The organism is Rhodobacter capsulatus (assembly GCF_052363175.1).
GTDB classification, from domain to species: domain Bacteria; phylum Pseudomonadota; class Alphaproteobacteria; order Rhodobacterales; family Rhodobacteraceae; genus Rhodobacter; species Rhodobacter capsulatus_D.
The window spans coordinates 1161333-1386455 of the sequence record NZ_CP198946.1; the positions used below are offsets into that span (position 1 = coordinate 1161333).

General features: G+C 65.4%; 219 protein-coding genes, 2 tRNA genes, 2 other RNA genes and 5 pseudogenes (2 of these 228 running past the window's edge). 140 read left to right on the forward strand and 88 right to left on the reverse strand.

The genetic code is table 11. The annotated features are described in order from the left end of the window. The 5 genes from recR to ACTTAI_RS06575 form a co-directional block, all read right to left on the reverse strand. Positions 1-417 carry the 5' portion of a recombination mediator RecR gene (gene recR / locus ACTTAI_RS06555; protein ID WP_444454990.1) on the reverse strand. The gene continues 183 nt to the left of window position 1, outside the view, so the window shows 417 of its 600 coding nt (coding positions 1-417); its start codon is at positions 415-417; its stop codon lies beyond the left edge, outside the window. A gap of 14 nt (positions 418-431) precedes the next feature. Continuing rightward, complete coding sequence (locus ACTTAI_RS06560) at positions 432-776, reverse strand: YbaB/EbfC family nucleoid-associated protein (RefSeq protein ID WP_444454991.1); 345 nt, start codon at positions 774-776, stop codon at positions 432-434. Positions 777-854: 78 nt separating this feature from the next. After that, positions 855-2624, reverse strand: a complete 1770-nt coding sequence (locus ACTTAI_RS06565; RefSeq protein WP_444454992.1) for a DNA polymerase III subunit gamma/tau — start codon at positions 2622-2624, stop codon at positions 855-857. 102 nt (positions 2625-2726) lie between these two features. Further along, positions 2727-2825, reverse strand: an RNA gene (gene ffs, locus ACTTAI_RS06570) — signal recognition particle sRNA small type. A 279-nt stretch (positions 2826-3104) separates the two neighbouring features. Next, entirely contained in the window at positions 3105-3797 is a 693-nt protein-coding gene (locus ACTTAI_RS06575) for a metal-dependent hydrolase (RefSeq protein ID WP_444454993.1), read from the reverse strand. A gap of 115 nt (positions 3798-3912) precedes the next feature. Here ACTTAI_RS06575 and gatC point away from each other — a divergent pair, with 115 nt between their 5' ends. The 5 genes from gatC (at position 3913) to rnpB (ending at position 7626) form a co-directional block, all read left to right on the forward strand. Next, positions 3913-4200, forward strand: a complete 288-nt coding sequence (gatC, locus tag ACTTAI_RS06580) for an Asp-tRNA(Asn)/Glu-tRNA(Gln) amidotransferase subunit GatC (protein ID WP_444454994.1) — start codon at positions 3913-3915, stop codon at positions 4198-4200. Next, entirely contained in the window at positions 4197-5675 is a 1479-nt protein-coding gene (gene gatA, locus ACTTAI_RS06585; protein ID WP_444454995.1) for an Asp-tRNA(Asn)/Glu-tRNA(Gln) amidotransferase subunit GatA, read from the forward strand. The genes gatC and gatA overlap by 4 nt, the downstream gene beginning before the upstream one ends. 11 nt (positions 5676-5686) lie before the next feature. Beyond that, entirely contained in the window at positions 5687-6373 is a 687-nt protein-coding gene (locus ACTTAI_RS06590; RefSeq protein WP_444454996.1) for a hypothetical protein, read from the forward strand. Beyond that, a complete protein-coding gene (locus ACTTAI_RS06595) occupies positions 6370-7059 on the forward strand; it encodes an N-acetylmuramoyl-L-alanine amidase (protein WP_444454997.1) in 690 nt (229 codons plus the stop codon). The genes ACTTAI_RS06590 and ACTTAI_RS06595 overlap by 4 nt, the downstream gene beginning before the upstream one ends. Positions 7060-7219: 160 nt before the next feature. Further along, positions 7220-7626: RNase P RNA component class A (gene rnpB, locus ACTTAI_RS06600), an RNA gene on the forward strand. Positions 7627-7694: 68 nt separating this feature from the next. Here the strand turns inward: rnpB and ACTTAI_RS06605 are convergent. Then, complete coding sequence (locus tag ACTTAI_RS06605) at positions 7695-7886, reverse strand: hypothetical protein (RefSeq protein ID WP_444454998.1); 192 nt, start codon at positions 7884-7886, stop codon at positions 7695-7697. Positions 7887-7976: 90 nt separating this feature from the next. Next, positions 7977-8249, reverse strand: coding sequence for a hypothetical protein (locus ACTTAI_RS06610; protein ID WP_444454999.1), 273 nt, complete (start codon positions 8247-8249; stop codon positions 7977-7979). A gap of 431 nt (positions 8250-8680) precedes the next feature. Between ACTTAI_RS06610 and ACTTAI_RS06615 the strand changes: the two genes are divergently transcribed. From ACTTAI_RS06615 to rhuM, 22 genes and pseudogenes are all read left to right on the forward strand, one after another. After that, on the forward strand, positions 8681-9121 hold the full coding sequence (locus ACTTAI_RS06615) for a helix-turn-helix domain-containing protein (RefSeq protein ID WP_444455000.1): 441 nt from the start codon (positions 8681-8683) through the stop codon (positions 9119-9121). Between the two features lie 89 nt (positions 9122-9210). Beyond that, positions 9211-9630: a hypothetical protein gene (locus tag ACTTAI_RS06620; protein ID WP_444455001.1), complete on the forward strand. Its 420-nt coding sequence runs from the start codon at positions 9211-9213 to the stop codon at positions 9628-9630. Positions 9631-9747: 117 nt separating this feature from the next. Next, positions 9748-10164, forward strand: a complete 417-nt coding sequence (locus tag ACTTAI_RS06625) for a HutP family protein (RefSeq protein WP_110806324.1) — start codon at positions 9748-9750, stop codon at positions 10162-10164. 492 nt (positions 10165-10656) lie between these two features. After that, positions 10657-11592, forward strand: coding sequence for a triphosphoribosyl-dephospho-CoA synthase MdcB (gene mdcB, locus ACTTAI_RS06630; protein WP_444455002.1), 936 nt, complete (start codon positions 10657-10659; stop codon positions 11590-11592). Positions 11593-11726: 134 nt separating this feature from the next. Further along, positions 11727-12935 (forward strand): Na+-transporting malonate decarboxylase, carboxybiotin decarboxylase subunit, encoded by a 1209-nt coding sequence (gene madB / locus ACTTAI_RS06635; RefSeq protein WP_444455003.1) that lies wholly within the window; start codon positions 11727-11729, stop codon positions 12933-12935. Between the two features lie 29 nt (positions 12936-12964). Next, positions 12965-13795, forward strand: a complete 831-nt coding sequence (locus tag ACTTAI_RS06640) for a biotin--[acetyl-CoA-carboxylase] ligase (protein ID WP_444455004.1) — start codon at positions 12965-12967, stop codon at positions 13793-13795. A 30-nt stretch (positions 13796-13825) separates the two neighbouring features. After that, positions 13826-15499, forward strand: a complete 1674-nt coding sequence (mdcA, locus tag ACTTAI_RS06645; protein ID WP_444455005.1) for a malonate decarboxylase subunit alpha — start codon at positions 13826-13828, stop codon at positions 15497-15499. A 14-nt stretch (positions 15500-15513) separates the two neighbouring features. Further along, complete coding sequence (gene mdcC, locus ACTTAI_RS06650; RefSeq protein WP_444455006.1) at positions 15514-15825, forward strand: malonate decarboxylase acyl carrier protein; 312 nt, start codon at positions 15514-15516, stop codon at positions 15823-15825. A gap of 13 nt (positions 15826-15838) precedes the next feature. After that, a complete protein-coding gene (locus ACTTAI_RS06655) occupies positions 15839-16795 on the forward strand; it encodes a biotin-independent malonate decarboxylase subunit beta (RefSeq protein WP_444455007.1) in 957 nt (318 codons plus the stop codon). A gap of 20 nt (positions 16796-16815) precedes the next feature. Further along, positions 16816-17709 (forward strand): biotin-independent malonate decarboxylase subunit gamma, encoded by an 894-nt coding sequence (mdcE, locus tag ACTTAI_RS06660; RefSeq protein ID WP_444455008.1) that lies wholly within the window; start codon positions 16816-16818, stop codon positions 17707-17709. A gap of 29 nt (positions 17710-17738) precedes the next feature. Beyond that, complete coding sequence (locus tag ACTTAI_RS06665; RefSeq protein WP_444455009.1) at positions 17739-18827, forward strand: acyl carrier protein; 1089 nt, start codon at positions 17739-17741, stop codon at positions 18825-18827. A 1-nt stretch (position 18828) separates the two neighbouring features. Further along, the gene (gene mdcG / locus ACTTAI_RS06670) at positions 18829-19581 is read left to right on the forward strand and encodes a malonate decarboxylase holo-[acyl-carrier-protein] synthase (RefSeq protein ID WP_444455010.1); all 753 of its coding nucleotides are present in this window, start codon (positions 18829-18831) and stop codon (positions 19579-19581) included. Continuing rightward, on the forward strand, positions 19572-19781 hold the full coding sequence (locus ACTTAI_RS06675; RefSeq protein WP_444455011.1) for a biotin/lipoyl-containing protein: 210 nt from the start codon (positions 19572-19574) through the stop codon (positions 19779-19781). The genes mdcG and ACTTAI_RS06675 overlap by 10 nt, the downstream gene beginning before the upstream one ends. Positions 19782-19845: 64 nt before the next feature. After that, positions 19846-20256, forward strand: coding sequence for a malonate transporter subunit MadL (gene madL / locus ACTTAI_RS06680; RefSeq protein WP_444455012.1), 411 nt, complete (start codon positions 19846-19848; stop codon positions 20254-20256). Position 20257: 1 nt separating this feature from the next. Then, positions 20258-21019 (forward strand): malonate transporter subunit MadM, encoded by a 762-nt coding sequence (madM, locus tag ACTTAI_RS06685; RefSeq protein ID WP_444455013.1) that lies wholly within the window; start codon positions 20258-20260, stop codon positions 21017-21019. 195 nt (positions 21020-21214) lie between these two features. After that, positions 21215-21844: an energy-coupling factor ABC transporter ATP-binding protein gene (locus ACTTAI_RS06690; RefSeq protein WP_444455014.1), complete on the forward strand. Its 630-nt coding sequence runs from the start codon at positions 21215-21217 to the stop codon at positions 21842-21844. Beyond that, entirely contained in the window at positions 21841-22449 is a 609-nt protein-coding gene (locus tag ACTTAI_RS06695) for an energy-coupling factor transporter transmembrane component T family protein (RefSeq protein WP_444455015.1), read from the forward strand. The genes ACTTAI_RS06690 and ACTTAI_RS06695 overlap by 4 nt, the downstream gene beginning before the upstream one ends. A gap of 18 nt (positions 22450-22467) precedes the next feature. Further along, on the forward strand, positions 22468-23043 hold the full coding sequence (locus ACTTAI_RS06700; RefSeq protein ID WP_444455016.1) for a biotin transporter BioY: 576 nt from the start codon (positions 22468-22470) through the stop codon (positions 23041-23043). Between the two features lie 76 nt (positions 23044-23119). Beyond that, complete coding sequence (locus ACTTAI_RS06705) at positions 23120-24076, forward strand: bile acid:sodium symporter family protein (protein ID WP_444455017.1); 957 nt, start codon at positions 23120-23122, stop codon at positions 24074-24076. A 37-nt stretch (positions 24077-24113) separates the two neighbouring features. Next, positions 24114-24398 (forward strand): annotated as a pseudogene (locus ACTTAI_RS06710) (pirin family protein); the annotation flags it as partial. A 109-nt stretch (positions 24399-24507) separates the two neighbouring features. Then, complete coding sequence (locus ACTTAI_RS06715; protein WP_444455018.1) at positions 24508-24963, forward strand: hypothetical protein; 456 nt, start codon at positions 24508-24510, stop codon at positions 24961-24963. A gap of 461 nt (positions 24964-25424) precedes the next feature. Next, the gene (gene rhuM / locus ACTTAI_RS06720) at positions 25425-26363 is read left to right on the forward strand and encodes a RhuM family protein (RefSeq protein WP_444455019.1); all 939 of its coding nucleotides are present in this window, start codon (positions 25425-25427) and stop codon (positions 26361-26363) included. Positions 26364-26577: 214 nt separating this feature from the next. Here rhuM and ACTTAI_RS06725 read toward each other — a convergent pair whose 3' ends face one another. The 4 genes from ACTTAI_RS06725 to ACTTAI_RS06740 form a co-directional block, all read right to left on the reverse strand. Continuing rightward, a complete protein-coding gene (locus ACTTAI_RS06725; RefSeq protein WP_444455020.1) occupies positions 26578-27882 on the reverse strand; it encodes a type II toxin-antitoxin system HipA family toxin in 1305 nt (434 codons plus the stop codon). Position 27883: 1 nt separating this feature from the next. Then, on the reverse strand, positions 27884-28105 hold the full coding sequence (locus ACTTAI_RS06730) for a helix-turn-helix domain-containing protein (protein ID WP_444455021.1): 222 nt from the start codon (positions 28103-28105) through the stop codon (positions 27884-27886). 107 nt (positions 28106-28212) lie between these two features. Further along, on the reverse strand, positions 28213-28521 hold the full coding sequence (locus ACTTAI_RS06735; RefSeq protein WP_444455022.1) for a hypothetical protein: 309 nt from the start codon (positions 28519-28521) through the stop codon (positions 28213-28215). 275 nt (positions 28522-28796) lie between these two features. Beyond that, a complete protein-coding gene (locus ACTTAI_RS06740) occupies positions 28797-30044 on the reverse strand; it encodes a hypothetical protein (RefSeq protein ID WP_444455023.1) in 1248 nt (415 codons plus the stop codon). A gap of 595 nt (positions 30045-30639) precedes the next feature. Here ACTTAI_RS06740 and ACTTAI_RS06745 point away from each other — a divergent pair. Continuing rightward, positions 30640-31218: a recombinase family protein gene (locus tag ACTTAI_RS06745; RefSeq protein ID WP_444455024.1), complete on the forward strand. Its 579-nt coding sequence runs from the start codon at positions 30640-30642 to the stop codon at positions 31216-31218. On the opposite strand, the gene ACTTAI_RS06750 is transcribed toward ACTTAI_RS06745, so the two are convergent. Continuing rightward, positions 31215-34301, reverse strand: coding sequence for a type ISP restriction/modification enzyme (locus tag ACTTAI_RS06750; RefSeq protein WP_444455025.1), 3087 nt, complete (start codon positions 34299-34301; stop codon positions 31215-31217). The two genes, ACTTAI_RS06745 and ACTTAI_RS06750, sit on opposite strands and share 4 nt — an antisense overlap. Before the next feature lie 838 nt (positions 34302-35139). Between ACTTAI_RS06750 and ACTTAI_RS06755 the strand changes: the two genes are divergently transcribed. The 3 genes from ACTTAI_RS06755 (at position 35140) to ACTTAI_RS06765 (ending at position 37111) form a co-directional block, all read left to right on the forward strand. Continuing rightward, positions 35140-35799, forward strand: coding sequence for a hypothetical protein (locus tag ACTTAI_RS06755; protein ID WP_444455026.1), 660 nt, complete (start codon positions 35140-35142; stop codon positions 35797-35799). A 23-nt stretch (positions 35800-35822) separates the two neighbouring features. Next, complete coding sequence (locus ACTTAI_RS06760; protein WP_444455027.1) at positions 35823-36338, forward strand: ribonuclease H family protein; 516 nt, start codon at positions 35823-35825, stop codon at positions 36336-36338. A 71-nt stretch (positions 36339-36409) separates the two neighbouring features. Further along, a complete protein-coding gene (locus tag ACTTAI_RS06765; RefSeq protein WP_444455028.1) occupies positions 36410-37111 on the forward strand; it encodes a hypothetical protein in 702 nt (233 codons plus the stop codon). A 95-nt stretch (positions 37112-37206) separates the two neighbouring features. Here the strand turns inward: ACTTAI_RS06765 and ACTTAI_RS06770 are convergent, their stop codons facing one another. Both ACTTAI_RS06770 and ACTTAI_RS06775 read right to left on the reverse strand, forming a co-directional pair. Next, positions 37207-38745 (reverse strand): DUF6538 domain-containing protein, encoded by a 1539-nt coding sequence (locus ACTTAI_RS06770; RefSeq protein ID WP_444455029.1) that lies wholly within the window; start codon positions 38743-38745, stop codon positions 37207-37209. A gap of 92 nt (positions 38746-38837) precedes the next feature. Next, positions 38838-38912 (reverse strand) — tRNA-Thr (locus ACTTAI_RS06775). A gap of 124 nt (positions 38913-39036) precedes the next feature. Between ACTTAI_RS06775 and ACTTAI_RS06780 the strand changes: the two genes are divergently transcribed. The 7 genes from ACTTAI_RS06780 to ACTTAI_RS06810 all read left to right on the forward strand — a co-directional run bounded on the left by ACTTAI_RS06780 (position 39037) and on the right by ACTTAI_RS06810 (position 43857). Then, positions 39037-39201, forward strand: coding sequence for a hypothetical protein (locus ACTTAI_RS06780; RefSeq protein WP_444455030.1), 165 nt, complete (start codon positions 39037-39039; stop codon positions 39199-39201). A gap of 4 nt (positions 39202-39205) precedes the next feature. Next, positions 39206-40474 (forward strand): UDP-N-acetylglucosamine 1-carboxyvinyltransferase, encoded by a 1269-nt coding sequence (gene murA, locus ACTTAI_RS06785; protein WP_444455031.1) that lies wholly within the window; start codon positions 39206-39208, stop codon positions 40472-40474. Next, a complete protein-coding gene (locus tag ACTTAI_RS06790) occupies positions 40471-40950 on the forward strand; it encodes a DUF2948 family protein (protein WP_444455032.1) in 480 nt (159 codons plus the stop codon). The genes murA and ACTTAI_RS06790 overlap by 4 nt, the downstream gene beginning before the upstream one ends. Before the next feature lie 13 nt (positions 40951-40963). Then, positions 40964-41440: a GNAT family N-acetyltransferase gene (locus ACTTAI_RS06795; protein WP_444455033.1), complete on the forward strand. Its 477-nt coding sequence runs from the start codon at positions 40964-40966 to the stop codon at positions 41438-41440. Between the two features lie 172 nt (positions 41441-41612). Beyond that, a complete protein-coding gene (hisD, locus tag ACTTAI_RS06800; RefSeq protein ID WP_444455705.1) occupies positions 41613-42929 on the forward strand; it encodes a histidinol dehydrogenase in 1317 nt (438 codons plus the stop codon). Then, positions 42926-43405 (forward strand): UPF0262 family protein, encoded by a 480-nt coding sequence (locus ACTTAI_RS06805; protein WP_444455034.1) that lies wholly within the window; start codon positions 42926-42928, stop codon positions 43403-43405. Before hisD ends, ACTTAI_RS06805 begins: the two co-directional genes overlap by 4 nt. Further along, positions 43405-43857 (forward strand): arsenate-mycothiol transferase ArsC, encoded by a 453-nt coding sequence (locus ACTTAI_RS06810; protein ID WP_444455035.1) that lies wholly within the window; start codon positions 43405-43407, stop codon positions 43855-43857. Before ACTTAI_RS06805 ends, ACTTAI_RS06810 begins: the two co-directional genes overlap by 1 nt. Here the strand turns inward: ACTTAI_RS06810 and ACTTAI_RS06815 are convergent. After that, entirely contained in the window at positions 43842-44240 is a 399-nt protein-coding gene (locus tag ACTTAI_RS06815) for a winged helix-turn-helix transcriptional regulator (RefSeq protein WP_444455036.1), read from the reverse strand. The genes ACTTAI_RS06810 and ACTTAI_RS06815 overlap by 16 nt on opposite strands. An 87-nt stretch (positions 44241-44327) precedes the next feature. Here ACTTAI_RS06815 and ACTTAI_RS06820 point away from each other — a divergent pair, with 87 nt between their 5' ends. The 8 genes from ACTTAI_RS06820 to ACTTAI_RS06855 all read left to right on the forward strand — a co-directional run bounded on the left by ACTTAI_RS06820 (position 44328) and on the right by ACTTAI_RS06855 (position 49441). Then, positions 44328-45161, forward strand: a complete 834-nt coding sequence (locus ACTTAI_RS06820; RefSeq protein WP_444455037.1) for an NAD(P)H-binding protein — start codon at positions 44328-44330, stop codon at positions 45159-45161. Positions 45162-45472: 311 nt separating this feature from the next. Further along, positions 45473-45880: a ketosteroid isomerase-related protein gene (locus ACTTAI_RS06825; RefSeq protein WP_444455038.1), complete on the forward strand. Its 408-nt coding sequence runs from the start codon at positions 45473-45475 to the stop codon at positions 45878-45880. Next, positions 45880-46461, forward strand: a complete 582-nt coding sequence (locus ACTTAI_RS06830; protein ID WP_444455039.1) for a GNAT family N-acetyltransferase — start codon at positions 45880-45882, stop codon at positions 46459-46461. The genes ACTTAI_RS06825 and ACTTAI_RS06830 overlap by 1 nt, the downstream gene beginning before the upstream one ends. Further along, positions 46458-47360 carry a carbon-nitrogen hydrolase family protein gene (locus ACTTAI_RS06835; RefSeq protein ID WP_444455040.1) on the forward strand — a complete coding sequence of 301 codons (903 nt, stop codon included), beginning with the start codon at positions 46458-46460 and terminating at the stop codon, positions 47358-47360. The genes ACTTAI_RS06830 and ACTTAI_RS06835 overlap by 4 nt, the downstream gene beginning before the upstream one ends. Positions 47361-47443: 83 nt before the next feature. Beyond that, on the forward strand, positions 47444-47662 hold the full coding sequence (infA, locus tag ACTTAI_RS06840) for a translation initiation factor IF-1 (protein ID WP_013068259.1): 219 nt from the start codon (positions 47444-47446) through the stop codon (positions 47660-47662). Continuing rightward, positions 47659-48234: a Maf family protein gene (locus ACTTAI_RS06845; RefSeq protein ID WP_444455041.1), complete on the forward strand. Its 576-nt coding sequence runs from the start codon at positions 47659-47661 to the stop codon at positions 48232-48234. Before infA ends, ACTTAI_RS06845 begins: the two co-directional genes overlap by 4 nt. Beyond that, entirely contained in the window at positions 48231-49271 is a 1041-nt protein-coding gene (locus ACTTAI_RS06850; RefSeq protein WP_444455042.1) for a ribonuclease E/G, read from the forward strand. Before ACTTAI_RS06845 ends, ACTTAI_RS06850 begins: the two co-directional genes overlap by 4 nt. Continuing rightward, complete coding sequence (locus tag ACTTAI_RS06855; RefSeq protein WP_444455043.1) at positions 49268-49441, forward strand: DNA gyrase inhibitor YacG; 174 nt, start codon at positions 49268-49270, stop codon at positions 49439-49441. Before ACTTAI_RS06850 ends, ACTTAI_RS06855 begins: the two co-directional genes overlap by 4 nt. Positions 49442-49447: 6 nt before the next feature. On the opposite strand, the gene ACTTAI_RS06860 is transcribed toward ACTTAI_RS06855, so the two are convergent. Next, positions 49448-51139 (reverse strand): ATP-binding protein, encoded by a 1692-nt coding sequence (locus tag ACTTAI_RS06860; RefSeq protein ID WP_444455044.1) that lies wholly within the window; start codon positions 51137-51139, stop codon positions 49448-49450. A gap of 189 nt (positions 51140-51328) precedes the next feature. On the opposite strand from ACTTAI_RS06860, the gene ACTTAI_RS06865 reads away from it, so the two are divergent. Then, on the forward strand, positions 51329-52039 hold the full coding sequence (locus tag ACTTAI_RS06865) for a response regulator (RefSeq protein ID WP_444455045.1): 711 nt from the start codon (positions 51329-51331) through the stop codon (positions 52037-52039). On the opposite strand, the gene ACTTAI_RS06870 is transcribed toward ACTTAI_RS06865, so the two are convergent. Together ACTTAI_RS06870 and ACTTAI_RS06875 are read right to left on the reverse strand one after the other, a co-directional pair. Next, complete coding sequence (locus ACTTAI_RS06870; protein WP_444455046.1) at positions 52006-54681, reverse strand: ATP-binding protein; 2676 nt, start codon at positions 54679-54681, stop codon at positions 52006-52008. The genes ACTTAI_RS06865 and ACTTAI_RS06870 overlap by 34 nt on opposite strands. Next, the gene (locus ACTTAI_RS06875) at positions 54678-56093 is read right to left on the reverse strand and encodes an ABC transporter substrate-binding protein (protein ID WP_444455047.1); all 1416 of its coding nucleotides are present in this window, start codon (positions 56091-56093) and stop codon (positions 54678-54680) included. The genes ACTTAI_RS06870 and ACTTAI_RS06875 overlap by 4 nt, the downstream gene beginning before the upstream one ends. Before the next feature lie 67 nt (positions 56094-56160). On the opposite strand from ACTTAI_RS06875, the gene ptsP reads away from it, so the two are divergent. The 13 genes from ptsP to ACTTAI_RS06940 all read left to right on the forward strand — a co-directional run bounded on the left by ptsP (position 56161) and on the right by ACTTAI_RS06940 (position 72573). Further along, complete coding sequence (gene ptsP / locus ACTTAI_RS06880; RefSeq protein ID WP_444455048.1) at positions 56161-58644, forward strand: phosphoenolpyruvate--protein phosphotransferase; 2484 nt, start codon at positions 56161-56163, stop codon at positions 58642-58644. Continuing rightward, entirely contained in the window at positions 58641-59591 is a 951-nt protein-coding gene (gene pfkB, locus ACTTAI_RS06885; RefSeq protein ID WP_444455049.1) for a 1-phosphofructokinase, read from the forward strand. Before ptsP ends, pfkB begins: the two co-directional genes overlap by 4 nt. 18 nt (positions 59592-59609) lie before the next feature. Next, positions 59610-61346, forward strand: a complete 1737-nt coding sequence (locus tag ACTTAI_RS06890) for a PTS fructose-like transporter subunit IIB (protein WP_444455050.1) — start codon at positions 59610-59612, stop codon at positions 61344-61346. A 248-nt stretch (positions 61347-61594) separates the two neighbouring features. Beyond that, positions 61595-61888, forward strand: coding sequence for a hypothetical protein (locus tag ACTTAI_RS06895; RefSeq protein WP_444455051.1), 294 nt, complete (start codon positions 61595-61597; stop codon positions 61886-61888). Next, complete coding sequence (locus ACTTAI_RS06900; RefSeq protein WP_444455052.1) at positions 61839-62279, forward strand: hypothetical protein; 441 nt, start codon at positions 61839-61841, stop codon at positions 62277-62279. The genes ACTTAI_RS06895 and ACTTAI_RS06900 overlap by 50 nt, the downstream gene beginning before the upstream one ends. A gap of 9 nt (positions 62280-62288) precedes the next feature. Further along, positions 62289-64352, forward strand: coding sequence for a putative bifunctional diguanylate cyclase/phosphodiesterase (locus ACTTAI_RS06905; protein WP_444455053.1), 2064 nt, complete (start codon positions 62289-62291; stop codon positions 64350-64352). Between the two features lie 113 nt (positions 64353-64465). Then, a complete protein-coding gene (locus ACTTAI_RS06910; protein ID WP_444455054.1) occupies positions 64466-66421 on the forward strand; it encodes a putative bifunctional diguanylate cyclase/phosphodiesterase in 1956 nt (651 codons plus the stop codon). Positions 66422-66538: 117 nt separating this feature from the next. Then, complete coding sequence (trpB, locus tag ACTTAI_RS06915) at positions 66539-67747, forward strand: tryptophan synthase subunit beta (RefSeq protein WP_444455055.1); 1209 nt, start codon at positions 66539-66541, stop codon at positions 67745-67747. Between the two features lie 166 nt (positions 67748-67913). Then, the gene (locus tag ACTTAI_RS06920) at positions 67914-68792 is read left to right on the forward strand and encodes a calcium-binding protein (protein WP_444455056.1); all 879 of its coding nucleotides are present in this window, start codon (positions 67914-67916) and stop codon (positions 68790-68792) included. A 196-nt stretch (positions 68793-68988) separates the two neighbouring features. Next, positions 68989-69963: a cysteine synthase A gene (cysK, locus tag ACTTAI_RS06925; protein WP_444455057.1), complete on the forward strand. Its 975-nt coding sequence runs from the start codon at positions 68989-68991 to the stop codon at positions 69961-69963. Positions 69964-70152: 189 nt separating this feature from the next. Beyond that, positions 70153-70989 (forward strand): sulfate ABC transporter permease subunit CysT, encoded by an 837-nt coding sequence (cysT, locus tag ACTTAI_RS06930; protein ID WP_444455058.1) that lies wholly within the window; start codon positions 70153-70155, stop codon positions 70987-70989. Continuing rightward, a complete protein-coding gene (gene cysW, locus ACTTAI_RS06935) occupies positions 70982-71845 on the forward strand; it encodes a sulfate ABC transporter permease subunit CysW (protein ID WP_444455059.1) in 864 nt (287 codons plus the stop codon). Before cysT ends, cysW begins: the two co-directional genes overlap by 8 nt. 8 nt (positions 71846-71853) lie before the next feature. Then, on the forward strand, positions 71854-72573 hold the full coding sequence (locus ACTTAI_RS06940) for a sulfate/molybdate ABC transporter ATP-binding protein (protein ID WP_444455060.1): 720 nt from the start codon (positions 71854-71856) through the stop codon (positions 72571-72573). Positions 72574-72895: 322 nt separating this feature from the next. Here ACTTAI_RS06940 and ACTTAI_RS06945 read toward each other — a convergent pair whose 3' ends face one another. From ACTTAI_RS06945 to ACTTAI_RS06960, 4 genes are all read right to left on the reverse strand, one after another. Beyond that, positions 72896-73594, reverse strand: a complete 699-nt coding sequence (locus ACTTAI_RS06945) for a hypothetical protein (RefSeq protein ID WP_444455061.1) — start codon at positions 73592-73594, stop codon at positions 72896-72898. A 61-nt stretch (positions 73595-73655) separates the two neighbouring features. Then, on the reverse strand, positions 73656-75044 hold the full coding sequence (locus ACTTAI_RS06950; protein ID WP_444455062.1) for a PucC family protein: 1389 nt from the start codon (positions 75042-75044) through the stop codon (positions 73656-73658). 95 nt (positions 75045-75139) lie between these two features. Continuing rightward, on the reverse strand, positions 75140-75316 hold the full coding sequence (locus ACTTAI_RS06955; protein WP_444455063.1) for a light-harvesting protein: 177 nt from the start codon (positions 75314-75316) through the stop codon (positions 75140-75142). 20 nt (positions 75317-75336) lie between these two features. Beyond that, positions 75337-75486, reverse strand: coding sequence for a light-harvesting protein (locus ACTTAI_RS06960; protein WP_097068188.1), 150 nt, complete (start codon positions 75484-75486; stop codon positions 75337-75339). Positions 75487-76301: 815 nt separating this feature from the next. Here ACTTAI_RS06960 and ACTTAI_RS06965 point away from each other — a divergent pair. Further along, on the forward strand, positions 76302-77633 hold the full coding sequence (locus ACTTAI_RS06965; RefSeq protein ID WP_444455064.1) for an NAD(P)-dependent oxidoreductase: 1332 nt from the start codon (positions 76302-76304) through the stop codon (positions 77631-77633). 1 nt (position 77634) lies between these two features. Further along, entirely contained in the window at positions 77635-78936 is a 1302-nt protein-coding gene (gene preA / locus ACTTAI_RS06970; RefSeq protein WP_444455065.1) for an NAD-dependent dihydropyrimidine dehydrogenase subunit PreA, read from the forward strand. A 280-nt stretch (positions 78937-79216) separates the two neighbouring features. Here preA and ACTTAI_RS06975 read toward each other — a convergent pair whose 3' ends face one another. Then, positions 79217-79501 (reverse strand): helix-turn-helix domain-containing protein, encoded by a 285-nt coding sequence (locus ACTTAI_RS06975; RefSeq protein WP_444455066.1) that lies wholly within the window; start codon positions 79499-79501, stop codon positions 79217-79219. A gap of 304 nt (positions 79502-79805) precedes the next feature. Here ACTTAI_RS06975 and ACTTAI_RS06980 point away from each other — a divergent pair, with 304 nt between their 5' ends. The 6 genes from ACTTAI_RS06980 to ACTTAI_RS07005 all read left to right on the forward strand — a co-directional run bounded on the left by ACTTAI_RS06980 (position 79806) and on the right by ACTTAI_RS07005 (position 86159). Further along, the gene (locus tag ACTTAI_RS06980; RefSeq protein ID WP_444455067.1) at positions 79806-81056 is read left to right on the forward strand and encodes a Zn-dependent hydrolase; all 1251 of its coding nucleotides are present in this window, start codon (positions 79806-79808) and stop codon (positions 81054-81056) included. Positions 81057-81134: 78 nt separating this feature from the next. Beyond that, positions 81135-82586, forward strand: coding sequence for a dihydropyrimidinase (hydA, locus tag ACTTAI_RS06985; RefSeq protein WP_444455068.1), 1452 nt, complete (start codon positions 81135-81137; stop codon positions 82584-82586). A 6-nt stretch (positions 82587-82592) separates the two neighbouring features. Then, positions 82593-83384 carry an ABC transporter ATP-binding protein gene (locus ACTTAI_RS06990; protein ID WP_444455069.1) on the forward strand — a complete coding sequence of 264 codons (792 nt, stop codon included), beginning with the start codon at positions 82593-82595 and terminating at the stop codon, positions 83382-83384. Positions 83385-83423: 39 nt separating this feature from the next. Then, positions 83424-84287 carry an ABC transporter permease gene (locus ACTTAI_RS06995; RefSeq protein ID WP_444455070.1) on the forward strand — a complete coding sequence of 288 codons (864 nt, stop codon included), beginning with the start codon at positions 83424-83426 and terminating at the stop codon, positions 84285-84287. Next, positions 84284-85132: an ABC transporter permease gene (locus ACTTAI_RS07000; RefSeq protein ID WP_444455071.1), complete on the forward strand. Its 849-nt coding sequence runs from the start codon at positions 84284-84286 to the stop codon at positions 85130-85132. The genes ACTTAI_RS06995 and ACTTAI_RS07000 overlap by 4 nt, the downstream gene beginning before the upstream one ends. A 46-nt stretch (positions 85133-85178) precedes the next feature. Further along, positions 85179-86159 carry an ABC transporter substrate-binding protein gene (locus tag ACTTAI_RS07005; RefSeq protein WP_444455706.1) on the forward strand — a complete coding sequence of 327 codons (981 nt, stop codon included), beginning with the start codon at positions 85179-85181 and terminating at the stop codon, positions 86157-86159. Between the two features lie 48 nt (positions 86160-86207). Here ACTTAI_RS07005 and ACTTAI_RS07010 read toward each other — a convergent pair whose 3' ends face one another. After that, entirely contained in the window at positions 86208-86747 is a 540-nt protein-coding gene (locus ACTTAI_RS07010; protein ID WP_444455072.1) for an integrin alpha, read from the reverse strand. Positions 86748-87107: 360 nt separating this feature from the next. Here ACTTAI_RS07010 and ACTTAI_RS07015 point away from each other — a divergent pair, with 360 nt between their 5' ends. Continuing rightward, on the forward strand, positions 87108-89159 hold the full coding sequence (locus ACTTAI_RS07015) for a putative bifunctional diguanylate cyclase/phosphodiesterase (protein WP_444455073.1): 2052 nt from the start codon (positions 87108-87110) through the stop codon (positions 89157-89159). Positions 89160-89250: 91 nt separating this feature from the next. Here the strand turns inward: ACTTAI_RS07015 and ACTTAI_RS07020 are convergent. The 13 genes from ACTTAI_RS07020 to ACTTAI_RS07080 all read right to left on the reverse strand — a co-directional run bounded on the left by ACTTAI_RS07020 (position 89251) and on the right by ACTTAI_RS07080 (position 101557). Beyond that, positions 89251-89326, reverse strand: a tRNA-Ala gene (locus tag ACTTAI_RS07020). Between the two features lie 82 nt (positions 89327-89408). After that, on the reverse strand, positions 89409-89852 hold the full coding sequence (locus ACTTAI_RS07025) for a thioredoxin family protein (RefSeq protein ID WP_444455074.1): 444 nt from the start codon (positions 89850-89852) through the stop codon (positions 89409-89411). A gap of 55 nt (positions 89853-89907) precedes the next feature. Next, the gene (locus ACTTAI_RS07030; RefSeq protein ID WP_444455075.1) at positions 89908-90498 is read right to left on the reverse strand and encodes a thymidine kinase; all 591 of its coding nucleotides are present in this window, start codon (positions 90496-90498) and stop codon (positions 89908-89910) included. A 70-nt stretch (positions 90499-90568) separates the two neighbouring features. After that, complete coding sequence (locus ACTTAI_RS07035) at positions 90569-91927, reverse strand: DEAD/DEAH box helicase (RefSeq protein WP_444455076.1); 1359 nt, start codon at positions 91925-91927, stop codon at positions 90569-90571. 261 nt (positions 91928-92188) lie between these two features. Then, positions 92189-92638, reverse strand: coding sequence for a D-aminoacyl-tRNA deacylase (gene dtd, locus ACTTAI_RS07040; protein WP_444455077.1), 450 nt, complete (start codon positions 92636-92638; stop codon positions 92189-92191). Further along, the gene (locus ACTTAI_RS07045; protein WP_444455078.1) at positions 92635-93558 is read right to left on the reverse strand and encodes a carbohydrate kinase family protein; all 924 of its coding nucleotides are present in this window, start codon (positions 93556-93558) and stop codon (positions 92635-92637) included. The genes dtd and ACTTAI_RS07045 overlap by 4 nt, the downstream gene beginning before the upstream one ends. Before the next feature lie 54 nt (positions 93559-93612). Then, positions 93613-94740 (reverse strand): primosomal protein N' (replication factor Y) - superfamily II helicase, encoded by a 1128-nt coding sequence (locus ACTTAI_RS07050; RefSeq protein ID WP_444455079.1) that lies wholly within the window; start codon positions 94738-94740, stop codon positions 93613-93615. Positions 94741-94743: 3 nt separating this feature from the next. Further along, entirely contained in the window at positions 94744-95865 is a 1122-nt protein-coding gene (locus ACTTAI_RS07055; RefSeq protein ID WP_444455080.1) for an SPFH domain-containing protein, read from the reverse strand. 8 nt (positions 95866-95873) lie between these two features. Next, positions 95874-96818 carry a DUF2927 domain-containing protein gene (locus ACTTAI_RS07060; RefSeq protein WP_444455081.1) on the reverse strand — a complete coding sequence of 315 codons (945 nt, stop codon included), beginning with the start codon at positions 96816-96818 and terminating at the stop codon, positions 95874-95876. Continuing rightward, positions 96815-97981: a toxic anion resistance protein gene (locus ACTTAI_RS07065; RefSeq protein WP_444455082.1), complete on the reverse strand. Its 1167-nt coding sequence runs from the start codon at positions 97979-97981 to the stop codon at positions 96815-96817. The genes ACTTAI_RS07060 and ACTTAI_RS07065 overlap by 4 nt, the downstream gene beginning before the upstream one ends. Positions 97982-98004: 23 nt before the next feature. Next, positions 98005-98718, reverse strand: coding sequence for a hypothetical protein (locus tag ACTTAI_RS07070; protein ID WP_444455083.1), 714 nt, complete (start codon positions 98716-98718; stop codon positions 98005-98007). Between the two features lie 127 nt (positions 98719-98845). Then, entirely contained in the window at positions 98846-99748 is a 903-nt protein-coding gene (locus tag ACTTAI_RS07075) for a 5-bromo-4-chloroindolyl phosphate hydrolysis family protein (RefSeq protein ID WP_444455084.1), read from the reverse strand. 162 nt (positions 99749-99910) lie between these two features. Then, a complete protein-coding gene (locus tag ACTTAI_RS07080; RefSeq protein ID WP_444455085.1) occupies positions 99911-101557 on the reverse strand; it encodes a pseudouridine synthase in 1647 nt (548 codons plus the stop codon). Positions 101558-101746: 189 nt separating this feature from the next. Between ACTTAI_RS07080 and ACTTAI_RS07085 the strand changes: the two genes are divergently transcribed. From ACTTAI_RS07085 to ACTTAI_RS07095, 3 genes are all read left to right on the forward strand, one after another. Beyond that, complete coding sequence (locus ACTTAI_RS07085; RefSeq protein ID WP_444455086.1) at positions 101747-102196, forward strand: nucleoside deaminase; 450 nt, start codon at positions 101747-101749, stop codon at positions 102194-102196. 408 nt (positions 102197-102604) lie between these two features. Continuing rightward, the gene (nudC, locus tag ACTTAI_RS07090) at positions 102605-103537 is read left to right on the forward strand and encodes an NAD(+) diphosphatase (RefSeq protein ID WP_444455087.1); all 933 of its coding nucleotides are present in this window, start codon (positions 102605-102607) and stop codon (positions 103535-103537) included. Positions 103538-103600: 63 nt separating this feature from the next. Further along, positions 103601-104059 (forward strand): SRPBCC family protein, encoded by a 459-nt coding sequence (locus tag ACTTAI_RS07095; RefSeq protein WP_444455088.1) that lies wholly within the window; start codon positions 103601-103603, stop codon positions 104057-104059. A gap of 150 nt (positions 104060-104209) precedes the next feature. Here ACTTAI_RS07095 and ACTTAI_RS07100 read toward each other — a convergent pair whose 3' ends face one another. Next, positions 104210-105049 carry a prephenate dehydratase gene (locus ACTTAI_RS07100; protein WP_444455089.1) on the reverse strand — a complete coding sequence of 280 codons (840 nt, stop codon included), beginning with the start codon at positions 105047-105049 and terminating at the stop codon, positions 104210-104212. Between the two features lie 201 nt (positions 105050-105250). Between ACTTAI_RS07100 and ACTTAI_RS07105 the strand changes: the two genes are divergently transcribed. The 6 genes from ACTTAI_RS07105 (at position 105251) to ACTTAI_RS07130 (ending at position 112989) form a co-directional block, all read left to right on the forward strand. After that, the gene (locus ACTTAI_RS07105) at positions 105251-105853 is read left to right on the forward strand and encodes a c-type cytochrome (RefSeq protein ID WP_444455090.1); all 603 of its coding nucleotides are present in this window, start codon (positions 105251-105253) and stop codon (positions 105851-105853) included. A gap of 126 nt (positions 105854-105979) precedes the next feature. Continuing rightward, positions 105980-107872, forward strand: a complete 1893-nt coding sequence (locus ACTTAI_RS07110; RefSeq protein WP_444455091.1) for an extracellular solute-binding protein — start codon at positions 105980-105982, stop codon at positions 107870-107872. A 47-nt stretch (positions 107873-107919) separates the two neighbouring features. Further along, entirely contained in the window at positions 107920-109071 is a 1152-nt protein-coding gene (locus tag ACTTAI_RS07115; protein WP_444455092.1) for a microcin C ABC transporter permease YejB, read from the forward strand. Then, positions 109071-110177 carry an ABC transporter permease gene (locus tag ACTTAI_RS07120; protein ID WP_444455093.1) on the forward strand — a complete coding sequence of 369 codons (1107 nt, stop codon included), beginning with the start codon at positions 109071-109073 and terminating at the stop codon, positions 110175-110177. Before ACTTAI_RS07115 ends, ACTTAI_RS07120 begins: the two co-directional genes overlap by 1 nt. Continuing rightward, complete coding sequence (locus ACTTAI_RS07125; RefSeq protein WP_444455094.1) at positions 110174-111766, forward strand: ABC transporter ATP-binding protein; 1593 nt, start codon at positions 110174-110176, stop codon at positions 111764-111766. Before ACTTAI_RS07120 ends, ACTTAI_RS07125 begins: the two co-directional genes overlap by 4 nt. Continuing rightward, positions 111763-112989, forward strand: a complete 1227-nt coding sequence (locus tag ACTTAI_RS07130) for a glycosyltransferase (RefSeq protein WP_444455095.1) — start codon at positions 111763-111765, stop codon at positions 112987-112989. The genes ACTTAI_RS07125 and ACTTAI_RS07130 overlap by 4 nt, the downstream gene beginning before the upstream one ends. A 12-nt stretch (positions 112990-113001) precedes the next feature. Here the strand turns inward: ACTTAI_RS07130 and ACTTAI_RS07135 are convergent, their stop codons facing one another. Next, on the reverse strand, positions 113002-114993 hold the full coding sequence (locus tag ACTTAI_RS07135; RefSeq protein WP_444455096.1) for an amidase: 1992 nt from the start codon (positions 114991-114993) through the stop codon (positions 113002-113004). A 75-nt stretch (positions 114994-115068) separates the two neighbouring features. After that, entirely contained in the window at positions 115069-115698 is a 630-nt protein-coding gene (locus ACTTAI_RS07140) for a LysE/ArgO family amino acid transporter (protein ID WP_444455097.1), read from the reverse strand. A gap of 71 nt (positions 115699-115769) precedes the next feature. Between ACTTAI_RS07140 and ACTTAI_RS07145 the strand changes: the two genes are divergently transcribed. Continuing rightward, the gene (locus tag ACTTAI_RS07145) at positions 115770-116744 is read left to right on the forward strand and encodes a LysR family transcriptional regulator ArgP (RefSeq protein WP_444455098.1); all 975 of its coding nucleotides are present in this window, start codon (positions 115770-115772) and stop codon (positions 116742-116744) included. Here the strand turns inward: ACTTAI_RS07145 and ACTTAI_RS07150 are convergent. Further along, the gene (locus ACTTAI_RS07150; protein ID WP_444455099.1) at positions 116671-117387 is read right to left on the reverse strand and encodes a GntR family transcriptional regulator; all 717 of its coding nucleotides are present in this window, start codon (positions 117385-117387) and stop codon (positions 116671-116673) included. The genes ACTTAI_RS07145 and ACTTAI_RS07150 overlap by 74 nt on opposite strands. 203 nt (positions 117388-117590) lie before the next feature. Here ACTTAI_RS07150 and ACTTAI_RS07155 point away from each other — a divergent pair, with 203 nt between their 5' ends. From ACTTAI_RS07155 to fghA, 9 genes are all read left to right on the forward strand, one after another. Next, entirely contained in the window at positions 117591-118781 is a 1191-nt protein-coding gene (locus ACTTAI_RS07155; RefSeq protein WP_444455100.1) for an ABC transporter substrate-binding protein, read from the forward strand. 57 nt (positions 118782-118838) lie between these two features. Then, the gene (locus ACTTAI_RS07160; RefSeq protein WP_444455101.1) at positions 118839-119708 is read left to right on the forward strand and encodes a branched-chain amino acid ABC transporter permease; all 870 of its coding nucleotides are present in this window, start codon (positions 118839-118841) and stop codon (positions 119706-119708) included. Positions 119709-119711: 3 nt separating this feature from the next. Next, positions 119712-120683 carry a branched-chain amino acid ABC transporter permease gene (locus ACTTAI_RS07165; protein ID WP_444455102.1) on the forward strand — a complete coding sequence of 324 codons (972 nt, stop codon included), beginning with the start codon at positions 119712-119714 and terminating at the stop codon, positions 120681-120683. Continuing rightward, the gene (locus ACTTAI_RS07170; protein ID WP_444455103.1) at positions 120680-121462 is read left to right on the forward strand and encodes an ABC transporter ATP-binding protein; all 783 of its coding nucleotides are present in this window, start codon (positions 120680-120682) and stop codon (positions 121460-121462) included. The genes ACTTAI_RS07165 and ACTTAI_RS07170 overlap by 4 nt, the downstream gene beginning before the upstream one ends. Positions 121463-121464: 2 nt before the next feature. Next, the gene (locus tag ACTTAI_RS07175; protein WP_444455104.1) at positions 121465-122178 is read left to right on the forward strand and encodes an ABC transporter ATP-binding protein; all 714 of its coding nucleotides are present in this window, start codon (positions 121465-121467) and stop codon (positions 122176-122178) included. Then, entirely contained in the window at positions 122178-122876 is a 699-nt protein-coding gene (locus tag ACTTAI_RS07180) for an aspartate/glutamate racemase family protein (protein ID WP_444455105.1), read from the forward strand. Before ACTTAI_RS07175 ends, ACTTAI_RS07180 begins: the two co-directional genes overlap by 1 nt. Before the next feature lie 123 nt (positions 122877-122999). Next, positions 123000-123266 (forward strand): metal/formaldehyde-sensitive transcriptional repressor, encoded by a 267-nt coding sequence (locus ACTTAI_RS07185; RefSeq protein WP_110805466.1) that lies wholly within the window; start codon positions 123000-123002, stop codon positions 123264-123266. A gap of 17 nt (positions 123267-123283) precedes the next feature. Further along, entirely contained in the window at positions 123284-124393 is a 1110-nt protein-coding gene (locus ACTTAI_RS07190) for an S-(hydroxymethyl)glutathione dehydrogenase/class III alcohol dehydrogenase (protein ID WP_444455106.1), read from the forward strand. Between the two features lie 8 nt (positions 124394-124401). After that, positions 124402-125232, forward strand: a complete 831-nt coding sequence (gene fghA, locus ACTTAI_RS07195; protein WP_444455107.1) for an S-formylglutathione hydrolase — start codon at positions 124402-124404, stop codon at positions 125230-125232. Between the two features lie 66 nt (positions 125233-125298). On the opposite strand, the gene ACTTAI_RS07200 is transcribed toward fghA, so the two are convergent. Further along, positions 125299-126015, reverse strand: a complete 717-nt coding sequence (locus tag ACTTAI_RS07200) for a Bax inhibitor-1/YccA family protein (RefSeq protein WP_444455108.1) — start codon at positions 126013-126015, stop codon at positions 125299-125301. 121 nt (positions 126016-126136) lie between these two features. Then, positions 126137-127096 (reverse strand): NADPH:quinone oxidoreductase family protein, encoded by a 960-nt coding sequence (locus tag ACTTAI_RS07205; protein WP_444455109.1) that lies wholly within the window; start codon positions 127094-127096, stop codon positions 126137-126139. A gap of 345 nt (positions 127097-127441) precedes the next feature. Here ACTTAI_RS07205 and ACTTAI_RS07210 point away from each other — a divergent pair, with 345 nt between their 5' ends. The 3 genes from ACTTAI_RS07210 to ACTTAI_RS07220 all read left to right on the forward strand — a co-directional run bounded on the left by ACTTAI_RS07210 (position 127442) and on the right by ACTTAI_RS07220 (position 130150). Beyond that, positions 127442-127804: a helix-turn-helix domain-containing protein gene (locus ACTTAI_RS07210; protein ID WP_444455110.1), complete on the forward strand. Its 363-nt coding sequence runs from the start codon at positions 127442-127444 to the stop codon at positions 127802-127804. An 85-nt stretch (positions 127805-127889) separates the two neighbouring features. Next, positions 127890-128711, forward strand: coding sequence for an inositol monophosphatase family protein (locus ACTTAI_RS07215; protein ID WP_444455111.1), 822 nt, complete (start codon positions 127890-127892; stop codon positions 128709-128711). Positions 128712-128812: 101 nt separating this feature from the next. After that, the gene (locus ACTTAI_RS07220; RefSeq protein ID WP_444455112.1) at positions 128813-130150 is read left to right on the forward strand and encodes an 8-oxoguanine deaminase; all 1338 of its coding nucleotides are present in this window, start codon (positions 128813-128815) and stop codon (positions 130148-130150) included. 111 nt (positions 130151-130261) lie between these two features. On the opposite strand, the gene guaD is transcribed toward ACTTAI_RS07220, so the two are convergent. After that, a complete protein-coding gene (gene guaD, locus ACTTAI_RS07225; RefSeq protein WP_444455113.1) occupies positions 130262-131545 on the reverse strand; it encodes a guanine deaminase in 1284 nt (427 codons plus the stop codon). Between the two features lie 129 nt (positions 131546-131674). Here guaD and mgtE point away from each other — a divergent pair, with 129 nt between their 5' ends. The 4 genes from mgtE (at position 131675) to ACTTAI_RS07245 (ending at position 136048) form a co-directional block, all read left to right on the forward strand. Continuing rightward, positions 131675-133057: a magnesium transporter gene (gene mgtE, locus ACTTAI_RS07230; RefSeq protein WP_444455114.1), complete on the forward strand. Its 1383-nt coding sequence runs from the start codon at positions 131675-131677 to the stop codon at positions 133055-133057. Further along, complete coding sequence (locus ACTTAI_RS07235; RefSeq protein WP_444455115.1) at positions 133054-133614, forward strand: 5-formyltetrahydrofolate cyclo-ligase; 561 nt, start codon at positions 133054-133056, stop codon at positions 133612-133614. The genes mgtE and ACTTAI_RS07235 overlap by 4 nt, the downstream gene beginning before the upstream one ends. Positions 133615-133870: 256 nt before the next feature. After that, positions 133871-135682 carry a patatin-like phospholipase family protein gene (locus tag ACTTAI_RS07240; RefSeq protein WP_444455116.1) on the forward strand — a complete coding sequence of 604 codons (1812 nt, stop codon included), beginning with the start codon at positions 133871-133873 and terminating at the stop codon, positions 135680-135682. A gap of 12 nt (positions 135683-135694) precedes the next feature. After that, positions 135695-136048, forward strand: a complete 354-nt coding sequence (locus ACTTAI_RS07245; RefSeq protein ID WP_444455117.1) for a zinc ribbon domain-containing protein YjdM — start codon at positions 135695-135697, stop codon at positions 136046-136048. Between the two features lie 62 nt (positions 136049-136110). Here the strand turns inward: ACTTAI_RS07245 and ACTTAI_RS07250 are convergent, their stop codons facing one another. Then, positions 136111-136692, reverse strand: a complete 582-nt coding sequence (locus ACTTAI_RS07250; RefSeq protein WP_444455118.1) for a CHAP domain-containing protein — start codon at positions 136690-136692, stop codon at positions 136111-136113. A 291-nt stretch (positions 136693-136983) separates the two neighbouring features. Here ACTTAI_RS07250 and ACTTAI_RS07255 point away from each other — a divergent pair, with 291 nt between their 5' ends. The 4 genes from ACTTAI_RS07255 to ACTTAI_RS07270 all read left to right on the forward strand — a co-directional run bounded on the left by ACTTAI_RS07255 (position 136984) and on the right by ACTTAI_RS07270 (position 140917). Next, entirely contained in the window at positions 136984-137799 is an 816-nt protein-coding gene (locus ACTTAI_RS07255; RefSeq protein WP_444455119.1) for a TIGR00282 family metallophosphoesterase, read from the forward strand. 132 nt (positions 137800-137931) lie between these two features. Further along, the gene (locus ACTTAI_RS07260; protein WP_444455120.1) at positions 137932-139716 is read left to right on the forward strand and encodes an SLC13 family permease; all 1785 of its coding nucleotides are present in this window, start codon (positions 137932-137934) and stop codon (positions 139714-139716) included. Between the two features lie 7 nt (positions 139717-139723). Then, positions 139724-140104 carry a hypothetical protein gene (locus ACTTAI_RS07265; RefSeq protein WP_444455121.1) on the forward strand — a complete coding sequence of 127 codons (381 nt, stop codon included), beginning with the start codon at positions 139724-139726 and terminating at the stop codon, positions 140102-140104. A gap of 72 nt (positions 140105-140176) precedes the next feature. After that, the gene (locus ACTTAI_RS07270; RefSeq protein ID WP_444455122.1) at positions 140177-140917 is read left to right on the forward strand and encodes a YebC/PmpR family DNA-binding transcriptional regulator; all 741 of its coding nucleotides are present in this window, start codon (positions 140177-140179) and stop codon (positions 140915-140917) included. Between the two features lie 178 nt (positions 140918-141095). Here ACTTAI_RS07270 and ACTTAI_RS07275 read toward each other — a convergent pair whose 3' ends face one another. The 7 genes from ACTTAI_RS07275 to ACTTAI_RS07305 form a co-directional block, all read right to left on the reverse strand. Further along, positions 141096-142094, reverse strand: a complete 999-nt coding sequence (locus ACTTAI_RS07275) for a hypothetical protein (RefSeq protein ID WP_444455123.1) — start codon at positions 142092-142094, stop codon at positions 141096-141098. Beyond that, positions 142091-142768, reverse strand: a complete 678-nt coding sequence (locus ACTTAI_RS07280) for an ABC transporter ATP-binding protein (RefSeq protein ID WP_444455124.1) — start codon at positions 142766-142768, stop codon at positions 142091-142093. Before ACTTAI_RS07280 ends, ACTTAI_RS07275 begins: the two co-directional genes overlap by 4 nt. Beyond that, a complete protein-coding gene (locus tag ACTTAI_RS07285) occupies positions 142765-143904 on the reverse strand; it encodes an ABC transporter permease (RefSeq protein WP_444455125.1) in 1140 nt (379 codons plus the stop codon). Before ACTTAI_RS07285 ends, ACTTAI_RS07280 begins: the two co-directional genes overlap by 4 nt. Then, positions 143901-144230 carry a hypothetical protein gene (locus ACTTAI_RS07290; protein WP_444455126.1) on the reverse strand — a complete coding sequence of 110 codons (330 nt, stop codon included), beginning with the start codon at positions 144228-144230 and terminating at the stop codon, positions 143901-143903. The genes ACTTAI_RS07285 and ACTTAI_RS07290 overlap by 4 nt, the downstream gene beginning before the upstream one ends. After that, positions 144227-144760, reverse strand: a complete 534-nt coding sequence (locus ACTTAI_RS07295) for a nitrous oxide reductase accessory protein NosL (protein WP_444455127.1) — start codon at positions 144758-144760, stop codon at positions 144227-144229. Before ACTTAI_RS07295 ends, ACTTAI_RS07290 begins: the two co-directional genes overlap by 4 nt. Before the next feature lie 54 nt (positions 144761-144814). Then, a complete protein-coding gene (locus ACTTAI_RS07300) occupies positions 144815-145462 on the reverse strand; it encodes a nitrous oxide reductase accessory protein NosL (protein ID WP_444455128.1) in 648 nt (215 codons plus the stop codon). Between the two features lie 95 nt (positions 145463-145557). Further along, positions 145558-145989, reverse strand: coding sequence for a hypothetical protein (locus ACTTAI_RS07305; protein WP_444455129.1), 432 nt, complete (start codon positions 145987-145989; stop codon positions 145558-145560). Positions 145990-146199: 210 nt separating this feature from the next. On the opposite strand from ACTTAI_RS07305, the gene ACTTAI_RS07310 reads away from it, so the two are divergent. Beyond that, positions 146200-147087, forward strand: a complete 888-nt coding sequence (locus tag ACTTAI_RS07310) for a DMT family transporter (RefSeq protein ID WP_444455130.1) — start codon at positions 146200-146202, stop codon at positions 147085-147087. 63 nt (positions 147088-147150) lie between these two features. On the opposite strand, the gene choV is transcribed toward ACTTAI_RS07310, so the two are convergent. The 3 genes from choV to choX all read right to left on the reverse strand — a co-directional run bounded on the left by choV (position 147151) and on the right by choX (position 150242). Next, positions 147151-148212: a choline ABC transporter ATP-binding protein gene (choV, locus tag ACTTAI_RS07315; protein ID WP_444455131.1), complete on the reverse strand. Its 1062-nt coding sequence runs from the start codon at positions 148210-148212 to the stop codon at positions 147151-147153. After that, positions 148209-149240 carry a choline ABC transporter permease subunit gene (choW, locus tag ACTTAI_RS07320; RefSeq protein ID WP_444455132.1) on the reverse strand — a complete coding sequence of 344 codons (1032 nt, stop codon included), beginning with the start codon at positions 149238-149240 and terminating at the stop codon, positions 148209-148211. The genes choV and choW overlap by 4 nt, the downstream gene beginning before the upstream one ends. 75 nt (positions 149241-149315) lie before the next feature. Next, complete coding sequence (gene choX / locus ACTTAI_RS07325; RefSeq protein WP_444455133.1) at positions 149316-150242, reverse strand: choline ABC transporter substrate-binding protein; 927 nt, start codon at positions 150240-150242, stop codon at positions 149316-149318. Positions 150243-150358: 116 nt separating this feature from the next. On the opposite strand from choX, the gene betI reads away from it, so the two are divergent. The 6 genes from betI (at position 150359) to ACTTAI_RS07355 (ending at position 155785) form a co-directional block, all read left to right on the forward strand. Further along, positions 150359-150943, forward strand: a complete 585-nt coding sequence (betI, locus tag ACTTAI_RS07330) for a transcriptional regulator BetI (RefSeq protein ID WP_444455134.1) — start codon at positions 150359-150361, stop codon at positions 150941-150943. Then, positions 150940-152391 (forward strand): betaine-aldehyde dehydrogenase, encoded by a 1452-nt coding sequence (betB, locus tag ACTTAI_RS07335; RefSeq protein ID WP_444455135.1) that lies wholly within the window; start codon positions 150940-150942, stop codon positions 152389-152391. Before betI ends, betB begins: the two co-directional genes overlap by 4 nt. A gap of 81 nt (positions 152392-152472) precedes the next feature. Continuing rightward, positions 152473-154128, forward strand: coding sequence for a choline dehydrogenase (betA, locus tag ACTTAI_RS07340; RefSeq protein ID WP_444455136.1), 1656 nt, complete (start codon positions 152473-152475; stop codon positions 154126-154128). Between the two features lie 69 nt (positions 154129-154197). Beyond that, a complete protein-coding gene (locus ACTTAI_RS07345) occupies positions 154198-154833 on the forward strand; it encodes a thermonuclease family protein (RefSeq protein ID WP_444455137.1) in 636 nt (211 codons plus the stop codon). A gap of 81 nt (positions 154834-154914) precedes the next feature. Next, positions 154915-155469, forward strand: a complete 555-nt coding sequence (locus tag ACTTAI_RS07350) for a DUF1003 domain-containing protein (protein ID WP_444455138.1) — start codon at positions 154915-154917, stop codon at positions 155467-155469. 76 nt (positions 155470-155545) lie between these two features. After that, positions 155546-155785 carry a YdcH family protein gene (locus ACTTAI_RS07355; RefSeq protein ID WP_110805435.1) on the forward strand — a complete coding sequence of 80 codons (240 nt, stop codon included), beginning with the start codon at positions 155546-155548 and terminating at the stop codon, positions 155783-155785. Positions 155786-155845: 60 nt separating this feature from the next. Here the strand turns inward: ACTTAI_RS07355 and ACTTAI_RS07360 are convergent, their stop codons facing one another. From ACTTAI_RS07360 to ACTTAI_RS07370, 3 genes are all read right to left on the reverse strand, one after another. Continuing rightward, the gene (locus ACTTAI_RS07360; protein ID WP_444455139.1) at positions 155846-157243 is read right to left on the reverse strand and encodes a helix-turn-helix domain-containing protein; all 1398 of its coding nucleotides are present in this window, start codon (positions 157241-157243) and stop codon (positions 155846-155848) included. Positions 157244-157438: 195 nt separating this feature from the next. Then, the gene (locus ACTTAI_RS07365; RefSeq protein ID WP_444455140.1) at positions 157439-158623 is read right to left on the reverse strand and encodes a multidrug effflux MFS transporter; all 1185 of its coding nucleotides are present in this window, start codon (positions 158621-158623) and stop codon (positions 157439-157441) included. Between the two features lie 73 nt (positions 158624-158696). Further along, positions 158697-159047: a DMT family protein gene (locus ACTTAI_RS07370; protein WP_444455141.1), complete on the reverse strand. Its 351-nt coding sequence runs from the start codon at positions 159045-159047 to the stop codon at positions 158697-158699. A gap of 175 nt (positions 159048-159222) precedes the next feature. Between ACTTAI_RS07370 and ACTTAI_RS07375 the strand changes: the two genes are divergently transcribed. The 6 genes and pseudogenes from ACTTAI_RS07375 to scpA all read left to right on the forward strand — a co-directional run bounded on the left by ACTTAI_RS07375 (position 159223) and on the right by scpA (position 167056). Continuing rightward, positions 159223-160755 carry an acyl-CoA carboxylase subunit beta gene (locus tag ACTTAI_RS07375; protein WP_444455142.1) on the forward strand — a complete coding sequence of 511 codons (1533 nt, stop codon included), beginning with the start codon at positions 159223-159225 and terminating at the stop codon, positions 160753-160755. 10 nt (positions 160756-160765) lie between these two features. After that, positions 160766-161305: a DUF6497 family protein gene (locus ACTTAI_RS07380; RefSeq protein WP_444455143.1), complete on the forward strand. Its 540-nt coding sequence runs from the start codon at positions 160766-160768 to the stop codon at positions 161303-161305. A 427-nt stretch (positions 161306-161732) separates the two neighbouring features. Then, the gene (locus ACTTAI_RS07385) at positions 161733-162131 is read left to right on the forward strand and encodes a hypothetical protein (protein WP_444455144.1); all 399 of its coding nucleotides are present in this window, start codon (positions 161733-161735) and stop codon (positions 162129-162131) included. Between the two features lie 337 nt (positions 162132-162468). Continuing rightward, the gene (locus tag ACTTAI_RS07390) at positions 162469-162681 is read left to right on the forward strand and encodes a hypothetical protein (RefSeq protein WP_444455145.1); all 213 of its coding nucleotides are present in this window, start codon (positions 162469-162471) and stop codon (positions 162679-162681) included. A 153-nt stretch (positions 162682-162834) separates the two neighbouring features. Then, on the forward strand, positions 162835-164838 hold the full coding sequence (locus ACTTAI_RS07395) for an acetyl-CoA carboxylase biotin carboxylase subunit (protein WP_444455146.1): 2004 nt from the start codon (positions 162835-162837) through the stop codon (positions 164836-164838). An 87-nt stretch (positions 164839-164925) separates the two neighbouring features. Beyond that, positions 164926-167056, forward strand: a pseudogene (gene scpA / locus ACTTAI_RS07400) (methylmalonyl-CoA mutase). Between the two features lie 166 nt (positions 167057-167222). Here the strand turns inward: scpA and nhaA are convergent. Continuing rightward, entirely contained in the window at positions 167223-168383 is a 1161-nt protein-coding gene (gene nhaA / locus ACTTAI_RS07405; protein ID WP_444455147.1) for a Na+/H+ antiporter NhaA, read from the reverse strand. A gap of 153 nt (positions 168384-168536) precedes the next feature. Here nhaA and ACTTAI_RS07410 point away from each other — a divergent pair, with 153 nt between their 5' ends. The 4 genes from ACTTAI_RS07410 to ACTTAI_RS07425 are packed head-to-tail and all read left to right on the forward strand — an operon-like array spanning position 168537 to position 171234. Beyond that, positions 168537-169022 (forward strand): GNAT family N-acetyltransferase, encoded by a 486-nt coding sequence (locus tag ACTTAI_RS07410; protein WP_444455148.1) that lies wholly within the window; start codon positions 168537-168539, stop codon positions 169020-169022. Positions 169023-169039: 17 nt separating this feature from the next. Beyond that, positions 169040-169744, forward strand: coding sequence for a TerB family tellurite resistance protein (locus tag ACTTAI_RS07415; RefSeq protein ID WP_444455149.1), 705 nt, complete (start codon positions 169040-169042; stop codon positions 169742-169744). Next, positions 169744-170772, forward strand: a complete 1029-nt coding sequence (locus ACTTAI_RS07420) for an endonuclease/exonuclease/phosphatase family protein (protein WP_444455150.1) — start codon at positions 169744-169746, stop codon at positions 170770-170772. Before ACTTAI_RS07415 ends, ACTTAI_RS07420 begins: the two co-directional genes overlap by 1 nt. Before the next feature lie 18 nt (positions 170773-170790). Then, positions 170791-171234, forward strand: a complete 444-nt coding sequence (locus ACTTAI_RS07425; RefSeq protein ID WP_444455151.1) for a hypothetical protein — start codon at positions 170791-170793, stop codon at positions 171232-171234. An 8-nt stretch (positions 171235-171242) separates the two neighbouring features. On the opposite strand, the gene ppx is transcribed toward ACTTAI_RS07425, so the two are convergent. From ppx to ACTTAI_RS07460, 7 genes are all read right to left on the reverse strand, one after another. Then, positions 171243-172796, reverse strand: a complete 1554-nt coding sequence (ppx, locus tag ACTTAI_RS07430; protein ID WP_444455152.1) for an exopolyphosphatase — start codon at positions 172794-172796, stop codon at positions 171243-171245. 38 nt (positions 172797-172834) lie between these two features. Further along, complete coding sequence (locus ACTTAI_RS07435; RefSeq protein WP_444455153.1) at positions 172835-175009, reverse strand: RNA degradosome polyphosphate kinase; 2175 nt, start codon at positions 175007-175009, stop codon at positions 172835-172837. A 47-nt stretch (positions 175010-175056) separates the two neighbouring features. Then, positions 175057-175734 carry a chromosomal replication initiator DnaA gene (locus ACTTAI_RS07440; protein WP_444455154.1) on the reverse strand — a complete coding sequence of 226 codons (678 nt, stop codon included), beginning with the start codon at positions 175732-175734 and terminating at the stop codon, positions 175057-175059. A 1-nt stretch (position 175735) separates the two neighbouring features. Beyond that, entirely contained in the window at positions 175736-176839 is a 1104-nt protein-coding gene (locus ACTTAI_RS07445; RefSeq protein WP_444455155.1) for an AI-2E family transporter, read from the reverse strand. A gap of 114 nt (positions 176840-176953) precedes the next feature. Beyond that, positions 176954-177217, reverse strand: coding sequence for a hypothetical protein (locus ACTTAI_RS07450; protein WP_444455156.1), 264 nt, complete (start codon positions 177215-177217; stop codon positions 176954-176956). A gap of 79 nt (positions 177218-177296) precedes the next feature. Beyond that, positions 177297-177830 (reverse strand): NYN domain-containing protein, encoded by a 534-nt coding sequence (locus ACTTAI_RS07455; RefSeq protein ID WP_444455157.1) that lies wholly within the window; start codon positions 177828-177830, stop codon positions 177297-177299. Positions 177831-177960: 130 nt separating this feature from the next. Continuing rightward, the gene (locus ACTTAI_RS07460) at positions 177961-178359 is read right to left on the reverse strand and encodes a DUF1842 domain-containing protein (protein WP_444455158.1); all 399 of its coding nucleotides are present in this window, start codon (positions 178357-178359) and stop codon (positions 177961-177963) included. 288 nt (positions 178360-178647) lie between these two features. Here ACTTAI_RS07460 and proS point away from each other — a divergent pair, with 288 nt between their 5' ends. The 4 genes from proS to ACTTAI_RS07480 all read left to right on the forward strand — a co-directional run bounded on the left by proS (position 178648) and on the right by ACTTAI_RS07480 (position 183602). Further along, positions 178648-179985, forward strand: a complete 1338-nt coding sequence (gene proS, locus ACTTAI_RS07465) for a proline--tRNA ligase (RefSeq protein WP_444455159.1) — start codon at positions 178648-178650, stop codon at positions 179983-179985. Between the two features lie 185 nt (positions 179986-180170). After that, complete coding sequence (locus tag ACTTAI_RS07470) at positions 180171-180806, forward strand: outer membrane protein (protein ID WP_444455160.1); 636 nt, start codon at positions 180171-180173, stop codon at positions 180804-180806. 276 nt (positions 180807-181082) lie between these two features. Then, entirely contained in the window at positions 181083-183029 is a 1947-nt protein-coding gene (gene thrS / locus ACTTAI_RS07475) for a threonine--tRNA ligase (RefSeq protein ID WP_444455161.1), read from the forward strand. A 366-nt stretch (positions 183030-183395) separates the two neighbouring features. Beyond that, positions 183396-183602 (forward strand): cold-shock protein, encoded by a 207-nt coding sequence (locus ACTTAI_RS07480; RefSeq protein ID WP_055212694.1) that lies wholly within the window; start codon positions 183396-183398, stop codon positions 183600-183602. Between the two features lie 146 nt (positions 183603-183748). Here the strand turns inward: ACTTAI_RS07480 and ACTTAI_RS07485 are convergent, their stop codons facing one another. From ACTTAI_RS07485 to fdxE, 6 genes are all read right to left on the reverse strand, one after another. Further along, on the reverse strand, positions 183749-184030 hold the full coding sequence (locus ACTTAI_RS07485; RefSeq protein WP_444455162.1) for a helix-turn-helix transcriptional regulator: 282 nt from the start codon (positions 184028-184030) through the stop codon (positions 183749-183751). Positions 184031-184160: 130 nt separating this feature from the next. Next, entirely contained in the window at positions 184161-184481 is a 321-nt protein-coding gene (locus ACTTAI_RS07490) for an arsenate reductase family protein (RefSeq protein ID WP_444455163.1), read from the reverse strand. Next, positions 184478-185161 carry an ABC transporter ATP-binding protein gene (locus tag ACTTAI_RS07495; RefSeq protein WP_444455164.1) on the reverse strand — a complete coding sequence of 228 codons (684 nt, stop codon included), beginning with the start codon at positions 185159-185161 and terminating at the stop codon, positions 184478-184480. Before ACTTAI_RS07495 ends, ACTTAI_RS07490 begins: the two co-directional genes overlap by 4 nt. Further along, complete coding sequence (locus tag ACTTAI_RS07500) at positions 185154-186446, reverse strand: lipoprotein-releasing ABC transporter permease subunit (RefSeq protein ID WP_444455165.1); 1293 nt, start codon at positions 186444-186446, stop codon at positions 185154-185156. Before ACTTAI_RS07500 ends, ACTTAI_RS07495 begins: the two co-directional genes overlap by 8 nt. 267 nt (positions 186447-186713) lie before the next feature. Further along, positions 186714-187598, reverse strand: coding sequence for a formyltetrahydrofolate deformylase (gene purU / locus ACTTAI_RS07505; protein WP_444455166.1), 885 nt, complete (start codon positions 187596-187598; stop codon positions 186714-186716). A gap of 337 nt (positions 187599-187935) precedes the next feature. After that, on the reverse strand, positions 187936-188259 hold the full coding sequence (fdxE, locus tag ACTTAI_RS07510) for a ferredoxin FdxE (RefSeq protein ID WP_444455167.1): 324 nt from the start codon (positions 188257-188259) through the stop codon (positions 187936-187938). 165 nt (positions 188260-188424) lie between these two features. Here fdxE and ACTTAI_RS07515 point away from each other — a divergent pair, with 165 nt between their 5' ends. Beyond that, positions 188425-189027, forward strand: coding sequence for a peptidoglycan-binding domain-containing protein (locus ACTTAI_RS07515; RefSeq protein ID WP_444455168.1), 603 nt, complete (start codon positions 188425-188427; stop codon positions 189025-189027). Between the two features lie 51 nt (positions 189028-189078). Here ACTTAI_RS07515 and ACTTAI_RS07520 read toward each other — a convergent pair whose 3' ends face one another. The 8 genes from ACTTAI_RS07520 to ACTTAI_RS07555 all read right to left on the reverse strand — a co-directional run bounded on the left by ACTTAI_RS07520 (position 189079) and on the right by ACTTAI_RS07555 (position 196751). Then, positions 189079-190575, reverse strand: a complete 1497-nt coding sequence (locus tag ACTTAI_RS07520) for a DegQ family serine endoprotease (RefSeq protein ID WP_444455169.1) — start codon at positions 190573-190575, stop codon at positions 189079-189081. A gap of 121 nt (positions 190576-190696) precedes the next feature. Then, positions 190697-190888: a DUF2065 domain-containing protein gene (locus tag ACTTAI_RS07525; protein WP_444455170.1), complete on the reverse strand. Its 192-nt coding sequence runs from the start codon at positions 190886-190888 to the stop codon at positions 190697-190699. Beyond that, a complete protein-coding gene (gene hflC / locus ACTTAI_RS07530; protein ID WP_444455707.1) occupies positions 190888-191796 on the reverse strand; it encodes a protease modulator HflC in 909 nt (302 codons plus the stop codon). Before hflC ends, ACTTAI_RS07525 begins: the two co-directional genes overlap by 1 nt. Further along, on the reverse strand, positions 191793-192971 hold the full coding sequence (gene hflK / locus ACTTAI_RS07535) for an FtsH protease activity modulator HflK (protein WP_444455171.1): 1179 nt from the start codon (positions 192969-192971) through the stop codon (positions 191793-191795). The genes hflC and hflK overlap by 4 nt, the downstream gene beginning before the upstream one ends. A gap of 65 nt (positions 192972-193036) precedes the next feature. Then, entirely contained in the window at positions 193037-194389 is a 1353-nt protein-coding gene (gorA, locus tag ACTTAI_RS07540) for a glutathione-disulfide reductase (protein ID WP_444455172.1), read from the reverse strand. A gap of 44 nt (positions 194390-194433) precedes the next feature. Then, a complete protein-coding gene (locus tag ACTTAI_RS07545) occupies positions 194434-194928 on the reverse strand; it encodes a hypothetical protein (protein ID WP_444455173.1) in 495 nt (164 codons plus the stop codon). Continuing rightward, on the reverse strand, positions 194897-195682 hold the full coding sequence (rpiA, locus tag ACTTAI_RS07550; protein WP_444455174.1) for a ribose-5-phosphate isomerase RpiA: 786 nt from the start codon (positions 195680-195682) through the stop codon (positions 194897-194899). The genes ACTTAI_RS07545 and rpiA overlap by 32 nt, the downstream gene beginning before the upstream one ends. A 100-nt stretch (positions 195683-195782) precedes the next feature. Continuing rightward, entirely contained in the window at positions 195783-196751 is a 969-nt protein-coding gene (locus tag ACTTAI_RS07555; RefSeq protein ID WP_444455175.1) for a Hint domain-containing protein, read from the reverse strand. A 213-nt stretch (positions 196752-196964) separates the two neighbouring features. Here ACTTAI_RS07555 and ACTTAI_RS07560 point away from each other — a divergent pair, with 213 nt between their 5' ends. Further along, on the forward strand, positions 196965-198344 hold the full coding sequence (locus tag ACTTAI_RS07560; protein ID WP_444455176.1) for an L-serine ammonia-lyase: 1380 nt from the start codon (positions 196965-196967) through the stop codon (positions 198342-198344). Between the two features lie 178 nt (positions 198345-198522). Here ACTTAI_RS07560 and purD read toward each other — a convergent pair whose 3' ends face one another. Next, positions 198523-199785 carry a phosphoribosylamine--glycine ligase gene (gene purD / locus ACTTAI_RS07565; protein ID WP_444455177.1) on the reverse strand — a complete coding sequence of 421 codons (1263 nt, stop codon included), beginning with the start codon at positions 199783-199785 and terminating at the stop codon, positions 198523-198525. An 85-nt stretch (positions 199786-199870) separates the two neighbouring features. On the opposite strand from purD, the gene xseA reads away from it, so the two are divergent. Then, positions 199871-201352 carry an exodeoxyribonuclease VII large subunit gene (gene xseA / locus ACTTAI_RS07570; protein WP_444455178.1) on the forward strand — a complete coding sequence of 494 codons (1482 nt, stop codon included), beginning with the start codon at positions 199871-199873 and terminating at the stop codon, positions 201350-201352. 110 nt (positions 201353-201462) lie between these two features. On the opposite strand, the gene ACTTAI_RS07575 is transcribed toward xseA, so the two are convergent. Both ACTTAI_RS07575 and ACTTAI_RS07580 read right to left on the reverse strand, forming a co-directional pair. Next, a complete protein-coding gene (locus ACTTAI_RS07575) occupies positions 201463-201873 on the reverse strand; it encodes a hypothetical protein (protein ID WP_444455179.1) in 411 nt (136 codons plus the stop codon). A 71-nt stretch (positions 201874-201944) separates the two neighbouring features. Beyond that, positions 201945-203276: an alkane 1-monooxygenase gene (locus ACTTAI_RS07580; RefSeq protein WP_444455180.1), complete on the reverse strand. Its 1332-nt coding sequence runs from the start codon at positions 203274-203276 to the stop codon at positions 201945-201947. A 367-nt stretch (positions 203277-203643) separates the two neighbouring features. On the opposite strand from ACTTAI_RS07580, the gene ftsY reads away from it, so the two are divergent. The 3 genes from ftsY (at position 203644) to ACTTAI_RS07595 (ending at position 206278) form a co-directional block, all read left to right on the forward strand. Then, positions 203644-204996, forward strand: coding sequence for a signal recognition particle-docking protein FtsY (gene ftsY, locus ACTTAI_RS07585; RefSeq protein WP_444455181.1), 1353 nt, complete (start codon positions 203644-203646; stop codon positions 204994-204996). A 270-nt stretch (positions 204997-205266) separates the two neighbouring features. Further along, positions 205267-205881, forward strand: a complete 615-nt coding sequence (locus ACTTAI_RS07590; RefSeq protein ID WP_444455182.1) for an inner membrane-spanning protein YciB — start codon at positions 205267-205269, stop codon at positions 205879-205881. 148 nt (positions 205882-206029) lie between these two features. Continuing rightward, entirely contained in the window at positions 206030-206278 is a 249-nt protein-coding gene (locus tag ACTTAI_RS07595) for a hypothetical protein (protein ID WP_444455183.1), read from the forward strand. Positions 206279-206337: 59 nt separating this feature from the next. On the opposite strand, the gene ACTTAI_RS07600 is transcribed toward ACTTAI_RS07595, so the two are convergent. Continuing rightward, entirely contained in the window at positions 206338-207138 is an 801-nt protein-coding gene (locus ACTTAI_RS07600) for a 23S rRNA (adenine(2030)-N(6))-methyltransferase RlmJ (RefSeq protein ID WP_444455184.1), read from the reverse strand. A gap of 420 nt (positions 207139-207558) precedes the next feature. After that, entirely contained in the window at positions 207559-207762 is a 204-nt protein-coding gene (locus ACTTAI_RS07605) for a DUF1127 domain-containing protein (RefSeq protein WP_444455185.1), read from the reverse strand. Positions 207763-208065: 303 nt separating this feature from the next. Between ACTTAI_RS07605 and ACTTAI_RS07610 the strand changes: the two are divergent. From ACTTAI_RS07610 to ACTTAI_RS07635, 6 genes and pseudogenes are all read left to right on the forward strand, one after another. Then, a pseudogene (locus tag ACTTAI_RS07610) lies at positions 208066-209132 on the forward strand (Mrp/NBP35 family ATP-binding protein). A 775-nt stretch (positions 209133-209907) separates the two neighbouring features. Further along, positions 209908-209979 (forward strand): annotated as a pseudogene (locus ACTTAI_RS07615) (division/cell wall cluster transcriptional repressor MraZ); the annotation flags it as partial. 13 nt (positions 209980-209992) lie between these two features. Further along, on the forward strand, positions 209993-210337 hold the full coding sequence (locus tag ACTTAI_RS07620) for a division/cell wall cluster transcriptional repressor MraZ (protein ID WP_444455186.1): 345 nt from the start codon (positions 209993-209995) through the stop codon (positions 210335-210337). 42 nt (positions 210338-210379) lie between these two features. Beyond that, complete coding sequence (rsmH, locus tag ACTTAI_RS07625; RefSeq protein WP_444455187.1) at positions 210380-211408, forward strand: 16S rRNA (cytosine(1402)-N(4))-methyltransferase RsmH; 1029 nt, start codon at positions 210380-210382, stop codon at positions 211406-211408. After that, positions 211405-211803, forward strand: coding sequence for a cell division protein FtsL (ftsL, locus tag ACTTAI_RS07630; protein WP_444455188.1), 399 nt, complete (start codon positions 211405-211407; stop codon positions 211801-211803). Before rsmH ends, ftsL begins: the two co-directional genes overlap by 4 nt. Continuing rightward, complete coding sequence (locus ACTTAI_RS07635) at positions 211800-213596, forward strand: peptidoglycan D,D-transpeptidase FtsI family protein (RefSeq protein ID WP_444455189.1); 1797 nt, start codon at positions 211800-211802, stop codon at positions 213594-213596. The genes ftsL and ACTTAI_RS07635 overlap by 4 nt, the downstream gene beginning before the upstream one ends. A 95-nt stretch (positions 213597-213691) precedes the next feature. On the opposite strand, the gene ACTTAI_RS07640 is transcribed toward ACTTAI_RS07635, so the two are convergent. Then, positions 213692-214726, reverse strand: a complete 1035-nt coding sequence (locus ACTTAI_RS07640) for a substrate-binding domain-containing protein (protein WP_444455190.1) — start codon at positions 214724-214726, stop codon at positions 213692-213694. A 239-nt stretch (positions 214727-214965) separates the two neighbouring features. On the opposite strand from ACTTAI_RS07640, the gene ACTTAI_RS07645 reads away from it, so the two are divergent. The 6 genes and pseudogenes from ACTTAI_RS07645 to ACTTAI_RS07670 all read left to right on the forward strand — a co-directional run bounded on the left by ACTTAI_RS07645 (position 214966) and on the right by ACTTAI_RS07670 (position 221155). Then, positions 214966-216012, forward strand: coding sequence for an ABC transporter substrate-binding protein (locus tag ACTTAI_RS07645; protein ID WP_444455191.1), 1047 nt, complete (start codon positions 214966-214968; stop codon positions 216010-216012). A gap of 62 nt (positions 216013-216074) precedes the next feature. After that, the gene (locus ACTTAI_RS07650) at positions 216075-216878 is read left to right on the forward strand and encodes an ATP-binding cassette domain-containing protein (RefSeq protein ID WP_444455192.1); all 804 of its coding nucleotides are present in this window, start codon (positions 216075-216077) and stop codon (positions 216876-216878) included. 2 nt (positions 216879-216880) lie between these two features. Beyond that, complete coding sequence (locus ACTTAI_RS07655) at positions 216881-218125, forward strand: sugar ABC transporter permease (protein WP_444455708.1); 1245 nt, start codon at positions 216881-216883, stop codon at positions 218123-218125. 15 nt (positions 218126-218140) lie between these two features. After that, complete coding sequence (locus ACTTAI_RS07660; RefSeq protein WP_444455193.1) at positions 218141-218869, forward strand: SDR family oxidoreductase; 729 nt, start codon at positions 218141-218143, stop codon at positions 218867-218869. 27 nt (positions 218870-218896) lie between these two features. Then, positions 218897-220526, forward strand: a pseudogene (locus ACTTAI_RS07665) (FGGY-family carbohydrate kinase). After that, positions 220526-221155, forward strand: coding sequence for an HAD family hydrolase (locus tag ACTTAI_RS07670; RefSeq protein ID WP_444455194.1), 630 nt, complete (start codon positions 220526-220528; stop codon positions 221153-221155). Before ACTTAI_RS07665 ends, ACTTAI_RS07670 begins: the two are co-directional and overlap by 1 nt. Before the next feature lie 212 nt (positions 221156-221367). Here the strand turns inward: ACTTAI_RS07670 and ACTTAI_RS07675 are convergent, their stop codons facing one another. Continuing rightward, entirely contained in the window at positions 221368-221628 is a 261-nt protein-coding gene (locus ACTTAI_RS07675; RefSeq protein WP_444455195.1) for a hypothetical protein, read from the reverse strand. Positions 221629-221896: 268 nt separating this feature from the next. Between ACTTAI_RS07675 and ACTTAI_RS07680 the strand changes: the two genes are divergently transcribed. Together ACTTAI_RS07680 and ACTTAI_RS07685 are read left to right on the forward strand one after the other, a co-directional pair. After that, positions 221897-223081, forward strand: coding sequence for an NnrS family protein (locus ACTTAI_RS07680; protein ID WP_444455196.1), 1185 nt, complete (start codon positions 221897-221899; stop codon positions 223079-223081). 58 nt (positions 223082-223139) lie between these two features. Continuing rightward, complete coding sequence (locus ACTTAI_RS07685; RefSeq protein WP_444455197.1) at positions 223140-224708, forward strand: glucan biosynthesis protein; 1569 nt, start codon at positions 223140-223142, stop codon at positions 224706-224708. 64 nt (positions 224709-224772) lie between these two features. On the opposite strand, the gene gltA is transcribed toward ACTTAI_RS07685, so the two are convergent. Continuing rightward, on the reverse strand, positions 224773-225123 hold the 3' end of the coding sequence (gltA, locus tag ACTTAI_RS07690; protein WP_444455198.1) for a citrate synthase. 945 nt of this gene lie beyond the right edge of the window; 351 of the gene's 1296 nt are visible here — the last part of the coding sequence; the start codon falls outside the window, past its right edge; the stop codon is at positions 224773-224775.

The following is a 225123-nucleotide window of genomic DNA, read 5'->3' on the forward strand; positions in this document are numbered from 1 at the left end:
CTCGGAGACCGCCTCGTCGCGGACGCGGGCGATAAGGTGCGGAATGCGCAATTCCTCGGGGCCGATCGCGTCAAGGGCAGAGAGCGTGCCGCCCAGCACATGATAGCGGCCCTTGAAGGCGCCGCCGCGTTCCATCGCCCAGAGGTCGGCCACATCCTCGACGACGCAGATCTCGCCCGTCGCGCGGGCGGGGCTGTCGCAGATCTCGCAGGTGACGCCGACCGCGATATTGCCGCAGCGGGGGCAGTCGCGGGCGGCTTCGGCCACCCGCGCAAGCGCTGCCGCAAGGGGCGCCATCTGCCCCTCGCGCTTGCGCAGAAGATGCAGCACCGCGCGACGGGCCGAGCGGGGGCCAAGCCCCGGCAGTCGCGCCATCAGCGCGATCAGCGCCTCGATCTCGTCGCGGGGGCCGGTCATCTCAGCGCGTCATCTCAGCCGGGCAGGCCCATGTCGGCAGGCAGACCAAGCTCGGTCATCAGCTTGCGCTGTTCCTCGCCTGCCTTGTCCTGCGCGCGCGCCTGCGCATCCTTCACCGCGGCGACGATCAGATCCTCGACCACTTCCTTTTCCGAGGCGACGAGGATCGTCGGGTCGACTTCCAGCCCCGTCAGCTCGCCCTTGGCGGTGACGCGAGCCTTGACCAGACCGCCGCCCGCTTCGCCAATGACGATCATCCGGCCCAGATCTTCCTGCAGGGTCAGCATCCGCTCCTGCATTTCCTTGGCCGCCTTCATCATCTTGGCCATGTCGCCAAGCTGCCCCAGTCCCTTGAACATCGTGGTCCTCCGATCGGTTTCGCGATCACAGATAAGCATCGCCCGCCGTCGGGGCAAGGCAGTCGGCGCCGCAGGGGGTCAGCCGTCCTCGAACGGATCCCATTCGTCCTCGACCTCGGGCAGGGCCTCGGCGGCCTGTTCGGCCTCGAGCGCGTCGGAGAGCACGATTTCTTCGAACTTGGCCTGCGGGAAGGCGGCGAAGATCGCCTGCACGACCCGGTTTTCCGTCCGCGCTTCTGCCTCGGCGGCAAGGGTGGCGGCATTGCGGCTCTCGTCGATCGTGGCGGCCCCGCCTTCGGAGACGACCGAAACCCCCCAGCGCGCGCCGGTCCAGCCCTGCAGCCGCTGCGCCAAGGTCTGCGCCAGATCGCGCGGGGCACCGGGGGCGGGTTCGAATTCGATCCGGCCGGGCGCGTAATGCACCAGCCGCACGCCCTTTTCGACCTCGACCAGCAATTTCACGTCGCGCATCCGGCCGATCAGCGCCACGACATCTTCAAACCGCGCGTATTTCGCCAGTGCGGAGGCTGCGGGCGAGACCGCCAGCGCCGCCGAGCCTTGGGTCGAAAGCGGGCGCCCGCCCATCATGTGGCGCGTCGTGGCTTCCGCGCGCGGACCGCCACCACCCCCGCCGCCTTGCGACGGGCCATGCCCGCCCGAGGCGCCGGGGCCCGCCATCACCTTGCGCATCAGCGTTTCGGGATCGGGCAGGTCGGCGACATGGGTCAGCCGAATGAGCGCCATTTCCGCCGCCATCATCGCATTCGGCGCCGAGGACACTTCCTCGATCGCCTTGAGCAACATCTGCCACAGGCGGCTCAGCACCCGCATCGGGATCGCCTGCGCCATCGCCTGACCGCGGGTGCGTTCCTCGGGCGGAACGGTCGGGTCTTCGGCGGCCTCGGGCGTGATCTTGATCACCGAGACCCAATGCGTGATCTCGGCCAGATCGCGCAACACCGCCATCGGATCGGCGCCGTCACTGTATTGCGCGCCAAGTTCGGTCAGCGCGGCGGCCGCATCGCCCTTCAGGATCATGTCGAACAGATCCAGCACCCGGGCGCGGTCGGCAAGGCCGAGCATCGCACGGACCTGATCGGCGGTGGTTTCCCCCGCGCCGTGGCTGATCGCCTGATCCAGAAGCGACATCGCATCGCGCACCGAGCCTTCGGCCGCCCGCGTGATCAGCGCCAGCGCGTCTTCCGCGATTTGCGCGCTTTCCTTGGCTGCGACCTTGGACAGGTGGTTGATCATCACTTCGGGCTCGATCCGGCGCAGATCGAAGCGCTGGCAGCGCGACAGGACCGTGACAGGCACCTTGCGGATCTCGGTGGTGGCGAAGATGAATTTCACATGCGCGGGCGGTTCTTCGAGCGTTTTCAACAGCGCGTTGAAGGCCGAGGTCGAGAGCATGTGCACTTCGTCGATGATATAGACCTTGTAGCGCGCCGAGGCCGCCCGGTAGTTCACGCTTTCGATGATCTCGCGGATGTCGCCCACCCCGGTGCGCGAGGCGGCGTCCATCTCCAGCACATCGACATGACGGCCCTCGGCGATGGCGCGGCAATGCTCGCATTGAAGGCAGGGCTCGGTCGTCGGCTGGCCTTTGCCATCGGGGCCGATGCAGTTCAGCCCCTTGGCGATGATCCGCGCCGTCGTGGTTTTGCCGGTGCCGCGGATGCCGGTCATGATGAAGGCCTGCGCGATCCGCGAGGCCGCGAAGGCGTTTTTCAGCGTGCGCACCATAGCCTCTTGCCCGATCAGATCGGCGAAGGTGGCGGGGCGGTATTTGCGGGCAAGGACCTGATAGCCCGAAGAGGTCGCGGCGGGGCTGTCGGCGTCGGTCATGGGGTCTCCTCGGTTCGGCGCCACTTTACGCGCGGGGGCGCGCAAGTCAAACCGATCCCGTCCAACCGATCTCGTGGGCGGGGAGGCTGCGAAAGGGGGGAAGGGTGAGAGGCTGGACATCGACCCAAGCGGGGCTCGTTGCGGCTGCTTCCTTCCGGACCTGACCGGGTTGGCGAGGCGCTCGCCCGCGCCAACCTCTCAAGGGCTCATATAGAGGCGGATGCGATGGCTTGCAAGCGGGCTGTGCCGCATATCTGACCGAGGCCATCGCCGAGGTCGCGTGGCACATTGGCCCCGAGCCGGTCGGGGGCCCAAAGGCCACCGGCCAGCGCCCGCCCCGCCCATGGCGGGCGCTACTCGCCCACCGGGTCGGGCGCCGACCTCTGTTGGGCGCGGGGCAAATGGTCTTGCGGCCACTGCTGCGCGGCGGGCGGGGAAACGCTGCTCGCGTTTCCTGATCCGCCCGATCCGGCGTCGCTGTCAAAGCGCGATCGGCACCAGCACCTCGGGCTCGATCACCTGCACGCCGGGCAAGCCATCGGCCAGCACCGTCGCGGATTGCTCCAGCAGCGGGAAGGTGCGGTAGTGACACGGCACCACCACCTTGAAATCGAAATACTTCTTCGCGGCCCAGGCGGCGGCCTTCATGTCCATGGTGAAATGCCCGCCTGCGGACAGAATCCCGATATCGGGGCGGAAATATTCCCCCATCCAGCCCATCTCGGCCGAAATCCCGGTGTCGCCCGAGACATAGATCATGTGGCCTTCGCCCGCGATCATGTAGCCCGACTCGGTGCCCGTATAGATCGGACTATTCGGGCCGCTCATCGAGGAGGAATGCGAGGCGGGCACCATCGTCACCTTGGCGCCATTGAGACTCACCGTGCCGCCCTTGTTGAAGCCGACGCCCGCGATCCCCTCGGCCGCTTCCCAATGGCTGATCGTGTCATAGATGCCGACGACCGGAACGCCCAATTCCCGCGCCAGCGACAGCGTGTCGGCGGAATGATCGCCGTGCCCATGCGTCAGCAGGATATGCGTCGCCCCCGCCAGCGCCTCCGCACGGCGCTCCATCGGGAACATCGGATTGCCGCTCAGCCACGGGTCGATCAGGATCACCGCGCTTTCGATCTCAAGTCGAAACCCGGAATGCCCAAGCCATGTCAGTTTCATCGCAAAGCCTCCCATTTGATCCGCAAACTCTAGCGCAGAGGCTTTGAAAGGGAAGCTGCGCTTGAAACACCCGCCCCCGGACGCTAAACCCGGCCCAAGTCAACCGGAGTCACCCATGTCCATCGACATCGACACCGCCCGCAAGGTGGCGCATCTGGCGCGCATTCGCGTGGCCGAAACCGACCTGCCGAAACTGGCCGAGCAGCTCTCGGGCATTCTGACCTTCATGGAACAGCTCAACGAAGTGAACGTGGACGGCATCGAGCCGATGACCTCGGTCACGCCGATGCGGCTGAAACGGCGCACCGATGTGGTGAGCGACGGGAACTATCCCGACGCCGTGCTGAAGAACGCCCCCGATGCCCGCGAGGGCTTCTTTGCCGTGCCGAAGGTGGTCGAATGAGCCTGAACAAACTGACGATCGCCGCCGCGCGCGACGCGCTGAAAAAGGGCGAAGTGACCTCGGTCGAGATCACCGAGGCCTGCCTTGCGGAAATCGACGCCGCGGGCGCGCTGAATGCCTTCTGCGCGAAAACGCCCGAGATCGCGCTGGCGCAGGCGAAAGCCGCCGATGCCCGGATCAAGGCGGGCGATGCGCCCGCGATGTGCGGGATTCCGCTCGGCATCAAGGACCTGTTCTGCACCAAGGGCGTGGCCTCGCAGGCTGCCTCGCGCATTCTCGAGGGCTTCAAGCCGGAATATGAATCGACCGTGACGCAGAACCTCTGGGATGCGGGCGCGGTGATGCTGGGCAAGCTCAGCATGGACGAATTCGCGATGGGCTCGTCGAACGAGACCGCCTGCTATGGCCCCGTCGTCAGCCCGTGGAAGGTCGATGACCGGCAGTTGACGCCGGGCGGCTCGTCGGGGGGCTCGGCTGCGGCCGTCGCCGCCGATCTGTGCCTCGCCGCGACCGGCACCGACACCGGCGGCTCGATCCGCCAGCCCGCCGCCTTCACCGGCATCGTCGGCATCAAGCCGACCTATGGCCGCGTCTCGCGCTGGGGCGTCGTCGCCTTTGCCTCCTCGCTCGATCAGGCCGGGCCGATGACGAAATCGGTGCGCGATGCGGCCATCATGCTCGGCACGATGGCCTCGAACGACGCCAAGGATTCGACCTGCGCCGATATTCCGGTGCCGGATTTCGAAGCCGCGCTGACGGGCGACATCCGCGGCAAAAAGATCGGCATTCCGCGCGAATACCGCATGGAGGGCATGCCCGCGGAGATCGAAAAGCTCTGGGCCGACGGCACCGCGATGCTGAAGGATGCGGGCGCCGAGATCGTCGAAATCTCGCTGCCGCACACGAAATACGCGCTGCCCGCCTATTACGTCATCGCGCCCGCCGAGGCGTCCTCGAACCTGGCCCGGTACGATGGTGTCCGCTATGGCCACCGCGCGAAGCTGTCGGCGGGCGAGGGCATCGTCGACATGTATGAAAAGACCCGCGCCGAGGGCTTCGGCCCCGAGGTGCAGCGCCGCATCATGATCGGCACCTATGTGCTTTCGGCCGGGTTCTATGACGCCTATTACAACCGCGCGCGCCGGGTGCGGGCGCTGATCAAGCAGGACTTCGATCAGGCTTTCGCGGCGGGGATCGATTCGATCCTGACGCCCGCGACGCCGTCGTCCGCCTTCGGGCTGGGCGAGATGAAGGATGCCGATCCGGTCGAGATGTATCTCAACGACGTCTTCACCGTGACCGTGAACCTGGCCGGTCTGCCGGGGATCTCGGTGCCGGTGGGGTGTGACGCCAAGGGCCTGCCGATGGGGCTGCAGCTGATCGGCCGTCCGTGGGAAGAGGGCGATCTGCTCAATCAGGCGCTGGTGCTGGAAAACGCCGCGGGCTTTGCCGCGAAACCGGCAAAATGGTGGTAAGGAGACAGGCGATGCGGAATGCGGGCTGGTTCGTGTTGGTGGGGCTGACACTGGCGGCTTGCGAGCCCTCGGTGCCGAATTCGGCGGCGGGCGTTGGCTTTGGCGACTACAACAACTACCAGCAGCAGCGCGAAGCCGCCCTGCAGGGGGCGCCGGTCAGTTCGACCGCGCTGCCGCCCGCCGGTCAGTCGACCGCGGCCTACGGCAACACCGCGGCCCTTGATGCGGCGGCGGCAAAGACGACGCAGGGCACGATCGGTGCCGAGGCGATCGCCGCGCTGCGCGCCACCGCGCCCTCGACGCCCGGATCGGCTCCGGTCAATCCGGCGACGGGGGAATATATCGGTGTGAATGGCCAGCCGCGCGCGCCGGGCGTGCCGATGGATGCGATGTCGCATTACGATGGCACGAAGCCCGCCCCGGTCACCGACATGACCGGATCGGCCGCGGCGGGGCCGAATCTTGCCGCCTATGCGCTGTCGGCGACCAACACGCTCGGCCAGAAGGTTTACGAGCGCAACGGCTTCAAGATGACCTCGACCGAGAAGGCCTGCGCAAAATACGTCTCGACCGATCTGGCGCAACGCGCGTTTCTGGAAAAGGGCGGCCCGGTCAAAGACCCGGGCAACCTCGACCCGGATGGCGACGGCTTTGCCTGCGCCTGGGATCCGAGACCCTTCCAGGCGGCGCGGCAATGACCGACACGCCCGTCTCTCCGAATTTCGGAGAGCGGCGCGGCGGGGCGCAGCCCGAGCTGATCGTTCTGCATTACACCGGCATGGCCAGTTGCGCGCTCGCGCGTGACCGGCTCTGTGATCCCGCGGCCGAGGTCTCGGCGCATTGGCTGATCGCCGAGGATGGCACGGTCGAGGCTCTTGTTCCGGAACGTTTTCGCGCTTGGCATGCCGGGGCCGGCGGCTGGATGGGGCAGGAGGATGTGAACTCCCGCTCGATCGGCATCGAACTGGCGAATACCGGCGACGCCCCCTTTCCCGAACCGCAGATGGCGGCGCTGGAGCGGCTCTTGCCCGAGATCATGGCGCGCTGGGGTCTTGGCCCCGAGGCGGTGATCGCCCATTCCGATTGTGCGCCTGGCCGCAAGATCGACCCCGGCCCGCGCTTCGACTGGGCGCGGCTGGCGCGACAGGATCTGGCGATCTGGCCCGCCCCCGCGGGGCGCCTGCCGCCGGTCACGACGAATGCCTTCCTCGCGCTCGCGGAAACCTTTGGCTACCCCGAGGCGCCCTTCGACGTGCTGCTCGCGGCCTTCCGGCTGCGTTTCCGCCCGCGCCATGAAGGCCCGCTCGATGCCACCGACATGGCGATGCTGAACGATCTGGCGCTGCGCTTCGGCTCGGATGGCGGCGCCTGGCGGTCGAGCTGAGGAGGGGGGCTCTGCCCCCCGGCTGCGCCTCCCCCCGAGGTATTTGTGGCAAGATGAAAGCCAACACGGCCTTCCCTTCATCTTGCTTCAAATACCTCGGGGGTTTGGGGGCAGAGCCCCCATTGACCTTTGACCCGGGCGCAGCGTATCAGACGGGGGCGCGGAAGACCGGATGACCGCGGCGGCCCATAGCTCCGTTTTGCGGATAGCTGGGCGGCCGAGGAAAGTCCGGACTCCATGAAGCAACGGTGCCGGGTAACGCCCGGCGGGGGCAACCCCAAGGAAAGCGCCACAGAGAACAGACTGCCCCGCTTGCGGGGTGAGGGTGAAACGGTGGGGTAAGAGCCCACCGCGGGACTGGCAACAGGACCGGCACGGCAAGCCCCACCGGGAGCAACGCCGAATAGGGATGCCGCGCCGCAACCGGAAACGGGGGACGGCAGGGGAGCTTCGCCCCGAGGTGTCCGGGTTGGCGGCTTGAGGCTGCGGGTAACCGCAGACCCAGAGGAATGGTCATCCAGGGGGGCAACCCCCGGACAAAATCCGGCTTACAGGTCTTCCGCGCACGTCACTTTCCCAAAACCCAGGGGCCGCAAGCGCAATCGCGCCTGCTTTTTCGCAACGCGGGGGCCGCGTCAGAACTTGCCGCCCCGCAGATCCAGCACCTCGCCGCTGTCGCGCATCGTGCAGGTCATGTAGTCGCGGCCCACGGCCGCCTCGATCATCCAGACATGCTTGCTGGTCGGGCGGGCGCGCCCGAGCGTCACGCGGCGCGGATTGACGCCGAAATTGCGCGCGACGATCTCTGCGCAGCCCTTGCTGGCCATGAACGGTGCCCCGGTTTGGCCCTGTTGCGCCTGTGCGTCGCGGTCGCGCTGCTCCTCGCCCGCCTGATAGCCTTTCGCATAGCCGACGGTCTAGTTGTCTTCCCAGTAGCGGGCCCCCTTCAGCCCGTCGGAATAACCGCGCGCGAATTCGGATTTCTCCAGGTCGCTGCGCGGCGTGTATCCCTTGGGATAGTGTTTCGCGCTGGCCGCCAAAGCCGCGATCCCGATGATCGCCAGCAGCGCCGCCGCCTTTTCGCCGTCCGACATCTCGGCCCGGGCGGGGGGCGGGGCGCTGGTCAGCTGCAGCGCCAGAGCGGCACTGACAAGCAGAGTGACGGTCTTCGTGGCAATACGGGTCGTCATGACGTCCTCCTGTAGCAGATGCCATTCGGGGCCGGGCACCAACGCCGCGGCCCGGGTGTGTTGCGCCCGATCAGCCTAGCGCAGCCGCTCCGCGGCGCTATCCGGAACGCGAAGCCCTGCCGACCGGATCCGCGCTGCGGGGTGCAACCCTTGGGCGATTTTTTGATCCCACATCCGGGTTCGCATCCGGGGCGATGATCCGGGCCTGACCCAAAGCTGCAATCACCGGGGCTTTCCCATTCCCCATTGACCGACTCGCAGGACTTTGTTTCCCTTTCAAAACAGTGGTCTGTTGCCGGAGGACAGGCGGCCTGGTTTGTCGGGGTATCGGGTGATGAGGTTTGGTTGTGCGCAAGGACAGGATTGCCCGGGTGTTCGACCCGGAACGGGCTCCTCCCTTGCCGGGGCAGGAGAGCAGCGGAGCTAACCTTGTGGTTGAAGACGCCGTCCGCCCTGACGGGGCGGGATCTGAGCCGTCGCATGACCGCGCGGCGCAGCGGGCCGAACGGGCCTTTGCGCTGATGCAGGCCGAGGCGGAGGACAGCGTCTCGATCACCGCCATCGCCGGGCAGGTGGGCATCGGCATGCGCTGTCTGCAAATCGCCTTTGCCCAGCATTACGGCATGACCCCGCGCGAGATGTTGACGCGGCTGCGGCTGGACCGGGCGCGGGCACGGCTTCTGGCGGCGGAACCCGACGCGCGCGTGACCTCGATCGCGCTTGAGGCCGGTTTCACCCATCTGAGCCGGTTCTCGGTCGCGTATCATCATGCCTTTGGTGAGCATCCGGTGGAAACCCTGCGCCGCGCACGCGCCGCGCCAATGCCCGCATTGTGCAAGGGGGGCGTCCGGGGCGCTTCGCAAAGCGGATAGGCAAGGGGGGCGAAGGCGGACAGGATATGCCGCGGTTCGCCCGTTTGCGCCCGCCCATTTCATCTGTCTCAAGACGAAAGGAATTCGCCATGCCTGATCTTCGGTCCCTGATTGTTGCGGCCGGTCTTTGCCTGACCCTCCCCGCCCCGATGGCCGAGGCGCAAAGCCATTCGCGGGTGAAATTCACGCCGGGCAACGACAATGCCGCGATCAATGGCATGATCGTCGGCGATGACTATGTCGATTACCTGCTCGGCGCGAAGGCAGGGCAGACGATGGCGGTCTCGCTCATTCCGGGGGCTTCGAACGGCCACGGCACGATCTATTTCAACATCTTGCCGCCCGGCAGCACCGGCGAGGCGATCTATAACGGCTCGGTCGATGGGCTCGACGCCACCGGGATCAAGCTGCCGACATCGGGCGATTACCGCATCCGCGTCTATCAGATGGGCGATGATGCCGACTCGGGCAAGACGACCTCTTTCATGGTCTCGATCGGGATCAACTGACGCGGTCTGACCCTGCGTGACCACCCCGACGGGCGCGCGGCGGCCTGATCATCGCGATTGAGCCGCATGCCGCCTGTCGCTATGAACGGCGCGAAACGGGTCGGATCGGAACACAAAATGGAAGTTGTCGCGGATCGTATCGGCAAGGCCGCCATCATGGCGGCGATCAGCAGCCGGGAAGAAGAAGAGCTGATCAAGGAGCAGATCCTGAGCCACCCGACATGGAAGGTGGGCATCACCTATGTCACCGGGCGGCGGTCGGAAATCGAGAAGGGCTTCGTGAAATCGATCGTGGCCTGTGCGCTGAATGCGCAGGTGGTGCGCAACCGCCCGGGCGAGATTCATGGGGTGATCCATGCCGGGCTCGAATGCCTGAACGGGGTGAGTTCCTCGGTCGTGGCCGAGTCGAATCTCAAGCTCAAGGTCGCGCTGGTGGCCGATGGCCATTGGGTGGCGGTCGCCGCGCATGGCGAATCGGCCTTCCATCCGATCACCAACCACGAGCGGATCGGCTTTGGTGTGATGCATATCTAGCTTTCGCCGCGTGCATGGCGATTGCGTCTCAACTCGCAATCGCCTGTTGCCGTTGACGAAATCGCGAGCTGCAAGCGCGATGCCAGCTTTCCCCTGACGCTGTTGCAAAGTGCCGCCGCATATCGGCAAGTTCTTGTTTTTGCTTTGAATAATCGAAAATATGTGGCGGAATGTCGCAGCGCTCTTGCGCTTTGGAACGACTTCTGGACAAGCGGAACCGACAGGCGTAACGATGACGCCATGCTCCGGATCACGAACCATCACAGGAACGTGAGGCGGGGCCGCCCGAAAGGGCCGTGATCCCGTGATGAGCCGTACTGCCCGTGTGGGGCGAAGGTGCGGCTGACGAACCCAAAGCGCCGCGTGAGCAAGTGACATCGGTGTGGCGCATGTCTGACGGTCTCCCCGACCAGATGTAATCCTTGCATTGGCCGTGGAACGCTTGGCGTTCACGAAGCGCCGCGCTGCCGTCAGTTGCGCGGGACGAAACCCATGAAATACGCGTTGCGCAGGCCGCTGGACTGGTTCAGCGATATGGCCCTGTCACCGCAGTCGAGCGCCTGGTCCATCGGATCGGCTTTCCTGACCGGGGCGCTGCTTGAAATCTCCACCCATCCCAAACCCGGACTGGTGACGCCGCTGTCGAACGGCGCGCATCGGGACATGACGCTGCAGACCTTCATGGTCTCGTCGGCGGTCATTGCCCCCTGCCTCTATCAATGCGCCGAGGCGGGCCTGGGCCATTCCGGCCCGGCGCTTGGTCTGCTGCCGCAGGTCCGCGAGGTCGGCGCGCTCTACGAGGCGCGGCTCCTTGCGGCGACGGGCGGCATCAACACCCAGCGCGGCCTGCTGTTTTCGGCGGGCGTGCTGTCGGCTGCAGCTGGGATCGCCGCGCGCAAGGCGCCGATCACCGGGGCAGGGGAGCTGTTCGCCATCGCCGCCGCGATGGTCAGCGGCATCTGCGACCGCGAACTGCGCGGCACGCTCGACCGCGAGCCGGTGACGGCAGGCGAGAAACTCTTCCGGCAATATGGCGTGCTTGGCATCCGCGGCGAGGCCGAGGCGGGCTTCCCGACCGTAGCGACGCTTGGCCTTCCGGCGCTCGCCGAGGCCCGTGCCGCCGGGGCGACGCTGCCGATCGCGCTCTCGCACACGCTTCTGGCGCTGATGAGCGGCACCGAAGACACCACGGTTCTGTGGCGCGGTGGCCCGGAAGCCCTTGAATTCGTGCGCAACTCCGCGCGCGAGATCATGGCGATGGGCGGCGCGCTGACGGGGGCGGGGCTTGCCGCCATCCATGCCCTCGATGCCCGCTTCATCGCGCGCAACATCAGCCCCGGCGGCGCGGCCGATCTTCTGGCCGTCACCATCGGCGTCGACACGCTCTCGGGTGGCAGCCTGCCGCCCATCCTCTCCTCCAACCTCTGAGGCATCCCATGCACATCATCACCTATGCTGTGTTCAGTTACATGATCACTGCGGCGATCTCCTTTGCCGTGATCGGCGTGATCGTCGCCATCTCGAAACTCCTCTCCTCCCCCAACGCATCCTGAGGCGCTCAAATGTTTGAGACCCTGTTCAACATCTTTCCCGGTATCGGGACCCTCTTCGTCCAGGAGCCGCTGATTTCCTTCGCCCGTCTGGCGCTGATCGGTCTTGGCTTCCTGCTGGCTTATCTTGGCTTCAAGCGCACGCTTGAGCCGCTGATCATGGTGCCGATGGGCCTTGGCATGATGGCGGTCAACGCCGGTGTCATGATCCTCGACGGCGGCCAGATCGGCACCCTGGTGATCGACCCGATGGTGTCGGACACCAACGCGCTCATGGACATCATGCAGATCAACTTCCTGCAGCCGATCTACAACCTGACCTTCGTCAACTCGCTTGTGGCCTGCATGCTCTTCATGGGCATCGGCACGATGGCGGATATTTCCTTCATCCTGGCGCGGCCCTGGGCCTCGATCGCGGTGGCGGTCTGTGCGGAGCTTGGCACCTTCGTGACGCTGGTGATCGGCTACTACTGCGGTCTGACGCCCGGTGAAGCGGCGGCCGTGGGCACGATTGGCGGCGCCGATGGCCCGATGGTGCTCTTTGGCTCGCTGATGATGGCGAAGAACCTCTTCGTGCCGATCTCGATCATTGCTTACCTCTACCTGTCGCTGACCTATGCGGGTTACCCTTACCTCGTGCGCTGGCTGATCAAGCCCGAGCACCGTGCGATCGAAGTCGAATATGATTTCCCCGATGTCACGCCGCAGGCCAAGTTCATCTTCACTGTGGTTGCTGCCGGTCTGCTCTGCCTGCTGCTGCCCGTCGCCACGCCGCTGATCCTGTCGTTCTTCCTCGGCGTCGCGATCAAGGAAGCGGAAATCGAGCCCTACCAGCAATTCCTTGAAAACACCGTCACTTACGCCTCGACTCTGCTGCTTGGTCTGGTGCTTGGGACGCTGTGCGAAGCCGGAACCCTGCTTGATCCGCAAGTCGCCATCCTGCTGGTCCTTGGCATCACCGCGCTGGCCATCTCGGCACTCGGCGGCATCGGCGGCGGCTATCTGGTCTGGAAGATCTCGAAGGGCAACTACAACCCCGTCATCGGTATCGCCGGCGTCTCCTGCATGCCCTCGACCGCGAAGATCGCCCAGAAGGAAGCCTTCGCCGAAAACCCCCACGCCATGATCATGCCGCTCGCCATGGGCGCCTCGATCTGCGGGGTCATCGTCTCGGCCATCGCCGTCGGTGTCTTCGCCTCGACCATCGGTCTTGTCCACTGACCCGCTGAGACCCTGAAAGGAGCCCTCCCATGACCGCGCACCATCCCGACCTTCTCCCGAACCTCCCGACGCTTGCGCTTCCCTTCCGGCGTCGGGGCGGGATCGGATGCGCGGTCCACCACCGGCCTGTTCTCTCCTCGACGAACACCTTCCTGGCCGGTCTGGCGCGGAGGGGCGCACCGACAGGCACCGTCGTCCTTGCCGATCATCAGACGGCAGGACGGGGCAAATACGACCGTCCCTGGGTTTCGCGTCCCGGTGAAAGTCTGCTGGCCTCGGTGCTTTTGCGTCCCTCCCGCCCTCTCGCCGATCTGGCACAGGTGACGCTTGTCATCGCCGTTGCAGCCGCCGAGGCCATCGCCCGCACCACGGGTCTGGCACCGCAAATCAAATGGCCGAACGACCTGATGGTCGAAGGCCGCAAGCTCTCGGGCATCCTGTGCGAAATGGTGATGACCCCCGAGGGCGATCTTGACCACATCATCGCCGGGATCGGCATCAACATTGCCCAGGCCCGCACGGATTTCCCGCCGGAACTGCAAGCCATCGCCACCTCGATCAGCGCCGAAACCGGCCGCAAGGTGGACCGCTTCGACCTGTTCACGGCCCTCATCGACCGGCTCGATCACCGGCTTTCCGAATGGGAACGCTTCGGCTTCGAGCCCGCCCGCCACGCCTGGTCGGTGCGCTCCTGCACGCTCGGCCGCCCCGTCATCCTCGCCGCGCCGCATGCCCCCCGTCAGGGCATCGCCGAAGCGCTTGGCCCGGATGGGGCGCTGTGCCTGCGCGACGCCGACGGCACCCTTCACAGCGTCATCTTCGGCGAGATCCCCCTCACCGCGACGCAGGCAACCCTTTGAAAACCCTCTGAAGGAGGAAGACGAAAGCAAATGACGAACGACGACAAGCGCAACAGCTGGCGCAAGCGGGCGGCAGATACCGCCGCGCGCAAGGAGGCGGCAGCACCCCTCTTCGTCAAGGGCAAGGAAGTGTTGGCCAAGGATACCGTGGCCCTTCTGGAAGCGGTGATCCGGCCCTTCGACATCATCAACATCGAAGGCAACAACCAGAAACAGGCCGATTTCCTTGCCGATTGCCTGAACAAGGTCGATCGGGCCAAGATCCACGACCTGCACATGGTGCAATCGGCCGTGCCGCTGCCCGCGCACCTTGATCTGTTCGAAAACGGCATCGCCAAGAAACTCGACTTCGCCTTTGGCGGCCCGCAGGCCGGGCGGGTGGCGAAATTCATCGAGAACGGCAAGATCGAGCTTGGCGCCATCCACACCTATCTGGAGCTCTTCGGCCGCTACTTCCTTGACCTGACGCCGCGCGTCTCGCTCGTCTGCGCCTACAAGGCCGACCGCAAGGGCAACCTCTACACCGGCTTCAACACCGAGGACACCCCGGCCATCGTCGAGGCGACGAAGTTCCGCGAAGGCATCGTCATCGCGCAGGTCAATGAAATCGTTGACGAACTGCCGCGCGTCGACATTCCGGGCGACTGGGTCGATGCGGTCATCCAATCGCCGAAGCCCTTCTTCATCGAGCCGCTCTTCACCCGCGATCCGGCGCTGGTGACCGACAGCCAGATCCTGCTCGCCATGCTGTGTCTGAAGGGGATCTATGCCGAATATGGCGTGACCTCGATGAACCACGGCATCGGCTTCCTGACCTCGGCGATCGAGCTGATCCTGCCGACCTATGGTCTGGAACTCGGGCTCAAGGGCAAATGCTGCACGCATATGATCCTGAACCCGCATCCGACGATGATCCCCGCGATCGAAGAGGGCTGGGTCGACACGATCCACTGCTTCGGTGGTGAGTTGGGCATGGAAGACTATGTCGCCTCGCGGCCGGACATCTTCTTCGTCGGGCCGGATGGGTCGCTGCGCTCGAACCGCGCCTTTGCCCAGACGGCCGGGCATTACGCCATCGACATGTTCATCGGCGGCACGCTGCAGATCGACAAATACGGCAACTCCTCGACCGCGACGGCGGGCCGGGTGGCGGGCTTCGGCGGCGCGCCGAACATGGGCTGCGATGCCAAGGGGCGGCGCCATCCGACCGATGCCTGGCTCAAATGCGGGCAGGAACTGCCCTCGCTCGAGCGCGACATCGGCAACATCCCGCGCGGCAAACGTCTGGTCGTGCAGGGCGTCGAAACCTTCGGCGAGGGCCGCAAGCCGGTCTTTGTCGAGGAGCTGGACGCCTGGAAACTGGCGAAAAGCGCGAACCTGCCGATCCCGCCGGTGATGATCTATGGCGACGACCTGACCCATATCGTGACCGAGGACGGCATCGCCTACCTCAACCGCTGCAAGGACATGGAGGCCCGCATGGCCGCCATCCGCGCCGTCGCGGGCTTCACCGAAATCGGCCTTGCCGCGAAACCCGAGGAAACCCGGGCGCTGCGCGAGGCGGGCATCGTGAAAACCCCGGCCGACCTTGGCGTCGACCCCAACCGCGCCACCCGCGACCTGCTCGCGGCCAAGAGCATGCGCGATCTCGTGACCTGGTCCGGCGGCCTCTACAACCCGCCCGCCCGTTTCCGCAACTGGTAAGAAAGGCCCCGATCATGGCTTTGCATACCCTCGAGCTCGACCTTGTCCCCAGCGCGGCCAAGGTCACCCTTCCCGCCCCCAGCCACACCGGTGTCACCGGGTCGAGCGATCTGGAAATCATGCTGACGCCCGCGCCCCTCGCGGGCCGGGTGACGGTCAAGATCGTCACCCCGGTCACCGGCTTCGACCCGCTCTGGGCCCGCGTGATGCAGAAATTCCTTGATGAGACGGGCCTTTACGACGCCGCCATCGAGATCAACGACAACAACGCCACCCCCGCCGTCGTGCTGTTGCGCCTGCAACAGGCGCTGGCCGCGGCGCTCTGAGGCGAAGACGACAATGACCAACTGGACAGACCTGCAATCCTGCCGTTTCATCGAAGCCTCGGCGCGCGAGCGTGCCATCGGCCTCGTGGACGAAGGCAGCTTCACCGAACTCGCCGGGCCGTTCGACCGGGTGACGAGCCCGCACTTGAAACTGCTCGGCGACGCCGTGGCCTTTGACGACGGCATCGTCACCGGCGTGGGCAAGATCGGCCGCACCCCCGTCTTCGTGATCTCGCAAGAGGGCCGCTTCATCGGCGGCTCCGTGGGCGAGATCGGCGGCGCCAAGATGGTGAACACGATCAAGCTCGCCATCGACTTCCACGACGAGCTGGTCGCGAAATTCGCCGATCTCGACGAGGAAGAAAAACCGATGGTGGTGATCTCCTTCGAGACCGGCGGCGTGCGGCTGCATGAAGCCAACGCCGGGCTTCTGGCCCATGCCGAGGTGATGGACCAGCTGCAAAAGGCCCGCGGCAAGGTGCCGGTGATCGCGCTGATCGGCTCGAAAGTCGGTGCCTTCGGCGGCATGGGCTTCGTGGCCGCCGCCACCGACGTGATCATCATGTCGGAATTCGGCCGACTTGGCCTGACCGGCCCCGAGGTGATCGAGCAGGAAATGGGCAAGGAGGAATTCGACGCCTCCGACCGCGCGCTTGTCTACCGCACCACCGGCGGGCGGCACAAATACATCATGGGCGACGCGAATTTCCTTGTCGAAAACAGCATCGCTGCTTTCCGCGAACAGGTCTCGCACCTCACGGGCCTCTCGATCGAGGCGTTCGAGGAAATGCGCCGCATCGGCTCTTCCGCCAAGGTCAAGGCGCAACTGCGCGCCGTGGCGCTGGCCGCGCAGATGCAGCCGGGCGACGCGACCGAGGTCTGGTCGCATGCCGGCAACAACGACGCCTGGGGGCTGATCGACCTGCCCCTGAGCGACTTCCTCGCCCGCGTCGAGCGGCTCAGCGTGTGACCCCGGAAAGGAGTGAAATCATGGAAATGCAAGAAAGCATGATGGGCCGGGGCCGCGACGCGATCGAGATGATCGTGGATGCGGACAGCTTTGCCGAAGGCACGGTGGGTACCGAGACCTTCGACGATCCGGAATTCGGGCCGGGCGCGGTCGTCGGCACCGCGACGCTGCAGGGCACGCTCTGCACGATCATCGCCTCGGACGGCGGCGCGATGAACGAGAAATTCCCGGTCGTCTACGCCGGGATCATCGGGCTCGAGGAAGGCTACAAGATGGCGGAAGCCGTCTATGCCTCGATCGCGGCCGATGCCGAAAAGCCCTTGGCCGAAAAACGGCCGCTGGTGCTGATCGTCGACACCCCCGGCAACGGTCCGGGCAAGGTCGAGGAAATCTTCGGCATGAACAAATCGACTGCCGCCTATCAACTGGCGCTGGCCGAGGCGCGGCTGAAGGGCCATCCGATCATCGCCATGGTGATCGGCCGGGCGATCTCGGGGGCGTTCCTGTGCCACGGGCTGCAAGCCGATGCGATCCTGTCGCTTGATGCGCAATTCGGCACGATGATCCATGTGATGCCCTTGACCTCGGTCTCGCGGATCATCCGCAAGGATCTGGAAACGCTCGAAGATCTGTCCAAGGCCAGCGCCGTCTTCGCCGCCGGTCCGCGCTTCTTCCACTCGCTCGGCGGCGTCGAGGCGCTGGTCGAAACGGTCGAGGGGATGCGTCCGGCCATCGCCGCCCGCATCGCCGAGGTCCGCACCGCCAAGGCCGAGGGACGGCAGGACGATCTGGGCCCCTGGGGCCGCGGCAAGCTGGGCGACGCCCGCGGCGGCCGCACCGAGCGCCCGCGCGTCATCGCGCTGATGAACCGCGAATTCGCGGAAGTGGCCGGGCGTTACGCGCCCGCCCGCTGAAAGACTGACGAGCCCGAAGGACGAAACAGATGCCTGACGATCTTGCCGCCCTTGAAGACGCGCTGACCCTGTTCGGGTCGGCGCCGACCTTGGCCGAGATGCCGCGCCGGTCGCTTGCCCAGAAGGGCATCGACGGCCCCACCGCGGCGCATGTGATCGAGGAGGTCCACACTCCCTTCAACCTGGCCTATCTGACCTTCACCACGGGCTCGTCCGCTTTCCAGACCCCCGTCGGCGTGACCCATGCCGAATTGCCCAACCGCACCGCCGTCGCCCGGGAGATCTTCGGGCGGCTGCAGGTGGGGCAGGGGGCGCGGATGCTGGTCACCTATCCGCCGCTGGTCAACGTGTTCTCGAAACTGGCGCTGGATGTCTGCGGCATCGACTGGATCCATCTGCACCGCTCCAGCCGCGATGCGCTGCTGGTCGCTGCCTGCCGCACGCAACCGCGCGTGATCCTTGGGGAATCCTCCTTCCTGCGGGCGAGCCTCGAACAGGCGCTGGAGCTGGGGCTGAAGCGCGAGATGCCGAAGGACTGCGTGCTTCTGTGCGCGGGCACGCCGCTTGATGCCGAGCTTCTGCCGGTGGCCGAGGCCTTTGGCTACAGCGTCCACGATCTTTACGGCTGTCAGGAATTCGGCTGGCTGACGCTCGATGGCCTGCCGCTGCGCGAGGATATCGCGCTGGTGGCTTCGCCGCTTGGCGATCCGTGGCGCGAACTGGTGGTGGGCGGGCTGCCGATGGGCGACAGTTTCGTCGTCTCGGAAGCGGGCCATGTCTGCGACCGCGTGGGCCAGATCATCACCTATCGCCGCGCCCGCACATATCCCGAATACGAGGTGATCGTCACCCACACGCCGATGAGCGCCGCCGAGACGATCGAAAAGACCGCCCGCACGATCCTGCGCATCAAGAGCCGGGTGGTGAAAGTCTCGCCCGATCTGGTGACGGGGGCTGCGGCGACGCGGCTGGAACTGGTGCCCGCGCTGGGCGCCGCCGCCGCGCCGATCGTGATCGAGGGGCCCACGGCCACCGCGCTTTTCGACACGATGGTGATGGCGCAGCGCGAGATGAGCCGCACCGCCAAGACCGACCCCGCCTGGATCAAGAGGCGCTGAGATGTTCCGTATTCGTCACAGCCTTGCCCATGTTTCGCCCGCCTCGCGCCCGGGCATCCTGGCGGCCGTCCTTGACGCCCTGCCAGAGCAGATGCGCGACGCGGCGATCCGCAAACTCGTGCGCGATGCGATGAGCAAGGCCCATATTCCCGGCATCGTCTGCCGCCCGACCGGCCCCTGCCCGGATGGCGGCGGCCAGCTCGGCTTTGCCTTCCCGTTCCGCCACGGCGCCGAACGGGTGCGCGCGGCGGTGCCGGTGCGGCGTGGTCAGGTCACGGCCTTCTTCACCCCCTACGAGGTGATGGAGCGCGCGCTGATCTTGGGCGCGAGCCTGCATCCGGCGCTGCCAGAGATCGCCCGGATCGGCGCGGTGACCGGGGTCGAGATCGGCCTGATCGGCTCGGCCGCTCTGCAGACAGTGACCGGGCTGCCCTATCTGCGGCCGGGCTCCGACATCGATCTGGTGGTGCGGGCCGACAGCCTGCCGCCGCTGGCCGCCGCCGCCCGGGCGCTCGAGCGGCTGTCCTATCGTCAGGCGATTGCCATCGATGCCGAGGCCGATCTGGCGGGCGGCATCGGCGTCAAGCTGACCGAGCTTGTCTCGGGCGCGGCCACGGTGCTGGGCAAGACCATCACCGGCGTCGAACTGATCGAGCGCGAGCGCCTGAACACCCTTTTCGCGGTCCCGTCCCAAGGGCGGGCCGCCCCGCAACACCCAATCAAACAGCCCGAAAGGAAAAGGCAATGGATGTGAAAGTGAAGATGCCGTCGGTCGTCGTGTCGATCGAGGTCGCGGTGGGCGCCACCGTCACCAAGGGGCAATGCGTCGCCGTCGTCGAGGCGATGAAGATGAAGAACGAAATGCCCGCGCCGCTCGACGGCACGGTGAAATCGATCGCCGTCGCTGCCGGTGATCGTCTGAAACCCGGTGCGGTGATCATGAGCATCGAATAAGGGAAGGCGGACGGGCGCCTGCACGGGGCAGGCGCTCTTCTCCGCCGATCAAGGAGGACAAGACATGTTGATTTATGGGGTCTCGCTGATGAGCGGCTGCCTGATCGCCGGGGCGATCATCGGCAAGCTGATCGGGCACATGGTGGGGATCGACGCCGATGTCGGCGGCGTCGGTATCGCGATGCTGCTTCTGGTCGTCATCACCCGCTGGTTCATGGACCGTGACCAGCTTTCGGAACTGGCACAGCAAGGCATCAAGTTCTGGTCGGCGATGTATATCCCGATCGTCGTGGCCATGGCTGCCAGCCAGAACGTCGTTGCGGCTTTCAACGCGGGCACGCTCGCCTTCATCGCGGGCCTGCTGCCGGTCGTCGCGGGCTTCCTGCTGATCCGTCCGCTCGCCGCCCTTGGTGGCACGTCGGAACCCGAAGAAGCGGCCAAACCGGCCAAACGCGCTGCCCAAGGAGCAAAATGAAATGCTCGACATCATCCTCGGAACGCTTGAGAAACAATCTCTGATCACCGCTTTCGCGCTTGTGGGCGTGATCATGTGGATCTCTTATGCGATCGGCAAGCTGGTCAACAACCGCATCCACGGCTCGGCCATCGCCATCGTGGCGGGTCTTGCGCTCGCCTTCATCGGCGGCAAGGTCACCGGCGGCACCAAGGGCATCTCGGACATCTCGCTCTTCGCGGGCTTCGGCCTGATGGGCGGCGCCATGCTGCGCGACTTCGCCATCGTTTCGACCGCCTTCGGCGTGAAGCTTGAAGAAGTGAAGAAAGCCGGTCTGGCCGGCGGCGTGGCGCTCGTCGTTTCCGTCGTCATCGCCACCGCGATCGGCGCGGCCGTGGCCTATGCCTTTGGCTACACCTCGCCGGTGGACATGGCCACGATCGGCGGCGGCGCGACGACCTTCATCGTTGGTCCGGTGACCGGGGCTGCGCTGGGCGCGTCCTCCGAAGTGATCGCGCTCTCGGTCGCGGCCGGTGTGGTGAAATCGATCGCCGTGATGATCCTGACGCCGCTGCTGGCGAAACCCGCCGGTCTGACGACCCCGGCTGCCGCGGCTGTCTATGGCGGTCTGATGGGCACGACGAGCGGCGTGAGCGCGGGCCTTGCCGCGACCGATCCGAAACTCGTGCCCTACGGCGCGCTGACGGCCACGTTCTACACCGGCTTCGGCTGCCTCGTGGTTCCGTCGGTCGGTTACATGACCCTCGCCGCCCTGTTTGGTTGATCTTCTTCCAGGAACGCTCAACCGGACACTCAAGCCATGCAACCGAGAGTAAAATGGAGCACCGAGATGTCATATTCAAGCGTCGCGACATTTCACACTTGCGTGCAGGGTGCCGCAGGCGGAGAGATCCTCTCCCCGCCTGCCGCCACGAGGATCGAAATATCCTCTGTTTTCCAAAGATTTGCCGAGACCGAGGTGCTGCGCGGCATCGATCTTGAGCTGTCGCAACGTCGCGTCGCGGTGGTCGGGGCGAATGGCTCGGGCAAAAGCACCTTCGCGCGGCTTCTGAACGGACTCGTGTTGCCCAGTGCCGGAACGGTGCGCATCGACGGGCTGTGCACCGCGCGCGACACCAAGGCGGTGCGGCGCAAGGTCGGCTTCGTGTTTCAGAACCCCGATACCCAGATCGTCTTTCCGACGGTCGAGGAAGACGTGGCCTTCGGCCTCAAGGGGCTGAAACTGACCGCGCCCGAGCGTGCCGCGCGGGTCGAGGCGGTGCTTGATCACTACGGCCTTGGCGCGCTGCGGGGCCAATCGGCGCACAAGCTTTCGGGCGGGCAAAAGCAGCTTCTGGCCATCGCCGGGGTGCTGATCACCAGGCCCGATTGCGTGATTTTCGACGAGCCGACGACGCTTCTGGATCTGCGCAACGCCCGCAAGGTGGCGCAGGCGATTGCGGAGCTGCCGCAGACCGCGGTCGTCGTCACCCATGATCTGGGCCTTGTGGCCGGGTTCGACCGCGTGCTGGTCTTCGACAAGGGCCGGGTCGTCGCCGATGACGTGCCGAACCGCGCGCTCGACGCCTATGTGCGGAGGATGCAATGAGCTCCCCGCTGCATCGTCTGCCTGCGGGTGCGAAACTGGCTGCGCTGGCGCTGTGTGGCACGGCCGCGATGGCGATCGGCGACTGGCGGCTGATGGCGGCCTTTCTGGCGCTGGTCGCGCTTGGCTTTCCGCTGGCGGGCTTCGGTCCGCGGGTGCTTCGGGCGCAGATCCGGCCGCTTCTGTGGATGCTTGCGCTGCTCTTTCTCGCGCAGGGCTGGCTCGCCTCCTGGCCCGTCGCGGCGCTGGTCGTGATCCGGATCGCAGCGCTGATGCTGCTGGCGAGCCTTGTCACGCTCACCACCCGGACCGAGGCGATGATCGCCACCGTCGAGCGGCTGCTGGCCCCGCTCGCCCCCCTTGGCGTGAACCCGGCCAACGTCGGTCTCGCCTTCTCGCTGGCGCTGCGCTTCCTGCCGGTGATCGGCGAAGAAGCCGAGCGCGTGCGCGAGGCGCAGGCCGCCCGTGGCCTTGGCGCGCATCCCGTAGCGCTGATCGTGCCGCTGATCGTGCGTGTGTTGAAGGCGGCCGACGACGTTGCCGCCGCCATCGAGGCTCGCGCGATCGAGGATCTGCCCGAGCGCGACAGCGCTCGCGCGACCCATTGAAACCTAAGGAACCCCTCCATGTCCTCCTCTCGTATCGACACCCGCGACATCGTTCTGATCGCGCTTTTCGCGGCGCTGACCGCGGCGCTTTCGATCTTTCCGCCGATCACCCTGCCGCTGATCGGCGTGCCGGTCACCGCGCAATCGATGGGGCCGATGCTGGCCGGGGCCGTCATCGGCGCGCGGCGCGGGGCGCTGGCGATGTGCCTTGTGGTAGCCCTGGTCGCCATCGGCCTGCCGATCCTCTCGGGCGGGCGCGGCGGCCTTGGCGTCTTTGCCGGGCCGACCGTCGGCTTCCTGCTGGGCTGGATCCCCGCCGCCTATGTGACGGGCTTGCTGCATGAACTCGGCTGGAAGCGCCTGACCGCGATCCGCTCCTTCGCCTTCGCGGTGATCGGCGGCATCGTCGTGCTCTATGGCGCGGGTGTGCCTGTTCTGGCGGTGCAGACGGGGCTGTCGCTGAAGGCCGCGGCCCTCGGTTCGGCGCCGTTCATTCCGGGTGATCTGGTCAAGGCGGTGATCACCGGCGTGATTGCCGTCGCGGTGAAACGCGCCTGGCCGATCATCGGCACGCGCGGCCAGGCTTCGGCCTGACACCTGCACAAAGATGGTTGCAACCGCGCCGGGCTTTCCGCAAGGAAGGCCCGGCACCTGCCTGAAAGGACCCGCGATGAACCCGCTCAAGCGCTTCGGCATCGATACTTACATGCTGCTTTTGATGGCCATGGTGGGGGCAGGGGTGATTCTTCCCGCCCAGGGGCTGATGGCGGTCGGGCTGAAGCAAGTGACCTGGTGGGCGGTGTCGCTGCTCTTTTTTCTTTATGGCGCGAAACTCGATCCGCGCTCGGTGCGCAGCCAGTTGCTGAACTGGCGCCTGCAGGGGCTGACGCTCGCCGCGACCTATCTGCTGTTTCCGGTGCTTGGCCTGATCTTCACCACCGTCTTCGGTCCGCTGCTGGGGGCGCAGGTGACGCTCGGGGTGCTTTTCCTCGCCGTCCTGCCCTCGACCGTGCAATCCTCGATCGCCTTCACCGCGATTTCGGGTGGCAACGTGCCTGCCGCGATCTGCGCGGCGTCGGTCTCGAACCTGATCGGCGTCGTGCTGACGCCGGTGCTGGTGGCGCTGCTGTTGCACCGCGCCGGTGGCAGCACCGGCCCCGAGGCGATCTTCGGCATCGCGAAGCAGATCCTTCTGCCCTTCGCACTGGGCCAGATCCTGCGCCCGCGCATCGGCGGCTTTGTCGCGCGGCACCGCCTGCTGACGATGGTGGTCGATCGCGGCTCGATCCTGCTTATCGTCTACGCGGCCTTCAGCGCGGGGACGGTGGCGGGGCTCTGGCAGGCAATCCCGGCCTTGCGGCTGGTGATACTCGCCGCGGTGATCGCGCTTTTCCTGGCGCTGGCGCTCATCATCATGATCCGCGCCGGAAGGCTCTTCCGCCTGCCCGAGGCGGATCAATCGGCGCTGCTCTTTTGTGGCGCGACGAAAAGCATCGCCACCGGCCTGCCGATCGCGGCGGCGCTGTTTCCGCCCGATCAGGTCGGGGCCATCGTCCTTCCCGCGATGCTCTATCACATGAGCCAGCTTCTGGTCTGCGCCTTCCTTTCGCAGCGCCCGCGCCGCTGAGGCCCGGCCGCCGGGCTTGGTGCACGCCTGCACAGATCCCGCGCGGCAGATGGTCGGCCCGGCCGAATTCCTGACCGGCGGCGGCATTGACATCCGCCCGCATCCGCATATCGGGCTCGCCACCGTCACCTATCTCTACAAGGGCGCGTTTGAGCACCGCGACAGCACCGGCGCGCATCAGATCGTGCATCCGGGCGCGGTGAACTGGATGATCGCTGGCAATGGCGTGACCTATTCCGAACGCACGAGCCTTGAGATGCGGCAACGCCCCGGATCGCTCTTCGGCATCCAGACCTGGGTCGCGCTGCCCGAAGCCGAGGAGGCACGGTGCGCCCGAGCAGAGCGGCGTTACCAAAACCGAACTGGTGCCTTATCTCGCGCGGATCGAAGCGCGGATCGCCAGAAACCCCACCAATGAGACCTGGCCCCTGATGGAGGAGATCTGGGCCAGCATCGTCGCCGAGGCCGGGGCCACCGCCAGCCGCCGCATCGGCAACCGCTATGAGCGCAGCGCCGCCAACGAGATCGTGTCCATCGCGCAGGACGTTTCACCGGCCACGGTGATCGCGACGGTTCTGGCGATGGTGCTGATGTGGCACGACCGGCCGCTGCGGTTTCGCACCGATGACGCCTTGGGGGTCCAGATCGCCCGGCGCGTTCGGGCCCTGTCGAGCCGCCATGTCGGGCTGCGCTACGATCACCGGACGGGCCAGCAGGTCCGCATCTACCGCGAGATGACGCCCAAGGCGGCGGCCATTCTCGGGCGCAAGCTGATGACCGCTTTCGGGGCCATCGGGTTGCGTCTGGCAGACCTCGACGCGCGCGACAGCAAGGCCGCGACCGAGGCGAAACAGCGGCTCGCCACTGCGATTTCTCAACTCCAGTGAAGGACGAACCTTTGACCAACGAAACGATCGGGGCCACATCGAGGAGTTCACGCAGCGCTCGCACACGCGCTGGCGTCACCTTCGGATCGCGACCACCACTGATCACGCGGATGAACTCGATCCATGCCGTCTCGTTTTCGCTCAGCTGGTCCCACGGTCCCAGCGGTCCCGTCAGCACCATGAAGACATCGCTCATTTGCCGAAGATCCCGCGCAACGTCGTCCGCCCCCGCGCCGTGACGCTAGATCTTCGTTGGTGCTCGATCCTGCCTTTGTCCATGCGCAATTCCGCAAGCCGATCATCCGCTCGACACGACGCCGTGCATGGCGAGGTGTGTTCCGCTATTGTTCATGTACGTCGAATCGAGGTGAACCGTGAGCACAGAGCAGGACGAGCCCATCCATCTGATCGAAGAGGAAAGCACCGGGGATCGGTTCCTTGTTTACAGCACCGACAAGGGCTTGCGGATCGACCTGCGCTTCGAGGGCGACACACTCTGGATGACGCAGGCGCAGATCGCCGCGCTGTTCGGTCGTGATGTCTCTGCCATCTCGCGCCACATCCGCAACATTCTCGACGAGGGTGAGTTGGATGAGACGAGTTCTTTGCAAAAAGTGCAAACAACTCACGGGCGACCGGCGACGATCTACAACCTCGATATGGTCATCTCGGTTGGTTACCGCGTTTCGTCGGCGCAGGCGACGCTCTTCCGCCGCTGGGCGACCGGCATCCTGGTGCAATACGCCCGAAAGGGCTTCGTGATCGACGCGCCTCGACTTAAGGAGCCTGGGAACCTCGACCGTGTGCGCGAGCTTCGCGAGATCATTCGTGACATCCGCGCGAGCGAAGCCAACCTTTACGCCGAGTTGCGGCGGATCTGTTCGATGTGTCAGGACTACGACGGCTCCGACGAAGCGTCGCGGCAGTTCTTCCAACACACGCAGGCCAAGCTGGTCCATGCGGTCGTGTCGATGACCCCCTCCGAGCTGATCCATGACCGCGCGGATCATCGTCTTGAAAACATGGGGTTGCAGGACTGGCCCAAGGACAAGATCCGCAAACAGGACGTGACGACGTCGAAGAACTATCTTGCTGAAGGCGAAATTCGCGAATTGAACCGACTGACCGAGATCCTGCTGGGGATCTTCGAAGATCAGCTCGATCTCGGGCGTCTCGTCACAATGGCGGATGCCCGCCGTCTGCTCGACGATCAGCTCAAAAATCTCGGGCGGTCGGTTCTTCGCGATGGCGGCCGGATTTCGGCGGAGGCCGCGCGAAACAAGGCCTGCGCCGAGTATGAACTCTTCGACGAGAAGCGCCGTCTTCAGCGCAAGGAGGAAGCCGACGCACAGATCGCTGCTTTGAAAGCCGAAGGGAAAAAGCTGCCGCGCACAAGGTGAGGGGAGTGCATATTGCGCATCGTCGGTGCTTGTCGCCCGAACCTGTTCATCGCGATGGGCCTGCAGGTGGCGCATGCGTCTCAGACTCACGCAGCGAGTCGCTGGCCGTGCCCGTGGCGTCGTCAGCTAGGGGTGCTGCTGAATGCGCATGATGCGCGCCAGTGACTCGCTCCGTGGCTCTGGTGGCGTGCTGCATGAAAGACCACCCGACGCGTCACGGTCGATTGATGATCAACCCATCGCGCTCGGGGATCTCGATTTCCACCTCCAGCGCCTGTGCGAGCCAACCGGCCTGTTCCGCGATCGCATCGCCGAGCGGTTTCAGACCCGGTCCCCGCATCGGCGCGATCTCTGCAACCGCGGTCTGCACGATCTCAATCAGGCGCTTGCGCAGCGCGGGCGTGAAACGCGGAAAGCCAACTGCGCGGATGAAGTCCTCAAGGTCCGCTCCGGTGATCTCGTCGGCCATCTGCGCGCATCCGATATCTAACGCCAGCTGATGCGTCACTTCACGGTCGATCAGCACCGGCGCGACGTCATAGACCGGAGCCAGAACGGGACGCGCTCCGGTGTAAAGCAGCGCATGGTTCTTCGCGTGGTTGTCGGTGTTGCCGAGAAGCAGGTTCACCAGCGTCACCTCGAGAAACGCTTGACGAGCACGACCGGGGTTGGCGGTCTGCGCGAGCAGCTCTCCCACCGAGCGCGCCTCGAAACGGCGGCTGTCACCGCTGTTGCGCTGGTATTTCAGATGCGGACCAAGACCAAGCGCCTGGGCGAAATCCTCCTGATGGATGCGATGCACGACCCCGCCGTCACACATCCGATCGAAGCGGCTGACCAGCAGTCCTTGCAGATCGCCCTCTCCCAGCATCGCGGTTTCAGCGACTGGATGACGCTGCATCCTGTGCATGAGGCTCATCAGCACATGTTCCTGTCGCACCAGCGCCATTTCCGACGGTCGGGGCACCTTCAGGATATGCGTTGTCGGCACGTTCAGCCCGCGTTTGGGCAGCGCAAAGCGACCATCCGGCAGCTGTGTCAGTGCGACCTTGCCTTGAACCCCCGCAAGCGGAGACGGATCGCGGGTATCGTCGGGCAGACGACGGCGGTCACGCAGCGAGACCATGATCGCGGTCAGTTCCCCCGCATCGAGCGCGTCATAGTCGGTCGCAAGATCGCCGGGCGTCTTCGCCGGACCTGCCCCCATCGGAACGCAAGAGATCGCGCCAGGACAATCTGCACCCAGATGTTCGAGCTGTCCTGCGACGTCGGACCAGTCGAGCCGGTAGCGTTGCAGGATCTGCTCGCGCTGTGCATTCTCGAAGAGCAGGTTCGAGAAGAAGGCGCGTGTCACCGCGTCTCCAAAGGGCTCTTCGCGGAGTGGCAACGACAGCGACAGCGGATGGGGCAGCGCGTCGGTGAGATAGGCGAAAGCAAGCGCGCCATCGTCGAACCGGGTCAGACGGCCGATCGGCTGCGCGCGGGCTTCAAGGAAGACGTCGAGGTCGAGCCGGGGCATCTCAGGCGCTCAAGGTGATCTGCAAGCCGAGATCGCGGCAGATCTGCAGGACAAGACCGATGCGGGCGGTTTCCTTGCCGTTCTCGATCGCGCTGAACGTCGCCGCCGAGACCCCGCTTTGCATCGCGGCCTCGGCCTGATGCAAGCCAAGCGCCTGCCTGCGCGCCCGGATCGCCTGTCCGAGCTCGGCAACGGTGGAGATGGTGGTGAGGGTGTCGGTCATCGCGCCATCGACGATCGTTGAAATGAGTATTGAGGATGCACCACCTTGGGGCTTGCGTCAACGATCGTTGAAATCGCGATTTGAGGCGGGCGGCCTGGCGGGCCGTTTCAATGATCGTTGATATGACGTTCCAAGCAGGCCGGGGCAGTCACCGATGCAAAGGTGCGGGTCGTCGGGCTCAGGCGAGAGGGCTCGGGAAGGTTGACAGCATGGTTGACAACGTAACATTTTGGTTGACAGGCGACATCAAAAACGTCGCTTTTGTCGACTTTCCAACCGTATTTGTCAACCTTGTCAACCTCGAAAACCCAATAAAATAAGGCTTCGACGCTCCCAAGGTTGACGAAAATCTCGGAAAACTTTTTTTCCGACCAAAGCGCGGACTTCAGGACGGGGCATCCTGCAACGAAATCCACCAGGATCAGCGCTTCGGCACCATCGCTGCCCAGCGTTGCACCGTCGATTGGTGCGCGAGGACCCAGACGCGAAGGGTGCGCGTGCGGTCACCACGTCGGCCCCGCAAGTGAAAGCCGGTGCTTCGATCGACGCGACCAGATGTCGGATCTGTTCTTGTTTTCGTGCTCTTGCCCGTGTCCGTCTCTGAACCTAAGGTCGCCCAGACAGATCAATACGGTGAATTTCATGACCCTCTCGCTCGACGCGCTTCTTGAGAGCTACCGCGCCGCCGCCATCACCGAGCGAGAGAAGGGCACCTATTACGAGCGGCTGTGCGCGGCCTATCTCCTCCATGACCCGGTTCAGGCGGAGCTTTACGAGCAGGTCTGGACCTGGGCGGACTGGGCGAAGCTTGAGGGGAAGGACGGCAAGGATAGCCGCGTTCGCGGGTGAGCTGCTTTTTGGCGACCTTCTGATTGACCTTTTCAATCTCGTTTGTCGGCAGCTTGAAGTTTGCCTCTGCCCAGGTGAGCACGGCACGGACTGCGGCGAGATACTTCGCCGAGACAGTCTTCGCGGACTTGCCTTCTGCAAGAAGTGCGTCGCGCCAATTGAGCAGATCGATTCGTTTTATCTTCCGCGCATCGTCATGACCGAGAAAGTCTTGGAGCGATCGGATCGGCGGCGTCCAGTTCGCACCGCCGTCAAGGTGCGTGCCCGTCGCCTGACTGACTTTGATGTAATCGCAAAAAAGTCCCCAAAGCGAAACGGGCTCGCCCTCGTCGATCGGCTTTGACGGCGGGCGCACGATCGGGTCCTGCGGTGTTCCGCCGAACATGCCGGCATCCAGCTCGCAGGTTCGCTCGAGCGCTTCGATCTCCGCACGCATGAGCTTTTGCGCCAGATCGCGCCATTCCTGAGACTCGCGGGCGACGGCAATATGGTGTCGATCAATGAACTCCTGCACTGTCGCATTCACCAATCGCGTGTTGCCGGTGGCTATCTCGGCGCGCAGAGCCTTGAGTTTGCTCTTGCGCAAGCGTTCGTCGAAATGGCGCATGGAGGCCTTCAACTCGTAGTCCGAGTAGACGTTGAAAAAGCCCGAGATGCTCTTTCTCGGATCGGCGTCTCCAGCTTCGATGCGCTTGTTCGCCTTTTCGAGCTCGTCCGCGATCTCCTGCTCGGTCGGCATTGCAGCCCGTTTCGCCGCGTCTTGTGCAAGCGTGTTGGTGTAATGCGCCCAGACGGCCTGTTCGACATCTTCCGGGGTCAGGGCGCGACGCGGCGTCACGGCGGCGACGGGAGCCGGTTCGACAGCTACACCGGAGGAGGCGGCTTCAAGCATGCGCCGCGCCGCCTTGAGCTTGTCCTTCAGTCGGGCGACAGCCGCGGCGTGATTTTCATCCGCGATACGCAGGTCGCCGCCCAGCGGCTCGGTCAGCTGCGTCTTGTTGTCGAAGAACGGTTTTAGCTCGAGCGGGATCGAGATGCGCGCCCAGTAACGCCCGTCCTTCTCTTTCCAATGCCGTCGTTTCGCCGCCATCGATACCCCCGTTCTGGCACCTGTTCTGGCACCAAAAATGGCACCAGCGCCTTGAATTCAAGGGTTTTCTTTAAGATCAAGGGGATGGGATGGTGCTGCAAGAGAGGATTGAATTCGGGAATTTTCCTTGTGACTATTTGATTTATAACGATAATTTTTGGTGCGCGTCAAGCGCGGTGTAGAACCCCGGTGGGGGCGCGACCGGGGCGCCGTGACTGGAGGGCTCGCTCGGGTGATGCGGGTCTCGACCGAATATTTTGGCGCAAAAATTCGAGGCAACACCTCGACCGAAGTGCCCGCGCGTGATCCCCCCCCGGGGGGTGCCCCATGCCCCGCCCGGTGGCCTTTCCTCGTCCGCCCAGTGCGCCACTTGCTGGCCCGTCCGGTGCCCTATCGTGCTGTCCAACTGCCGCGCTCGCTCGTCCTGTGGACGGTTGAGCCTGACACCGGCGCTGCGTCTCTTCGTCTCGCAGGGCTTGGTCTAGTGAGACGTCTCGGCCCCGCCCGCATTGCGTCTCACAGAAGTTGTCGTTGACATTTGGGACAGCGTGGCTGAGAACGTCTAAGACATTGTGAGACGATTTGGGGAGGCCTCATGCTGATCGGATATGCCCGCACCTCGACCCTCGACCAGAAAGCCGGGCTCGACGCCCAGCGGCGCGATCTGGATGCCGTCGGTTGCAAGAGGATCTTTGTTGAGCAGGTTTCCTCGGTTGACGTCGTCAGCCGCGCGCAGCTGGCCGAGGCGCTGGCCTTCGCGCGGGAGGGGGATACGCTCGTCGTCACCAAGCTTGACCGTCTGGCGCGCTCTGTGGCGCATCTGGTGGGCATTCTGGGGCAGCTGGAGGCGAAGGGCGTGGCGCTGCGCATCCTGTCCATGGGCATCGACACCGCGACGCCCACCGGCAAGCTGATGCTGACGATCCTCGGCGGCGTGGCCGAGTTCGAGCGCGAGATCATGCTGGAGCGCCAGCGCGAGGGGATCGCCAAAGCGAAGGCCGAGGGAAAATACAAGGGCCGTGCCCCGACCGCCCGCGCCAAGGCCGACGAGGTGTTGCGGCTGCATGGCGACGGCATCGGCGGCACCGAGATTGCCAAGCGGCTCGGCATCGGCCGGGCCAGCGTCTACCGCATCTTGGAGGAGGCGAAGGGCGTTGCACCCAGCCCGGCTTAATCTGTCGTCTTCGCCCGCGTGGCAGATTTCATTGCCTCGACGATCTGCATGGTCTCGACCGAAACGCGGGTCACTCGGGCCAGCAGATCGGCCACCTTCTCCTTGTGATCGGCAAAGCGATAGGTGTTGAACTTCTCGCGGATCGTCTTGTCCTTGGGCGTCTTTTCCTTGTGCTGATCAAGCACCCAGTCGAGCGCAGACCGGTTGCCAAGACGATACTCCCACGCCTCGGGCGGAATGCCAGAGAGCCGGGTTTCGCTGTCGAGCGTGATCGTGCCCGCCGCCGGATCGGATTTCAGCACCACCTTGGGCGAGACCCCGGCGGCGATGGCCTTCTGATCGGGGGTGTCTGTGCGGGTGATCGGCCACGGATCGACGGCCTCATAGCCGATGTGCAGCGCCATGAGCTGCTGGCCCCAGTCGGCCCATTGCCGGAAATCGGGATAGAACGGGATGCTCGGCAGCTCGCGCTTGAGGTTTTGGGCATAGGTCTCGCGGTAGACCGGATCATGAAGGACGCCATAGACGTAATGGAAGATGTCGTCCTTGGTGATCTTGGCGGCCTTGCCATAATTGGACACAAACTTGTTGAAAGCCCAAGTGGTCACATTGTCGACTAGATCCCCGTTTTTACTGAATCGTTGTAGGGGGACGCACATCGCGCCCGCACCTGAACCGACCAAATGAAGATCGGGTAAGATATCACTCGAAAGTGCCATAAATGGCTTTTGGCCTGTCGGGTCTGTAAATGCAATGTAGCGGCTTTTATGCGGTCCAATGAAGGGGAATATGGACGTTTGCCGGTAAGTTCTATGGGTTATGACCGGAGCATAATAGCATTCTCGAATGGTGAACGGGCGGTAGAGTGCTTTTCTGAAATAAGATAACCCTTCGGGAATTATAGATCCCTTTCTTAAGTGTTCCTCCAGTTCGCTTGTCCATTTTATGCTTCGATCCACCCAATTTGAAATATCTGGGCGATCATCGTTGATCCAGCGAACTCGCTCAGCATGAAACTTCTCCGTGAAATAGGAAATTTTATTCTCAAGAAATTTCAGATTTTCATCATAAACCCATTCGTCACGATTTGTTGCGATGCCAAGTGAGGACAATTGAAAGACCGTCCTCGGCGTCCCTCCAACCCGTTGCTTCTTGTCAGCTATGGGAATCAGCGAACTCCAGCTGTTCTCGCTGTGATTTATCCACTCGGCGTTCGAGTTTGGCTCTACTTGAGTGAACGAAACTTGACTCAATGGCCGATGGGCCAAGAAGGCCAGTTTCTCCTCAGCGGTTTCGCCGGAAAGACAAGATCGATAATATATCCTTGCCTTCTCAGGCTTCTGTCGCCGCTTCTTCACCCAAAAACTGATCGCTACACCAGTCCCAATTCCAAATACGTTCCCACCTGCCGCGCTACCAGTTTGTTTCCAGTCTCCCCCGAGATCTACGATATAGACTTCTGAGAACTCCTCGCCGACAAAGCGACGGAAACCGTCGAAGGTGCGGTGATCGATGAAGCTGCGATTGGTGATGAAAGCGATAATGCCATCATCATGCACCCGGTCGAAGGACCAGCGAAAGAAACGGGAATACATGTCGTAGACCTTGGTCTTCTGCGCGGTCGAAAGCTTGACGAAGCTGCGCTTGATCAAGTCGTCGATGCGGGGATAGGCCCGGTTCTTGTTGTTGTCGTTCTCGTTTTGCTGGTTCGCGTTGTAGGGCGGGTTGCCGATGATGACCGAGATCTTGCGCTTGTTCTGCCGCCGCACCCGTTCGACGTTTTCATCCGAGAGCGCCGCAAAAAGGTCGTGCTGGTGGCCCGACTTGATGCCCAACCCCGCCACGTTGTCGAGCGTGTCGACAAAGCAGAGGTTTTGGAACTCGGCATATTGGCCCGAGACGGCGGCATAGGTCGCCTCGATGTTCAGGTTGGCGACGTAATAGGGCAGGATCGCCACCTCGTTCGCGTGCAGCTCTTCCTTGTATTTCTGGTGCAGCTTTTGCGGCTGGCCGCGAAAATAGTCGATCAGTTCGCAGATGAAGGTGCCGGTGCCCGTGGCCGGATCAAGGATCTCGACGCCGTGGTCGATCAGCGTCTTGCCGAAGTGCTTCTGGCAGAGCCAGTCGGTTCCTTCGATCATGAAGCGCACGATCTCGTTCGGGGTGTAGACCACGCCCAGTCGGTCGGCGGCTTTCGGGTTGTAAACCTTGTAGAACCCTTCGTAGATCGCCTTGAGGAAGGTCTGTTTTTCGGCATGGCTGGTGATCTGCGCGGCGTTGGCGCGGATGGCAGCGTAATAAGGCTGCATCGCCTTGAGCGTTTCCCATTTCACCGCACCGGTGAAGAATGCCTCTTCCAGCTTGAACAGCTCCTTGGCGATGTTGTTCTCGCGGTGGAACTGACCGCCGTCGAAGACCTGGGTGAAGATTTCCTCGGTCAGGATGTGCTGGATCAGCATTTCCCGAACGTCGGCCTCGGTCAGCGTCGGGTTGATGGTTTCCTGCGCGTGGGCCAGGAATTTCACGGCGGCGGCCTTGAAGCCGGAGTTGGTCTTGTAGGCGGTGTCGATGCGCTCGCGCAGGGCGTCGAGGATCGCGGGCAGGTCGGTCTGGAACTGCGTGACGGCGCGTCGGAACTCGGCAATCTCGGGGCGCTCATAGCCGAAGAAGAGCGTCAGCAGCCGCTCCAGTTCCTTCGTGTCGGTCATGGCGCAGCGCATGACCTCGGCCCGGTTCTGGAAAAGGACGGCGGTCTCCGAATTCTCGAAGATGATATTGTCCTGCGGATAGCCCTTGAGGAATTTCTTGGCGATCTCGGTGTCGAGGTCGTCGGCGGTGTCCTTGGCTTCCCAGTAGCCCAGCGGAACGCGCAGATCGTGCAGGATCGTGCCGTCCGGGCGGATCGTGGTTTTTTGGTTGGTGTTGAAGTTCTGCTCGGCAAGGAAGACGAGGTTCTGCTGACGCGCCCACGCCTTGAGCATGTCCTTGAACGCCTCGCGGATCACCTGCTCGGTCTTGGTGCCGGAAACCTGTTTCAGCTTATGGATTTCAGCAAGATAGGCGTTGATCAGCAATAGAGACATGAGAACCACCGAGTTTGTGGCGCAACCTTCGGTGCAATCGGCGGCCTCGTCAACCGGGCGAGAATGCGCAGGGCGACGCGGGCACAAATTTGGTCACAGGCGCGCCGCGGCGACGTGCCTGACCCCATGTAACAAAGGGCGGAACGGCCTTTTCACAGCAGATTTTTCCTCTGCTGCGCGTCTAGTGCATTGATTTTATTTATCAATGACACTTGAAGGTCGCGCGGCGCATCCCCATTTTGGTTTTTGTGCAGCATTGTGCGCGACTAACCCCCACGGCTCCTTCCTTTTGGAACAGGCCGACCGCAACGACCGAACCGCAACCCGCCCTGCCCATCGCGCAGCGGCTCTTCCCGCAGACAGCCTGATTTCCGGGCGATGCTGCGGCCCTCGGCACTGCTTCAAACTCCCCATCGCCCGCCGGGTTTCCCGCGTCGGGCACCGCTCTTTCCGCCTTCATGGCGGCCGAGGTCGGCCCGGATGGCTCGCACGTCTGACCCACGTCACGGGGCCACCGCAAGATAGACGGAGGTGGATGCCTCTGGCCCGATGGTCGCAATCCAATGCGTGAAGGGCAAGCCGCGCCAGCGGTTTCAGCGAGGTCCGGGGCTGAGGCCGCCCCGCTGATGATGCCCCGGCAGGGGCGAAACCGACCTGCGCCGCCGTGTGCGAATCGAAAACCACACACCATAGGACGCACCGCACGAAAATCGGTGCCCTGACCCCGACGCAATCGCATCACCAACCGTCCCTGTCTCTCTGGGGGCGGCTACAAATCCAAGGAGATCCACCTGAACCACGACACCACCTCTCGACCCGGCAGCCGCAAGGTCACACCATGACCGCGCGCATCTGCACCGTTCCGAACTGCGGCAGCCCCGCCGCATCCGACTTCTCCCCCCATTGCCGCCGCCACAAGAGCACGCTTCGGCGGCACGGTGCGCCCGATCAGAGCGGCGTTACCAAAACCGAACTGGCGCCTTATCTCGCGCGCGTTGAAGCGCGGATCGCCAGAAACCCCACCAACGAAACCTGGCACCTGATGGAGGAGATCTGGGCCAGCATCGTCGCCGAGGCCGGGGCCACAGCCAGCCGCCGCATCGGCAACCGCTATGAGCGCAGCGCCGCCAACGAGATCGTGTCCATCGCGCAGGACGTTTCACCGGCCACGGTGATCGCGACGGTTCTGGCGATGGTGCTGATGTGGCACGACCGGCCACTGCGGTTTCGCACCGATGACGCCTTGCGGGTCCAGATCGCCCGGCGCGTTCGGGCCTTGTCGAGCCGCCATGTCGGGCTGCGCTACGATCACCGGACGGGCCAGCAGGTCCGCATCTACCGCGAGATGACGCCCAAGGCGGCGGCCATTCTCGGGCGCAAGCTGATGACCGCTTTCGGGGCCATCGGGCTGCGTCTGGCAGACCTCGACGCGCGCGACAGCAAGGCCGCGACCGAGGCGAAACAGCGGCTCGCCACCGCGATTTCTCAACTCCAGTGAAGGACGAACCTTTGACCAAAGCAATGACTGCGGCCCTGCCGCCCGTGCCCACCTGCATCGTGATCTACACCGACGGCTCTTGCCAGCCGAACCCCGGACCGGGAGGCTATGCGGCCATCCTTTGCCACTACAGCGACGGCAACCGTGAGCAGCGGCGAAGAGTTACCGGCGGCGCGACGGCGACCACGAACATTCGCATGGAAATGAGCGCGGTGATCGCTGCTCTTGAAGCGATTGACCGTGACGACCCGCATCCGATCTTCATCTTCACGGACAACGAGATGATCGTGAAGGGCATGACCGAATGGATGCCCGGTTGGATCGCCAAGGGCTGGCGCAACGGCAAAGGCAAGCGCGTTGAGAATGTCGATCTTTGGCAGGAAATCGTTCGGTTGGGCTGCGGTCTGAATGTCACCTTCCGGTGGGTGCGCGGCCATTCCGGCGATCCGATGAACGACGAGGTCGATCAGCTTGCCGCGAAGGAGCGCGACAACTGGGTGCGCCAGCACTGCCGCGAACTGTTTGGCGACGCGGCCTGAGGACACGGCCTGAGCCACACGACAAAGGCCGGGGAGCGCTGTGTTCCCCCGCCATCCCCATCTTCAAGCACATGATCGAGACGCAAAGCTGCTCGACCCCCAGCCCCGAAGCGAAAGCTTCCGTGCTGCCCGCACAACCGTCGGAAACTGTGCCGACCGCTTCCATCTGCCCGCGCTGCGGCGCGTCATTCAAACCGAGGAGTAACAAGACCTACTGCACCAGCACATGCGCGAAAGCGGCCACCCGCAATCGCACCCGAGGGCCGCGCGTCGATGCCAGCGACGATCGCTATCGCAACTACCGCAGCTTCGGCCGCCTTCACTGGCTCAACGAGACCTATTACACGACGCCGCCCGGTGCCCGTCTGGGGCTCCTGAAAGGTTGGCTGGACGCGGCGCGGGCGGGCAACGCCCATCTCGCCCACGTTCTGACCAATCCGATGTTCTTCGCCCCGGCGGACGAGAAGAAAAAGAGCGTCAGTTTTCGTGGAAAGCGCGCCTATCCGCCGGTCCCGTTCCTTGCGGACATGTATTGCCGAAAGCTCCTCGGGTGCCGGGTTTGGCAGTGGACGAACGGAAGTGCGCCGGAGCCGGAGACCGGAGAGCTGGAGACCACGCAGCGAAGAAAACGTCCCTCCGGCATACGAAGTGAGACCACCAATCGAGGCAAGATGAAGGAGACGAGAACGATCTATGTGAGCCAAAACCCGGAAGCGTTCCTTGACTGGCTCAGGGCGCAGCGCGATCCCGAAGAGATGAAGACCGCAGCGTAAACCTCCCTCCGGCATACGAAGTGAAGTTCACGCAACGGGTCCAATAGCTGCGATCTGCATGAAGACCACGGGGGAAGGGCAAGCCCTCCTCCGACCTACCGCCTTTTCTGAGTGACCTCATAGTTCGGCAACTTCTGCACCTCGCGCCACAAAGCCTTCACCGTGGTCTCGCCGTAATCGCTTGCGGCGCGGCCGTCCTCGTGGCCGGTGATCGCGTCAGAATATTCCGGGGCGATGCCGACCTCGCGGGCGATGGTTTTGAAGCGGTGCCGCCAAGCATGGTTGGGCTGCACGTTCGGATCGGTGATGCCGACGACCTCGCGAACCCACTGGCCGACCTTCGCACCGGCGCTCTGGGCGCGCTCGACCGGATCGGCCGGTTTGCCCCGAACGGGCGCAGATGAGTAGAACACCGGCCCCGGCGGCAGGGACCGGATCATTCGCGCCAGCCCCATATCGAGAAGCTGCGGATGAATCGGCACCAGACGATAAGCCCCGGTCTTCACCGATCCGGCCTCGGGCGTGATCCGCAAGCACAGGATGCCATGGTCCTCAACCAGATCGTCGGTGCGCATCTGCATGACCTCGGTGATCCGTGCGCCGCTGAACGCGCAAATCCACGGCCCCCAGCGGATCGCCCGCTTGTTCTCGGTCGTGCGTCGCCCCAACTCGGCAGGATCGACCAAAGCCGCTTTCAGGATCGCCTTCGCCTCTTCGTCAGTAAACCCCTTCTGGCGCACCCGCTGCGGCTTGGTGAACCGAACGCGGTTCTCCTTGGCCGGGTTTTCCTTGAGCTTGCGTTTCTCGACCGCGACGCCGAAGACGACCTTGACCACGGTCAGATATTTCTGGCTCACCGTGCGCGCCGCCAGACCTTTTTCGTGGCGCAGGTGGTCGCACCAGTCGGCGATGTTCTCGGGCGTGACTTTTCTGGCCTCGTCGTGGCCGAGGAAGGCGATCAGCGAGTCGATCTTTTGCCGGAAATCGCCGACGGTCCGGGCCGACTTGCCATTCGCCAGATGGTCGCGCTCCCAAAGCTTGAAGAGCGCGGTGATGCTCAGTTTCTCCGACGCGGCGGCAGCGGGAATCGTGGATGACGCCAAGGGCGGGAAGCGATTGGCGCGCGGGTCCGGGCTGTAATCCCCCTCGGCGCGCTTCAACTGCTGCTCGGCCAGTTGACGGATCGCGCGTTCGGTCTCCTGTATGAGCCGCTGGCGGCTGGCGTCGTCGGTGACAATGCCGCGCTCCAGAAGGAGCGTGTCAACGGTCGGGCCATACCAGCGTTCCATCGCCTCGGGCGAGGCGGCGGCACGGTCCAGAAGCTTGAGCGTTTCGACCCAGACGCCCGGCTCGCCCGGCTCAAGTTCCAGCGCCGCCATGTGGTCGCGATAAAGCACCCCCGAGAGCGCGACGATCTGCTGATGCGGCAGCGGCTCCGGGCGCTTGCGCAGCCGGTCCCAGATCAGGGCCTGTTTGCGCACCGCGTCGATGTTGCGAGCCTTGGCCTCGGTCGGGTCTTTTGTGCCGAGCGACCAGCTGACCTCCTTGCGGCCGAAGACCGCCACCAGATCGGCGGGCGTTTTCTGACGAAAATAGTAGATGCCGGATTTCGGATTCTTCTGCGGACGGGCCATCTGCAAGACCATGGTGTAGAACCTCGGTGTAGAACCGAAGTCAATCTAAGCCCTTGATAGCAGCCAACTTCTTGGGATTTAAGAAGAAAAAATGGTGCTGCAAGAGAGGATTGAACTCTCGACCTCTCCCTTACCAAGGGAGTGCTCTACCACTGAGCTACTGCAGCATCCGGCGCTTTCACGCTGGTCGCTTCCGACCGTGGCGCGGATGTAGACGAACCGCGCGGGGTGCGCAAGCGCAAATATTCACCCTCTCTCGACACATTTCATCGGCGTCGCTAAAGAGTGCCCATGACCGATGACACCCCCAACCGGAAAACAACCCCCGAAGCCACGCGCGAAGAGCGTTTGGCCGCCGCCCTGCGCGCCAATCTGACGCGGCGCAAGGCACAGGCGCGGGCGCGTTCCGCCGAGGGGGATACCAACGATACGGCCGCAAACGGCCCGGAGGAGTGAGCGAGTGGACAGCATCCTTGTGCGCGGCAACGGGCCGCTGAGCGGGCAGATCCCGATTGCGGGCGCCAAGAACGCCTGTCTGGCGCTGATGCCCGCGACGCTTCTGTCCGAAGAGCCGCTGACGCTGACCAATGCGCCGCGGCTCTCCGACATCCGCACGATGACGCAGCTTCTGGCCAGCCTCGGCGCCGAAGTCACCGCGTTGCAGGAGGGCAAGGTGCTGGCCACCTCGTGCCACGGCGAGATCAATCCGGTCGCCGATTATGACATCGTGCGGAAGATGCGGGCCTCGAACCTCGTGCTCGGTCCGCTGCTGGCGCGGCTTGGTCATGCGGTCGTGTCGCTGCCGGGTGGTTGTGCGATCGGCGCGCGGCCGATGGACATTCACATCGATGCGCTGGCGGCCCTTGGCGCTGAAATCGAGCTGAAGGAAGGCTATCTGCACGCCAATGCGCGCGGTGGCCTGAAGGGCGCGGTGCATGAGATGCGCTTTGCCAGCGTAGGCGCGACGGAAAACTTCCTGATGGCGGCGGTGCTGGCCAAGGGGACTTCGGTGCTGAAAAACGCCGCGCGCGAGCCGGAAATCGTCGATCTGGCGCGTTGCCTGCGCGCGATGGGCGCGCAGATCGAGGGCGAGGGCACGTCAGAAATCACCATTCAGGGTGTCGACCGGCTGCATGGCGCGACTCACCCGGTCGTCACCGACCGAATCGAACTGGGCACCTACATGCTCGCCCCGGCGATCTGCGGGGGCGAGGTCGAATGCCTTGGCGGTCGAATCGAACTGGTCGAAAGCTTCTGCGAGAAACTGGATGCGGCCGGGATCTCGGTCGAGGAAACCGCGCGCGGGCTGAAGGTGAAACGCAAGAACGGCCGTATTCGCGCCGTCGATGTGGTGACCGAACCTTTCCCCGGCTTCCCGACCGATCTGCAGGCGCAGATGATGGCGCTTCTGTGCACCGCCGAGGGGACATCGATTCTCGAAGAACGCATTTTCGAGAATCGCTTCATGCATGCGCCCGAATTGGCCCGCATGGGAGCAAGGATTGAGGTGCATGGCGGTGTTGCAAAAGTGCACGGCGTTGACCGTCTGAAAGGCGCCCGGGTGATGGCAACTGATTTGCGGGCCTCAGTTTCCTTGATTCTGGCGGGTCTGGCTGCTGAAGGCGAGACAGTGGTCAGTCGAGTTTACCACCTTGATCGCGGCTACGAACGGGTAGAAGAAAAGCTACGCGCTGTCGGGGCGCAAATCGAACGGGTGAAGGGCGAATGAGCCGGGATGCACGGTTTGACGACGGGGCCGAAGGGCCGCTGAGCCTGCGCGCCGAAAGCGCCGAGGATCTTGGTGTGCTCGCGGCTCTGGTTCAGGATGCCGTGCTGCCGGTGACCGAGATCCGTTTCGAGGCGAAGGCCCGGCGGCTCTCGATGTTGATCAACCGCTTCCGCTGGGAGGACAAGGCGCAGGCCGAGGCCGAAGGCCGTCCTTACGAGCGGGTGCAGTCGCTTCTGGTGCTCTCCGACGTGACCCAGGTCGCCTCGCAGGGGTTCGACCGGAAGGAGGCGGATCTGGTGCTGTCGCTGCTCGACATCAGCTTCGAGCCGGGGGCCGAGGGGGCAGGGCGCGTGGTGATCACCCTTGCGGGTGATGGGGCGATTGCCGCGGGGGTCGAATGCCTGTCCGTCGATCTGCGGGATGTGACGCGGCCCTATCGGGCCGTTTCGGGGCAGGCACCGAACCACCCAGAATAGAAGGCCCGAGATCATGATCCGTCCTGCCCGATCCGAGGAAATCAAAGTCCTGTCGGAGGTGATCGGCGCGTCCATCACCACTCTTTGCCGGGCCGATCATCATGACGACCCGGACCGGATCAAGCCTTGGGTCGCCTCGAACAGCCCGATGACGCTCAATTCGATCCTGCATGATCCGTCGCAGCGGCTTTTCGTGGCCGAACCCGAGGCGGGAATCGTCGCGGTGGGCGGTATCGACTGGCGCCATCAGCCCGACGGACAGGGGCGGATCCGGCTGCTCTTTGCCGCGCCCGAGGCGCAGGGCAAGGGCTGCGGCCGCGCCCTTCTGGCGGCGCTCGAAGAGGAGTTGCGTGCGATCGGCCGCGTCGAGGCACGGCTGACGGCCACCAACACCGCGCTGGCCTTTTATCGCAGCCAAGGCTGGCAGATGGATGACCGCGGCGGCGGTGGCTGGCTGCTGGGGCATCCGCTGCGCAAGCGCCTGATCTGATCCGGGGCGCTTATCGTCCAAGGCAGAGGCGTATTTGTTCCAAGAAAAAACCACATGCTTTTTCTTGGCGCAAATACGCTCTTGCGCGGCGGATGTCGCAGGGCGGAGCCGCGCGCGAAGCTTGCCCCGCGTCCCGCTTCGCTCTATCCCCTTGGTCAAGAAGGAGCCCATGATGCCGCATTTCCTGACCACCGACGCCGATGATTTCGAGACCCGCTTCACCGCCCTTCTGGGGATGAAGCGTGAGGACAGCCCCGATGTCGATGCGACGGTGGCGGCAATCATCGCAGAGGTGCGCGACCGCGGCGATGCGGCGGTGATCGACTACACGTCGAAATTCGACCGGCTCGATCTGACGCCCGAGACGCTGGCGTTTTCGAAAGCCGAGATCGCGGCGGAGGTGGCCCGCGTGCCCGCGGCCGAGCGTGCGGCGCTTGAACTCGCGGCCGAGCGGATCCGCACCTATCACGCCCGGCAGATGCCGGTGATGGAAGAACGCTGGACCGAAGCCTCGGGGGCGGAGCTGGGCTGGCGCTGGTCGCCCGTTTCGGCCGCCGGGCTTTATGTGCCGGGGGGGCTCGCCTCCTATCCGTCGTCCGTGCTGATGAATGCGATCCCGGCCAAGGTGGCGGGGGTGGAGCGGCTGGTGGTCGTCTGCCCGACGCCCGGTGGCGCGGTCAATCCGCTGGTGCTCTTGGCGGCCGAGATCGCCGGGGTGGACACGGTTTACCGGATCGGCGGCGCGCAGGCGGTGGCGGCGCTGGCTTACGGCACGGCGACGATCGCGCCGGTCGACAAGATCACCGGGCCGGGCAATGCCTTTGTCGCGGCAGCGAAGCGGCGCGTCTTTGGCCGGGTCGGCATCGACATGATCGCGGGGCCCTCGGAAATTCTGGTGATTGCCGACGAGACGGCGAATCCAGATTGGGTGGCGCTTGATCTGCTGAGCCAAGCCGAGCATGACCAATCGGCGCAAGCGCTGATCCTGACGCCCGATGCGGGTTTTGCGAAAGCCGTGACCGCGGCAGTGGAAAAGCGGCTCGAGACGCTGGAACGGCGCGAGATTGCGGGCGCAAGCTGGCGCGATTTCGGCGCGGTGATCGTGACCCGCGATCTGGCCGAGGCGGCGATGCTGTCGAACCGCGTCGCCCCCGAACACCTTGAGCTTTGCGTCGCCGACCCCGAGGCGCTGTCTGCCCAGATCACCCATGCCGGGGCGATCTTCCTGGGCCAATGGACGCCCGAGGCGATCGGCGATTACGTTGGCGGGCCGAACCACGTTCTGCCCACGGCGCGCTCGGCGCGGTTTTCCTCGGGCCTTTCCGTGATGGATTTCCTCAAGCGCACGACGCTGGCGAAAATGACGCCCGAAGCCCTGCGTGCCATCGGTCCCGCGGCCGAGACGCTGGCGATCTCGGAAAGCCTTCAGGCGCATGGGCTTTCCGTCCGTGCGCGTCTCGATGCCCTGAATGAAAAGGGGACAGAATGAGCCGCATCACACGTCTGGAGATCGACGATTCGGGCCTGCCCGCGCCGACGCCCGAAATCGAGCAGGAACGCCGCGTCGCGGTCTTTGACCTTCTCGAAGACAACAGCTGGGTGATCCCCGGCCGTGATGGCGCCCCCGCGCCCGAGGGGCCCTTTGCGCTGACGCTTGCGGTCCGCGACGGGCGGCTCGTCTTCGACACCTGTCTCGAATGCGGGGACAAGGTGGCCGAGTTCCACCTGAGTTTCGGGCCGTTCCGGCAGGTGGTGAAGGATTACTTCCAGATCTGCGAAAGTTATTTCGAGGCGGTGAAGAAACTGCCGCCGAGCCAGATCGAGGCCGTCGACATGGCTCGGCGCGGCATCCACAACGAGGGCGCACGCGTGCTGCAGGAGCGCCTCTCCGGCAAGGCCGAGATCGACATCGACACCGCTCGCCGTCTGTTCACCCTTGTCTGCGTCCTGACCCCGGTGAGCTGATGGGCACGCTTCCCCACGCGGTGCTGTTTTGCTGCGACCACAACGCCACGCGCTCGCCGATGGCCGAGGGGATGATGAAGAAATTCTACGGTCGCGACGTCTATGTGCAGTCGGTGGGGGTCAAGGCCGATCTCGACACCGATGGCTTCGCGATTGCCGTCTGTGCGGAAATCGGTGTGAACCTGGAACGGCATCAGGCCAGAAGCTTCCATGAGCTCAAGGAAATGGGTGACGATCTGGGCGCGTTTGATCTGGTCATCGCGCTCTCCCCGGCGTCTTACCATCAGGCGCTCGATCTGACGCGCTTTTATCACATCGAGGTCGCGCACTGGGCGATCATGGACCCGACCGGGCTGGGCGAGGGGCGCGAGGCGCGGCTGCATTACTACCGCCAGACCCGTGACCAGATCCGCGATCACATGCTGGAACGCTTCGGTCAGCCCAAGGCCTGAGCCTGTTCGGGAGCCGCCCGATGCGCCAGCAGCTCCGGCAGATGCGTCTCGATCCAGTCGGCCAGCGCAAAGACCCGCGTGGCGATTTCCCAGCCCGCAGGCGTCAGGCAGTAATCGACGCGCGGCGGCACCTCGTGGTGATCGTGCCGTGCCACCAGACCATCCGCCTCCAGCACCTGCAGCGTCTGCGCCAGCATCCGTTCCGAAATCCCGTCTATGCGGCGGCGCAACTGCGCAAATCGCAGTGTCTCGCGCCCCAGCGCGACCATGACCAGCCCGCCCCAGCGCGAGGTGACATGTTGCAGGATCTGCCGCGAGGGGCAGTCGCGGGCCAGAACATCGCCACGGGGCAGCTCTGCAAGGACGGCGGGAGGGCTGTGCATCTTTTTGGGATACTTACAGAAATGTTGGTACTTACGTTTTGATAGCACTTGTGGCCAGATCGGGCAAGTCAACGAATGGAGCTTGTCATGACCATCGCCGTTTCTGCCGCCACCGGCCAACTCGGAACGCTTGTCCTTGCCGCACTGAAAGCCCGCGGTGCGACCCCGATCGCCCTTGCCCGCACGCCCTCGAAAGTGACGGGATATGAAGCGCGGGCCTTCGACTACGTTGCTCCGGATGCGGCTGCGCTGGCGGGGGTCGAGGTGCTTGTGCTGATCTCCTCAGGTGATTTCAATGACCGTGCCGGGCAGCATGCGAAAGCGATCGCGGCGGCGAAAGCGGCCGGGGTGGGGCGGATCCTCTATACCTCGGTGCTCAAGGGCGACGCTTCGCCGATGACGCTGCTCGCGGCCGATCACATCGCGACGGAAGCCGCGCTGAAGGCCTCGGGCGTGGCTTACACGATCCTGCGCAACGGTTGGTATACGGAAAACCTGACCGGCAATCTGGGCGCGGCGTTGGAGCATGGGGCGATGATCGGCGCGGCGGGCGAGGGCAAATATTCTGGCGCCGCGCGGGCCGATTACGCCGAAGCCGCTGCGGTGGTGGCGTTGGAGGCGGGTCATGACGGGCAGGTCTACGAGCTGGCGGGCGACGATGCCTTCACCATGGCCGAGCTTGCGGCCGAGGTCGCCGCGCAATCGGGCAAGCCGGTCGCTTATGTGAACATGACGCAGGCGGATTATGCCAAGGCGCTGGAAGGCTTTGGCCTGCCTGCCGCTTTTGTTGCGACGCTGGCCGAAGCCGATGCTGTGGTGGGCACCGCGGGGGCGCTTTACGACGACAGCCATACGCTGTCGCGGCTGATCGGGCGCCCGACGACGCCGATGGCGGAAACCGTGCGCGCGGCGCTGGTGTGAGCGGCCTTGGCCAAGGCCATCGCCTTGGCCATGCGCCACCGCAGTCTCGTGACCCCCGAGGGCCCAGCGGCCCTCGGGCAGCGCCCGCCCCGCCCATGGCGGGCGCTTCTCGCCCGCCGGGCCGGGCGCTGCCCTCTGTCTTGCGGGTTGAAACGGTCGTGCCGCAACCGGGCGCTGCGGGCGGGGAAACGCGGGTCGCGTTTCCTGTTCCGCCCGAACCCCATGCCGCTTTTGCCTCTTCCCCTGCCGGTTCCAAGGTTTGACCATTGCCCCGGCCCATGCCACAGATGGGGCAACAGATGGAGGACCCGATGCCCCGCGCCGCCGCCCTTGCCGTGATTTCCGCCTATTACGAAGCCTTCAACCGGGGCGACACCTCGGCGATGGAGGCGCTGCTGACCGAGGATTTCGAGCATCACGTCAACGAGGGCCAGATCCGCCGCGGTGTCGAAAAATTTCGCGATTTCAACGCCCACATGACCCGCTGCTACCGCGAGAAACTGACCGACATCGTGGTGATGGCGAATGATGCGGGCAGCCGCGCGGCGGCGGAATTTGTCGTTCATGGCAGCTACATCGCCACCGACGACGGCCTGCCCGAGGCGCGCGGCCAGACCTATATCCTGCCTGCGGGCACCTTCTTCACGCTGCGCGGCACTCAGATCCAACGCGTCACCACTTATTACAACCTCGCCGACTGGATCCGTCAGGTCAGCTGATGCAGACCCGGGTTCTGACTGGCCCCGCGCTGGATGCTGCGCTCGACGATGTGGCGGCGCTGCGCATCGCCGTCTTCCGCGACTGGCCCTATCTTTACGAGGGCTCGCTCGACTACGAACGCCGCTATCTCGACAGTTACCGCACCTCTCCGGGCGCGGTTGTCGTGGGCGCCTTCGACGGGCCGCGGCTGGTGGGCGCCGCCACCGGCGCGCCGCTCGAAGATCATGCCGAGGATTTCGCCGCCCCTTTTGCGGCGACGGGCCTCGCACTCAATACCGTCTTTTACTGCGCCGAGTCGGTGCTGTTGCCCGAGTATCGGGGGCGCGGCCTTGGCCATGCCTTCTTCGACGCCCGCGAAGCCCATGCGCGGGCGCTTGGCCGCAGCCATTCGGCCTTTTGCGCGGTGATCCGCCCGGCCGATCATCCCCTGAAGCCAGATACTTACCGCCCGCTGGATGCGTTTTGGCGCAAGCGCGGCTATGCGCCCCTGCCGGGCGTGATCGCGCATTTTCGCTGGACGGATATCGGCCAGACGGGCGAGACTGAGAAACCACTGCAATTCTGGGGGAGACCGCTGTGAGACATGTCACCATCGCCGCCGCGGCCTATCCGCTCGACTGGGCCGAGGACTGGGCCGCCTATGAGGCGAAGACCCGCGCCTGGGTGCAGATGGCGGCCTTGAAGAAAGCCGATCTGCTGGTTTTTCCCGAATATGCGGCGATGGAGCTGGCGGCGCTTGGCGGGGCCGAGGTTGCCGCCGATCTGACCCTGGCGGTCGAGGAAGTGCTGCGCCATCGCGCCGCGATGGAACGCCATTTCGAAGGCCTTGCGATCGAATTCGGGCTTTACATCCTTGCCCCCTCGGGCCCGGCGCAGGATGGCTATGAGCTGCGCAACCGTGCCGTGCTGTTCGGGCCTTCGGGGCGGATCGGCCATCAGGACAAGGCGATCATGACCCGCTTCGAACGCGAGGATTGGAACATCGGCCCGGGCCGGGGTCTCACGCTGTTCGACACCGGCATCGGCAAGATCGGTGTGGTGATCTGCTATGACAGCGAGTTTCCCCTTTTGTCGCGGGCGCTCTGCGAAGCGGGGGCGGAAGTCCTTCTGGCACCCAGCTGCACCGATGCGGCGGCGGGCTACAACCGGGTGCGGATCGGCTCGCAGGCGCGGGCCTTGGAAAACCAGTGCGTGACGGTGCAGGCGCCCGTTGTGGGGCTGGCCCCCTGGTGCCCCGCAGTCGATGAAAACCACGGCGCCGCAGGGATCTACGGCCCGCCGGACGCGGGCTGGCCCGACGATGGGGTCATTGCCAAAGGGACCTATGACGAGCCCGGCTGGGTGGTCGCGACGGTCGATCTCGACCGGGTCACGCACAGCCGCCGCGACGGCTCCGTGCTGCTTTTTCAGCACTGGTCCGAGCAACCCTTGCAAGCGGTGCAGATCCGCACTGTGGCCGAATCCCCCCGCAAATCTTGACATTGCCCTTGAATTCTGCCTTTAGCGGGCGCAAAGAAAGCGCGCCCGCCGCATCCGTGCGGGTATCCCCCAATGGAGTGACCATGGCCAAGGAAGAAATGCTCGAATTCCCCGGCGTCGTGAAGGAACTCCTGCCGAACGCGACGTTCAAGGTCGAGCTGGAAAACGGCCATGAGATCATCGCGCATATGGCAGGCAAGATGCGGAAGAACCGCATCCGTGTTCTGGCTGGCGACCGGGTGCAGGTGGAAATGAACACCTATGACCTGTCCAAGGGTCGCATCAACTACCGCTTCAAGTGAAGCTCATCCTCGGATCGGCCAGCCCGCGTCGGCGCGAGCTTCTGGGTCAGCTGGGCCTGACCCCGGCCGAGGTGCGTATCCCCGACATCGATGAAACCCCGGAGCGCGGCGAGGATGCCCGCGCCTATGTCGCGCGCATGGCCCGCGAAAAGGCGGGGGTTCTGTCCTGCGCGGCGGACGAGGTGATCCTGACGGCCGATACCACCGTCACCTGCGGGCGCCGGATTCTGGGCAAGCCCGCCGATGAAAAGGAAGCGGCCGAGTTTCTGTGGCTGCTGTCAGGGCGTCGCCACCATGTGCTGACCGCCGTCGCCGTGCGCACAAGCGCGGGCCTGCGCGAGCGGCTGGTGGATACGGTTGTGAAATTCCGCCCGCTCTCGAACACCGAGGTGAACGGCTATCTCGCCTCGGGCGAATGGCAGGGCAAGGCGGGCGGCTATGCGATTCAAGGGCTTGCCGGGGCCTTCATCCCCTGGATTCAGGGGTCGTTCACCGGCGTCGTCGGCCTGCCGCTGGCCGAAACCGCCGTGCTGTTGCGCGCGGCGGGCATTGGCGTGGGAGAAGGCGCATGAAGGGTCGGATCGTGATTCTGGGCGCGGTCGGCGGTCTGGAAGCCGCTGCGCTGATGGTCGATGGCCAGCTTGAAGATCTGCTCGTCGACGTCTCGGACGCGATGGCGCTGGCCCCCGGTGCCATCTGCCGCGCCAAGATCGAGCGCCCGATGAAAGGGCAGGGCGGTCTGTTCGTGGCGCTTCCGGGCGGCGAAAAGGGCTTTCTGAAAGACGCGAAGGGACTTGCGCCGGGGCAATCAGTGCTGGTGCAGGTCTCGGGCGGGGCGGAACCGGGCAAGGCGGTTCCGGTCACGCTGCGGCTTTTGTTCAAGGGCCGCTACGGCATCGTCACCCCGGGGGCGCCGGGGCTGAACGTCTCGCGCCGCATCCGCGAGGAAGACACCCGCGAGGGGCTGCAAGCCTTGGCGGGCGTGGTGATGGAAGGCTCCGAGATGGGCCTCATTCTGCGCTCGGCCTGCGAGGGGGCCGAAGACGGCGAGATCGTCGAGGATATCGCCGGTCTGCGCGAACTGGCCGAGGCGGTTCTGGCCGATGTGGACGGTGCGCCGGAATTGCTGGTCGACGCCCCCACGCCGCATGAAGAAGCTTGGCGCGAATGGGTCGATCCCGCCCCCGACGAGGTGGTCGAGGGCTTCGAAGATCACGGCGTTCTGGAGGCGATCGATGCCGCGCTGAACCCGCGCGTGGCGCTGCCCGGCGGCGGTCACATGATGATCGAGCCGACCCGTGCGCTGGTCGCCGTCGATGTGAACACCGGCGCCGATACCTCGCCCGCCGCGGCGCTCAAGGCCAATATCGCCGCCGCCCGCGATCTGCCGCGGCAATTGCGGCTGCGAGGCTTGGGCGGTCAGGTCGTGGTCGATTTCGCGCCGATGCCGAAAAAGGACCGTCTGGTGCTGGAACAGCAGCTGCGCGCGGCCTTCAAGGCCGAGGCGGCGGAAACCAGCCTTGCGGGCTGGACGCCGCTTGGCCTTTACGAACTGGTGCGCAAGCGCGATCGGGTGTCGCTTGCGACCTTGCTCGCGGGGCGGACATGAGCTGTCCGATCTGCGGCAAGGACACCGAGCCGAAATATCGCCCCTTCTGCTCGAAGCGCTGCGCCGATATCGATCTGGCGCGCTGGCTGAACGGCAGCTATGTCATCCCCGGCGATATCGCCGAGGAAGAGGAGCGCCCGGCCGAGGATCGGTCGGGGCCGGTGCAATAAGCGTGCTCAGCCGGGCGTGAGCGCCACGGCCAGATCGGCCAGCCGCACCGGCTTTGCAAGAAACAGCACGTCGCCGTCCCTGCGTGCCGGACTGCCGAACGATCCTTCCTCGAAGCCCGACATCAGCACGATCCGCGCCTGCGGGAAGCGGTCGCGCACGAGGGCTGCCAGATCGCGTCCCTGCATCTGGCCGGGCATCACCACGTCGGAAATCAGGATGTCGGGGCTGACCCCATCCTCGATCAGTGCCAGCGCCGCATCGCCCGAGCTGGCCGCATGGACCTCGTGCCCGCTGCGGCGCAGGAAGATCTGCAAAAGTTCCAGCAGCTCGCGCTGATCTTCGACCACGAGCACGCAGCGCGGTTTCGCGACCGGGGCAGGCGCGGGGCGGGTCACCGGGGCATTGGGCTTTGCCGGGGCGGGCCCTTCGTCGAGCGGCAGCAGGATCCGCACCTCGGTGCCCGCGCCTTCGTGACTGTCGATCTGCAACGCCCCGCCAGATTGCGCGGCGAACCCCGCCACCATCGAGAGCCCGAGCCCGGTGCCTTCGCCCACCGGTTTCGTGGTGAAGAAAGGCTCGGTCACCCGGCCGATCATCTCGCGCGCGATGCCGTGGCCATCGTCTCGCACCGAAAACAGCACCTTGCCGCGTCGTCCGGGGGGCGTTGCGGGCGCGAAGGTGCAGCTCAGCACGATCCGGCCCCGCCCCTCGATCGCATCGCGCGCATTCAGCACCAGATTGAGCAGCGCCGTAACCAGCGTGCCCTCGTCCACCCGCACCGCGGGCACATCGGGATCGACCGCGGTCTCGATGGCGATGCGTTCGGGAATGAGCCGCCGCGCCATCGTCTCGACCTCGGCGATGACGGCGGTCGGATCGACGCGGCGCGGCTCCAGATGCGACTTGCGCGCGAAGGACAGCACCTGCCGGATCAACGCCGCGCCGCGGTCTGCCGCGGCATTGGCACGATCGAGCTGCGCCGCGATCCGCGCGGGGTCGCGTTCCGCGCGCGCAAGATCAAGAGTCCCCGTGATGACATTCAGGATGTTGTTGAAATCATGCGCCATTCCGCCCGCAAGATTGCCCAGTGCCTCCATCTTCTGCGATTGGACCAGCTGCTCGCGGGTGACCAGATGGCGGCGATGCGCGCGGGCGGCCTGCAACAGCGCGACGCCAAGATAAAGGAGGATCGCCGCGGCGACGACCCAGACGGTGATTGCCTGGGCGAGGTTAGGCGCCAGACGCGCGATCTGTGCTGCGATCAAGGCAATCGCCACCGCATCGGGCAGCACGAAACACAGCGCCAGATACCAGAGTTGCGCCCGCGCCAGAAAGACGTTCAGGATCGAGCCGACCAGCAAGACCATGCCGGTGAAGTGAAAAGCCTCGTCCTCCTGCAGCCAGAGATAGACCGGCATCGCCGCGAAGACCGCCCCGATCGCCAGATGCGCCATCAGCACGCAAGGCAGGGCGAACGGGCTGTCGCTGTTGCGCAGCCGTCGGGTCAGCTTGCGCTCGACGGTGATCAGCCCGAAATGCGCCGCGACCCAGAGCGGGATGAAATGCACCCCGGTCGTCACCCAGGCGACGGCACCGGCGAAGGTCATCAACACCACCTGTGCCACGAATTCCATCCGGCCGCGCCGCGCGACCTCGAGGATGTCCCAGATTTTCTGATTTCTTTGCGCTTTTGGCATGCGCAGCCTCAATCGATAAAAACAAAACCGTGCCGATTTGGCACCTGCGGGCAAGTCCCGCCCAAACATTCATGAATGCAACTTTAACAGCAAATCGGTGCGCAAGGCCATGGCGAAGGTGCCGCGGGGCAAAGGCGGCTGGCGGGCGAGCCGATCCGTCCTTATTGTGGTGCCGGGGAGGCCTGCGGCATGGTGAAGATTCTGATCGTCGATGACGACCCGGATGTGCGCGACCTTGTGCGTTACGAGCTTGAGGCGCGCGGCTGGGACGTGGTCGAGGCGTCCACCGCGGCCGAGGTTGCGCCTGCGCTGGCGGCCGGGGCGCCCGATCTGATCCTGCTCGACCTGCGCCTGCCCGATCAGGACGGGCTGACCTTGGCGGCGCGGCTGCGGGCGAGTTCGTCGATTCCGATCATCATGCTGACCGGCCTTGGCGGCGACGTCGACCGGATCGTCGGCCTGGAAATGGGTGCCGATGATTATGTGGTCAAGCCCTTCAACCCGCGCGAGTTGGTGGCGCGGATCAAGGCGGTGCTGCGCCGGGCGGGGGCGGCGGCAGTGCCGGTCGAGCTGACCGAACATGACCGGCGCAGCTTCGCGGGCTGGGTGATCGATCTGACCGCGCGCACGCTCGAAACGCCCGCGGGGCAGGGGGTGGCATTGACCAATGCGGAATTCCTGCTGCTTGAGGCTTTTGTCCGCGCCCCGCGCTGCGTGCTCAGCCGCGATCAGCTGCTGGAACGCACCCGCGCCGATGGCGGCGAGGTCTTTGATCGCACCATCGACGTGCTGATCCTGCGGCTGCGGCGCAAGATCGAGCCCAACCCGCGCGCGCCGCAGCTGATCCGCACCGAGCGCGGCGCGGGTTATGTGCTCGATGCCGACGTGCGGCGGCTGTGACTTTCCAGGCTGACGCGGATCGCGGCGGCCAGAACCTCCTCGGGGACGGGTTTGCGCAACAGGTTCGGCAGATCCGCCCCCGCTTTGCCCGGTGCGCCCGAAGTGAACAGAACCGGCAGATCCGGGCGCAGCAGGTGCGCCTTTTCCGCCAGCGCCCGTCCGTCAAGGCCTGGCATGGCGAGATCGGTGTATAGAAGGTCGATTTCCGGAATCTCGCGCAGCATGTCGAGCGCGGTCAGCCCGTCGGGCGCGGTCACGACCGCATGGCCCAGACGGCGCAGCTGATCGGCGGTGATCTCCAGAAGATCGGCGTCGTCATCGACCGCCAGAATGCAGGCCTCGGCCGTCTGCAACCCTTCGGGGCGGGGCAGTTCGGTGACCGGGCTTTCGGGCAGGCGCAGGCTGACCCGGGTGCCCCGGCCCGGCGCGCTGTCGAGCGCCACCGTGCCCCCCGATTGTCGCACGAAGCCATAGACCATGCTCAGGCCAAGGCCGCTGCCCTTGCCCACCGGTTTCGTGGTGAAGAAGGGCTCGAAGACCTGATCGAGCAGGTCGGGCGGGATCCCCGCGCCGGTATCCGCGACCGTCAGTTCGACAAATCCGTCCGCCGCGCGGCGGGTGGTGACGGTGATCTCGCCCGTCCCCTCCATCGCGTCGCGGGCGTTGACGGCCAGATTCATCAGCGCGTTTTCCAGCTGCCCCGGATCGACCCGCACCCGCGGCAGATCTTCGGCGAGATCGGGGGTGATCTGCATGCCCGAGCCAAGGCTTGATTGCATCAGATCGAGCATGCCGCGCACGAGCGTGTTCAGATCGACATTCTCCGGCGCAAGGCGCTGACGGCGGGAGAAGGTCAGCAAACGGTTGATCAGCCCCGCGGCGCGGTTGGCGGCGGAAAGGCCGCGCTCGGCGCGGGCCTTCAGCGCGGGGGTCGCGGTCAATTCCCGCGCAAGGATGTTCAGGTTGCCGATGATCACGGCCAAGATGTTGTTGAAATCATGCGCAATTCCCCCGGTCAGCTGGCCCACTGTCTCCAGCTTCTGCGCATGCAAGAGCTGGCTTTGCGTCGCCCGGCTTTCGGTCACATCCATGTGGATCGTCGCAAAGCCGCCCATCGGGATCGGGTTCGAGCGCAGTTCCAGCACCCTCCCCGAGGGGAAGCGCATCTCGAGCCGCTGCGGCTCGGCAAGGCGGCGCGGCACAATCTCATCAAGATCGACCGGCGTGCCATCGGGCAGGCTGGCCTGCACCCCGCGCGCCGTCAGCAACCGGTTGATCTCGGTGATCGTCGGGGCGGTGGCGACCTCCTCGGCGCTGACATCATGCAGCGCCAGATATTGCGGGTTGAAGGCGACCAGCCGCCGGTCGCGGTCGAAGACGGAAAACCCGTCCTTCATCGTCTCGAAGGTTGCGATCAGCAGGCTGGAGCGTTCCGCCAGTTCCCGGTCGAGCTTTTCCACCTGCGCCGAGTTTTCGCGAAAGACGGTGAAGGCGCGGGCCAGATCGCCGATCTCGTCGGCGCGCTCGGCCCCCGGCACGGTCGCATCGCGTTCCCCCGCGGCGAGCCGCACCATCGCCGCCGTCACCCCGCGCAGATTGCGCGAGAGCGGCCGGATCACCATGAAATAGGACACGCCCCCCGCCATCAGGATCACCGCGAGCGCGATCGAGGCGAATTGCGTCGTGCGTTCGAGGATCGTGCGGCGCAACCCCTCGGTCACCTCGGCGGTGGTGCGGCTCGCGGCGATCACCCGACCGTCGACCGCGGCTTTCAGATCGGCGGCGCGCGAGGCGGCGGCGCGCAGATCGGCCTCGGCGGCGGTGCGGGCGCGCATGTCCTCGGCCTGCAGATCGAAGATGCCGCCCGGCGCGGCTTGCGCGCGGAAGGCCGCCAGCGCCCGGCCGAACTCGGTGCGCAGGCCCGAGGGCAGGGCGGCGCCGGTGCTGTCGAGCTGCGACAGCGTGCGGCGATAGGCGGCGCGGCCATCCTCCAGCGCCTGCGGGTCGCGGGCATCCCCCGCCAGCAGCAGTTCGGAAATCGCCCGGTCGGTCAGCCGTTCGGCCGCCAGAAGCGGCGCCTGCGAGCGCACCGCGGTGCGGTAGATCTCGGGGTCGGGCAGGATCTGCCCGCCGGTGATCGCCTCGACCGCAAGGATCGAGGGGCCCAGAAGCTGGCGCAGAAAATCCTGTTCCGCCAGCATCTTCGCCCGTTCCGCCTCGCGTAGCCGCGCCAGTCTGCGCAGCTGGTCGAGATCGGTGGACAGCGCGCGCAACCGGGCCGCCAGATCCCCGGACAGGGCAGCGATCTGATCTGAGTTTTGCGTCGGTGCCGCCGCCCGCAGCGCCTGTGCCTGTTCGGCAAAGGCGGCCAGATCGGCGTCGATCGCGCGCTGCGCCTCGGTCAGTGCCTCGGCGGTGCTCGCGGCCATCAGGCTCGCCCCGCGGCTTTGCAGCCGGTCGCCGATGCGGGCAAGCCGCAGCGCCGCCGTCATCGCGGGCACGTCGCGCCCGGTCACCGTTTCCGCCGCCTCGCCGATCTGATCGAGCGCCCGGATCGCCGCAACGCCCGCCAGCGCCATCGCAAGGGTGGAGACGGCGACGATCAGCAAAAGCCGCCCCTGAATGCCGCGCCACAGGGTCATGGCGAGACCTCCAACCCCATCGCCTCGCGGTAGTGGCGGCGCTGGCTCGCCCGGCCCAGACGGTCGGTGATCCGGTCCCAATCCGCGGCGGCGGCGGCCAACGCAGCCTCGGGCGTCATCTCTCTGGCCAGAACCCGACCGATGCGGGCATCGAGCGCGGCCATATAGGCGGGATAGCCCGGCAGCCGCAGATCGGGCGCGGTTTGCGGCGCCGACAGGCTTTCACGCAGCACGGACAAGTAGTCGGTTGCCGCCTGCGCCCCCATCAGCTGCGACCAGCCCGCGGTGTCGTCGAGCTGCGACAGCCGATAGGGGTTGAAGCCCGAGGCGCCCGACATCACGTCTTTCGCCGCCCGCGCCGGATCGGCCATGAAGGCGATGTAATCCCAAGCCGATTTCGGATCGGCAGCACCGCGCGGCACGACGGCGATCCAGCCGCCGAAAGCCAGAAACGGCACCGGGCGCGGCGCATCCAACCTGTCCCAGCGCTTCGTCACCGGGTTCCAGACCTCTTCCGTGCCGGGCAGGGCGAAGAAGCCGACGCGGTCGCGGATTTTCGAACTGCTCGGATCGGTCGCCACCGTGCCGATATCGGACCAATCGAGCGCCATCGCCGCCTTGCCCGCGGCAAAACCCGTTCGCACGCCATGACTGGGCAAGGCAGGCCCCGGCGCCGTGGCGATCGCGTCGAGATACTCGTGCAGCGCCCGGACCCAGGCCGGGTTGTCGATCTCGGGCGCCATCGTTTCCGGGTCGAAGAAGAAATGCCCCGGATGGTCGGGGTGGGCGGTATAGGCGGCGGCATGGGAAAAGATCGACCAGAGCCGCTGGCCATTCTCGGCCGAGGCCTCGAGCGTGCCGGGGACGCCGCCGACCTGAAAGAAGGCGGCGATGCGGTCATACTCCGCCCATGTCTTCGGCGGTTGGAGGGCGTGACCGGTCTGCGTCCGATAGGCCGCCTGCGTCGCCGGATCGTCGAACAGATCGCGCCGGTAAGCACCCATATGCAGATCGCCATCCAGACTGACCGCCATCCACTGGCCGCGCCAGCGCATCTGCCGGTCGCGATAGGCGGGGTGGATGCCCTGCACGAGCGGGCTGTGTACAAGCGCCTCGGGCACGGGCATCAGGTAAGGCGCCACATCGGGCAGCCAGTCGGCGGGCAGGATCAGCACATCGGCGGGGGTGCGGCCGATGACGAAGCCCATCATCACCTCGCCATAAAGCGCGTCGAAAGGGCGGGGCGTCACATGCACCGCGACGCCGGTTGCGCGCGCAAACTCCGCCCCATGCGCGATGGCCGGGCCTGCAATCGGGCCACCATCACGGGTCAGCACCTCCAGCGCCTCGGCGCGGGCGAGGCTCAGCGCCAATATGACAATTGTTACAAGCCGGGCCGTCACGGGCGACATACTCCATTCATCTGCAGGGCGCTTCGTCCCCTCAAGAGCATCGCACATCCGATGCGGAGGAGGAACCGTGATACCCCTGACCAGCGAACTTGTGGCCATCGGCAAGACGGCCACCGACAAGGCCGATGCCATTGCGCAGGCCGTGGACCTGTTGACCGCCGCGGGCAAGATCGATCCGCGCTACGGTCAGAGCATGATGGGCCGCGAGGCGGTCGCGAATACGTTTCTGGGCAATGGCATCGCGATCCCGCATGGCCTGCCGCAGGACCGCGACCTGATCCATGACACGGCGATTGCGGTGGTGCAGCTGCCCGCGGGCGTCGAATGGGCGCCGGGCGACACGGCGCGTCTCGTCGTGGCGATTGCCGCGAAATCGGATGAACACCTGCAGGTGCTGAGCAACCTGACCGACGTTCTGGGCGACGAGGCCGAGGCCGAGCGGCTGGCGACGACGACCGACGCCGCGGTGATCGTCGCGCGGCTGACCGGGGCCGAGCCGCCCGCGCCGCGCACGGAGGCCGCGCCCGAGGATTTCGCGCAGGGCTTTGATGTGGCGGTCAGCGGTGCGCATGGGCTCCACGCCCGGCCTGCGACGACGCTTGTCGATCTCTGCAAGGGCTTTGCGGCTGAAATCCGGGTGCGCAATGGCGCCAAGGTGGCCAATGCCAAAAGCCTGATTTCGCTTCTCAATCTCGGTGCGGCTCAGGGCGCGGTGCTGCGTATCAGCGCCGAAGGCCTGGAAGCCGATGCCGCTTTGGCGGCGATTGCCGCGGCCTTCGAGGCCGGGCTTGAAGACGAAGAAGACACCGGTGCGGCGGCCCCCGAAGCCGCTACGCCCGGTTTGACGGGGGCGGGGGCGTCGATGGCCTGCTACGAGGGGCGCACCCTCGTTGGCATCTCCTCCTCGCCGGGTTACGCGCTTGCCCCCGTCTTCCGGTTTGCCCGGGACGAGGTCGTCTTTGACGCCGACGCCTCGGATGCCGTGTTCGAAAACGACCGTTTCGAGGCGGCGTTGCAGACCGCGTGGCACGAGCTGGAAGAGCTGCACGACGAGGTCTGGAAGAAGTCCGGCCCGGCCCGCGCCGCGATCTTCCGCGCGCATCAAGAGTTTTTGCACGACCCCGAAATGGTCGAGGCCGCCAAGGCCCTGATCGGCGCCGGACGTTCGGCCGGGTTTGCCTGGCATCAGGTCTTCAGCGAACGTGCCGACATGCTGGCGGCGATGAAAGATGCGGTGCTCTCGGGCAGGGCGATCGACCTGCGCGACGCGGGCCAGCGCGTGCTGCAACATCTGGGCACGGTGCAGACCGGCGAAACCCATCTGCCTTCCGTGCCCTGCATCCTGCTCGCCGATGACCTGACGCCGTCGGACACCGCGCGGCTCGATCCGGCGCTGGTGCGGGGCTTGGCCACGGCGCAGGGCGGGCCGACCTCGCATACCTCGATCATCGCCCGGGCGCTGGATATTCCCGCGGTCGTGGGCGTTGGTGCGGGGCTTCTGGATCTGCCGACGGGGACCTCGGTGCTGCTTGATGGCGGCGCGGGCGTGATCGTCGTCGCCCCCACCGCCACCGACATTGCCAAGGCCGAGACCGCGATGGCGGCGCTGAAAACCCAGCGCGAGGCCGAGGCGCGGGAACGCTACAAGCCCGCGCTGACGGTGGATGGCGCCCGCGTCGAGGTGGTTGCCAATATCTCGGACGTGGCCGAAGCCGTCGCCTCGGTCGAGGCGGGGGCCGAGGGCGTGGGCCTTCTGCGCACCGAATTCCTGTTCGTGAACCGCGAGGCGCCGCCGAGCGAAGACGAACAGGTGGCGATCTATTCCGCGATGCTCGAGGCGTTGAACGGCCTGCCGATCATCATCCGCACGCTCGATGTGGGCGGCGACAAGGAAATCCCCTATCTGCGCATGCCCGTTGAACAAAACCCGTTCCTTGGCGAGCGCGGCATCCGCTTCTGTCTGAGCCACGAAGACCTGTTCCGCACCCAGTTGCGGGCGATCTACCGGGCCTCCAGCAAGGGCCATGTGCGCATCATGTTCCCGATGATCGCGATGGTGCAGGAACTGGAAACCGCGCGCCGCATCGCCGAGGAGGTCCGTCTTGAGGTCGGCGCCGCCCCGGTCGAGATCGGCATCATGATCGAAATTCCGTCCGCCGTGATGATGGCGCCGGAACTGGCGAAACGGGTCGATTTCTTCTCGATCGGCACGAATGACCTGACGCAATACGCGCTCGCCATGGACCGGATGCATCCGGTGCTGGCGAAACAGGCCGACGGGCTGCATCCGGCCGTGCTGCGGTTGATTGACTTCACTGTGCGTGCGGCTGATGCGGCGGGGATCTGGGTTGGCGCTTGCGGCGGTATTGCGGGCGATCCGATGGGGGCGGCGGTGCTCTCGGGGCTTGGGGTGCGGGAACTGTCCGTGTCCATCCCCGCCGTGGCCGGGATCAAGGCGCAGCTGCGCCGCTCCACGATGGCCGCAAACCGCGATCTGGCGATGCGGGCTCTGGCCTGCAGCGACGCCGCCGAAGTGCGGGGGCTGAAATGACGATCCGCATTGCCACGGTCTCGCTCAATTCCGCCGTCGATCAGACGGTGACCGTGCCGGGCTTCACCGCCGATGCGGTGAACCGGGTGGCCGCCTCGCGCATCGATGCGGGCGGCAAGGGGGTCAATGTGGCCTCGTTCCTGGCCCATGTCGGGCACGGGGTTGCGGTGACCGGGCTTCTGGGGGCCGAGAATGCGGCGCTTTTCGCGCGGCATTTTGCGGCGACGGGGCTCGTCGATGCCTGCCAGCGCCTGCCCGGTGCGACGCGGACGAATGTGAAGATCGTCGATCCGCTGCAAGATCAGGTGACCGATCTGAACTTTCCGGGCATCGCGGCGGGGCCGACCGATCTTGACGCCGTGGCCGCGACCCTGACCGAGCTTCTGGCCCATGGTCTGGATTGGGTTGCCCTTTGCGGCAGCCTGCCCGCCGGGATCGGCGCCGAGGCCTATGCCCATCTCGCCGCCATCGCCCGCAAGGGCGGGGCGCGGGTGGCGCTGGACACCTCGGGTCCGGCACTGGGGCTGGCGCTGGCGACGCGGCCCGACATCGTCAAACCCAATGTCGCGGAACTGGGCGCGCATCTGGGCCGCACCCTGACCGGGCTTGAGGCCGTCTGCACCGCCGCGCGCGATCTTTCGGCTGCGGGCGTCGGGCTGGTGGCCGTTTCGATGGGGGTCGAGGGCGCGGTTCTCGTGCGTGGCACTGAAGCGGTGCAGGCGATCCCGCCCGCGACGCCCGTCGCCTCGACCGTGGGGGCGGGGGACGCGATGGTGGCGGGGCTGATCCATGCCGCGACGCTTGGCCTGACCCTCGCCGAGACCGCCCGTCTGGCCACTGCCTTTTCGCTGGGCGCTTTGGGGGAAATCGGCCCGCATCTGCCGCCGCAAGAGCGCCTCACCGCGCTTGCCCGCACCGTCACCGTCAAAACGCTGCCGCTCGTCTGAGCCGCAGGGGAGGAACCCATGTCGAAGATTGTCGCCGTGACTGCCTGTGCCAAGGGCGTTGCGCATACCCATATGGCGGCCGAGGCGCTGAGTGCCACCGCCGCGCAGATGGGCCATCAGATCCATGTCGAGCGCCAGTCCGCCGAAGGCGTCGAGGCCCCCCTGCATGTGGCCGAGATTGCCGCGGCCGATGTGGTGGTGATCGCCGCCGACCTCCGCGTCGAGGATGTGCGCTTCGTCACGAAACCCGTTTACCGGACCACGACCAGCCGCGCCGTCACCCAGACGTCCGCGGTTCTGGCCGAGGCCCTTGCTTTGATCGGAGAGGAGACCACGCAGATGACAACCCAAACAGGCCAGAAGTCGCTCAAGGTGGTGGCGATCACCTCCTGTCCGACCGGCATCGCCCATACCTTCATGGCCGCCGATGCGCTGAAGAAAACCGCCGCTGCGCGCGGCTGGGAGATCGCGGTCGAGACGCAGGGCTCGGTGGGGTCGCAAAACGCGCTGACCGAGGCGCAGATCAAGGCGGCCGATCTCGTGGTGATCGCGGCCGACACCCATGTCGATGACAGCCGGTTCGGCGGCAAGAAGGTCTACAAGACCTCGGTCGGTGCGGCGGTGAAGGGTGCGGCGAAGGTACTGGACGCGGCCGTGGCCGAAGGCGTGGTGCTGGGCGCCAACCTGGCCGATACCGTCGATGCGCTGAAGGCGCAGCGCGCGGCGAACCGCTCGGGCCCCTACATGCACCTGCTGACGGGCGTGTCCTACATGCTGCCGCTGGTCGTGGCCGGTGGTCTGCTGATCGCGCTCTCGTTCGTCTTCGGCATCAAGGCTTTCGAGGTCGAGGGCACGCTGCCCGCGGCGCTGATGGCAATCGGTGGCGGCGCCGCCTTCAAGTTGATGGTTCCGGTTCTGGCGGGCTTCATCGCCTATTCGATCGCCGACCGTCCCGGCCTGACCCCCGGTCTGATCGGCGGGATGCTGGCGGTGAACCTGAACGCCGGGTTCCTGGGCGGTATCGTCGCGGGCTTCCTGGCTGGCTACGTTGCGCGCTGGCTGCGCGATGCGATCCAGCTGCCGCGCACGCTTGAGGGCCTCAAACCCGTCCTGATCCTGCCGCTGCTGTCGACCGCGATCACCGGCCTTGTCATGGTCTATGTCGTCGGCACCCCGGTCGCCGCGCTGCTGGCCGCGATGACCGCCTTCCTGCAAGGCCTTGGCACCACCAACGCCGTCGTCCTTGGCCTGATCCTTGGCGGCATGATGGCCGTCGACATGGGGGGCCCGATCAACAAGGCCGCCTATACTTTCGCCGTCGGTCTGCTGACCTCGAGCACCTATGCGCCGATGGCCGCCGTGATGGCCGCGGGCATGACGCCTCCGCTGGGTCTGGCGCTCGCCACTCTGGTTGCGAAGAACCGCTTCACCGCCGAAGAGCGCGAAGCCGGGGGTGCTGCCGCGGTGCTGGGTCTGTCGTTCATCACCGAAGGCGCGATCCCCTTTGCCGCGAAAGACCCGGCCCGCGTGATCCCCTCGATCATCGTCGGTTCGGCGATCACCGGGGCGCTCTCGATGGCGCTGGGCTGCCAGCTCGTCGCGCCGCACGGCGGGATCTTCGTCCTTGCCATCCCGAATGCGGTGACGAACCTCGGCCTTTATGCGCTGTCGATCGTGATCGGCACGCTGGTGACCACGGGCTTGCTGATCGCGCTGAAAAAGCCGCTCACTTCGGATCAGGCCGCCCGCGCCTGAGTGGCAAAGCTGCAAGATCAAGGCCGACGGTCCAGTGACCGTCGGCCTTTGAGGGACAGAGGCGCCCGTCGTAACTTCCTAAAATGCTTTCGAAAACCACAATCTGATCGCGAAATCGCAAGAATTGCTTCACCGCTTTCGGTGCAGGCTGCCCGTGTATTTCAGGGGCTGCCACTCACGACGATTGACACATCGTCCGCGTTCGTGTCCGACTTCCTCTGAACCCGGAACACACGTGAAGAGCATCCATGCCTGCCAGACTGGTTCATCACTTGACGGCTTCTCGGGTCGCTGCGGCCTATGCGATTGTCGGTGTGATCTACATCCAGACCAGCGATCGGGTGCTTGCCATCATTTCGAAGGATTATCCGCAGTATCAGAGCTTGCAGACAGTGAAGGGCTGGGCCTTCATCGCGCTCACCTCGCTCGTGCTCTGGGTGATGCTGCGGCAAAGGTTCGCGCAACTTCAAAACTCTCTTGATGCGGTGTCGCATGCTGAAAACCGGCTGCGCGGGGCGCTGGATGCCGCCGGGGGGCTGTGAGTGGGAAAGCTTCATCGACCCCGAGGGCGTCTTGCGGTTGCGCGCGAACGGCGGGCTGGTGCGCTGGGCCGGCTGGCCCGAGGGGGGGGTGGCGCTGCCGACGGCGGATCTGCGCGGGTTCGTCCACCCCGACGACATGGAAAGTTTCAACGCCCATATGGCGCTGCACCGGGAGGTCTTGGCTGGCAAGACCGTGCCGATCCCGTCGCATCTGCATCGGGTCCGCGGCCTTGATGGCGCGTACCGCTGGATCAGGATGGTGACCGATGTCGACAGCAACCGTCGTGGGCCCGGCGGCAGTCTTTTCGGTTTTGCCCTTGATGTGCACGATCAGCAGGAGGCGATCCGCGGCCTTGCCGATGTCATTGCCGGCGGGCAGGTCGGCACCTAGCGGCACGACATGCGCACGAACCATCTGGTGATCAACGAGCGCTGGGCCGAGATCATTGGCCGCAGCCGCGACGATCTGCCCGCGCCGCTGATGATCGACGACTGGCGGGCCCTCGTGCACCCCGAAGATATGGCGCGACTGAACGCGGCGCAGGCGCCGAAGTTTCACAGCCGGGATTACTTCTTCACCGAAGAATTCCGCATGCGTCATGCCGATGGACACTGGGTCTGGATCCTCTCGCGCGGCCGCGCTGTCGAAATGTCCGCAACCGGCGACGCGCTGGTGCTCTCGGGCGTGCATGTCGATATTTCGCGCCGCAAGACTCTGGAGGCCGAGCTGATCGCGAAAAGCGATTTCCTGCAGCGGCTGACCGAGACCTCGGTCTCGGGCATTCTGGCCTTCGATCCTTCGGGGGTCATCGTCTTCGCCAATATGGAGGCGGAACAGATCCTTGATGTGACCGGGGCGGGGCTGGTCGGGCGCAACCACACCGCGCTCGGGCGGCTTTATGGCGCGCGCGACCGCAGCTCCGGGGCTGGCTTTCCCTTCGAACGCGTCGCGCGGGGCGGCGAAACGCTGCACGACCTGCGCCTGACGCTGTGCAACGCCGACGGCAGCGAGCGGGTGATATCGGTCAACGCCGCCCCGATGGAGGCGCGGGGCGGACCGGTGCAGGTGGTCTGCTCGGTTTCCGACATCACGCAGCGGCTCAATGACGAGCGCCGTCTGGCGCAGGCCGCCGAAGAGGCCAGTCATGCGGCAACCCATGATGCGCTGACCGGGTTGCCGAACCGCGAGTCCTTTCGGGCACAGGTTGCCCCGGCTCAGGCACGTGCGCGCGGCAGGGGCGAGCTGTTGCAGCAGGTTTTTCTCTCCATCGACCGGTTCCAGCAGATCAAGGACCGGTTCGGTCCGCAGCTTGGCGACCGGGTCATCTGCAAGGTCGCCGAGCGGCTTTCGGCGCTGTGTGAACCCGGTCAGCTTCTGGCCCGCGTCGGCGCCGAGGAATTCACCTTCCTGCGCCGCTGCCGCATCGCCGAAGACCCTGAATGTGCGACCCGGTCGCTGGCGGCCGCCTTTTCCCAGCCCTTCGACATCGACGGTCAGCCGCTTTATCTGTCGGCCTCGATGGGGCTCAGCCTGTTTCCGATGGATGCCCAGACGCCCGAGGAAATGTGGCTGAACGCCGATTTGGCGATGTATGAGGCCAAGGCCCTGGGAGGCAACCGCGCCGTGCGCTTCACGCCGACGCTGCGCAACCGGCTTGAGCGTGAGGCGATGATCGGGCAATCGCTGCAACGGGCGATCCGCGATGGCGCCTTTGCGCTTTTCCTGCAGCCCAAGGTCAGCCTGTTCGAAGCCGGCCGCCTTGTCGGGGCCGAGGCGCTGGTGCGCTGCACCGAGCCTGCGCTTGCGGGCATCGGCCCGGATGTGTTCATGCCGATCGCGGAAAGATCCGGGCTCGTGCGCGAGATCGACCTGTTGATGATCGACCTTGTCGGCGCCTTTGTCGCCGAGCTGCGTGGGCGCGGGCAAAAGCTTTGCGTATCGATCAACCTGTCGCCCGAGAGCATGCGCTGCGTCCGTTTCGGCGAGGCGGTGCTCACACATCTTGAGGCGGCGCGGCTTGGCCCCGAGGATGTTCTCTTCGAGATCACCGAGGGCGCGGTTGTCGATCTGAATTCCGGGGCGCGCGAAAGCATCGAGGCGCTGCTGGTCGCGGGCTACGAGCTGTCGGCCGATGATTTCGGCACCGGCTATTCCTCGCTCAGCTATCTGCAGAAGCTGCAATTGAAAGAGCTGAAGATCGACCGCAGTTTCGTGTCGCGCATCGGGCTGGACGATTGTGCCTCGGATGCGATCGTCCGGGCCACGCTTGCGATGGCGGCGGCGCTCGGATTGCGCACGGTCGCCGAGGGCATCGATACCCCCGCGCAGGTGGAATGGCTGCGCCAGCATGGCTGCGATCAGGGGCAGGGTTACCATTTTGGCAAACCCATGCCCGCGAAGGCGTTCCTCTCGACCTTCCTTGGCCCCGAAGGGGTGTCCTGGGACGAAGTGGCGCTTGGCTGATCGCCGGGGTCTCGCGCCGATCCGCACTTTTTCGATTGGCCTTTAGTCACTGGTTACCATTTGGCGTGATGATCGGAACCACGCCTCAAAAGAAAGACGGTTGTTTGGCTCGCGTGTTCCCTCTTCTCGACCGAACCCGCGCGGTGCTGACCAAGCACCCGAGCCCGGAAGACGTGGCCAGTGTCGTCAACGGCACCGCGGCCGGGGCTCTGGTGACAGCGGTGAATGCGGCGATCTGCGCGCTCGATTCGTTGCGGTGGGATCAAGACGGGTTCATCACCTACTGGCTCGTTTGCGTCTTTGCGTTGTGTTTTTCGCTCAGCCGGATGTCGAAGCGGGCGGCGGGCCGCAAGGTCACCCGGGTCTCCCGCAGGGCCGCGCGACGGCTGATCCTGACCTCGCTGATGTTGGCCGCGCCTTGGGCGGTGCTGCCGATTCATGTGCTTGGTCTACACGAAGATGCCGAGCCGACGGTGGTCATTTTTGTCTGCACCGGGATGCTGGCGGGCGGATCCTTCATGCTGCACCGCGCCTTCGTGGCCTCGCTGGCCTTTCAGGCCACCATCCTTGCTTCGGTGATCCTGTCCTTTCACCTTGGGGGGTGGGAGCAGGCCTGGCCCGTGACGGTTTACTCGATCGTTTACGGTGCCTTTCTTGCCTACTTCTCGTTCAATGCGGGCCAGACCGCGCGGCAGCGCGACGAATCCGTTGCGGCGCTGTCGCTGGCCGTCGAAAATCTGCGCACGGCGCGCGACGAAAACTACCTGCTCGCCAATATCGACGACACGACCGGGCTGCTCAACCGCAAGGCCTTCAACGCCCATCTGGCCGAGGCGGTGGCGCGGCAACGCGCGACCGGGCAGGGCTTTACCCTGTTCCTGATGGATCTCGACCGGTTCAAGAACATCAACGATCTCTTTGGTCATGGTGTGGGCGACGAATTGCTGGCGGAAATCGCCCGGCGTCTGCGGGCCAATCTGCCTGCGGGGGATGTGATCGCACGGCTTGGCGGGGATGAGTTCGCCGTCATTCTGGCCGAGGTCGCGGAGGCGGCGAAGATCCGTCCGATCGCCGACCGTCTGCTGGCCGCCTTCGATCAACCGGCGCATCTGGCCGGGCGGCGGGTGCATCCGGAGGCCTCGATCGGGGCGGTGCTTTGCCCGGAAGACGGCACCGATCCGGTGGAACTGTTGCTCAAGGCGGATCTGGCGCTGAACCGCGCCAAGGAGACCGGGCGCGGCCAATGCCTGCAATTCGACGAGCAGTTGCGCCAAAGGGTGATTGCCTCCGATCGGATCGAGGCGGGCCTGCGCGAGGCGCTTGAGGGCCATCAGCTGTTCGTCCAGTATCAGCCCAAGGTCGCGCTGACTGACGGGCGCCTTCTTGGGGCGGAGGCGCTGGTGCGTTGGCGCACGCCCGAAGGGGTGGATGTCGCACCCGACAGCTTCCTTGCGATTGCGGCCGAACGCGGCATGCTGCCCAATCTCTCGCGCCAGATCGCCGAGACGGTGGCCGAAAACATGGTCGGCTGGCGCAATGCGGGGCTGAATCCGGGCAAGATCGCGCTCAACATTCATCCTGACGACATCAAATCGCCCGAGCTGCTTCTGGAAACCATCGGCATGTTCGAGGCCGCGGGGATCACCGGCCGCGACCTGTTGATCGAGATCACCGAGGGCTGTTTTGTCGGGCGCGGCACCGACATGGCAATCAGCCTGCTCGACTCGCTGGCTGACCGGGGCTACGAACTCTCGCTTGACGATTTTGGCACCGGCCATGCCTCGCTGGGCGATCTGAAGAAAGTCCCGGTGGCCGAGCTGAAGATCGACCGCAGTTTCATCGCGGGCCTGTCTTTCCGCCGCGAAGATCGTGCCATCGTCGCGGCGATTTCCGAGATCGCCCGCGGCATGGGTATCCGCTCGGTTGCCGAGGGGGTTGAGGACGAGGCGCAGCGCACCACGCTGCTCGATCTGGGGGTCGATGCCGGGCAGGGCTTCCTCTGGGCAAGTCCGATGAATGCCGGGGACTTTGCCCGTTTTCTCGCCCAAGAGGCCCGCCAGACCGGGTGATCTGGTCCCTTTGCCTCTGTTGCCGCGAAACTCCCCGGCCTGTGGCGCTATCGCGCCTTGCCGTTCGCGGCTGATCGGCGTCAAATCCCGCGCGGAAAGACCGTGGGAGGACCGAGGATGACATCCTATCTCAAGACGACACCCGACAAGGACGGCTGGTTTGGCGATTACGGTGGGGCGATGCTGCCGCCGCCGCTTGAGCCGCATTTCAAGGAGATCCGCGAAGCCTATGCGAAGATCTCGAAATCGGCCGATTTCATCGCCGAGCTGCGCCATATCCGCAAGCATTTCCAGGGCCGGCCCACGCCCGTTTCCTATCTGAAGAACCTGTCGACCCTCTGCGGCGGCGCGCAGATCTATGCCAAGCGCGAGGATCTGAACCACACCGGCGCACACAAGCTCAATCACTGCATGGCCGAAGGGTTGCTCGCGAAATTCATGGGCAAGTCCAAGCTCATGGCGGAAACCGGCGCGGGGCAGCACGGGGTGGCGCTGGCCACGGCGGCGGCCTATTTCGGGATGGACTGCGAAATCCACATGGGCGAGATCGACATCGCCAAGGAAGCGCCGAACGTCACACGGATGAAACTGCTCGGCGCGACGGTGGTGCCGGTGGGCTTTGGCGGGCGCTCGCTGAAGGAGGCGGTGGACAGCTGCTTCCAGAGCTACATTTCGCAGGCCGATACCGCGCTTTTCGCGATCGGTTCGGTCGTGGGCCCGCATCCGTTCCCGATGATGGTGCGCAACTTCCAGCATGTCGTCGGGATCGAGGCGCGCGAGCAGTTCCTTGAAATGACCGGCGATTTGCCGGACATGGTGGCGGCTTGCGTCGGCGGTGGCTCGAATGCCATGGGGATGTTCGCGGGCTTCATCGACGATGCCTCGGTCGGTCTTTACGGGGTCGAGCCGCTGGGCACCTCGTCGAAACTGGGCGAGCATGCGGCGACGATCAGCTTTGGCGAGGATGGCGACATCCACGGCTTCCGCACCCTTGTGCTGAAGGACGCCAATGGCGAGCCCGCGCCGGTGCACACGGTCGCGTCGGGGCTCGATTATCCCGGCGTCGGCCCGGAACATGCGCATCTGCACAAGACCGGCCGCGTGAACTATACCACCGCCGACGACAAGGAGGCGCTCAAGGCCTTCTATGCGCTGTCGCGGCACGAGGGGATCATTCCCGCGCTGGAAAGCGCCCATGCCGTGGCCTTTGCCATGCGCGAGGCGGGTGCCAATCCTGGCAAGTCGATCCTGATCAACCTCTCGGGCCGGGGCGACAAGGATATCGATTACGTCACCCAGACCTACGGGTTCGGCGGCGATCTGTAAGGTTCGCGCGCGCCGGGGCAGGGCCTCGGCGCGCGGCTTTCTGCGCTTCGGGCCGGGCAAGTCTTGACGCCTTTCCTTGCCGGGGGGATAGTTGACGGGTTCTTGTTGAATTTCCCGCGGTGGCAGTTTGCGGGCCAATCTCCATTTCTGTCCAACGAGGTTTCTGATGACCCGGACGTCCTCAAAGTCTGTTGCAAGCCTGCGCCTTTACGGGGGATACACCAGCCCGATCACCGAGGGCGTGCCGGTCGTGGGCGCCGAGAGCCGTGACAGGCTGACCGGGCAAGCGGGCAACGATACGATCGATGGACGCGCCGGAGATGATCTTCTTCAGGGCCTTGGGGGCAACGACTCTTTGATCGGGGGACTTGGGAAGGACACGCTCTCGGGGGGGCGCGGCGCCGATACGGTGAGCGGCGGGGCGGGCGACGACACCTATATCGTGACGGATCGGCAGGACACGATTCTTGAGGCTGCGGACGGCGGCAATGATCTGGTCTTGTCATCCGTCTCGTTGAGCCTTGCCGCGCATGTCGAACGGCTGACGCTGACGGGCACGGCCTCGCTCAACGGCTCGGGCAACGGGCTTGGCAACACGATCACCGGCAATGACGGTGACAATGTGCTTTGGGGGCGGGGCGGCGCGGATCGGCTGAACGGCGGGGCGGGCGACGACACGCTTGTGGGCGGCGCCGGCGCGGATGTGCTGACCGGGAGCCTTGGCGCGGACATGTTTGTCTATTCTAGCGTGGCGGAGTCGTGCGCCGGTGTGCGAGATACCGTGACCGATTTCCAGCATGGCATCGACGATATCAATCTGAGCGCCATCGACGCGAGCAGCGCCACGGCGGATGATCAGGCCTTCACCTTCATCGGCTCGGGCGTTTTTACCCATGTCGCGGGCCAGTTGCGCTACACGGTCAAGACCGATGCGAACGGCCCACATATCCTGTTGCAAGCCGATACGGATGGCGACGGGCGCGCGAATCTGACGATCCTGCTCAACAATGTGGATTTGCTCACGGCGGCGGATTTTATTCTCTGAATCGGGTCTCGGGCTGCCTTTCGGCCTCAGATTCTGCAGTTGCATTGCTGGGCAAGAGAATTTTGTGCTTTCTCGAGGCCGCGGCAAAATACCAATATCCCAAAGTTCGGTCGCTTTGTGGAAGGCGGGTTTTAGCCCCTTTTCAACCGTGCCCGGGCGTGCTCGATAGGGTGGGAACACATTCGGAGAGATGCAGATGACGACGGTTTTCGAGGACAATTCGCTCTCGATCGGGGGCACGCCGCTGGTGAAGCTTGGTCGGCTGGGCAAGGGGTTGGGCGCCACGGTGCTGGCAAAGATCGAGGCCCGCAATCCGGCCGGTTCGGTCAAATGCCGGATCGGGGCGGCGCTGATCTGGGACGCAGAGGAACGGGGCATCCTGACGCCGGGCAAGGAGATCGTCGAGCCGACCTCGGGCAATACCGGGATCGCGCTGGCCTTTGTCGCCGCGGCGCGCGGCATTCCGATCACGCTGACCATGCCCGAGACGATGAGCCTTGAACGGCGCAAGCTGCTTCTGGCTTATGGTGCGAAACTGGTGCTGACCGAAGGCGCCAAGGGGATGGCGGGCGCGATCGCCAAGGCCGAGGAAATCGCGGCCTCGGACCCGAAATACGTGCTGCTGCAACAGTTCAAGAACCCGGCCAACCCGGCGATCCACGAGCGCACCACCGGCCCCGAGATCGAGGCCGCAACGGGTGGCAAGATCGACATCTTCGTGGCGGGCGTCGGTACAGGTGGCACGATCACCGGCGTCAGCCGCTACTTCAAGAAGACGCTGGGCAAGGCGATCACCTCGGTCGCAGTCGAGCCCGCGGCGAGCCCGGTGCTCAGCCAGACCCGCGCGGGCGAGCCGGTGAAGCCCGGTCCGCACAAGATCCAGGGCATCGGCGCGGGCTTCGTGCCCGAGGTGCTGGATCTGAGCCTTGTCGACGCGATCGAGCAGATCTCGAACGAAGAGGCTGTGGCCACTGCCCTGCGTCTGGCGCGGGAAGAGGGGATTCTGGCCGGGATTTCCGGCGGTGCGGCCGTGGCGGCGGCGCTGCGTCTGGCGGCGCAGCCCGAGCATGCGGGCAAGACCATCGTGCTGATCCTGCCCGACTCGGGCGAGCGCTATCTGTCCTCGGTGCTGTTCGAGGGGGTTTTCGACGGAACCGGCGCCCCCGCCTGAGGCAAATTGTCCATCGCTTTCAAAGGCCTCGCCCGGTGCGGGGCCTTTTGTTTGGGCGCGACTCGGGGAGGGGGTGGAGAATAAAATTCTATATTGACGACCCACAAAGGCGAGATTTATCCCTTTCAATAACGACTTCCGCAGTAGATATTTTGGGAATGACGAAGCTCACACGAGGGACGCGCCGCCATGCTCCGACCATTGATCAACCGTTCGCCGATGCCGGGGCTGGGGCTCTCGATGGGGATCACGCTGACGATGCTCTCGCTTGTTGTGCTGGGGCCGATCGGGGCGCTTCTGGCACAAGGCGCAAGCTACGGGCTTGAGGGGATCTGGGCCACGGTGAACCGCGAACGGGTCTGGGCGGCGCTTGAGCTGTCGTTCCGGCTCTCGTTCTTCGCGGCGCTGTTCAACCTTGTCTTTGGCGTGGTTCTGGCTTGGGTGCTGGTGCGCTACGACTTTCCGGGCCGCCGTCTGGTCGATGCGGCGGTCGATCTGCCCTTTGCGCTGCCCACCGCTGTCGCGGGCATCGCGCTGACGACGCTTTATGCGCCGAACGGGGTCTTTGGCAGCTTGGCGAAAGAGGTCGGCCTGAAGATCGCCTATACGCAATGGGGCATCTTCATCGCGCTGATCTTTGTCGGCCTGCCCTTTGTCACCCGCACCGTGCAGCCCGTGGTCGAGGAGATTGACCGCGAGGTCGAAGAAGCCTCGGCGACGCTCGGCGCCACGCGGTTCACCACGCTGCGCCGGATCATCGCGCCGATGCTGATGCCCGCCGCGCTGACCGGCTTTGCGCTGTCGCTGGCGCGGGCGGTCGGCGAATACGGCTCGGTGATCTTCATTGCCGGGAACATCCCGCTGAAAACCGAGATCGCGCCGCTGCTGATCGTGATCCAGCTTGAAGAATTCAACTACGACGGCGCCGCCGCGATCGGCATTGCCATGCTGGTGATCAGCTTCGCGATGCTGCTTGCCATCAACCTCATCCAGATCTGGAGCCGCCGGAGGATTGGCGATGTCTGACGCAGCCGAACGCAACTGGCGCTCTGCCACCGATGAAACGCCGCTGGTGCGGCTCGTGCTGATCCTGCTCGCCGTGGCCGGGATCGCGCTGCTGGTGGCCGCGCCGCTGCTGACCGTCTTTGCCGAGGCCTTGGCCAAGGGCTGGTTTGCCGCGCTGAAAAGCCTTGGCAATCCCGACGCGCTCTCGGCCATCCGGCTGACGCTGACGATTGCCGCCTTTTCCGTGCCGCTGAACGCCGCCTTCGGCATCGCGGCCGCCTGGTTCATCACCCGCTTCGATTTCCGCGGCAAGGCGTTCCTGATCACACTGATCGATCTGCCGTTTTCGGTTTCGCCGGTTGTCGCCGGGCTCTGCATCGTCCTGATGTTCGGCGCCAATTCCGCGATCGGCGGCTGGCTCGTGGCGCAAGGCCATCCGATCGTCTTCGCGCTGCCCGGGATCGTGCTGGCGACGATGTTCGTCACCTTCCCCTTCGTGGCGCGCGAGCTGATCCCGGTGATGATCGAGCAGGGCTGCAAGGAAGAGGAAGCGGCGCTGACGCTGGGCGCCTCTGGCTGGCGTGTCTTCGTCACGGTGACGCTGCCCAAGATCCGCTGGGCGCTGCTGTACGGCGTCCTGCTGTGCAACGCCCGCGCGATGGGGGAATTCGGTGCCGTCGCCGTCGTCTCGGGCAAGATTCGCGGCCAGACCGCGACGATGCCGATCACCATCGAGATGCTTTACAACGAATATCTCTCGGTCGCGGCGTTCTCTCTCGCCGGGCTGCTCACCGCGCTCGCGCTGGTCACGCTTCTGGTCAAGACCGTGCTGGAACTGCGCCACGCCGACGAAATCGCCGCCACCCACCGTCACTGAGGGACAAAATGGATATCGACATTCAAGAGATCTCGAAGCTCTTCGGCACGACGGCGGCGCTGCATCCGGTGTCGCTTGCCATCCCTTCGGGGGCGCTGGTGGCGCTGCTTGGCCCCTCGGGCTCCGGCAAGACGACGCTGTTGCGCATTCTGGGCGGGCTTGAATTCCCCAGCTCGGGGCGGGTGCTCTTCGAGGGGCAGGACGCCACGAACCTGACCGTGCAGGAACGCCGTGCCGGGTTCGTGTTCCAGAGCTATGCCCTGTTCCGGCACATGACGGTGTTTGAAAACATCGCCTACGGGCTGAAGGCCCGGCCGCGGGCCGAGCGTCCGCCGAAGCTCGAGATTGCCCGCCGCGTCGAGCGGCTTCTGGAGCTGATCCAGCTGCCTGATATCGGTGCGCGCTACCCGAGCCAGCTGTCGGGCGGTCAGCGTCAGCGCGTTGCGCTGGCGCGGGCTCTGGCGATCGAGCCGCGAATGCTGCTGCTCGACGAGCCCTTCGGGGCGCTTGATGCCAAGGTGCGCAAGGAGCTGCGGCAGGGGCTGCGGGATATCCACGACGCGACCGGACTGACGACGGTCTTCGTGACCCATGACCAAGAAGAGGCGATGGAACTTGCCGATCTGGTCGTGGTGATGTCGATGGGCCGGATCGAGCAGATCGGCCGTCCGCAGGACATCCGCGCCCGCCCGGCCTCGGCCTTCGTGCGCGAGTTCATTACGGCGTAAGGGGCGTTTGGCCGAGGCCATCGCCGAGGCCCTGTGGCACATCAGTCCCATGACCGCCGAGTGCTTCAAGCACTCGGCCAGCGCCCGCCCCGCCCATGGCGGGCGCTGCCCTCTGTTGTGCTTGATCGACGCGGTCCTGTGTCGACCGGCCCGCGACGGGCGGGAAAACGCGATGCGTTTTCTTGTCCGCCCGCGGGCAATCCCGGCAGGGCAGGGGGCCGAAATAAAAGGCGCCCGCCTGATCGGACCTTCCGGGGAAGGGCGATCAGACGGGCGCAACCCGAGGAGTGCAGGGGCGGTCAATGCCGCCCCTTGTCAGTGATCAGCGACGCTGAATGGTCGCCAGACCGAAGGTCTGCGAGAAGGGCAGGAAGTCGCCCGGGATCACGTTCGATTGACGCGGCGTGTCCTTCAGGAGCGGAGCTTTCCAGAACTTCGCCGATTGCGGCGGAGCGTCAGCTGGCAGCAGCTTGACCTTCGGCGCGGTGGTTTTCACCAGCGGCGTCGGCCAGAAGTCTTGCGACATGAACTTGGTGCCTTCGTAGACGTTCTTCTTGCGCGGGGTGTCGAGCAGAAGTTTCCAGCCAAACCGTTCCGAGAAGGCGCCGGGTTTTTCGTCGGCCTTGACGGGTTGCGGCAGGAAGATGTGCCGGTGGTCTTTCATGATGTTGTCAGTCATTTCAGATGCGTCCTCACAGGTGAACTCTTCGGTTGCGTTCTCGACCGCGACCACCGCTGCGCGAGCAGTGATGGCGCGCACGAGTTTCGCCGCGCCGAGCGGCTTGTAGTTGACTTTCGCCACGAGCGCGGCAGCGCCGCCGGCGACACGTTCGGCATAGCCCGCAGCCGCGCTGGGATGCACGCCGGCGGACTTGAGGGCTTCGGCCAAGGCAGCGCCCTTCTTGCCGTCGGCGACGACGACCTTCAGAGCGCGTTTCGGAATACCTTCACTTTTCAGTTGTCTTGCGATGTCGCAAGCCGTGTTTTCATCGGCATAAAGCCGTGTGATCACCGTCGTCATGCATCCTCCTCGGGTTCAAGGGCATTCTTCAGTCACGTCTCGGGTTCGCCCGTTCCAGTCCTCAGCGTCTGCCGCGCCTTGCCAGCGGAACGGCAAAGGCGATGGCCACGATCAAGAGCACGGCTTCAAGAGCGAACACCGTATTATAAGGCCCTGCCACACCGGCCCCGAAGGCCCCCGGCAAGGCAACCAAGCCGTCCCGAACCACCCCTGCAAGCGCGACGCCAACACCGGCGGCCGTCGCCTGCACCGCACCCCAGGCCCCCAACGCCAGCCCGATCCGATCGGCAGGCGCGGTGCGCATGGTCGCCGTCAGCGTGGCATGACCAAAAAGGCCAATGCCCAGACCGATGGCGAAGGTGCCCACGAGGAACAGCCAGATACCGCCCTGGCTGATCAACGAAGACAGAATGATGGCAGCAAAACCCGGCACCCCGATCAATGCACCCAGCATCGCCAGCGGCATCGGCCTTGCCCCGTTCCCCAGCACACGAGACGCCGTACCGAAGCCGATAAGCGTCCCGAACGCAAAGAGCGCGGTCAGTTTCGTCGTTTCTCCGACGGTCAGGTGCAGAGCCTGACCCCCGTAGGGTTCGAGCAGCACATCGGCCATACCAAAGCCGAAGGTTCCCAAGGCGATCACGGTCAGCAGGGACAACATCCCCGGCCGTGCCATCAGGAGGCTCATCGCCTCCTTGAAGCTCGGGTGTTCCGCTTCTGCCATTTGCCGGGCACGATCCCGGCTGATGGCTTCCTGCTTCCACATCGCCGCCATGTTCAACACAACACTCATCAACGCAGTGCCCTGGATCACCTGGATCAGGCGGCCCGGGGTATAGTTGGCCAGAAGCGCCCCATAGGTGAGCGCGCTGATGACCATTCCGAAGAGCAGCATCACATACATGAGGCCGACGACCTTCGGTTGGTCTTCCTCCTCGACGAGGTCGGTGGCAAGGGCCAGACCCGCGGTCTGGACGATGTGGACACCGGCCCCCACGAGGAGGAAGGCAAGCGCGGCCGCACTCATCCCGATCCAGCGCGGCGCATGTACGGATTCCCCAAATCCCGACAGCACCAGAAGCGCGAAAGGCATGATGGCGAAACCGCCGAATTGATAGATCGTTCCCTTCCAGATCCAAGGCGCGCGACGAAGCCCCAGAGCCGACTTGTGGGTGTCGGACTTGAAGCCGATCAGCGTGCGGAAAGGTGCGAACAACATCGGCATCGCCAGCATCACGGAGACGAGGGAGGCCGGAACTGCGAGCTCGACGATCATCACCCGGTTGAGGGTGCCCGCGAGCAGCGTCATGGTCATCCCGACGGTGATCTGAAAGAGCGAGAGTCGCAGCAACCGCGAGAGCGGAACCTCTTCACTGGCCACATCGGCGAATGGCAGATACTTCGGAGCGTGCCGCGCCAGGTTCTTCAGAGCAAAAGCACGGTAGCCCATAGTCTAGCCGCCCGTCGGAGAGAGAAAGTGCGAGGGGCTCAGCCCCGGAGGGAATGGGCCCACCGACGGTTGCCGGTGGGCCCAAGATCAGCTCGTTACTGAGCGACGGCGACGACCGCGGTCATCGGGGTGCCGTTCCAGTAGTTCGCGAACCAGCTGGTGTTGGTCAGCAGGCCGGCGTGAACGATCAGAGCGGTCACGGCAACGGCGCCGAGCATCAGCGGGATACCGGTCGAGGGTTTGACGACGGTCCAGATTTTGGCGTTGTTCATTGTATTGCTCCTCTACCCGATTAACCGAGCCACGGCGTGGCAATGGCCGAGAGGATGTGCGCAACAAGCGCCATCGCCCCGAACACACGGGTGCCGTCGATCAGGTAGCTGTGGATTTCTTCAGCTTCTTTCAGCGTCAGGCCGCTCGGCCCAGCTTTATCGTCAGTCATTGTCCCGAATCCTCCAAAACTGGGATCATTGGGAGCGTTGATGAAGCTCTCTCGGTTAAGTTCGAGCCCCGTCTCAGCGCCCCCCCGCTGCCGGATCGTCTGTGATCCGACCTCGTGAGACGCACTATGGGAGCCCAAGTGTCGGCAATCAAGTGTAAAGTCGGGCTGACACTGCGGCAAATTCGGCCACCCCCGGGGGCGCAAAATCCCAGTGAAAATAGGTGTTTCAGGCGCATCTTTCGCCGATTCCGCAGGGGGATTCGATCTCTCGGCGAGAGCCTGCGGCAGGGGGGTGCGACAGGGCGCAAGGGTCAATTTGCAAAGGGTGTTTCCGCATTGCGGCGGCCTTGCGAGAGGGGCGCTCGGGCGGGGTCCGGGCGGGGCGATGGGCTGAAGTGTAAGATCAGATGTACATTAAACTGCGTTAGGCTGTCGCAGATTGCGGGCATCGGGCCCGGTTTCGGGGGTGGACGGCCTGTCGCAGGCAACCGAAATCTTTAGGTCGAAATGTCGCGCTGATTTTATCGACCGTGAGGACTTGAAACTGCGCGGGCGGCCTCCCACCTCGCCAGTTTGACGCAGTTTGCAGCTTCCGGGGCCGAATCCGGGCCCGAATCTGGGCCGACTCTTTGGGCTGCAGAGCTGATTTGCGTCGTTTTTCCGAATCTCTGCCCTGATCCGTGCTGTCGTGCGCCCATTCCTTGGGCAGATGCCCGGCTGGAATGCGTCCTTCGCGCGGATCACGTATTTTACCTATTGATAAAATTTTGGATCGTGGCAGCCTCGATGGCAATAACAAAGCCAGGGAGGTCATCGTGACCACAAGCCAGTTTCGGCCCGGGGTGCACCCCGGGCGTCTACCGCCTGCCGACTATTGCGAGGCCTTCGCCGATGTTGCGGAACCGCTGACCGCGCATCAGGCACAGGTGGCTGCGGCGCGCTGCTACTTTTGCGCCGAGGCGCCGTGCACCACCGCCTGCCCGTCCGACATCGATGTGCCGCTTTTCATCCGGCAGATCCTGACCGGCACGCCGGAGGCGGCGGCGAAGACGATCCTGTCGCAAAATATCATGGGCGGCATGTGCGCCCGGGTCTGCCCGACCGAAACCCTGTGCGAGGGCGCCTGCGTGCGCGAGGCCGCCGAGGGCAAGCCGGTCGAGATCGGCCTTTTGCAACGCTATGCCACCGACACGCTGCAAGCCTCTGGCGTTCACCCCTTCGCGCGCGCGCCGCGCACGGATAAATCCGTCGCCGTTGTGGGGGCGGGGCCTGCGGGTCTGGCCTGCGCGCATCGGCTGGCGATGCTAGGTCACGAGGTCACCGTCTATGATGCGCACCTCAAGCCCGGCGGGCTGAATGAATATGGCATCGCCGCCTACAAGGCGCCGGGCGGCTTTGCGGCCAAGGAAGTGGCATGGCTGCTGCAGATCGGCGGCATTGCCGTGCTGGAGAACTGGAAACTCGGCCGCAATGGCTCGGTCGCGGATCTGCTCAAGGAGCATGATGCGGTTTTTCTGGGCATGGGGCTTGCGGGCGTGAATGCGCTGACGATCCCCGGCGCGGAATTTGCGACGCCCGCGACCGAGTTCATCGCGCATCTGCGTCAGGCCGAGGATCTGGCGACGGTTCCGGTCGGGCGGCGCGTTGTGGTGATCGGCGGCGGCATGACGGCGGTCGATGCGGCGGTGCAGGCGAAATTGCTGGGCGCGGAAACCTCGAGCATCGTCTACCGCCGCTCGCAGGCGGAAATGCCCGCCTCGAAACACGAACAGGAGCATGCGCAAAAGAACGGTGTGCGGATCGTGCCGAATGCGGCGCCTGTGGCGATCCGCAAGGACGATCAGGGCTATGAGGTCGAATTCGCCCGCACCGAAACGCGCGACGGCAAGCTGGTGCAGCTTGAGGACACGCTGCGGATCAAGGCCGATCAGATCTTCACCGCGATCGGCCAGACCTTGGGCGCTGTGCCCGAGGGGCTGACGATCACCGGTGGCAAGATCGAGATCGATGCGCAGGGGCGCACCGGGCTTTCGCATGTCTGGGCGGGCGGCGATTGCGCCACCGGCGGCGAAGACCTGACGGTGAATGCCGTCGCGCAGGGCCGTGACGCGGCCGAAGACATCCACGCTTTTCTGATGGGGGCCTGAGATGGCGGACCTGACTTCGACATTCCTCGGCATCAAATCCCCGAACCCGTTCTGGCTCGCCTCGGCGCCGCCGACCGACAAGGAAGTGAACGTGCGCCGCGCCTTCGAGGCGGGCTGGGGCGGCGTCGTCTGGAAGACGCTCGGGCTTGATGGCCCGCCGGTGGTGAACGTGTCCGGCCCGCGCTATGGCGCGATTCACGGGCCGGATGGCACGCTTTTGGGGCTCAACAATATCGAACTGATCACCGACCGCCCGCTCGAGGTGAACCTGCGCGAGATCAAATCGGTCAAGCGCGATTACCCGGACCGGGCGCTGGTCGTGTCGCTGATGGTGCCCTGCGACGAGGACAGCTGGAAATCGATCCTTGCCCGCGTCGAGGAAACCGAGGCCGACGGGGTCGAGCTGAACTTCGGCTGTCCGCATGGCATGGCCGAACGCGGCATGGGCGCTGCGGTGGGGCAGGTGCCCGAATATGTGGAAATGGTGACGCGCTGGGTGAAGCAACATTCGCGCATGCCCTGCATCGTCAAGCTGACGCCCAATATCTCGGACATCCGCAAACCGGCCGAGGCGGCGAAACGCGGCGGGGCGGATGCGGTCAGCCTGATCAACACGATCAATTCGATCACATCGGTCGATCTGGATCTGTTTGCACCGCAGCCGACGATTGACGGGTTCGGCACCCATGGCGGCTATTGCGGTCCGGCGGTGAAACCCATCGCGCTGAACATGGTGGCGGAAATCGCCCGCAACCCGGCCACGCGCGGCCTGCCAATCTCGGGCATCGGCGGCGTCACCACCTGGCGCGATGCGGCCGAGTTCATGGCTTTGGGCGCCTCGAACGTGCAGGTCTGCACCGCGGTGATGACCTATGGCTTCAAGATCGTCGAGGAGATGATCTCGGGCCTGTCGGACTACATGGACCGCAAGGGTCTGACCGAGACGCGCGAGATTGTCGGCCGGGCCGTGCCGAAGGTGACCGACTGGCAGTATCTGAACCTCAACTACACCACCAAGGCCTCGATCAATCAGGACGATTGCATCAAATGCGGCCGCTGCCACATCGTCTGCGAGGATACCTCGCATCAGGCGATCACCATGGCGGCGGATCGCACGGTGACGGTGAAGGAAGAGGAATGTGTCGCCTGCAACCTCTGTGTCGAGGTCTGCCCGACGAACTGCATCACCATGCGCGAGTTGTCCGAGGGCGAGCTGGATCAGCGCACCGGCAAGCCAGTCAGCGACTATCTGAACTGGACCGGGCATCCGAACAACCCGATGGCAACGACCAGCGGGAAGTGAGGCTTCGGGCTTTCCGGCATGGACCGGGAAGCCCCGCCTTTGCCATGACCGAGGCCATCGCCGAGGTCACATGGGTCACATAAGCCCCGTGACCCCCGAGTGCCCCAAGGCACTCGGGCAGCGCCCGCCCCGCGCCACAGGCGGGCGCTTCTCGCCCGGAGGGCGCGGGCGCTGCCCTCTGTCATGCTTGTGGACGCGGTCCCGCAACCGCGGTTGCGCCAACGGGCGGGGAAAAGCGGTGCTTTTCCTTCTCCGCCCGACCCTTGCGGGAGACTTTATCTTACGACGCCAGCGCCTGTTTGACCGCTTCGGGGGCCGTCTCGATCACCCGCAGCAGCACCGCGGCCGGGCCGCTGATCGTGCGCTGGCCCTGTTCCCATTTGCGATAGCCCGACAGGCTCATGCCCATCATCGGGGCCATCTGCGCTTGCGTCAGACCCATCTTGCGCCGCAATTCCACGGGGTTGATGCGGTCCTGCCGGATCGGCTCGAAGGCCGCGTTCCCCTCGAAAAAGGCTGCGCTGCGTTCGAGCGCCTCCCAGAGGTCGCTCTCCATCTCTTCCATGCCTGCCTCGTCATTGACTGCTCTGCCGTTCCGGTCGCGGGATTTTCCCTGTCAACCGGCGCCCGGGGGCCTTCGGCGCCTTCTCGGGTTCCATGACGCTAACCGCATCGGTTGCGCCGATCAAGCCGCCGGTTTGTGCGCCCAAAATTCGGGCAATGGCCTGTGTCCTTGGCGCCGACTGCGGCAAAAGGCCCCCATTCCCCATTGACCGGGGCGGGGAAGCGTGGCCTCTTTCCTCTGACCAATCGGTCAGAAAATGAGTCGCAAGAGGGCAAAGCCCCACAGACGACAGGGAGACAGCCAGATGCCATCACCCGGAGAAAACCTCCGTATCGATTCCGCACGCCTTTGGGACAGCCTGATGCAGATGGCGCAGGTCGGGCCGGGCGTGGCGGGGGGCAACAACCGCCAGACCGTGACCGATGCCGATGCCGAGGGCCGTGCGCTGTTCAAAAGCTGGTGCGATGCCGCCGGAATGACGATGGGCCTCGACAAGATGGGCAACATGTTCATGCGTCGCGAGGGCGCCGACCCCGAGGCGCTGCCGGTCTATATCGGCTCGCATCTCGACACCCAGCCGACGGGCGGCAAATACGATGGCGTTCTGGGGGTTCTTGGCGGGCTTGAAGTCATCCGAACGATGAACGACCGCGGCCTGAAGACGAAACACCCGATCGTGGTGACGAACTGGACGAATGAGGAAGGGGCGCGGTTTGCGCCTGCCATGCTCGCCTCGGGCGTCTTTGCGGGCATCCATACGCTCGACTATGCCTATGCGCGCAAGGATCTCGACGGCAAGAGCTTCGGCGAGGAACTGGCGCGGATTGGCTGGGTCGGTGACGAAGAAGTCGGCGCGCGCAAGATGCATGCCTATTTCGAGCTGCACATCGAGCAGGGCCCGATTCTGGAGGCCGAGGCGAAGACCATCGGTGTGGTGACGCATTGCCAGGGGCTGTGGTGGCTCGAATTCACCCTGACCGGGAAAGAAGCCCACACCGGCTCGACGCCGATGGGGATGCGGGTCAACGCGGGTCTTGCGATGGCGCGGATCATGGAGATGGTGCAAGAGGTCGCGATGGCCGCCCAGCCCGATGCCGTGGGCGGTGTGGGGCAGGTGAAATTCAGCCCCAATTCGCGCAACGTGTTGCCCGGGACGGTGATCTTCACCGTCGATATCCGTTCGCCCGATCAGGCGAAGCTCGACGGGATGCGGGCCGAGATCGAGAAACGCGCCGCGGCGATCTGCGCCGAGCTGAAAGTCGGCTGCGCCATCGAGGCCGTGGGCCATTTCGACCCGGTCACCTTCACTCCGGAGCTCGTGGGGCGCGTTCGCGCGGCGGCCGAGAAGCTTGGCTACCCGCATCGCAACATCATCTCGGGCGCGGGGCATGACGCCTGCTGGACGGCGAAAGTGGCGCCGACGACGATGGTGATGTGCCCCTGTGTCGACGGGCTGTCGCATAACGAGGCCGAGGAAATCTCGCCCGAATGGGCTGCGGCGGGGGCAGATGTGCTGCTGCATGCGGTTCTGGAGACCGCCGAAGTCGTCGAGTGACCGCGCGCCGGGGGCGCTGCCCCCGGACCCCCGGCGTATTTGCGCCAAGAAAAAACAAGCGCTTGCAGGGAATTGACCATGACCACAGTCATCAAGAACGGAACCATCGTCACCGCCGATCTGACCTACAAGGCGGATGTGGCGATCGAGGGCGGGCAGATCATCGCGATCGGGCAGGGGCTGACGGGGGATACCGTGCTCGACGCCACCGGCTGCTATGTGATGCCGGGCGGGATCGACCCGCATACCCACCTCGAGATGCCCTTCATGGGCACCTATTCGAGCGATGATTTTGATTCTGGCACCCGCGCGGCGCTGGCGGGCGGCACGACGATGGTGATCGACTTCGCGCTGCCCGCGCCCGGGCAGGGGCTGATGGATGCGCTGAAGATGTGGGACAACAAATCCACCCGCGCGCATTGCGATTATTCCTTCCACATGGCCGTGACCTGGTGGGGCGAGCAGGTGTTCGAGGAAATGCCGAAGGTGGTGGACCGCGGCATCACCTCGTTCAAGCATTTCCTCGCCTACAAGGGCAGTCTGATGGTGAACGATGATGAATTGTTCGCCAGCTTCCGCCGCTGCGCCGAGATCGGCGCGATCCCGATGGTGCATGCCGAGAATGGGGATATCGTTGCCGAAATGTCGGCGCGGCTTCTGGCCGAGGGCAACACCGGGCCCGAGGCGCATGCCTATTCGCGCCCCTCTCAGGTCGAGGGCGAGGCGACGAACCGCGCGATCATGATCGCCGACATGGCGGGCGTGCCGCTTTATGTCGTGCATACCTCCTGCGAGGAGGCGCATGATGCCATTCGGCGGGCGCGGATGCAGGGCAAGCGGGTCTGGGGCGAGCCGCTGATCCAGCATCTGACGCTGGACGAGACCGAGTATTTCCACCCCGACTGGGACCATGCGGCGCGCCGCGTGATGAGCCCCCCGTTCCGGGCGAAGCACCATCAGGACAGCCTTTGGGCGGGGCTGGCGGCCGGGACGCTGTCCTGCGTCGCCACCGACCATTGCGCGTTCACCACCGAGCAGAAGCGCTTTGGTGTCGGCAATTTCACCAAGATCCCGAACGGGACCGGGGGCCTTGAGGACCGGCTGCCGATGCTGTGGTCGGCGGGGGTGAATACCGGGCGGATCACGATGAACGAATTCGTTGCCGTGACCTCGACCAATATCGCCAAGATCATGGGCATGTATCCGAAGAAAGGCGCGGTGCTGGTGGGGGCGGATGCCGATCTGGTGGTCTGGGACCCCGAGGCAACGAAGACGATTTCCGCCAGCGCTCAGCAATCTGCGATTGATTACAACGTCTTCGAGGGCAAGGAAGTGAAGGGCCTGCCGCGCTACACGCTCAGCCGCGGGATGGTTGCGGTTGCTGAAGGAAAGGTGCAAAGCCGCGAAGGCCACGGGCAATTCGTGGCGCGCGAGCCGAATGGGTCGGTCAGCAAGGCGCTGAGCACCTGGAAGGACTTGACCGCGCCGCGTCCCGTGGTGCGCGCCGGTATCCCGGCCAGTGGCGTGTGAGCAAGGATGAACGACGACGTGAAAGCCCCCGTGATTTTTGCCAAGGACCTGAACCTGGTCTTCGAAACCAACGATGGCCCGGTTCAGGCGCTGAAAGACGTGAACCTGTCGATCGAGCGGGGCGATTTCGTCAGCTTCATCGGCCCCTCGGGCTGCGGCAAGACGACGTTCCTGCGCTGTATCGCGGCGCTGGAACACCCGACCAGCGGCACGCTGAAGGTCAATTCGATCCCGCCCGACGAGGCGCGGAAAGCGCGGTCCTACGGCTATGTGTTTCAGGCCGCCGGGCTTTATCCGTGGCGCACGATTGCGGGCAATGTGAAACTTCCGCTTGAAATCATGGGCTATACCAAGGCCGAACAGGAGGAGCGCGTTCGAAAAGTGCTGTCCCTCGTTGATCTCGAGGGCTTCGCGAAGAAGTTCCCCTGGCAGCTTTCGGGGGGGATGCAGCAGCGCGCCTCGATCGCGCGGGCGCTGGCTTTCGACGCCGATATCCTGCTGATGGACGAGCCCTTCGGCGCGCTGGACGAGATCGTGCGCGACCGTCTGAACGAGGAGCTTTTGAAGCTCTGGGCGCGGACCGGCAAGACCATCGGTTTCGTCACCCATTCGATTCCGGAAGCGGTTTACCTTTCAACCAAGATCGTCGTGATGTCGCCCCGTCCGGGGCGGATCACCGATGTGATCGAAAGCACCCTGCCGAAGGAACGCCCGCTCGATATCCGCGACAGCGCGGAATTCCTGAAGATCGCCCATCGCGTCCGCGAAGGCCTGCGCGCGGGGCATGCCTATGATTGAGCGGTACGGGCGCGTTTCGCGCGGGGAAGGGGGGCGGACATGAGATCGATCCTTCCGATCCTGACGGTTCTCGCTGCCATCATCGCGCTCTGGTATGGCGCGGCGGTGATGCTGAACAAGCAATGGACCTATGATCAGGCGGCCCGCGCCGGGCAGACGGTCACTGTCTCGCAGGTGCTGGCCGACACGATGATGCAGGAGCGTCCGGTGCTGCCCGCGCCGCATCAGGTGGCCAAGGGCCTCTGGGACGGGTTCACGGGGCAGAAGATCACCTCGAAGAAAAGCCTCGTGCTGCATTCCTGGATCACCTTTTCGGCGACGATGGCGGGGTTTGCCCTTGGCACTTTGGCAGGCATCGTGCTGGCCGTCGGCATCGTGCACAGCCGCGCCATGGACATGAGCGTGATGCCCTGGGCGATTGCCAGCCAGACGATTCCGATTTTGGCGATTGCGCCGATGGTCATCGTCGTGCTGGCATCCCTGGGGATCAAGGGCTTGATTCCAAAAGCGATCATCGCCGCCTATCTGAGCTTCTTCCCGGTGCTGGTGGGCATGGTGAAGGGGCTGCGCGCGCCCGACGGGATGCAGCTCGACCTGTTGCGCACCTATAATGCGAGCGGGTCGGAGGCGTTCTGGAAGCTGCGCCTGCCGTCGTCGATGCCCTATCTGTTCGCCTCGCTGAAGGTCGGCGTCGCGGCGGCGCTGGTCGGCACGATCGTCGCCGAACTGCCCGCCGGGGCCTCGCAGGGGCTTGGCGCGCGGCTTTTGTCGGGCAGCTACTATGGCCAGACGATCCAGATCTGGTCGGCGCTTTTTGCCGCGGCGATTCTGGCGGCCGTGCTGGTGCTGATCGTCGGCGTGATCGAGCGCGCGGTTCTCAAGCGCATGGGGATGGCGAAATGAGCGCGGTCGGTTACGGAGCCCTGCTGTTCTGGGCCTGCGCGATGGCGCTGAACTTTCATCTGGCCGAGCGGTTTCCGACCTCGCGTCCGGTGCGCAGCTTCGTGGCCATCCTCTTTGGCGTCACGCTGATCGTGCTCTGGCAGGGGCTGGTGCGGGGGCTGAATGTCAGCCCGGTGATCCTGCCTGCGCCGTCCGACATTGCGGTGGCGATCATGGCCAACATCCCGCTTTTGTGGGAGGATTTCGCGCAGACGATCCTGAAAGGGGCGCTCGCGGGCTATCTGATCGGTTGCGGCGCGGCAGTGGCGACGGCGATTGCGGTGGATCGCTCGCCCTTCCTGCAACGCGGCCTGCTGCCGGTCGGCAACTTCGTCGCCGCGCTGCCCATCGTCGGCATCGCCCCGATTCTGGTGATGTGGTTCGGGTTCGACTGGCAATCGAAGGCCGCCGTCGTCGTGGTGATGGTGTTCTTCCCGGTGCTGGTGAACATGGTCGCGGGGCTTGCCGCCACCGATGCGCTGAGCCGCGATCTGATGGCGACCTATTCGGCCAGCTACAGCCAGACCCTGATCAAGCTCCGCCTGCCTGCGGCCTTGCCGTTCCTCTTCAACGGCCTCAAGATCGCGACCACGCTGGCGCTGATTGGCGCGATCGTGGCCGAGTTCTTCGGCTCGCCGACGCGGGGGATGGGGTTCCGGATCTCGACCTCGGTTGGCCAGCTCGATCTGGCGCTCGTCTGGGCCGAGATCGCGGTGGCGGCGCTGGCGGGATCGGGGCTCTTTGGCCTGATCGCGATGATCGAAAAGGCGGCGACCTTCTGGCACCCGTCACAACGGGGAAGATGAATTAACCAACCGGGCACAAAGTCCGGGACCAACAGGAGAGACGATGATGAAGAAGATGATGCTCGGGGCGGCGGCCCTTGCCCTGATGGCGGGCGGCGTGTCGGCCGAGGAAGTGAAGCTGCAGCTGAAATGGGTGACGCAGGCGCAATTCGCCGGTTACTACGTCGCCGCCGAGAAGGGCTATTACAAGGACGAGGGCCTTGACGTCACGATCCTGCCGGGCGGCCCCGACATTGCCCCCGAGCAAGTGATCGCTGGCGGTGGTGCCGATGTCATCGTCGACTGGATGCCGCCGACGCTCGCCGCGCGCGAAAAGGGGCTCAAGCTCGTCAACATCGCGCAGCCCTTCAAGCATTCGGGCATGATGCTGACCTGTCTGAAGGAATCGGGCGTTGCCACCACCGCTGACTTCAAGGGCAAGACATTGGGCGTGTGGTTCTTCGGCAACGAATATCCGTTCCTGAACTGGATGTCGAAGCTGGGCATCCCGACCAAGGGCGGCGCCGATGGCGTCGAAGTGCTGAAACAGGGCTTCAACGTCGATCCGCTGTTGCAAAAGCAGGCCGCCTGCATCTCGACGATGACCTACAACGAATACTGGCAGGTGATCGACGCGGGCATCAAGCCCGAGGATCTGGTGACCTTCAAATATGAAGACGAGGGCGTCGCGACGCTCGAAGACGGTCTTTACGTGATGGAGGACAAGCTCGCCGATCCGGCCTTCAAGGCGACGATGGTGAAGTTTGTCCGCGCCTCGATGAAAGGCTGGAAATACGCCGAGGCGAACCCGGATGAAGCCGCGGAAATCGTTCTGGAAAACGACGAGACCGGGGCGCAGACCGAGGTGCACCAGAAGCGCATGATGAGCGAAGTGGCGAAGCTGACGGCGGGTTCGAACGGCGCGCTGGATGTGGCCGATTACGACCGCACCGTGGCGACGCTGATGGGTGGCGGCTCGGATCCGGTGATCACCAAGACCCCCGAGGGTGCCTATACGCTCGACATCACCAACGAAGCGCTGAAATAAGCGCCATCGCATGTGCATCGGGAAGGGCGCCTTCGGGCGCCCTTTTCGTCAGAAGACGATGAACTCGGCCGCTGTCAGATCGAGATCGGTTGAGAGACGCGCCACCAGCACCCTTGCGCCCGCCGCCGCTTCGGGCGCAAGGGCTGTCAGATCAATCGTGTCGAAAGGCGTGGCCCCGCCTGCGATGTCGCGGTCATAGATCACCCAGGCGGCGCCGCTGTCCACGGCGCCCGAGTCGCTGCGGGGCGCTCCGATCAGGATGTCGCCGAAGCCGTCCCCGTTCACGTCGCCCGCGGCAGCAAGGCTCGCACCAAGGCAGCTGCCATCCGCCGCGCCCTGGATCACGAAACCCAGATCCGGGGAGAGCGTGGCCGGATCAACCCGGTTCGGGAATGCCGATGTGGCCTGACCAAAGATCACCCATACCGCGCCATCGCTGGAGGCCCCGATCATGAGGTCGTCGCGCCCGTCGCCGTTGATGTCACCCGCTGATGCGACGCAGCAACCGAACCCCCCGCCTGCCACGTCGTCGTGCAGGACAATGCCCTGATCCGACCTCAGGGCCGAGAGATCGACATCCCGCGTCACCGCGTCCTCCCGCGCTCCGATCCGCTGCGCGCCTTAGGGGAAATCCCTCGTTTTGATGGCAGATACACACGCATTGGTTGTGAATTTGCGCCTCCGTTCACGTTCCGACAAGGATTCTTTAACCCTCCCCGGATCGACACCGCTGCAGGTTGAAAAATATGCATCGCGATGTGAAATTCGGGGTCGCATCAAGGATTCGGTGGCAACTCGGGTGTAATCAGGAGGTGCGAGACCGGCCTCGGTCCCGTCTCAGGAGGACTTTCGCGTGACGAAACCGCAAGCTGTCGGTCCGTGCGTGCTCCCGCGCATCTTGCGCGAGGGGGGCCGGATGCGGTGGCCTTGCGGTTGGATGGCCCGGCGATGATGGATTTTCCTGCCTTTCTGGCCAGTGGTTTTGGCCCCGAAGCAGATCTTCTGCCCTGCGGGTTGCTGCTCACGGATGCCGAGGGGACGATTCTTGCCGCCAATGCAACGCTCTTGCGCTGGCTTTGCCAACCCGCTGGGGCGGTGATTGGCGCGCGCAGTTTCGCGCAGCTTCTGGCAACGCCGGGGCAGCTCTACTGGAAGACGCATCTGTGGCCGAAGCTGCGGCTGAAGGGCCATATCGACGAGGTGACGCTGCCCCTGCCCGATGGCACGGGGGGGCTGCGGCATTGTCTGCTCAGCGCGCAGATCTCGGCGGAGGGCGGGCATATCGGTTATGTCCTTTTCGATGCGGCGCGGAAGTATCAGCATGATCAGGATCAGGCGCGTTCGGGGCTGGTCGCACAGCTGCGCGACCGCTGGCTGGCGCAGATCGAGCGCATGGCCGGGGTCGGGGCCTTTGCGCTCGATCCCGAGACGGGCCAGATCGAGGCCTCGGATCGGGTGTTCCAGATGCTTGGTCTTGTTCCTGACGCGGGGCTGACGCTGGACCAGATGCTGGAGCGGTTCGTCTCTGCCAAGGTCCGCACGGCGATCCGGGCTGATCTGGCGCGGCTCGCTCGCACGCAGGAGCCGCTGGCACAAGAGGCCGTTCTGGCCACCCCCACCGGCGAGCTGCGCCGGGTGCAGTTGCAGGCCGAGGGGGAATGGCTGGGCGGGCAGATGGTGCGCATTGCCGGGGTGCTCAACGATGTGACCCGGATGCACGAGGATCAGCAGCGGCTCTGGCAGGCCGCGAATATCGACGACCTGACCGGACTCGCCAATCGCCGCCTGTTCCATCGTCGCCTGCAGACCGCGTTCGACGGTGGGCCCTTCGCGCTGGTGCTGCTCGACATCGACGATTTCAACGCGGTGAACGATATGCTCGGTGCCGATGCCGCGGACGAGATTCTGCAGGATGTGGCAGTGCGGCTGAGCGGGCTGGTGGGCGCTGCCGGGTTGGTGGCGCGGCTGGGGGGGGACGAATTCGCGCTGCTGCTGTCTGCGGCGAATGCCGATGCCATGGCCGAACGCCTCGCTCACGAGGCTCGGGCGGCATTGGCGCAACCCTTCGATGTGGCCGCGACAAAACTGACCGCCTGCATCGGTCTTGCGACCTTTCCTGCCGATGGCACCGATGCCGAGGGGCTTTTGCGCTGCGCCCGTCAGGCTTTGACCGAGGTGAAATCGGTTCGGCCTGGCTCGGCAGCCTTTCTGCGTGGCCCGCTGCGGGCCCGCATCGATGCCCGTCGCAAAGCCATCGCCTTCGTGCAGGAGGCGGCGCGCGACGGTCGTATTCTCGCCTGGTATCAACCCAAGGTGCGGCTCGATACACGCCGCATCGTCGGCTACGAGGCGCTGGCGCGGATTCGCAGCCCCGATGGACATATCTGCACCCCCGAGGTCTGGGGGGCGGCGCTCGACGATGTCGATTGCGCGCGGCTGGTGGATGGCAACGTACTCGACGCGGTGCTGGCGGATCTGAAACGCGACGCGCCGCGGTTGATGCGGGTGGGGGTGAACTTCTCTGAAGCCTCGCTCCGGGGCATGAATTTCGCCGAACAGATTCTGGCGCTGATCGCGGCGCGGGGCCTGTCTCCGAAGCTGATCGAGCTGGAAGTGGTCGAGACCGTGCTGCTTGGTCAGCGCGCCGACGTGCTGGCGCAGGGCTTTGAACGGCTGCGGGCCGAGGGGATGCGGATCGCCCTGGATGACTTCGGCACCGGTTTTGCCTCCCTGTCGCATCTGCGGGATTTGCCGATCGACCGGATCAAGCTCGACAAATCCTTCGTGCTTGGCCTTTCGGGCGATCACCGCAACGCCGCAATCCTGCGCGCGATTCTCGATCTGGCGGCGGTGCTGGGGCTGGAGACCGTGGCCGAGGGGATCGAGAGCGACAAGGCCGCCACCTATCTGCGCGGGCTTGGCTGTCTGGAGGGGCAGGGCTTCCGCTTCGGCCCCGCACAGCCGTTCGACGCGCTGCCGCCGCCGGGCAAGAAACTCTGAACCTTCGTGAAGAGAGTGACGAGAAACGCGGGTCTTAAAGGCTACGCAAAGTTCTGCGTTCCGGCCTCTAACTCATTGTCTGGAAACGGCTTGGTGGAGCTGAGGGGGATCGAACCCCTGACCTCATCATTGCGAACGATGCGCTCTCCCAACTGAGCTACAGCCCCTCGCCGTGTGGGGGTGTTTCGCCCATGGCACGGGTATTGTCAAGCGCCCCAAACCACCCGGCGCAGAAAATTTTTCATCTTCTCAGGCCCGCGCCCCCAGCTTGCCGCGCACGAAGTCGACAAGCTCGTTTGCCGACCGGGCGCCGGCGGCCCGCGCCACTTCGCGGCCCTTGCGAAACAGGATGAAGGCAGGGATGCCCTGAATGCGGTGGCGTTGCGCGGCACCCGGATGCGCCTGCGTGTCGATCTTCGCAAGCCGCACCTGACCGGCGAGCGTCTCCGAAGCGGATTGAAACTGCGGCGCCATCTGCCGACAGGGACCGCACCAGGGCGCCCAGAAATCGACCAGCAGGGGAACATCATCGCGCTCCGCCTTGGCGAGTGTCGCCGGATCGATCTCTGCGACCTTGCCAGCCATCAGACCGGCGCCGCAGATACCGCATTTCGGCCCCGCCGCAAGCTTGTCAGACGGCACCTTGTTCGCCTGCCCGCAGGCTAGACAGGTCAGTCGCATCGCTTCCGCCATTTCGGCCTCCATCATATTCGCGTTACGGAATATATTGGGGCGACGGCCGCCGATTTCAAGACTGCGGGCCGTCGCCCATCGCGTCGCGCCAGTGACGGCGGCAGAGCGAGACATAAGTTTCGTTGCCGCCGATCTGCACCTGAGCGCCGTCGTGCAAGGCCCGGCCATCCGGCCCCATCCGCACGACCATCGTTGCCTTCTTGCCGCAATGGCAGATGGTGCGGACCTCGCGCATTTCATCGGCCAGCGCCAAAAGCGCCGCAGAGCCGGGGAAAAGCTGGCCACGAAAGTCGACGCGCAACCCGTAACACATCACCGGCAAGCCCAGATCATCCACGACCCGGGCCAGTTGCCAGACTTGCGCCTCGCTCAGGAATTGTGATTCGTCGATAAACATGCACGCGAAGGGCCCGGAATCGAGCCGCGTCTTGCACAAATAGAACATATCGGTTTCGGCGGTGAAACAGGTGGCCTCGGCCGAGATGCCGATGCGGCTGCCGATCTTTCCGGGGCCCGCCCGGTCATCGAGACGCGCCGTGACCAGAAAGGTCTGCATGCCGCGTTCGATGTAATTGTAGGAAGCCTGCAAGAGCGCGGTGCTCTTGCCAGCGTTCATCGTCGAGTAGTGGAAGTAAAGCTTGGCCATGGCGCCTTTTGCGTCAGCCTGCCCAGGCACGCAAGAGCGGAGGCGGGGGCGCAGGCCCCCGCATCAGGTTTCAGTGACCGCGCTGCGCCCGCGCCGGACGCTTCGGCGCCGCCTGACCGCCCGTGGGGGCATGGCCTTCGGGGCGACCGCTGCGTTTTGCCGCCGGTTTCGCCACAGCTTTGGCCTCGGGCTTGCGGGCCGGTTTCGCCTCGCCCTCGCGGGCGGGCTTCGGCCCTTGACCGCGATGCGGTTTCTTCTGCTGGTTGCTGCGCCCCGGGGCCGGACGCGAGCCGCCCTCGGCATGCGCTTCGCCGCCGATCACCGGGATCTTCGCCCCCATCGCAGCTTCAATCGCGCGCAGATCGCTCATCTCGAGCGGGCCGCAGAACGCGACCGCGCGCCCGTCACGCCCGGCCCGCGCAGTGCGGCCGATGCGGTGGACGTAGTTTTCCGGCACGTTCGGCAGGTCATAGTTGTAGACATGCGCGACCTGCGGAATATCAAGCCCGCGCGCCGCCACATCGGTCGCCACCAGCACCTGCACTTCACTGGCGCGGAACGACGAGAGCGCCCGTTCTCGCTGCCCCTGGCTTTTGTTGCCGTGGATCGCGGTGACCGAAAATCCCCATTTTTCCAGCAGTTTGGCGAGCTTGTCCGAGCCATGCTTGGTGCGGTTGAAGACCACCGCCAGCTCGCCCGGATGGCGCGAGATATACTCGGCCAGCAGCGCCGCCTTTTCGCCCTGGGTGGTGAAATGCACGCCCTGATCGATCTTTTCGGCGGCCTTGCCGGGGGGGGCGACCTCGACCCGGATCGGGTCCGAGAGGTAGCTTTCCGCAAGTTCTTCCATCAGCTTCGGCATCGTGGCCGAGAACAGCAGCGTCTGCCGTTCGGCCGGGATCAGCTTCGCGATGCGGCGCAGCGCATGGATGAAGCCGATGTCGAGCATCTGGTCCGCCTCGTCGAGGACAAGGTATTTCGTCTCGCTCAGCACCAGCGCGCGGCGCTCGATCAGGTCGATCAGGCGGCCCGGCGTGGCGATCAGCACGTCGCAGCCCTTGGAGAGTTTCTCCGACTGCACGTTGATTGACGCGCCGCCGACGACGCGCTGGATGCGCACCGGGGCGCCTTCGGCATAGGCGGCGAGGTTGTCGTGGATCTGCGTCGCCAGTTCGCGGGTCGGGGCCAGGATCAGCGCGCGCACGGTTTTTGGGGCGGGCCGTTTGCCATAGGCGAGGATGCGCGTCAGCATCGGCAGCCCGAAGGCGGCGGTCTTGCCGGTGCCGGTCTGGGCGAGGCCAAGGATGTCGCGACCGCGCACGATGTGCGGGATGGCTTTCGCCTGAATCGGCGTGGGTTTGGTCAGGCCAAGCCCGGCCAGATTTTTCAGGAGCATCGGCGCAAGGCCGAGGTTGTCAAAGGTTTCCAAGAGGTTCGTCTTTCGTGGCGCAGATGCGCGCAAAGGATCATGCCCCCGGGCGGGGGCGGTGGCGGGCGGGCGGTGCAAGGCGTTGCACCCGGCCCCCCGCGTGAATGTGAGGCCAATTGTCCCGATCGTGCTTCCATGCGGAAAGCGGCTGCTCACGCGGCAGCGAAGGCGGGATGAGTGTCACATGGGCGCGGATCGCCTCAAAGTCAAGGCAATCCGCAAAATCTTCGTCAATCTGCCTTTGGCACCTGCGCCGATTGATCAGGCGCGGTCGGCCGTATCCATCCAGATCGTGACGGGGCCGTCATTGAGCAGGCTGACCGCCATGTCGGCGCCGAATTCCCCATTTGCGACCGGCAGGCCGAGATCGCGCAGAAGGTTCGAAAACTTCAAGTAGAGCCGGTTGCCCTCGTCCGGCGGGGCCGCGGTGGAGAAGCCCGGGCGGTTGCCGCGCGAGGTGTCGGCGGCCAGGGTGAACTGGCTGACCACAAGGCAGGCGCCGCCGATATCAGTGACGGAGCGGTTCATCTTTCCGGCCTCGTCCTTGAAGATGCGCAGTTTCGCAATCCGCCCGGCAAGCTTCTCGGCCTCGGTCTCGGTATCGCCCTGCATGGCACAGACAAGGATCAGCAGACCCTGTTCAATCTCGCCCGTAACCCGATCATCGACTTCGACTTTTGCGCGCCGGACGCGCTGGATGAGCGCTCTCATTTCAACTCCTCCGCCCAGGGCGGGTTGGCGCCCGCGCGGCTGACGGTGATGGCTGCGGCGGCATTGCCCAGTTTCAGACAGGCCGAGATCAGCGCGGCATCGGCGGTTGCAACCTCGGCTTTCGTCAGCTTGCCCGTCCGGTCGAGCGCGGCCAGAACGCCCGCGTTGAACGTGTCGCCCGCGCCGACGGTATCGACGACCGTGACCTTGTGGGAAGGTTCGAAAAGGGAAAGTCCGGCGCTGAAGGCATGGGCTCCGGTGCCGCCCTCGGTGACGAAGACGAGCTTCGTGCCGCGGGCCAGAAGACCGCGGGCGAGCGCCTCGATCTCGCCCGGGCCTTCGAGCCAGCGCAGATCCTCGTCCGAGACTTTCACGATATCGGCCAGCGCGATCATCCGGGTCAGGCGCGCGCGATAGGCGGCTTCGTCGCGGATGAATCCCGAACGGATGTTCGGGTCGAGCATGATGACGCGGGTGGCTGCCTCGCGCGCCATCAGCGCCTCGTAGGTGCCGCCGCAGGGATCGACGGGCAGCGAGATGCCGCCGAAGAACATCGCCTTGACTGCGGCTGGGATGGCCGGAAGGTCGGCGGGTGTGATCAACCGCCCGGCGGTATTTTCGTCGTAAAATGCGTAGCTTGCGTGGCCATCGACAAGTTTGACGAAGGCCAGCGTCGTCGGCCGGTCGGAGCGGATCGAGAGCCCTGCATCGACCTTTGACGCGGCCAGCGTCTCGATCAGCACCTCGCCGAAAAGATCGGTCGAAATCCCCGACAGGAACCCGGCTTCTGCCCCCAGACGGCCAAGTGCGATCGCCGTGTTGAACACCGACCCGCCCGCATAGGGCGCAAAAGCTGCCTCGCCCGCCGTGCTTTGCCGCGGCAACATGTCGATCAGCGCTTCGCCACAACTCAGGATCATCATTCTCTCCCCGTTTGGCGAGACATAGCGCCTGACGGGGCGGGGCGCAATAATTCAGTATTGTTGATTATTGTAAAGCCAGACCCCGAGGCCGACGGCAATCGCTGCCAGAATGACAGCAAAGGCGATCTTCCAAGCCGACCAGGGCCGGTCGCCGCGCACCTGACCGGTCTGGGCGTTGACGACGAAGCGATAGGAGGTGTCGCGATATTTGTAGGCGGCGGTCCAAATCGGCAGCAGGATGTGCTTGAAGGTCTCTGCCGAGAAGTCGGTGTTGATCGAGGCCACGCGTTGCTTGTCACCGCCGATATCGCGGCGCACATCCATGTCGATCACCCGTGCCATTTCGGTGCGGGCCTGATCATGCCCCTCAGCGAGCGCGACCGTGTAGCCTTCGGCCTCGAAACCGGCAAGATAATCCGGGCTGTACGGCGTCAGAGCCGACAAATCCCACGGTTGCAGCGCCGCCATGTAGGCGGGCGGCAGCGAGCGCGAGGCGTAGATCACCACATCGTCGAAGTCGCGCGCGACCCGGCCCGCGACCGGGGTCCAGTTGACCCGCCGCACCTGCTCGGTTCGGGTCTCCCAGCGTCCGTTCACCTCGACCTGCACTTGCTCGGTTTCGTAATAGGCATCCCCGCGCGCACCAGTGTAATAAGAGCGGGTCTCGGCGTCGAAGGTCCAGAACGGCGCATAGACGCCGGTCATCTTGCGCCCCTTTCGGGCATATTGCGTCAGCCCCGAAGGCGCGAACCAGAGCCCGGCCAGCCACTTGCTCAGCGCCGCATGGGCCTCCGCCTCGGTCAGGGCAAAAGGCACCACGCCCTGCGGCTTGATCTGCCGCATCAGGCCCGTGTCGGTCACCACCGGAGTTGCACAAAACGGACATTGGCCCGCATGATTTGCCCCGGTTATCTCGATCAAAGCAGCACAATTCGGACATCTGAGGGTCCGGCTGTCTTGCATGGCATCGCCCGGAAGCCGCGCCAAGAGACCCGCCTCGAGCGGCAGTTCCACCAGCCCCGACTGCCCCCGTCCAAGCGCCCGCGGGATCGCCTGTTCATGGCCGCAATGATCGCAGAGGAGCTTTTCCTGACCGGGCGCGAAGCGCAGATCGGCGCCGCAGGCATCGCAGGGCGTGTGATGCTCGGTCTTGGTGCGGGTGACCTTGGGCAGGGCCATGGCTTACACCCCGGGCGGGGGGGGCGGCGGCACGGTGGCGAAGAGCGCGGCAAGTTCCGGAAGGTCGGCGGCGGCTTTCCAGCCCTCCTGACCCGGCGCCCAGACGAGGCTTGCCCGGGTGAAGCCGCCCGCGGTGATCATCGCGGCGAGCTGCGCGCGGGCAAAGGGGCCGGTCGTCTGCCCGTTTGCCGCCACATGCCAGACGGTCTCGCTGGGCGGCGGGGGAGGCGGCGGCGGCGCCATTGCCGCGGGTGCAGCGGCGGGCGCGGCGGCCGGGGCTGCCCCCCAAGGCCCGGCGGCCATGTTCATGCCCATTCCTGCCCCCATGCCCATTCCCATCGCCGCGCCCATCGGGTTGCCCGGCTGCGACACCGCCTGCGCGGCGTTGAACTGCATGTACCGGTTCAGATCGCCCACAATCCCCATCGAGGTTCGCTGATCCAGAACCTTCTCGACTTCCTCGGGCAAGCTGATGTTTTCGATATAGAATTCCGGGATCGACAGGCCATAGGCCTTGATCACCGGATCGATGGCGCCCGCCACCAGCTTGCCCATGTCGGCCGTGTTCGCCGCCATGTCGAGCACCGGGATCTTTGCCGAGGCCATCACCCGCGAGAATTCCTGCACGATCACGTTGCGGATCTGGAAGCTGATCTCGTCGGCGGTGAATTCGCCATCCGTGCCGACGATTTCCTTCATGAAAACAGCCGGTTCCACGACCCGCATCGCATAGGTGCCAAAGGCGCGCAGCCGCACCGGGCCGAATTCCGGATCGCGGCAGGTCACCGGGTTCTTCGTGCCCCATTTCAGATCGGTGAAACGGGTGGTGTTGATGAAATAGATCTCGGACTTGAAGGGCGACTGGAAGCCGTGGTCCCAGTGCTGCAGCGTCGTCAGGATCGGCATGTTGTTGGTTTCAAGCTGATAAAGGCCCGGCCCGAACACATCGGCAAGCTGGCCTTCATGCACGAAAACCGCCGCCTGACCCTCGCGCACGGTCAGCTTCGCGCCGTATTTGATCGCATGGCCCTCGCGCTCGAAGCGCCAGACCATGGTGTCGCGCGTGTCATCGACCCAATGGATGACGTCGATGAATTCGCCGGTGAGGAAATCGAGAATGCCCATGGGTCCTCTTAGCTGCCGCCGGTCAGTTCGGTGGCGATATCGGTGATGATCGGCCGCGCCTCGGCTTCGGTCATGCCGGGGCGCAGGCGCGGGTCGTAGAGCATCTGCAACAGAAGCTCGTCATGGCGGGTGAGCAGCGCGAATTCCTCGTCATCGTTGAAGATCGAGGGCCGCGCATTCGGATAATCATTCGCAAGTCCAAGACCTTGCGCCAGTTCCTCATGCACGCAGGAGCGGCGCAGAAGATCCGGGTGCTCGGCGCGGATCACCGCGACGGCATGGTTGTAGGCGGGGGCATCGCCCTCGGAGAAGGCGAAGACGACGCAGAAGGTCGAGGGCGCAAGATTGGTGATCGCCGAGACCGAGGCGGCGTCGATGCCCGGCACCAGCTGCATCAGCCGCGGTGCCAGCGCGCGGCGTTCGTCCTCGTTCACCACCAGAACGTCGAAATTCCCGCCCTCTTTCACCACCGAGACCGGATGGCGCGTGGCCGAGGCCAGCTGGCCCGCATAGGCCGAGATCATCGCCTGATCATGGGCCCGCTGCGCCAGCGGCACCGAGTCGCCGAAGCTGACCTTCATCTGCACTGGCACTTCCCAGCGCCGCAGCCGCGAAGCCCGGGTCTGTGCGATGTAAGTGCCTGCAAAGGCAGAATATTCGTCGTAAAGGGCGATGTGGATGAAGTTGTCGATCAGCTGATGCGTGGCAAAGGGCGCATCGCGCGGGGCGACATCGACACGCATCAGCCCGCGGCTGCGCAGCGTCGCCTCGACCTGACGGTAATAGGCCTCGACGGCAAGGCTTTCGGGGCTGCGCGGACTGACCGAGACCGGCGCGACGGGGGCCGGTTCGGGGCGGGGGGACCGATCCATCCCGGCCCCCGGCCCGTCGAAACAGCCCGAGAGCGCCGTGCAGAGCGCAAGCACCCCCGCAAGCCTTTGACCTTGCTTCATTCCTTGGCCTGCACCGGCTTTGCACGCGCCGCAGACAGGGTTTCTCGTAGCGTGCTTTCCAAGGTTTTCAACTCGGCTTCGGCCTCGGCGCGATGCCGCTTGCCCTCGTCGGCGATGCGCAGACTGTCCTCGATTGTCGCGATCAGCTCGGCATTGGCGCCGCGGATCGCCGCGATGTCGAAGACGCCGCGCTCCATTTCCGTGCGCACCGTCGCATTGGCCTCGCGCAGGGTCTTCGCATTCGCCGCCAAGAGCTCGTTCGTCAGATCGGCCGCCTCTTTCACCGCTTTCGCCGCATCGGCCGAGCGCTGGATCGTCACCGCCTGCGCCAGCTGCGTTTCCCACAGCGGCACCGTGTTCACGAGCGTCGAATTGATCTTCGTGACGAGGCTCTTGTCGTTTTCCTGCACGAGCCGGATCGAGGGCAGCGACTGCATCGTGACCTGCCGCGTCAGCTTCAGATCATGCACGCGCCGTTCCAGATCGTCGCGCGCGGCGCGCAGATCGCGCAGCTCCTGCGCCCGCAGCAGCTTGTCGGCCTCCGAGGCAGCAGCGACAGCCGCCTCTTTGGCGGGGATGTCGGTGCGGTCGGTTTCGGCGATCTTCGCCTCGCCCGCGGCGATGTAAAGCGCCAGTTCGTCGTAGAATTTCAGGGTCTTTTCATAAAGCCGATCCAGCGCCTTGATATCGACCAGAAGCCGCTGTTCATGCCCCAGCAGCGCATCAGTGATGCTGTCGATCTGGCCCTGCACCTCTTCGTAGCGGGCGACGAATTTCGCAAATGGCGCGGCGCGGCCGGTCAGCTTGTCCCAGATCGAGCGTTCGCGGCGCACGTCCAGCTCTTCCTCGGAAAAGCCGCGGATCGTCGTCACCAGCGCCGAAAGGCTGTCGCCCGCCGCGCCCAGATCCTTGGCGCGGACATCGGCCAGCATCTCCTGCGAGATCGCCTGCAACTCGACCTGCGCCTTGGTGCCGAACTGGGTGATCGAGCCGGTGTCGCGCAGATCGATTTCCGCCATCCGGGCGCGGATCGCCTCGGCCACGGGCGGCGGGGCTTCGGACAGCGGCACCGGCGGCGGGGCGGGCTCGGCCAATGGCGTCGCGGTGATGGTTTCAATCTCGGCAAGCGCCTTGGCTGCCTCGGCGCGGACGGTCTCGGTCATGCTCACCCCCTTGGGGCGCGATGTCAGGCCGGATCGACCTCGCCCCCGATCTGCACCCCACGCGGTGCGCCCTTGGTGCGGGCGCGCAGCGCGATCAGGCAATCCAGCGTCTCGCCCGTGACTTTTTCGAGCGTATCGGCATAGTTGCCAAGGGCATATTCCTTCGTCGTGTCAGGAAGGACAACCGAAAGTTTACGCGTCGCGGTTTCGATCTGCACAAGCGCGCCGATCAGCGCGGTTTCGGCATCAAGCCGCGCTTCGGCGGGGCGGGCGCGCAGATCATGCAACAGGCGCACCTGCGCGGCACGGCAATCGGCAAAGACCGGCAGCAGTTCCGGGGCAAGGCGGCGCAATTGGCGGTGCACCTCGGTCATGCGAAGCTTCACCAGATCGGCCAGCGCGCCACCTTCGGCCAGATGCTTGGCCGGGGCGAGCGGTTCGAGCGGCGGGTCCGAGGCTTTCGGCGCTGGTTGCAATGCCGAGGCCCGGATCGACAGCCCAACCGCCAACGCATGGATGTTGCTCACCAGCGGGCGGTGGAACAGCACCGCGGCAAGTGCGAGCGGTGTCGCCAGAAAAACGGTGACCCCGCCGGGCAGGTGCCACAGCGCGCGCGGCAGCGCCGAAAGGAGCTGCGGCTCTGCACCGAAGGCGGGGGGCGCGCAGAGCGACAGGGCCGACGCAAACACAAGGAATGCGGCGCCCGAAACGCTTGGCGGAGGTGTGTGTAGCGGCATGGAACACCTTTGGCTGACACCGCCAAACTCGTTGGCGGGTGCGGCCGATTTGTGGCCAAGCTGCGGAATTTGCCGGGAAAATGAGCAGTTTACAAAGAACGCCCCGTTTCTTGCGGTGAAACGATGCTCAGGGGCGCGGGGGTGTCACGCCATCGCGGGCGAGCCTGTCGCGCAGAACTTCGATCTCGATCTCCAGCCCCTCGCGGCCGCTTTCCAGCAGCGCCTTGGTGCGGGCGGTGAAATTCGCCTCCAGATCGTCAAGCAGCGCTTCGAACTCCGCCCGCGCCTGTTCATCGTGACTGCTGGCCCAGAGATCGGCGAATTTCCCCCCGGCGTCGCGGGCGCCCTGCAGATAGACGGTCATGTAGCGCCGCGCTGCGGTCAGATCGCCCGGGTCCTCCTCGACCGCGCGGAAAAGTTCGCGGGCGGAGGCGGCGAAAGCCTCGGTCCGGGCGGTCAACCGGGCGTCGTCGAGCCGCGCGATGGCATCGCGCAGGGCCTCCAGATGCTTTTCGCCCTCGGCCACGACTTTGGCGACGCGGTCTTGCTGAAACGGGTCGATCCCCTCCATCCCCTTGTCCTGCATCGGGTCAAGGCCGAAGGCGATCAGGCCAAGCGCCACGCTGACGGCCGCAACCACCCCCGCGCCGATCAGGCCAAGGTCGGGCGCCTGCGCGCCAAGGGCCAGGCCGACGCCAAGCGTGACCGAGCCCAGCAGCTTGCGCGGCAGGGCCGGGCGGCGGGCGGTCTTGCGCGCCTCCCAAGCGGCCTCGGCTTTCAGGCCCTCGCGGAACAGGAAGGCGGCAAGGCCGACGACGGCAAAGGCGCCAAGATTGCGCGCCAGCGCCACGGGGCCATCGCCAAAGGCATTGAACAGGAAGGGAAAAGCCGCAGCCGCCAGCCAGACCGGGCGGCCCGCAAGGCGGTGGCGCGGGGCAGGGTCGGGCAGCCTGTCGGGGGCAACGCCGGGAAAGCCCTTTGCGGGCGTCATCGGCTGGGGCGAATATTTGCCGCCGAAACGTTGTGCCATCTCAGACCGTGCCTTTCAGCGCGACCGAGAAGATCAGCGCCAGAAGCAGTCCGAAAGCGATGGTTTGCACGGTTTTGCGCGACATGGGCCCTCCGCCGGTTGCCGGTTGCGCTCAAGGTAGGCGCAACCGGGCCGGGTTTGAAGGGGCTTGCCGCCGCAGGCTCAGCCGCGTTTCGGGCCGGGCTTGCCGCCGAAGGGGCGCTTGTCGCCGCCCGAGTGGCTTTTGAACCCCTCCGAGCGCGGCTTGCCGCCCGGTTTCCCGCCGCCGTGGCTTTTGAAGCCCTCGGATTTGAAGCCGGGCTTGCCGCCGCGCGGGCCGAAAGATTTTCCGCCTTCGCCATCACGCGGGGCATAGGGCTTGCGATCGCCATCTTCACGACGGGCGTAAGGCTTCTTCTCGCCATCGCGCGGGGCGTAGGGCTTGCGGTCGCCATCCTCGCGACGGGCGTAGGGTTTCTTCTCGGCATCGCGCGGGGCGTAGGGCTTGCGGTCGCCATCTTCGCGACGGGCGTAGGGTTTCTTCTCGCCGTCCCGCGGAGCGTAGGGTTTGCGGTCGCCATCCTCGCGGCGGGCGTAGGGTTTCTTCTCGCCGTCCCGCGGAGCATAGGGCTTGCGGTCGCCATCTTCGCGACGAGCGTAGGGCTTCTTCTCGCCATCGCGCGGAGCGTAGGGCTTGCGGTCGCCATCTTCACGGCGGGCATAGGGCTTCTTCTCGCCGTCCCGCGGAGCGTAGGGTTTGCGGTCGCCATCCTCGCGGCGGGCATAGGGCTTCTTCTCGCCGTCCCGCGGAGCATAGGGCTTGCGGTCGCCATCCTCACGACGGGCGTAGGGTTTGCGGTCGCCGTCTTCACGACGCGCAAAGGGCTTGCGCTCGCCATCCTCGCGACGCTCGAACGGTTTGCGATCACCGTCTTCGCGGTGCGATTTCATCCCGAAAGCGCGCGGCTTGCGGTCGCCCTCGGCGCCAGCGAAATCACGCTGACGGCCAAAGCTCTTGCGCTCATCGCCCTCACCACGGGCGGGGCGTTCGCCCCCCTCGGGGCGCGGCTTGCGCGCACCCGGCTTCGGCGCCATCCGTTCCGACCGCGGCGGCTTGCCATCCTCGATCCCCGACAAGAGCCGGTCGCCCAGCTGGTCGCGCAGCATCTTGCGCTTCACCTCGACCACGGCGCCCGGTTCCATGTCGTTCAGCCGGAACGGGCCGTAGCTGACCCGGATCAGCCGGTTCACCGTCATGCCGACCTCGCCCATGGCGCGGCGGATCTCGCGGTTCTTGCCTTCGCGGATGCCGACGGTCAGCCAGGCATTCGCGCCCTGCTGCCGGTCAAGGCTGACCTCCATCGGTTGGAAATCCTCGCCGTCGATGGTGATGCCCCGGCGCAGGGGATCAAAGGTTTCTGTCGTCGGGCGGCCGTTCACCCGCACGCGATATTTGCGCAGCCAGCCGGTTTCCGGCAGCTCGAGCCGACGCTTCAGCCCGCCGTCGTTCGTCAAAAGCAGCAGGCCTTCGGAATTGAGGTCGAGCCGACCGACATTCAGCACCCGCGGCATTTCCTCGGGCATTTCGTCGAAAATCGTGCGGCGGCCCTGGTCGTCCTTTTCGGTCGTCACGAGGCCAAGCGGTTTATAATAGAGCCAGAGCCGGGTCTCCTGCGGCGCGTCGATCGGCTTGCCGTCGATCACCACCTTGTCAGAGGGCTTCACGTCGAGCGCCGGGGTTTCGACCTTCTTGCCGTTCACCGTCACCCGGCCCGCAAGGATCATCTTTTCCGCATCGCGGCGCGAGGCGACGCCCGAGCGCGCAATCACCTTGGCGATGCGTTCCGCCGTATCGGCGGTCAGAGTCGGGGCGGGGGGTTTCAGTCTTATCTGTCATGTCCGATCCTTCAGGGGGAGGAGGGGGCGCGCGACCATCGCGGGCGAAGGTGCCTTCCTACACCTGTCATGCAGCTTTGGAAAGCGGCTTGATCGGGCAGGGTTTGCGGGCGATGAAGGGCGATGCAGTTCAAGAGCCACATGCAGGCCGCGCTGGCCGAGGCCGAGGCCGCCGCCGCGCGCGGCGAGGTGCCGGTCGGCGCCGTGATCGTCGCGCCTTCGGGCGCGGTCGTCGCCCGTGCGGGCAATCGCACGCGCGAGCTGAACGACCCCACGGCGCATGCGGAAATCCTTGCGATCCGCGCGGCTTGCGCGGCTTTGGGGTCCGAGCGGCTGGTGGGTCACGACCTTTATGTGACGCTCGAACCCTGTCCGATGTGCGCGGCGGCGCTGTCGAATGCCCGCATCGCGCGGCTTTACTACGGGGCGGGCGATCCGAAATCCGGCGGCGTGGCGCAGGGGCCGCGGATCTTCGCGCATCCGCAATGCCACCATGTGCCCGAGGTCTATGACGGCATTGCCGCCGATCCTGCCGAAAAGCTTCTGAAGGATTTCTTCGCCGCGCGACGCTGAGAGTCGTCGGGGCCCAGAATTCGTCGGGGCGACGTGGCTAGGGAGGAGGAGGCCACGTCGCCCCAAGGCCGCCTCGCGCGGCCGGATGGGTCAGCACCTTGCGGTGCGTCGTCACTTTGCACCTTTACGGTGCGGTCCCCTGTCGGACTTTTTTCTTCCTTTTCTTGACCTTGCCGCAGCGCGGCGCCGAAGGGAATCGGCAAGGCGGAGCCTGCGGCGCAAAAACCGGCAGTGAGCCGAAACGAAGCCGCTTTTCCCGGTCATTGCCTCAAATTGCAGCAGCTCAGCAACGAACGGGCCATGTTGCGCCTGATTCCCGCCGCTTTCCGAGGGGCTGCGCGCGCGGGCGTGACTGGCCAAGCGGACAGGCCCGTGCCAGAACCGGCGCAGGAAAGCCGGAGTGGTGCGATGACGGGGCGGAATCAGCAGGAGTTTCTGGGTTTTATCGGTCCCGAGGATGGCACCGGTCTGGATCGGGCGGCGAAACTGCGCACCGATCCCGAGGCTCTGGCGGCGCTTTGGGCCGATCCCGCCGCGCGCTGCATCGGTTTTGTCGCGGGCGAGGTGCTGATGGCGCCCGAGGGCAGTGCCCCCGATCCGGTCACCGGGCTGGGCCTCTGGTCCGCCGCGCCTGCAGAACATCAGGCGGTGCCGCGCGTGTTTCTTGGCCTTATTGGCACGACCCCGGTCTTCGCGCTCGATCTGCCCGAGACCGCGCTGCCCGCGGCGGCCGAACGGGCCGATCTGCGCTGGGTGATGCCGCGGCTTTGCGCGTGCTCGGCCGAGCTGGCGGCGACAGCGCGCGGGCTGATCGTCTGGCACCAGTTTCACGGCTTCTGCCCCGCCTGCGGCAGCGCCACCACAATCGGTCAGGCCGGTTGGCAACGCGATTGCCCGGCCTGCGGGCGGGTGCAATTTCCGCGCACCGATCCGGTGGTGATCATGCGGATCACCCGCGCCGATCACGTCTTGCTTGCCCGCTCTCCGGGCTGGCCCGAGGGGATGTATTCCTGCCCGGCGGGCTTCATGGAGCCGGGCGAGACCCCGGCTGCCTCGGTCCGGCGCGAGGTGTTCGAAGAAACCGGCATCCGCGTCGGCCCGGTGCGGTTTCTGGCGGCGCAGCCCTGGCCCTTTCCGGGCTCGCTGATGCTGGGCTGTGCGGGCGAAGCCCTGAGCGAGGCGATCACCGTCGATCCGAGCGAAATCGAGGCGGCGATCTGGGTGCCGCGGTCGCGTCTGGCCGCGATTCTGGCGGGCAGCGACCCCGAAATCCGACCATCCCGGCCCGGGACTGTTGCGCGCTGGATGCTGATGGATTGGCTCGCGGCCCCGGCCGATTGACAGCTGCCGGACCATTGGGCAAGGGAATCGGGTGGTCCAGGCGCCACGTCATTGGAGGCAGGCATGAAATTCAGCAACCGCGTCGACGTGGCCTTGCCCGCCGACAAGCTCTTCGAGACGCTCACCGATATCCCGTCCCTTGAACGGGCCGCGATGAAGAAGGGCGTGGTGATGCGCAGACTCGATTCGCTGGCCGAAAAGGCCGCGGGCATGTCCTGGGATGTGGGCTTCCGTCTGCGTGGCAAGCCGCGGCAGATGATTGTCGACGTCACCCTCTATGACGCGCCGGTGCGGATCGAGTATAGCGGCACCTCCGCCGGGTTCGAAGTCACGTTGGTGTTGGAATTCAAGGATCTGGCGCCGAGCCGCAGCCGGATGTCGACTGTGCTCGAGATCAAGCCGCGCACGCTGGGCGGGCGGTTGCTTCTGCAATCGGCGCGGCTGGGCCGGGCCAATCTGGATCGTCGCTATGACGAGCGGATCAAGAGCTTCCTGCGCGATCTGGAAAGCCGCCACGCCTGAGCGGGCGGGGCAGGGGGGCTGCGCGCCCCCCTCTTGGCCTGCGGCCAATTCACCCCTGCGGCGTATTTTGCCAAGGAAAGGGCAGGGCTTTTTCTTGGTGAAACTACGCTGGGGGGAGTCCGAAGGACGGGGGGCAACGCCCCCCCTTTGTCATTCCTGCCGGCGCGGATCTGCCGGATAGGTGCCCAGAATGTGCAGATACGAGGTAAAATAGCGCAGCTCGTCGAGCGCGAGGCGCACGTTGTCATCTTCGGGGTGCCCCTCGATATCGGCGTAGAACTGCGTCGCGGTGAAGGAGCCGTCGAGCATGTAGCTTTCCAGCTTCGTCATGTTCACGCCATTCGTCGCAAAGCCGCCCATCGCCTTGTAAAGCGCGGCCGGGATGTTGCGCACTTCAAAGACGAAGGTGGTCATCATCCGGTCGCCGCGGCGGCGGTCATCGGGCTCGCGCCCCATCACGAGGAAGCGGGTGGTGTTGTGGCCGTGATCCTCGATGTCGCGGGCGAGCACTTCAAGCCCATAGATCGAGGCGGCGAGTTCCGAAGCCAGAACCCCCTCGCCCGGGGTGCGGGTCCGGGCGAGATCGGCCGCGGCGCCCGCGCTGTCGGCTGCGGCATGGCCCGCGATGCCATGCTCGCGCAGGAACCGCGCCGATTGCGGCAAAAGCACCAGATGCGCCCGCACATGCTTGATATCGCTCAGCTTCGTGCCCGGCAGGCTCATCAGCGCGATGCGCACGCGCAGGAAATGCTCGTCGAGGATATGCAGCCCCGATTCCGGCAACAGCCGGTGGATGTCGGCCACCCGGCCATAGGTCGAGTTTTCCACCGGCAGCATGGCAAGCTCTGCCCGGCCGTCGCGCACCGCATCGATCACATCTTCGAACGTGGCGCAGGGCAGGGGCTCCATCCCCGGCCGTGCCAGGTTCGCAGCCTCGTGCGAATAGGCCCCCAACTCACCCTGAAAGGCGATCACGCCATGTCCCGCCATGCTTGCATTCCCTCGACAGTCGATCCGCCCCCTTGATGTCGCAAAGACCGGGCCAAGAAAAGCGCCGATATGCCGTCAAGCCCCTGATCCGCGCCTTTTTATCGCGGCTCAAACGTCACTTGGCACGCGAATGAACCTTGAAATGTGATGATCGAAGCGCGTAGATGCGCCAACCGCAGATGCCAACCGCCGGGGGGAGCCATGCTCGTCAAGACGCACATCACGAAGATTGGGGTCACGCTTTTCGCCGTGGCCCTGTTCTACGGGTTCATCTACATGCTTTCCAACTCGCTCTTCGCGACGCGGCCGGCCACCGCTGTTGCGGTGGATGCCTCCGGGAAAGCCCTGCTGCCGTCGGTCGACGAGGCCGCGATGCAAAGCGCCACCGCGCCCGCCGCTGCCGCGCCCGCTCCGGCTGCCGAAGCCGCCGCCGAACCGGCCGAGCCTGCCGCGCCGCCGCCGCCCGCCTATGTCGAGGTCGATGCGGCCCTGATCACCGGCGATGCGAAAGCTGGCGAAACCTATTTCGGCAAGACCTGCAAAGCCTGCCACAAGATCGACGGCAAGAACGCCATCGGCCCGCATCTGAACGGTGTCATCGGTCGCGCCACTGCCACTGTCGAAGGCTTCAAATATTCGAAAGCCATGAAGGCCCATGTCGGCAACTGGACGCCCGAGCGTCTCGACATCTATCTGGTGAGCCCGAAGGCCGAAGTGCCCGGCACCAAGATGTCCTTCGCGGGCATTCCGGATGCGGCCGACCGTGCCAACGTGATCGCCTATCTCTACTCGCTGCCGCGCTGATCGCTGCCGCACCGAACACGAAGGGCCGTGCCGCAAGGCGCGGCCCTTTCATTTTGGCGCTCTCACATCTTTGCAACTTGCCCCCGCGCGGCCTTCGCCCTTTAGTGGGGTAAAAGGGAGAGCAACATGGCGAAAGCAGCGGTTCAGGTGGCGGTGCAGGATCATCGGGCGGCGATGGCCCGCGCCCTTGGGGGCGGGCTCGTGGCGATGCTTCTGGCAAGCGGTCTTGCGGGGCAGCTGCACGCCGAGGAGACGATCACTGCCTCGGCCATCGCCACCCTTGGCGCGGTGAAATATCCGCCCGATTTCAAGCATCTCGACTATGTGAACCCCGAGGCCCCGAAGGGCGGCGAGATCTCTGAATGGACCCCCTACGGCTTTGACAACTTCAACCCCTACACGATCGAAGGCCGGGCTGCGCCCTTGTCCAGCGCGCCGCAGGAAAGCATGCTGACGGGCACCTCGGACACGGTGGGCGAGGCCTATTGCCTGCTCTGCGAAAGCTTCGAATACCCGCCTTCGCGCGATTGGGTGATCTTCACCCTGCGCCCCGGCATCACCTTCTCGGATGGCACGCCGCTGACGATCGAGGATGTGCTGTTTTCCTATGAAACCATGCGCGACAAGGGGCTGTCGAGCTTCCGGGCGGTCGTCGCGCAACAGATCGCCTCGGTCGAGGTGCTGGACGCGCGCCGCATCAAGTTCACCTTCAAGCCCGATTATCCGAAGCGCGACATCATCCAGTCGGCGGGCAGCTTCCCGGTCTTTTCCAAGGCGCAGTTCGCACGCGACAAGATCGATCTGGAAAAGCCCGCGCAGGTCGAGCTGATGGGCTCCGGCCCCTACACGCTCGACAGCTTCAAAATGGGCCAGACCGTGGTCTGGAAGCGCAACCCGGCCTATTGGGGGGAAAAGCTGCCGATCAATCTGGGGCGCAACAATTTCGACCGCATCCGGGTCGAGTATTACGGCGACTACCAATCCGCCTTCGAGGGCTTCAAGGCGGGCAGCTACACCTTCCGCAATGAAGCGAGCTCGATCATCTGGGCGACGCAATATGACTTTCCGGCGCTGAAAGCGGGGCAGGTTGTCAAGGCGCAGCTGCATGATGGCAGCGTGGCGAACGGGCAGGGCTGGGCGATCAACCTGCGCCGCGAGAAGTTTCAGGATATCCGGGTGCGGCAGGCGCTGGGGCTGATGTTCAACTTCGACTGGTCGAACGAGACGCTGTTTTACGGGCTTTATGCGCGGATCAATTCGCCCTGGGAAAACTCGGATCTGGCGGCGACGGGCCTGCCCTCGGCGGAGGAGCTGGCGCTGCTGACGCCGCTCGCCAAGGATCTGCCCGAAGGCGTGCTGACCGATCCGGCGGTGATGGCGCCGGTGTCGGGCAAGCGCCAGCTGGACCGGGGCAACATGCGCAAGGCGGCGGCGCTGCTGGATGCGGCGGGCTGGGTCGTGGGCGCGGACGGGATGCGGCGCAATCCGAAGGGCGAGCTTCTGCATGTCGAATTCATCAACGACAGCCAGACCTTTGACCGGGTGATCAATCCTTTCGTGGAGAACCTGCGCGCGCTGGGGGTGGATGCGGTGCATCTGCGCGTCGATGATGCGCAGCATCAGGAACGCAAGGCGCGGCATGATTTCGACCTGATCACCGGGCATTTCGGGCAGGAACTTTTGCCCGGCGCGGGGCTGCAGCAATACTTCGGCTCGGGCGCGACCGCGGATGCCTTCAATCTGGCGGGCATCGCCAATCCGGCCATCGACGCGCTGATCCGCAAGGTCGAGGAAGCGACGACGAAAGAGGAATTGGCGGTCCGCGTTCATGCGCTCGACCGGGCGCTGCGGGCGCTGTATTTCTGGGTGCCGCAGTGGTTCAAGGACAGCCACACCGTCGCGTATTATGACATGTACGAGCACCCGGCCCAGCTTCCCCCCTATTCTCTGGGAGAGCTGGACTTCTGGTGGTATAACGCCGACAAGGCTGCAAAACTGAAAGCGGCAGGGGCGCTCTAGGGCTTCAGGCTCGCCGAAATGTCGCAAAACTGCAAGGCAAGGGAACGATGGGCGCCTATATCCTGCGGCGGTTGATGCTGGTTGTGCCGACGCTTTTCGGCATCATGCTGATCAATTTCGCGCTGACGCAATTCGTGCCGGGCGGGCCGATTGAAAGTATCATCGCCCGGGTGCAGGGCGAGTCCGATGCGACGCGCAACCTGACCGGCGGCGCCGATGCGGGCCAGAGCCAATCGGCCGAGGACATGGGCTATCAGGGCGCACGGGGGATTTCCCCGGACCTGCTGGCGCAGCTCGAGGTGCAGATGGGCTTTTCGCGCATCACCTGCGATGAAGGCTTCACCGGCGAGCCGAACCTCAAGGATCCCGCCTGCCATCGTGAAAAGATCCCGGCTTACGAGCGCTTTTTCAAGATGATGGGCGATTACCTGCGCTTCGACTTCGGCACCTCGTTCTTCAAGAACAAGACCGTGGTCGAGCTGGTGATCGACAAGATGCCGGTCTCGATTTCGCTGGGCCTGTGGTCGACGCTGCTGGCCTATCTGATCTCGATCCCCTTGGGCATTCGCAAGGCGGTGAAGGATGGCACCAGTTTCGACACCTGGACCTCGGCCGCGATCATCATCGCCTATGCCATTCCGACGCTTGTGTTTTCCGTCCTGCTGATGGTGCTTTTCGCGGGCGGCAGCTACTGGAAGATCTTCCCGCTGCGGGGGCTGACCTCGGATGATTTCGACACGCTCTCGATGGGGGGCAAGGCGCTCGATTACCTCTGGCACATCTGCCTGCCGACGATCGCGATCACGCTTTCAAGCTTCGTCACCCTGACGCTTTTGACGAAGAACTCGTTCCTGGACGAGATCAACAAGCAATATGTGATGACCGCCCGCGCCAAGGGCCTGACCGAGGGGCGCGTGCTTTACGGCCATGTCTTCCGCAACGCGATGCTGATCGTGATCGCGGGCTTTCCGGGGCTGTTCCTGTCGGTGCTGTTCTCGGGCTCGCTGATCATCGAGACGATGTTCTCGCTCGACGGGCTTGGCCTGCTTGGCTACCAAGCCGCGGTCGAACGCGATTATCCGCTTGTTTTCGGCTCGCTTTATGCGTTCGGCCTGATTTCGCTGGTGATCGGGATCATCTCCGACATCACCTATACCCTCGTCGATCCGCGCATCGACTTCGAGCGGAGGGCCGGTTGATGGCTTTGTCGCCCCTTGCCCAGCGTCGGTGGCGCAATTTCCGCGCCAACCGCCGCGCGTTCTGGTCGCTGATCGTCTTTTCGACGCTGTTCCTGCTGTCGCTCTTCGCGGAACTGATCGCCAACGATCACCCGATCGTCGTGCGCTATCGGGGCGAGACCTTCTTCCCGGTCTACAAATTCTACCCGGAAACCGCCTTTGGCGGCGATTTCCGCACCGAGGCGATCTACACCGATCCGGCCGTGCAATGTCTGATCGTCACTGGCGGGCGGCAGGAATGCTGGGACACCCCCGAGGAGACCCGCAAGGAAGCCGAGACCACCGGCACCGTCGCGGGCGAAGCCATTGAAAAGGGCTGGATGCTCTGGCCGGTGATCCCCTACCATTACCGCACGATCAATGATGTCGGCACCGCGCCTTCGGCTCCCGATGGGCAGCACTGGCTGGGCACCGACGACACCGCGCGCGATGTGGCGGCCCGCGTGATCTATGGTTTCCGCATCTCGGTCGCGTTTGCGCTGATCGTCGCCTCGGTTTCCTCGGTGCTGGGCGTCGCGGCGGGGGCGGTGCAGGGCTATTTCGGCGGCAAGGTCGATCTGATCTTCCAACGCCTGCTGGAAATCTGGTCCTCCACCCCGTCGCTTTACGTGATCATCATCCTTTTCGCGATTCTGGGGCGCAGCTTCTGGCTGCTTGTCGGCGTCACGATCCTGTTCGGTTGGCCCGCGTTGACGGGCGTTGTCCGGGCCGAATTCCTGCGCGCGCGCAACTTCGAATATGTCCGCGCCGCCCGCGCCCTGGGGGTTTCGGATCGGGTGATCATGTTCCGCCACATCCTGCCCAATGCGATGGTGGCGACGATCACCATGCTGCCCTTCGTCATCACCGGGGCGATCTCGGGCCTCGCGACGCTCGATTATCTGGGCTACGGGCTGCCGTCCTCCGCACCCAGCCTTGGCGAGTTGGCCTTGCAGGCGAAACAGCACCTTCAGGCGCCCTGGCTGGCCTTCACCGCCTTCGTCACCTTCGCCACCATGCTCTCGCTGCTCGTCTTCGTCTTCGAGGGCCTGCGCGACGCCTTTGACCCGCGCAAGGTGTTCAAATGACTGCCGTTCTTTCCGTCGACAACCTGCGCGTCAGCTTCCGTCAGGAGGGCCGCGAGGCGCTGGCCGTCAAGGGCGTCAGCTTCTCCGTCGCCAAGGGCGAGACCGTGGCACTGGTGGGGGAATCCGGCTCCGGCAAGTCGGTCACGGCGCTCTCCACCGTTGCGCTTCTGGGCGCCAATGCCAAGGTCGAGGGCTCGGTCACCTATCTTGGCCGCGAGATGGTGGGGGCGAGCGAGCCCACGCTGCGCGCGGTGCGCGGCAATGACATCAGCTTCATCTTTCAGGAGCCGATGACCTCGCTCAACCCCTTGCATTCGATCGAGAAACAGATCGGCGAAAGCCTCGCGCTGCATCAGGGGCTGAGCGGTGCCCCGGCGCGAGCGCGGATCCTTGAACTGTTGACCCGGGTCGGCATTTCGAACCCGGAAAGCCGTCTCGCCGATCTGCCGCATCAGCTTTCGGGCGGGCAGCGGCAGCGGGTGATGATCGCGATGGCGCTGGCCAACGGGCCGGAACTGCTGGTGGCGGACGAGCCGACGACGGCGCTCGATGTGACGATTCAGGCGCAGATCCTTGATCTGCTTGCGGAACTCAAACGCGATCTGGGGATGAGCCTGCTGTTCATCAGCCACGATCTGGGGGTGGTGCGCCGCATCGCCGACAAGGTCTGCGTGATGTCGCAAGGCGAGATCGTCGAGCAGGGCGCGACCGAGGACATCTTCGCCAATCCGCAGCATCCCTATACGAAAAAGCTTCTGGCGGCCGAGCCGAAAGGCCGCGCCGAGCCGGTGCGTGAGGGCGCGGAAACCCTGCTGTCGACCGAGGCGCTGAAGGTCTGGTTCCCGATCAAGCGCGGGCTTTTGCGCCGGACGGTCGGGCACATCAAGGCGGTGAACGAAGCCAGCCTGACGGTGCGGGCGGGGGAAACCCTTGGCATCGTCGGCGAATCCGGCTCGGGCAAGACGACGCTGGCGCTCGCCCTGATGCGGCTCATTGAAAGCGAGGGGCCGATCACCTTTGCCGGGCAGGAGATCTCGCATTGGCAGGCAAAGCAGCTGCGGCCGCTGCGCCGTGACATGCAGATCGTGTTTCAGGACCCCTTCGGCAGCCTGAGCCCCCGCATGACGATCGAGCAGATCATCGCCGAAGGGCTGACGGTGCATGGCGTCGAACCGGGGCGGAACCGGCGCGAGATGGTGGCCGAGATCATGGCCGAGGTCGGGCTCGATCCGGCGGCGATGGCGCGCTATCCGCATGAATTCAGTGGCGGGCAGCGGCAACGCATCGCGATTGCCCGGGCGATGATCCTGCGGCCGCGGGTGGTGGTGCTCGATGAGCCGACCTCGGCGCTCGACATGACGGTGCAGGTGCAGATTGTCGACCTTTTGCGCGATCTGCAGCGCCGTCACGGGCTGGCCTATCTGTTCATCAGCCACGATCTGCGCGTGGTGCGGGCGATGGCGCACAAGATCATGGTGATGAAGGAAGGCTGTGTGGTCGAAGCCGGTCCCGCGGCGCAGATTTTCGAACGACCCGTTACCGAGTATACCCGCGCGCTGATCGCAGCGGCTTTGGGAAAAAGCGCATGAAAATCCTGTTCGTCCATCAGAATTTCCCCGGCCAGTTTCCGCATCTTGCCCCGGCGCTGGCCGCGCGCGGGCACGACATTCTGGCGCTGACGACGGAAACCAACAACCGCCCCTCGCCGGTGAAGGTGGTGAAATACCGCAAGCCCGCCGAGGTGAAGCTGGAGCCGCGGCTGACGAAAATGTATGCCGATGTCTGCGAGCGCGGCATGCGCGCGGCCTTTGCGGCGCGACAGCTGCGCACGCAGCACAACTATGTGCCCGATGTGATCTTCGGCCATCCCGGCTGGGGCGAGACGCTGTTTTTGCGCGAGGTCTGGCCCGAGGCGAAGCTGCTCGTCTATGCCGAGCTGATGTATAAGACGACCGGATTGGACACCGATTTCGACCCGGAATTCGCCAAGCCCGGCCTTGAAAACCGGATTTCCACCACGGCGCGCTCGGCGCATCTGATCCAGTCGATCGTGCAGGCCGATGCGGCACTGTCGCCGACCGAGTTTCAGGCCTCGACCTTCCCGCCGGAGCTGCGCGCCAAGATCACCATCTGCCATGACGGGGTGAACACCGAGCGGCTCATGCCGAACCCCGACGCCAGCTACACCGTGCCGGGCACCAGCCTGACGCTGCGCGCGGGCGACGAGGTGCTGACCTTCATCAATCGCTCGCTTGAACCTTATCGCGGCTACCACACCTTCATGCGCGCGCTGCCCGAGGTGCTGGCGGCACGGCCCGAGGCGCAGGTGCTGATCATCGGCGAAGAGGGGCAAAGCTATGGCGCGGCCCCGGCCGAAGGCTCGTGGAAGCAGAAATTCCTTGATGAGGTGAAGGATCGTCTCGATCTGAGCCGGGTGCATTTTCTCGGCCGCGTGGCCTATGCCGATTTCGTCTCGATCATGCAGATCGGCCGGGCGCATGCCTATCTGACCTATCCCTTTGTTCTCAGCTGGTCGCTGATGGAGGCGATGTCGGCGGGGGCGATGGTGATCGGCTCGGACACGGCGCCGCTGCGCGAGGTGATCGAGGACGGGGTGAACGGGCGGCTGGTCGATTTCTTCGATATCAAGGGCTGGTCGGAAGCGCTGATCGACGCGCTGGCGCGGCCCGAGGCGTATCTCGAGATGCGCAAGGCGGCCCGGGCCTCGGTGGTGGCGAAATACGATCTGCAGACGCATTGCCTGCCGCGGCTGATCGAATTCGTCGAAACCGCGGGCGGCACTCTGGGCTGAGCGGGCTCGGTGTCATGCCCCCGGGGCGGTGTCGGGCAGCGTGACCTCGGCGAAAGCGGCCTGACCATCGGCAAAAAGCGCCATCACCAGCGGCCCATGCGGTCTTCGCCATTCGGAATGGGGCAGGGGGTCGTGGGGGATCTCGGCTTCGCGGGCGGGCGGCAGCGGTTGGCCATTGCACGAAAGATGCTGCAGCGGCGCCTCTGACACCCAGTCAATCGTCAGCTGCCAACGCCCCGGGCCGGCGGGGTTCGCGCGGACCGTCAGCTGCGGCGCGGGCGCCGCGCCCGTGGCGGGCAGAGGCGGCCGCGCGTCACATTCGGGCGTGCGGGGCGGGGGGCTGCGATAAGCGCCGGTGGCCTCGAACGCGCAGGCGATCTGCAACAGCTGCGCATCTTCCCAACCGCGCCCGGCGAAAGTCAGCCCGGCGGGCATGCCGGTATCCGCCATCAGCCCCATCGGCACCGTCACCGTCGGCACGCCGCAATGGCGCAGCGCCAGATTGCCATTGCCGATCCAAACCCCGTTGCGCCAGGCCAGATCGGCCGAGGCCGGGTTCACATCGGCATCCGCGGGCGCCACATCGGCGACGGCCGGAAAGACGACGGCATCAAGGCCGAGCCCGTCCATCCAGTCTTCAAGGTCGATCTTGCGCGTGGCTTCGAGCCCGCGCAGCCCCTCGGCCAGATGCGGCAGGGCGCGGAAATCCTCGCAGGGATGCGCGCGGGCATGGGCCGGGTAATCGGCAATGTCATCGTCAAAGCCGGTGTAGCGGTCGGCAAGCGCGCCTTTGGGCCGCGGGAAGATCCGCGCCCCGTCGACATCGGCGAGCCGGGCGAGCCCGGGATCGCCATTCGCGCGCAGGAAGTCATCCCAGGCCCAGACCGACAGATCGGTGATCTCGGTCTTCAGGTAATCGGCCGAGACGAGCCCCCGCGTCGGAAGCGTGGGGCAGCCGGGCCGGTCGCCCTCGTAGTTCGAGATCAAGGGGAAATCGACCGCGATCACCTCGGCCCCGGCGGATTCCATCGCCGCGCGGGCCTGTTCCCAAAGCGCGAGGATCGAAGCCCGCGTCTCGATCCGTTGCCCGGTCGGGCCGCCGATGCCGGGCTGCTCGGACGTCCCCGCCAGAGGATCGGCATTCAGATACATTCGCGGTGCCCCGATCCGCTTGCCGCTCAGGCTGGCACCGCGGGCGAGGGCCGGGAAGGAGGCGGGGCGGATCTCGGACGGGCGCGGCAGCGCGACCCAAGGCTGCGCGCGCCAGAAATCGCCGCGCGTCTCGGCGTCATCCACCACCAGAAGATCGAGCAGCTCGAGCAGATCGGCCATGCTGCGGGTCTGCGGCACCACCACATCCATCGTCGGCACCAGGGGCCAGTTGCCCCGGGTCGAGATCAGGCCACGGCTGGGCGTATAGGCGCAAAGGCCGTTCAGCGCGGCAGGCGTGCGCCCCGAGGACCAGGTTTCCTCGCCCAGACCGAAGGCCGCGAAGCTCGCCGCCGTCGCCGTGCCGGAGCCGTTCGACGAGCCCGAGGCGAAGGCCGCCGTCAGCCAATCGGCAGAATAGGGCGACTCGGCGCGGCCATGCAGACCGCGCTGCATGCCGCCGTTCGCCATCGGCGGCATGTTGGTCAGCCCGATCAGCACCGCCCCCGCCGCGCGCAGCCGGGCGATGGCAAAGGCGTCGTCAGTGGCGATCAGATCGGCAAAGGCGGGCGATCCTGCATCGGCGGGCAGGCCCTTCGCCTTGAAACTGGCCTTGGCGGTATAGGGAATGCCGTCGAGCGGCCCGAGGGATGCGCCCGCGTTGCGGCGCAGATCGGCGGCGCGGGCGTCATGGAACATCTGCGGGTTCAGCACGGTCAGCGCATTCAGCCGCGGCCCCTGTCGGTCAAAGCGGACGATCCGGGTCAGGTAACCCGCGACGAGCCCGACCGAGGTGACATCCCCCCGCGCAAGGGCGGCGCGCAGATCGGCAAGGCTGGCTTCGACGAGGGTCATCCGGGGCTCTTTGGCAAGGGGCTGATCCGCAAGGATAACCGCCGCTGCCGGCTTCGCATAGCCCCGCCCCGTGCGTTACATCACGGCAACAAGCACGCGCCGCAACAGCCCCGCCGCCAGCAGCAGCATCGTCGCGCCGACGAGCAGATCGAGCACCCGCCAAGCGAGCGGGCGGGAAAAGAGCGGCGCCAGCAGCCGCGCGCCATAGCCGAGCGTGACGAACCAGATCGCGCTGGCCAGCCCCGCGCCCAAGACGAAGGGCAGATGCGCGCCCGAGGGCTGCGCCGCGCCGACCGAGCCGACCAGCAGCACCGTATCCAGATAGACATGCGGGTTGAGCAGGGTGAAGCCCGCGACCCGTGCCAGCGCCCCGAGGCGGCTCAGCGTCTCGCCACCGTTTTCCGCCACCAGTTGCTCGGCGTGCAGCGCGCGGCGCAGCGCGGAAATTCCGTACCAGCCCAGAAACACCGCCCCGCCGAGCGAGAGGCCGGTGACCAGTCTTGGCGCCTGACCCAGCACCGCGCCAAGGCCCGCGACCCCGGCCGCGATCAGCAACAGGTCGGTCAGGGCGCAAAAGGTGACGAGGACGCCGACATGCTCGCGCCGCAGCCCCTGGCGCAGCACGAAGGCATTCTGCGCGCCGATGGCGACGATGAGACCGAAGGACAGGGCGAAACCGGTGAGGAGGGGGGCGATCTGGGTCATGGGGCTTCCTTGCCCGGCCTTGGCGGTGTAGTCAAATTCAGGATGCTAAAGCTGATGAAGGCAGGCTTAAGATGCTCGACTATCCTCTGCTCGCGGCTCTGGCGGCGGTGATCCGCGAAGGCGGGTTCGAACGCGCGGCTTTGGTGCTCGGTGTCACGCCCTCGGCGGTGTCGCAGCGCATCCGCGCGCTGGAGGAGCGGGTGGGGGCGGCGCTTGTCGTGCGCAGCCAGCCGCCGGTGCCGACCGAGGCGGGGGCGCGGCTTTGCGCCCATGTCGAGAAGGTCCGGCTGCTGGAGGGCGAGCTCGCCAGTGATCTTCCGGCGCTGGCGGGTCCGGGGCCGGGGGTGCCCGCGCTGCCGGTCGCGGTGAATGCGGATTCGCTTGGCAGCTGGTTCCTGCCCGCCGCGGCGCGGTTTTCCGAGGCGACGGGGGCGCTTTTGCATCTGGTGCTGGATGACGAGGCGCATACCGCGGCGCGGTTGCGCTCGGGCGAGGTGCTCGCGGCGGTCACGGCCGAGCCCGCGGCGGTGCCGGGCTGCCGGACCCGGCCGCTCGGCGCCTTGCGCTATGTTGCCTGCGCGAGCCCCGCGTTTCGGGCGCGGTATTTCGCAGAAGGTGTCACCGCCGCGGCGCTGAACCGCGCGCCGGTGCTGCAATTCGACCGCAAGGACGGGTTGCAGGCGCGCTGGCTGCGGCAGAATTTCGATCAGGCGCTGACGGCGCCGACGCATCAGGTGCCCTCGACGCAGGGGTTTCTGGATGCGAGCCTTTTCGGGTTGGGCTGGGCACTGCATCCCTTGCCGCTGGCCGCGGCGCCCTTGGCCGAGGGGCGGCTGGTCGAGCTTGTGCCCGGTGCGGCGATGGATGTGGTGCTGCACTGGCAACATGCGCGGCTGGGGGCGCGGTTGCTCGAAGCGCTCACGCGCGAAGTGGCGGCCGAGGCCGCGCGCAGTCTGGTCCCCGTCGCAGGGCTCAGCGCTTTGCCAGAACCTGCACCAGATCCGCGCCGATCCGCGCCGGTCCCGACAGATCCAGCGTCGAGATGATGTCGCCCAGATGCGCGCGCATCAGCCGCTCGGCGGTATCGGCGTCGCGCGACCGCAGCGCGGCCAGCAACGAGGCATGGTCATGGTCGCGGCAGGTCTCCAGCCCCGGCGCGCCATAGATCGCCACGATCAGCGAGCTGCGCGTCACCAGCTCCTTGAGCAGACGCAGCAGCGTCTCGTTGCCTGTCGCCTCGGCGAGCCGCAGATGGAACTCGCCCGACAGCCGGATCGCCGCATGGCGGTTGCCGCGCTGATGCGCCTCGGCCTCTTCGGCCAGACAGGCTTGCAGCGCCGCCAGCTGATCCTCGGTCGCGCGCTCCACCACCAGACGCGCGGCGGCGGGTTCGATCGCGAGCCGCGCCTCGAACACGTCGCGGGCCTGTTTCACGCTCGGGCTGGCGACATAGGCGCCCCGGTTCGAGCGCAATTCGACCACGTCATGGCTGGCCAAAAGCAGCAGGCAGCGCCGGATCCGCATCCGCCCGACCCCGAAAGCCTTGCACAGCTCCGATTCGGAAAGCTTGGTTCCAGCCGCGAGGCGCCGTTCCATCACTGCCTCGAAAATGCGCGCGACGATCTCGGATTCGGTGATTTCCTCACCGGCCGCGAAAGTGTCGCTGTCGTCTTCGGGCGTCTCCGTCATCGGGTCCATCGTGAACAGGCCTGTTTCGGTTGGGAAATACACGCTTGCACCGGGTGCAACAAGCGCAGCGACCGGGCCAAGCCATCTAACACGATGGTTGACAGGATTGTTAACAATCTTTTGCCCTAAGCCTGCCGCTCCGGCTAAGCTCGGAGCAGGACGAACCGCTGATCGACAAGACGGGCCCAACAGGGAGTTTCCAAATGAACAGACGCACCATGATGCTTCGCTCCACCGCGCTGGCGGTTCTGGCAAGCCTCAGCCTTTCCGCCACCGCCGCCATGGCCGAAGAGACGCTGAAGATCGGCTTTGTCGGCGTCACCTCGGGTCCGGCCGCGGCCTGGGGCACGTCGAACGTGCGCTCGATGCAGACGCTCGCCGCGATGCTGAACGAAAAGGGCGGGGTCGAGATCGGCGGCACGACCTACAAGATCGAGATCGTCACCTTCGACGACCAGAAAGACCCGAAACGCGCGATCGCCGGCATGGAGCAGATGGCGCAGCAGGGCATCCATTATGTCGTCGGCCCGAACGTCGATGACGGCGCCGCCGCCGTGCGCCCGGTGGCCGAGGCGAACAACATCATCTACGTCCCCTATGCCTTCCCGAAAGAGCTTTATACCGCCCCCGCCGAAAACGCGATCCTTGGCATGGTGGCGAGCTATCAGTCCGGCCCGGCGATCTACAAATACCTGAAGGACAACAAGGGCGTCAAAAAGATCGCCTTCGTCGCGGCGAATGAATCCGACCCGCTGAGCCAGCGCGACAGCGGCGTCGAGGCGGCCAAGGCGCTCGGCCTTGAAGTGACCTCGTCGGACGTGACCTATCAGGTCGACACCACCGATTTCACCCCGGTCCTGCTGCCGGTGCTGAAGACCCAGCCCGACCTGCTGGTGCTCTCGGGCGTCGCCCCGGCGGCCGCGCCGCAGATGATCCGCTCGGCCCGCGATCTGGGCTACACCGGGCTGATTTCGACCGAAACCGCGCAGGATGCGAAGGTGATCGAGGAAGGCGCGGGCGAGGCGGCGAATGGCTTCATCTCGGTCGGTGGCGCCTCGACCCCCGAGATCGCCTCGGATTACATGAAGGAATTCGTGGCGAAATACACCGAGATGTTCGGCGAATATAACGACGAGTCGAACACCAAGGTCTATGCGCTCGAATACATCCTCGACACGCTGAAGGCCGATCCGAAGGGCATCTCCGACATCGCCGCCTTCAAGACCGCGATGGAAAAATTCGCCGCGCCCAACCCCTACATGAAGGGCGATGCGCAGATGACCTATGTCGGCACCACCTCGTTCGGGCAGAAGCGTCAGCTTTCGGTGCCGCTCGTGGTGAACGAATACAAGGACGGCGCGTTCCAGACGCTGTTCGTCGCGACGGTCGACTGAGACCGGATCTGGCCCGGCCGCTGATGGCCGGGCCCTTTTCCCTTTCGCGGAGCGGACATGGAGCAGATCATCGTCAACGGGCTCTTTCTCGGCGCCTCCTATGCGCTGATCGCGCTCGGTCTCACGCTCATCTTCTCGCTGATGAACGTGCTCAATTTCGCCCACGGGCAGATGTATGTGATCGGCGGGTTCATCACCTATACGGTGGTGGCGCAGTTCCATCTGCCGTTTCTGGTCGGGCTTCTGGCCTCGGCCGTGGCGCTGGCGGCGCTTGGCGCCTTTGCCGAGCGCTTCCTCTTCGCCCCCGTCATCCGACGCTCGAAGCGCGAGGAATCGACGATGCTTCTGGCGGCCGGGATCGCGTTCTTTCTGGATGCGGTGACGCTGCTCGTCTTTGGCGAGAAGCAGCGCGGCATTCCGAAGATCGTGGGTGGCGTCTTCAACTGGGATTTCCGCATCGTCATGCCCTATGACCGCATCCTGATCGGGGGGCTGGCCGTCGCGCTGATCGGGGCGTTCATCCTGTTCATGCGCCATTCCCGCACCGGCCGCGCGATGCGGGCCTTGGCGCAGGACCGGATGGCGGCCGAGCTGATGGGCGTCGATGTCGAGCGCTATTCGATGATCGGCTTTGCCCTTGGCGCGATGCTGGCGGGGCTGGTCGGCGGGCTTCTGGTCTCGATCGTCGGCGTCAATCTGGGCATGGGTGGGCCGACCTCGATCAAGGCCTTCATGATGATCATGATCGGTGGTGCCGGGGTGATTTCGGGCGCGATCGCCGGGGGTTTCATCCTTGGCATGCTGGAATCCGTCGGGCTGTCGCTGCTCGCCGCCTATGGCGACATCACCTATCTCGTCATCTTCGCCTCGCTGATGATCTTCCTCGCCTTCCGCCCGCAGGGGCTGATGGGCAAACCCTGGGGCTGAGCCATGATCCGTTCGCTTTCCGTCGCGGCCTTTCTGATCGCGCTTTACATCGGCGTGCCGGGGCTGATCAGCCTCACCGGCCGGTGGGATTTCTATTACACGCTCACCTCGGTGGCACTTCTGTCGATCGGCTCGGCCGGGGTCTGGCTGACCTTCTACATCGGCCGTATCAACATCGGGCAGGGCGCCTATGCGCTGGCGGGCGGCTATGTCGCGGCGGTGCTGATCACTAAGCTGGGCTTCAACTTCTGGGCCACGCTGCCGCTCGCGGGGCTGTTCTGCGCCGCGCTGGCGGTGCTGATCGGCGTGCCGATCCTGCGGCTGAGGGGCGTCTATTTCTCGATGGTGACGCTGGTCTTGACCGAGGTCGCCCGGCTTTCGGCGCTGGCCCTGCCGGTGACGAACGGCGCGCGTGGCATCACCTCGATCCCGCTGCCGGGCGAGGTGTCGATCTTCGGCCTGACGCTGATCCCCGATTTCGCCACGCTCGAAAATCCGAAACTGGCCTTTTACCTGATGGCCGTGACGCTGATGTGCCTTGCTTATCTGGTGCTCTGGCGCATCACCCGCTCGCGGTTGGGGCATCTGTTCCGCTCGCTGCAGCAAAACGAGGATCTGGCAGCCTCGATCGGGGTCAACATCGCCTTCCTGCGGGTGCTGGCCTATGCGATTTCCTCCTTCATGGGGGGCATCGCCGGGGCGGGCTTCGTGGTGATCTCGCAGTCGATCTACCCCTCGTCCTTTCAGGTCGCCGACAGCGTCAACTTCATGCTGAACTGCTTCCTGGGCGGGCTTGGCTTCGTCTTCGGCCCGATGCTCGGCACGCTGGTCCTTTACTTCGGCTGGTCGCTTCTCTTCGCCGCCGCGAAATACCAGATGCTGATCTATTCGACGCTGCTGATCGCCGCGATGCTCGTCGTGCCGAACGGTCTTCTGAGCCTGCCCGCGATGCTGCGCGGCAAGGGGGGGAAATGAGCCCGATCCTGCAAATCCGCAATGTCACCAAGCGCTTCGACGGGCTTGTTGCGAACAACGACATCTCGTTCGATGTCGCCGAGGGCGAGATTCTTTCGGTGATCGGCCCGAACGGCGCGGGGAAATCGACGCTCTTCAAGATGATCTCGTCGTTCCTGCGCACGACGTCCGGAGAGGTGCTGTTTCGCGGCGAGAAGATCTCGAACCTGTCGCCCCATGCGGTGGCGCGCAAGGGGGTGGTGCGCACCTTTCAGGAGACCACGATCTTCCGCGCCATGACCGTGCGCGAAAACGTCATCGTCGCGCATCATCTGCGCGCCAAGGCGTCACTGGCGGGCTTCTTCTTCGGCTCCACCGCCGCGCGGGCGGATGAGACCGCCTTTGCCGCCTCGGCCGACGAGATCATCGGCTTTCTGGGCCTTGCGCCCATTGCGGGCGAGCTGGCCTCGAACCTGCCGCAGGGGCATCTGCGTGCGCTGGGCATGGCGATTGGCCTCGCCACCAACCCCTCGGTGCTGCTGCTCGACGAGCCCTTCGCCGGGATGAACCATGACGAGACGATGCGGATGGTGGCGCTGGTGCGCCGCTTGCGCGACGAGCGGGGCATCACGGTGCTTCTGGTCGAGCATGACATGCCGGCGGTGATGAAGATCTCCGACCGGATCGTGGTGCTCAATTTCGGCGAGAAGATCGCCGAGGGCACCCCCGCCGAAATTCAGGAAAATCCGCGCGTGATCGAGGCTTACCTCGGCTCGGAAGACGCCGCGATCGGGATGTGACCATGCTCAGCCTCGAGAATGTCGAACTGTATTACGACCATGTCTATGCGCTCAAGGGCGTGTCGCTGTCGCTGTCGGAAGGCGAGACGGTGGCGCTGATCGGGGCGAACGGGGCGGGGAAATCCTCGATCCTGCGCGCGATCACGGGCCTGCGCAAACCGCGCTCGGGCACGATCACCTACCGCGGCGAGCGGATCGACGGCAAATCTCCGGCCGAGATCGTGAAGATGGGCATCGCGATGGTGCCCGAGGGGCGGCGGGTCTTCCCGCTGATGTCGGTCAAGGACAACCTGCTGATGGGCGCCTTTACCCGCTCCGACACGGCCGGGATCGCGCGCTCGCTTGATGCCGTCCTGACCCGGTTCCCGCGGCTGAAGGAGCGCTTCGGGCAGCAGGCGGGCACGCTGTCGGGCGGCGAGCAGCAGATGATGGTGATCGGCCGCGCGCTGATGGCGGCGCCGAAACTGCTGCTGCTCGACGAGCCCTCGCTCGGCATCGCGCCAAAGCTGGTGCAGGACATCGCCCGCGCGATCGTGGCGATCAGCCGCGACGAGGGCGTGTCGGTGCTGCTTGTGGAACAAAACAGCCGCATGGCGCTGTCGATTTCCGCCCGCGCCTATGCGCTGTCGACCGGCACCGTCGCGCTGTCGGGCGTCTCGCGCGATCTGATGCACGATCCGCGCATCAAGGCGGCTTATCTTGGGGGCGACATGTGATGCGGCTCTTGCTGATCAATCCGAACACCACGGAAACGATGACCGAAAAGGCCGGGGCCGCCGCCCGTCGCGTCGCCGCACCGGGCACCGAGATCATCGCGGTCAATCCGACCCATGGCCCCGCCTCGATCGAGGGCTATTACGACGAGGCGATGAGCCTTGCCGGGCTTCTGGGGGTCATCGGCGGGCGCGACGATTATGACGCCGTGATCATCGCCTGTTTCGACGACACCGGGCTTGATGCTGCGCGTTGCCTGACCGAAAAGCCGGTGATCGGCATCGGCGAGGCGGCCTTCCACATGGCCGCGATGCTCTCGAACCGGTTTTCCGTCGTCACCACGCTGGGCCGCTCGGTCCCGGCGCTTGAGCACAACCTGACCCGTTACGGTCTGGCGGCGCGTTGCGCCCGGGTGCGGGCTTCGGAAATTCCGGTGCTCGACCTTGAAGACCCGCTCAGCGAGGCCTGTGCCCGCATCGGCGCCGAAGTGGCGGCTGCGATCACCGAGGATCGGGCCGAGGCGATCGTGCTTGGCTGTGCGGGGATGACCGATCTGGCCGAGGGTCTGGGCCGCGCGCATGGGCTGCCGGTGCTTGATGGCGTCGTCTGCGCCGTGGCGCTGACCGAGGGGATGGTGCGGCTTGGTCTGGCCACCTCGCGGCTTGGCGGTTACGCGCCGCCGCGGTTCGACAAGGGCTGAGCGACCCTTTCCAAAACCGGCCTGCCATGCCCCCGCGTCCCTTCGGGCGCGGGAATCGCTGGCCTTGTCGGCAAAGCGCGATATACTCCCCCGTAGTATAGATCCCCGCGGGGAGGGAAAGCCGTGCCGAACGACCCCGAGGACAAGAAGCGGATTCTGGCCCGCGTGAAGCGGATCACCGGCCAGTGCGAAGCCCTGACGCGAGCGCTGGAAACCGGCTCGGACTGCGGGCCGATCCTGCAACAGATCGCTGCCGTGCGCGGGGCCGTGAACGGGCTGATGGCCGAGGTGCTGGAAGCCCATATCCGCGACGAATTCGGTCCGCCCGAGGGAGAGGGCGGCGCCAAAACCGGGGAATTGCTGGCGCTGGTGCGCAGCTACCTCAAGTAACTCACAGGGAGATCCTTATGAAATCGCGTGCCGCCGTCGCCTTTGCCCCCGGCAAACCCCTTGAAATCGTGGAAATCGATGTCGCGCCCCCGGAAAAGGGCGAGGTGCTGATCCGCATCACCGACACCGGCGTGTGCCACACCGACGCCTTCACGCTGTCGGGCGACGATCCCGAGGGCCTGTTCCCGGTCGTGCTCGGCCACGAAGGCGCGGGCGTCGTGGTCGAAGTTGGCGAGGGCGTCACCTCGGTCAAACCGGGCGATCACGTCATTCCGCTGTACACCGCCGAATGCGGCGAATGCCTGTTCTGCAAATCGGGCAAGACGAACCTCTGCACCTCGGTCCGCGCGACCCAGGGCAAGGGCGTGATGCCCGACGGCACCTCGCGGTTTTCCTATAACGGCCAACCCATCTATCACTACATGGGCTGCTCGACCTTCTCGGAATACACGGTGGTGGCCGAGGTCTCGCTCGCCAAGATCAACCCCGATGCCAATCACGAGCAGGTCTGCCTGCTTGGCTGCGGCGTGACCACCGGCATCGGCGCGGTGCATAACACGGCGAAGGTGCAGGAAGGCGACAGCGTCGCCGTCTTCGGTCTGGGCGGCATCGGCCTTGCGGTCATTCAGGGCGCGCGGCAGGCGAAGGCCGGGCGCATCATCGCCATCGATACCAACCCGTCGAAATTCGATCTGGCGCGGCAGTTCGGCGCCACTGATTTCGTCAACCCGAAGGATCACGACAAGCCCGTTCAGCAGGTGATCGTCGAGATGACCGGCTGGGGTGTCGATCACAGCTTCGAATGCATCGGCAACGTCAATGTCATGCGCGCGGCGCTGGAATGCGCCCATCGCGGCTGGGGGCAGTCGATCATCATCGGCGTTGCGGGCGCGGGGCAGGAAATCTCGACCCGGCCGTTCCAGCTGGTGACCGGGCGCAAATGGATGGGCACCGCCTTTGGCGGGGTGAAGGGGCGGTCGCAACTGCCGGGCATGGTCGAGCAGGCGATGGCCTGCGAGATCGAGCTTGAACCTTTCGTCACCCACACGATGGCGCTGGATCAGATCAACGAGGCCTTCGATCTGATGCATGAAGGCAAGTCGATCCGTTCCGTCATCAAGTTCTGAGGATCGGGATGGACCGTCTGGAAACCCACGCCGCGTTCGGCGGCACACAGGAGGTGTGGAAACACACCTCCGCCACGCTCGGCTGCGCGATGAGCTTTGGCATCTTCACCCCGGCGCGTGATCCTGGCGAGCGGCTGCCGGTCGTCTACTGGCTCTCGGGGCTGACCTGCAGCGAGCAGAACTTCATCACCAAGGCGGGGGCGCAGGCTTATGCGGCCCAGCATCGGGTGATTGTTGTCGCTCCCGACACCTCGCCCCGTGGCGAGGGGGTGGCCGATGATCCGGCCTATGATCTGGGGCAGGGGGCGGGGTTCTACCTCAACGCCACCGAGGCGCCCTGGGCGGCGCATTACCGGATGCACGATTATGTCGTGACCGAACTGCCCGCGCTGATCGAGGCGGACTTCGCGGCCTCCGACCGGCGTTCGGTGATGGGGCATTCGATGGGCGGGCACGGGGCGCTGGTCGCGGCGCTGCGCAATCCCGGCCGCTACCTGGCCGTTTCGGCCTTCTCGCCGATCGTCGCGCCGATGCAGGTGCCCTGGGGCGAAAAGGCGTTTTCGGCCTATCTGGGGCCGGACCGCGCGGCTTGGGCGGAGTGGGATGCGACGGCGCTCCTTGCGGGCGCGACCGAGCGTCTGCCGATCCTGATCGATCAGGGCGAGGCGGACAGCTTCCTTGAGGGGCAGCTCAAGCCCTGGCTTCTGGCCGAGGAAGCGGCGCGGCTCGGGCATCCGCTGCGGCTGCGCCGTCATCCGGGCTATGACCACAGCTACTATTTCATCGCCAGCTTCCTAGGCGATCATTTCGCCCATCACGCTGCGGCCCTGCACGGCTGATCGCAAACGGAAAAGGCCCCGCGGCGAACCGCAGGGCCTTTCCCGGAGGTTGGTTCGGAGGTTGTGTTATTCGCGATTGCCGAGGAATTGCAGCAGGAACATGAACAGGTTCAGGAAGTCGAGGTAGAGCTGCAGCGCGCCAAGGATCGCGGCCTTGCCAAGGAAATCGGCATCCGACTGGGCGAGTTGCAGGTAGGTGTTCTTGATGTTCTGCGTGTCATAGGCGGTCAGACCCGCGAACAGCAGCACGCCGATCACCGAGATCGCGAATTGCAGCGCCGACGAGGCGATGAAGATGTTCAGGAGCGACGCCACAACCAGCCCGATCACGCCCATCATCAGGAACGAGCCGAAAGCCGACAGGTTGCGCTTCGTGGTGTAGCCGTAAAGCGAGAGCGACGCGAAGGCGATCGCGGTGATCAGGAAGGTCTGGGCGATCGAAACGCCGGTATAGACCTTGAAGATCGAGGCGAGCGACAGGCCCATCAGCGCCGAATAGCCGAAGAACACCATCTGCGCAGTCGAGGTCTGCATCTTGTGGATCATCGCCGAGAAGGCGAAGACGACCACGAGCGGGGCGAACATCACCACCCATTTCAGCGGCGTGCCGAACAGCGTCATCAGCAGTTGGTCGTTCAGGCTGACGCCAAAGGCCACGGCGCCGGTGACGATCATCGCCACCGACATCAGGCCATAGACCTTGTTCATATGGGTCCGAAGACCCTCGTCGATATAGCTCGCACGGCCAGCCGCGGTGCTTTGCATCGTGTTGAAATTAGCCATGTGCTTGTCTCCAGTCTTTGGCAGCGGCACGCGCGAGGGGCCGCTTCGGGTCCGATATCGGAAAGGACCCTGCGGGTTTCAAGAACCCGGCGGCAGAAAATCGGCCGCCGGTGGGGTGGCCTCACCCCATCGTGACGACGATCTTGCCGGTCGAGCGGCGGGCACGCAACATCTCGAGTGCCGCGGCGGTCTGCGACAGGGGGAAGCGGGCCGAGATATGCGGCCGCAAGCTGCCATCGGCCGCAAGGGCGAACAGTTCGGTCATCGAGCGTTGCAGCGCCGCCGGATCGAGATCGAGATAACCGCCCCAGTAAAGCCCATGAATCTCAAGGTTTTTCACCAGCGCGTGGTTGAGCTTCAGCGTGGGCGGCTGGCCCGCGGCAAAGCCGATGACAAGGAAGCGCCCGCCGGGTTTCAGGGCTGCGAAACCGGCCTCGCCCAAGGCTCCGCCCACCGCGTCATAGACGACATCGGCGCCGCCAAGCGCTTTCAGCGCGGCCTTCAGGTCGGGAGTTTCGGCGTCGAGCGTCTCGGCAGCGCCTGCCTGCGCCGCAATGGCGCACTTCTCGGCGCCGCGGGCGACGGCGATCACCCGCGCGCCCATCCGTGCCCCAAGCTCGACCGCGGTCAGGCCAACACCCCCGGCCGCGCCGAGCACGACCAGCGTCTCGCCCGCGCAAAGCCGTCCGCGCCGCGTCAACGCCAGATGCGACGTGCCATAAGCGATCTGAAAAGCGGCGGCGGTCTCGAAATCGAGGCTGTCGGGCAGGGGGGTGCAACGGTCTTCGGCAAAGACCCCGGCCTCGGCCAGCCCGCCATGGCCGGCATGGATGGCGACGCGCGTGCCCGGCGCAAGTCTGCAGCCCTGACCTGCGGCGGTGATCGTTCCGGCCGCCTCAAGCCCCGGCACGAAAGGCAGCGGCGGCGTCGCCTGATAGCTGCCCTCGAGCATCAGCAGATCGGCAAAATTGAGCCCGCAGGCCGCGATCTGCACCGCGACTTCGCCCGGACCGGGCGCGGGCAGCGGCAGATCGGCGAGGGCGGGCGGCGTCGTCGGATCGGTATGAAGGAAGGCGCGCATCTTGTCCTGTCGGTGACCTCTGGTGCCTCAGCCTAGCCCGCCCGGGACAGGGTGGCCAGTCTCGGGATGGTAGTTGATTGGCGAATCAACCGGAACGCGAGGCTTGCGGGTGACGCTTGGGAATTTGCAATGTGCGATGCAATTTGCGAATATGCCGGTTCAGAAAGCGGGAATGGGGTGGAGGTCTTGACAAGACATGGTTAACAATATCAGCTTGTGCGACATAAGGTAGCGGACTTGCAGGGGAAATACCTGTCTTTTTGGATAGTTTCCAGATTTTGCAACCGAAACGGCAATCAACGCTATGCTAGCTTCACACATCCGAAGAGTTCAGGGGAAGAATGAATGAAGCATCCGGTCGATGTCCATGTGGGCAAGCGTATCCGTCACCGCCGTTGGCTGGTGGGGGTCACGCAACAACAACTCGCCGACAAGGTCGGCATCAAGTTCCAGCAGATTCAGAAATACGAAACGGGGATGAACCGTGTCTCGGCCTCGCGGCTTTGGGACATTGCCGACGCGCTTGATGTGCCGGTTGCGTTCTTCTTCGAAGGATTGTCGGGCGAAGACCCGAACACGGCCGCGCAGGAAGGGGATCTGTTCTCCGACAAGGAAGCGCTGGCCTTGGTGCGTTCGTACTACGCGATCCCCGAGGCGCAGCGGCGCCGTCTGTTCGAACTGGCGAAGGTTCTCTCCGACGTGGCTTGATAAGGCCGCACAATCGGGGTTGAAGATATGGGGAGCGGTGACGCTCCCCTTTCGTATTTCCGGAGCCCCCCCTATGCCGTCGTCCATGCCACCCCATCTGAGCGAGGCCGAAAAGGCCGATCTGATCGCCACCGCCGAAGCCCTGGCCGATGCCGCCCGCGTGGCGACGCTCGCGCATTTCCGCACGCCGGGGGGGATTGCCGCCGAGACGAAGGAGGCCGTGCGCTTCGATCCGGTGACCGTGGCCGACCGCGCCGCGGAACAGGCGATGCGCGCGATCCTGGCCGAGCGGCGGCCTGCGGACGGGATCTGGGGCGAGGAATTTGGCGTGACACGGGGCACAAGCGGTCTGACCTGGGTTCTGGACCCGATCGACGGCACGCGGGGGTATCTCTCGGGCACGCCGACCTGGGGGGTGCTGATCGCGCTCTCGGTCGAAGGCGACGCCAAGCCCGGGGCGCCGCTGATGGGGCTGATCGACCAGCCCTATATCGGCGAGCGGTTTCTGGGCGGGTTCGGGCAGGCGCGGGTGACGGGACCGCTGGGGCAGGCCGATTTGCACACGCGCGGGCCGCGGCCGCTCGCCGAGGCGATCCTGTATTCCACCTTCCCCGAGGTCGGCACGCCCGAGGAGGGCGCGGCTTTCGCGCGGCTGTCGAAGCAGGTGAAGCTGACGCGCTACGGCACCGATTGCTATGCCTACGGGCTGATCGCGGCCGGGCAGATCGATCTGGTGGTCGAGGCCGGGCTGCAGCCCTATGACGTCGGCGGTCCGATCGCGGTGATCGAGGCGGCGGGCGGGATCGTGACCGACTGGACGGGCGGTCCGGCGCATGAGGGCGGGCGCGTGCTGGCGGCGGCGAATGTCGAGATCCATGCCGCGGCGCTGGCGGTGCTGAACGGTTGAGGGGGGCAGGCGGGGGCTGCCGCCCCCGCACCCCCGCCCGAAAGGGCCATCTGGCCCCTTCGGACTTCCCCGAGGCGGGGGGCGTTGCGCGGGAGGTTGCGATGCGGGAAGTTCTGATCCGGGGCGCCGAGGTCCTTGTCACGATGGACGGTGCGCGGCGGGAATTGCGCGGCGCCGATCTGCTGATCCGGGGCGGCGAGATTGCCGCCGTGGGGCAGGGGCTGGTGACCACGGGCGAGGTCGTTTCGGCTGCGGGCTGCGTTGTCACGCCGGGGCTGATCAACACGCACCATCATCTTTATCAGACGCTGACCCGCGCGGTGCCGGGCGGGCAGGATGCGCTTCTGTTCGGCTGGCTGAAGACGCTTTACCCGATCTGGGCGCAGATGGGGCCGGAGGAGATCTTCACCTCGGCGCAGATTGGTCTGGCGGAGCTGGCGCTGTCGGGCTGCACGCTCTCGTCGGATCACCTCTATCTTTACCCCAACGGCGCGCGGCTCGACGATACGATCGCCGCCGCGGCCGAGCTGGGGCTGCGCTTTCACCCGACCCGCGGCGCGATGTCGATCGGCGAAAGCGCGGGGGGGCTGCCGCCCGACAGTCTGGTCGAGCGCGAAGAGGCGATCCTGACCGATTGCATCCGCGTCATCGACGCCCATCACGATCCGCGCCCCGGGTCGATGCTGCGGGTGGGCGTGGCCCCCTGTTCGCCGTTTTCGGTCTCGCGCGAGCTGATGCGCGATGCGGCCGTGCTGGCGCGCGACAAGGGCGTGATGCTGCACACCCATCTGGCCGAGAATGACGAGGATATCGCCTATTCGCTGCACCAGTTCGGCTGCCGCCCGGGCCAATATGCCGAGGATCTGGGCTGGACCGGCGCCGATGTCTGGCATGCCCATTGCGTCAAGCTCTCGGGTTCGGAAATTGATCTTTTTGCCCGCTCGAAGACCGGGGTTGCCCATTGCCCCTGTTCGAATTGTCGCCTTGGCTCGGGCATTGCGCCGATCCGGGCGATGCGCGATGCGGGGGTGAATGTGGCTTTGGGCGTCGATGGGTCGGCCAGCAATGACGCGGGCAATCTGATTGCCGAGGCGCGGCAGGCGATGCTGTTGCAACGGGTGCAAAATGGCGCCGATGCAATGTCCGTGCGCGAGGCGCTGGAGATCGCCACCCTTGGCGGCGCGCAGGTTTTGGGGCGCCCCGAATTGGGCAGTCTCGAACCCGGAAAACGCGCCGATCTGGCGATCTGGGATGTCTCGGGGCTCGAAGCTGCAGGCGCCTGGGACCCTGTCGCGGCGCTGCTTCTGTCCGGCCCGACGCGGGTGAAGCATCTTTTCGTTGAAGGTCGTCAGATCGTCCGCGATGATCAGATCACCACGCTCGATCTGCCCCGCGTCGTCGAACGTGCGAACCACCTCGCCCGCGCCCTTGCGCGCTGATTTTATCTTGCTGCAAATATCTCGGGGTGAGACGGGCAAGGCGGCCTTCCGGGGGAAGGACGCCCCGTCGAACGGGCAGAGCCCCGCTCCATCGGCAAGGCCGCGCGCCCGCTATTTCATCCGCCGCCCGGCCACCCAGACCCCGGCGATGGCACGATCATCGCCCATCATGATCGTCGGAAAGAGCGCCTCCCAGAAATCGCCCGCCCGCTCGGCGCGCTGGGCAATCGCGGGGGTCGAGGCCAGATCGACCGCGATCAGATCCGCCTCCATCCCGACGGCGATATTGCCCACCGCGTGATCGATGCGCAAAACCTGCGCCGCGCCGACCGTCGCGAGATACCAAAGCGCGGCCGGGTGCAACGCGCCACGCCGCAACTGCCCGATCTCATAGGCCGCCGCCATCGTGCGCAGCATCGAAAAGCTCGAACCGCCTCCGGTGTCCGTGGCGAGCCCGATCCTGATCCCGGCCGAAGCGAGCCCCGCCGCATCAAAGAGCCCCGAGCCGATGAAGCTGTTCGAGGTCGGGCAATGCGCCAGCCCCGCGCCGACATCGCGCAGCCGGGCAATCTCGCGCGGTTCCAGATGGATCGCATGGCCATAGACGCCGTTCTCGCCCAGCAGACCGAAGGTCTCGTAGGTGTCGAGATAATCCCGCGCCGCCGGATAGAGGCTTTTCACCCAGGCGATTTCATCGATCTGCTCGCTCAGATGCGTTTGCATCAGGCAATCGGGATGCTCGGCCCACAGCGACCCCAGCGCCAGCAGCTGATCGGGCGTCGAGGTCGGCGAAAACCGCGGCGTGATCACGTAGCCCAGCCGGTCGCGGCCATGCCAGCGTGTGAGCAGCGACTTGCTCTCGTCATAGGCGGCCTGCGCCGTGTCGCGCAGCCCCGCGGGCGCGGTGTCGCGATCCATGCAGGTCCGCCCCGCGAGCGCCCGCATCCCCCGCCGCGCCGCCTCGCTCATGAAGGCATCGACCGAAGACGAATGGATCGTCGCATAGGAACACATCGAGGTCGTGCCATGCGCCAGCGCCAGATCGAAATAGCGCGAGGCGATCTCGGCGGCATAGGCCGGATCGGCAAAGCGCATCTCTTCGGGGAAGGTGTAGCTGTTCAGCCAGTCGATCAGCCGCTTGCCCCAGCTCGCGATGATCGCGGTCTGCGGGTAATGCACATGCGCGTCGATGAAGCCCGCCGAAATCAGCTTATCGCCCAGATCGGTGCGATGCGCCTGCGGGTGGCGGGCCAGCACCGCCTCGGCCGGACCGACATCGACGATCCGCCCCGCCTCGATCGCCACCGCGCCCTGACGGTCATGTCGCGCCGCCGACGGCCCCTCGATCCTCGCATCCGAGGCAAATCGCAGTATCTGACCCAGCAAAATCTCCACGCGCCACCTTCCTTTCCCGTGCAGGCTCATGCTAGGGCCGCAACCATGCTTCGGCAATCACGGCTTTTTTGTCGCAGGCGGCTGCGATAAGGTGGCGGCAAACCAGAATACGGCAGATCAGGGGGCGGCATGGCGGAAGAGCGGGCAGAAGAGCACGAAGCCGAAGACCTGCCCGCGCTGACCGAAGATCTGGTCGAACGCGTTCTGGAAGCGACCGAAGCGGGCGATGCGGCCCTGCTCGCGGATCTGCTCGAACCTCTGCACGGCGCCGACGTTGCCGACCTTCTCGAACAGGTCACCACGGCTGAACGGCGCGAGATCCTGCGGCTTTACGGCCGCGAGATGGATGGCGAGATCCTCACCGAGATCGACGAATCGATCCGCGAGGAGGTGATCGAACAGATCCCCGCCGATGTTCTGGCCGAAGCCGTGCGCGAGCTTGACTCGGATGACGTCGTCGACCTGATCGAGGATCTCGAAGAGGTCCAGCAGGAGGCCATCCTCGAGGCGCTGGATGAAACCGACCGCGCCGCGGTCGAGCAATCGCTGACCTGGCCCGAATATTCCGCCGGCCGTCTGATGCAGCGCGAGGTCGTCGTTGCGCCCCAGCACTGGACCGTGGCCGAGGCGACCGAATTCCTGCGCAGCGAGGAATGGCTGCCCGATCAGTTCTATCACGTCATCCTCGTCGATCCGGCCTATCATCCGGTGGGCTATGTGACGCTGGGCAAGATCTTGTCGTCAAAGCCCGACACGCGGCTGACCGCGATCACCGAGGACAGTTTCCGCACCATTTCCGCCCGGCAGGAAGAAGGCGACGTCGCCTATGCTTTCAACCAGTATCACCTGATTTCCGCGCCGGTGACCGACGATGATGGCTGGCTGGTCGGTGTGATCACCATCGATGACGCGATGAACGTGCTCGATGAAGAACACGAGGAAGACATCCTGCGTCTCGCTGGCGTGGGCGAGGAAAGCTCGATTTCCGACTCGGTTCTGGAAACCGTGCGCCAGCGTCTGCCGTGGCTGGTGGCGAACCTCTTCACCGCCTCGCTTTCCGCCGTGGTGATTTCGCAGTTTCAGGCGACGATCTCGTCGCTTGTCGCGCTGGCCGCGCTGATGCCGATCGTTGCCTCGACGGGCGGGATTGCGGGAACGCAATCGCTGGCTGTGGCGGTGCGGGCACTGGCAACGCGCGATCTGACCGCCTCGAACGCGCGGCGCGTGGTGTTGCGCGAAATCGGCGCGGGGGTGGTGAATGGTCTCAGCCTGGCGATGCTTCTGGGCGTTGCCGGGGCGGTGATCTTCGGCCATCCGGCGCTGGGCCTCGTTCTGGGCCTTGCGATGATCGTCAATCAGATGGTCGCGGCGCTGGGCGGGGTGATGGTGCCCTTGACGCTCGAACGGCTGGGCCTTGACCCGGCGCTCGCCTCGGGCACTTTCGTGACGACGCTCACCGACGTGATGGGCTTCTTCGCCTTCCTTGGGCTTGCGACATGGGTGCTGGTATGACCGATCTGGCCGCGCTCAAGGCCGAGGCCCGCAAGGCTGCCTTTGCCGCCCGCAAGGCTGCCTTTGCGGCGGGGCAGGGCGACGCTTGCGAGCATCTTCTGGCAGCGCTGATGCGGTTCGAGGGGGCGCCGATGGCGGGTTATCTGCCGATCCGCACCGAGATTGACCCGCGCCCGGCGATGGCCGCGCATCTGGGGCCGGTCGGCGTGCCGGTGATCCTCGGTGAGGGGCAGCCGCTCGTCTTTCGCACATGGACCCCCGAGGCGGCGCTGATCCCCGGCCCCTTCGGCGCGGCGATCCCCGAGACGGGCGCCGAGATCACGCCGCGTGTGCTGATCGTGCCGCTCGTCGCCTTTGATCGGCGCGGCTATCGGCTCGGCTATGGCGGCGGCTTTTATGACCGCACGCTGGAACGTCTGCGCGCGGCGGGCCCCGCCACGGCGATCGGCTTCGCCTTTGCGGCGCAGGAGATGGAAGCGGTGCCGACCGAGCCCACCGACCAGCCGCTTGATCTGATCGTGACCGAGCGCGGCCCGATCTATCCCCAGCACGGCTAAGCACAACTGAGGCGCGGATTTTTGACGCGCGCGCAACCCTTCGGGTGCGTTGCGGCGCGAATCTGCTATGCTGGGGCAACGATCTTCTTTCGGTTCTTGTCCCATGCGTTTCATCGACTGTCCGCAAGAGGCCCCGACATTCCTTGCCGCCCTCGCGCAGGTTGCGCTGTCCGGGGCGCGGCCCACTCCCGATCAACCCTGTTTGGCTGCCGTCGGTCCGCGCACCGATGATCTTGCCCCATGACGGAGGACATCCATGTCACAGACGACTGACCTTCCGAGTTGCGATCTGGTGCTGAAAGGGGGCGTCACCTCCGGGGTGGTCTATCCCAAGGCGCTGAAAAAGCTGTCCGATGCCTATCGCTTCCGTCAGGTCGGCGGCACGTCGGCGGGCGCGATTGCGGCCGTTTTCGCTGCTGCGGCGGAATATGGCCGCGACAAGGGCGGCTTTGACAAGATCGAGGGGCTGGCCGACGAACTTTCGACCACGATCCTCGAGAAATTCCAGCCGGTGCCGGAGCTGGCGCCGCTTTTCCGGCTGCTGCTTGCGGCGCAAAAGGGCAAGACGGCGGGGATCCTCTGGGCGCTTGCGCGGGGCTATCCGCGCGAGATGGTGCAGGGCGCGGCCTTGGGGATCGTGATGGTGATCCTGGCGCTTTTTGCCTCGTCGACCGTGGTCTGGGGCTGGTTGCTTCTGGGCCTTGTGGCGATGGCGGCAGGCGGGCTTGGCTGGCCGCTTTGGGAGGCGAAAAAACAGGCGACCGAGGGTCTGGCAGCGCATGATTACGGCATCTGCACGGGGCGCACGCAAAAGGGCTACAAACCCGATACCGGCCTGTCGGACTGGATGGCGAAGCGCATCGACGAAATCGCCTTTGGCGCCGTCGGCCCCGCGCCTTTGACGCTGAAGATGCTGGCAGACAGGGGGATCCGGGTGCAGACGGTGACCACCGACATCACCACGCACCGCCCCTTTGTGCTGCCGATGCGCAACAACCAGCATGCCTTCGATCCCGAGGAATTCGCCCGCATTTTCCCCGACCGGATCGTGGCTTACATGGTGGCGCACTCGCAGCCGGTCGACGCGAAATGGGCCGATCCCACCGGACGGCTGCGGCTGTTCCGCTTTGATGACATGCCGGTCGTCGTGCTGGCGCGGATGAGCCTGTCGTTTCCGATGCTGATTTCTGCCGTGCCGCTGCACCGGGTCGATTACACGCTGGTCAAGGCGGAACCGGCGGCGAAGCTTTGCCGCTGTCTGTTCTCTGACGGCGGGCTTTCGTCGAACTTCCCGGTGCATTTCTTCGACCATGTGCTGCCGCTTTCGCCCACTTTCGGGATTTCGCTGGGCGAATTCGACCCCGAGCGGGTGGACGAGGGGGACGAGGCGACGCCTCGAATCAAGATGCCGACCGATCCGCAAAAAGGGCGGCTGTTGCCGACGCACAGGATTTCGGGGCTGGGCAGCTTTGTCATGGCGTTGTTCAACAGCGCCAAGGACTGGCAGGATTCGCTGCAATCGGTGCTGACCGGGTTTCGCGAGCGCATCGTGACGGTGAACCTGACCGCGGACGAGGGCGGGCTGAACCTGCAGATGGCGCCCGAGACGATTACCCGCTTGACCGGCTATGGCGCGCAGGCGGGCGAGGCGCTCGTCGGTCGGTTCACGCTTGAGGAACACCAGTTGCGTCGATTCCTGACCGAGCTTCCGGCGCTGGAACGGGTGCTGATGGATTTCGCTGATCACTGGTTGACGCCGCGGGATCCCGCGCAACCGCCCGGGCCGGAAAATCCGCTGATCTATGAAACGCTGGTGCAGGGCCATAGCGGCGAATCCTACGACCTGTCCAAAGAGTTGCGCGAAAAACTGATCGCCCGGGCACAGCGGATCGCCGATCTGGGGGTGACCTTCTACTGTGATCCGCTCTCCACGCACGAAAAGACGAAACTGCCCGCCAGCTCATCCCGGATGCGCCATATCGCCGACATGGATACAACCCCGCGCGAGCTGGAGCCCAAACCCTCCGCGGCTTGGCCGCATCTGGCCAATCTCTATCCGGACGTGTAAGGCCGGGGCATCATGACCGATGACACCCTGCCGCCGTGCCCCGAATGCGCCAGCACGTTCACCTATCAGGTGGACGCGCTTTTGACCTGTCCCGAATGCGCCCATGAATGGGCGCCCGGGAGCGAGGCCGCCGAGGCGGGCGCCTTGGGCGAGATCCGCGATGCCGTGGGCAACCTGCTCGCCGATGGCGATACGGTGACGGTGATCAAGGATCTCAAGCTCAAGGGCAGCTCGCAAGTCGTCAAGGTCGGCACCAAGGTGCGCGGCATCCGGCTGGTGCCGGGCGATCACGACATCGACTGCAAGCTGCCCGGCGTCGGGCAGATCGGGCTGAAGTCGCAATTCGTCAAGAAGGTTCAGGACTAAGAAAAAGGGCGCCAGAGGCGCCCTTTGTTCTTTTTGTTGGAGAGGGGCTCGCCTTGCGCGCCTCAGCCCTCGTCCTTCGAGATGAAGCCCGCCACCGGATAGACCCGACCCGCGGCGCTTTCCTGGCTCATCACCCGCACCTGGCTCCAGTCGTTTTTCTTCGACACGTCATGCACGGTCATGCCCAGCGAGATGCGGTTGCGCTGCCAGTTCGCGTGATCGATCTTGATCTCGCGGTCCGACACCACTTCCGACACCACGGCCACATGGCCCATCGGCATCTTGCGCGTCGCCGAGAACGCCATGACCGAACCGACTTCGGGGGTGTGGCTGCGTGCGTAGCGACCCGAGGCCTTCGACCACCAGGTGCCCGCATTGCCCTTCAGATCAATGCCCGAGGCGTTGCGCGCAAAGGGCACACACCAGACGCGGCCGCCGCGGGCGCGCAGTTCCTTGGCGAGGGCCACGGCAGTGTCGCGCCGCACCGGATCGACCTGTTCGGGCCGGTCCTGCGCCGAGGCGAAGTTCATCCGCGGTGTCTGGTCGCCGCCGTTGAAGCTGCCACAGGCCGACAGGGCGGCCAGAGCGGCAACAGCAAGGGGGAGCCGGACAAGCTGTCCGGAGGATGTGAGCGTGATTTTCATCGGACCTGAAACGAAACGTGAGTGGTTTACTTCGTTGCGGGTCAAGCCATACCGGGGATCGCGGTCAGAGTTAAAGCTTCCTGAACAGGTGCGCTGCGGAACGGGCGGAAATCTGCCACGACTCGGCTTTTCGGGTGGCGGATTCCCGCCGATGCTGAAATTTTTTCTTAGGTAGCCCGATGGGTCCGTGGGGCTTTCGAGGTCTGCAAGCTGTCCCTGAAACGGGTCGAAGCGACGCTTTTACGCAAGGCAATGGTTGCTTTCCGGCGGGGCTTCGGCCAAAGGAAATCCATGAAGATCTTGTTTCTTGGCGATGTGATGGGGCGCGCGGGACGCGCGGAAGTGGCGGAACGGCTGCCGAAGCTGCGCGCCGACTGGGGGCTCGATTTCGTCGTGGTGAACGGCGAGAATGCCTCGGGCGGCATGGGGCTGACCGGCGAGCATGCGAAACTTCTGCTGGCTGCGGGCGCGGATGTGGTGACACTGGGCGATCATGCTTTCGATCAGAAGGACATGATGCGCTTCATCGAGACCGAGCCGCGGGTGATCCGCCCGCTCAACTACGCCAAGGAGGCGCCCGGCAAGGGGGCGCGCCTGTTCGAGGATCGCCGCGGCCGCAAGGTGCTGGTGACGCAGGTTCTGGGGCAGGTCTTCATGAAGCGCCCCTTCGACGATCCCTTCTCGGCCATCGACACGGTCTTGCGCACGCATCCGCTGGGCGGGCTGGCGCAGGCGATCGTCGTCGACGTGCATTGCGAGGCGACCTCTGAAAAGATGGCGATGGGGCAATATTGCGATGGCCGGGCCAGCCTTGTCGTCGGCACCCATACCCATGTGCCCACCGCCGATGCGGTGATCCTGAAAGGCGGCACCGCTTATCTGAGCGATGCGGGCATGTGCGGCGACTATGACAGCATCATCGGCATGGAAAAGGCCGAGCCGATGCGCCGCTTCCTGACCGGCATGACGCGCGACCGTTTCACCCCGGCCGAGGGGCCGGTGACGCTTTCGGGCGTTTATATCGAGACCGACGATCGCAGCGGCAAGGCCACGCGCATTGCCCCCGTGCGTGTCGGTGGTCGTTTGCCCGAGGCGACGCCCGTTTGAACGTCTTCGCGCAGATGCCGGATAAATCAGCACTATTTTGTGATAACCGCGACTTTGATGCAGGCCGCGGCGAACAAGGCTTGCCCCCCGACCCTGTGCGGCTAGTATCGCGGGCAAGGAAAGAGGCCTGAAATGATCGACCTTGGACTGAGCCAGACGGCACAAGCCTATTTCACCCTCGCGCTGATCACCGTGATGCTCGCGCTCTTCATGGCAGAAATCTACGCCACGGAAGTCATCGCGATCGGCGGTGCGGCGCTGGTGCTGCTTCTGGGGATCGTGCCCTACAAGGATGCCACGGCGGTTCTGTCGAACAACGCGCCCTGGACCATCGTGATGATGTTCATCCTGATGGGGGGGCTGGTGCGCACCGGCGCGCTCGACTGGCTGACGCGGTTGGCCGAGCGGCATATCGATGACCGCCCCGTTCTGGCCGTCGTCGGCATCTTCGCCGCGATTGCCGCCGCTTCGGCCTTTCTGAACAACACTCCGGTCGTCGTCCTGATGATGCCGGTGATGATGGCGCTAGCGCGGCGGATGGGGGTTTCGCCCTCCAAGTTCTTGATCCCGCTCAGTTTCGCCGCGATCCTGGGCGGCACGGTCACGCTGATCGGCACCTCGACCAACCTGATCGTCGATGGCGTGGCGGTGGACAAGGGGCTTGAACCCTTCTCGATGTTCGAAATCTCGGGTCTGGGCCTCGTGCAGGTGATCGCGGGCGGCCTTTACATGGTTCTGATCGGGCGCCACATCCTGCCTGACCGCACCTCGATGGGTGCGCTTCTGGGCGAAAAGCGCAAGATGAAATTCTTCACCGAGGTCGCGATCCCCGAGGGCTCCGCGCTGATCGGGCAGGCGGTGACCGAGGTCGACCTGTTCAAGCGCGAAGGCATGCGGGTGATCGACGTGCTGCGCGGCGATGCGAGCTTGCGGCGCGATCTGACGGCGGCGGTGCTGGCGGCGGGTGACCGCGTGGTCTTGCGCACCGAAATGGCCGAGCTGATGAGCCTGCAGCAGAACACCGATCTGCGCGTCGTCGACAAGCTGTCCTCGGTGCAGACCGAGACGGTCGAGGTGCTGATCTCGCCCGGTTGCCGGATGATCGGGCGCTCGCTTGGCGATTTGCGGCTGCGCCGTCGGTATGGCGTCTATGTGCTGGCGGCGCACCGGCGCAACCAGAACATCGGCCGAAAGCTCGACGATCTGGTGGTGGTCGTCGGTGATACGCTGCTGCTGGAAGGGTCGCCGGAGGATATCGCGCGTCTGGCGGCCGACATGGATCTGGTCGATGTGACGAAACCGACGGTGCGGCCGTTCCGCCGCTCCAAGGCGCCGATTGCCGTGGGCGCGATGGTGGCGGTGGTGATTCTCTCGGCCTTCGACGTGGCGCCGATCCTGCTGTTGTCGACGGTTGCGGTTGCGGCGATCCTGCTTACCCGCGCGATCGACCCGGACGAGGCGTTTTCCTTCATCGAAGGGCGGCTGATGGCGCTCGTCTTCGCGATGCTCGTCGTCGGGGTCGCGCTCGACAATTCCGGCGCGGTCGAGCTGATCGTGGGCTGGGTCTCGCCGTTCCTGCGCGATCTGCCGCCGCAGTTGACGCTTCTGGCGATCTATGCGCTTGGCTCGTTCCTGACCGAGGTCGTGTCGAACAACGCCGTGGCGGTGATCCTGACTCCGATCGCGATCCAGATGGGGCAGTCGCTCGGCATCGATCCGCGCCCGCTTGTCGTGGCGGTGATGTTCTCGGCTTCGGCCTCGTTCGCGACGCCGATCGGCTATCAGACCAACACGCTGGTCTACGGCCCGGGCGGCTATCGTTTCTCGGATTATCTGAAGGTCGGCGTGCCGCTGAACGTGCTTCTGGCGATCGTGGCGACCTTCGTCATCCCCTTGTTCTGGCCGCTCGTGCCCTGAGGTTCCCATGCGTTTCGCTTTCCAGCTGCCCGCTGCCCTTGCGCTTTCGGCCTGCGCCTCGCTTGCCGTGCCCGTGACTGCGCCCGAACCCAACCCCGAGCGGATCGATCTGCTCGCCAATCGTCTGACGGTGCATTTCAGCGACGGCAGCCGCTGTTCGGCCGATATTGCCGCCGCGCCCTCGGGCACGCTGCCGGGTTGCGCGGTGGCGATGGACTACAGCGTCACGATCCGGCACAAGATCCATGTGCCGGGCGCCGAGGCGCTGATGGAGCCCTATGCCTCGGTGCGCCTGACCCGCAGTTCGGATGGTCACGTCTTCGACTGGGTCACCCCCGATGGCGGCGAGGACAAGCAGCCGGCGAACTTCGGTCATCAGCCGGGCTGAAGCGCCCGGCTTGCGGTAAGCCCGGCCTTTGGCTATAGCGGCCCCAACACAGCAATCGGACGGAGTAGGGGCATGGCAGGCCATTCCAAATGGGCGAACATCCAGCACCGCAAGGGCAAGCAGGATGCGATCCGCTCGAAGATGTTCTCGAAGCTGGCGAAGGAAATCACCGTCGCCGCGAAGATGGGCGACCCTGATCCCGACAAGAACCCGCGTCTGCGTCTGGCGGTGAAGGCCGCCAAGGCGCAATCCATGCCGAAGGACGTGATCGACCGCGCGATCAAGAAATCGCAGATGGGCGATGCGGCGGATTACACCGAAATCCGCTACGAGGGCTACGGGCCGAACGGGATTGCGATCATCGTCGAGGCGATGACCGACAACCTGAACCGCACCGCCTCGAACGTGCGCAGCTATTTCACCAAATCGGGCGGCAACATGGGCCAGACCGGTTCGGTGAGCCACGGCTTCGACCGCGTTGGCGAGATTTCCTATCCCGCCTCGGTGGGCGATGCCGATACGGTGATGATGGCCGCGCTTGAAGCCGGGGCCGATGACGTCGAGAGCGACGACGAAGGTCACTGGATCTATTGCTCGGTCGAGGCGCTGTCGGAAGTTTCGGAAGCGCTCGAGAAAGCCTTGGGCGAATCGACCGAATCGAAGCTGATCTGGAAGCCGCAGACCACGACCGAGGTCGACCTCGAAACCGCGCAGAAGCTGATGAAGCTGATCGATGCGCTGGAAGAGGATGACGACGTGCAGACGGTGACGCATAACTTCGACGTTCCCGAGGATGTCGCCGCGCAGCTCTGAAGAGCTTCCCGGATGGAATTGCAAAGGGCGCCCCTCGGGGCGCCCTTTGTTTTCGCCGCGCTTGGCGCGCCGACCCGCCGGGGGGCTTCGCCCCCCGGACCCCCCAGCGTATTTGATCCAAGAAAAAACAGCGCGCGGATGGGGGGCGCATCCCGGGGCGGAGATGAGCTTTCGTCGATCAGCCGAACAGGATCAGATGCGAGCGCAGGATCGCCCAGACGGTGACCGCGCCATAGGCCGCAAAGCCCGCGAGCGCCCAAAGGTTCAGACGCCGCATCACCGCGGGCAGGGGGGCACGCAAGCTTTCGCGGGTGGCGAAGGGGCTGGCGGCGCCGAGGCCAAGCGCCAGCGCCGTCGCCCCGAAAAGCGGCAGGTAAAAGGCATAGCCGATATAGCCATATTCCGGTTTCAGGATGCAGAACGGACAGTGGTGGTTCGGGTTCTCGTAGATATAAAGCGCGATCGTCGAGACCATGGCGACGAGGGCGGCGCCGAAATAGGCCAGACCCGCCAGCGCGAAAAGCCCGTGCCCGCGTCCGCTGCGCAGCGCGCGGAGGCCGGTCGCCGCCACCAGCCCGCCCGCGATCCCCAGCGCCCATAGCGCGGTTGCCGGATCGACCCCGGCCATCTCGTCGGAGATCCCCGCATTCGTCGGGGTAAAGAGCTTCGAGCAGCAGGAGGTGATGACATCGGTGCGCAGGTTCAGGAAATAGCCGAGCTGCAGCCCGCCCGAGAGCAGCACCAGCGGCGCGATCGCCAGCACGGCCGCATATTTCACCCGTGTCAGCGGATAGTCGCGCCCAAGCCGATCCACGCGGTCAAGCACCAGCCAGACCGCCGCGGCGAAGAAGGTGCCGATCTGCGCGTAAAGCGCCGGAAAGCCGTAGCCGTTCACGTTCAGCGTGCCCACCGCGCACATCGCGCCAACGAAAAGCGCCGCCATCCGATCCGCGTTGAAGATGAACAGGAAGAGGGCCGCCGCCTCGGCCGCCATCACCATCGCGAACAGCGTCGAGACGAGTTCGGTGCGTCGTTCCATCAGCAACTGTCCGCGCGCGCCGCTCGCCAGATCCCAGCGCCGTAACACCGAAAGCCCGAAGCCCGCCGCCCAGAGCGCGACCAGCGCGGCCAGCGCCGAGACCAGAAGCAGCGTCAGGATCGGCGTGTGAAAGATCATGACCTGACCTCGACCACCGTGCCGTCCTGCATCTCGACCACCGCCGTCACCGGTGCGGCCGCGATGATGCGCGGATCGTGGCTGGTCAGGATCACCGTTTTTCCCTCGGCCCGCAGCCCGGCGACGATGTCGAGAAAGCGATGCGTGAGCGCGGTATCAAGGTTCGCCGTCGGCTCGTCGGCGATCAGCACCGGCGCGTCATTGACGAGCGCCCGGGCAATCGCCGCCCGTTGCGTCTCGCCGCCCGAGAGCACCTCGACCGGCATCCGCGCCTTGGCCGCCAGACCAAGCGCCGCAAGCCGTGCCAGCGCCCGGGCTTCGACCGCCGCGCGATCCTCGCCCAGAGGCGCCGCGGGCAGCATCACGTTTTCCAGCACCGACAAGCCGCGGATCAGGTTGAAGCGCTGAAACACGAAGCCGAAGCGGCGCCGGCGCAGATCGGTCAGGAAGCGCTCGGGCAGGCTGGAAATCACCTCGCCGTCGAGCGTGATCCGCCCCGTCGTCGGCCGCGCCATGCAGCCCACAAGGCTCAAGAGCGTCGTCTTGCCCGAGCCCGACGGCCCCATGAACACCGTCACCCCCGCTGCGATCGCAAGGTCGATGCCGTGCAGTGCCGTGACCTGATTGGGGCGGCCCTCGTTATAGGTCTTGGAAACGCCGTGCAGGGAAATCATCGCATCACCGCATCCGGATCGGCCGCCGCCGTGCGCCAGACCGGAACCACGGTCGCGGCGGCATAGGGCAGGGTGGTCAGAAGGAAGAGCGTCACCAGTTGCAGCGCGTCAATGGCGGGCGTCAGGCGGAAGTCGGGATAGATCACCGCCCAGCCCTTCAGCACCGGGGCAAAAAGTGGTGCCCCCGCCCAGAACACATGCGCATAGGCGAACACCGTGCCCAGAAGGAAGGCCGCGCCCGAGACGAGCCCGCCTTCCCAGAGCTTCATCGCGATCACGTCGCGCGTGTCCCAGCCGATCGCCTTCAGGATGCCGATCTCGCGTGCTTCCTCGGCGGAAAGCCCGGTGGCCTTCTCGGCGGCGAAGATCGCAAACGCCAGCATCGCGACAAAGGCCAGCGCCACCATCACCCCCTCACGCCAGTCGAAGAGCTTCTGATAGGTGCGGGCGATGTCCTCGCGGGTGACGAAGCGGGCCGCAGGCAGCGCGGCACTGGCCTTTTCAACCACGGTCGAAAGCTCGCGCGGGTTGCGAACGGTCACGGCGAAATCGGTGAACTGCCCAGCAGGCACATTGAAAAAGCTGCGAAAATCGGCCTCGTTCATCAGCACGAGATCGGCGCTGACCAGCGCCACCTCGGCGCCAAGCGTCCGGGCGATGTCGAAGCGCACCAGATCACCTTCGCGCCGCGACAGGAAAAGCGGCGTGCCCTGCCATTTGAAATCGCGCACCCGCGGCACGGCCTCGCCCACGATCACCTCGCCTGGGGGCGGCACCAGATCGGCGGCAGTGGGCACCATCACCGTGTAATTCGCGCCGCTGATCCGGTCGTAATAATAGCCCCAAAGCCGCCCCTCGGCCTTGGCGACGCCGCGGATCGCCGCGATTTTCGGCAGGTCTGCCGCGTCGATCATCGCCTGCCGGCCAAGGCTGAGGTTCTGCACGATCAGATCGGGGGCACCGGCCAGCGTCGCCTCGGCCTCGCGCCGCAGGCTGGAGGCAAAGAACATCGCCGAGGCGAGCAGGAAGACCACCGTGGCAAAGACCGCGACCAGCGCCAGGTTCTTGATCCGCCGCCGCGCCAAAGCCGCGACGGTGAAATCGAGAAGCGCGCGTTGACGGTTCAGTGCGCTCATCGCAGCTCCTCCGGGGTGAAGCCAAGCGCCGTTTGCCCGAAATTCTCGGGCGGGGCGATCAGGCTGCCCGAAGGAAAGTGTTCGAAAGACAAGGGGTTATCCTGGAAAGCTGTGGCAAGGTCTGCCAGCGCGGGATGGCGGGTGTAGCGAGCCTCGGTGAAAAGCGCGAGATCGGTCAGGCCAAGGGCGCGCACCAGCTGCGCTTCATCCGCCAGACGCGCGGTTTCGCGCGGGGCGGTCAGACGTGCATGAGCGCCCTCGACCCCGGCGAGGGCCAGAAGCGCAGCAAGCGCGCTCAGCACCGGGGTCGCGGGACGCAGGCTCACTCGAACTGACCCGCATCGAGCTTGGCGGGAAGGCCCGCGGGGATTTCCGCGAAGCGGAAGAGATGCTTGCCCGCGTGATCCTTCATGAAATCCGCCGCATCGGCCTCGGTCGCGAGCGGCACGAACTCATGCCCCATCGGGCCGAGCACATCCGAGCCGACGGCAAAGAGCGCCTCGGCGGCCGCGACCTGCCGCACGCCGTAGTAATCGGTCACGCCCATCGTGGCGATCTGATCGCGACTGCGCCCGGCGGCATATTTCGGCACGTCCTCAAGGAATTTGAAGAAGTCTTTCGGGCCGTCGAAGTAGAAGGTCGTGCCATCGGCAAAGACCACCGTCGCGACCCATTCGGGATAGCGGGCCACGAACATGCCGCAGACCGCGCAGGTGTCGCGCGGCCCGGGTTTCGGCAGATCAACCGGTGCAGCATCGGCACGGGCTGGTTGCGGTTGCGCGAAAGCCAGCGTCGAGGCGCCCGCCAGAAGCAGGCTCAACGCGGCCCGGCGATTGAGAGGGGTAATGTTGTACATGTGCATCTCAATTCCCGGCCGTGCCCGAAAACACGGCCGGAATGTTGCAAAAGGTCAATTCGAGCCGGGCATCGTCATGCCCATTTCATGCCGTTTCTCACCCCGGCGCTTGCGGATCATGCCCGTGTCCTTGGCCATTTCGACATAGGCGGCCGTCAGCGCCGCATCTAAATCCACCAGCGTCGCCCCGGTGCTCGCCGCGGCGGCGGCCTCGGCTTTCGCGCGGTCGGCATAGGCCAGTTTCGACACCGCCGACATCGTGCCGGGCTTCGCCGGATCGATCACATAGGTCATCGCCGCGGTATCGGCGAGCGGCTTCATCTCGCCTTCGGCCCCGGCATCGCCCGCGTAAATTGCCTTCGGCCCGGCGTCCATGTTCAGCGCCAGCGAAATCGCCGCGCAATGGATCGAGCAGGTGCCGTCGACGGTGTCGTTTTCATAGACTATCAGATGACGTGCGGCCGGGAACATCGACCGCATCATGCCGCAATAGGGGCAGCGCGGATATTTGCCGAGATCGTCGGTCACGGGATCGGTATCGACCTTGAGGAAACGGGTCAGACCGTTCTCATCGGTCCATTGCATCGGGCTGACCGGTTTTTCGCCCGGGCTCATCGCCATTTCGGCGCGGGCGGGCAGGGCAGCCAGCGGCATAAGCGCGGTGGCAGAGGCGGTGGCGGCAAGAAAATCACGACGTTTCATCGCTGTCTCCAAAACGGAACATGGCAGGGATCAGGGCAGTGCGGGACGGGACCCACAGGGGCGGCGGGGCGGGACGCTGCCCCGCGCGGCCCCCGTCAGAGGTCCGGGGTCACCGGCGGTGCGCGGATCAGGCCGCTGCGCGGCAGGGGCGCGATGAAGGCGAAGGAGATCAGGGTCGCGGGTTCGAGCGCGGCCAGAAGCTGCGGCACGGGCGGCACCAGAAGCGGTGGCTCGGGCGTGGCAAAGGCGCAGACGGCGGCGCTGGCGCAGATCGTGCAGGGGGCATGGCCGCTCGGGTGCTCCACGACCTTGCCCGAGGCGGGGTCGTAAAGCGCCACGCCCTCGCCGGTGCAAAGCTGCAGGAAGCCCGCCCGCGCGCCGGGGCCCAGGTCCGCCAGATCATGCAGCGCCGAGGCGCTGAGATGTTCGGCGAAGAAAAGGCTCTGCAGCGCCAGCGCCAGAACCGCCAGCCACCGGGCGAAAACGCCGGTGGTGAAGCAGATCTGGGGGCGGGCAGGGCGGGTCATCGAGGCTCGTGGTCGCGGGGAACAGGGAACGCAGCAGCCCGTGACAGGCCAGTCTGTGCCTGCCGTTTCCGGGCCGCCATCCTGTCTGGTTACCCGCCATGATCGCCCCGCGCCTTGACCGAGGTCAAGTGTCGCAGGCCGATCCGTCGCGCCCTGTATCCGGCACAATCCGTTGCTTGCAGCGTCCTGCGCGGCAGGGCAGCAAGGGGCATGACGTCACTTTCCGAGAAAAACCATCCCGTCGAGGGCGTGCTGTGGATGCTGGCCACCGGCATCGCCTTCGTCTTTGTCAATGGCATCGTGCGCTATCTGGGCACGGCCTTGCCTGCCGCCGAATCCGCCTTCATCCGCTTCGCCTGGGGGTTGCTGTTTCTGGCCCCGTCGTTGCGGCCGCTGCTGCGCTCGGGCATTTCTCCGCCCCTTTTCAAGCTCTTCGTGCTGCGCGGTGCGCTGCATACCGTGGCGGTGATGCTCTGGTTTTATGCGATGGCGCGGATCACAATCTCCGAGGTGACGGCGATCGGATATCTGAACCCGATCATCGTCACCCTCGGCGCGGGGCTTCTGTTTGGCGAGGGCTTCCGCCCGGCGCGGATGGCGGCGATTGCCGTTGCGATGATCGGCGCGTTGGTCGTGCTCCGGCCGGGGTTGCGCGAGCTCTCGCCTGGCCATCTGGCACAGCTGGGGGCGGCCTTCGGATTTGGGCTCTCCTATCTGGTGATGAAGCGGCTGACGCAGCTCGCCCCGGCCACGACCGTGGTGGCGGTGATGGCGCTGTCGGTCACCATTGGCCTCGCGCCTTTCGCTGCCGCTGTCTGGCAGCCGGTGAACCTGACGCAGGTGCTCTGGCTGGGCGGCGTCGCGGTCTTTGCAACGGCAGGGCATTACTGCATGACCCGCGCTTTTGCCTGCGCGCCAATGACGGTAACGCAGCCGGTGACCTTTCTGCAGCTGGTCTGGGCTACCCTGCTCGGCTGGTCGGTTTTTGGCGAGGCGGTCGATCCCTATGTGATCCTCGGCGGTGCCATCATCCTGGCTGCGGTCATCTTCCTGACCTGGCGCGAGTCGCGGGTCGATCCGGCGAAAGGGCGTATTTGAACCAAGAAAAACCCGAAGCCAAAGGACTCCGGGTTCCGCTTTTCTTGGAAAAAATACGCCTCTTTACCCCTTGGCGGCGGTGCCGCGCGGGTCGATCAGCCGGGCGATCACGCCTTCGCGGGTGATGCGCCGCCCGTCGGTCAGCGCCACGGCGGGGACGGTTTTCAAAAGCTCCATCACCTTGATCACCGGTGTCGAGGGGTCGATCTGCGTGCCCTCTGCGCTGCCGGGTTCGGCCATGTCCTCGGCGGTCAGCACGCCGAGCGGGTTCATATGCGCGACGAATTCGGCGACATAATCATCAACCGGATTGGCGATGATTTCGCGTGCTGTGCCCATCTGCACCAGTCTGCCCCCCTCCATCAGCGCGATGCGGTTGCCGAGCTTGAAGGCCTCGTCGAGGTCATGCGACACGAAGACGATGGTGCGCTTCAGCGTCGATTGCAGTTCGAGCAACTCGTCCTGCAGCTTCGCGCGGATGAGCGGATCGAGCGCCGAGAAGGGCTCGTCCATCAAGAGGATCGGCGCTTCGGTGGCAAAGGCGCGGGCCAAGCCGACGCGCTGCTGCATGCCGCCCGAGAGCTCGCCCACCTTGCGCTCGGCCCAGTCGGTCAGGTTCACGAGCTTCAGTTGCGCATCGACGCGGTCGCGGCGCTCGGCTTTCGACATGCCGCCCAGTTCCAGGCCGAGGCCGACGTTTTCGCGCACCGTCCGCCAGGGCAGCAGGCCGAATTGCTGGAACACCATCGCCACGCGGGTCTGGCGGATCCGGCGCAGGGTCTGCGGATCGGCATGGGTGACATCGACAAGGCCGTTGCCGTCGCTGACCTCGACTTTGCCGCGGCAGACCGGGTTCAACCCGTTCACCGCGCGCAGAAGCGTCGACTTGCCCGAGCCCGAAAGGCCCATCAGCACGAGGATCTCGCCCTCGGCGACGGATAGCGAGCAGTCATGCACCCCAAGAACCTGACCCGTGCGGGCCTGGATCTCGGCGCGCGACAGGCCTTCGTCCATCAGGGGCAGGGCGCGGTCGGGGTGATCGCCAAAGACGATCGAGACATTGTCGAACCGCACCGCGACGCCCGCGGTCAGCTTCGGGTCGGTGATCATATTGGCATGCCTCATTTCGATCCCCCGAAGCGCATCATCCGGTCGAGCACGATGGCGACGACGACGATGATCATCCCCGATTCAAAGCCAAGCGCGGTGTTGACCGAGTTCAGCGCCCGCACCACCGGCACGCCAAGTCCGTTCGCGCCCACAAGCGCCGCGATCACCACCATCGAGAGCGAGAGCATGATCGTCTGGTTCAGCCCCGCCATGATCTGCGGCAGCGCATAGGGCAACTCCACCTTCCACAGCACCTGCCCGGGCGTCGCACCAAAGGCTTTCGCGGCCTCTAGCAGCGGTTGCGGCGTCGTCGACACACCCAGATGCGTCAGCCGGATCGGCGCAGGCAGCACGAAGATCACCGTGGCGATCAGGCCCGGGACCATGCCGATGCCGAAAAACACGATCGCAGGGATCAGATAGACGAAGGTCGGCAGCGTTTGCATCAGATCAAGGATCGGCTGCATCGCAAGGTAAAGCCGCGGCCGGTGCGCGGCGGCGATGCCGATCGGCACGCCGACCGACATGCAGACGACACAGGCCGAAATCACCAGCGTCAGGCTTTCCGTCGTCGGTTTCCAGTACCCCTGGTTGAAGACGTAGAGCAGACCGAAAAGCACGGTCAGCAGGATCGACACGCGGCGCTGCAGGAACCACGAGATGCCAAGGAAGAAGCCGGTCATGATGAAGGGCTGATATTCCGGCGGGTAAAGCGGTGTGTATTCGGCCGCTCCGGTGATCCAGGAAATGTCCAAGGGTGTCGCAAAGATCGCCATGATCCAGTTGATCAGGGTCTCGAAGATCGCGGCCAGATGATCAAAAATGAGCGAGAAGCTGTCGCGCATCCATTCGAAGATGTGCTTCGCCCAGGGGCCGACAGGGATCTTCCACTTTCCGGTAAAAAGATCGGTGCCGCTGTGGCCCGAGATCAGCCCGGTGCCGATCATCAGTCCGGCCAGCTTTTCCAGCACCGTCTTGAGCAGGATGGCGCCGAAAATCGACGCGGCGATGGTGCCGATCAGGCGCATCGTTTGCTGTAGCATGTCGCTTGCCTTGCGTGGTTCGGAAGGCCGACAGGCGGGGGCCCGCCTGTCGGGATCGTCAGGTCAGCGCAAGGCTTACTTCAGGGCCGCGGTCACGGCTGCGAGCCCGTCGCCGCCGTCCTTTGTGGTCACGCCCGCGAGCCAGGGGGCCAGAACTTCCGGATGGGCGGCCAGCCAGTCATGCGCGGCCGTCGGCGGATCGATGCCGTCGTCCAGGATCTTGCCCATGATCTCGTTTTCCATCGCGAGCGAGAATTCGAGGTTCTGCAGCAGTTTGCCGGTGTTCGGGCATTCCGCGACATAGCCCTTGCGGACGTTGGTGTTCACCTCGGCACCGCCGAAATTCGGCCCGAAGACATCATCGCCACCGGTCAGGTAGCTCATCTTGAAATTCGCGTTCATCGGGTGCGGTTCCCAGCCCAGGAACACGACCGGGGTGTTTTCCTTCTCGCCCTTGGCGACGGCGGCCAGCATCCCCTGTTCCGAGCTTTCGACAACCTCGAACCCGCCCAGATCGAACTTGCCCGCGGTGATCATGTCGAGCACCAGACGGTTGCCGTCATTGCCGGGCTCGATCCCGTAGATCTTGCCCTCGAGTTCGTCCTTGTGTTTCGCGATATCGGCGAAATCCTTGATGCCAAGCGCCGCGCCCGCCGCGTTCGTGGCCAGCGTGTATTTCGCCCCGACAAGGTTCGTGCGCACCGTCTCGACCGAGCCGTCATCGCGATAGGGGGCAAAGTCCGCTTCCATCGACGGCATCCAGTTGCCGAGGAACACGTCCACATCACCCGAGGACAGCGCGGTATAGGTCACCGGCACCGAGAGCAGCTTGATGTCGGTTTCATATCCAAGCGCCTGCAGGATCGTCGTCGTCACCGCGGTGGTCGCGGTGATGTCGGTCCAGCCCACATCCGAGAAGGTCACCTTGTTGCAATCGGCCGCGGCAGGAAGGGCGAGCGAAACTGTCGCAGCCCCGGCAAGAAGGAAGGAACGAAGCGTCATCAGGGTCTCCCGTTGGTTGCCCGGTTTACGGTCAGGCTTTTTGTTGATTGACGAGTCAATAAACTTGCCTGTAGCTCCTAAAAGCAAGATCTTTTTTGAGCGGAGTCGCAAAAGACATGCCGAAGCTTGGAGCAGAGCCTATTCGACGGGCGGCTTTGGTGAAAGCCACGATCGAAACGGTGGGCGAGGCGGGATCGCTTGAAGTCACCGTAGCACAGATTGCCCGGCGTGCGGGGATGTCCTCGGCGCTGGCCCATCATTATTTTGGCTCGAAAGAGCAGATCTTCCTTGCCGCGATGCGGGCGATTCTGACGCTTTACGGCGCCGAGGTGCGCGGTGCACTGGCGGCGGCCGAGCGCGCGCCCGAATCGCGGCTGCGCGCAATCATCGCGGGGTCGTTCTCGCCGGGCAGCTTCCGGCGCGAAGCGATCTCGGCCTGGCTGAACTTCTACGTTCTGGCGCAGACCAATCCCGAGGCGATGCGGCTGCTGCGGGTCTATCAGCGCCGCTTGCGTTCGAACCTGCGCCACGAACTGCGGGCGTTGGTGGGGGATCGGGCCGAGACGGTGGCGCGGGGCCTTGGGGCGATGATCGACGGCGTCTACATCCGTGCCGCTTTGGCCGAACATGCGCCGGATCGCGCCTATGCGCTTCAAATCGTGAATGAATATCTGAATCGGGAACTGGAGGTCCGGTCATGAGGGCACAGCCGAAGGCCAGCCATTTCGTCAATGGCACCTGGGTCGAGGACAAGGCCGGGGCCGAGATCGAGGTGATCTTTCCGGGCACCGGAGAGGTGATCGCAATCCTGCACGAAGCCACGCCTGCGGTGATCGAAGAGGCCCTTGCCGGCGCGCAAGCGGCGCAACGCGCCTGGGCGGCGATGAAGCCCATCGAGCGGGCGCGCATCCTGCGCCGCGCCGCCGATCTGATTCGCGCCCGGGGCGCGGAACTGGCGCTGCTGGAGACGCTCGACACCGGCAAGCCGCTGCAGGAAACGCTGGTCGCCGACTGGCCTTCGGGGGCCGATTCGCTCGAATATTTTGCCGGGCTCGCGCCGACGCTGACCGGCGAGACGATCCCTCTGGGCGGCGATTTCGCTTATACGATTCGCGAGCCGCTTGGCGTCTGTGTGGGGATCGGGGCATGGAATTACCCCAGCCAGATCGCCTGCTGGAAGGCGGCCCCGGCGCTGTCGACGGGCAATGCGATGGTGTTCAAGCCTTCGGAACTCACCCCGCTCGGCGCGCTGCAGCTGGCCGAGATCTTCATCGAGGCGGGGATGCCCGCGGGCGTCTTCAACGTCGTGCAGGGCCGCGGGGCCGTGGGCGCCGCGCTGACCACCGATTCGCGAGTGGCCAAAGTGTCCTTGACCGGCTCGGTGCCGACCGGCGCGCGGGTCTATGCGGCGGCGGGCGCGGGGATGAAACATGTGACGATGGAGCTTGGGGGCAAATCGCCGCTGATCGTCTTCGAGGATGCCGATCTGGAAAGCGCGATCGGCGCGGCGATGCTGGGCAACTTCTATTCCTCGGGGCAGGTCTGCTCGAACGGCACGCGGGTCTTCGTGCACAAATCGATCAAAGAGCGCTTCCTGACGCGTCTGGCCGAACGCACGGCTGCGATCAAGGCGGGCGATCCGCTTGACGAGGCGACACAATTCGGCCCTCTCGTCAGTGCCGCGCAACATGCGAAAGTGCTGGGCTATATCGCGACGGCGAAATCCGAGGGCGCGCGGCTTGTCTGCGGCGGCGCCGCGGGCAATGAAGGACCGCTCTTCGTGCAGCCCACGGTCTTTGCCGATGTCACCGACAGCATGACTCTCGCGCGCGAAGAGGTTTTCGGTCCGGTCATGGCGGTGTTGGATTTCGAGACCGAGGACGAGGTGATCGCCCGGGCGAATGGCACCGATTTCGGTCTCGCTGCGGGGGTCTTCACCGCCGATCTGGCGCGCGGCCATCGGGTCATCGCGCAGCTGCAGGCAGGCACGACCTGGATCAACGCCTATAACCTGACGCCGGTCGAGATGCCTTTTGGCGCGGTGAAATCCTCGGGCGTCGGGCGGGAAAATTCCAAGGCCGCGATCGAGCACTACACGCAGGTGAAGGCGGTCTATGTCGGCATGGGGCCGGTCGAGAGCCCCTATTGAGACGCAGGCCGGGGGCTCTGCCCCCGGACCCCCGGCGTATTTGCGCCAAGAAAAAACAGGGTTCAGGCAGAGGGTCGCGCGATGGATGCGGATTATGTGATCGTTGGGGCAGGGTCGGGCGGTTCGGCGCTGGGCTATCGGCTGGCCGAGGCCGGGCATCGCGTGGCGATCATCGAATTCGGTGGCACCGACTGGGGCCCGTTCATCGAGATGCCCGCGGCGCTGTCCTATCCGATGAACATGGGCCGCTACGACTGGGGCATGGGCACCGAGCCCGAGCCGCATCTGGGCAACCGGCGTCTGGTGACACCGCGCGGCAAGGTAATCGGGGGCTCGTCCTCGATCAACGGCATGGTCTATGTGCGCGGCCACGCTTGCGATTTCGACCATTGGGCCGAGCAGGGCGCGACCGGCTGGGGCTATGCTGACGTGCTGCCCTATTTCAAGCGGCAGGAGAGCTGGCACGGCGGCCATGATGGCGCCGATGCGACCTGGCGCGGCTCGAAAGGCCCGCTGCATGTGACCCGTGGCCCGCGCAAGAATCCGCTGTTCCAGCATTTCATCGAGGCGGGGGCGGCGGCTGGCTACCCCGTGACCATGGATTACAACGGCGAGCAGCAAGAGGGCTTCGGCCCGATGGAGGCGACGATCTGGCAGGGGCGGCGCTGGTCCGTGGCCTCGGCCTATCTGCGGCCCGCGATCAAGACCGGGCGGCTGAAGATCGTCCGCGGCCTTGCCCGCAAGGTGGTGATCGAGAACGGCCGCGCCATCGGCGTCGAATATGAAAAGGGCAGCGAGATCAAGGTCTTGAAGGCCAAGGCCGAGGTGATCCTTGCGGCTTCCGCGCTCAATACGCCGAAGCTTTTGATGCTGTCGGGGATTGGCGACGCGGAGCATCTGAAATCGCATGGGATCGAGGTTCTGGCGCATCGGCCCGGTGTCGGCTCGAACCTGCAAGATCACCTTGAAATCTATATGCAATTCGCCTCGAAAGAACCGGTGACGCTGTACAAGTACTGGAACCTCTGGGGCAAGCTGACGGTCGGCGCGCAATGGGTGCTGACGAAGCGCGGCCTTGGCGCCTCGAACCAGTTCGAAGCCTGCGGCTTCATCCGCTCCGACAAGGGCGTCGAATACCCGGACATCCAGTATCACTTCCTGCCGATCGCCGTGCGCTATGACGGCAAGGCCGCGGCCGAGGGGCATGGCTTTCAGGTCCACACCGGGCCGATGCGCTCGAAATCGCGCGGAACGGTGCGGCTGCGCTCTGCCGATGCGCGCGAAAACCCGGAGATCCGTTTCAACTACATGTCGCATCCCGACGATTGGGAAGAATTCCGCAAGGTCGTGCGGCTGACGCGCGAAATCTTTGCCCAAGCGCCGATGACGCAGCATGTGAAGCACGAGATCCAGCCCGGTGCAGCGGTGCAGTCGGATGCGGAAATCGATGCCTTCATCCGCGATCACGCCGAAAGCGCCTATCACCCCTGCGGCACCTCGCGCATGGGGCGGGCGGATGATCCGATGGCGGTGGTCGATCCCGATGCCCGCGTGATCGGCGTCGAGGGGCTGCGCGTCGCCGACAGCTCGATCTTCCCGCGGGTGACGAACGGCAACCTGAACGGGCCCTCGATCATGACTGGCGAGAAGGTCGCTGACCATATCCTCGGCCGTCGTCTGCCCGCCGAGAATGCCCAGCCCTGGATCAACCCGAACTGGCGCACGTCGCAGCGGTAAGATTGGGCCGCGGTAAGCATGATCGGCGCGCGGGCTTGCGTTCGTGTTACGTTCTGTTAACTTCCGCGCATGGTGAAGTGGGTCCTGATCGGGCTTGTGCTGGCGCTCCCGGCACAAGCTGACGTCTTGCTGGGGCATGCGCGCGTGGTCGACGGCGATACGCTGGCGATCGGCGCGCAGAAGGTGCGTTTATTCGGCATCGATGCGCCCGAACATGATCAGCTGTGCAAGGATGCAGAGGGGCAGGATTGGCCCTGCGGGCGCGCGGCGCGGGATCGGCTTGTCGCCCTGACCTCGGATCTTGTGCGTTGCGAGAGCCGGGGACGCGACCGATACGGTCGGCTATTGGGCGTTTGCAGCGCAGGCGGGCGCGATGTGAACGCGGTACTGGTTTCCGAAGGCATGGCCGAGGCTTATCGCAAATACGCGCTCGATTATGTTGCTGAGGAAGGGGCCGCGCGGGCGGCGCATCGCGGCATCTGGGCGGGGGCGCATCTGGCGCCGGAAGCGTTTCGGCATGGGGCGGCGCAAGTCGCGCCCGGGGCGTGCCGGATCAAGGGCAACATTTCGAAAAAGGGGCAGATCTTCCATCTGCCCGGCACGCGCGATTACGACCGCACGAAGATCGACCCGAAAAAGGGCGAGCGCTGGTTCTGCACTGAGGCCGAGGCGCTGGCGGCGGGCTGGCGACCGATGGGCAGCTGATCTCACGCCCGCATCTCACGCCCTCGTCGGTGGACATCCGGCCCGCGCCGTCGCAGCATGGCGCAAACGGCAGGAGGCCTCATGGACGCCAAACTTCGCATCCTTTCCGAACGGCTTTTACGCAAGAAATTCGAGGAGTTGAACGAACGCGACCGGCGCGTTTTACGCCATGTGGCGGAACATGGCACGGTGGCGCGCGATCTGAGCCAGCCCGAGTCCGATCTGGGGGCGCGTGTTGCTGACCGGGTCGCGGCCTTTGGCGGCTCATGGAGCTTCATCGGCCTTTTCGCGCTGGTTCTGGTCGGCTGGGTGCTTCTGAACACCGTGATTCTGGTCACGGCCATCGACCCCTATCCCTTTGTGTTCCTGAACCTGATTCTGTCGATGCTGGCCGCGGTACAGGCGCCCGTGATCATGATGAGCCAGAACCGGCAGGCCGAAAAGGACCGTCTTGCCGCGGCGCATGATTACGAGGTGAACCTGAAGGCGGAAATCGAGATCATGCGGCTGCACGAAAAGCTCGACGACTTGCGGGTGGTGGCGCTTGAGGGGCGGTTTGCGACGCTGGAAGCGCGGCTTGATGCGATTGCGGCGGCGGTGGGGGCTGAGCAAAATCGCGACGGGGGGGCAACTTGACACGGGTCAAGGTGGCGCAAGCGGGCCGGGTCTAGGCTTGAGTCGTAAGAAATGATGACCGGAAAGGGAGAGGCCCATGTCGAACACCCCGCATACGCTGTCCGATGAATTCCCGTTCGAGATGGAAAAGCTGCACGCTTTGAAGGTCTCCAACGCCCATTTTGCCAAGCTTCTGGAAGATTACGACGCGGTGAATGACAAGGTTCATCGGGCCGAAACCAACGTCGAACCGGTCGAACATTTCGCCGAGGTGGACCTGCGCAAGCAACGCGCGCATATCAAGGACGAAATCGCCTACATGCTGCACCATTCCTGACGACCTCCACAGACTGATCGACAAGCCTCGGAGTTTCCGGGGCTTTTCGATATCTGGGGGTCAGGCGATGTCGTAGGGCAGCATGCCGCGGCGGTTCGGATCGACGCGCAGGCGGCGTTCGAGCGGCGGCACCGAGCGCTGGTGGCAGTCCTTGCGTTCGCAGATCCGGCAGGAGATTCCGATCGGCTGATAGGCGCGCGGATTGCCCAGTTCCATGTCGTCGGCATAAACGAGGCCGCGCGCGTGGCTGACCTCGCAGCCGAGACAAATCGCATAGCGCCGCACCGGGGCGGTGAAGCTGCCGCCGGTTTTCGACACGTCGCGGGCAAGGCAGAGATAGCGCACCCCATCCGGCGTTTCGGCCAGTTGACGCAGGAATTTCGTCGGCGTTTCAAAGGCCTGGTGCACGTTCCAGAGCGGGCAGGCGCCGCCGAAGCGGGCGAATTGCAGCCGTGTCGCAGAGTGGCGTTTGGTGATCGTGCCCGCCTGATCGACGCGGACGAAGAAGAAGGGAATCCCCTTGGCGCCGGGCCGTTGCAGCGTCGAAAGCCGGTGCGCCACCTGCTCGATGCTGGCGCCAAAGGCATCGGCGAGGCGCTCCAGATCGTGGCGGGTCTCCTGCGCGGCCTCAAGGAAGGCGCGATAGGGCAAGAGCGCGGCGCCCGCGAAATAGTTCGCAAGACCGATCTTGGCGATCGCCCGCGAGGTCTCGGACTGGAACCGCGCCAAGTCGAGCGTGGCTTCCAGAAGCTCGTTCTGGGTGATCAGCGCAACCTGATGCAGCAGTTGGAACGCCTGCGTCGAGCGGCTGGCATGGGCGGAGATCAGGATACGATCACCCTCGCGCGAGCGAAGCTCGGAGATGTTCGAAAAGTGAACTTCGACGCCCCGGGCGCGCAGGGCATCGCTGGCGCGCAGGATCGGGTCCAACCGCTTGCCATCCGGGCAGGAAAACCGCTCGGCGGCGCGGTCGACGGCATCGATGTAATTGTCACAATAGTGAAAGAAGTCACGGACCTCTTCCCAAGGGCTAACGATCGTCTGCGCGCCTTCGCGGCCCAAGGCTTCATCCAGCGAGGCCAGCCGTTCATGCGCCTGGCGATAGGCGCGGTGCAGTTCCAGAAAGGCGCGGGCGAGCGCAGGTGCGTTCGAGGCGGCAAGCCGCAGATCGGCGAGCGGTGGCGTGCCGCCATCGGCGAAAACCGGGTCCGCCATCGCCTCGCGCATGTCGCTGACCAGACGTTCGGCATCGCCCGCCGACAGCTCGGTGACGTCGAGACCAAACTCCCCCGCCAGCGCCAGCACCACCGCGGCCGAGACCGGGCGGTGATTGTTCTCCATCTGGTTCAGATAGGGCAGCGACACGCCCAGCCGATCGGCAAAGGCCTTTTGCGTCAGCCCAAGCCTTGCGCGCGTCTCGCGCAGTTTCACACCGGCATAGAGTTTTTGCGTGGCCATGATGCCCTCCGCTTTGCAAAGGTTTCGTAGCCTTTGCAAACGACGCTTGCAAGGGGAGGTTGCATTGCTGGGACAAAGCGCCCTAGCTTGGCAAAAGATATGGAGGGGGCATGCGGCGACTTTGGGTCTGATTGTTGGGGCCCGTGCGGCGGCACCTCTGCGCTGCCCCGATCACCCCGACCGGGATCGCGCGGATTACTGAGGTCGCCGCATCACCCAAAGGATCGCCACCACCGACAGCGCGGAGGAGGCGAACATCACCCACAACAGCCGGGACACTTCGACCTCCGGACCAAGCAACGTCGCGGTCAGGCTGGCGAGCGCCGCGCCGGTGCCGATCGTCATCGTCGCGCCAAGTCCCGAGGCGGTGCCCGCGAGATCGGCGCGCACCGACATCAGCCCCGCATTGGCCGAGGGCAGTGAAAGCCCGTTGCCGATGCCGGTGACGCCGACCGCAGTGAAGAAGACGATGGGGCCGAGCACGCCCGCCGCCTTGGCGATCAGCGCCACCGCAATCGCGGCGGTGGCAAGCGTCGTGCCCCAAAGCACCATCCGGTCCATGCCCAGATGCAGCGAAAACCGCCCCGAGACCCAGTTGCCGATCAGATAGCCAAGCGAGGGCAGGGCGAAGAAATAGCCGACCTCGACCGGGGTCAGGCCGAAGGCCTGCTCGCCCACCAGCGCCGCGCCGCCGAGATAGGCGTAGAAAAGACCCGCCGAGGCGGCGGCGGAGAGCGCATAGCCCCAGAACCGGCTCGAGCGCAGCAGGATCGGATAGGCCCGCATCTGGGCTGCAAAGCCAAGCCCGCCGCCCGAGACGGTCTCGCCCATATCGGCCCAGATCAGCCCGAACAGAAGCGCCCCCGAGAGCGCCAGCACCGCAAGGTTGGCCTGCCAGCCGAAAAGCCCGTCCAGCGCGCCGCCGACCGCGGGGCCGATCATCGGCACCACCGACATCCCCATGGTGACATAGCCGATCATCGAGGCTGCCGCGGGGCCGGGAACCATGTCGCGCACGGCGGCGCGCGAAATCACGAAGGCGGTGGCGATGACCGCCTGCACGAAGCGGGCAGCGAGAAAGGCCTGGGCATCGGGGGCAAAGAGGGCCGCAAACGAAGCCAGCGTGAAGATCGCCACGACCCAAAGCAGTAGCGGGCGACGCCCGAAGCGGTCGGAAATCGGTCCGACGACGAATTGCGCCACCGCCGAGGCTGCCAGATAGGCCGAAACGGCGAGCTGCATCAGCCCGTAGTCGACGCCGAAATGCCGGGCCATGCCGGGCAGCGAGGGCAGGAAGATGTTGAGGCTGAGCGCGGCCACCCCGGTCGAAAGCACGAGGGTGACGATATGCGGGGGGGTCTTGCGGTTCAGGAAAGCCATGCAAGGCCGCTAGGCCGCGCGCGTCACTTTGTCCACGGGGGAAAATGTATGCGTCACAAGATCGGGTTTGGACTCAGCCCTTGTTCGAAAAGATCAGCCCTGCGCCTGCGATGATCAGGGCGAATCCGCCCAGCGTCCGCCAGGTCGGCGGCTCGCCCAGCCACCAGGTGTTGAAGCCGACAAAGACGGTGAGCGAGATCACCTCCTGCATCACTTTCAGTTGTGCCGCCGACATCGTGCCGTAGCCGATGCGGTTGGCGGGCACCATCAGGCAATATTCGAAGAAGGCGATGCCCCAGGAAATCCCGATCGCCACCAGCATCGGCGCCGATTTGAAACGCAGATGTCCATACCAGGCGAAAGTCATGAAGACATTCGAGGCGGTCAACAAAAGAAAGGTGACGAGAGGGGCGGGCAGGGACATGATAACCTCGACGTTGTCGGAGTTCCCTAGCGCAGCCGCGTCACCGATGCCAGTAAATTTGCAGTATCGCAATTCGCAGCGCGCGAGCTGAGAAGTATTTGCAAATTTTCCCGAATCCGCTTGGTAACAATCTTTCGTTCCGATAGGTTGCACGGAAATTCTCGGAGGGGACCCCATGAAAGACATCCTGAGCGAGCTGGAAAGCTGGCGTGCGGCGGCGCGGCTTGGCGGCGGCGAGCGGCGCATCGAGGCCCAGCACAAGAAGGGCAAACTGACGGCGCGCGAACGCATCGAGCTTCTGCTCGACGAAGGCTCGTTCGAAGAATTCGACATGTTCAAGGCGCATCGCTGCGTCGATTTCGGCATGGAAGCCGAACACATCTCGGGCGACGGCGTCGTCACCGGCTGGGGCACGGTGAACGGCCGCATGGTCTATGTGTTCAGCCAGGACTTCACCGTCTTCGGTGGCTCGCTGTCGGAAACCCATGCCGAGAAGATCTGCAAGATCATGGACATGGCGATGCAGAACGGCGCGCCGGTGATCGGGATGAACGATTCGGGTGGCGCCCGGATTCAGGAAGGCGTGGCCTCGCTCGCAGGCTATGCGGAAGTGTTCCAGCGCAACATCATGGCCTCGGGCGTGGTGCCGCAGATCTCGCTGATCATGGGGCCCTGTGCCGGTGGCGCGGTCTATTCGCCCGCGATGACCGACTTCATCTTCATGGTGAAGGACAGCTCCTACATGTTCGTGACCGGCCCCGACGTGGTGAAGACGGTGACGAACGAGATCGTCACCGCCGAAGAACTGGGCGGCGCTTCGACTCACACCAAGAAATCCTCGGTCGCGGACGGCGCCTATGAAAACGACGTCGAGGCGATTGCCGAGACCCGCCGCCTGATCGACTTCCTGCCGCTGTCGAACCGTGAAAAGGCGCCGGTGCGGCCCTTCTTCGACTCGGTCGATCGCGTCGAGGAAAGCCTTGATACCCTGATCCCGGCCAACCCCAACATGCCCTATGACATGAAGGAGTTGATCGCGAAGATCGCCGACGAGGGCGATTTCTTCGAGATTCAAAAGGATTACGCGGGCAACATCATCACCGGGTTCATCCGCATCGAAGGCCAGACGGTGGGCATCGTCGCGAACCAGCCGATGGTTCTGGCGGGCTGCCTTGATATCGACAGCTCGCGCAAGGCCGCGCGCTTCGTGCGCTTCTGCGATGCGTTCGAAATTCCGATCCTGACGCTCGTCGACGTGCCCGGCTTCCTGCCCGGCACCGGTCAGGAATATGGCGGCGTCATCAAGCACGGCGCGAAGCTGCTGTTCGCCTATGGCGAAGCCACCGTGCCGAAAGTCACCGTCATCACCCGCAAGGCCTATGGCGGCGCCTATGACGTGATGGCCTCGAAACACCTGCGTGGTGATTTCAACTACGCCTGGCCCACCGCCGAAATCGCGGTGATGGGCGCCAAGGGCGCGACCGAGATCCTGTATCGCTCGGAACTGGGCGACAAGGACAAGATCGCCGCCCGCACCAAGGACTACGAAGACCGTTTCGCCAACCCCTTCGTGGCGGCCGAACGCGGCTTCATCGACGAGGTGATCAAACCCTCGTCCACCCGTCGTCGGGTGGCCCGTGCTTTCGCGAGCCTGCGCTCGAAGAAGCTGGCCAACCCGTGGAAGAAACACGACAACATTCCGCTCTGAGGGGCGCGGAATGCTTCGTGGGGCCGGGCAGGCAGGCGCAGCCTTGCGGGGGGCGATCGCGATCGTCCTCGCTGTGACCCTGACCGCCCGGCCCATCCATGCCCAGGAAGACGAGGCGGGCGAGGGGGAGATGATCCCCGCGCTGCCCGCCCCGACCGGAGGGGAAGATCTTCCCGCACCGGTTCAGGAGACGGGGCCCGTGCCCACGCCCTCCGGTCCGGCAATTGCCGTGCCCTCGGGGATCGCGCTGCACTGGCTCGAAACCCGGATCGACACCGCCGGTCCGCAGGGGCTGACCCTGCGCTTCCGTTTCGTCGCTCCAGAGGTGGCCGGGGCGGGCTACGATGCCGAGAAGGCCTCGGCCGATCTGCAGGCGCTGTGCGATGGCTGGGCCTTGCCGCGGGTTGCAAAGACCGGGCCGCAACCGGCTGAGCTTGTCCTCGATCTGGCCGACCGCGTGGTGCCGTTCGGGGCTTCCGATGAAACCGCGGTGCAATTTTTCGAGGCCTATTCCATCTCCGATGGGGCCTGCCAATGGGAGCTTTTCTGATGGCGATGTCGCGCCAGCACAAAAAGGGTGGGGGGCCGGTCACGGTGGCCCCGAAACTTTTGTGTTCACGCGCTTTTCGCTTCAGCCCGCACGTAACGCGCGGTAAATCTGCGCCCGATCGGAATCATCCGATCCGAACAATGACAATCCAGGACCAGATGGGCGGAGCGTTCCGTGTCGTCGGAGGTCCTGACAGGAGATACCCATGTCGAACAAAGTCCTCTTCGCTCTCGTTGCGATCGCTTTCGTGGCCGCTTGCGCGCCCAAAACCGAGCCGGTCGCTCCGGTCACCGTCGAACCGGCTCAAACCGGCAAGTACAAGTAATCGGTTTCGGGGGCAGGGCGAGCCCCATGCCCCCGGCCTTCCCGTTCCGCGCTTGCGCGGGACGGGTCTGATGTGCGACCCCGCGCTGGAAAGGGGCACATCATGCTGAAACACCGTGGCTTCCCGGGGCGTCTTCCCGGCACCGATTTCCAGTTCACCATCCGTCGCGCCAATGCCAAGAAAGGCGCCACCAAGATTGTCCGCCGCGAGCGCTACAAGGATCGGGCCGCGCCCGACCGTCGCGCCGATGCGGGCTTCATGGCGGCCCTGTGGAACCATTTTGGCGAAGAGCCCTTCGAGCGGGGCAACCTTGATGCCGGTCGCCTGTCCTGGCTGATCGGGCGCGAGGTCGTCTGGGCCTCCGAACCCGCCGATCCCTGCAGCTACGAGCAACTTCTGCGCATCGACCGCAAGCGCGCCGAGGCGAGCTTCCCGGAAGTTTTCGCCGATCCTGACGCCTTCGAATGGGATGAGGACGACGCGGAGGACGACTGGGAATGACCGGGGTGCGGACGGCATATCGGCAAAAAACCGCCGATTTTGGCGGGGCTTTCGGGCCCGCCTCTGGCAATACGTTTTTTGCGCCCCATATCGGGATGCAGATGGCGTGTTTCGAAGCCGCGCCGTCCAACCTCCATGTTAGCGTCTTGCTGTCGCGGTCCGGCTTTTCAGCCGGGCCGCGCCACATGTCTGCCGCGCCCCCCCGCGCGGGAACCGATTGGCAAACCCTTGCCGATGCGGAACAAGTTTGTTTCTTGCCGCGGAACTATCCGTTGTGCTGCCGCGTTGATGCGCTAGACTCTGGGTCAATCATAACCCTTTCTGGAGGCAAATACTCATGCGTGGCACTTCCCTTCTTCTCGCCCTCGTCGCGGCTTCGGCTCTGGCCGGCTGCATGGAAACCCAGGGCGAGCGCGCCCTTGCCGGTGGTGCGGCCGGGGCCATCATTGCGGATGCGACCGATCAGAACATGGTCGCCGGGGCTGCTCTTGGCGCCCTTGCCGGTGGCGCCAGCTGCAACGCTGGCGTCGGCGGTCCCTGCTACCGCTGAGCGCACGACCATCCACCCGCCTGCGCGGGTCGCAAACTCATGCCGCCATCGAGGGTTCCCCCCTCGGTGGCGTTTCGTTTCGCCCGCCTTGACGGCACATGACATCACGAAAGGGGGCGCGGGCCAATCCGCGCCCGGAGGAAGGGACTGACCATGTTCAAGAAAATCCTGATCGCCAACCGCGGCGAGATCGCCTGCCGCGTCATCAAATCGGCGCGCAAGATGGGCATCAAGACGGTGGCCGTCTATTCCGACGCCGATGCGCAGGCGCTGCATGTCAAGATGGCGGATGAGGCCGTTCACATCGGCCCGCCGCCCGCGAACCAGTCCTATATCGTGATCGACAAGATCATGGCGGCTATCAAGGCCACCGGCGCCGAGGCCGTGCACCCGGGCTACGGCTTCCTGTCGGAACGTCGCGACTTCGCCGCCGCGCTGGAAGCCGCGGGCGTGATCTTCGTCGGCCCGCCGTCGCCCGCGATCGAAGCGATGGGCGACAAGATCACCTCGAAGAAACTCGCCAAGGAAGCCGGTGTGAGCACCGTTCCGGGCTACATGGGCCTGATCGCCGACGCCGATGAAGCGGTGAAGATTTCGAACGAAATCGGCTATCCGGTGATGATCAAGGCCTCGGCTGGCGGCGGCGGCAAAGGCATGCGGATCGCGTGGAACGAGGCCGAAGCCCGCGAAGGCTTCCAGTCCTCGAAGAACGAAGCCGCGGCCTCCTTCGGCGATGACCGCATCTTCATCGAGAAATTCGTGACGCAACCGCGCCACATCGAAATTCAGGTGCTGGCCGACCAGCACGGTAATTGCGTCTATCTGAACGAGCGCGAATGCTCGATCCAGCGCCGCAACCAGAAGGTCATCGAAGAGGCGCCCTCGCCCTTCCTCGACCCGGCCACCCGCAAGGCGATGGGCGAACAGGCTTGTGCCCTTGCCAAGGCGGTGGGCTACACCTCGGCCGGGACCGTGGAATTCATCGTCGACGGCAACCGCAACTTCTACTTCCTTGAAATGAACACCCGTCTGCAGGTGGAACATCCGGTCACCGAACTGATCACCGGCATCGACCTTGTCGAGATGATGATCCGCGTCGCCGCCGGGGAACCGCTGCCCTTCAAGCAAGAAGATATCGGTATCAACGGCTGGGCGATGGAAAGCCGCCTTTACGCCGAAGATCCCTATCGCAACTTCCTGCCCTCGATCGGGCGCCTGACGAAGTACAAGCCCCCGGTTGAAGGGCCGACCGCCTCGGGCGGGATCGTGCGCAACGATACCGGCGTCTATGAGGGCGGCGAGATCTCGATGTATTACGACCCGATGATCGCGAAACTTTGCACCTGGGGCCCGACCCGCGAAGCCGCGATCGAGGAAATGCGTCTGGCCCTCGACACGTTCGAAGTCGAAGGCATCGGCCACAACCTGCCGTTCTGCGCGGCGGTGATGGACCATGACCGCTTTGTCGAAGGCAACATCACCACCGCCTTCATCGCCGAGGAATACCCCGAGGGCTTCCAGGGCGTGACGCTGGGCGAAACGATGCTGAAACGCGTCGCCGCCGCCACCGCCGCGATGAACCGCGTCGCCGAAATCCGTCGCACCAAGATCTCGGGCACGCTCGGCAACCACGAGCGCCGGGTGGGCGACGATTGGGTGGTCTCGCTGCAAGGCGAAAGCTTCCCGCTGAAGATCGCTGCCGACAAGGCGGGCTCGACCGTGACTTTCGCCGATGGCATGACCCTGCGCGTCGAAAGCGACTGGACCCCGGGCAAATCGCTGGCGAAACTCTCGGTCGGTGGCGAGCCCCTGGTGCTGAAGGTCGGCAAGATCCCGATGGGCTTCCGCATCCGCGTCCGCGGCGCCGATCTGAAGGTGCATGTGCGCACGCCGCGCCAGCACGATCTGGCGCTTCTGATGCCGGAAAAACTGCCGCCGGATACCTCGAAATTCCTGCTCTGCCCGATGCCCGGCCTGATCGTGAAGATCTCGGTCGAGGAAGGTCAGGAAGTGCAGGAAGGTCAGGCGCTGGCCACCGTCGAAGCCATGAAGATGGAAAACATCCTCAAGGCCGAGCGCAAGGGCGTGGTGAAGAAGATCAACTGCGTGGCCGGTGCCTCGCTGAAGGTCGATGACATCATCATGGAATTCGAATGAGGCCGGGGCCTTCCCCGTCTGAGAACTGAATGGACCGGCCGGGAGGGGGGCGCCCCCCCGGCCTTTGCCCCCGAAACGAGGCTCGACATGACCGACAAGATGGAGGGCTGGCGCAAGCTGGCCGAAAAGGAACTCAAGGGCCGCTCGCCCGACAGCCTGACCTGGAACACGCTCGAAGGCATCGCGGTCAAACCGCTTTACACCGAGGAAGACACCGCGGACCTGCCGCATATGGGCACGCTGCCGGGCATCGCCCCCTTCACCCGCGGCGTGCGGGCGACGATGTATGCGGGCCGTCCCTGGACGATCCGGCAATATGCGGGCTTCTCGACCGCCGAGGAAAGCAACGCCTTCTACCGCAAAGCGCTGGCGGCGGGGCAACAGGGCGTCTCGGTCGCGTTCGATCTGGCCACCCACCGCGGCTATGACAGCGACCACCCGCGCGTCGTCGGCGATGTCGGCAAGGCCGGTGTGGCGATTGACTCGGTCGAAGACATGAAGATCCTGTTCGACGGTATCCCGCTCGAAAAGGTCTCGGTCTCGATGACGATGAACGGTGCGGTGATCCCGATCCTGGCCAACTTCATCGTCACGGGCGAAGAACAGGGTGTGGACCGGTCGCTGCTGTCCGGCACGATCCAGAACGACATCCTCAAGGAGTTCATGGTCCGCAACACCTATATCTATCCGCCCGAACCCTCGATGCGGATCATTGCGGATATCATCGAATACACTTCGAAAGAGATGCCGAAGTTCAACTCGATCTCGATTTCCGGCTATCACATGCAGGAAGCGGGCGCGAACCTGGTGCAGGAGCTGGCCTATACGCTGGCCGACGGGCGCGAATATGTGCGCGCGGCGCTGGCGCGCGGCATGAACGTCGATGATTTCGCCGGGCGGCTGTCGTTCTTCTTCGCCATCGGCATGAACTTCTTCATGGAAGCGGCGAAGCTGCGGGCGGCGCGGCTCTTGTGGCACCGCATCATGTCGGAATTCGAGCCGAAGAAACCCGGCTCGCTGATGCTGCGCACCCACTGCCAGACCTCGGGCGTCAGCTTGCAGGAGCAAGACCCCTACAACAACGTCATCCGCACCGCTTACGAGGCGATGTCGGCGGCGCTCGGTGGCACGCAGTCGCTGCACACCAACGCGCTCGACGAGGCGATCGCGCTGCCGACCGAATTCTCGGCCCGGATCGCGCGCAACACCCAGATCATCCTGCAGGAAGAGACCGGCGTCACCAAGGTCGTCGATCCGCTCGCGGGCAGCTATTATGTCGAGGCGCTGACGGCGGAACTGGCCGAAAAGGCCTGGGCGCTGATCGAGGAAGTCGAGGCGATGGGCGGCATGACCAAGGCCGTGGCCTCGGGGATGCCGAAACTGCGGATCGAGGAATCGGCCGCCAAGCGTCAGGCCGCGATCGACCGCGGCGAGGATGTGATCGTTGGCGTGAACAAGTATCGTCTCGCCAAGGAAGAGCATCTCGACATTCTCGACATCGACAACATGGCGGTGCGGGAAAGCCAGATCGCGCGGCTGACGCAGATGCGCGCGACCCGCGACGAAGCGAAATGTGCGGCCGCTCTGGCCGAAGTCACCCGGCGGGCGAAAGAAGGCGGCAACCTTCTCGAAGCCGCCGTCGATGCGGCCCGCGCCCGGGCCTCGGTGGGGGAAATCTCGATGGCGATGGAAGAAATCTTCGGGCGTCACCGCGCCGAGGTGAAGACGCTCTCGGGCGTCTATGGTGCGGCTTACGAAGGCGATCAGGGCTTTGCGCAGATCCAGGCCGATGTGAACAGCTTCGCCGAGGCCGAGGGGCGCCGTCCGCGGATGCTCGTCGTGAAGATGGGGCAGGATGGCCATGACCGCGGCGCCAAGGTGATCGCGACGGCCTTTGCCGACATCGGCTTCGACGTCGACGTGGGCACGCTGTTCCAGACCCCCGAGGAAGCGGCGCAGGATGCGGTCGACAACGACGTGCATGTCGTCGGCATTTCCTCGCTCGCCGCGGGGCACAAGACGCTGGCGCCGAAGCTGATCGAAGCGCTGAAGGAAAAGGGCGCCGAGGATATCCTCGTCATCTGCGGCGGCGTGATCCCGCAGCAGGACTACGATTTCCTGAAAGCGGCCGGGGTGAAGGCGATCTTCGGGCCGGGGACCAACATCCCCCGCCGCGGCGCGCGAAATCCTCGATCTGATCCGCGCCGCGCGCAGCTGACACCGGAGAGGGGGCTCTGCCCCCGTCCTTCGGACTCCCCCGAGATATTTGGGGCAAGATAAAAGCAAAAGGCGCTCCGAAAGGGGCGCCTTTTTCGTGCTGATTTATCTTGCCGAAAATATCCCGGGGGGGCTTCCCGCAGGGAAGAGGGGGGCAGCGCCCCCCCCTATGCGGCCCGTTGCGGGGCAAGGCGCAGCACCGCAAAGCCCACGAGGGCCGAGACGAGCGAGCCCGCCAGAACCCCCAGCCGCACCGCGTTCATCTGCGCATCGGTTTCGAAATTCAGCGAGCCGATGAAGAGCGACATGGTGAAGCCGATCCCGGCGAGCGCGGCGATGCCGTAAAGCTGGAGCCAGCTTGCCCCCTCGGGCAGGCGGGCAAAGCCCAGTTTCACCAGCGCGAAAGTGGCGCCGAAGACGCCGAGTTGCTTGCCGATCACCAGACCCAGCGCGATCGCCAAGGGCAGCGGCGCCGCGAGATCGCCAAGGCCAAGGCCCGTCAGCCCCACGCCCGCATTGGCCAGCGCGAAGATCGGCACGATCAGGAAGGCGACATAGGGCGCCAGCGCATGTTCGAGCGCATGAAGCGGCGACTTGCCATAGCGGTCGCGGATCGGCAGGAAGAAGGCCGTGACCACCCCCGCCAGCGTCGCATGTACCCCGGATTTCAGCACCAGCACCCAGAGCACCGCGCCGAGGATCAGCGTCGGCGCAATCCGATGCGCGCCCATCCAGAGCCTGAGCGCCATCAGCGCAATCGGGATCAGCGCCAGCGCCAGATAGACGGGCTTCAGCTCGGCCGTGTAGAACAGCGCGATCACCAGAATGGCGCCAAGGTCATCGAGGATCGCCAGCGTCAAGAGAAAAAGCTTCAGCGCCGGTGGCACCCGTTTGCCCAGAAGCGCCACGACGCCGACCGCAAAGGCGATGTCGGTCGCGGTCGGGATCGCCCAGCCGGTCCGGTGCAGCGGATCGGACCAGGTGAAGGCCAGATAGATCAGCGCGGGCGCCAGCATGCCCCCCAGCGCCGCCACCCCGGGCAGCACCACGTTCGAGGGCGTCTTCAGCCGCCCCTCGCGCATCTCGTGCTTCAACTCCAGCCCGACAAGCAGGAAAAAGACCGCCATCAGCCCGTCGTTGATCCACAGGATCAGCGGCTTCGAGAGCGCGGTCTCGCCCAAAGCGATGGTGAATTTCAGATGCAGGACCTGCGCGTAAAGCCCTGAAAGATCGGTGTTCGCCAGCACCAGCGCCAGCGCCGTCGCCAGCATCAGCACGATGCCACCGGCGGCCTCATGCGCGAATAATTTCTCGATCCGTCCCAGCACGGCCTCTCCTGTCCCTGTGTTCTCCTCTCCGACATGGGGTCTGAGCGCCCCCGTTCAAGAAAAATCGACCTTTTCGGGCGTCGTTTTCCGCCCCCACGGCCGCGATTGCATCTGCCGCAACAGCGGGTCATGGTGCGCGAAAGGAGTCGCCCGATGATCCGCCCTGCCACGCGCGCCGATGTTCCGGCCATTCTCGCCTTCTGGAATCCGCTCATTGAAACCGCGACGGTGGGGTTTTCGCCGACCCCGCACACGGTCGAGAGCCTGACCGCGCAGATCGCCGCCCGGCAGGGCGATGACCGGGCCTTTGTCGTCGCCGAGATCGACGGGCAGGTGCTGGGCTTTGCGAGCTATGACCAGTTCCGCAAGGGGCTCGGCTATGCGCGCTCGATGGAACACACGATCATTCTGTCGGCGCAGGCGCGCGGCAAGGGCGTCGGTCGCGCGCTGATGGCCGCGATCGAGGATCACGCCCGCGCCCGTGGCGTGCATCTGATGGTGGCGGGCGTCTCGGCGGAAAACCCTGCCGGTCTCGCCTTTCATGCCGCCGTCGGCTATGTCGAGGCCGGGCGGATTGCGCAGGCCGGGTACAAATTCGGGCGATTTATCGACCTTGTGCTGATGCAAAAGCTGCTGTGACGTTTTAGACTGACCGCATGGACAAGCCGCTTTCTCTCTGGGCCCGCATCGGCGAGGCGCTTTCGGCTCTCGCCCGGGGCGAGGGGCTCTCGGCGGTTTTCGATCATCTCAAGACCGCGCCCGAACGCACCGTGGCCTTCACCATCGCGGTGATTGCGCTTGGTGCCAAGATGGCCAAGGCCGATGGGCAAGTGACGCGCGACGAGGTGACGGCGTTCCGCCGTATCTTCCAGATCCCGCCGGGCGAGGAACAGAATGCCGCCCGCGTCTTCGACATGGCGCGGACCGATGTGGCGGGGTTTGACGCTTACGCCCGCAAGATCGCCGCGATGTTCGGCCCCGGCGCGCCGGTGCTGCAGGATCTGCTCGAAGGGCTGTTCACCATCGCGATGGCGGATGGCGAATATCACGAGAATGAAGATGCCTTCCTGCAGGAGGTCTCGTCGATCTTCGGGCTGGATGAGGCCTGTTTCCGCTCGATCCGCGCCACCTATGTGCCCGATGCCGCACCCGATCCGTGGTCGGTGCTGGAACTGGCGCCGGGCAGCGATCTGGCGGCGGCACGGGCGCAGTGGAAGGCGATGGTGCGCGAGGCCCACCCCGATCGCGCGATGGCGCGCGGCCTGCCGCCCGAGGCGGTGAAACTGGCCGAGGAGCGGGTGATCGCGCTCAACCGCGCCTGGGACGAAATCTCGGCCGGGGCGAAACAGGCGGCGCTCTGATGCGGATCGCCTGTTACAATGTCGAATGGTTCACCGCGCTCTTTGACCGGCGCGGCCGGATTCTGGAAGATGCGCAGGATTCCGGGCGCTATGGCGTCACCCGGGCCGAGCAGCTGGGCGCGCTCGGCATCGTCTTCACCGCGATTGAGGCCGATTGCATCGTGATCATCGAGGCCCCCGACAACAACATGCGCCGCAAGACCGTGGCGATGCTCGAAGCTTTCGCGGCAAAATACGGGCTGCGGCAGCGCCGGGCGCTGCTTGGCTTCGAGAACGACACCCAGCAGGAGATTGCCGCGCTTTACGACCCCGATGTGCTCTGCCTCTCGCATGAGCCCTCCGAGGGCAGCGCCACCGCGCCGCGGTTCGATCTGTCGCTGCAGATCGATCTGGATATCGATGATCGCCTCGACACGGTGCATTTTTCGAAACCGCCGCTCGAGATGCAATTGGAGGTGCTGACCGGCCCTGCCGCGGGCAGGCGGTTGCGGCTGATCGGGGTGCATCTGAAATCGAAGGCGCCGCATGGCGCGACGGATCGGGCGGGCGAGGTGCGGCTGGCGATCGAAAACCGGCGCAAGCAGCTGGCGCAATGTCTGTGGCTGCGGCGTCGGGTCGATGAGGTGCTCGATGCGGGCGACAGCCTGATCGTGCTCGGCGATTTCAACGACGGGCCGGGGCTTGACGAATACGAGGCGCTGTTCGGCCGCTCGGGGCTTGAGATCGTTCTGGGCACGGGCGGGCCGCCCGCACGGGCGCTGTATGATCCGCATGCAAGGCTGCCGCGCGGCAAGACGACGGCGCTGCCCGCTTCGGCGCGGTTTTTCATCCCCGAGCCGCCGCCGGGGCAATATTTCTCGGCGATGCTCGATTACATCGCGCTCTCGCCCGATTTGTGCGCTCATGCACCGAAGTGGCGGATCTGGCATCCGTTTGACGATCCGGGTTGTTACCGGGTGGCGGAATTGCGCGAGGCGTTGCTGCAGGCCTCGGATCATTTTCCGGTCTCGGTGGATTTGGCGCTTTGAGGCGCCTATATTGGGCACATGAAACCGCGTGCGCTTCTTTTGGGATCTGCCTGCGCCGCCCTCGCTCTGGGCGGTTGGTTCGTTTGGGCCGAGGAAGCGCCGAAGCCTGTTTCCCCGCCCGAGGTGGACGTGCCCGCGCCCACGCCGCGCGATGACATGGCGGCGGGCAAGTCGTTGGTCGAGCGGGGGGCGGACATGTTCCTGCGCGGGCTTTTGCAGGAAATGGCGCCCGATATTGACGACATGCAAAAGGGTCTGGGCGAGGCGGCAGAACAGCTTGGGCCGAAGCTGCGGCAGATTATGGCGCTCATTGACGATGTGCGGAACTATCAGGCGCCCGAGCGGCTGCCGAACGGCGATATCGTGATCCGCCGCCTGCCGGGCGCACCGAAACCGCCGCCGCTGCCTGCGCCCGATGATCGGGCGAAGCCAGCGATGCCGGGGCCGGTCACGGATCTGTAATCGGTCGATCAGCCGGGCAGCACCACCATCGGCGTGGCCTTCATCGCGGCGGCGAGCGAGGCGAAGCGCGCCTCGGCCACTTCGCCAAAGAGCCCCGCGCCGCGTTTCGTCAGCCGCAGTTCGATTGCATTCGTCGTGGCGTTGTAGCTCAGCTCCCCGGCGTCGCCCGGGTCCTGAATCGAGAACATCGCGCCAAAGCGCATCGCCTTGCCCAGAATCTCCGCCTCGCGCAGCTGTTCGGGCGAGAGCAGCGTGAAAAGCGGCTCGAACCGGCTGCCCGCGCGCGAATTCTTGTAGCGGTGCAAGAGCGAGACCCCCAGAAACACCCGCTCGGGGTGGCTCAGCGCGGCCATGTTGGCGCGGGTCACATTGTCGAAACAGGCCTCTGCGCGGTAGTCGGGGTGAGTGCGCCAGGTGGTGTCGTGCAACAGACAGGCCGCCCGCATAAGTCGGTAGCGTTTCGGCGAGACTTCGCCAAAGAGCGGCTCGATGAAGGCATGCAGCCGTTTGCCGAAGCCCGGCAGCCGCGACATCGTGCGTTCGGCATGCCGACACGCCTCGATCAGCGGATCGCGGGCACGCAGTTTGTCGGGCATCTTTTCGTAAAGCAGGCCTTCGCGGATGCCATAGGAGGAAACGTCGATCTCCTTCGGCTTGAAGGTCTCGATCAGCTCGCGCAGCACCATCGCGGCCAAAGGCACCAGCTCCATCCGCGCTTCCGAGGTGCCGGTTTTCGTGCGCAACGCCGTCATGTCCTGCTTGCCGATCCAGTCGAGTGTTTTCAGCAGGTTTTCCGGGTCCATCCGGTATTCGTGCAGCACCAGAAGCGGATAATTGCGCCGCTCCATGTCGAGCCGGGCAATCGCCCGCCAAGACCCGCCGACCAGATAAAGCCGCTCGTGGCCCAGCCCGACGGCGGTGACAAGCTTCGCCATGTGCTCGCGGATATGCGCGGTCAGTTCCTTGCGGCCGCCCTTGACCTGTTGCAGCCGGAAAGGCCCCAAGGGCGAGGTTGCCCGCGCGCCGACCTGACCGCCGCCCAGAACGGCGAGTTCCATCGAGTTGCCGCCGATATCGCAGATGATCCCCTGCGCCTCGGGCCAGCCGACGAGCACCCCCTGCGCCGAGAGCCGCGCCTCCTCGGCGCCGTCGATTACATGCAGACGCAGGCCGGTTTCATGCTCGACCTGTTTCTGGAACTCCGGCCCGTCCTTCGCCTCGCGCACGGCGGCGGTGGCGACACAGGTGAGGGGGCCGATGTCCATGCCCTTCGCCAGAAGCGCGAAGCGCTTCAGTGCGGCCAGCGCCCGGGCGCGGCCCTTGGGAAACAGCATCCCGGTCTCGGCCAGCCCCTGACCCAGCCCCGCCATCACCTTTTCGTTGTAGAAATAGGCGGGCGAGCGGGCGGCGCCGTCAAAGACCACCATCCGCACCGAGTTCGATCCCACATCGACAACACCCACGCGGGACAGCGCCCGCGCCGAAGGGTCGTCGAAGAGTTCGCGGCCGAACGGATCCCAGTCTTCGTTGTCCGAATGCGGGGCAACGGTCTTTGCGTTCATCGGGCAGCCTGCTGAGTCGTAACCGGGTGTGAGCGGTATCAACTTATCGTGTCTAAGGGGGAATGAGCAAGGGCAGGAACGTCCTTTGCCCCGGCCGATCCGCGACCAGAGAGCGAGGGATTTTCCATGAAGTAGCGGTGGCAGGAGAAAAGCTCTTTTCCTTCAGGCAGATGGCGGGTGTAGTTGCCATCGGGGCCCAAAAGCCAGCTTTGCGCGGTATCGGCCATGTTCGCGGTCATGATCTGCCCGACGATCTGCGCCTTCACCGTCTCGTTCTTCGCCTCGACCAGCGTTTCGACCCGCCGCATCAGGTTGCGCCCCATCCAGTCGGCCGAGGACATGAAGACCCGCGCCTGCTCCGAAGGCAGGCCGTGGCCGTTGCCAAAACAGACGATCCGCGAATGCTCAAGGAAGCGCCCGACGATCGACTTGACCCGGATATTCTCGGACAGGCCCTTGATGCCGGGCCGCAGCCCGCAGATGCCGCGGGTGACGATCGAGATCTTCACCCCGGCATTCGAGGCGGCATAAAGCGCGTCGATCACCTCGGGGTCGATCAGGCTGTTCATCTTCGCCCAGATCTCGGCCGGACGGCCCGCCTGCGCATGATCGCTTTCCGCCGCGATCAGCTCCAGCAGCCGCGGCTTCAACGTGATCGGCGAGATCGCAAGGTTTTCCAGCCCCTCGGGCTGCACGTAGCCCGAGAGGTAGTTGAACACCTTGGTCGCGTCGCGGCCGAGCTGCGCATCGCAGGTGAAGAAGCTCAGGTCGGTGTAGATCCGCGCGGTGATCGGGTGATAGTTGCCGGTGCCGTAATGGGTATAGGTCACCAGCGTATCGCCTTCGCGCCGCACCACGGTCGAGATTTTCGCATGCGTTTTCAGATGCATGAAGCCATAGACCACATGCGCCCCGGCGCGTTCGAGCCGCCGCGACTGGCGGATGTTCGCGGCCTCGTCAAAGCGCGCCTTGAGTTCCACGAGCGCCGTCACCGACTTGCCCGACTCGGCCGCTTCGCAGAGCGCATCGACGACGGGGCTGTCTTTCGAGGTCCGGTAGAGCGTCTGCTTGATCGCCAGCACGTTCGGGTCATGCGCCGCCTGATTGAGGAAGCGGATCACCAGATCGAAGGTTTCGTAGGGGTGATGCAGCAGGATGTCCTTCTGCCGGATCGCGGCGAACATGTCGCCGGCGTGATCCTCGACCCGTTCGGGCACGCGTGGGCTGAACGGCGGCCAGAGCAGGTCGGGGCGGGTGTTCAGCACCAGCTGCGACAGATCGGCGATGCCCAGAAGGCCCTTCACTTCGACCACGGCATCGGGGGCGACTTGCAATTCGTCCATGATCAGTCGGCGCAGCGCCTCGGGCGCGCCCGAGGTGATCTTGAGCCGGATCACCTGACCACGACGACGCCGTTTCAGCGCGGTTTCAAACTCGCGCACCAGATCTTCGGCCTCGTCTTCGACTTCAAGATCGCTGTCGCGCAGCACCCGGAAGGCGCAATGGCCGGTGTCGGTATAGCCGGGAAAGAGCATGCCGAGATGCAGCAGCAGCAGTTCTTCCAGCGGCAGGAAGCGGGCCTCGCCGGGCAGGCGCACGAAACGGGCGATCTGCTGCGGGATCGGCAGCAGAGCCTGCATCCGGCGCTTGTCCACTTCGCGTTCGAGTTCCAGCGCCAGACAGAAGCCGGTGTTCGGAATGAAGGGGAAGGGGTGGGCCGGGTCGATGGCGAGCGGCGACAGCACCGGGAAGACATTGGCCAGAAAGTGCTCGGACAGGAAGGCCCGGTCGGCGGCGTTGATCTTGGTGCGGGTCAGCAGCTGGATGCCCTCGGCTTCCATCTCGCGGCGCAGCTTGTTGAAGGTCGTCTGCTGCGTTTCCATCAGCTTGCGCGCGTCGGCGTTGATCAGCACCAGCTGTTCGGCGGGCGTCAGACCGTCGTCCGAGGGCACGATATTGCGCTCGCGCACCAGTTCCATCAGCCCCGCAACGCGGACGGTGTAGAATTCATCAAGGTTGTTGGCCGAGATCGACAGGAAGCGCAGCCGTTCCAGAAGCGGCACGCGCGGGTTCGCCGCCTCTTCGAGCACGCGCCAGTTGAAGGCGAGCCAGCTCAGTTCCCGGTTGAAAAAGCGTTTCGGACCAACGCGTTCTTCATCTGGAATCGCGACGGGGGCGGGGTAGGGGGCGGCAAGGAAATCGGCGAGTGTCATGGGGCGCTTATGCTTCTCGTTTGTAACGGCGCGATGACAGTTTGGCTTCAGCCTTGCAGGCTGTCCAGCACTTCAGCAGCCATCGCACGGGTAATTGCGCGCCCCTCGGCCAAGGCCCTTGCGTCAAGCGCCGCAACGACGCTCCGCGCCATGCCGAGCGAGCGCTCCATGCGCAGAACCAGCCAGTCGATCAGGCTGTGCGGCACGGTCAGTTGCCGGTCGGCGAAAAGCTTGACCAGCACGGCGGCCAGAAGCGCCTCGTCGGGCGGCGCGATGCGCACCGATTGCGTGGCATCGAGACGGCTTTTCAGATCAGGGAGCCTTATGCCCCAATCGCGCGGCGGGCAGGGGGCGGTCATCAGGCAGCGCCCGCCCTCGGCCGCGGTCAGGTTCAGCAGATGAAAAAGCGCCTGTTCCGCCGCAGCGTGACCGGCCAGGCGCTGCGCATCCTCGATCACCACGGCGCCTGCAGCGGCGAGCACCGCCACGGTTTCGGGGGTCAGATCACGGGCGGTGCGCAGCGCCGCGCCGCGCTCGGCGGCCCAGATCGCGGCCAGATGGCTTTTGCCCGCGCCCTCGGGGCCAAGCAGCAGCATCCGCCCTTGCGGCCAGTTTTCCGGCGCATCGAGCAGGCTCAGCGCCAGCGCATTGGCGGGGGCGACGAAGAAATCCTCGCGTCCCTCGGCGACACGCACCGGCAAGGGCAGGGTCAACTGGCGGGGCATGTCAGGCCTTGTCCTCGGTCGCGTCCGAGAGCGTCGTCGGCGCCTCGTCCAGCCCGGCAAGGCCGCGGTAAAGCCGCCCCTGCCGGTAATGCTCGATCGCAAAGCGGATCAAGACGCCGATCACCGCCGAGACCGGCACCGCGACCAGCATGCCGACAAAGCCGAAAAGCGTGCCAAACGCCGACAGCGCGAAGATCAGCCAAAGCGGATGCAGGCCGACGGAATTGCCGACAAGGCGGGGGGTGATGACGTTGCCTTCAAGGAACTGGCCGATGGCGAAGATCCCGGCGACGATGCCGATCGACATCCAGTCGCCCCAGAACTGAAACAGCGCGAGCCCGATCGCCAGCACGCCGCCGACCAGCGCGCCGACGTAAGGAATGAAGGTCAGCGCCCCGGCAATGGCGCCCGCAAGCAGGCCAAAGCTCAGCCCCGCCGCCATCAGCCCCGCGGCGTAAAAGGCGCCCAGGATCAGACAGACCGAGACCTGCCCGCGCACGAAGCCCGACAGCACCCGGTCGATATCCTGCCCGAGCTTGCGGATCGTCGGCGCGTGATCAAGCGGCATAAGCCCGTCGATCTGCGCCACCATCCGGTCCCAGTCGAGCAGCATGTAGAAGGTCACGACCGGCACGACGACGATGAAGACGACCGCATTCACCAGCGTCATCGCCGAGGACAAAAGCCCCTGCGCCAGCTCTCCGCCCCGCGCCTTGATCGCATTGCCAAGGCTTGCCAGCGAGTCGTTGATCACCGAGCCATGCTCCATGATCGAGGGGAAAGTGGTGACAAGGAAGCTTTGCAGCCGGGCGGCGATCGCCGGGGCGGTCTCGACCAGCCCGATCAGCTGGCGTACCAGCAGCGGCGCGATGGCAAGCGCCAGAACCACCAGCGCCAGCGTCGCGATCAGGGCGATGGTGGTGGTGGCGAGCGTCCGCGACAGGCCCGCGCGCTCCAGCCGGTCGGCGAGCGGATCAAGGAAATAGGCGATGGCGCCGCCGACAAGGAAGGGCAGCAGCACATCGCCCAGTTTCCACAGCACCAGAACCAGCACCGCAGCCGCGATGCCCCAGATGGTGATTTGGCTGCGAACCGGCAGGGCCATGCGCCTCTCCTTGCGATTACCGGCGCAAAATCGGGGTTTTGCGCTGCGGTTGCAAGTGCCGATGGCGTGAAACGACGCTGGATCCGCGGCCGACGTCGGGGGCGCCCCGGCGCTTCAGGCGCCGACGTCAGGGGCGATGGTCATTTCGGCCGTGCCGGGGCCGGGATAGCGGAAGGCGATGCGCAGCAGCGGTGGCGGCGACATGCGTTCGAGTTTGCGGAATTTCACCGCAAAGCCGAGGTTTTCCAGATGCGCCATCATTTCGGCGCCGTGTTCGGGCGTGCCGCCGATCTGGCGCAGCTCGATGATGCGAATGCCGCGCAGGTGGTGGCGCAGCAGCGCATGGTCACTTTCGATCAGGAAGGGCGCTTGAGTCATGTGCGCAGGATGGCAAGGCTTTGCCCTGAGGCCAAATGAAATTTTCCGCTCAAGGCGCGGATGTGGCGGATTTCGCCGATCAATCTTCGGGCAGATCGAGCCAAAGCGCGCCATCGCGCCAGCCACCGCGGATCAGATGGCCGGGCGTGGCGATTTCGGGATGGGTTTCGGCCCAGTCGCGGTAGCGGTCGTTCGTCACGATCCGCGCGCCCATGTCGCGCGCGGCGGCCAAAAGCGTCAGATCTGCGGGCTCGCCCTTCGGCACGACCAGCACCTGATCCTCGGGCAGGCCAAGCGCGTGCGCCAGATGGCGGTCGTCGCGATAGCGCCCCACAAGCTTGTAACCGACATTCGCATCGAAAATGACGCCGGGGCGGAACCCGGCCGCCTCAAGCACCCGGACAACCTCCCGCACCGGGGTCAGGCTTGGCTTTCCGTCGCACCAGTGCATCACGTTCGAGCCGTCGATCAGGATCGGCGGGCGGCGACGGAGCAGCAGATGGCGCAGCCCGATCGATACCAGTGCCAGCACCAGAAGCGACAGCCCCAGCCACACCTCCCCCGACCACAGCGGGGGCAGATCACGCAAGAATGGCAGGCGGCCGGGACTCATCCTGATGACACCTTCGCAGGCAAGCGACATTCCTGCCCGGCGATACTGTCTTGACCGGCGACAGGCAAGCTGCGCGATGCCGCTGCCGGCCTTACGACCCTGGGCGGGGTCGCAAGGCCGGCTTGCGTCGTCACTCGGCGGGTTCGGAGATGCGGATCCGGGTCACCTGGCAGGTATAGGCGTCATTGCCGATCCGGAATTCGCCGGTGCCGTTCCAGTCGCTGTCGACGCTGAATTGTGCCGAGAACGGGGCGAGGTAAGTGCCGATCAGCCCCCCCGTCGCCGCGACCATCACCTCACCCTGCAGCGCACCGACCAGCACGGTGGGGACAAGGCCAGTGGCGTGGGTCACGCCATTCACCCGCCCGCTAACGGTCATGGGATGCTGCGTTCCTTCCTTCAGCCTGCCCGAGACGCTGCCGCTGAGCGTCTGGTGGACGGCATCGACGGCGAGATCGAGCTGGATCGAAGCCGCGCCGAGCATGCCGGTTTCGAAATCGAGTGTGACGAGATAGAGACCTTGCGACATTGTTTCGACCTTTCTGAACATCGTTTGTGAAGGTATCGACGTCTGTCCCGGGCGGTCGCTGGCCGCCCGAGGGTCTTTGACTGCGACCTGCCCGGACGTGTGGGGTGGCGTATCGGGTGAAATCCATGATCGCGATACAACTATAAGGCGAATCGCTGCCTGTGACCAGTTCGATTTGGCGCTGTTGCTCCATCTTGCCCGTCCGCCTGCGCCCGCGGCCCATCTTGCCCCGCGCGCGGCTTTCCTCTACCCCATTCGCAACGAAAACCCCTGTCCCGAGGCTTGTCCATGCGCCTGTCCCGCTACTTCCTCCCCGTTCTCAAGGAAAACCCCGCCGAGGCGCAGATCGTCTCGCACCGGCTCATGCTGCGCGCGGGCATGATCAAGCAGCAGGCGGCGGGGATCTATTCGTGGCTGCCGCTTGGTTTCAAGGTTCTCAAGCGCATCGAGCAGATCGTGCATGAAGAGCAGATCCGCGCCGGTCACATCCCGCTTCTGATGCCGACGCTGCAACCGGCCGATCTGTGGCGCGAAAGCGGACGCTATGACGATTACGGTCAGGAAATGCTGCGCATCAAGGACCGTCACGACCGCGACATGCTTTACGGCCCGACGAACGAGGAGATGATCACCGACATCTTCCGCGCCCATGTCTCGTCCTACAAGGATCTGCCGCTGACGCTGTATCATATCCAGTGGAAGTTCCGCGACGAGGTCCGCCCGCGTTTCGGCGTCATGCGCGGCCGCGAATTCTACATGAAGGACGGCTACAACTTCGACCTGACCAAGGAAGATGCGCTGCACGCCTACAACCGTCACATGGTCAGCTACCTGCGCACCTACGAGCGCATGGGCCTGACCGCGATCCCGATGCGCGCCGCCTCGGGCCCGATCGGCGGCGACAACACGCATGAATTCCTCGTGCTGGCGCAGACCGGCGAAAGCGAAGTCTTCTACGATGCCAAGGTGCCGGAGCTGAAACTGGGCAAGCGCGATGTCGATTACGACGACCGCGCGCAGGTGGCCGCGATCTGCGAGGAATTCACCACGCTTTATGCCCGCACCGACGAAACCCATGACGAGTCGGTGTTCAACCAGATCCCGGAAGAGCGTCGCTGCGTCGGACGTGGCATCGAAGTCGGGCAGATCTTCTACTTCGGCACGAAGTATTCGGAATCGATGGGCGCCACCGTCGTCACCCCCGATGGCACCCGCGTGCCGGTCGAGATGGGCAGCCACGGCATCGGCGTCTCGCGCCTTCTGGGCGCGCTGATCGAGGCGAACCATGACGACAAGGGCATCATCTGGCCGGAAGGCGTCACGCCCTTCCATGTCGGCATCGTGAACCTGAAACAGGGCGACGCGGGCACCGATGCCGCCTGCACCGGGCTTTACAAGGCGCTGGTGGCGAAGGGCCTCGACCCGCTTTACGACGACCGCGACGAGCGGGCGGGGGCGAAATTCGCCACGATGGATCTGATCGGCCTGCCGTGGCGGATCACCGTCGGTCCGCGCGGTCTGGCCAACGGCGTGGTCGAGCTGACCTCGCGCCGCACCGGCGAAAGCGAGGAAATGTCGGCCGAAGCCGCGGTCGATCGCATCGTGCAGATCTACGCTGAAATGTGAGCCGTTCGCGGCATCGAAGCGATTGAAAAGAGGGCCCGCTCCGCAAGGACGCGGGCTTTTTCATCACGCCCAAGGCACAAGGTCTTGAGCGAACGTGTTTCGAAGTTCCCGACCAAAATATTGAACTTGTTTGGAAAAAGGCAAATCTTGCGGGCATCACGAGTCTCTGTTGAAGGAAGAGAAAGATGAAAAAGCTCAGTGTTGCGATCGCCGCGATGGCGAGCCTTGCTGCCCCCGCCTTTGCCGGAGGCTTGACGCCCCCCGTGGTTGAAAGCGAGCCCGTGGCCGCCGTCCCGGCGCCCGCGCCGGTGCAATCCTGGGAGGGCTTCTACGCCGGTGTGACCGGTGGCTCGGCCACCAGCGGTGGCGCCACCTACAAGACCCCGGGCTCGGCCGATACCGGCTTTGACATGGGTCGCGGCAGCTATGGTGTCTTTGGCGGTTACAACCTGCAACGTGGCGCGCTCGTCTACGGTGGCGAGATCGCGGCGCAGGCGACCGACTTCAACCTGGATGGGGCGCCGGGCAAGTTCGACAACATGATCGACCTGAAGGCCCGCGCCGGGATGGCCTATGGCAAGGCGCTGCCCTATGCCTTCGTCGGCTATTCGCGCGGCGACTGGAAGAACGGCGACGGCCAGAGCAATGGTGCGGCCGATGGCGTGAACTATGGTCTCGGCGTCGATTACGCGGTGAACGACAAGTGGACGGTCGGTGCAGAACTGATGCGCCGCGAACTCAGCACCGATTTCGACGGCTCGGATGGCAGCGTCGACACCAACTTCAACACCGTGCAGGTGCGCGCGGGCTTCCGGTTCTGAGCTGAACCGAGTGTGAAAACCGGGGAGGGGGGCTCTGCCCCCCGTCCTTTCAGGACTCCCCCCGAGATATTTGTGGCAAGATAAATCCGGCACTCTTTTATCTTGCTCCAAATATCTCGGGGGGTGAATTGGCCAGCGGCCAAGAGGGGGGCAGAGCCCCCCTTTCTGCTGCCCGCAGCGCGGCGCGGTTGACAGTTCCGCGGCCCCGGCGCATACCCGCCCCATCATAACCCGCAACCGGGCGCTTTGTAGCCGCCAAACCGACGAGGAGGACGCATGTCCCAGATCTCTCTCCACTTTCCCGATGGTGCCAAACGCGATTACCCCGCAGGGGTGACGGCGGCCGAAGTGGCGGCCTCGATCTCGCCCTCGCTGGCGAAGGCGGCGATCTCGGCGCAGCTTGATGGCGCGCATTGGGACCTGCAATGGCCGATCACGCAGGATGCCCGGATTTCCATCAACACGATGAAGGACCCGGTTCCGGCGCTGGAACTGATCCGGCACGATCTGGCCCATATCATGGCCCGCGCCGTGCAGGAGCTGTGGCCGGATGTGAAGGTCACCATCGGCCCGGTCCGCGATGCCGGCTGGTTCTATGACTTCGACCGCGCCGAGCCCTTCACGCCCGAAGATCTGGGCGCGATCGAAGCGCGGATGAAGCAGATCATCAACGCCCGCGAGCCGGTGAAGACCGAAGTCTGGTCGCGCGCCGATGCGATCGCGCATTACGAAAAGACCGGCGAGCCCTACAAGGTCGAACTGGTGAACCGCATCCCCGAAGGGGAAAACATCCGCATGTATTGGCACGGGGGCTGGCAGGATCTTTGCCGCGGCCCGCACCTGCAACATACGGGGCAGGTGCCTGCGGACGCCTTCAAGCTGACCCATGTCGCCGGCGCCTATTGGCTGGGCGACAGCACGCGGCCGATGCTGCAGCGCATCTACGGCATCGCCTTCCGCTCGCGTGATGATCTCAAGGCCCACCTGACCATGCTTGAGGAGGCCGCCAAACGCGACCACCGCAAGCTGGGCCGCGAGATGGACCTCTTTCACATGCAGGAAGAGGCGCCGGGGCAGGTGTTCTGGCATCCGAATGGCTGGACGATCTACACCACGCTGCAGGACTTCATGCGCCGCCGCCAGCGCGCCGATGGATATGTCGAGGTGAACACGCCGCAGGTGGTGAACCGCAAGCTCTGGGAGGCCTCGGGGCACTGGGAAAACTACCGCGAGAACATGTTCATCGTCGAAGTCGACGAAGAGGGCGCGCGGGAAAAGGTGATCAACGCGCTGAAGCCGATGAACTGCCCCTGCCATGTGCAGATCTTCAACGTCGGGCTGAAGTCCTACCGCGATCTGCCGCTGCGCATGGCGGAATTCGGGTCGTGCGCGCGCTATGAGCCCTCGGGGGCGCTGCATGGCATCATGCGGGTGCGCGGCTTCACGCAAGACGACGCGCATATCTTCTGCATGGAAGATCAGATCGAAGCGGAAACGAAGAAATTCATCGAGTTCCTGTCCTCGGTCTATGCGGATCTGGGCTTCGACAAATGGCGTATCAAGCTCTCGACCCGGCCCGAAAAGCGGATCGGGACCGAGGAAAGCTGGGATCACGCCGAGGCGGCGCTGGCCAATGCCGTCACCGCGGCGGGGCATGAGTATGAGATCTTCGAGGGCGAGGGCGCGTTTTACGGGCCTAAGCTCGAATTCGTGCTGACCGATGCGATCGGCCGCGACTGGCAATGCGGCACGCTGCAGGTGGACCCGAACCTGCCCGAGCGGCTCGATGCGAATTACATCGGTCAGGACGGCGCCAAGCACCGCCCGGTCATGCTGCACCGCGCCTGTCTGGGGTCGTTCGAGCGCTTCATCGGCATCTTGATCGAATCGCATGCGGGCAAGCTGCCGCTGTGGCTGGCGCCGCGGCAGGTCGTCGTCGCCTCGATCACCTCGGACGCGGATGATTATGTTGAAGAAGTCGCGGCGACGCTGATCGCGGCGGGGAATCGCGCCGAATGCGACACCCGCAACGAGAAGATCAACTACAAGGTCCGCGAGCACAGCCTCGGCAAGGTGCCCTACATCTTCGCCATCGGTGCGAAAGAGGTCGAGACGCGCACCGTTTCCGTCCGCCGTCTGGGCGATACCCGCACCGAAACCGTGGGTCTCGACGAGATCGTGGCGGCGCTGAAGGCCGAAGCGACGCCGCCCGACCTGCGCTGAAAAAACCCTTGAAACACTTGGACGCCACAGGGAAACCTGTGGCGTTCTTTGTTTTTCAAGACCTGCGCGCCTATGGCGCGGGGAGGCGGGTGCGCGCAGGGTGTTCAAGCTTTGTTCCGGGTCTTGGGTAGCTTGCAACACGCTGAAACTATTCCACCTTCAACTTGGAGGTGCAAAAATGTCGCAGGCCTTGAAATCAGCACCTGCGGCGCTTTGGCCGTTGCTTTTTGGAATGTGTATGGCACGCTTCCCCTTGCGTGAACTTGGACTTTCCTACCGCTCCCTTTTGGGGCAGCCGGAAGACTTGGAAGACCTGGCTGCACGTTCTGGCGCAATGTCGCGTCGGGCCAATACGAGGAGAGAGATATGGCTACCGGAACCGTGAAATGGTTCAACACCACCAAGGGCTATGGCTTCATCGCCCCCGATGGTGGCGGCAAGGACGTGTTCGTCCACATCTCGGCGGTGGAACGCGCCGGGCTGAAGTCGCTCAGCGACAACCAGAAGATCAGCTTCGAACTGATCTCGGGGCGCGACGGCCGCTCGTCGGCGGGCGATCTGAAACTTCTCTGAACGACGCTCCTGCCGTCGAGAAGGCCCGCGGCGCCCACGCGGGCTTTTTTCTTGCCTGCTCGCCCGCGGCCCCCCTGCGTCCCCGGTCAAACGAAAAGCCCCACCGCGAGGCAGGGCTTGCAAGTGCATCGATGGCCGATCCGGGCTCAGTCCTCAAGATCACCGACACTGAGGCCAAGCGAGGTCGAAAGGGCCACCAGTTCCAGCCGGTTCGGGATGTGATCGCGCGACTCGATCGCCGTGATGATCTCGGGAGTAACGCCCGAGGCCCGCGCAAGATCAGCCACACTCATCCGCGCAGCCCGTCGCCAAGCCATCAGCGGCGAAGCTCCCGCGCTGACCCAAGCGAGCTGCGTCCAGAAGCTCTGCGATTGTGAGCGGATTTCCTCCCGCGGATATTCTATCCGCAGCTTCGGAATTGCGGTCATGACGTCCTGCCTGTGTCTCGCCTCTTCCCCATGGGAAAAGTAGCGCGAAAAGGCGCGCCGACCTATAATCCAGAAGTTATAAGACGCGGCAACTTTGAGATTAGTTGGACGTGTCAGTGGTCATAAAGAGTTATAATTGAGCCATTTGCGCGGCAGCGTCCCAGCCAAGCGTGAGTCCGTTGCCACGGATCACCGGACGTTTCATCAGCGTCGGATGGGCCTGCAAGAGCACCTCGACCGGTGCGATGCGCTCGGCCTCGGAGAGCGCCCGCCAAGTGGTCGAACTGCGGTTGATCAGCTTCTCGCCGAAGGCCGCGATGAACTCTGCGCGTTCGTCCGCGGTCAGCGGCTCCTTTCGGATGTCGCGCAGAACCGGGGCCTTGCCCGCCGCCGTCAGGGCCGCCATCGCCTTTTGCACCGTGCCACAGGTCTTGATGCCGTAAACGATCATTTTGCCTCCACCAGCTGGCCATCTGAAAGCCGCAGCACCCGGTCCATCCGCGCCGCCAGCTCAAGGTTGTGCGTCGCGATCAGCGCCGAAAGCCCGGTCGCCCGCACGAGTTCCATCAGCGCCGAGAACACCGTCTCCGAGGTGGCGGGGTCAAGGTTGCCCGTCGGCTCGTCGGCCAGCAGCAGGGCAGGGGCATTGGCCAGCGCCCGACAGAAGGCCACGCGCTGTTGTTCCCCCCCGGAGAGCGCCGAGGGCCGGTGCCCGGCCCGTTCTGTCAGCCCGACCCGGGCCAAAAGATCGCGCGCCCGTGCCTCGGCCGCCTTGCGGCTTGTGCCGTTTGCCAGCTGCGGCAGGGTGATGTTCTCCAGTGCGGTGAATTCGGGCAGCAGGTGGTGGAACTGATAGACGAATCCCAGCGCCTCGCGTCGCGCCGCCGTGCGGGCGGCGTCCTTTGCCCCGGTCATGTCCTGCCCCTGCAGGATTACCCGCCCGGAATCGGGCGTATCAAGCAGCCCGGCAATGTGCAGAAGCGTCGATTTCCCCGCCCCCGATGGCGCGACAAGGGCCACGACCTGCCCGCGCGGGATGGTCAGATTCGCGCCTTTGAGAACCGCAATCGCATTCGGCTTGCCGTGGTTATAGCTCTTTTCCAGCTGTTCCAGCTTCAGCACGTCATTCATAGCGCAGCGCCTCCACCGGGTTCAGCCGCGCCGCCCGACGGGCCGGAAAGATCGTCACGACGAAGCTCAGGCCAAGCGCCAGAAGCACTGCCTTGGACACGTCCCAGAGTTGCAGCTTTGCGGGCAGCTCGTAGATGCCGCGGATCGACGGATCCCAGGCGCCGCCGCCGCTGATCCAGTTCACCGCATCCATCACATGGCTGATGTTGAGAGCAAAAAGCACCCCCAGCCCGACGCCAAGCGCCGTGCCGATCGTGCCGGTAAACGCCCCGCACAGGAAGAAGACCCGCATCACCGAGCCCTCGGTCAGCCCCATCGTGCGCAGGATGCCGATGTCGCGGCCCTTGTTCTTCACCAGCATGATCAGCCCCGAGGTGATGTTCATCGTCGCGATCAAGACCAGTACCGACAGGATGACGAACATCACGTTGTCCTCCATCGTCAGCGCGCGCAGGAAGCTGCCCGAAGCATCGCGCCAGCTCCAGAGCATCGTGCCCGCGCCCCCCGCCGCGATCAGATCGGGCGTCAGATCGTCGACATGTTCGGGGTCCTTGACCATGACCTCGATCTCGTCGGCGCCGCCCTCGCGGTTGAAGAAGCTCTGCGCCTCGGCGAAGGGCATGTAGATGCGGGTGCGGTCGATGTCCCAGCGCCCGGCGGTGAAGATGTAGACGACGGTATAGGCGTTCACCCGGGGCGAGACGCCAAACGGCGTCTTCACGCCATTGGGCGAGATCAGCTTGACCGTATCGCCCGCCGCCACGCCCAGTTCGCGCGCCAGTTCCGAGCCCATGGCGATGCCCTGGCCGAAGCTTTCGATCTCGCCCTCGATCTGGTCGGAATGGGCGACGCGGGGAATGGTCATCAGGTTGTCGTAGGAGATCCCGTAGACCTCCGCGACGTTCGAGCGGTCGTTCATCGTCGCCATCACCTGCCCGCGGATCAGCGGCGCGGCCCGGGTGACGCCGGGCACCTTCAGCAGCCGTGCGGCGCGGGCCTCGTAATCGGGCATCAGGCTGGAGAAGATGTCGGTGTCGGGCGCCACTTCCATCGGTGCGGAATAGACCGTGACATGGGCGTTCGAGCCCAGAATCGTGTCGACGAATTCGGCGCGAAAGCCCGCGCGCACGGCGAGCGTGATGATCAGCGCGGCCACGCCGAGCATGATGCCGATCAGGCTGATCCAGGTCATCACGCTGACGCCGCCCTCGGCGCGGCGTGCGCGCAGGTAGCGCCAGGCGATGAGGAATTCGAAGCCGGAAAACGGCGCGGTGCGTGTGGCCATGAAGCGCTCCCAGAAGTCGGCGCAAGCTGGCCTCTGGGCGGTCAAAGGTCAAGCCACGATGCGTAAAGATGCCGCGAGGGCGGGGGAAGGGCGCCCTCGGCAGTCCCTCCCTTGAAATTCGCGCCCCCTTTATCTTGCTAAAAATATCTCGGGGGGGGCTTTTGGTGAAACCAAAAGGGGGGGCAGAGCCCCCCCACTTTCCGACGCTGTCTGGCAAGTGCCCCGCCCTGCGCTTGCGCTTCGGGCGTTCGCGCCTTGGACCGCCGCTCAGCCCATCCGTTCCGACGTGTAGCCGCCGGGCGAGGCCGGGAAGACCACGGTCTTGTTGCCATTGATGAAGGTGCGGTGCTGCACATGGGCATGGATCGCGCGGGCCAGCACCAGCGCCTCGACGTCGCGGCCAAGGCTGACGTAATCCTCGGGGCTTTGCGCATGGGTGATGCGGACGGTTTCCTGCTCGATGATCGGGCCTTCATCAAGGTCCGCGGTCACATAGTGCGAGGTCGCGCCGATCAGCTTCACACCGCGCTCATAGGCCTGCTTGTAGGGGTTGGCGCCCTTGAAGCTCGGCAGGAAGGAATGGTGGATGTTGATGATCTTGCCCGACATCTTCTGGCAGAGCTTGTCCGACAGGATCTGCATGTAGCGCGCCAGAACGATCAGCTCGGCCCCCGATTCCTCGACCACATCCAGGAGATGCGCCTCGGCCTCGGGCTTGTTTTCCTTCGTCACCTTGATGTGGTGGAAGGGGATGTCGTGGTTCACCACCACCTTCTGATAGGTCATGTGGTTCGAGAAGACGCCGACGATCTCGACCGGCAGCGCGCCGATGCGCCAGCGATAGAGCAGATCGTTCAGACAATGGCCGAAGTTCGAGACCATCAGCAGGACCTTGACCTTCTTCTCGGCGTCATGGATCGCCCATTCCATGTCGAATTCCTTGGCGACCGGCTCGAAGCCCGCCTTCAGGCTTTCAAGCGTGGCCCCGGTCTGCGACACGAAGGTGACGCGCATGAAGAACTGACCGGTCAGAAGATCGTCATACTGGTTCGAATCGGTCAGGTTGCAGCCGCTGTCGGCCAGATAATTGGCAATCGCCGCCACGATCCCGCGGGTCGAGTGGCAGTTCACGGTCAGCACATAGGTCGTCATTCCCGGTTCCTTTCGCGGCCCCTACAGAGTGTCTCGGAGGCGTCTAGCACATATTCCCCGCCCCGCGCCAAGGGGCCTGCCGGGATGCGACAGCGGATCGTCGAAATGCGTCACGAGGCGTGTCGCAAATGCTCAGGGCTGCGCCGTCCCCCCGCGCTGAGGCGTGCTGGCCCAGGCGCCAGTGCGCCAATGCCGGGCGCGTTTCGGCTTTTCCTTGGCAAAATACGCCGGGGGGTGCGGGGGGCGGAGCCCCCCCCGTGGGTCGCCTCGGGCCTGCCCGAGGCGAAAGCCCGGCGTGCGACGAAAAGGCCGCCCGAAGGCGGCCCTTGCAGAAAGATCAGATCTGCTTTTCGGGCAGATGCACCACCAGACCATCCAGAAGCGAGGTCACCTTGATCTGGCAGGTCAGCCGCGAGGTCACCGGGTTCGGCTCGAAAGCGAAATCGATCATGTCGGTCTCGGTCGGCAGCGCCTTCGGCAGCTTGTCCACCCAGGCCGCATCGACATAGGCGTGGCAGGTCGAGCAGGCGCAGGCGCCGCCGCAATCCGCGTCGATCCCCGGAACGCCATTGTCGCGCGCCGCTTCCATCACCGTCAGCCCGGGTTTCGCATCCACCTCGTGACGGGTGCCATTGTGTTCGATGAAGATGATTTTCGCCATGAAATCCTCGTGTGCCTGTGGCTGCGCTGGGTCCGCTTTCCCTTTAGGACAAAGGCGCTCGCATTGCCAGAGCCGCTTGGCCGCATCCTTGCTGCCCCCTCCCGCCCCCTTTGCGCCGCGGGGTAAAGCCGCTATGGTCGCGCCCGACACCGACCCGGACCCGACATGCGTTTTTCCCTGCCTCGCCCGACCCTTGCCCTGCTCGCGCTTTGCGCGGCCCTTGCCGGGTGCACCGAGGCGGACGCCCCCGCGACGAGGGACAAACCCGCGACCGAGGCGGCCGAGCCCGATCCCACGCCGATTGTTGCCCCCCCGGCCAATTCGCTGGCGGGCGAGTGGTTGAAAACCCGCCCTGGACCCGAAGCGAAGGGCTGTTTCACCGAAGAACGCCGCCCGGCGGTGGTCGAGACGGTGACCGAACATGTGCTCGTCGACCCCGAAACCCGCGACGCGAAGACCGGCGTTGTGATCGCCCCCGCAACCTACCGCACCACCACGCAAGCGCGCATCGTTTCGGGCGGCGGGCGGATGTGGTTCGCCTCGGTCTGTGCGTCGCAGATGACGCAGGCGCGCATCGCGGTCCTGCAACGCGCGCTCTGGGTGCGGGGGCTTTATGACGGCCCGCTTGACGGCAAGATGAGCGCTGCCACGCGCGAGGCGATCCGGCGCTATCAGACCCAACGCGGCTTGCTGAGTGCAGAACTGTCGCTGCGCGCCGCGCGCGAGATGGGCGTTGTGTCCTGGCTCGAGACGCCCGAAGGGCCGTAGCGCAAAAGAAAAGGCACCCCGAAGGGTGCCTTTCGATCCGTTTGGCCGGGCTTATTGCAGCGGCACCGCGACGAAGCGCGGCTCGCCATCGCGGCGAATGAGCAAGAGCACCGATTTGCGCCCGCCATCCTTCGCCTCGGCCACGCGCGCCTGCAGATCCGCAAGCGAGGCGACCGGCTGTTGACCGGCTTCGACGATCACATCGCCCACTCGCAGCCCCTTGTCGAAGGCGCTGCCGGTCTCGTCGATATCGGTCACCATCAGCCCGGTCAGATCCGCGGGCAGGTTGCGCTCGGCCCGCATCGTGTCGGTGATCGGCGAAAGCGACATGCCCAGAACCGCACCGCCCGCGACGCCCGGTCCCTGATCGTTGCCGTTCGTGCTGGTCTCATTGTTCTCGGCCAGTTCGCGTTGGCCCAGCGTCACTTGCAGCGTCACTTCTTTGCCGCCGCGCATCACCACCACATCGACCGCCTCGCCCACCGGCGCATCGGCGACACGGCGGGTCAGCGATTTCGTGTCCTTCACGGCGGCGCCGGCAAAGCTGGTGATCACGTCACCCGATTTGATCCCGGCTTTTTTCGCCGGGCCTTCAGGCACTTCCGAGACCATCGCGCCCTCGGGCGTGGCCAGGTTCATCGCCTCGGCCATGTCCGGGGTCACGTCCTGGATCTTCACGCCCAGCCAGCCGCGGCGGGTGGCGCCGAATTCCTTGAGCTGGCCGACGACCTTCGAGACCACGTTCGACGCCATCGAGAAGCCGATGCCGATCGAGCCGCCGTTGGGCGAGAGAATCGCCGTGTTCACGCCGATCACCGTGCCGTCCATGTTGAACAGCGGCCCGCCCGAGTTGCCGCGGTTGATCGCGGCGTCGGTCTGGATGTAGTCGTCATAGGTGCCGCTCAGTTCGCGGTTGCGCGCCGAGACGATGCCGACCGAGGTCGAGAAGCCTTGGCCAAGCGGGTTGCCCATCGCCATCACCCAGTCGCCTTCGCGCATCTTGTCGCTGTCGCCGAAATTGACGAAGGGCAGGGGCTCCTTGCTTTCGACTTTCAAAAGCGCGATGTCGGTCTTTGGATCGGTGCCGATGATCTTCGCGTCAAGCTTCTTGCCATTGGCGAATTCGATCGAGATTTCATCGGCGACCGCGTTGCCATCCTCGCCCTTGATGACGTGGTTGTTGGTGACGATGTAGCCGTCTTCCGAGATCACGAAGCCCGAGCCGAGCGCATCGGCACGGTGTTGGCGCTGCGGTCCGCCCTGCGGCCCGTTCGGCATGCCGAATTCCTTGAAGAAATCCTCGAACGGCGAGCCCGGCGGGAAGTTTGGCATGCCGCCTGCGGGTTCGGAAACCGTGGTCGAGGTGGTGATCATCACCACCGCCGGTTTCACCTGTTCGACAAGATCGGCGAAGCTTTCGGGCACCGGTCCGGCCAGCGCGGGCGTCATCGCCACAGGCGAAAGGCTGAGCGCGGTCGACAGCAGCGCCGCGATCAGGATCGGTCGGGCAAGACGCGGGGTGGTGAGGGAAAGGGCAGTCTTGGTCATGCGGGTCTCCCGTGGTCCTTGGCCGGTGTTCCGGCTTGACCTGAATAAAAGCGTAAGCGTCACGCCGTTCAAATGAAAGCCCGTCGCGGGGCGTCACTTCGATGTGAGAGGGTGGAGAGGCTCATGTGAAGGCATGCACCAGCGCGACGATGCCCACGCCCGCGGCGACGGCGGCAAGACCGATCCGGCGCCGTCCGACCGGGCCGATGCTGGCCAGAAGCGCCAGCACCTCCTCGATGCGCGAAGGGGCCAGCACAAGTGCCAGCCCCTCGATCACGAGCACAAGGCCCAGAGCGGTAAAAACCGCCGCCATCAGTTGCCGGCCGCCGGGGCCGCAGGCGCGCCGCCCGCGTCGAGCGATTTCACGAAGCGCTCATAGTCGAAGTAGAGGCTGCCAGGTTCCGTCACCAGCGACGAAGTCCCCGGCTTCAGGCTTTCGGCATAGAATTGCAGGGCCCGGGTGAAGGCGAAGAAGCTTTCGTCTTTGCCATAGGCTTCCGCATAGATCCGGTTGCGTTCGGCATCCGCCTGACCACGCACGATTTCCGCCTGCTTGCGCGCTTCCGAGGTGAGTTCGACCACCTCGCGATCGGCCGTGGCCCGCACACGCTGCGCGGCTTCGCCGCCGCGGGCGCGTTCATCCGCCGCCTCGCGTTCACGCTCGGCCCGCATCCGCGCATAGGTCGCGGCGAGGTTCTGCTCGGGCAGATCGGTGCGCGTCAGCCGCACGTCGATCACATCAACCCCCAGCGCATTCGCCTCGCGTTTGGCGATGTCGCGGATCTTGTTCATCAGCGCGGTGCGGTCGTTCGACAGAACGGCGGTCGAGGGCACCGAGCCCATGACTTCGCGGATCGCGTTGTTCAGGATGCCGTCGAGCCGGTTCTTGGCAAAGCTTTCGCCGCCATCGCCCACGGCTTCGCGGAATTTCACCGCATCGACGATGCGCCAGCGCGCGAAGGCATCGACCACCAGACGACGATCGTCGAGCGGCGTGACTTCAAGCGGTTGCGTCGTCAGGCTGATGATCCGGTCGTCATATTTCACCACGTTCTGCACGAAGGGGATCTTGAAGCCGATGCCCGGTTCCGTCCGCGCCGCGGTGACTTCGCCGAATTGCAGCACCAGCGCCTTTTCGCGCTCGTCCACGGTATAGATTGACGACAGCCCCAGCCCCACCGCGATGATCGCGAGCGGGATCACGAATTGCGCTTTCATCAGTTCGTCCCCCCGTTCGTCGTCTGCACGGGCCGCAGCCGGTCGAGCGGCAGATAGGGCACGGTGCCCGATTGCCCGTCGATCACCACCTTGTTCACCCCGCCAAGGGTCTGGCTCATGGTTTCGTAGAACATCCGCCGCTTCGTCACCTCGGGGGCCTTGCGGTATTCCTCGTAGACCGAGGTGAAGCGCGCGGCCTGACCCTGAGCGTCGTTGACCACTTCGGCGCGGTAAGCCTCGGCCTGCTGCACCAGCTGCGCGGCCTGACCGCGGGCGCCCGCGGTGACCTGGTTGGCGTAGGCGTCGGCCTCTTTCTCCAGCTTGTCGCGTTCCTGCTGCGCGGCCTGCACGTCGCGGAAGCTGTCGATCACTTCGCGCGGCGGGTCGGCGCGGTTGAAGTTCACCCGCACGATGTTGATGCCCGCGGCATAGCTGTCGAGCGTCGTCTGCACCGCCGTGCGCAGATCCGAGGCGATGGTGCCGCGGTCGCGGTTCAGGATCGGCGCCAGTTCGGACCGCGCGATGATGTCGCGCATCGCGGATTCGCTGACGGCGCGGATCGTGTCTTCCGGATCTGCGAGGTTGAACAGGAATTTCGACGGGTCCGAGACGTTCCAGACGATCTGATAGCTGACATCGACGATATTCTGGTCGCGCGTCAGCATCAGCCCGGAATCGGTGACGAAATCGGCACTGCTGCGGTTTGAGGCAAAGGCGCCGTCGCTGCTTTCCGAAGAGCTGATCGGCCGCGCGCGGCCGGTGCCCACTTCGGTGGTGCGTTCGTCGGTGACCGGGATCACCACTTTCGAGATCACGGGCCAGGGCGCGAAGTTCAGGCCCGGATTGCCGGTGGCGTAATATTTGCCGAACATCAGCTCGATCGAGCGTTCGTTCTGCTGCACCGTGTAAAACGAGGTCCAGGCCCAGACCGCCGCCAGCGCCGCAGCACCAATGGCGAGCGTGCCAAGCGTGAAGGCCGGGCCGTCATCGCGCCCGCCGCCGGGGCGGCCATTGCCGCCGCGTCCGCCCATCAGCACGCGCAGTTGTTCTGTGCCCTTGCGCACGATCTGGTCAATTTCCGGAATGGGCGCGTTGTCGTTTGGCTGGCGCGGGCCGGGGCGGCGCGGCGGCTCGCGGTCGTCACCGCCACCCGAGCCCCAGGGTCCTCCGTTGGTCATGCTGTCCTCTTTCGAATGCTCTTGCCCCGAAGTGGGGATTGTTTGCGCAATGTCAACCGCTTCGCTCAGGAATGACGGGTCGGTGCCCGCATCGTCACCAGTTCCTCGGCCATTGTCGGATGCACCGCACAGGTGGCGTCGAACTGTTCCTTGGTCGCGCCCATCTTCATCGCGATCGCGGCCATCTGGATCATCTCGCCCGCTTCCGGCGCGACGATGTGGCAGCCCAGCACCTTGCGCGTGTCCTTGCAGACGATCAGTTTCATCAAAACGCGCTCTTGTGCCCCGGCAAAGCCCGAGCGCATCGGCTTGAAGGCGCTCGTATAAACCTCGATCGGACCGGCCTTGCGGGCGGCTTCCTCGGACAGGCCACAGGTGCCGAATTCGGGCCGGGTGAAGACGGCCGAGGCGACAAGCTCGTGATCGGTCGCGCGCGGCTTCGCGCCAAAGATCGTGTCGGCAAAGGCATGCCCCTCGCGGATCGCGACGGGGGTCAGGTTGATGCGGTCGGTCACATCGCCCACGGCAAAGATCGAGGGGATATTGGTCTGCGACCACTGATCGACCAGCACCGCGCCATTCGCGGCGAGCTTGACGCCCGCGGCTTCAAGACCCAGCCCGGCGGTGTTCGGCACCCGCCCGGTGGCATAGACCACGGCATCGAATTCCTGCGACCGGCCATCGCCGCAATGCGCAACGACGCCGGTTTCGGTCTTCGTCACCCGGTCGATGATGACGTTTTCATGCACGTCGATGCCACGCGCCTGCATCTGCGCCACGATCAGATCGCGGCATTCGGTGTCGAAACTGCGCAGAAGGGCCGAGCGGTTCCATTGCGCAACCTCGACCCCCAGCCCATTGAAGACACAGGCGAATTCGGACGCGATATAGCCGCCGCCCACGATCAGCAGGCGCTTCGGCAATGCGGGCAGATGGAACAGGTCGTTCGAGGTCAGCACATGCTCGGCGCCCTCGAAATCGGGCACGAAGGGGCGGCCGCCGACCGCAATCAGGATGTGCTTGGCGCTGATCACCGTGCCATCGGCCAGTTGCACCTCGTGCGGGCCTTTCACTCTGGCGCGGCTGTTGTGCACGGTCACGCCCGCAGTCTGCTGCCCGGCGCGGTAGATCTTTTCGAGCCGGTCAAGTTCCGCATGCAGCTTGCCCTTGAACGCACCCCAGTCGAAATCGCCGATCGCCGCGTCCCAGCCATAGGCGCGGGCCTCGGCCACCGCCGCGGGCATGCCCGACGCAAAGACCATCAGCTTCTTCGGCACGCAGCCGCGGATGACGCAGGTGCCGCCCATCCGATCTTCTTCGGCGAGCGCAACCCGTGCGCCATAGCCAGCCGCGATACGGGCTGCCCGCACACCGCCGGAACCCCCGCCGATCACGAAGAGGTCGAAATCGAATGCCATCTGCCGTCCTTTCCAAGCCGCGGCCGGATGCCGCGCCTAAGGACTTAGCCCCGCGCCGCCGTTCCGGCAAGGGCGGGCGCCCGGGCAGCCAGTTCCGCCTGCCAGGCGGCGTTTTCCTGAGCGGTCATCACCCAGCCCGGCACCGAGAGTTCGCGCTTGCGCACCGGGGCCTTGCCCGCCGGGGCCGGGGTGCCCTCGCCGGTGATCTCGGCATAGGGGACGGTGGCGTATTTGCCGAAAAGCTTGCCGATCTCGACCCGGTCGGCGCGGAAGACCAGCACCGGACGCGGCACCGAGAGCACCACCCAGGCGAGATAGAAGCATAGAGACGCGCCCACCGCGCCGACGATCGCGTTCAGGATCATGTCGTCGCTGAACCCCTCGCCGAAAAACGCGGCCAGGGTCAGGATCGGCGTGATGATCTGCACCACGCCAATGACGCCGATCACCGCCCCCATCACCAAGGGCAGCACCGACCGGCCGGGGATCACCAGATCCGGGCGGGTCTCAGTCGAGGTCGGCGAAGATGTTCTCGTCATCGGCAAACTCAATCCGTTCATGGGCAATCGTGCCCGCGTTGATATCGCGCAGCTCGACCTGGCCCTCGGCGCCGCCAATGATCACCATGTCGCAGATGTCGATGAACAGCCCGTTCTCGACCACGCCGGGGATCTGGTTGAGCGCCACCGCCAAAGACCGCGCGTTGCCGATGCGGTTGAGGTGCAGATCGACGATATAGTTACCCTCGTCGGTGATATAGGGCTGCGTGCCATTCAGCCGCAGCGTCGTCTGCCGCCCCAGAACATCGGTGGCGATCAGCATTTCCTCGATCAGCGCGCGGGTGGTCTGCCAGCCGAAGGGCACGACCTCGACCGGCAGCGGAAAGGCGCCAAGGTTCACCACTTCCTTTGACGCATCGGTGATGACGATCATCCGGTCGGAGGCCGTGGCAACGATCTTTTCCTGCAACAGCGCGCCGCCGCCGCCCTTGATCAGCTGCAGCTGCGCGTCGAATTCATCGGCGCCGTCGATAGTGACATCGAGCCATTTCGCCTCGTCCAGACCGACGACCGAGATGCCCACCTGACGCGCCAGATCCGCGGTGCGGGTGCTTGTCGGGACCCCGACGAGGCGCAGGCCTTCCTCGCGTACGCGCTCGCCGAGGCAGCGCACCATCCAGGCGGCAGTGGAGCCCGTGCCAAGACCGACCTTCATCCCGTCCTCGACGAAATCGACGGCACGGCGCGCGGCGGCGAATTTCGCCTTGTCGATGGGGGAAAGCTCGGCGGGCATGGCAGCTCCTGTCGCTCGGACCTTGGAATGTTCGGCGACGTTATACCCAAGGGCCACAGCCCGTGCGAGGGAATTTTGCGCCCCGGCCGGGGCGGATGTCTCAGCGCCGCATCAGCCCCGCGCTTTCAAGGGGGGCATGGCCGCGGCGGTGCTGCAAGATCAGTTTCTCGACCTTCGGCGTGGGCACGATCGGGCGCGCGGGCAGGCCGGTGAAAGGATCGTGGCTCAGGCTTTGGCGCAGCGCCTTGGCCTGCGTCGGTTCCATCACCATCATCGTCTTGTGCCCGGCCAGCATGCTTTCGGCGCGGGCGTTTTCGGCAAAGATCACCTCATGCGTGGGCATCATCACATGCACCCATTCGACCCGCGCCACCGGTGCGCGGGCGATGCCCGGCAGGCCGACGAGCGCCTTCGCCGCGACCAGCACCTCTTCCCCGGCAAGCGGGCCGGTGGTCGGGCGGATCAGCACCCGGTGCTGCCCCGAGACGAACAGCGCCCGGTCATTGCCCAGCACCCCCGGCGCGAAGCGCACCGGCGCCGCGGCGCCCATGCCGCCGACACGCCAGCGCCCGACCCATTGCACCGGGCGATAGCCATTGTCCGAAGTCTGCAGCGGGTCTTCTGGCGTCAATTCCTCGACCAGTTTCGGCCCACGCCGCGTGGCGATCAGGGTTCCGGCGGCAAAGCAGATCGACTGGCTGGCAAAGGGGGTCAGCATCCCCTCGGCCTCGAGCCCGGTGATGCGATAGGCCCGGCCGGGCTTGAGCCGTTCGGACGAGGCCAGACCGCGCCCGGTGGCGGGCGTGTCGATCAGATGCACGACGGCAGTATCGGCCACATCCTCCGACGCGAGCGGCCGGATCAGATAGGAGACATCGGGCTCGATCACTTGCGCGTCAGCCGCGGCCCCGCCGTGATCGGACAGGTCGATGAAGCGCATCGCCGCCCCGGGGCGCAATGCGAAATGGGCCCGCCCCAGCGCCGCTTCCTCGGCGCCGGGAACCGAGCCGAAAGGATCCGGGCCAGTCGAGGTGACATCGGTGAGCGGCCAGAAACAGAGTGTCGGCATGGCATCTCCCGCCTTTCGGGCAGTATCGCCAAAATCGGTGAAACAGGGCTTAACGTCTTCGTGCATCTGTAAAATTTCGGGGTGGCGGGCGCAACCGCCGGACCGGCGTGCCGCGAAGGTGAGAAGCGGCACCGCTTGCGTGCGCGGAAATGTCGCTTTCGCGCTGTTGTTTCGCCTGCGCCCGGGGCAGCATGGCATCAAAGGGAGTGCGCCATGTTTCTGAGCGTTTTCGACATCTTCAAGGTGGGCGTCGGCCCGTCCTCGTCGCATACGATGGGGCCGATGGTGGCTGGCGGGCGGTTTCTCGACATGCTCCGCGCCTCGCCCTTTCATCCGCGCCATCTGCGGGTGCGGCTCTACGGCTCGCTCGCCTTCACCGGCAAGGGCCATGCGACCGACCGCGCGACGATCCTTGGCCTCGCCGGGTTCCTGCCCGAGAGCTACGAGGCCGAGAAGGCCGAGGCGGCGTTGGCCGCCAACCGCGAGACGCACATGCTGACGCCGCCGGGTCTGGCGCCGCTGCAATTCGACCCCGATCACGATCTGATCTTCGATTACGGCCATCCGCTGCCCGGCCATGCGAATGGCATGGTGATCGAGGCCCGCGACGCCGAGGGCGACGTGATCCTGCGCGAGACCTTCTATTCGATCGGCGGCGGCTTCGTTCTGACCGAGGCGGAACATGCGGCCGTCGATGACAAGGCGCTCGCGGCGCCCTCGCCGGTGCCCTATCCGTTCCGCACGGCGGACGAGATGCTCTCGATGGCGCATGCGGCCGGGCTGACGATCGCGCAGATGAAACGCCGCAACGAGCGGCGCTATCGGTCCGAAGAGGAGATCGAGGCGGGTCTGGCCCGGGTCTGGCAGGTGATGAACGATTGCCTGACGCGCGGGCTTGTGACCGATGGCGTGCTGCCGGGGGGGCTCAAGGTGAAGCGCCGCGCGAAGGCGATCCATCTGGCGCTCGAGGCCGAACGCGGGCTGAACATGGTGGCGCCGCATACGATCAACGACTGGATTTCCTGCTACGCGATGGCGGTGAACGAGGAAAACGCGGCCGGGGGGCAGGTGGTGACAGCGCCGACGAATGGCGCGGCTGGGGTTGTGCCCGCGGTGATCCGCTACTGGTTGGATCACGTGCCCGGGGCATCAGGCAGCCGGGTCGGGGATTTTCTGCTGACCGCCGCGGCGATTGGCGGGATCATCAAGACGAATGCCTCGATTTCCGGTGCCGAATGCGGCTGTCAGGCCGAGGTCGGCTCGGCCGCGGCAATGGCGGCGGCGGGCTTGGCGGCGGTGCTGGGCGGCACGCCCGAGCAGATCGAGAACGCGGCCGAGATTGCGCTCGAACATCACCTTGGCATGACCTGCGACCCGGTGAAGGGGCTGGTGCAGGTGCCCTGCATCGAACGGAACGGCCTTGGGGCGATCAAGGCGATTTCGGCGGCAAGCTTGGCCTTGCGCGGCGATGGCACGCATTTCGTGCCGCTCGATGCCGCGATCGAGACGATGCGGCAGACCGGGCGCGACATGCACGAGCATTACAAGGAAACGAGCCTTGGCGGTCTTGCTGTGAACGTGCCGAACTGCTGAGGGGCTGCGCCCTCCTTGGGCGGGCAAGCCCGCCGCGCGTCGGGCGCTTCGGGGGCTCTGCCCCCGCCCGCAAGCGGGCTCCCCCGAGATATTTGCGGCAAGATAAAAGGAAACGACCTGCTTTATCTTGCCTGAAATATCCCGGGGGTGCGGGGGCAGCGCCCCCGCGCGCGCAGGGTCAGAGCGCGCGCCAGCCGATGTCGCGGCGGCAGAAGCCCTCGGGCCAGTCGATCGCATCGACCATCTCATAGGCGCGCTTCTGCGCCTCGGCGAGGGTCGCGGCGCGGGCGGTGACGTTCAGGACGCGCCCGCCGGTGGCGGTGATCTTGCCGTCCTTCGCCGTCGTTCCGGCATGGAAGACCATCTGCGACGCGGTCTCGGGCAGGGTGTCGAGGCCCTTGATCTCGCCGCCTTTCACATAGGCGCCCGGATAGCCCTGCGCGGCCAGCACCACGGTCAGCGCGCAATCCTCGGCCCATTGCGCGGTGATCTGATCAAGCCGCCCCTCGGCGCAGGCCTGCAGCAGATCGAGCGCCTGACCGCCAAGTCGCAGCATCAGCACCTGACATTCCGGATCGCCGAAGCGGACGTTGTATTCGACGAGCCGCGCCCGGCCGTTCTCGATCATCAGACCGGCGTAAAGCACGCCCTGAAATGGCATGCCGCGGCGGGCCATCTCGGCCACCGTCGGGCGGACGATCTCGGCCAGCACCTGCTCCTGGATCGCGGCACTCAGCACCGGCGCCGGGGAATAGGCGCCCATGCCGCCGGTGTTCGGGCCGGTGTCGCCATCGCCCACGCGCTTGTGGTCCTGCGCCGTGCCGACGGGCAGCACGTTCACCCCGTCCGAGAGGATGAAGAAACTCGCTTCCTCGCCCGCCATGAACTCTTCGATCACCACCTCGGCCCCGGCCGCGCCGAAAGCACCGCCGAAGATCTCGCGCAGACCGACCTCGGCTTCGTCGAGGGTCATCGCCACGATCACGCCCTTGCCCGCGGCCAGACCATCGGCCTTGACCACGATCGGCGCGCCTTGAGCCCGCACATAGGCCAGCGCGGCATCGAGATCGTTGAACCGCGCCCAGGCCGCCGTCGGCGCGCCGCAGGCGTCGCAGATTTCTTTCGTGAAGCTCTTCGAGGCCTCAAGCTGCGCCGCCGCGGCCGAGGGACCAAAGGTCAGCACGCCTGCCGCCCGCAGCGCATCGGCCACGCCCGCGGCCAAGGGCGCCTCGGGGCCGATGATGACGAAATCCACGGCGTTTTCCTCGACACAGGCCAGAACTGCCGCCGCATCGCAGGGATCGATCGCCGCGACCTCGGCCAGCAGCGCGATGCCCGCATTGCCCGGCGCGACGATCAGCCGGTCGCATTTCGGGTTCTGCTTCACCGCCCAGGCCAGCGCATGTTCACGCCCGCCGCTGCCCAGAATGAGAATGTTCATGCGGTTCCCCCGTTTGCGGCCGCAATGGCCCTTGGCCTTGGCTTTCGCGCCTTCTAAAGTTTCGCGACACATCAGGCAAGGCAACATGGACATCCTGGACGACGGCCCCGAGGCTTCGAAAAACGGCCCCTCCGGCAACACGCCCGAATTCACCGTCTCGGAAATCTCGGGCGCGGTGAAACGGGTGATCGAGGGCGAGTTCACCCGTGTACGCGTGCGCGGCGAGGTCGGGCGGGTCAGCCGTCCCGGCTCGGGGCATCTTTACTTCGACCTCAAGGACCAGAATGCCGTCATCGCCGCCGTCAGCTGGAAGGGGCAGGTGGCCCGGATGCAGATCCGCCCCGAGGAGGGGATGGAGGTCATCGCCACCGGCAAGCTGACCACCTTTCCGGGGCAGTCGAAATATCAGCTGATCGTCGATGATGTCGAACCCGCGGGGGCGGGGGCGCTGATGGCGATGCTCGAAGCCCGGCGCAAGGCGCTGACGGCCGAGGGGCTCTTCGATCCCGCCCGCAAGAAACCGCTGCCCTATCTGCCCGCGGTGATCGGGGTCGTCACCTCGCCTTCGGGTGCGGTCATCCGGGACATCCTGCACCGGCTGCGTGACCGCTTTCCGCGCCGGGTGCTGATCTGGCCGGTGGCGGTGCAGGGGCAGGCCTGCGCGCCCGAGGTGGCGGCGGCGATCCGTGGTTTCAACGCGCTTGCGCCCGGGGGCAAGGTGCCGCGGCCCGATCTGATCATCGTCGCGCGCGGTGGCGGCTCGCTCGAAGACCTCTGGGGCTTCAACGAGGAAGTGGTCGTGCGGGCGGCCGCCGAAAGCAAGATCCCGCTGATTTCCGCCGTGGGGCACGAAACCGACACGACGCTGATCGACTTTGCCGCCGATCGCCGCGCGCCCACCCCCACGGCAGCGGCGGAAATGGCGGTGCCGGTGCGGGCGGAGCTGGCGATCCGGCTTGCCGAGATGCAGGCCCGCATCGCCCGGGCGACGCAACTGCGCCTCAGCACCCGGGCGCAGCGCCTGGCCGATCTGTCCCGCGCGCTTGGCCGCCCCGAGGCGATCACCCGGCCGCGCCGCCAGCGCTTCGATCTGGTCGCCGACCGGCTTCTGCCCGCGCTGCGCATGGTTGTCGTGCGCAAGCGTGCGGCCTTTGCCCCGCTCGAGGCCCGGATCTCGCCGCGGCTGTTGCAGACCTATCTGCGGGTCGAGCGCGACCGGCTGGCGTCGCTCTCCGACCGGTTAGAGCGCGCGCAGAAGACCCGGCTGACCCGGGCGCAGGACCGCTTCGCGCGGCTCACCGCGATGCTGCAGACGCTCGGCTATCAGGAGACCCTGCGGCGCGGCTATGCGGTGGTGCGCGGCCCGGCCGATCAGGTGCTGACCACCGCCGCCACCGCCGCGACCTGCGCGCCCCTCGAAATCGAGTTTCAGGATGGTCGTCTGCGCGTCCTCCCCTCCGACGCGCCGCCGCCCCCGCCGCAGGTGGCCCCGAAACCGGTCCAGAAACCGGCCGCAAAAACCCGCAAACCTGCCAAGGCCCCGCCCGATCAGGGCTCGCTGTTCTGAGGGGGTTTCACGGGCAACCCGCGCAAAGAGCGTATTTGAGCCAAGAAAAAGCCCATCGCTTTTCCTGGCTCAAATACGCCCTTTCTGACCGCAGGACCGGGCGCGGCGTGTCAGACCCCGACCTCCGGCCCGGGGCAGTTCAGCGGTGCGGTGCTGGTGTCGAGCGAGACGAGGGGCGAGCTGTCCTTCTTGCCTTCGAACCAGGCGACCAGCGCGTTGCCCTGCATGTGGAAGGTCCAGCATTGCAGCCCGACATCGGCGCTGTGGTAGTCGAAGCAGATCTGCTCGCCCTTCTGGAACCAGTCGCCTTCCTCGCAATCGCCCTCGGCGAAGGCCCAGACGACCTTGTGACCGGGGCGGTATTCTTCGATCCCGTAGGTCACGCCGCCCGCGGAATAGGTGATGGTCTTGCCGAGCGTCTGCGCGTCGAATTGCTCTGCCGTGAGCGGGGGGCCGATGTCCTCGGCCAGCGCGCCAAGGGGGGCGAGGGCAAGGGCGAGTGAAATGAAAACTGGGCGCATCGGGGTCTCCCTTTGCGCCCAGCTTGCCGTATGTGCACGGGCGTGGAAAGCCACGCCTGCGTGAAAGTTTCTCAGGCGTCGGCCTTTTCCGGTTCCGCCGCAGCGGGGGCGGCCGGAGCTGCGGGGGCCACGCTCACTTGCGGGGCCTCGGCCGGTTCGGCGTCGGTCAGGACGAGCGGCGTTTCGCCCTCGGCCGGTTCCGCCGCGGCGGGGGCCGGGGCGAGCTTCGGTTTCGGCTCGCTGTAGACGCTTTCGCCCTTGCGCACGGCCAGAACGCGATGGTCCATCAGCCGCGCGAATTGCGAGGGCACCAGCGCCAGCATCGCCATCACCGGCAGGCTGTAGGGCAGGATCGGACGACCCTGTTCCTTCAGATCGCCCAGTTGCAGCGCCGGATAGGGGCGCGTCGGATGGGCGTGGTGATCGGAGTGGCGCGGCGCGTTCAGCATCATCAGCGCCGAGCCGGTCTCGATCGCATCCCAGCTGTGCGCGGCCGTCACCGGTTCATATTCGCCCGGTGCGGTTTCTTTTCGCACAAGGCCATAATGCTGGACGTAATCCGACAGCATCAGCTGCGCCTGCGTCAGCGCGCAGAGGAACAGGAAGCTGGCAAACCCGGCCGAGCCGAACAGAAGCCCGGCGCCGATCACGAACCACACCCCACCCAGAACATAGGTGGCATAGGGGTTGATGCGGTTGAGCCGCTCCTTGAGCGTCGGCTTGCCCGGATTGGCCTTCACCCGCGCGTCGATGATCGCCTGTTCCTTGGCGTAGCCCGCCTTGAACGACTCTGACCACGTGCGCGAGGCATAGTTCCAGTAGCTTTCGCCCAGCGTCGCCGTGGCCGGATCGGCGGGCGTCGCGACCGAGACATGGTGCACCAGCCGGTGTGCCGAGACATGGTGGCCATAGAGCAGCGAGATGTAGACCCACTTGCCCAGATTGAACAATTTCCGGTCGGCGCGGTGGATCAGCTCATGCGCGTTCGCATTCGAGATCTGCCCGAACCAGAGCGCGGCGGCGATCATCAGGCCAAGCGTCCCCATCGTCGAGATGCCCGCATAGCCCGCGAGCGAGGCGACGACGATCGGCAAAAGCACGAAATGGGTGATCGCGAGCGCCGACGACAGCTTGTCGGCGGCGGGGAATGCCGAGCCCTCGGGGGCATCGGGCGCGGGCTTCGGCGCGCGGCGGTCGACGACGAAGATGCCGACCGTGATCCAGGCGACAGCGAGCCAGGAGAAGAGGCCTCCGAACAGCGCACCAAGGAAGATCAGCGGCACGGGGGCAAAGGCGAAGAGAGCGAAAGTGTCGACTTCGGGGGTTTCGCGGCCGATCTTGCGCAGTTTGCGCAGGGCGACCATGAATTTCGCGAAGGACAGTTCAGCGGGCTTTTCAGTCATGATGCGGTTTACTCCGGCATGAGATGGCTCCGACTTGAGCGCGCACTGTAGCCAGCTTTGGGAAATCCGCAGGGCGACGACTTGCCGCAAGGTCGTTTTCCGCCCACGGCAGCCGCAGTTGCGGGGGAAATCGGCAGATTTGGGCGATTTTTCCGCAAACCGGGCTGCTGTGGCGATGCGTCGTCTTTGCCGGGCCAGCCCGGGATGCGGAAATCCGCCCGCGTCCCGAGGCGGCGCCGCGGTGTTGCAAAGGGCCCGAGTCGGGCCTTTCTTCTCTGCGTCCTGCCGTGCCCTTGGCCCCCGGTCCGGGCTTCTCCCTTCCCTCTTTCCCCTCGATCCGCTAGGGGTTTGCAAAACGGAGGCTCCGATGTCGTTCTTCAACAAGCTGAAGTCCCGGCTCACCCGCTCGTCCTCGAAACTCGAGGAGGGGCTCGATGCGATCATCGCCGAGGCCCCGGACACCACGCCCGAGCCCGAAGTCGAGGCACTGCCCGAACCGGAGGTCGTGGCTGCGCCCGAGCCTGTGGCCGAGCCCGAGCCTGAAGTCGACGCGGAGCCCGCGGTCGAGCCAGTGCCGGAGGCCGAAGCGGAGCCTGTCGCCGCGCTTGAGCCCGAGGTGGAGCCGGAGCCTGAGGTCGAGAGTGAGCCGGAAGCAGAAGCCGAGCCTGAACCTCAACCGGAGCCGGAATATGAACCCGAGCCTGAGCCTGAGAAGCGCGGCTTCTTCGGCCGCCTGCTGGGCCGGGGGGGCGCTGCGCCCGAACCTGAGCCTGAGCCCGAACCGGAACCCGAAGAGCCCGAACCCGTGCCGGAACCGGTGGCGGCGCCCGCGCCTGCGCGGCAGGGGCTGCTTGGCCGTCTGGTCAGCCGGGCCGACGTGCCGCGCAGGGTGCTTGATGATGCGATGCTCGAAAGTATCGAGGAATTGCTGATCGCCGCCGACATGGGGGTCGACACCGCCCTGCGGGTGACGGCGAACCTCGCCGAGGGGCGGATGGGGCGCAAGCTGTCGGTCGACGAGTTGAAGGATCTGCTGGCCGCCGAAGTGGCGCGGATCATGGAGCCGGTGGCGCGGCCGATGCCGATCTATGCGCGCCGCCCGCAGGTGGTGCTGGTGGTGGGGGTGAACGGCTCGGGCAAGACGACGACGATCGGCAAGCTGGCGTCGCAGTTCCGCGCCGCGGGCAAGTCGGTGATCATCGCCGCGGGCGACACGTTCCGCGCCGCGGCGGTCGAGCAGCTGAAGGTCTGGGGCGACCGGGCGGGCGTGCCGGTGATGACTGCGCCCGAGGGGGCCGATCCCGCCTCGCTCGCCTTTGACGCGCTGACGCGGGCGAAGGCCGAGGGGGTGGATCTCTTGATGATTGACACCGCCGGGCGGCTGCAGAACCGCACCGACCTGATGGAGGAGCTGGCGAAGATCGTGCGGGTGATCCGCAAGATCGACGAGTCTGCGCCGCATAACACGCTTCTGGTGCTCGATGCGACGACCGGGCAGAACGCGCTGTTGCAGGTCGAGGTGTTCCGCAAGATTTCCGACGTGTCGGGGCTCGTGATGACGAAGCTCGACGGCACGGCGAAGGGCGGCGTGCTGGTGGCCTTGGCTGACAAGTTCGGCCTGCCGATCCATGCGATCGGGGTGGGCGAGCAGATCGACGATCTGTCGCCCTTCGATCCCGAGGAATTTGCCGCGGCGCTGGTGGGGCTGGAACAGGCCTGAGGGCGGTTGCGCCCGCCTCGGGCGGGCAGGCCCGCCGCTCGCCCGGCGCTTCGGGGGGCGCTGCCCCCCGCTTTGCGCTGGCGCGCAAACCCTCCGGCGTTTTGCCCAAGGAAAAGCGGGGTGGGTTGCGGCGCGAAGGACACAATCCCGTCAGGAATGCGCGCTCGCGACGAAAAGCCCTGTCCTTGCGCGCGGGCTTGCCTATCTAACGGGCACGGGTCGCCCGATGGGAGAGGCGCCCGGAGCGCGGGAAGCCGCGGAGGGGGAGAGATGGCAGAACGCAAACCGATACCGCAGGGTCTGAAACTCGCGCTTGATTTCGGGCCGCTTGTCGTTTTCTTTGCCGCCTTCTTCCTGCTGCGCGACCATCCGGTGAGTTTTGGCGGCGAGACCTATGGCGGCTTCGTTCTGGCCACCGCCGTCTTCGTGCCGGTGCTGATGCTGTCGATGGCGGTGCTGTGGCGGCTCTCGGGCCATCTGGCGCCGATGCAGGTGGCGACGCTGATCCTTGTCACCGTCTTTGGCGGGCTCTCGGTCTGGTTCAACGATCCGCGCTTCTTCAAGATGAAGCCGACGCTGATCTATCTGCTGTTTGCCGGGCTTCTGGGCTTTGGCCTGCTGCGCGGCAAGCCCTGGCTGCAGTTGGTGATGGATGGCGCGATCCCGATGCGGCCCGAGGGCTGGGCGATCCTGACGAAACGCCTGGTCGGGTTCTTCCTGTTCCTGGCCGTCGCGAACGAGGTGATCTGGCGCAATTTCTCGGATGTGACCTGGGTCAATTTCAAGACCTTCGGGCTGACCGTGCTGCTCATGGGCTTCTTTGCCGCGCAAAGCCCGCTCTTCACCCGCTTTGCCCCCGAAGACAGCGACAAGCCCGAGGCCTGAGCCCCGGTGAAATATCTGCAACTTTAGCTTGTCGGCGGATTGCCGCAATCGCGCCACTTTTCGGCGCGAGCCTCTGGCCATCACGGATCGGGGGCATCGCCTGCTGCCCGAGGCCGCGCAGAATGGTCATCGGCAACAGGAGTCCGACATGTCCGCAGTTGAACTGAATGCCCGCGAAGACAGCTCCGATGTGGGCTTCCACCACGAACCGCTTGCGCTGCTCTTGGTGGTGCTGTTCGGCCCGGTGGGGCTGCTTTACACCTCGGTCCGGGGTGGGGTCGCGCTGATCCTTGTCGCGCTCGTCGGCTCGCTTTTCACCATGGGCTTTGCGCCGCTTGCGGTCTGGCCGGTCTGCATCGCCTGGGTGCTGGTCGCCGGGATGATGCGCCGCTACTGAGCCGCCGTCAGATCCCGTCCTCCGATCGCCTCGGCGCAAGCCGGGGGCGAAGTCATGTTTCATAGATTCGCAAACCGGCGTTCGATCTGCGCGGCTTCCTCGGCAAGACCCCAGGGCGGGTTGAGCACGAACATGCCCGAGCCGATCATCCCATGCCCCTCGCGCGCGGGGGGGGGGAATTTCACTTCCGACAGCAGCGCCTCGGGATGGGCGGCGACAAGCCCGCGCACCATCGACCGCTGCGCCGCCGCCACCGGCACATGCGCCGCGAGGATCGGATACCAGAGCGCGATCACGCCCACGTTCCACTTCCGCGCCACCTGAGCCAGAACCGTCGGCACGCTGTCGTAATCCGACTTCACCTCCCATGAAGGATCGATCAGCAGGACGCCCCGCCGCGGTGTCGGCGGGCACATCGCCAGCGCCATCTGCAGCCCGTCCTTCTGATGGAAGATCCCGCCATGGGGCGCCATCGCCGCCTTCAGCGCGGCGAATTCCTGCGGGTGCAGCTCGCACAGCTGGATCGAGTCGACCGGCCGCAACAGCGTTGCCGCCAGCATCGGCGAGCCCGGATAGGCCGCGCGGCCATGCGCCTTGCGCACCGCGGAAAGCGCCCGGCTGTAGGGGTGATCGGGGGCAAACCAGCGCTCGGCCTCGGCCCGGGTGATGCCCGCGGCCGCCTCGCCGGTTTTCGCCGCCTCGGCGCCATCGAGCGCATAAAGCCCGCGCCCGGAATGCGTCTCCATATACGAGAGCGGCTTGTCCTTGCGCGTCATGTAGTCGAGCAGCGCCGCCATCAGCGCATGCTTGTGCACATCGGCCAGATTTCCGGCGTGATAGGCATGTTGATAAGACAGCATTGAAGCCTCCCTTTGCGCCTTCCTGACCCGTGCGGGGCCGCGGCGCAAGCGCCGTTTGCGCAAAAGAAAACGGCGGCGCTCAGGGAGGAGGAGAGAGCGCCGCCGCATGAACCTCGGCCCAGGGAGGAGGAGAGGGCCTCGGATGTTCCGGTGCCACCCGGGAGGAGGATGGGCAGCACCACACCGCCGCCCAGGGAGGAGGAGAGGGCGGTCGGGATCTGGTCGAAGGAACGGCGGCCTCTGGGAGGAGGACGAGGCCGCCGCCTTCTATCGAAGCCCCAGGGAGGAGGAGAGGGGCTTGATCCTTGGTCCGGCAGATGGGGCCGGTATGAGGGTGGCGGCATCCTCAGGGAGGAGGAGAGAGGATGCCGCCGATCTCCGAGACCCAGGGAGGAGGAGAGGGTCTCCGGAAGTCTAGTCTTACTTGCCGTAGGCCGCTTCCAGCGCGATGCGCGTCAGCATCGAGCGGTGCATGCCAAGGTCGCTCAGTTCCCGGTTCGACAGCGAGCGCAGTTCAGCCAGCGTCTGGCGATAGACCTTGCGGCGGGCCAGAGCCTCGCGGATCGAAGCCACAAGACTGGAAAAACCGCTATCGGTCGTCCGGATGTCGCTGACCAGTGCCATCGGTCGTCTACTTTCGTTCGTGTCGTCTCGGAGTTTAGCTGGGGACCGATCGGTTGTCGCCGTGGTGCACCGTCGCTGTTGGGGCTAACATGGCCCGATTGCTGCGCCTGCACAATGGGCGGCGGGGGCAATGCGGCCTTGCAGAAAATGCATAACTGATTCTGACCTGATTTCGCCTGCAAACTGGATTAATTCCATATTTGGCTGCGCAAATATCGTGCAAATCTTGCATGAGAGGGGTGCGCCCCCTTGCAGCCCGCGGCAAATGCGCCACAGTCCCCGCCAAATCGACAGGAGAGACCCATGACGCTTACGAAGGAATCGGTGCTGGAGGCGCTGCGCAAGACCGCTCTGCCGGGGGGCGGGGATGCGATCGGGCGCAATCTGGTGCATGCGCTGGCGGTCGAGTCGGGGGTGGTGCGCTTTGTTCTGGAAGGCGCTCCCGAGGCGGAGCTTCTGGCGATGCGGCCGGTGCTGGAAGGGGCGGTGCGGGCGCTGGACGGGGTGAAAAGCCTGTCGGTGGTGATTCCGGCCGGGCCGTCGAAGGCGCCGGGCGGCGGGGTGAAGATCGGCGGGCACGCCAAGCCGCAGGACGGGCCGCTGCCGGTGCCGGGCGTTGCGCATGTGATTGCGGTGGGCTCGGGCAAGGGGGGCGTGGGCAAATCCACCGTCGCCTCGAACCTCGCCGTCGCGCTGGCGCGGGCGGGCAAGCGGGTGGGGCTGCTCGATGCCGATCTTTACGGGCCGAGCCAACCGCGGATGATGGGCGCCACGGAAAAGCCCGCCTCGCCCGACGGGCAGACGATCCTGCCCGTGCGCGCGCATGGGGTGGTGCTGATGTCGCTTGGGCTGATGCTGCGCGAGGACGAGGCGGTGATCTGGCGCGGCCCGATGCTGATGGGGGCGCTGCAGCAGATGCTGGGTCAGGTGAAATGGGATCATTTCGGCCCGCTCGACGTGCTGGTGATCGATCTGCCGCCCGGCACCGGGGATATTCAGCTGAGCCTGTGCCAGAAGACGGTGCTCGATGGCGCGGTGATCGTCTCGACGCCGCAGGACATTGCGCTTTTGGACGCGAAGAAGGCGCTCGACATGTTTGCCAAGCTGAAGATGCCGGTTCTGGGGCTGATCGAGAACATGTCGACCTATGTCTGTCCGAACTGCGGGCATGAGGCGCATCTTTTCGGTCATGGGGGGGGGTCGAGACCGAGGCGGCGCGGCTCGGTCTGCCGTTCCTCGGTGCGCTGCCGCTGGCGCTTGAGGTGCGCGAGGCCGGGGATGCGGGCCGCCCGGTGGCGCTGGGCGAGGGCGCGGCGGCCGAGGCCTATGCGGCGATCGCGGCGAAGCTGATCGAGGTTGGGGTGGTGTGAGTTCGCCTCGGGCGGGCCCGAGGCGACCCGCCGGGGGGCTCTGCCCCGTCGTCCATTGGTTCTCGAACCAATGGCGCACCAATGGGCGACCCCGAGATATTTAGAGCAAGATAAAGGAGGGGGCAGTCTGCGGGCTGCCCTTTCGTTTTGGCTGGGATTGTCTTCCACCGGTGGGCGCGGGGTGGGAATTCATGGGCGGAAGGGGCGTATTGGCGCCTCTGCCCGAATCACTCGTCCGTGTTTTGGCGTGATCGGGGCGATTTTCCGGGCCTCGGTGCCGGGTTCGGCGCGGATGAGGGGCTTTGCTGGGAATTTGCCCCACCGGACGGGAAACCAAGTCTTTTCGGATGCCACGTCTAGATGTTGTGGTTGATCTGGATCAAATCCCCCAAGGCTTCGCTTTTGTCGCAAAAGTTATCCACAAGCTCTTGAGTTTGCATCTGTTTCTTAACAACATGCAGGGCGCGAATTCCATCGTTTCCCAAAATTTCCCTTGAAATCCCACCCGGGACCATGGCATCACTGTCTCACGGAAGACGGGCAAGAGGCATCAAGACCTCAACGGCGCAAAGACCGAGAGTTTCATACAGGCACCCGCTTCACGAAAGAGAGATCCGGCGCGCGAGCGAGCAGACATCCCCCAGGTGGCGCGCGCAGACCGGACAGCCCAGGAATGGGACGAGGGCGGCGGATCGAGCAGTGGCAGCAGCTCGGTCCGCCGTTTTCCATAAAAACCACCGCGGGGAAGGGCACAGGAGTTGCCGCCTTGGCGGGAATGTTCATCGGCGAATACACCTTCAAGGTGGACAGCAAGGGTCGCGTGTCGATCCCCGCGCTGTTTCGTCGTGAACTCGAAGAGGGTGACCCGAGGCCGCCGTCACCAAACGCCCCGTCTGGTCATCGTTTACGGCGCCGACACGCAGAAGATGCTGCAGGTGCATTCCTTTGCGGGCTTCCAGAAGCTGGCCGCCGCGATCAACGCGCGCCCCTACAACGACCCCGGCCGGTCCGTCCTGCAACGCCTCGTGCTGAACAAGGCGCATCCGACCGAGATTGATCCCGATGGCCGTCTGGTCCTGCCCGCCAACCTGCGCGAGCGCTTCCAGCTGACCGGCGACGCCTATTTCGCCGGCATGGGCGAGACCTTCGAGATCTGGAACCCGAGACTTTCGCCGCTGTCGATCAGGCGCGGCTCGAGAAACTGATGGCCGAGATGGGCGACGATTTCGACCCGCTCAGCCTGCTCAATGGGGGCTGAGATGCAGACACCCGAGGCCCCCCACATTCCCGTTCTTCTGCGACCGCTCCTTCAGGCGGTCGCGCCTGTCTTGGGGACATGGCTTGACGGCACCTTCGGGGCGGGGGGCTATTCGAAGGGCCTGCTGGCTGCGGGCGCCGCGCGGGTGATCGGCATCGATCGCGACCCGCTCGCCTTCGAGATGGCGGCGCCGTGGCGGGGCGAGTATGGCGACCGGCTGGTGCTGGTCGAAAACACCTTCTCGAACCTGGATGCCGTGGCCGAAGAGATCGCGCCCGAGGGGCTCGACGGGGTGGTGCTCGATCTTGGCGTCTCCTCGATGCAGCTCGATCAGGCCGAGCGCGGCTTTTCCTTCCTGCGCGATGGGCCGCTCGACATGCGGATGTCGCAATCCGGGCCGTCGGCCGCCGATCTGGTGAACGAGGCCGACGAGGGCGCGCTGGCCGACATTCTGTATCACTACGGCGAGGAACGCGCCTCGCGCCGGATTGCCCGCGCCATCGTCGAGGCCCGCAAGACCGCGCCTTATGAAAGCACGAAGCAGCTGGTGGCCACGGTCGAGCGCTGCCTGCCGCGGCCGAAGCCGGGGCAGAGCCACCCGGCGACCCGCAGCTTTCAGGCGCTGCGCATCGCGGTGAACGATGAATTCGGCCAGCTGATCGAGGGGCTCGAAGCCGCCGAACGCGCGCTGAAGCCCGGCGGCAAGCTGGCCGTGGTCACCTTTCATTCGCTCGAAGACCGGGTGGTGAAGCGCTTCTTTCAGGCGCGCTCGGGCCGGGCGCCGGGGGGCTCGCGCTATGCGCCCGAGACCGCGGCCGAGGCGGCGGCCTTCGATCTTGTGACCCGAAAGGGGGTCGGACCGGACGAAATCGAGCTTGCAGAGAACCCGCGGGCACGATCTGCTATCCTGCGTATCGGTACACGCACCGAATCCCCTGCCGGTAGAGCTGATCGTCATAGCCTTGGCCTGCCGGCTCCCCTTTTCGAAACCGACCGCAGCCGGGGCCGCCCCAGATGAAGACCATCTCGTATATCCTTGTTTCGCTTTGTGTTCTGGGTCTTGCCTTCTGGGCCTATCACGTCAACTACGCGACCCAGGACCGCGAAGAAGAGCTGCGCGCCCTGAATTCCGAGATCGCCGATCTGCAGGAAGGCCTGAGCGTTCTGCGCGCCGAATGGGCCTATCTGAACCGCCCCGAGCGGCTGCGCGAACTTGTGAACTTGAATTTTGTCTCGCTCGGTCTTCTGCCGATGACGCCCGATCAATTCGGCACCGCCGCGATGGTGGCCTATCCGGTGCCGGAAGGCGCCGATCCGAGCGCGATCGATCAGGCCGTCGCACAAGCCGTCGAAGTTTCTGCCCCGCCGACTGATGACGACAGCTCGCAAGTTGTCGAGGAGGAAGCTCAATGAGCCAACGCACCCCGCTGCGACCGCTTGCCCGCATCCTGACGCCCGCGCGCGGCGAAAACCCCGACCTGATCGAGCGCGACAATATCCGCGCGCGCGGCGAGGCGGGGCGGGAAGCGGCCCGGGCGCGGGTGGCCTGGCGCATCGGTCTGGTGATCGGCATCTTCTGTGTCTGCTTTGGCGCCGTCGGCGTGCGGATGGGGACGCTCGCGGCCTCGACCCCCGAGGAGCCGCAGCGCGCGGACACCGCCCCGGTGATCATGGCGCAGCGCGCCGACATCATCGACCGCGAGGGCCGGGTTCTGGCGACGAACCTGGTGACCCATGCGCTTTACGCGCAGCCGCCGATGATGGTCGACCCGGTCGGCACGGCGAAGAAACTGGCGAAGATCTTCCCCGATCTCGACGCGAAACGCCTTGCCGCCGATTTCACCGGCCCGCGCAAATTCGTCTGGATCAAGAAGAAGATCTCGCCCGAGCAGCTGCAGGCGGTGCATGACATCGGCGAACCGGGGTTGCTGTTCGGCCCGCGCGAGATGCGGCTTTACCCGAACGGGCGGCTGGCCGCGCATGTGCTGGGCGGCGCACGCTTCGGCAACGAGGGCGTTGACAGTGCCGAGATCGTCGGCACCGCGGGCGTCGAGAAGGCCTTTGACGGCTGGCTGCGCGATCCGGCGAACAACGGCGCGCCGCTGAAGCTTTCCATCGATCTGACGGTGCAGCAGGCGGTCGAGGAGATCCTTGCGGGCGGCATGAAGCTGATGAATGCCAAGGGCGCGACCGCGGTGGTGATGGAGGCCCATACGGGCGAGATCCTCGCAATGGCCTCGCTGCCCGATTTCGACCCGAACGACCGCCCGGCGCCGCTGGCCAAGGGGGATGCGAGCGACAGCCCGCTCTTCAACCGCGCGGTGCAGGGGGTCTACGAGCTTGGCTCGACCTTCAAGATCTTTGCCGTGGCGCAAGCGCTGGAACTGGGGCTGGTCAGTCCGACGACCATGCTCGACACAAAGTCACCGATGGTCTGGGGCCGATTCCGCATCCGCGATTTCCACAATTACGGGCCCGCGCTCTCGATCACCGATATCGTTGTCGAAAGCTCGAACGTCGGCACGGCGCGGATTGCGCTTCTGATCGGCGGGCAGCGGCAGAAGGCGTTCCTCGAAAGCCTCGGCTTCATGGCGCCGACGCCGGTTGAACTGTCCGAGGCGAATTCGGGCCGTCCGATCGTGCCGGCGAAATGGTCGGAAATCACCTCGATGACGGTGGGCTATGGCCATGGTCTGGCGGCCTCGCCGCTGCATCTGGCGGCGGCCTATGCGACGATCGCGAATGGCGGCACCAAGGTCAAGCCGACGCTGGTGCATTCGGCGACACATGAAAAGGGCCCGCAGGTGATGAGCACCGAGGCCGCCAAAACCTCGCTTGCGATGATGCGGGCGGTGGTGACACGCGGCACGGCCTCCTTCGCCGATGTGCCGGGTTACGAGGTCGCGGGCAAGACCGGGACCGCCGACAAGGTGAAACCGGGTGGCGGCTATTACGACAACAAGGTGATCGCCACCTTCGCCTCGGCCTTCCCGGCCTCGGATCCGAAATACATTCTGGTGCTGAGCCTTGACGAGCCCTCGTCCTTTGCGGCGAACGAAACGCGGCGCACCGCGGGCTGGACGGCCGTTCCGGTCGCGGCCGAGGTGATCCGCCGCATCGCGCCGATCCTGGGCCTGCGCCCGGCCGACAGCGTGCCGGAGGTGCTGGACGGCATCCAGCTGGTCAAGGCCGAGAAAAGCCACTGAGGGCGGAGCGGGGCGCTGCCCCGCACCCCGGGATATTTCGGGCAAGATAAAAGCAGCGGGTCGGATCGGAAGATCCGGCCCGTTTGTTTGGGCGCTCAGCTGCGGGGGGGCAGGGGCGCGGGCGTGCGCAGGATGCAGGGCACCCGGAAGTGGTCTCTCGTGTCGATCCCGCCCTCGATCAGCTCGAAGACCTTGGCGATCATCCCGTCCACGTCCTGCTCGATCATGCCAACATTGTCGGGCAGTTGCGCGGCGAAGCTGTCATAGTCGAAGCAGCCGTAGCGCATCCGCCCGGCGTGATCGGGGACCGAGCGGTTGAGCCAGCCCACCACCCCTTCGAGGGTGATCGTCGAGTTCACGAACAGCCCCGGCGGCAGCGCGATCGGCAGATCGTCGAGCGCCCGCTCGGTCTTGTCGGGGGAATAGCCGCAGGCAAGGATATGGGTTTCTGGCAGCGCGATGCCGCGCTCGGCATGGGCGGTGCGAAAGCCCCGGATCCGCTCGGCGGTGTTGTGATCGGAGGCCCGGCCGCCGATGAAGAGCAGGGGGCCCGGGTAGCCCAGATCGTCGCGGCAGCGGTCGAGAATGAGATGCGTCAGCGTCTGCGCCCCGGCAAAGTTGTCCGAGGTGACCGAAGCGGCCTTTGACCCCGGCAGGTCGAGGTTGAGCACCCGCACCCCCGCCGCGGCGCAAAGGTCGGCGATCCGGTCCGGGTCGGTCGCCCCGTTCGCGACCAGACACTCGACCTGATAGGACAGCAGCGCCCGGGCCGCCTCGAATTCCAGCTCCGGGTCGCGCTGCGTGCAAGTCATCACCGGGAACAGCCCATGCGCGCGCGCCACCGCCTCGAATCGCTCGGCCATCGCGCCGAAATAGCGGTTGTCATATTTCGGAACGATCATGCCGACGATGTTCGAGCGTTCCCGCCGCAGCACCGAGGCTTGAATGTTCACCGCATAGCCCTGTTCCCCCGCGAGCGCGGTGATCCGCTCGGCCAGTTTTTCACTGATGCGGCGCTTCTTCCACGACCCGTTCAGAACGGCGCTGACCGCACTGGGAGAGGTTCCAGCAAGCGTGGCCAGGTCATAGATCGTGGGGCGCTTGCGGCCGGGGCCGGAGGTGTCGGTCATGGTTTCCCGTTTTGCTGTCATCTTGCATCTTGACGTGAATCGAAACCGGATGCAATTCTGCTTCATCGATTGAGCAAGCTTGCGCAACCGATGAAGCAAGCGGGGCGGAGGCGAGGAGGAGGCGCATCCGGGTCGCGTCGGCATGTGCCGCGACGGGCTGTCAGGTCCGGGCGGTCGGCGGCGGGACCGGGGCCAAGACCGAGCCGGGCTTTGCAGATCATCCAGAGGAGGAGACCAGGATGAACAAGACGATTTCGCTGGCGGGGGCTTCGGTTCTCGTTGCAGCTTTCTTCGGTGCTGCCGCAAGTGCGCAGGAAGCCGCCACCGTGGCGTTCCTGATGCCCGACCAGGCCTCGACCCGCTACGAACAGCACGATTTCCCGGGCTTCAAGGCGGCCATGGACAAGCTCTGCGCCGAGTGCACGGTGATCTATCAGAACGCCAATGCCGATGTGGCGCTGCAACAGCAGCAGTTCAACTCGGTGATCGCGCAAGGCGCCAAGGTGATCGTGCTCGATCCGGTCGACAGCGCCGCCGCGGCGAACCTGGTCGAGATCGCGCAGTCGCAAGGCGTCAAGGTCATCGCCTATGACCGCCCGATCCCGGCGAAACCGGCCGATTACTACGTCTCCTTCGACAACGAAGGCATCGGCTATGCGATCGCGAAATCGCTTGTCGATCACATGAAGGCCTCGGGTGTGCCGGATGGCGCGGGGGTGCTTGAGATCAACGGCTCGCCGACCGATGCGGCCGCCGGTCTGATCCGGGACGGTATCCACCGCGCGCTGGAAGAATCCGCCTATACGAAGCTTTCGGAATTCGACACGCCGGATTGGGCGCCGCCGAAAGCGCAGGAATGGACCGCCGGGCAGATCACCCGCTTTGGCGATCAGATCAAGGGCATCGTCGCGGCGAACGACGGCACCGGCGGCGGCGCGATTGCCGCGCTCAAGGCCGCGGGCGTCGATCCGATCCCGCCGGTCACCGGCAACGACGCCACCATCGCGGCGCTGCAGCTGATCATCGCGGGCGATCAATACAACACGATCTCGAAACCCTCGGAAATCGTGGCCGAAGCGGCGGCGAACGTGACCGTGACCTTCCTCAAGGGCGAAACGCCCGCGCCGAAAACCACGCTTTACGACACGCCCTCGGAACTTTTCGTTCCGGCCGTCGTGACCAAGGAAAACATCAAGGCCGAGATCTTCGACAAGGGCATTCAGACTGCCGCCGAGATCTGCACCGGCGAATATGCCGAGGGCTGCAAGGCGCTCGGGATCGAGTAAGCTGTGAAGGACTGGCGCAGGCGGGCAACTGCCTGCGCCGCCAAGGGGGAGGAGAGAGCCTGATGGCTGTGAAAGACGCAACGCTTGCGGCAGGCCGCGAGCCGATCTTGCGCCTGCGCGGGATTACCAAGACCTTCGGCGCGGTTTCGGCGCTGAGCGACATCGACCTGGACGTCCATGCGGGCGAGGTGGTGGCGCTGGTCGGCGACAACGGCGCGGGGAAAAGCACGCTGATCAAGATCCTTGCGGGCGTGTTCCAGCCCACCTCGGGCACGATCGAATTCATGGGGCGGCCGGTCAGCATCGACAGCCCCTCGGCAGCGCTGACGTTGGGCATCTCGACGGTGTTTCAGGATCTGTCGCTGTGCGAAAACCTCGATGTGGTGGCGAACCTGTTCCTCGGGCAGGAACTTTCGCCCTGGGCGCTGGACGAAGTGCAGATGGAGGTCCGCGCCTGGCAGCTTCTGGGAGAGCTTGCCGCCCGGATCCCGTCCGTGCGCGAACCCATCGCCTCGCTTTCGGGCGGGCAGCGCCAGACCGTGGCCATCGCCCGCTCGCTGCTCTCGGAGCCGAAGATCGTCATGCTCGACGAGCCGACAGCGGCTTTGGGCGTGGCGCAGACCGCCGAGGTCTTGAACCTGATCGAACGCCTGCGCGACCGCGGCTATGGCGTGATCCTGATTTCGCACAACATGGACAATGTCCGCGCCGTGTCCGACCGCATCGCGGTGCTGCGGCTCGGTCGCAACAACGGCACCTTCCCGAAGGACGCCACGCGCGAGCAGATCGTGGCGGCGATCATGGGCGCCGATGACAATGTCGCCGCCCGCCGTGATGCCATCGAAAGAACAAGGGCCCAGCAATGAGCATGAAACCCGACACTCCGAAACCCGCCTATGACCGCGCCGATGCGCGGGTGCGGGCCGATACCGGGCTTTCCGGCGCCGCGCGCGCCTTTGTCGACCGCATCCGCTCGGGCGATCTGGGCATCCTGCCGGTGGTGGTGGGGCTGATCCTGATCTCGCTCGTTTTCACCGCGCTCAATCCGGTCTTCCTGCTGCCCAACAACCTCGTCAACCTGCTGTTCGATGCTGCCGCGGTGGGGTTCATCTCGCTTGGCATCGTGATGGTGCTGCTTCTGGGCGAGATCGACCTTTCGGTCGGCTCGATGAGCGGCCTTGCCTCGGCTTTGGTCGGCGTTCTTTGGGTGAACATGGGCCTGCCGCTGCCGCTGGCGCTTCTCGCCGCGCTGACGGCCGGGGCGGTGATGGGGGCGGCCTATGCGACGCTTCTGAACCGCTTCACCATGCCGAGCTTCGTCTCCACCCTGTCGGGGCTGCTCGCGCTTCTGGGGATGCAGCTTTACATCCTCGGGCCGACCGGCTCGATCAACCTGCCTTACGCCTCGTTCCTTGTCCGCTTCGGACAAATCCTGATCATGCCGGACTGGGCTTCTTACGCGCTGGCGCTGGTGCCCGGACTTGGCATCCTGTGGTTCGGCTTTCGGCAGATGAAGGCACGGGCGGCGGCAAACCTCTCCTACACCAGCGCCAGTGTCGTGCTGGTCAAGGCGGGCGCCGTGACCGTTCTGCTTGAAGGCGCCGTCGCCTATCTGAACCTTGGCCGCGGTGTGCCCTTCATGTTCGTCGTCTTCGTGCTCTGCGTCGCGGCGATGCAATATGCGCTGACCCGCACGAAATGGGGCCGGTCGATGTTCGCCGTCGGCGGCAATATCGAGGCGGCGCGGCGCTCGGGCATCAAGGTGAAACGCATCCGCCTGACCGCCTTCATGCTTGGCTCCTCGCTCGCAGCCCTTGGTGGCGTCTTCTCGGCCGCGCGTCTGGCCACGGCCAGCCAGCAGGCGGGGACGGGGGACGTGAACCTGAATGCCATCGCCGCAGCCGTGATCGGGGGCACATCGCTCTTTGGCGGTCGCGGCTCGGCCTGGGCAGCCCTTCTCGGCGTGCTCGTGATCCAGTCGATCTCGAACGGCCTCACCCTTCTCAATCTCAGCTCGTCGCTGCGTTACATGATCACCGGGGCGGTTCTGGCCATCGCCGTGATCATCGACTCGCTCGCACGGCAATCGCGCGCCAGCCACGGCCGCGCCTGACAACCGGAGGATAGAATGACAAACCTCATGCAGGGCAAAACCGCCGCCATCACCGGCGCCGCCTCGGGCATCGGCCTCGCTTGCGCGAAAATTCTGGTCGAGGAAGGCGCGCAGGTCGTGCTGATCGACCGCGACGAGACGAAACTGGCCGCAGCCTGCGCCGAGATCGGACCCGGCGCCCATCCGCTGTCCCTTGATCTGTTTGACGGCAAGGCGGTCTCGGGGATGCTGCCCGCGATCCGTGATCTGGTCGGCGATCTCGACATCTTCCACGCCAATGCGGGCGCCTATGTCGGTGGCCCCGCCGCCGAGGGCAACCCGGATGTCTGGGACAAGGTGCTCAATCTGAACATCAACGCCGCCTTCCGCACGGTGAACGCGGTGCTGCCGCACATGATCGCGCGCAAGACCGGCGACATCATCTTCACCTCCTCCGTCGCGGGGGTGGTGCCGGTGGTCTGGGAACCCGTCTACACCGCCTCGAAATTCGCGGTGCAGGCCTTCCTGCATGCCACCCGCCGCCAAGTGGCGCCGCATGGCATCCGCATGGGCGCGGTGCTGCCCGGCCCGGTGGTGACGGCGCTTCTGGACGACTGGCCGAAGGCGAAGATGGAGGAAGCCCTGGCCAATGGCTCGCTGATGCAGGCGCGCGAAGTCGCCGAGGCGGTGCTCTTCATGCTCAGCCGCAACCGCGGCGTCGTCGTGCGCGACCTCGTGCTGTTGCCCAACAGCGTCGATCTCTGACCCCACGGCCAGCCCGGAGGATTTCCCATGTCCGCACCTAACGCCCGCCATCTCATTGGTGTCGATGTCGGCACCGGCTCTGCCCGCGCCGGGGTCTTTGACCTGACCGGGCAGTTGCTTGGCACCGATCACCACCCGATCACGCTCTTCCGCGAGGAAGGCTCGGTCGTCGAGCAATCGAGCGACGAGATCTGGGCGGCAGTCGGCCGTTCGGTGCAGGGCGCGCTGAAGGCGGCGGGGCTTTCGGCGTCGGATATCGCCGGGATCGGCTTTGACGCCACCTGTTCGCTGGTGGTGCTGGACCCGGAGGGTCGGCCGCTGCCGGTCGGCCCTCGAACGATCCCGCGCGCAACGTGATCGTCTGGATGGATCACCGCGCCACCGCGCAGACCGAGCGGATCAACGCGACGAAACACCGGGTGCTGGATTACGTCGGCGGCCGGATCTCGCCCGAGATGGAGACGCCGAAGCTTTTGTGGCTCAAGGAACACCGCCGTGCCGACTTCGACGCCGCTGGGCATTTCTTTGACCTGACCGACTTCCTGACCTGGAAGGCGACGGGCTCGGGGGCGCGCTCGATCTGCACCGTCACCTGCAAATGGACCTATATGGGCCACGAAAGCCGCTGGGACGAAAGCTATTTCCGCCAGATCGGGCTTTCGGAACTGGCCGACGAAGGCTTTGCCCGCATCGGCACCGAGGTCGTGATGCCCGGCACCGCCCTTGGCGCCGGTCTGACCGAGGCCGCTGCGCGAGACTTGGGCCTTCTGCCCGGCACCCCCCGTCGCTGCCGGGCTGATCGATGCCCATGCGGGCGGCGTCGGCACCGTCGGCGCCGCGGGCGAGGGGGGGGCTGTGGCAAACCTCGCCTATGTCTTCGGCACCTCTTCCTGCACCATGACCACGACCGAAGAACCCGTCTTCGTTCCGGGCGTCTGGGGCCCCTATTACTCGGCGATGGTGCCGGGGGGCCTGGCTCAACGAAGGCGGTCAGTCTGCCGCCGGGGCTGCGATCGATCAGCTTCTGCGGTTCCATCCCGCCTCCGCCGAGGCCTCGACCGCGGCTTCCCGTGCCGGGCTTTCCCTCCCCGCCTGGCTCAGCGCGCGCGCCGAGGCCTTGGTGGGGGCGGGAGGTGACGCGGCCCGTCTGGCCGACGGGTTGCATGTCGTCCCCGAATTTCTGGGCAACCGCGCGCCGCATGCCGACCCCTATACCCGCGCGATCATCGCGGGGCTCGGCATGGAGGATGACATCGACAATCTGGTCGCGCTTTACATCGCGGGGATCTGCGGGCTCGGCTACGGGCTGCGCCAGATCATCGAGGTGCAGGCGAAACGTGGGGCTTCGGTCTCGACGATCGTGATCAGCGGCGGGGCAGGGCGGTCGGATCTGGTGCGCCAGATCCTCGCCGATGCGACCGGCGTGACGGTGGCCGCGCCGCAGACCGAAGAGCCGGTTCTGCTTGGCTCGGCAATCCTTGGCGCGGTGGCCGGGGGGGCGGCGCCGGATGTGGCGACCGCGATGGCGCAGATGTCGCGCATCGCGCGGCGCTATGCGCCGGGCGGCGAGGAAACGCGCGCCTATCACGACGCCCGTTTCGCGCTTTTCGAGAAGTTTCAGGCGCTTGCCCGCGACGCCGCGCTGCGGGAGGCATGATGAGCTTGCCCCTTCGCGCGCTTCTGTGGGACATGGACGGCACGCTGGTCGACAGCGAGCCGGTGCATCGCCGCTCCTTCGTCGATGCGGCGCGGTCCTGCGGGCTGGCCCTGCCCGAGGATTTCCACGACGGGCTGATCGGCAAGAGCGAGGATGCGATCCATGCGATCCTCGTGTCTGACCACGGCTTGCAGGCCGATTTCGCCACCTGGTCGGAGCGTCGCTTCGCCGCCTATCTCGCGCGGATCGAGGAGGTGCAGCCCTTCGCGCTCGCCACCGATCTTTGGGCGCGGGCCGAGGCGGCGGGGCTGGATCAAGCGATCGTCTCGAACTCGCCCGAGGGGATCTTGCAGGCGAACCTGACCCGGCTCGGTCTTGCCCCCGGCTCGGTCGTCACGGTCAGCCGCAATGATGTCGCGCGCGGCAAGCCGCATCCCGACCCCTATCTGCTGGCACTTTCGCGGCTTGGCGTGCTTGCAACGGCGGCGGCGGTGATCGAGGACAGCAGCGCCGGTCTTGCGGCGGCGCAGGCGGCCGGGATTGCGACCTACATGATGCCCTGGTTTGAGGGCGAAAAGGGCGATTGGGCACCCTTCGCGGATTTGCAGGTGCTTTTGTCCAAGGTCTGACCGCGCCACGCGGCGTTCCTGACCCGCCGTCACGCAGCCGCAGGAAGACTGTTTGCTGACAACGCGAAATCGGTCGTGATGAGATCATGAAGAGCGTTCACCTGGATCACCATTTCTGCGGTGGTGTCGGAGCCCTCGGAAGCGGCCTTCGGGTGAGGCGCATAAACCAAAGGGTATGCCACAGGCTTACGCCTTGGGGCGGACCCCGTCTTTCAGCGCCAAGGCGCGGTGCGCAGGGCAAGCGTCGCGATGGCCGACCAGAGGCTGAGACGCAGCATCATCGCCGCCAGCGTGCGCGGCTCATAGGCGCCGCCCTCGAGCACATGCGCAAGCAGAGCGGCAAAGACGATCCCGGTCGAGACGGCAAGGGCAAACGCCAGCCAGCGTGCCCAGCCCGCACCGCGCCACAGCCCGAGACCGGCGGCGACATAGGCGAAGCCCGCGCCGAAATTGAACCACAGCACGAAGGGCACCACTGCCCCATGTCGGCGCCGCCAAAAGCACCCGCCCGCCCGAAAAGATCGTGACAAGGCCGAACAGCGTGGCAATCGGGGCGGCAATCGTCAGGGACAGCGGTCGCGACATCGGGGTCTCCGGCAGGGTTTTCTCTTCCTGACAAGGCGGGGGCCGCGGGGCAAGCCCTGGCGGATCGATCCGGGGCGGGCCAATTGGCGCATCCTCGCCCTTGACAGCCCCCGCGCCGGGCCGCACCACCGCAACCGACCCTGCGATGGACTGCCGATGACCGCCCTTGCCCGTCTGTTCTCCGAATCTTTCCGCGCCTTCTTCCTGTTGGCCGCGCTTTGGGCACTGGGGGCGATGGCGCTCTGGCTCTGGTGGCTGTGGCAAAATCAGTTCGGCGTCGGGTTCGATCTGCCGACTGCGCTCGCGCCGAGCCATTGGCACGCGCATGAGCTGATCTTCGGTTTCGGCATGGCGGCGACGGCGGGGTTCTTTCTGACCGCCGCGCCGAACTGGACCGGAAAGCCCGTCGCCGGGCGGGTTTTCATTGCGGCGATGGCGGGGCTTTGGCTTGCGGGCCGTGGTGCGGTGCTGCTTTGGGGCTGGGTGCCGCCGCTCTTGGCCGCGGGTCTGGTTCTGGCCTTCCTTGTGCTTTTGACCGAGCGGATGGCGCGGCAGCTGATCCGCCGTCCCGCATCGCAGGAGGGGCTGTATCTGGCGCTGCTGGCGCTGATGACCCTGTCCGAGGGGCGGGTGCTGCTCGAATGGCTTGATCTGCCGGGCGGCGATGCCACGGCGGGGCTGCGCGGCGGGCTTGCGGCGCTGGTCGCGCTGATCGTGGCGCTTGGCGGCAAGATCACCCCGCAATTCACCCGTAACGCGCTGACCCGCGCGGGTGTCGGGGCCGCGGCGCTGCCGCGCACATTCGCGGTTCTGGATCGGGGCGCCACCGCGGCGGCCTGTCTGGCGGCGATCTCGGCCAGTCTTGCGCTCTCCGACACGCTGACCGGAGCCGCGCAGCTGGCGCTGGGGGCGACGCAGCTGCTGCGGATGGCCTTCTGGCGCAGCCGGACCGTGGCGCAGAACCCGCTCCTTGCCGCACTGCATCTGGCGATGCTTGGCACCGGGATCGGTGCGCTTTTGCAGGGGGCGGCGGCCTTTGGCTGGGGCGAGGAAATCGGCGCGCTGCATGTCAGCGCGATTGCAGGCGTCGGCGGCATGATCCTGGCCGTGATGAGCCGCGCGACGCTGGCCCAGACCGGCCGCCCGCTTGTCGCGCCGCGCCCCGTTGCGCTCGCCTATGCGCTGCTGCCGTTTGCGGCCCTTGCGCGCTGGAGCGCCGCCAGCTTCGCCGAGGCCTATGGCCCCGGCACCCTTGCCGCCGCCGCGCTCTGGTGCCTTGCCTTCGCGCTTTTCGCCCTCAGCTACGCGCCCGCCTTTTGGGGGCCGCGCAAAACCCCTTGATCGGCGCGGGATTTCCTGTCTTTCGGTGGGCACCCGGCCAGAAGCAAAGGAGCCTGCCGTGACCCTGCGCCCCCTTTTCTTCGCGGCCAGTGCGGCGCTTGCGCTGCTCGCCCCCATCGCCCCCGCGACATGGGCCGAGACGCCCACCGAAGGCCCGACCCTTGCCGCGCCCGCGCCCTTCAGCTTTGACGCCTTGGCCGCCCGCGCCGCCGTGATCGCCCGCGCGCCCTATGTGCCCAGCCCGCCGCGCCAGCCCGAGGTGCTCGCCCGCATCGATTTCGACGCGCATTGGAAAATTCGCTACCGCAAGGACAAGACCCTGCATCAGGACGGCGTGCCGGTGCAGTTCTTCCACATGGGCACCTATTTCCGCCAGCCGGTGAAGATGTTTGCCGTGCATAACGGCGCGGCGCGCGAGGTCGTCTATTCCCCCGACCTCTTCGACATGCCCGACGACAGCCCGGCGCATGATCTTGCGCCCGATGCGGGCTTCGCGGGCTTCCGCATCCTGCGCCCGGATCTTTCGGGTGACTGGATCTCCTTCCTTGGCGCCTCCTACTTCCGGACCGAGGGGGCGCTGAGCCAATTCGGTCTTTCGGCGCGGGCCATCGCCGTCGATACTGGCCTGCCCTCGGGCGAGGAATTCCCCCGCTTCACCGAGGTCTATCTGGAAGACGCGCCCGAGGGGCAGGCGATCGTCACCGCGCTGGTCGAGGGGCGCAGCTTGGCCGGGGTCTGGCGGATGGTGATCACCAACCGCGCGGGGCAGGGGCAGGTGATGGCGGTCGAAAGCCGTCTTTACCTGCGCAAGCCGGTGGCGCGGCTCGGCATCGCGCCGCTGACCTCGATGTTCTGGTATTCCGAGACGAACCGGCTGCAATCGCTCGACTGGCGCCCCGAGGTGCATGACAGCGACGGGTTGTTGATCGCACCGGCCGAGGGCACGCCGATCTGGCGCGCGCTCGATGCGCCGGGCAAGATCGTCACCACGCGCTTTGCCGGGCCCGCGCCGCAGGGCTTCGGTCTTGTGCAACGCGACCGGAATTTCGATCATTATCAGGATGATGGCGTCTGGTATGACCGCCGTCCCACGGTCTGGGTCGAACCGACCTCGGACTGGGGCAGGGGGGCGGTGACGCTGGTCGAGCTGCCGACGCATGACGAGACGAACGACAATATCGTCGCCTTCTGGACGCCCGAGACCCTGCCCGCGCCGGGGCAGGAGCTGCGTTTCGACTACACCCTGCACTGGGTCGACAAGGCGCCGCTGCAAACCGATCTGGCGCAGGTGGTGGACAGTCGCATCGGCGCGGGGGGCAATCCGGGCCAGTCGTTGCCGAAGGATCAGATCAAGGTGGTGCTGGATTTCGAAGGCCCGGCGCTGGAAGGCCTGGGCGAGGCCGATGCCGTGCAGCCTGCGATCACAGCGCCGAAGGGGGTCGAGATCATCAACCCCTTCGCCCATCCGATCCGCGGCACCGACCGCTGGCGGCTCGTTTTCGACGTGAAGACCGCACCCGGCACCGAGACGGTCGATCTGCTGGCCACGATCAAGCGCGGCGGTCGGGCGCTGAGCGAGACCTGGGCCGGGGTGTTGCATCCTGCGCAGATCGAGCGGCTGCGGTAAGCGCCGCACCGCTGATGCAAAAGGCCGGGGTTTCCCCCGGCCTTGTTCGTTTCTGACGCGTCGCTCAGCGGCTCGGCACCGGAACGTAGTCGCGCTGCACCTTGCCGGTGTAAAGCTGGCGCGGACGGCCGATCTTGCCCGTCGGATCGCCGAGCATTTCCTTCCATTGCGAAATCCAGCCCACCGTGCGCGAGAGCGCAAAAATCGGGGTGAACATCGCGGTCGGGAAGCCCATCGCCTCGAGGATGATCCCCGAGTAGAAGTCGACGTTCGGGTAAAGTTTCTTCGAGACGAAATATTCGTCCTCGAGCGCGATCCGTTCCAGTTCCTTGGCGACCTGCAGGATCGGGTTGTCGTGCACGCCGAGCAGGTCGAGCACCTCGTCGGCCGATTCCTTCATCACCTTGGCGCGCGG

Coding starts and splice junctions, on each gene's coding strand:
- rsmH (WP_444455187.1), top strand. CDS start 210,380: ATGGGGGCTGAGATGCAGACACCCGAGGCCCCCCACATTCCCGTTCTT.
- ACTTAI_RS06870 (WP_444455046.1), bottom strand. CDS start 54,681: ATGACCCTGTGGCGCGGCATTCAGGGGCGGCTTTTGCTGATCGTCGCC.
- ACTTAI_RS07045 (WP_444455078.1), bottom strand. CDS start 93,558: ATGATCCTGAGTTGTGGCGAAGCGCTGATCGACATGTTGCCGCGGCAA.
- ACTTAI_RS07170 (WP_444455103.1), top strand. CDS start 120,680: ATGAGCCCGATCCTGCAAATCCGCAATGTCACCAAGCGCTTCGACGGG.
- mdcC (WP_444455006.1), top strand. CDS start 15,514: ATGGCTTTGCATACCCTCGAGCTCGACCTTGTCCCCAGCGCGGCCAAG.
- ACTTAI_RS07595 (WP_444455183.1), top strand. CDS start 206,030: ATGTCCGCAGTTGAACTGAATGCCCGCGAAGACAGCTCCGATGTGGGC.
- ACTTAI_RS07030 (WP_444455075.1), bottom strand. CDS start 90,498: ATGGCCAAGCTTTACTTCCACTACTCGACGATGAACGCTGGCAAGAGC.
- fghA (WP_444455107.1), top strand. CDS start 124,402: ATGGACCGTCTGGAAACCCACGCCGCGTTCGGCGGCACACAGGAGGTG.
- ACTTAI_RS07015 (WP_444455073.1), top strand. CDS start 87,108: ATGATGGATTTTCCTGCCTTTCTGGCCAGTGGTTTTGGCCCCGAAGCA.
- ACTTAI_RS06765 (WP_444455028.1), top strand. CDS start 36,410: ATGATCGAGACGCAAAGCTGCTCGACCCCCAGCCCCGAAGCGAAAGCT.
- ACTTAI_RS07075 (WP_444455084.1), bottom strand. CDS start 99,748: ATGGCACAACGTTTCGGCGGCAAATATTCGCCCCAGCCGATGACGCCC.
- ACTTAI_RS06625 (WP_110806324.1), top strand. CDS start 9,748: ATGGAAGTTGTCGCGGATCGTATCGGCAAGGCCGCCATCATGGCGGCG.
- ACTTAI_RS06920 (WP_444455056.1), top strand. CDS start 67,914: ATGACCCGGACGTCCTCAAAGTCTGTTGCAAGCCTGCGCCTTTACGGG.
- ACTTAI_RS07025 (WP_444455074.1), bottom strand. CDS start 89,852: ATGGCGGAAGCGATGCGACTGACCTGTCTAGCCTGCGGGCAGGCGAAC.
- choV (WP_444455131.1), bottom strand. CDS start 148,212: ATGAGGCATGCCAATATGATCACCGACCCGAAGCTGACCGCGGGCGTC.
- ACTTAI_RS07260 (WP_444455120.1), top strand. CDS start 137,932: ATGATCGACCTTGGACTGAGCCAGACGGCACAAGCCTATTTCACCCTC.
- ACTTAI_RS07650 (WP_444455192.1), top strand. CDS start 216,075: ATGGCTGTGAAAGACGCAACGCTTGCGGCAGGCCGCGAGCCGATCTTG.
- ACTTAI_RS07210 (WP_444455110.1), top strand. CDS start 127,442: ATGAAGCATCCGGTCGATGTCCATGTGGGCAAGCGTATCCGTCACCGC.
- ACTTAI_RS06960 (WP_097068188.1), bottom strand. CDS start 75,486: ATGACTGACGATAAAGCTGGGCCGAGCGGCCTGACGCTGAAAGAAGCT.
- mdcA (WP_444455005.1), top strand. CDS start 13,826: ATGACGAACGACGACAAGCGCAACAGCTGGCGCAAGCGGGCGGCAGAT.
- proS (WP_444455159.1), top strand. CDS start 178,648: ATGCGCCTGTCCCGCTACTTCCTCCCCGTTCTCAAGGAAAACCCCGCC.
- ACTTAI_RS07235 (WP_444455115.1), top strand. CDS start 133,054: ATGACCGATCTGGCCGCGCTCAAGGCCGAGGCCCGCAAGGCTGCCTTT.
- ACTTAI_RS06815 (WP_444455036.1), bottom strand. CDS start 44,240: ATGCACAGCCCTCCCGCCGTCCTTGCAGAGCTGCCCCGTGGCGATGTT.
- ACTTAI_RS06875 (WP_444455047.1), bottom strand. CDS start 56,093: ATGTCGCCCGTGACGGCCCGGCTTGTAACAATTGTCATATTGGCGCTG.
- ACTTAI_RS07525 (WP_444455170.1), bottom strand. CDS start 190,888: ATGGCGGCGGTTTTTACCGCTCTGGGCCTTGTGCTCGTGATCGAGGGG.
- ACTTAI_RS07265 (WP_444455121.1), top strand. CDS start 139,724: ATGCGTTTCGCTTTCCAGCTGCCCGCTGCCCTTGCGCTTTCGGCCTGC.
- ACTTAI_RS06655 (WP_444455007.1), top strand. CDS start 15,839: ATGACCAACTGGACAGACCTGCAATCCTGCCGTTTCATCGAAGCCTCG.
- ACTTAI_RS07545 (WP_444455173.1), bottom strand. CDS start 194,928: ATGACGAGAACATCTTCGCCGACCTCGACTGAGACCCGCCCGGATCTG.
- betI (WP_444455134.1), top strand. CDS start 150,359: ATGCCGAAGCTTGGAGCAGAGCCTATTCGACGGGCGGCTTTGGTGAAA.
- ACTTAI_RS07140 (WP_444455097.1), bottom strand. CDS start 115,698: ATGACCCAGATCGCCCCCCTCCTCACCGGTTTCGCCCTGTCCTTCGGT.
- ACTTAI_RS07095 (WP_444455088.1), top strand. CDS start 103,601: ATGAAATTCAGCAACCGCGTCGACGTGGCCTTGCCCGCCGACAAGCTC.
- ACTTAI_RS07345 (WP_444455137.1), top strand. CDS start 154,198: ATGGTGAAGTGGGTCCTGATCGGGCTTGTGCTGGCGCTCCCGGCACAA.
- ACTTAI_RS06865 (WP_444455045.1), top strand. CDS start 51,329: ATGGTGAAGATTCTGATCGTCGATGACGACCCGGATGTGCGCGACCTT.
- ACTTAI_RS06995 (WP_444455070.1), top strand. CDS start 83,424: ATGAGATCGATCCTTCCGATCCTGACGGTTCTCGCTGCCATCATCGCG.
- ACTTAI_RS06740 (WP_444455023.1), bottom strand. CDS start 30,044: ATGGCGGCGAAACGACGGCATTGGAAAGAGAAGGACGGGCGTTACTGG.
- ACTTAI_RS07255 (WP_444455119.1), top strand. CDS start 136,984: ATGAAGATCTTGTTTCTTGGCGATGTGATGGGGCGCGCGGGACGCGCG.
- pfkB (WP_444455049.1), top strand. CDS start 58,641: ATGACGATCCGCATTGCCACGGTCTCGCTCAATTCCGCCGTCGATCAG.
- cysK (WP_444455057.1), top strand. CDS start 68,989: ATGACGACGGTTTTCGAGGACAATTCGCTCTCGATCGGGGGCACGCCG.
- choW (WP_444455132.1), bottom strand. CDS start 149,240: ATGCTACAGCAAACGATGCGCCTGATCGGCACCATCGCCGCGTCGATT.
- betB (WP_444455135.1), top strand. CDS start 150,940: ATGAGGGCACAGCCGAAGGCCAGCCATTTCGTCAATGGCACCTGGGTC.
- ACTTAI_RS06700 (WP_444455016.1), top strand. CDS start 22,468: ATGTCCTCCTCTCGTATCGACACCCGCGACATCGTTCTGATCGCGCTT.
- madM (WP_444455013.1), top strand. CDS start 20,258: ATGCTCGACATCATCCTCGGAACGCTTGAGAAACAATCTCTGATCACC.
- ACTTAI_RS07680 (WP_444455196.1), top strand. CDS start 221,897: ATGACCGCCCTTGCCCGTCTGTTCTCCGAATCTTTCCGCGCCTTCTTC.
- ACTTAI_RS07180 (WP_444455105.1), top strand. CDS start 122,178: ATGCGGCTCTTGCTGATCAATCCGAACACCACGGAAACGATGACCGAA.
- ACTTAI_RS06810 (WP_444455035.1), top strand. CDS start 43,405: ATGGGCACGCTTCCCCACGCGGTGCTGTTTTGCTGCGACCACAACGCC.
- ACTTAI_RS06705 (WP_444455017.1), top strand. CDS start 23,120: ATGAACCCGCTCAAGCGCTTCGGCATCGATACTTACATGCTGCTTTTG.
- ACTTAI_RS07490 (WP_444455163.1), bottom strand. CDS start 184,481: ATGATCGTTTACGGCATCAAGACCTGTGGCACGGTGCAAAAGGCGATG.
- ACTTAI_RS07060 (WP_444455081.1), bottom strand. CDS start 96,818: ATGAAGCAAGGTCAAAGGCTTGCGGGGGTGCTTGCGCTCTGCACGGCG.
- ACTTAI_RS06560 (WP_444454991.1), bottom strand. CDS start 776: ATGTTCAAGGGACTGGGGCAGCTTGGCGACATGGCCAAGATGATGAAG.
- ACTTAI_RS07515 (WP_444455168.1), top strand. CDS start 188,425: ATGCGTTTTTCCCTGCCTCGCCCGACCCTTGCCCTGCTCGCGCTTTGC.
- ACTTAI_RS07305 (WP_444455129.1), bottom strand. CDS start 145,989: ATGACCCGCCCTGCCCGCCCCCAGATCTGCTTCACCACCGGCGTTTTC.
- cysW (WP_444455059.1), top strand. CDS start 70,982: ATGTCTGACGCAGCCGAACGCAACTGGCGCTCTGCCACCGATGAAACG.
- ACTTAI_RS07175 (WP_444455104.1), top strand. CDS start 121,465: ATGCTCAGCCTCGAGAATGTCGAACTGTATTACGACCATGTCTATGCG.
- ACTTAI_RS06950 (WP_444455062.1), bottom strand. CDS start 75,044: ATGGGCTACCGTGCTTTTGCTCTGAAGAACCTGGCGCGGCACGCTCCG.
- ACTTAI_RS07065 (WP_444455082.1), bottom strand. CDS start 97,981: ATGACCGAGACCGTCCGCGCCGAGGCAGCCAAGGCGCTTGCCGAGATT.
- ACTTAI_RS07120 (WP_444455093.1), top strand. CDS start 109,071: ATGGCTTTGTCGCCCCTTGCCCAGCGTCGGTGGCGCAATTTCCGCGCC.
- ACTTAI_RS07600 (WP_444455184.1), bottom strand. CDS start 207,138: ATGCTGTCTTATCAACATGCCTATCACGCCGGAAATCTGGCCGATGTG.
- ACTTAI_RS07350 (WP_444455138.1), top strand. CDS start 154,915: ATGGACGCCAAACTTCGCATCCTTTCCGAACGGCTTTTACGCAAGAAA.
- madL (WP_444455012.1), top strand. CDS start 19,846: ATGTTGATTTATGGGGTCTCGCTGATGAGCGGCTGCCTGATCGCCGGG.
- ACTTAI_RS07445 (WP_444455155.1), bottom strand. CDS start 176,839: ATGGCCCTGCCGGTTCGCAGCCAAATCACCATCTGGGGCATCGCGGCT.
- ACTTAI_RS07250 (WP_444455118.1), bottom strand. CDS start 136,692: ATGAAAATCACGCTCACATCCTCCGGACAGCTTGTCCGGCTCCCCCTT.
- ACTTAI_RS07135 (WP_444455096.1), bottom strand. CDS start 114,993: ATGACCCTCGTCGAAGCCAGCCTTGCCGATCTGCGCGCCGCCCTTGCG.
- ACTTAI_RS07100 (WP_444455089.1), bottom strand. CDS start 105,049: ATGGCGGGACATGGCGTGATCGCCTTTCAGGGTGAGTTGGGGGCCTAT.
- ACTTAI_RS07125 (WP_444455094.1), top strand. CDS start 110,174: ATGACTGCCGTTCTTTCCGTCGACAACCTGCGCGTCAGCTTCCGTCAG.
- ACTTAI_RS07360 (WP_444455139.1), bottom strand. CDS start 157,243: ATGGCCACGCAAAAACTCTATGCCGGTGTGAAACTGCGCGAGACGCGC.
- hisD (WP_444455705.1), top strand. CDS start 41,613: ATGCCGCATTTCCTGACCACCGACGCCGATGATTTCGAGACCCGCTTC.
- ACTTAI_RS06905 (WP_444455053.1), top strand. CDS start 62,289: ATGCGCACGAACCATCTGGTGATCAACGAGCGCTGGGCCGAGATCATT.
- ACTTAI_RS07270 (WP_444455122.1), top strand. CDS start 140,177: ATGGCAGGCCATTCCAAATGGGCGAACATCCAGCACCGCAAGGGCAAG.
- ACTTAI_RS06675 (WP_444455011.1), top strand. CDS start 19,572: ATGGATGTGAAAGTGAAGATGCCGTCGGTCGTCGTGTCGATCGAGGTC.
- ACTTAI_RS06715 (WP_444455018.1), top strand. CDS start 24,508: ATGGAGGAGATCTGGGCCAGCATCGTCGCCGAGGCCGGGGCCACCGCC.
- ACTTAI_RS06890 (WP_444455050.1), top strand. CDS start 59,610: ATGTCGAAGATTGTCGCCGTGACTGCCTGTGCCAAGGGCGTTGCGCAT.
- ACTTAI_RS07460 (WP_444455158.1), bottom strand. CDS start 178,359: ATGTCGCAAGGTCTCTATCTCGTCACACTCGATTTCGAAACCGGCATG.
- ACTTAI_RS06820 (WP_444455037.1), top strand. CDS start 44,328: ATGACCATCGCCGTTTCTGCCGCCACCGGCCAACTCGGAACGCTTGTC.
- ACTTAI_RS07575 (WP_444455179.1), bottom strand. CDS start 201,873: ATGCGCCCAGTTTTCATTTCACTCGCCCTTGCCCTCGCCCCCCTTGGC.
- ACTTAI_RS07130 (WP_444455095.1), top strand. CDS start 111,763: ATGAAAATCCTGTTCGTCCATCAGAATTTCCCCGGCCAGTTTCCGCAT.
- ACTTAI_RS07300 (WP_444455128.1), bottom strand. CDS start 145,462: ATGAAACGTCGTGATTTTCTTGCCGCCACCGCCTCTGCCACCGCGCTT.
- ACTTAI_RS06745 (WP_444455024.1), top strand. CDS start 30,640: ATGCTGATCGGATATGCCCGCACCTCGACCCTCGACCAGAAAGCCGGG.
- ACTTAI_RS07555 (WP_444455175.1), bottom strand. CDS start 196,751: ATGCCGACACTCTGTTTCTGGCCGCTCACCGATGTCACCTCGACTGGC.
- ACTTAI_RS07240 (WP_444455116.1), top strand. CDS start 133,871: ATGTCACAGACGACTGACCTTCCGAGTTGCGATCTGGTGCTGAAAGGG.
- ACTTAI_RS06895 (WP_444455051.1), top strand. CDS start 61,595: ATGCCTGCCAGACTGGTTCATCACTTGACGGCTTCTCGGGTCGCTGCG.
- ACTTAI_RS07420 (WP_444455150.1), top strand. CDS start 169,744: ATGCGGATCGCCTGTTACAATGTCGAATGGTTCACCGCGCTCTTTGAC.
- cysT (WP_444455058.1), top strand. CDS start 70,153: ATGCTCCGACCATTGATCAACCGTTCGCCGATGCCGGGGCTGGGGCTC.
- ACTTAI_RS07385 (WP_444455144.1), top strand. CDS start 161,733: ATGCTGAAACACCGTGGCTTCCCGGGGCGTCTTCCCGGCACCGATTTC.
- ACTTAI_RS06620 (WP_444455001.1), top strand. CDS start 9,211: ATGCCTGATCTTCGGTCCCTGATTGTTGCGGCCGGTCTTTGCCTGACC.
- ACTTAI_RS07470 (WP_444455160.1), top strand. CDS start 180,171: ATGAAAAAGCTCAGTGTTGCGATCGCCGCGATGGCGAGCCTTGCTGCC.
- ACTTAI_RS07560 (WP_444455176.1), top strand. CDS start 196,965: ATGTTTCTGAGCGTTTTCGACATCTTCAAGGTGGGCGTCGGCCCGTCC.
- ACTTAI_RS06855 (WP_444455043.1), top strand. CDS start 49,268: ATGAGCTGTCCGATCTGCGGCAAGGACACCGAGCCGAAATATCGCCCC.
- ACTTAI_RS07220 (WP_444455112.1), top strand. CDS start 128,813: ATGCGGGAAGTTCTGATCCGGGGCGCCGAGGTCCTTGTCACGATGGAC.
- ACTTAI_RS07215 (WP_444455111.1), top strand. CDS start 127,890: ATGCCACCCCATCTGAGCGAGGCCGAAAAGGCCGATCTGATCGCCACC.
- ACTTAI_RS07205 (WP_444455109.1), bottom strand. CDS start 127,096: ATGCGCGCCTTCCTTCATACCGATCCGACGACGCCGCCCGCCCTCGCC.
- ACTTAI_RS07280 (WP_444455124.1), bottom strand. CDS start 142,768: ATGATTTCCCTGCACGGCGTTTCCAAGACCTATAACGAGGGCCGCCCC.
- ACTTAI_RS07160 (WP_444455101.1), top strand. CDS start 118,839: ATGGAGCAGATCATCGTCAACGGGCTCTTTCTCGGCGCCTCCTATGCG.
- ACTTAI_RS06945 (WP_444455061.1), bottom strand. CDS start 73,594: ATGACGACGGTGATCACACGGCTTTATGCCGATGAAAACACGGCTTGC.
- ACTTAI_RS07495 (WP_444455164.1), bottom strand. CDS start 185,161: ATGAATGACGTGCTGAAGCTGGAACAGCTGGAAAAGAGCTATAACCAC.
- rpiA (WP_444455174.1), bottom strand. CDS start 195,682: ATGCCCGCCGAGCTTTCCCCCATCGACAAGGCGAAATTCGCCGCCGCG.
- fdxE (WP_444455167.1), bottom strand. CDS start 188,259: ATGGCGAAAATCATCTTCATCGAACACAATGGCACCCGTCACGAGGTG.
- ACTTAI_RS07110 (WP_444455091.1), top strand. CDS start 105,980: ATGGCGAAAGCAGCGGTTCAGGTGGCGGTGCAGGATCATCGGGCGGCG.
- ACTTAI_RS07275 (WP_444455123.1), bottom strand. CDS start 142,094: ATGATCTTTCACACGCCGATCCTGACGCTGCTTCTGGTCTCGGCGCTG.
- ACTTAI_RS06975 (WP_444455066.1), bottom strand. CDS start 79,501: ATGGAAGAGATGGAGAGCGACCTCTGGGAGGCGCTCGAACGCAGCGCA.
- ACTTAI_RS07435 (WP_444455153.1), bottom strand. CDS start 175,009: ATGACACTCGCCGATTTCCTTGCCGCCCCCTACCCCGCCCCCGTCGCG.
- ACTTAI_RS06590 (WP_444454996.1), top strand. CDS start 5,687: ATGCGGAATGCGGGCTGGTTCGTGTTGGTGGGGCTGACACTGGCGGCT.
- ACTTAI_RS06980 (WP_444455067.1), top strand. CDS start 79,806: ATGCCATCACCCGGAGAAAACCTCCGTATCGATTCCGCACGCCTTTGG.
- ACTTAI_RS07310 (WP_444455130.1), top strand. CDS start 146,200: ATGACGTCACTTTCCGAGAAAAACCATCCCGTCGAGGGCGTGCTGTGG.
- ACTTAI_RS07085 (WP_444455086.1), top strand. CDS start 101,747: ATGCAGTTCAAGAGCCACATGCAGGCCGCGCTGGCCGAGGCCGAGGCC.
- betA (WP_444455136.1), top strand. CDS start 152,473: ATGGATGCGGATTATGTGATCGTTGGGGCAGGGTCGGGCGGTTCGGCG.
- ACTTAI_RS07375 (WP_444455142.1), top strand. CDS start 159,223: ATGAAAGACATCCTGAGCGAGCTGGAAAGCTGGCGTGCGGCGGCGCGG.
- ACTTAI_RS07500 (WP_444455165.1), bottom strand. CDS start 186,446: ATGGCCACACGCACCGCGCCGTTTTCCGGCTTCGAATTCCTCATCGCC.
- ACTTAI_RS06900 (WP_444455052.1), top strand. CDS start 61,839: ATGCTGAAAACCGGCTGCGCGGGGCGCTGGATGCCGCCGGGGGGCTGT.
- ACTTAI_RS07285 (WP_444455125.1), bottom strand. CDS start 143,904: ATGAGCGCACTGAACCGTCAACGCGCGCTTCTCGATTTCACCGTCGCG.
- preA (WP_444455065.1), top strand. CDS start 77,635: ATGGCGGACCTGACTTCGACATTCCTCGGCATCAAATCCCCGAACCCG.
- ACTTAI_RS07115 (WP_444455092.1), top strand. CDS start 107,920: ATGGGCGCCTATATCCTGCGGCGGTTGATGCTGGTTGTGCCGACGCTT.
- ACTTAI_RS06790 (WP_444455032.1), top strand. CDS start 40,471: ATGAGCCGGGATGCACGGTTTGACGACGGGGCCGAAGGGCCGCTGAGC.
- ACTTAI_RS07485 (WP_444455162.1), bottom strand. CDS start 184,030: ATGACCGCAATTCCGAAGCTGCGGATAGAATATCCGCGGGAGGAAATC.
- ftsL (WP_444455188.1), top strand. CDS start 211,405: ATGAAGACCATCTCGTATATCCTTGTTTCGCTTTGTGTTCTGGGTCTT.
- ACTTAI_RS07410 (WP_444455148.1), top strand. CDS start 168,537: ATGATCCGCCCTGCCACGCGCGCCGATGTTCCGGCCATTCTCGCCTTC.
- gorA (WP_444455172.1), bottom strand. CDS start 194,389: ATGGCATTCGATTTCGACCTCTTCGTGATCGGCGGGGGTTCCGGCGGT.
- ACTTAI_RS07150 (WP_444455099.1), bottom strand. CDS start 117,387: ATGACGGAGACGCCCGAAGACGACAGCGACACTTTCGCGGCCGGTGAG.
- mdcB (WP_444455002.1), top strand. CDS start 10,657: ATGAAATACGCGTTGCGCAGGCCGCTGGACTGGTTCAGCGATATGGCC.
- ACTTAI_RS07200 (WP_444455108.1), bottom strand. CDS start 126,015: ATGGCTAATTTCAACACGATGCAAAGCACCGCGGCTGGCCGTGCGAGC.
- ACTTAI_RS07440 (WP_444455154.1), bottom strand. CDS start 175,734: ATGCCCCGCCAGTTGACCCTGCCCTTGCCGGTGCGTGTCGCCGAGGGA.
- ACTTAI_RS07635 (WP_444455189.1), top strand. CDS start 211,800: ATGAGCCAACGCACCCCGCTGCGACCGCTTGCCCGCATCCTGACGCCC.
- ACTTAI_RS07660 (WP_444455193.1), top strand. CDS start 218,141: ATGACAAACCTCATGCAGGGCAAAACCGCCGCCATCACCGGCGCCGCC.
- ACTTAI_RS07005 (WP_444455706.1), top strand. CDS start 85,179: ATGAAGAAGATGATGCTCGGGGCGGCGGCCCTTGCCCTGATGGCGGGC.
- mgtE (WP_444455114.1), top strand. CDS start 131,675: ATGGCGGAAGAGCGGGCAGAAGAGCACGAAGCCGAAGACCTGCCCGCG.
- ACTTAI_RS07520 (WP_444455169.1), bottom strand. CDS start 190,575: ATGACCAAGACTGCCCTTTCCCTCACCACCCCGCGTCTTGCCCGACCG.
- ACTTAI_RS06730 (WP_444455021.1), bottom strand. CDS start 28,105: ATGACCGACACCCTCACCACCATCTCCACCGTTGCCGAGCTCGGACAG.
- ACTTAI_RS07395 (WP_444455146.1), top strand. CDS start 162,835: ATGTTCAAGAAAATCCTGATCGCCAACCGCGGCGAGATCGCCTGCCGC.
- ACTTAI_RS06575 (WP_444454993.1), bottom strand. CDS start 3,797: ATGAAACTGACATGGCTTGGGCATTCCGGGTTTCGACTTGAGATCGAA.
- ACTTAI_RS07645 (WP_444455191.1), top strand. CDS start 214,966: ATGAACAAGACGATTTCGCTGGCGGGGGCTTCGGTTCTCGTTGCAGCT.
- ACTTAI_RS07070 (WP_444455083.1), bottom strand. CDS start 98,718: ATGCCGCTACACACACCTCCGCCAAGCGTTTCGGGCGCCGCATTCCTT.
- ACTTAI_RS07190 (WP_444455106.1), top strand. CDS start 123,284: ATGAAATCGCGTGCCGCCGTCGCCTTTGCCCCCGGCAAACCCCTTGAA.
- ACTTAI_RS07105 (WP_444455090.1), top strand. CDS start 105,251: ATGCTCGTCAAGACGCACATCACGAAGATTGGGGTCACGCTTTTCGCC.
- ACTTAI_RS06830 (WP_444455039.1), top strand. CDS start 45,880: ATGCAGACCCGGGTTCTGACTGGCCCCGCGCTGGATGCTGCGCTCGAC.
- ACTTAI_RS07370 (WP_444455141.1), bottom strand. CDS start 159,047: ATGTCCCTGCCCGCCCCTCTCGTCACCTTTCTTTTGTTGACCGCCTCG.
- ACTTAI_RS06750 (WP_444455025.1), bottom strand. CDS start 34,301: ATGTCTCTATTGCTGATCAACGCCTATCTTGCTGAAATCCATAAGCTG.
- ACTTAI_RS07390 (WP_444455145.1), top strand. CDS start 162,469: ATGCGTGGCACTTCCCTTCTTCTCGCCCTCGTCGCGGCTTCGGCTCTG.
- ACTTAI_RS06955 (WP_444455063.1), bottom strand. CDS start 75,316: ATGAACAACGCCAAAATCTGGACCGTCGTCAAACCCTCGACCGGTATC.
- ACTTAI_RS06565 (WP_444454992.1), bottom strand. CDS start 2,624: ATGACCGACGCCGACAGCCCCGCCGCGACCTCTTCGGGCTATCAGGTC.
- ACTTAI_RS06795 (WP_444455033.1), top strand. CDS start 40,964: ATGATCCGTCCTGCCCGATCCGAGGAAATCAAAGTCCTGTCGGAGGTG.
- ACTTAI_RS06695 (WP_444455015.1), top strand. CDS start 21,841: ATGAGCTCCCCGCTGCATCGTCTGCCTGCGGGTGCGAAACTGGCTGCG.
- ACTTAI_RS07480 (WP_055212694.1), top strand. CDS start 183,396: ATGGCTACCGGAACCGTGAAATGGTTCAACACCACCAAGGGCTATGGC.
- ACTTAI_RS06640 (WP_444455004.1), top strand. CDS start 12,965: ATGACCGCGCACCATCCCGACCTTCTCCCGAACCTCCCGACGCTTGCG.
- ACTTAI_RS06760 (WP_444455027.1), top strand. CDS start 35,823: ATGACTGCGGCCCTGCCGCCCGTGCCCACCTGCATCGTGATCTACACC.
- purU (WP_444455166.1), bottom strand. CDS start 187,598: ATGACGACCTATGTGCTGACCGTGAACTGCCACTCGACCCGCGGGATC.
- ACTTAI_RS06770 (WP_444455029.1), bottom strand. CDS start 38,745: ATGGCCCGTCCGCAGAAGAATCCGAAATCCGGCATCTACTATTTTCGT.
- ACTTAI_RS06940 (WP_444455060.1), top strand. CDS start 71,854: ATGGATATCGACATTCAAGAGATCTCGAAGCTCTTCGGCACGACGGCG.
- ACTTAI_RS06755 (WP_444455026.1), top strand. CDS start 35,140: ATGACCGCGCGCATCTGCACCGTTCCGAACTGCGGCAGCCCCGCCGCA.
- ACTTAI_RS07295 (WP_444455127.1), bottom strand. CDS start 144,760: ATGTACAACATTACCCCTCTCAATCGCCGGGCCGCGTTGAGCCTGCTT.
- ACTTAI_RS07245 (WP_444455117.1), top strand. CDS start 135,695: ATGACCGATGACACCCTGCCGCCGTGCCCCGAATGCGCCAGCACGTTC.
- ACTTAI_RS07365 (WP_444455140.1), bottom strand. CDS start 158,623: ATGGCTTTCCTGAACCGCAAGACCCCCCCGCATATCGTCACCCTCGTG.
- ppx (WP_444455152.1), bottom strand. CDS start 172,796: ATGAACGCAAAGACCGTTGCCCCGCATTCGGACAACGAAGACTGGGAT.
- ACTTAI_RS06595 (WP_444454997.1), top strand. CDS start 6,370: ATGACCGACACGCCCGTCTCTCCGAATTTCGGAGAGCGGCGCGGCGGG.
- ACTTAI_RS07590 (WP_444455182.1), top strand. CDS start 205,267: ATGGCAGAACGCAAACCGATACCGCAGGGTCTGAAACTCGCGCTTGAT.
- mdcG (WP_444455010.1), top strand. CDS start 18,829: ATGTTCCGTATTCGTCACAGCCTTGCCCATGTTTCGCCCGCCTCGCGC.
- ACTTAI_RS06990 (WP_444455069.1), top strand. CDS start 82,593: ATGAACGACGACGTGAAAGCCCCCGTGATTTTTGCCAAGGACCTGAAC.
- ACTTAI_RS07155 (WP_444455100.1), top strand. CDS start 117,591: ATGAACAGACGCACCATGATGCTTCGCTCCACCGCGCTGGCGGTTCTG.
- ACTTAI_RS07415 (WP_444455149.1), top strand. CDS start 169,040: ATGGACAAGCCGCTTTCTCTCTGGGCCCGCATCGGCGAGGCGCTTTCG.
- ACTTAI_RS07355 (WP_110805435.1), top strand. CDS start 155,546: ATGTCGAACACCCCGCATACGCTGTCCGATGAATTCCCGTTCGAGATG.
- ftsY (WP_444455181.1), top strand. CDS start 203,644: ATGTCGTTCTTCAACAAGCTGAAGTCCCGGCTCACCCGCTCGTCCTCG.
- hflK (WP_444455171.1), bottom strand. CDS start 192,971: ATGACCAACGGAGGACCCTGGGGCTCGGGTGGCGGTGACGACCGCGAG.
- mdcE (WP_444455008.1), top strand. CDS start 16,816: ATGGAAATGCAAGAAAGCATGATGGGCCGGGGCCGCGACGCGATCGAG.
- ACTTAI_RS07670 (WP_444455194.1), top strand. CDS start 220,526: ATGAGCTTGCCCCTTCGCGCGCTTCTGTGGGACATGGACGGCACGCTG.
- ACTTAI_RS07425 (WP_444455151.1), top strand. CDS start 170,791: ATGAAACCGCGTGCGCTTCTTTTGGGATCTGCCTGCGCCGCCCTCGCT.
- hydA (WP_444455068.1), top strand. CDS start 81,135: ATGACCACAGTCATCAAGAACGGAACCATCGTCACCGCCGATCTGACC.
- ACTTAI_RS07145 (WP_444455098.1), top strand. CDS start 115,770: ATGCTCGACTATCCTCTGCTCGCGGCTCTGGCGGCGGTGATCCGCGAA.
- gatC (WP_444454994.1), top strand. CDS start 3,913: ATGTCCATCGACATCGACACCGCCCGCAAGGTGGCGCATCTGGCGCGC.
- dtd (WP_444455077.1), bottom strand. CDS start 92,638: ATGAGAGCGCTCATCCAGCGCGTCCGGCGCGCAAAAGTCGAAGTCGAT.
- trpB (WP_444455055.1), top strand. CDS start 66,539: ATGACATCCTATCTCAAGACGACACCCGACAAGGACGGCTGGTTTGGC.
- ACTTAI_RS07580 (WP_444455180.1), bottom strand. CDS start 203,276: ATGACTGAAAAGCCCGCTGAACTGTCCTTCGCGAAATTCATGGTCGCC.
- purD (WP_444455177.1), bottom strand. CDS start 199,785: ATGAACATTCTCATTCTGGGCAGCGGCGGGCGTGAACATGCGCTGGCC.
- ACTTAI_RS06665 (WP_444455009.1), top strand. CDS start 17,739: ATGCCTGACGATCTTGCCGCCCTTGAAGACGCGCTGACCCTGTTCGGG.
- madB (WP_444455003.1), top strand. CDS start 11,727: ATGTTTGAGACCCTGTTCAACATCTTTCCCGGTATCGGGACCCTCTTC.
- xseA (WP_444455178.1), top strand. CDS start 199,871: ATGGACATCCTGGACGACGGCCCCGAGGCTTCGAAAAACGGCCCCTCC.
- thrS (WP_444455161.1), top strand. CDS start 181,083: ATGTCCCAGATCTCTCTCCACTTTCCCGATGGTGCCAAACGCGATTAC.
- ACTTAI_RS07000 (WP_444455071.1), top strand. CDS start 84,284: ATGAGCGCGGTCGGTTACGGAGCCCTGCTGTTCTGGGCCTGCGCGATG.
- choX (WP_444455133.1), bottom strand. CDS start 150,242: ATGACGCTTCGTTCCTTCCTTCTTGCCGGGGCTGCGACAGTTTCGCTC.
- nudC (WP_444455087.1), top strand. CDS start 102,605: ATGACGGGGCGGAATCAGCAGGAGTTTCTGGGTTTTATCGGTCCCGAG.
- ACTTAI_RS07165 (WP_444455102.1), top strand. CDS start 119,712: ATGATCCGTTCGCTTTCCGTCGCGGCCTTTCTGATCGCGCTTTACATC.
- ACTTAI_RS07605 (WP_444455185.1), bottom strand. CDS start 207,762: ATGGCACTGGTCAGCGACATCCGGACGACCGATAGCGGTTTTTCCAGT.
- ACTTAI_RS07380 (WP_444455143.1), top strand. CDS start 160,766: ATGCTTCGTGGGGCCGGGCAGGCAGGCGCAGCCTTGCGGGGGGCGATC.
- ACTTAI_RS06610 (WP_444454999.1), bottom strand. CDS start 8,249: ATGACGACCCGTATTGCCACGAAGACCGTCACTCTGCTTGTCAGTGCC.
- ACTTAI_RS06805 (WP_444455034.1), top strand. CDS start 42,926: ATGAGCCGCATCACACGTCTGGAGATCGACGATTCGGGCCTGCCCGCG.
- ACTTAI_RS07450 (WP_444455156.1), bottom strand. CDS start 177,217: ATGACTCAAGCGCCCTTCCTGATCGAAAGTGACCATGCGCTGCTGCGC.
- ACTTAI_RS07455 (WP_444455157.1), bottom strand. CDS start 177,830: ATGAGTCCCGGCCGCCTGCCATTCTTGCGTGATCTGCCCCCGCTGTGG.
- ACTTAI_RS06780 (WP_444455030.1), top strand. CDS start 39,037: ATGACCGATGACACCCCCAACCGGAAAACAACCCCCGAAGCCACGCGC.
- gatA (WP_444454995.1), top strand. CDS start 4,197: ATGAGCCTGAACAAACTGACGATCGCCGCCGCGCGCGACGCGCTGAAA.
- ACTTAI_RS06725 (WP_444455020.1), bottom strand. CDS start 27,882: ATGCCCCGGCTCGACCTCGACGTCTTCCTTGAAGCCCGCGCGCAGCCG.
- ACTTAI_RS06860 (WP_444455044.1), bottom strand. CDS start 51,139: ATGCCAAAAGCGCAAAGAAATCAGAAAATCTGGGACATCCTCGAGGTC.
- ACTTAI_RS07055 (WP_444455080.1), bottom strand. CDS start 95,865: ATGGGCATTCTCGATTTCCTCACCGGCGAATTCATCGACGTCATCCAT.
- ACTTAI_RS07050 (WP_444455079.1), bottom strand. CDS start 94,740: ATGGCCCTGCCCAAGGTCACCCGCACCAAGACCGAGCATCACACGCCC.
- ACTTAI_RS06605 (WP_444454998.1), bottom strand. CDS start 7,886: ATGGCCAGCAAGGGCTGCGCAGAGATCGTCGCGCGCAATTTCGGCGTC.
- infA (WP_013068259.1), top strand. CDS start 47,444: ATGGCCAAGGAAGAAATGCTCGAATTCCCCGGCGTCGTGAAGGAACTC.
- ACTTAI_RS07655 (WP_444455708.1), top strand. CDS start 216,881: ATGAAACCCGACACTCCGAAACCCGCCTATGACCGCGCCGATGCGCGG.
- ACTTAI_RS06825 (WP_444455038.1), top strand. CDS start 45,473: ATGCCCCGCGCCGCCGCCCTTGCCGTGATTTCCGCCTATTACGAAGCC.
- ACTTAI_RS07640 (WP_444455190.1), bottom strand. CDS start 214,726: ATGACCGACACCTCCGGCCCCGGCCGCAAGCGCCCCACGATCTATGAC.
- ACTTAI_RS06850 (WP_444455042.1), top strand. CDS start 48,231: ATGAAGGGTCGGATCGTGATTCTGGGCGCGGTCGGCGGTCTGGAAGCC.